The following is a 230,686-nucleotide window of genomic DNA, read 5'->3' as shown; positions in this document are numbered from 1 at the left end:
CGGCTTTCCACACACCGCACAGACGTCGGCGACCACGGGCACCTCCGGGAGGGGATCGCGTCACGCGGGGACGGTGTGACGCTATACCTGCTCGGGGCGCGTGAGGTGTGTGCGTGCGACTTTCCGGAAGGCCGTCACCAGACGGCCACGGTCCCCGGCGCGGGTGGCGAGGGCGACATGGCTGGGCTCCACGCCGTGCAGCGGGATGGAGGTGAGGTCGGGACGGAGCCGGATGCCGGTCGGATAGGCCGTGACGACCAGGGCCTCCCCGGCGGCGACGACCTCGAACTTGTCCTCCAGGTCCTGGATCTCGGGGCCCTCGGGCACCGGACGGCCGTCCGGGCGGGGTTCCAGGCGCCAGAAGGCCGCCCAGGCGGGGTCGGCGCCGGTGATCCGGGGCATCGGCTCGTCCGCGATGTCGTCGACGGTGACGGACTCCTTCCCGGCCAGCCGGTGATCGACGGGGACGACCACGGCCCGGGGCTCGTCGTAGAGGACGGTCACGTCCAGCTGGTCGGTGACGAAGGGCAGTCGGGCCACCGCCACGTCCACCCGGCGCTCCAGCAGCGCCGCGCGCGCCTCGTCCCAGCGCAGATGCCGGCTGCGTACGTCGGCCTCCGGGTGCCGGCGCCGCATTTCGCGCACGGCGGCGGTGACGATCACTCCGCTGGTGAACCCGACGGTGAACCGGCCGGGCTCGGCGGCGGCGCGGGCCTCGGCCGCGGCCTGCTCGGCGGACCGCAGCAGCGCCCGCGCACGGGGCAGGAACACCTCCCCGGCCTCGGTCAGCCGGGTCCCGCGCGGAGTGCGGTCCAGCAGCCGGGCGCCGACCTGCTGCTCCAGGCTCGCGATCTGCCGGCTCAGGGACGGCTGGGTGATGTGCAGGGTCTCGGCGGCCCGCCCGAAGTGGCGGTGCTCGGCGACGGCGGTGAAGTACCGGACCAGACGGAGGTCGAGGTCAGCCATCCCTCCACCCTACTCACCTCTACTCACCGCCACTCACCTGTGGTGATGCCCGAACCGTATTGCGCCATGCGGAACAGGCTTTGGACGCGGCCGCCGCCCCTTTCCGAGGATGGAGGCACACTCACCCACTCCCCTCGTGAAGGGCCGCACCATGCGTGTATTCGTCACGGGCGCCACCGGTTTCATCGGTTCCGCCGTGGTCCGTGAACTCCTCGACGCCGGGCACCGGGTCACCGGGCTGGCCCGCTCGGACTCGTCCGCCGCCGCGCTGACCGCGGCCGGGGCCGAGGTGCACCGCGGGGATCTCAGCGACCCCGACTCCCTCGCCGCGGGGGCGGCCGCGGCCGACGGCGTCGCCCACCTCGCCTTCATCCACGATTTCTCCGGCACCTTCGACTTCGCCGCCGCGTGCGCGGCCGATCTCCGGGCCGTGGAGACGATCGGCGCCGTGCTGGAGGGCTCGGACAAGCCCTTCGTGATGTCCTCGGGCACGGCCCTGTTGCAGCCCGGAAGGGTCTCCAGCGAGGAGCACACGGCCCCGCCGGAGTCGTTCGGGGCGGTCCGGGCGCGGAACGAGGACGCGGCCGTCGCACTGGCCGACCGCGGGGTCCGGTCGGCGGCCGTCCGGTTCTCGCCGTCCGTGCACGGGCGTGGCGACAAGGGCTTCGTTTCGATGCTGATCGCGATCGCCCGTGAGAAGGGCTTCGCGGCCCACGTCGGCGACGGCGCCAACCGCTGGCCCGCCGTGCACCACTCGGACGCGGCCCGTCTGGTCCGGCTCGCCCTGGAGTCGGCGCCGGCCGGTTCCCGGCTGCACGCGGTCGGCGACGAGGGCATCCCCTTCCGGGACATCGCCGCCGTCATCGGCCGCCACCTGGACCTGCCGGTCCGCTCCATCGCCCCTGAGGAGGCGGACGCCCACTTCGGCTGGCTCGGCCACATCGTCCCCCTCGACATACCGGCGTCCAACACCCTCACTCGCAAGCGCCTGAACTGGGACCCGACGGGCCCGGGCCTGCTGGAGGACCTGGAGGAGGGCCACTACTTCACCGCGTGACCGAGGGGCCGGGCGGGGCGCTTCTCCTCCGGGGCTGCGGCTTTCTGGCAAGCTCCCGTCCTCTCGGAGGCTGGGGTCCTCTCGAAGGCTGCGGCCCCCCAGCCGTACACCCTCTCGCCGCGCCGGCTCTCGGCGACGCTGATGCTCACCACCGGCGGTATGACGGGCCGCCTCGACAAACTGGAGCGCGCGGGCCTGTCCGTCCAGACCGAGGCCCTGTCCACCCTGACCGAGGAGCGGGCCGACCAACTGGCCGACCTGCTGAGGGAGTTGCCGGCGGGGCGCAAGAAGCGTGAGAACACGTCGAGGGCGTCGGCCGCACCCGCGGTGCGGTGCGGCCGGCGCCCTCGGTGAAGCGTCGGGTCAGGCCTTCGCCTTGACCTTGTCCGCGCCGGTCTTGGCCACGCGGTGGCTGGGGTGGGACTTGTCCAGGACCATCACCAGGCCCGCGATGATCGCGAACAGGCCGAGCGGGATCGCGACATAGAGGCCCAGCGTCTGGATGACACTCAGGCCCTTGCCGGGGTCGTCGCCGTCGTCGCGGGTCAGCGCGAGCGCGGGGGACGACATGAGCAGCATCATCAGCGTCGTACCGGCGGCCAGGGCGCCGGCGCGCAGGGCGTTCTTCTTGTCCACGGTCCCAAAAGTATCGAATGACGATCGGGGTCGCTCGTCCGGGGTCCCCTAGCGGCCCCCGGCCGGGCCCCACCCTGCCCGCGCCCCGGTCTACCCGGTCCGCAGGACGTCGATCAGGGCGTGCAGTCGCGCCGAGCCGGCCAGCTCCTCCAGGGTCACCGGCCTGCCCTGCGCGTCCGCGATCGGCAGCCGCCAGTTCGGATACTGGTCCCAGGTGCCCGGCAGGTTCTGCGGACGCCGGTCGCCGACCGTGTCCGGGAGCCAGACGCCGATGAGGCGGGACGGGGTGCGCAGCAGGAAGCGGTGGACGGCCTGGATCTCGGCCTCCTCCTCGGAGGCGCCGTGTCCGCCGCCCGTGCCGTGCAGCAGCCCGAGCCGGGTGAGCACGGCCAGCCACTCCCCCGTGTCGGCCGCGGCCTCGGCCCGTTCCTCCGCGAGGGGGCGGGTCAGCAGGCCGAGCCGGTCACGGAGTTCGACGTGTTCGCCGGTGAGACGGGCCGCGGTGGAGGGCAGGTCGTGGGTGGTGGCCGTGGCGAGACAGTCGGCGCGCCAGTCCTCGGGGGGCAGCGGGCGGCCGTCGCCCTCCCAGTCCCGTTCGAACCACAGCACCGAGGTGCCGAGCACCCCGCGCTCGCGCAGCTTCTCCCGCACCCCGGGTTCCACGGTGCCCAGGTCCTCGCCGATGACGACGGACCCGGCACGCGAGGCCTCCAGCACCAGGACGGCGAGCATGGCCTCGGCGTCGTACCGGACGTACGTGCCCTCGGTGGGCGGATGCCCCTGCGGCACCCACCAGAGCCGGAACAGACCCATGACGTGGTCGATGCGCAGGGCGCCGGCGTACCGGAACAGGGCCCTGAGCAGGCGGCGGTACGGCTCGTAGCCCGACTCGGCCAGGCGGTCCGGGCGCCACGGCGGCAGCCCCCAGTCCTGGCCGCGCGCGTTGAAGGCGTCCGGCGGGGCGCCCACCGACATCCCGGCGGCGAAGTACTCCTGCTGCGCCCAGGCGTCGGCGCCCTCGGGGTGCACGCCGACCGCCAGGTCGTGGACGACGCCCACGGCCATCCCGGCCTCCCGCGCGGTGCGCTGGGCGGCCGTGAGCTGGCTGTCGGTGAGCCAGGCCAGACGGCAGTGGAAGTCCACCCGGTCCATCAACTCGCCGCGGGCGCGGGCGGTTTCGGCCGAGCGGGGGTCGCGCAGACCGGCCGGCCAGCTCCGCCAGTCCGGGCCGTGCACCTCGGCGAGGGCGTACCAGGTGGCGTGGTCCTCCAGCGCCTCGCCCTCCCGGGCGAGGAAGTCGGCGTAGGCGGCGCGCCGACCCGGGCCGAGCGGTACCTCGCGGACCAGTTCCAGCGCCTCCCGTTTGAGCTCCCACACCGCGTCCCGGTCGATCAGCGCGTCCTTCTCCAGGACGGAGGCGCGCAGCCGGTCGGCCCGCTCCAGGAGTGTCCGCAGCTTCTCGCGCTCGGTGACGTACGCGTACTCGGGCACGTCCTCGACGCGCAGGTGCACCGGGTCGGGGAAGCGACGGGAGGAGGGGCGGTAGGGGGACGGGTCCGTGGGGGCGCCGGGCACGGCCGCGTGCAGGGGGTTGACCTGGACGAAGCCGGCGCCGAGCGCGCGGCCGGCCCAGTCGCTGAGTTCGGCCAGGTCGCCCAGGTCGCCCATGCCCCAGGAGCGGCGGGAGAGCAGGGAGTAGAGCTGGACCAGGAGGCCGTACGAGCGGGTCGTGGGCGTCGGCAGGCGGGCCGGGGCGACGACCAGGTGGGCCGCGGCGGTGCGGCCGTCGGGGGCGGCGACGCTCAACCGGTGGACGCCGGGCGGGAGTCGCTCGACGGACGTCCGCGTCTCGCCCTCCTCGGTCTCGACGCTCAGCCGGGTGCCGGGCGGGAGGGCCTCCAGGGCGGGGGACGGGGCGTCGCTCCAGAGAACCACCGTGGGCGGCAGCAGCCGCTCGGCCAGTTCGCGCTCGCGGGCGGCGAGCGCGGCGCGGACCGACGCCTCGGTGCCGGCGTCCACGCCGAGGGCGGCCAGGGTCAGGGTGACGGCGGTGGCCGATGCGGCGACCGTGCGGTCCGGGGAGGGGCTGTAGGAGGCGGCCACACCGTGCAGCTCGGCGAGCCGGGTCAGCTCCTCGGAGGGCGGTTCGGCCGGCCCCTGCGCGGTCATCTACGGCCTCGCGCAGTCCGGCTCGGGGGCCACCGCCTCGCTGGTCAGCGGCGCGGCCTCGGAGAGCGGGGGTTCGCTGGTGAGCGGCTCGGCCTCGGGCAGCGGCGGCTCACTGGTGAGCGGGGTGTCGGCGCAGGCGCCCTCCGCGCTGAAGACACAGAAGTGCGGCTCGTCTTCGAGGGGCGGCAGCTGCGCCACGGGTTTGGAGAGCGGGTGTGCCGGTGCGGCCACGAGGGGCCTCCTTCGCGAGTACGGCGACCTTGCGGGCGGTTACCGCAGCCCTACCCAGCGGGCGCGATGACAGACGTACAGGAAGGAACTACGTGCCTCTCATCACATTCTGGGCCCGGGCGCCCAGCACGTCACCCGCCCATGGTCCGGGACACTATTCACTCGCTACATGTATTGAGTGCATACTGATCCCCATGAGCACCCGCCACATCCTGCTGGGCCTGCTCGCCGCGGGGCCGAGTCATGGCTACGACCTCAAGCGGCGGCACGACGAGCGTTTCCCGCAGGCCCGTCCGCTGGCCTACGGACAGGTCTACACGACCCTGCAGCGCCTGGTCCGGGACGGTCTCGCGCGGATCGAGGGCACGGAGTCGGAGGGCGGGCCGGAACGGACGACGTACCGCTCGACCGAGGACGGCTCGCGTGAACTGGCGCGCTGGGCCGGGGAGATCGCACCGCCCGCGCCCTTCGTGACGAACGAGATCTTCGCCAAGGTCGTCGTGTCGATCCTGTCCGGCGGCGACGCGGGGGCCTATCTGCGGGCCCAGCGCGACGCGCACATGGAGCGGATGCGGGAGCTCACGGCGGTGAAGACCGCCAAGGGCGCCGATCTCGCGACCGTGCTCTCGGCGGACTACGCCCTCAATCACCTCGACGCCGACCTCCGTTGGATGACCACGACGGCGGCCCGGCTCACCACCCTGACCGCGGAGGTCGACTCGGCATGAACAACGGGGACGGGAAGGTGCCGCTGCTGGCGGCCCGCGGCCTCACCAAGGCGCACGGCAGGACCGAGGCCCTGCGCGGAGCCTCGGTCGAGCTGGGCGCGGGCGAGATCCTCGCCGTGACCGGCGCGAGCGGCAGCGGCAAGTCGACGCTGCTGCACTGCCTCGCCGGGATCGTGCGGCCGGACGCGGGCTCGGTGACGTATGCCGGCGAGCGGCTGGACCGGCTGCCGGAGCGGCGGCTGAGCGAGCTGCGCCGGAGCGACTTCGGGGTGGTGTTCCAGTTCGGGCAGCTGATACCGGAGCTGACGGCACTGGACAACGTGGCCCTGCCGCTGATGCTGGCGGGGACCTCGCGGGGGGAGGCCCGGGCACGGGCCGGTGAGTGGCTGGAACGGTTCGGCGTACGGGGCCAGGGGGACCTCCGCCCGGGCGAGATGAGCGGCGGCCAGGCCCAGCGCACCGCCCTGGCCCGAGCCCTGGTCACCGGCCCACGGATCGTCTTCGCGGACGAACCGACGGGCGCGCTGGACTCCCTGGCGACCGAACAGGTCATGACGTCCCTGACCCACACGGCCCGCGAGACCCACACCGCCGTCCTGCTGATCACCCACGACGCCCAGGTGGCGGCCTACGCGGACCGGGACGTACGCCTGAGCGACGGGGTCGTGGCAGGAGCGGGGGTCACGGCATGAGCGACGTGAGGAACACACAGGCGAGGACCAGTGGTCTGGCGGGTGATGTGCGGCTCGCGTGGTTGTTGACCAAGGGGTCGGACCGGCGGGAGTGGTGGCGGGTCGGGCTGACCGTGGTCGGGGCCGCGGGGGCCGCAGGGCTCGGGCTGGTGATCGCCGTGCTCGTGCCGATGGACGGGCACCACCACAGCGGCGTCGGCGGCGGGCTGCTCGACGACCAGGGGACCCGGGGCGGCGTGGTCGTCGCGCTGACCCTGCTGCTCGTGCCCGTGTTCGGGTTCCTCGGCCAGTGCGCCCGCATCGGTGCCGTGCACCGCGACCGACGGCTGGCCGCGCTGCGCCTCGCGGGAGCCGCGCCCACGCAGGTGCGGCGGATCGCGGCGCTGGAGACGGGCCTCGCCTGTCTGGCCGGTTCCGTCCTGGCCACGGTGGTGTCGGTGGCCGTTCTGCTCCGCGTGTGGCACCACCCCGCTCCCCTGGCCTGGGCCGGCATCGTCACCGTGGCCCTGCTGGTCCCGGCGGTCGGCGCGGCCGTGAGCACGCTGTCGCTGCGCCGCGTGGTGGCCTCCCCGCTGGGGGTCGTACGGCGGACACGGCCGGCCGGTCCCGGGCGGCTGTTCCTCGCGGCGACCGTCCTGCTGGGCGTCTCCGCGCTGTTCGTGACGGCGGCCGCCTTCGTCGGCGACCCCTTCTCCCTCCCCCTGTTCGGCCTCGCCGTCGGCCCGCTCGCGGTCTTCGCCCTGTGCCTGCTGGTGGGTGCCGCCGCGGTGCTGCTGACCGGCTGGTCGTCCGGCCGGCTGGGCGAGGTCCTCGCCGCCCGCGCCCGGAACGCGGCCGTACTGATCGCCGCCGAACGGCTGCAGGCCGACCCGTGGGCCGCGGCCCGCACACACGCGGCGGTCCTGCTGGTGACGGTGGTCGGCACCGGTTTCGTCGGCGTGCGTCAGGCGTTGCTGGCCGATCTCGACACCGGCCGCCGCAAGCACACTCTCGCCATGAGCGTGTCGTACTACACCAACGGCCTCGACCTCACCGCCGCCGCGATCGGCGTCGCCCTGGCGCTCGTCCTCGCCGCCCTCGCCGTCGGCACCACCGAGTCCGTCGCGACCCGGCGCCGGGGCCTGGCGGCGCAGACCGCCGCCGGGGTGCCGCGCGCGGTGCTGGGCCGGGCGCTGCTGCTGGAGACCGCGCTGCCGCTGCTGCCCGCGGTCGCGTTGGCGGGCGTCGGCGGCATGGGCATCGGCGTCTGGTACGGCTCGGCCGGCGCACACCACCTCGTCGTGCCGTACGCCGCGCCGCTGGTACCGCTCGCGGTGTACGGCTGCTGTCTGCTCGCGGCCGCAACCTCGCTCCCCCTGCTGCGCCGCACCCTGCACCCGGCCGAGCTGCGTTACGCCTGACCGCATGGCTGTCCGGCCCGGGAGCGCGGGGGCTCCCGGGCCGGGCCGTACGCTGCCGCACTCCCTGTGACCAGGGGAATGCGAAGGCCCGGACCGTCAGGCGGAGATGCCGTCGATCCGGGCCATGGCGTCTTCCGCGCCGTACGGCTGCAGGTAGGGCAGCCAGCGCGGGTCCCTATGGCCGGTCCCGATGATGCGCCAGGCCAGACCGGTGGGCGGGGCCGGTTTGTGGCGCAGCCGCCAGCCCAGCTCGATCAGGTGTCGGTCGGCCTTGACGTGGTTGCAGCGGCGGCAGGACGCCACCACGTTGTCCCAGACGTGTTTGCCCCCGCGGCTGCGCGGGATGACGTGGTCGACGCTGGTTGCGACGCCACCGCAGTACATGCACCGGCCCCCGTCACGCGCGAACAGCGCGCGTCGGGTCAGAGGAACGGGCCCCCGATAGGGAACCCGGACGAATCGCTTGAGCCGGACCACGCTTGGTGCGGGGACTGTGACGGTCGCGCTGTGCAGGAAGGCGCCCGACTCCTCGAGGGAGACGGCCTTGTTCTCCAGGACGAGGACGAGCGCGCGGCGGAGCGGTACGACGCCGAGTGGCTCGTACGACGCGTTGAGGACCAGGACATGCGGCACGGATGCCTCCTTGGGCGTCGGCGGCGCGTGGCTCGCGCCGGGACGATCTGTAGGTCAGTCTCCCCTCTTGCCTGGTGGACGCGCCACCATGTCCCGGTAACGGGCTGGGAGTGTTTTCGACCACACGTGATTCATCCCCCCGAGCGGGATGTGTTTATCCCACCTGCTCATCCCGGGTGCGCACGGACTCTCCTCAGAAGACCGCAAGGATTCCCACACCGTGCCCCGATAGTGTGGTGGGCCTGCCCTTCCGGTGACCTTTTCGTGACCTTGACCGCGTCGCGTGCCGGGGGGCGGACCGCTGCACCTGGAGGTACCCGCCGTGTCCTTGCCCGCCGTCCTACTGGCCGCCGGTTCGTCGCCCTCGCCGTCGCCGTCCCCCTCGGGGTCGACGGCCGTGACGGTCCCGACGCTCCAGGACGCCCAGGAGAGCGCGACGAACGCGGCCAGCTGGGTCGAGCAGAACTGGTCGACGTGGCTGGCGATCGGTCTCAGGGTCCTGCTGATCCTGGTGGTCGCGGGAGTGCTCAGAGCGGTCGTGCAGCGGGCGATCACCAAGCTGATCGACCGGATGACCCGCACCGCCGAGGCGGTCGACGGCACCTCGCTCGGCGGTCTGCTGGTCAACAACGAACGCCGCCGTCAGCGCTCCCAGGCCATCGGCTCGGTGCTGCGCTCGGTGGCGTCCTTCCTGATCCTGGGCACCGCGGCGCTGATGGTCCTGGGCGCGTTCCAGATCAACCTGGCCCCGCTGCTGGCCTCCGCCGGTGTCGCCGGTGTCGCGATCGGTTTCGGCGCCCGCAACCTGGTCACCGACTTCCTCTCCGGTGTCTTCATGATCCTGGAGGACCAGTACGGCGTCGGCGACACCATCGACGCGGGCGTGGCCTCCGGCGAGGTCATCGAGGTCGGCCTGCGCGTGACGAAGCTGCGCGGCGCCGAGGGCGAGATCTGGTACGTCCGCAACGGCGAGGTCAAGCGGATCGGCAACCTCTCCCAGGGCTGGGCCACGGCCGGTGTCGACGTGACCGTGAAGGCGAACGAGGACCTGGACAAGGTGAAGGCCACCCTCGACGAGGTCGCCGAGAAGATGAGCGCCGAGGAGCCCTGGAACGAGCTCCTGTGGAGCCCGATCGAGGTGCTCGGCCTGGACAGCGTGCTGCTGGACTCGATGGTCGTGCGCATCTCGGCGAAGACCATGCCGGGCAAGTCCCTCGCCGTCGAGCGCGAGCTGCGCTGGCGCGTCAAGCGGGCCTTCGACGCGGCGGACATCCGCATCGTGGGCGGCGAGACGGCCGTGGCCGGCGCCCTCGACCCCGCCGACCCCACGGAGACGGTCGCGGCCCCGTCCGCCCACTCCAACCCGGACTCCCCGCAGTCGGCGGCGGCCACGCCGATAGCGCCGCAGCGGACCGCGCCGAAGTAGCCGGCCGCTTGCCGGTCCCACCGCCCCCGAGGTAACGAGTGTGTTGCCTCGGGGGCGGCTTCTATTGACGCCCCCTTCGCCCTGGGCTTACGTTCCTTTCCAGCCAATAGGAAACTTTCCTAACAGTGATGAAATGAGAAGCTGGACAGTCGAAAGGCAGGTGTCGACCCATGGCAGGATCCGCCGGTACGCCGGGCACCCCGCGCGTCCTGCGCGCCATGAACGACCGCGCCGCCCTTGACCTCCTCCTGGAGCACGGGCCGCTGTCCCGCACGCGGATCGGCAAGCTCACCGGCCTCTCCAAGCCGACCGCCTCCCAGCTGCTCGCCCGCCTCGAGGCGGCCGGGCTGGTCCTCGCCACCGGCACCACCGAGGGACGGCCCGGCCCCAACGCCCAGCTGTACGAGGTCAACCCGGCCGCCGGGTACGCCGCGGGCCTGGACGTCACCCCGGAACGCATCCTCGCCGCCGTCGCCGACGTCACCGGCCGCACGGTGGGCTCGTACGAACTCCCCACCCCCGGGAGGCGTCCGGCCCAGCCCGTCGTCCGGCAGGTCACCGACGCCCTCGACGGCGCGGTGAAGGCGGCGGGGCTGGCCCGCGACGACGTCCACCGGCTCGTCATCGGCACCCCCGGCGCCTTCGACCCCAACACCGGCCGGCTGCGCTACGCCTCGCACCTCCCGGGCTGGCACACCCCGGCCCTGCTCGACGAACTCGCCGCCGCGCTGCCGATGCCGGTGGAGTACGAGAACGACGTCAACCTCGTCGCCGTCGCCGAACAACGGCTGGGCGCGGCACGGGGGCACGAGGACTTCGTGCTGTTCTGGAACGAGGGGGGCCTCGGCGCCGCCCTGGTCCTAGGCGGCCGGCTGCACCGCGGCTGGACCGGCGGCGCGGGCGAGGTGGGTTTCCTCCCGGTGCCGGGCGCGCCCCTGGTCCGGCAGGTGACGAAGGCCAACAGCGGTGGCTACCAGGAGCTGGCCGGCTCCCAGGCCGTCCCGCGTCTGGCCCGCGAACTCGGCATCGCGCAGATCCCCTCGGGGCCGTACGCCGAGGTGGCCGCCGCGCTCCTGGAGCGGGCCGCCGCCGAGGACACCGACCTCTCCCGCAAGCTCCTGCAGACGTACGCGACCCGGCTGGCCACCGGTCTCGCCGCCCTCGTCTCCGTCCTCGACCCCGAACTCGTCGTGCTCAGCGGCGCCTCCCTGACCTCGGGCGGCGAGCCGCTGCGCGCCCTCGTCCAGGACGAGCTGGAGGAGCTGGCCGCCGCCCGCCCCCGGCTCGTCATCGGTGACGTCCGTGAACATCCCGTGCTGCGGGGCGCGTTGGAGAGCGCCCTCGCGGCCACCCGCGACGAGGTCTTCGACACCTCGCGCTGACGCACCACCCCTCCCGCACACCCCGCACTCACCCCCCGCGCCTTCCTCACCCACTCCGTCCCGCCCCTGGGAGACCTCGTCATGCCCGAAAAGTCCAGGAAAGTCGCCCCCGAAGTGACCCGGAAGGCGACCTTCGCGCTCGCCGCCTCCGCCTCTCTCGCCCTGCTCGCCACCGCCTGTACCGGACAGTCGAGCTCGGGTGCGAGCGACGACGCCTCCAAGGACACGACCATCAACTTCTGGCACGCCTGGAGCGCGCCGAACGAGGTGGCGGCCGTGAAGTCGCTGATCGCCGGCTTCGAGAAGGCCCACCCCAACATCCACGTCAACGTCGTCGGCAACATGACCGACGACAAGATCAACCAGGCGCTGCGCTCGGGCGGCGACAAGGCGCCCGACGTCATCTCCTCCTTCACCACCAACAACGTCGGCAAGTTCTGCTCCTCGGGCGCGCTGGTCGACCTCAACCCCTTCTTCAAGAAGGACGGCATCGACCCGGGGACGACGTTCCCGAAGGCGATGAACGAGTACACCCAGTTCAACGGCGACCGCTGCACGGTGCCGCTGCTGGGCGACGCGTACGGCCTCTACTACAACAAGACCGAGTTCAAGAAGGCCGGCATCACAAGCCCGCCGAAGACCTGGTCGGAATTCGAGGCCGACGCCAAGAAGCTGACGATCCCCCAGGGCGACACCTACAAGCAGCTCGGGTTCATGCCGGACTACCACGGCTGGGAGACGACGACCGAGCACTACTTCGCGCAGTTCTCGCCGACGTACTTCGACCAGAACGGCAAGTCCGACCTCGCCAAGGACCCGGCGTTCACGGCGGGATTCCAGCTGCAGAAGAAGCTCGTCGACGAGCTCGGCGGCTTCAAGAAGCTGGAGACCTACCGCTCCACGCTCGGCGACGAGTGGGGCAAGAAGCACCCCTTCCACACCGGCCAGGTCGCCATGCAGCTCGACGGCGAGTGGCGGCTGGGGATGGCCACGGAGGCCAACCCGAAGCTGGACATCGGCGTCGCCCCGCTGCCCGTCCCCGACGACCAGGCCGACCAGTACGGCAAGGGCTACATCACCGGCACCATCGCCGGTATCGCGGCCACCAGCAAGAAGCAGAACGCGGCCTGGGAGTTCGTCAAGTACATCACCACGGACACCGACGCGGTGGTGAACTTCTCCAACGGCATCCACAACGTGCCCTCCACGCTGGCCGCCCTGAAGTCCCCGAAGCTGAAGTACGACCCGCGCTTCAAGACCTTCCTCGACATCGCGGCGAACCCGAACTCGAACACCAGCCCCGCCTCGATCAACGGCGGCTCGTACCTCGTGACCATCCAGAACCTCGGCTACGACTACGAGAGCGGGAAGGTCACCGACCTCAAGGCCGGCCTGGAGAGCGCGGCCAAGCAGATCGACACGGACATCGCGCAGGCGAAGTAGCGAAGCAGCCGACGATGAGCACCATCACCCTGGCGTCGAAGCGCCGCTCCCCCGGCCTCGCTGCGAAGCAGCGGAAGCAGGCGCTTCGGACCCTCGCCTTCATGTCGCCCTGGTTGATCGGCTTCGCGGTCTTCTTCGCGTACCCGCTGATCTCGACGGTCTACTTCTCGTTCATGCACTACGACGGCTTCAAGGCGCCGACGTGGAGCGGTACGAAGAACTGGACGTACGTCTTCGAGCACTACCCCTACTTCTGGCCCGCCCTGCGCAACACCCTGTGGCTGGTCGTCGTCATGGTGACCCTGCGGGTCGTCTTCGGGCTCGGCGTCGGCCTGCTGATCACCAAGATCAAGACGGGCGCGGGGGTCTTCCGGACCCTGTTCTACCTGCCCTACCTCGCCCCGCCGGTGGCCGCGACCATGGCGTTCGCGTTCCTGCTCAACCCCGGTACGGGCCCGGTCAACTCGATCCTGGAGAAGGTCGGCATCCCGGCCCCCGGCTGGTTCAACGACCCCACCTGGTCCAAGCCGGCCCTCACCCTGCTCGCCCTGTGGGGCATCGGCGACCTGATGGTCATCTTCATGGCCGCGCTGCTCGACGTCCCGAAGGAGCAGTACGAGGCCGCCGAGCTGGACGGCGCCTCGGCCTGGCAGCGGTTCCGGTACGTGACCCTGCCCAACATCTCGCCGATCGTGATGTTCGCGGTCGTCACCGGCGTGATCCAGACCATGCAGTACTACACCCAGCCGCTGATCGCCGGGAAGGTCGCCTCGGGTGTGATCCAGGGCGCCGGCACCCAGTTCGAGCCCGGCTACCCGGAGAAGTCCACGCTGACCCTCCCCCAGCTGGTCTACAACCTCGGATTCCAGCGCTTCGACTACGGCTCCGCGTGTGTCGTCGCTCTCGTCCTGTTCGTCCTGTCCATGGTGTTCACCGCGTTCCTGATGCGGCGCCGGGGCGGTCTCAACCTGGCAGGTGACTGACCATGGCCCAAGTACTGGACAAGCCGGTGCAGGTGCACGCCCCGGTCTCCCCCGCCGAACGCACGGCCCGCCGCAGGTCGCTCTTCGAGTGGATCGCCATCCACTCCCTCGGGGTGGCGGCCGCGCTCTTCTTCACCCTGCCGTTCGTGTTCGTGTTCCTGACCTCGCTGATGAGCGACAGCCAGGCGCTCAGCCGGGACCTGATCCCGCACACCTGGGAGTGGGCCAACTACAAGAAGGTCTTCGACACCCCGGGCTTCCTCACCTGGTGGAAGAACACGCTGATCTACGCCGGACTCGGGACGGTCCTCACCGTCGTCTCGTCGATCCCGGTGGCCTACGCGCTCGCCAAGTTCCGCTTCCGGGGCCGCAATCTCGCCCTGATGCTGGTCATCTCGATGATGATGCTGCCGCCGCAGGTGATCATCATCCCGATGTACCTGTTCTGGGCGAAGCAGCTGGACCTGTCGGGCACGCTGTGGCCGCTGATCATCCCGATGGCCTTCGGCGACGCGTTCTCCATCTTCCTGCTGCGCCAGTTCCTGCTGACCATCCCGAACGAGTACGTCGACGCGGCCAAGGTCGACGGCTGCGGTGATCTGCGCACCCTGCTCAAGGTCGTCATCCCGATGGCCAAACCGGGCATCGCCGCCGTCGCCCTGTTCCAGTTCTTCTACGCCTGGAACGACTACTTCGGCCCGCAGATCTACGCCTCGGAGAACCCGGGCGCCTGGACGCTGAGTTACGGCCTGGAGTCCTTCAAGGGCGCGCACCACACCGACTGGAACCTCACCATGGCCGCGACCGTGCTGGTCATGGCCCCCGTGATCCTCGTGTTCTTCTTCGCCCAGAAGGCGTTCGTCGAAGGCGTCACGCTCACCGGAGTGAAGGGTTAGACACTTCATGAAACTCACCGTGGTCGGCGGAGGGTCGACCTACACGCCCGAACTCATCGACGGCTTCGCCCGGTTGCGCGACACCCTGCCCATCGAGGAGCTGGTGCTGGTCGACCCGGCCGCCGAGCGCCTCGAGCTGGTCGGCGGGCTCGCCCGGCGCATCTTCGCCAAGCAGGGCCACGGCGGCCGTATCGTCACCACCTCCGACCTGGACGCCGGCGTCGAGGGCGCCGACGCGGTGCTGCTGCAGCTGCGCGTCGGCGGGCAGGCGGCGCGCGAGCAGGACGAGACCTGGCCGCTGGAGTGCGGCTGCGTCGGCCAGGAGACCACCGGCGCGGGCGGTCTCGCCAAGGTGCTGCGCACGGTGCCGGTGGTGCTGGACATCGCCGAACGGGTGCGCCGTACCAGCCCGGACGCCTGGATCATCGACTTCACCAACCCGGTCGGCATCGTCACGCGCGCGTTGCTGCAGGCGGGCCACAAGGCGGTCGGCCTGTGCAACGTGGCGATCGGCTTCCAGCGCAAGTTCGCGAACCTGCTCGGCGTCTCGCCCGCCGACATCCACCTCGACCACGTCGGCCTCAACCACCTCACCTGGGAGACCGGCGTCCGCCTCGGCGGCCCCGAGGGCGAGAACGCGCTGCCCAAGCTGCTGGCCGAGCACGGCGACGCCATCGCCGCCGACCTGCACCTGCCCCGCGAGATCCTCGACCGCCTCGGCGTAGTCCCCTCCTACTACCTGCGCTACTACTACGCGCACGACGAGGTCGTCCGCGAACTGCGCACCAAGCCCTCCCGGGCCGCCGAAGTGGCCGAGATGGAACGGCAGTTGCTCACGATGTACGGCGACCCGGCTCTGGACGAGAAGCCGGAGCTGCTCGCCAAACGGGGCGGCGCCTACTACTCGGAGGCGGCCGTCGACCTCGCGGCCTCGCTGCTGGGCGCGGGCGGATCGCCGTACCAGGTGGTGAACACCTACAACCGGGGCACGCTGCCCTTCCTGCCCGACGACGCGGTGATCGAGGTGCAGGCGGCGGTCGGCGCGAAGGGGGCGACGCCGCTGCCGGTGGCCACCGTGGACCCGCTGTACGCGGGCCTGACGGCGAACGTCACCGCCTACGAGGAGCTGGCCCTGGAGGCGGCCCTGCGCGGCGGCAGGGACCGGGTGTTCCGGGCACTGCTCGCCCACCCCCTCATCGGCCAGTACGAGTACGCCGAGAACCTCACCGACCGACTGATCGCACACAACCGGGAGCACCTCGCGTGGGCATGACCGCACGTGTCCTCGCCGTCGACGCGGGCAACAGCAAGACCGACGTGGCGGTCGTCGCGGACGACGGGACCGTCCTCGCCACGGCCCGCGGCGGCGGGTTCCGGCCGCCGGTGGTGGGCGTCGAGACCGCCGTGGACGCCCTGGGCGACGCGGTCGGCCGGGCGTTCGCCGCCGCCGGTGTGGAGTCCGCCGACCATGTCTCCGCCTGTCTCGCCAACGCCGACTTCCCCGTCGAGGAGGAGCAGTTGGCGGCCGCGCTGCACGCGCGCGCGTGGGGCACGTCGGTGGAGGTCCGCAACGACACCTTCGCCATCCTGCGCGCGGGCATCACCGAGCCGCGCGGGGTCGCCGTGGTGTGCGGCGCCGGCATCAACTGCGTCGGCATGCGCCCCGACGGCCGTACCGCCCGTTTCCCCGCGCTCGGCCGGATCTCCGGTGACTGGGGCGGCGGCTGGGGCCTGGCGGAGGAGGCCCTGTGGCACGCCGCGCGCGCGGAGGACGGCCGGGGCGAGGAGACGGAACTGGTCCGCACGCTCCCGGCCCACTTCGGCTACGCCACCATGCTCGCGCTGATCGAGGCGCTGCACCTGGAGGAGGTCGAGCCGGTACGCCGGCACGAGCTGACGCCGGTGCTCTTCGCGACGGCCGCGGACGGCGACCCGATCGCCCGCGCGCTGGTGGACCGGCTGGCCGATGAGGTGGTGACCATGGCGACGGTCGCGCTGACCCGTCTTGACCTGCTGGAGGAGGAGACCCCGGTCCTGCTCGGCGGCGGCGTCCTGGCCGCCCAGCACCCCCAACTGAGCGACGGCATCAGGGACTTGCTGGCGGTCCGCGCACCGAAGGCGGTGCCCCGAGTGGTCACCGCGAGCCCGGTGCTGGGCGCGGCGCTGCTGGGCCTCGACCGGGTGGGAGCGCAGAGGGAGGTGCACGAGCGGGTACGGGCCCGTTTCGAGGGCTAGGATCCGTCGCGCGCCGCGGGCGTCACTTCGGCAACATGCCCTGTGCCCTGCTGGAATCCCGGTCGTCCCGCACGGGAACCGATCGGATTCCGTCGGCGTATTCATGGGCAGGGGGTGGTGCGGGACGCTGTGTCGTGCGCCGGTGGGACGGCGAAGGCACTGCGATCCGATCAAGATCCCGTGAAGGCCGGTGCGGATGTCGGCCCCGGCGGTGATACTTGCGGCGAAGGATGACCATGGGGGAGGTCAACAGTGACACACCCGCCGAAGAGCAGCGCGGCGCCACCGGGATCCGGTGTGCCCACGATGCCGGCCGTACCACCGCAGCCGGGCCCGCCCGAACCCCCCACCCCGCCGGGCCCCGCCGCCGTACCCGAGCCGGGTGCCGCGCGCCGTACCGCCTTCGCGGAGGGCGTCGACCGGTTGCGCGCGGCCGCCACCACCGAACCGGGGCGGCTGCGCATCATCGGCGCGCTGCTCGCCCTGCTCGTCGTCGCCTTCGGCGCGGTCACCGCCTGGCAGATGACGGACCGGTCGAACGCCGCGAACGACGTCCTCACCCGCAGTCAGCCGCTCAGCTCCGACGCGGCCGACATCTACCGCTCCCTCGCCGACGCCAACACGGCCGCCGCCAGCGGCTATCTCGCGGGCCCGCAGGAGAAGCCCCAGGTGCGCAAGGGGTACGAGACCGACATCCGCACGGCCGCCGACAAGCTCGTCACGGCCGCCTCCAACTCCGACCCGGGCTCCGCCTCGGAGACCGCCATCTCCCAGCTCAACGAGCTGCTGCCGCGGTACAAGGGCCTGGTCGAGACGGCCCGCGCCAACAACCGACAGGGTTACCCGGTGGGCAGCGCCTACCTGCGCGCGGCGAACGAGATGATGCAGCACCAGATGCTGCCTAAGGCCCAGTCCCTGTACGACCGGGAGAACCAGCGGCTGAACTCCGACTACGCGGCCGCCAAGGCCTTCCCGTGGGGGGCGATCGGCCTCGGCGTCGTCGTCCTGGCCGCGCTGGCCTGGGCCCAGCGGCGCAACTTCCTGCGCACCAACCGGGTGCTCAACCAGGGCCTGGTCATCGCGTCGGCGGCCTCCGTGGTGGTCCTGCTCTGGCTGGTCGTCGGCCACACCGTCGCCCGTATGGGCCTGGACACCTCCTACGACCACGGCGTCCGTTCCCTGAACGTCCTGCACGACGCCCGGATCGCGTCCCTGACCGCCCGCAGCGACGAGAACCTCAGCCTGATCCGCCGCGGCGCCGACACCAAGGCCGTGGGCGAGACCACGGTGGACGCGTACTCCTGGGGCTACGACGACCAGATCGGCAAGCTCGCCAAGGCCCTGAACAAGGCGGACGGCCTCGCCGACGACTCGGCGGGCAGGAAACCGGTGAAGGACGCCAACAGCTTCATGCAGGCGTGGAAGGACCGGCACGGCGTCGCCCAGAGTCTGAACGACAAGGGCGAGTACCAGCAGGCCCGCGACAAGGTCATCGGCGTCGGCAAGGACCCGACGAGCGTGTGCTTCGACAACGTCGACGCGGCCATCAAGCAGGCCCTCGACCATGAGCAGCACGAGTTCAAGCAGGCCGCGAGCGGCGGCCGGGACGCGCTGACCGGACTGCCGTACGGCGCCGCGGTCCTCGCCGTCCTCGGCGCGACGGGCGCGGTCCTCGGCATCGGCCGCAGGCTGTCGGAATACCGGTGAGGGGGGCGCGACCATGAACGCACAGCGTGTGACACGGCGTCTGCGTCTGACAGGGCGTCTGCGGTCCGGTCTGCGGGGCTGGGGCGGGGTCGGCGCGATGGCGGCCGTCTGCGCCCTCGCCGTCGCCTTCGCCCTGCTGCTGCCGCTGACCCAGTCCGACGGCGCCGCGAGCGATGGCGGGCAGCGCCTCGCGCACGGCACCCAGGCGAAGGCCGAGGACTGCAAGGACCCGCAGAACCAGAGCCTCTCGCCCTCCGGCGGTGACGGCAGCACACCCGATATCGACAGGATCAAGAAGGCGCGCCGGCTGATCGTCGGCGTCGACACCAACAGCTACCGCTGGGGCTACCTCAACCCCAACAACGTCAAGGGCGAGCTGGAGGGCTTCGACATCGACCTGGCCCACCAGATCGCCAAGGACCTCCTCGGCGACCCGGGCCTCGTCTCCTTCAAGGCCATACCGACCAACCAGCGCATCCCGGCGATCCAGCACGGCGAGGTCGACATGGTCGTGCGCACCATGACGATCACCTGTAAGCGGCTGGGCGACGTCGCGTTCTCCGCGCCCTACTTCAGCACCGGCCAACAGGTCCTCGCCCCCAAGACCTCGACGATCACCGGGTACGACGATTCCCTCGCGGGCAAGAAGGTCTGCTCGGCCGAGGGCTCCACCGCCTACGACAACCTCAAGGCGGACCGGGGGGCCAAGATCCCCGCCTCCACCGACATCTCCACCCAGGTGCCCAACCAGCTCGACTGCCTGGTGAAGCTCCAGCTCGGCGAGGTCGACGCGGTGGTGACCGACGGCGCCCTCGCAGCCAGCCAGGCCGCCCAGGACCCCACGGTGGAGCTCAAGGGCCGTCCGTTCACCCACGAGTACTACGGCGTGGCGATGAAGAAGGGCTACGACGATCTGGTACGCCAGGTCAACCGGACGCTGGAGAACTACATCAAGAGCGGCGGCTGGCAGGCGTCGTACGCGAAGTGGCTGCACCCGACCCTGGACCAGCCCGGCCAGAAGTCGGACTCGGCGACCCCTCCCGAAGCGCACTACAAGTGACCGACCATCGAGACTGACAGGCAGCACCCGGACCACGACAGCAGCGAGAGGTGATCGATGGGCGTCACGGACCCCGCCGGGCCGGTGATGGACCGGGACGAGGTGGACCGTGCGCTGGCGCGGCTCGGCGCGGAGCACGAGGCGATCGAGACCTCGCTGCTCGCCCTGCAGGACCACGCGGGCCGCAGGCTCCTGGAGGGCGCCGAGCTCACCGGCGTCACCAAGGAGCGCTGGACGACCGCGGAGGCGTCCATCACGCTGCTGTGGGCGTACTTCGACGCGTACACCGACACCCTGCGCTCGGCCCGGGACATCCGTTCCCGGCGCCGCTGGTCCAGCCGCGAGGACCTCGTGGAGCTGACCGAGCTGCTGCGCGGCGCCTCGGTCACGGTCGCGGGCTCGACGACCGCCACCGCGAACGCGCCGACACTGCACGGCGCTCCGGGCAAGCTCAGCGAGCAGTTCTCGCTCTCCGAGCTGGTCGACCGGATGAACGAGCTGTACGCGACGAGCCTGGACATGGTCGTCGCCGCCGACGCGGTCTGGTCGGCGCTGCCCGCCCGGATCGATTTACTGGCCGCCGAACTCCAGCGCACCCGCAAGCTCGCCCACTCCGTCGGCGTACGCCCCGGCGAGCATCCGGCCGGCGACGACCTGGAGCGCATCACCCGCACCCTGACGTCCCTGCGCGAGCAGGTGATCTCCGATCCGCTCGCCTACTGGGTCCCCGCGCAGGGCAGTTCGGCCCCGGGCGGCGGCCGCCCGGACACCACGGTGTACGACCGTGAGGCGCGCGCCCTGGAGGACGTGCGCCGGGAGATCGACGCCGTGCTCACCGTCCGCCAGGACGCCGAGCAGCGGCTGGTGAAGCTGCGGGACGTGCTCTCCCGCGCGGACCGCACCCTCGCGGAGGCGCGCACCGCGCGCGGGGAGGTCCTGGCGAAGATCGCCGCGACGGAGGTGCCGGTGGTCAGCGGCCCGCCGACCGCGCTGCAGGAGCAGCTGGCGGCGGCCGCCGAGTACCGCAGACACGCCCAGTGGCACCGGCTGTCCCCGCTCCTGGAGTCACTGGAGCAGAAGGCGGAGGACGAACTGCTGCGCGCCCGCGAGTCGTTGACCGCGGTCACCGCTCCGCTGGCGGTCCGCGCGGAGCTGCGCGGCCGGCTCGACGCGTACAAGGCGAAGGTGGCCCGGCACGGGCTCGCGGAGGACCCGTTCCTGATCGAGCGGTACGACGCGGCCCGGCGCATGCTGTGGAGCGCGCCCTGCGACCTGCGGGTCGCCGAACAGGCCGTGCTGCGCTACCAGCGGGCGGCCGCCGAGGCCCTGGGCGGCCCGCGCGTGCCGGAGCAGGGCACACCGTGGGATCGTCAAGATCACAAGGGTGAGTCGTGATGAGTCGGGGGGAGTCATGAGCCAGGCACAGCAGACCTGTCAGCGGCCCGACTGCGAGGGCACGTACGAGGACGTCGGCGGCGGCGCGCTGTACTGCGACACCTGCGGACACGCGCCGGTCGTCTCGGGCGACGGCATGGTCTCCTCGCCCGCCACCGGCATCACCGGCGGCGGCAAGGGCTCGCAGAGCAGCGGCAGTTCACGCTCCAGCAGCCGCAGCTCCCGTACGTCCTCGCAGTCGTCGAAGTCGCGGCGCTCGGTGTCGGGACGCCTGTCGCGCTCCCTGTCCGGCAGGACGACGGGCCGATCGGTGTCGGTGCGCAGCTCCGGCTCCGCCACCAACACCTCCGGCCGGGGCCGGCTCGGCGCCGGCCTGGTGCAGGTGCCGGACGTGCCGCGGCCCGACCCGCGCGCGATGGTGCAGGACAACCCCGAGGTGCCCGAACGCAAGCGGTTCTGCTCACGCTCCGACTGCGGGGCGCCGGTGGGCCGTTCGCGCGGCGACCGGCCGGGCCGCACCGAGGGCTTCTGCACCAAGTGCGGGCACCCGTACTCGTTCGTGCCGAAGCTGAAGGCCGGCGACGTGGTGCACGGCCAGTACGAGGTCGTGGGCTGTCTGGCGCACGGCGGGCTCGGCTGGGTCTACCTCGCCGTGGACAAGGCGGTCTCCGACCGCTGGGTGGTCCTCAAGGGCCTGCTGGACACCGGCGACCAGGACGCGATGGCCGCGGCGATCTCCGAGCGGCGCTTCCTCGCCGAGATCGAGCACGCCAACATCGTGCGGATCTACAACTTCGTGGAGCACCTGGACCAGCGCACCGGCTCCCTCGACGGCTACATCGTCATGGAGTACGTCGGCGGCAAGTCCCTGAAGGAGATCGCCAACGGCCGCCGCACGCCCGACGGCAAGCGCGACCCGCTGCCGGTGGAGCAGGCGTGCGCGTACGGCATCGAGGCGCTGGAGGCGCTCGGCCATCTGCACAGCCGCAACCTGCTGTACTGCGACTTCAAGGTCGACAACGCCATCCAGACCGAGGACCAGCTCAAGCTGATCGACATGGGCGCCGTGCGCCGCATGGACGACGACGAGTCGGCGATCTACGGCACGGTGGGCTACCAGGCGCCGGAGGTCGCCGTGGACGGCCCCTCGGTCGCCTCCGACCTGTACACGGTGGCCCGCACGCTGGCCGTGCTGACCTTCGACTTCCAGGGCTACACGAACGTCTTCGTGGACTCCCTGCCCGACCCGGACAACATCGAGGTCTTCCGCCAGTACGAGTCGTTCTACCGGCTGCTGGTCCGTGCCACCGACCCCGACCCGGCCCGCCGGTTCGCCTCCGCGCAGGAGATGGCCGAGCAGCTGACCGGCGTGCTCAGAGAGGTCGTGTCGCTCCAGACGGGCCGCGCCCGGCCCGCCCTGTCGACCCTGTTCGGACCCGAACTGCGCGTCACGGACACGGAGTTGTTCCCCAAGCTGGAGGGCGACGTCTCCCGGCTCGGGGCCCGCGCCGTGCAGCCGAAGAAGACGCAGCACTCCCAGCTGTCGGCCACCCCGGGCGGCGGCCCGGGCATCGTCAAGCCGGTCAACTCCCCCGCCGCCGCCCTCGCCCTGCCGGTCCCCCGGGTCGATCCCGCCGACCCCAACGCCGGCTTCCTCGCGGGGCTGCTCGCGACCGCGCCCGCCGAACTGCTCGGCGCGCTCGCGGCGGCGCCCTCGTCCTCGGTGGAGACCCGGCTGCGGCAGATCAGGGCCTGGCTGGAGAACGGCGACTCCGAGGCGGCGCTGACCTCGCTGACCACGCTGGAGGAGGAGCGGCCCGACGACTGGCGGGTGGTCTGGTACCGGGGCGTGGCCGCGCTGGTCACCGACGACCACGAGGGCGCCGCGCTCGCCTTCGACGCGATCTACGACGCCTTCCCCGGGGAGACCGCGCCCAAGCTGGCCCTCGGCCTGTGCGCGGAGGTGCTCGGGCAGCTGGACAACGCGGCCGAGTACTACCGCCTGGTGTGGTCGACCGACCCGAGCTGTGTCAGCGCCGCCTTCGGGCTGGCCCGGGTCCAGCTGGCCGGCGGCGACCGGCGCGGTGCGGTGAGGACGCTGGAGTCGGTGCCGGAGTCGTCCATCCACTACACCGCCGCGCGCGTGGCGGCCGTACGGGCACGGCTGCGTCAACGCACGGCCGTCGCCTCCGACGCGCCGTTCCTGGAGGATCTGACGGCCGCCGCCGGGCAGGTCGAGGCGCTGGACGCGTACGGTCTGGACCCGGCCCGCAGGGAGCAGTTGTCCGCCGAGGTCCTCGGCTCGGCGCTGGACTGGATACTCTCCGGGGGCCAGGGTTCCGCGCCGGCCGGACGGCGCGTGCTCGGCAACGACCTGGACGAGCGGGGACTCCGCTTCGGCCTGGAGCGCTCGTACCGCACGCTGGCCCGGCTGGCGCGGGGCGGCGAGGAGAGGATCGACCTGGTGGAACGTGCCAACCGTTACCGCCCCCGGACGTGGGTGTAGTTGATGTCGCAGATGCCCCAGCTGTCCGCCTGCCCGAGCTGCGAGTGGCCGCTCGAGTCGGGTGACCGTTTCTGCGGTGCGTGCGGATTCGACCTGTCCGCGGTGCCGCCGCGGCCGGACGACCATCCCACGATCGCGCTCAACGGCTCACCGCCCCCGGGCGAGGACGTGAACTGGCCGACCGTGCCCGCACCGGGCGCCGACACCCCCGCGGCCACGCATCTGCCCACCGATCTGCGCGGCACGGACTCCGGCGGCGGACCGCTGCCCCCGGAGCGGCCGACCGGATCGCCGGTCTCCCCCGCCTCCGGCGTGCGCTTCGACCGGCCGCCGGAGCCCGACGAGTACCCGCTGCAGGCCCCCGACCCGCGCCTGGCCGACCTAGCGGCGGGCGGGGAGGCCAAGCTGTGCGTGGCCTGCCGCGCGGGCCGGGTGGACAGCGACGGCTACTGCGAGAACTGCGGGCACGCCCAGCCGCGGGAGCGCGACCACATGGAGCAGGAGTGCGGCCCGGCCGCCGCCGTCAGCGACCGCGGACTGCGCCACCACCGCAACGAGGACGCCTTCGGCATCGGCCACACCGCCCTGCCCGACGGCACCCCCGCCACGCTCGCGATCGTCTGCGACGGCGTCTCCTCGGCCACCCGGCCCGACGACGCCTCCCTCGCCGCCGCCGACGCCGCGAGCGAGTCCCTGCTGGCCGCGCTGCCCCGCGGCACCCACCCGCAGCAGGCGATGCACGACGCGATCGTCGCCGCCTCGCACGCGGTCAACGCCCTGGCCGCCGAGCCGGCCACGGCCCGCGAGCACTCCCCGCACCAGAACGCGCCCGCGTGCACCATCGTCGGCGCGGTCGTCACCGCCGGTCTGCTGGTCGTCGGCTGGGTCGGCGACAGCCGTGTCTACTGGGTGCCGGTGGACCGCACCTCACCTCCGGCCCGGCTCACCGAGGACGACTCCTGGGCGGCGCAGATGGTCGCCGCGGGCCTGATGAACGAGGCCGAGGCGTACGCCGACGAACGCGCCCACGCGATCACCGGCTGGCTCGGCGCGGACGCCTACGAACTGGAGCCGCACACCGCTTCCTTCAAGCCGGACCGGCCGGGTGTAGTGGTGGTGTGCACGGACGGGCTGTGGAACTACGCGGAGGCGGCGGAGGAGATGGCCGAGGCGCTGCCCGCCGACGCCGCCGTGCGGCCGCTGCACAGCGCGCAGGTCCTGGTCGGTCACGCCCTGGACGGCGGGGGCCACGACAACGTAACAGTGGCCCTCGTGCCGTTCCCGGCCGTGTCCCAGGGGGCAGGATCGGCCTGAGGCCGTTCACGGGGAGGTCTCGGCGGACCGGAGGGGACCGGTCCGCATACAGTCGTCGCCTCGCGGACGCGGGGTTCTCGAGGGGGATTTGAGTACGCATGGCCAATTTCTCGAAGTCCAACGTGCCGACGTTCTCGATGGACGTGTACCAGAACGAGTACCTGCCCGAGGGCGGCCGGGAGGTCAACGCGATCGTGACGGTGACCGCGACCGGCGGCGGCACGCTCGGCAGCGCGGTCGCGGCGCCCCATCTCTACTCGCGCGGCCAGGGTCCGTCCGCGGCGGTGGCGGTCATGGTCGACTGCTCCGGCTCGATGGACTACCCGCCGACCAAGATGCGCAACGCCCGCGACGCCACGGCCGCGGCCATCGACACCCTGCGCGACGGGGTGCACTTCGCGGTCATCGGCGGCACGCACGTGGCCAAGGAGGTCTACCCGGGGGGCGGCCGGCTCGCGGTCGCCGACGCCGGCACCCGGGCCCAGGCGAAGGAGGCGCTGCGCAAGCTGAGCGCGGGCGGCGGCACGGCCATCGGCACCTGGCTGCGGCTGGCGGACCGGCTGCTGTCCACCGCCGACGTCGCCATCCGGCACGGCATCCTGCTCACCGACGGCCGCAACGAGCACGAGTCCCCGACCGACCTCAAGCGATCGCTCGACGAGTGCGCCGGACGGTTCACCTGTGACGCACGGGGCGTGGGCACCGACTGGGAAGTGAAAGAAGTCACAGGGATCGCCTCCGCCCTGCTCGGCACCGCCGACATCGTCGCCGACCCGGCCGGTCTCGCCGCCGACTTCACGCAGATGATGGAGAAGGCGATGGGCAAGGAGGTCTCCGACGTCGCCCTGAGGGTGTGGACGCCGGTGGGCACCACCATCAAGTTCGTCAAGCAAGTGGCGCCCACGGTCGAGGAGTTGACCGACCGCCGCACCGAGGCCGGCCCGCGGGCGGGCGACTACCCCACCGGTTCCTGGGGCGACGAGTCCCGCGACTACCACGTCTGCGTGGAGGTCCCGTCCGCCGGCATCGGCCAGGAGATGCTCGCCGCCCGGGTCTCCCTCGTCATCCCGCAGCCCGACGGAAGCGCCGAGAACCTGGGCGCCCAGGGCCTGGTACGGGCCGTGTGGACCGACGACATGGCGGCCTCGACGTCGATCAACCCGCAGGTCGCCCACTACACCGGGCAGGCCGAACTGGCCCAGGCCATCCAACAGGGGCTGGACCTCCGCAAAGCGGGCGATTTCGATGGAGCCACGGCCAAACTGGGCCGGGCCGTGCAGCTCGCCAGCGCCTCCGGAAACGCGGATACTGCGAAACTGCTTGCGAAGGTGGTGGACGTCGTCGACGCCGCGACGGGTACTGTGCGACTGAAGGCGAAGGTCGAGGAGGCCGACGAGATGACTCTCGAAACCCGGTCCACAAAGACTGTTCGTGTAAAGAAGTGACGTATCACCCGCCGAGTACGACCCTCCTACGACCGTAGGACCCTGAAGGAGAGGGGGAGGCGCCGACATGCCGACCTGCCCGAACGGACACCAGTCGGGTTCCGACGACTGGTGCGAGGTCTGCGGTCACCGCATGGCCGGTGCCGTGCCTCCGCCCCCGCCGCCGCCCCCGGGCGGTGGCTACGGCTTCCCGCCCCCGCAGGGCACCCAGCCCGGCGGGCGTCCGCACCTGTCCGCGGTCCCCGACCCGGAGCCGGAGCTGTGCCCGCAGTGCCGTACGCCCCGCGAGGGCGGCGCGCCCTTCTGCGAGGAGTGCCGGTGGAACTTCCTCACGAACACGGCCACCTCGTACACCCCGGCCGCCCCGCGCCCGCCGGCCCCCGGCCCGAACGTGCGCTACCAGCAGCAGCCGCCCGGCCCGTCGTACGGCGGCGGTGACTCGTACGAGTACCAGAGCTCCCGCCCGTCGCAGATGAACCGCCCCGCCGAACCGATCCCGCCCTTCGGCAGCGAGCCCTCGGGCCCGACCCCGTTCGGCAACGACCCGCGCCCGGGCGGCCCCGGCGGCCCGTCGGCCTTCGGCAACGACCCGCGGCCCGGCGGCCCCTCCGGCCCCTCCGGCTTCGGCAACGACCCTCGCCCGGGAGGCCCGTCGGGCCCCTCCGGCTTCGGCGAGGACCCGCGCCCGGGTGGCGGCCCTTCCGGTTTCGGCAACGACCCGCGGCCCGGCGGTCCGGGTGGCGGACCGTCCCCCTTCGGCAACGACCCCCGCCCCGGCGGCCCCTCCGGCTTCGGCGACGACCAGCGCCCCGGCGGTGGACCGTCCCCCTTCGGGAACGACCCGCGCCCCGGAGGCCCCTCCGGCTTCGGCAACGACCCGCGTCCCGGTGGACCGGGCGGCCCCGGCGGCCCGTCCAACTTCGGTCCCGACCCGTCCCGTCCGGTCCCGCCGCCGCCCGGCCCGACGCCGACCACCGCTCCCGGTGGCCCCGGTGGCGGTCCGCAGGGGTTCCAGGCCGGCCCGGCGGCGCCGCCCGCGTTCCCGCAGGAGACGCGGCGGCCGCAGCAGGGCGGACCGTCCTTCGGCGGCGGTGAGGACGACTGGGTGATCTCCCCGCCGTCCTCCGGCCCCGGTGCTCCGGGCGGCCCCGGGCGTCCCGGTGGAGCGGGCGGCGGCTACGGCTACCCGCAGCCCGGCTCCACCCAGGCCCCGCCCGGCCCCGGCTACGGGCGGCCGCAGGCGGGCCCGGCGACCTGGACGGCGACCATCGGTCCGGACCGCGAGTACTTCATGGCGATGATGCAGCGCTCCGGCCCGGAGGCCGCGGGCCTGAACCTGCCCGCGTACTCGCCCGAGCAGCAGCGCACGCTGTCCGGCAACCAGATCACCATCGGCCGCCGCCGGCACTCCACCGGCGACACCCCGGACATCGACCTCTCGGTGCCGCCGGAGGACCCGGGCGTCTCGCACCAGCACGCGGTGCTGGTCCAGCAGCCGGACGGCAGCTGGGCGGTCGTCGACCAGAACTCCACGAACGGCACGACGGTCAACGGCTCCGAGGAGCCGATCCAGCCGTTCGTACCGGTCCCCCTGGTGGACGGCGACCGGGTCCACGTCGGCGCCTGGACGACGATCACGATCCGCAGGAGCTGAGCGCTCCGCTGGACGTGCCGGATGCGTCGTCGGCCGTCCGCGGCGCCGTCGTGGCCGGTCGCGCAGTTCCCCGCGCCCCTTCGGGGGCGCTGCCGAACCGCGGCGGACTTCACCAGGTCCGCCTGGTCACCGGCTCGGGAGGGGCCAGACGTACGGCCCCTCCGGGTCGTCCAGCCAGGCCCACTCCCCGCCGTCGCGGATCGTGACGCCGTAGCGGTCCCGGGTGGGCCGGCCCTCGCGCTCCCACAGGGTGTACGCCTCCTGGGGGCCGAGGCCGCCATCGGTCAGGGCGAGCAGGAAGCGGAAGAGGTCGTGGTACCTGGCCCGGCGCGGGATCCCGTCCAGCGGGGCCGGCTCCGGCTCGGGGCGGCCGTCGCCGCGCAGGGGCACGAAGTAGGCGGCCGTGTCCAGGAAGCGGCCCTCGGCGCATCCGGTGTCCCGGACGGTCAGCGCGAGCAGTCCCGTCGCGAGCGGGGTCAGGATCCGGGCGCCCGGAGCGCACTGGGTGACCCAGGCGGACGGGACCGAGGTCAGCGTGCAGGTGGCGATGATCCGGTCGAAGGGGGCCCGCTCGGGCACTCCGCGCGCCCCGTCGCCGGTCACGACGAGCGGGTGGTACCCGGCGGCGGCCAGGTGCCGCCGGGCCGCGTCCGTGATGTCCGGGTACAGGTCGACGGTCGTGACCAGGTCGTCGTCGCCGAGCCGGTGGGCGAGCAGGGCCGCGTTGTAGCCGGTGCCGGTGCCGATCTCCAGGACCCGGTCGCCGTCCTCGACCCCGAGCTCGGCGAGCATCCGTGCCATGAGCGAGGGCTGGCTGCTGGAGGAGATCAGCTCGCCGTCGCGCAGCCGGGTGGCCAGCGGGGTGTCCGCGTACGCCCCGCGCACCCACTTCTCCCGGGCCGGCGCATCCGGGCTCTCTCCCCAGCGCCGCTCGTATCCGCCGCGGACGCCGACGTAGTAGTACGGCACGAACAGATGCCGGGGCACCGCCTCGAACGCCTCCCGCCACACCGGATCACCGGCCCAGGCCCCGCTCGCCTCGATCTCCCGCACCAGCGCGGTCCGCGCGGAGTGGGCGATGTCGTCCAGGTCCTTGTCGAGAGCGTGCGTGCCCATACGTCCACTGTGCTGCGGGACGCGGCGCGAGGCGAGTACCGGCGCCGGCCGGTCCGCCGGTCCTAAGGCTCGAGTCCTGGTTCCCGGCGTCTGAGAGCATGGAGGGCGTGAAAGAGATCCGGCGCGGCACGCTTCAGACGCAGACCTTCTACGAGCAGGTCGGCGGGGAGGAGACCTTCCGCCGCCTCGTGCACCGCTTCTACGAGGGGGTGGCCGAGGATCCCGTCCTGCGGCCCATGTACCCCGAGGAGGACCTGGGCCCGGCCGAGGAGCGGCTCACGCTGTTCCTGATCCAGTACTGGGGCGGTCCGACGACGTATAGCGACAACCGCGGCCACCCCCGGCTGCGCATGCGCCACGCCCCCTTCGTCGTGAACCGCGAGGCCCATGACGCGTGGCTGCGGCACATGCGCGACGCCGTGGTCGAGCTCGGTCTGTCCGAGGAGCACGAGCAGGAGCTGTGGCGGTATCTGACGTACGCGGCCGCCTCGATGATCAACGCTCCCGACTGAGAGCGATCAACTCCCCGGACTGGGCATGCTCGACTCCTCGGGCTGAGGATGATCAACTCCCCGGATTGAGGATGATCAGCCCTCCGGACTGAACCGGTCACGATCCGGTCAAGTTCGATCTACAAGCGCTTACCCCGCACCCCGCCCCTCTGACAGCATCGGCCGGAGGTCTGGACAACTTCCGGACGGCCACGGGGGGTCGGGGTGACGGCGTTGGGGGCGGTGACGCGTCTCGTCCTGCTGCGTGCGCGTGCCCACCGTCTGCTGCTCGCCGCCGCGCTCCTGACCGTCCTGCTGACCACGGCCGTCCTGGCCGCCCTCACCGCCTACGCGGGCGCGATCGGCGACGCGGCCCTGCGCCACTCCCTGCAGAGCCCCCGGAACGCCGCGGACAGCGCCCTCGTCGTCAAGGCCCAGGTGCCCGTCGACCGCCGTGAGGCCGCCGACACCGCCGTACGGCAGGCGGCGCGGCACGTCTTCGCCGGCCTGCCGGTGACCGTGAGGACGCTGGTGCGGTCGGGCCCCTACGCACTCCCCCGCTCGCTCCAACCGCCGTCCGAGCGGTCCGGGGACCCCGCGCTGACGTACCTCGCGGCCCTGGACGCGACGCAGATCCGGATCGTCGAGGGCCGGGCGCCCCGCGATGCCGCGCAGGGGGTGGAGGCGGCCCTTCCGGAGACCGCCGCCCGGCGACTCGGCCTGAGACCGGGCGCCCGCCTCGCCCTCGTCGACCGGCTCGGCGGCCCCAAGGTCCGGGTCACGCTGACCGGCGTGTACCGGCCCCGGGTGGCGGACGCGCCGTACTGGCAGCTGGACGACCTCGGCGGGCGGGGCGTCAAGACGGTCGACTTCACGACGTACGGCCCCCTGCTCGCCGCCCCCGACGTGGTGACCGGCGGCCGGGTGAGCGCCGGTCAGTCGGGCTGGCTGGCGTCCGCCGACTTCTCACGGCTGACGCCCGCGAGGATCGGTGAGCTGCGCAGGGCGGCCCGTTCCGGCGGCGCGGCCCTGCGCGGGCAGTCCGCGCTCGGCGGGACCACGGAGGCGGACACCGGCCTGCCCGACGTCCTCGACCGGGTCCAGCGCTCGCTGCTCGTCTCCCGTTCGACCCTGCTGATCATCGCGCTCCAGCTCGGCCTGCTCGCGGGCTGCGCGCTGCTCCTGGTGGCCCGGCTGCTGAGCGCCGAACGCAGCGCGGAGACACGGCTGTTGCGGGCCCGCGGCGCCTCGCGCACCCGGATCGCGTCCCTCGCCGCCCTGGAGGCCTTGTTTCTGGCCCTGCCTGCCGTGGTGTGCGCCCCGCTGCTCGCGGCCCCGCTGACCCGGCTGCTGGCGAGGCAGGGGTCACTCGCCCGGATCGGACTGCACCTGGACGTGCCGGCAGGCGGCCGGCTCGGGGTGTGGCTGGTGGCAGCGGGCGTGGCATTGGGCTGCGCATTCGCGGTGACGCTACCGGCACTGAGAGCAGAGGCATCCCCGCCGCGTGCACTGCCGGGCCGGGGACGCACGGGCGTGGGCACGCCTGCGCGACGGGGTCGGGGGCGCGGGGGCGCGAGTGCGGGTTTGCGGCTGGGACGGCGGCGCACGGACGCGCCTGCGGGTTGGGGGGCGGGACGGCGGAACACGGGCGCGAGTCCAGCTCTCCGGCCGGGACGGGGGCGCGCGGGCGCGAGTTCACGTCTCCAGCCAGGACAGGGGCGCACGGGCCCGAGTGCAGGTCTCCCCCTGGGCAGGACGCCCACGGACCTGAGCACAGACCTCCCACCGGACAAGACGCCCACCGGCCCAGGCGCAGACCTCCCACCGCGCAAGACGCCCACCGGCCCGAACACAGACCTCCCACCGCGCAAGACGCCCACGAGCCCGAGTACAGGCCCCCGGCCGGGGCGGAGCCGCACCGGCGTCGATCCCGGGCCGCGGCCGGGGCGGGCGCCGGTACTGCCCGGTTCGGTGCGGGGCGGTGCGGATCTGGGGCTGCTGGCGGTGGCCGGGGTGGCGTACTGGCAGCTGGGGCGGCAGACCTCCGGCGCGGTGCCCCCCGCCCGCTCCGGCACCCTCGGCATCGACCCGCTCCTCGTCGCCGCGCCCGCACTGGCGCTGCTCGCCGGAACGGTGCTCACCCTCCGCCTGCTCCCGCTCGTGGCCCGGCTCGCCGAGCACCGCGCGGCCGGCGGGCGCGGACTGACGGCCGCGCTGGCCGGCTGGCAGCTCAGCCGCCGCCCGATGCGCGGCGCGGGCCCGGTACTGCTGCTGATCCTCGCCGTCGCGCTCGGCATGCTCGCCATCGGCCAGGGCGCCTCCTGGACCCGCTCGCAGAGCGATCAGGCCGACTTCACAGCGGGCGCGCCGGTCCGTGTCCTCGGCGCCGGCGAGGCCGGCCCCGGCCGCACGGAGGCGTACGCGGCCCTGAGCGGCGTACGCGAGACCGCGCCCGCCGTACGCGCCGAACTCCCGCTCTCCGGCGACCGTACGGCCGATCTGCTCGCCCTGGACACCGCGCACGCGGCGGACATGATGCTGCTGCGCCGGGAACTGTCCCCCGAGCCGGTACGGCCGCTGCTCGCACCCCTGGGCCCGAGGACAGCGACGGCGGGAGCCCCAGTGCCCGCCCAGACCACCCGGTTGGACGTGACGGCGACCCTGCGCGGCTCAGGCGGCACCGGCACCTCGGCCGACGTGACGGCCACCCTGGAGGACGGCTACGGCACCCCGTACGCGGTCCCGGTGGGCGAACTCCCCGCCGACGGCCACCCGCACACTCTCGAACTGCCGCTTCCCGGCGGGCCGTTGAAGCTCACCGGCCTGCAACTGGTCGTATCGGTACCGCGCGGCCGGGCCGAGCAACACCGGCTCACGATCGGCGAGTTGACGGCGAAGTCGGCGGACGGGTCGGCAAAGAGGATCCCGCTGCCCACGTCCTGGAAGGTGTCCTCGTCGAGCGACGGGAACGTGTCCTCGCCCGACCAGAGGACCAACCCGACGCGTCCGACGGTGAGTTCGTCGCCGCTGACGGTCGCGTACGGCACCGGGTACGTGCCGGTCGACGAACCCTGGGCCTCCGCCTCGCTGACGGTCCGGGCGCAGGTCGCGCAGGCCGCGCCGCCCGAGGTCACGGCCGTGGCGACCGACCGCTTCCTCGCCTCGGCCGGCGCGCACACCGGACAACGGGTGGACGTGACCCTGTCCGGCGAGACCGTGCCGGTGCGGATCGTGCGCTCCGTACGGGAGTTGCCGACGACGGGCGACGCGGACGGGGGCGCGCTGCTGGTGGATCTACGGGCGGTGAACCGGGTGCTGGAGTGGCGGTACGGGGTGAGTGTGACGCCGACGGAATGGTGGCTGCGGACCGACCCGGGCGCCACGGGCCGGGTCGCCGCGGCCCTGCGCGCCCTGCCCGACCTGGACCCCTCCCAGGTCGTCGTACGCGACGAGACGGCGGCGCAGCTGCGGGACGATCCGTTCGGCGCGGGCCCCGAGGCGGCGTTCGCGGCGGCGGCCGGGGTCGCGGCGGCCCTTGCCGCGGTCGGCTTCGCGGTCAGCGCGGCGGGCTCCCTGCGCGAGCGGGGCGCCGAACTCGCGGTCCTGCGCGCCCTGGGCGCCCCGCGCCGCCGGCTGGCCCGCATGATCGCCGTCGAGCAGGGCGTGCTGGTCGCGCTGGCGCTGGTGGTGGGAACGGCGCTGGGGACGGCGCTGGCCCGCGCGGTGATCCCGCTGATCGTCCTGACGACCGAGGCGACCCGCCCCGTGCCGGGCGTCCTGGTCCGGCTGCCGGTCGGGGACGTGGCGGTGCTGCTGGCCGCGGTGGCGGTGACGCCGCTCGTGGTGACGGCGGCGCTGGCGGTGCGGCGCGGGGACCCGGTGGTGTCGTTGCGGGAGCAGGGAGGCGAGTGACATGAACTCGGTGCCGGCTCCCTGGGTGCGGACGCGACTGCGCACCGCCCCCGTCGCCGCTCTCGCGCTCGCGCTGCTGGTGGCGGTGACCGCGTGTCTGGCGGCCGCGCTGCCGCGGGCGGTCGACCGCTACGAGGACGCCGGTCTGCGCCGGTCGGTCGAGCGGGCCCGGCCGCAGGCCACCAACGTGGCCGTGTTCGCCGAGCCGCCCTCCCCCTATCTGTCGCAGCAGCGACGGGAGTTGGCGCTGAGCCCCGGACGGATCGGCATGCAGTACGCGGAGCTCCTGCGTGCCGTCCCGCGCCCGCTGGTCGCCGACCGCGCCCAGTCGACGTACGGCGTGCGCACCGCCGTACCGCTGCAGGTGCCGGATCTGTGGCTGCCGCGGCCGAGCGGGCTGCCGGCACAGTTCTCCCTCGCCGCCCAGCAGGGCGTCGGCGCGCACGCCGAGAAGGTCACCGGCCGGCTGCCGCGGGCCACGGCTCCGGTGACGGCGCAGACCCGTGACGTGGAGGCGGCCGTCACCGCCGAGACCGCCAAGTCCCTGCGCATCACGGTCGGTTCGGTGATCCACGTACCCGGTGAACGGCGTCCCGCCCTCGCCGTGCACATCACCGGCATCGTCACCCCGCGCGACCCGCAGGGCCCGTACTGGGCCAGTCAGCCCCTGCTGCGCACGCCCAGCCTGAACCGTGTGCCCGGCGGGGGCGCCGACGCCGCCCAGTACTGGCTGGGCGCCCTGCTGCTGGCTCCCGAGGCGGCCCCGGCGCTGCTGGGCACACCCTCGGCAGCATGGCGTTACTGGCAGTTGGCCCCGGCGGACCTCCATCTGCACGCGTACCAGGTGGACCGCCTCCGCTCGGCCGTCGCCTCCCTGGAGTCGGGCCCGGCCCTGCGGCAGGTGCGCGCGCTGACCGACATGTCGGCGACCGTGAACACCGGCTTCGACGATGTCCTCGGCTCCTTCACCGGTCTGCGCGACGGCGTCCGCCCGCTCGTCGCCGTCGCCGCCTTCGGCACGGGCACGGTCGCCGTGGTCGTGCTGCTGATGGCGGGCGGTCTCGCCGCGGACCGCCGCCGCGCCGAACTGACCCTGCTGCGCGCCCGGGGCGCCTCCCTGCCCGGCCTCGCGGCCCGTCTGCTCGCCGAGACGGCCGTCGTCGCCGTCCCGGCGGGCGCCCTGGGCCTCGCGACCGCCCTGCTCGCCCTCCCCCACGCCCGCACCGGCCAGGCGGTCGCGTCCGCGGCGGCCGCCACCCTGCTGGCCTGTCTCACCCTGCCGCTGCGCGCGGTGGCCGCACACCACGCCGTACGGATCCACGCGGATCGAGGGGACGTCACGGCCGTACGACCGTCCCGGCGCCGCACGGTCGCGGAGCTGACGCTGCTCGTGGTGACCCTGGGCGCGGTGGAGACCCTCCGCCGGCAGGGCACGGACGGCGATCAACTGGCCGCGCTGGCACCGGTGTTGGTGGGGGTGGCGGCCGCCCTGTTGCTGGTGCGCCTCTACCCGCTCCCGCTGCGCGCCCTGGCCCGCCCGGCCGCCCGGCTGCGCGGCACGGTGGCCCACCTGTCCCTGGCCCGGGCGGCCCGCACCTCCGCCTCCACGGCGCTCCCCCTGCTGGCGCTGCTCACGGCCCTCACCACGGCGGCCTTCGGCGGCTCGGTCCTGGCCGGCGTCCACGCGACCCGCGACCGGGCGGCCCTCCTCACGGTCGGCGCGGACGCCCGCGTCGAGGCGGCGACGGGCGCGCTGCCGACGGCTCTGCCGGACCGGGTCCGTCGGGCGCCGGGTGTGCGGGGGACGGCCTCGGTGAGCATCGAGTACCAGGCGAAGCCCGGCGACCAGAGCACCTCGGTGCCGCTGGTGGGGGTGGACCCGCGCAGTTACGCCGGGTTGGCGTCCCGGACGGGGCTCGGCGCCTTCGGCGAGGGCGAGTTGACGGGCCGCTCGGCGGACGGCACGGTCCCGGCGCTGGCCTCCCCCTCCGTCGCCTCGCGCTACGGCACCCGGCCGCTCGCGGTCCGTCTGGAGGACGGCGGCACCATCACCGTCCGCATCACGGCGGTCCGCTCCCGCACGCCCGCGGTGATCGGCGACGACTTCCTGGTGGTGAACCGCACGGCCCTGACGCACGCCACCCGCCGTCCCACCGCCCTCCTCCTCACCGGCCCGCACCTCGACGTCCCCGCCCTGCGCCGGGCCGTCGGCAACGCGGCGCCGCTGCAACTGCGTTCCGCCGAACGCGCCCGCTACGCCGACTCCCCGCTCCAGTCCGGCGCGGAACACGTCTACACGGCGGCGGTGGCGGCGGGCGCGGGTTACGCCGTCCTGTCCCTCCTCCTGACGCTCCTGCGTACGTCCCCCGAACGCACGGCCCTGCTGGCCCGGTTGCGCACGATGGGACTCCCCCGTTCCGCCGGCCGCCGTCTGCTGGTCCTGGAGTCCTTGCCGCAGGCGGGGCTGGCGGCGCTGGGCGGCACCCTGACGGGGTGGGCGACGATCCGGCTCCTGTCCCCGGGGATTGACCTGACGACGGTGGCGGTGGCCGGCCACCAAACCCCGGTCGGAGACGCGGCGTTGCGCACGGACGTCTTCTCCCTGGTCCTCCCGGCGGTCACGATCGTGCTGGTGACGGTGGGAGTGGCGGGAGTCCAGGCGTGGTGGACGGGGCGGCAGGGGACGGTCGGGGAGTTGCGGGCGGGGGACGCGCGATGAGTGGTGCCCTTCGGATGACGAGAGGTGCTCTTCGGATGACGAGAGGTGGCCTTTGGATGACGAGAGGTGGCCTTCAGATGACGAGTGGTGGCCTTCGGATACCGACGCCGACAGCTGGGAGCGTGTGATGACAGGGACCGACCCCACCCTCGCCGATCTCGCGGCCCGCGCCCGGTCCGCCCGTGAGCAGCCCGTCTACGGCCAGGACGCGCTCATCACCTGCGACCGGCTGGTCCGCATCTTCTCCACGGACGGCATCGAGGTCCAGGCACTGCAAGGCCTCGACCTCCTCGTGCAGGAGGGCGAACTGATGGCCCTGGTGGGCGCGTCCGGCAGCGGCAAGTCCACCCTCATGAACATCCTCGCCGGCCTCGACACCCCCACGGCCGGAGCCGCCCGCGTCGCCGGGCAGGACCTCCTCACGATGACCGCGAAGGACCGCCTCACCTACCGCCGCAGCACCGTCGGCTTCGTCTGGCAGCAGACCTCCCGCAACCTCCTCCCCTACCTCACCGCGGCCCAGAACATCGCCCTCCCGATGCAGCTGGCCGGCCCGGGCAAGCGCCGCAAGCAGGCCGAACGCGCCCTGGAACTGCTGGAGTTGCTGGAGATCCCCGACTGCGGGGACCGCCGACCGCACCAGCTCTCCGGCGGCCAGCAGCAACGCGTGGCGATCGCCGTGGCCCTCGCCAACGACCCCGCGGTCCTGCTCGCCGACGAACCCACCGGCGAACTCGACTCCCACACCGCCGAGCAGGTCTTCGCCGCGTTCCGCACCGCCAACGAGCGCCTCGGCACGACGATCGTGATCGTCACCCACGACCAGGCCGTGGCCGGGGAGGTCCGCCGCACGGTCGCCATCCGCGACGGCCGCACCTCCACGGAGGTCCTGCGCCGCAGCGAGGTCGACGAGACCACCGGGCACGAGACGGTGGTCGCCCGCGAGTACGCCATGCTGGACCGGGCGGGCCGCCTCCAGCTGCCCGCCGATTACACACAGGCCCTGGGCATGCGCGACCGCGTGGCCCTCGAACTGGAGCCGGACCACATCGCCGTATGGCCGGACGACAGCGACCGGAAGTGAGGCGGTGGACGGTCAGCGGACGCTGACGTCCAGCGCGCCGAGTCCCGCCCGCCGTACGGCGATCGACCCGTAGGGGGTCCGCAGCCGCAGCCACGCCCCCGAGGAGAACAACGCCGGTTCGATGCCCCCGGCGCGCAGGAACCCCAGGGACTGGGCCGCGTGCACGGCCCGTACCGGAAGACGGGTGTCACCGACCGTGCGGGACCATATCTCCCGCCCGATCCGGTCGAGTTCGGCCCGGTTACGCCGCTCGGGCGCCAACTCCTCGGTCCGGGACCGGAATTCGGCGACCGCGGCGGACACCATGGCCCGCAGCGCGTCCGGCGCCGGCAGTCCCGGCTCGGGCCGCCAGCCACCGCGCGGGGGCAGCACTCCCGCCCACGGCGGCCCGGTCACCGCGTCCGGGACGACGGCCGTGGCCGCCGACTCGTCCACGGATTCCAGGAGTTCACCGGCGGAGACGGTCACGTCCAGGGTGACGTCCAGCCCGTTCTCGTACGGCTTCGCGAGCCGCACCGCACGGATCGCCAGCACCTCGAAGGACGGCGGCCGCCCGAAGACGGCGAGCGCGGTGCCGGCGGCCTGCAGACGGACGGCGGCCCCGCGGTCGTAGTGCAGCAGCCGGGAGAGGAAGGCCGCGAGGTCCGCCGCCTCCCCCTCGTCGGCGAGGTGGAGCACCGTCATGCGGCGACGGCCTCGTCGTCGTCCCGGTACTCGCTGAGGAACTCGCGCTCCTCGGCGGTGAGCCGGCGCGGCCGCTCGTGCTCGAAGTCGAACGGCACGACCACCGTCGAGGCGCGCACGTAGACCAGGTCGTCGTCCTTCACCTCGTAGGAGATGGTGAAGGACGCGGCCCGGATCTCCGTGACCCACAGCTCGATGTCCACCGGGTGGTGCCGGTGGACGAGCTGGCGCTTGTAGTCGATCTCATGGCGCGCCACCACGGACCCCTGCTTGAAGTCCTTCTCCGGCCGGAACAGGAAGTCGATGCGGGCTTCCTCCAGGTACCGGATGAAGACGGCGTTGTTGACATGGCCGTAGGCGTCCATGTCCGACCAGCGCAGGGGGCAGCGGTAGATGTGGCGCAAGACCGATCAGCCCCGGGTCAGCTTCTTGTAGGTGGCACGGTGCGGACGCGCCGCGTCCGGGCCGAGCCGCTCGATCTTGTTCTTCTCGTACGACTCGAAGTTGCCCTCGAACCAGAACCACTTGGAGTCGCCCTCGTAGGCGAGGATGTGGGTCGCGACCCGGTCCAGGAACCACCGGTCGTGGGAGACGACCACGGCGCAGCCGGGGAACTCCAGCAGCGCGTTCTCCAGGGAGCTGAGCGTCTCGACGTCGAGGTCGTTGGTCGGCTCGTCGAGGAGCAGCAGGTTGCCGCCCTGCTTGAGGGTGAGCGCGAGGTTGAGCCGGTTGCGCTCACCGCCGGAGAGCACACCGGCGGGCTTCTGCTGGTCGGGGCCCTTGAACCCGAAGGCGGACACGTAGGCCCGGCTGGGCATCTCGACCTGGCCCACGTTGATGTAGTCCAGCTCGTCCGACACGACGGCCCAGAGGGTCTTCTTCGGGTCGATGTTCTCGCGGCTCTGGTCGACGTAGGAGATCTTGACGGTCTCGCCGACCTTGATGGTGCCGGAGTCCGGGGTCTCCAGACCCTGGATCATCTTGAAGAGGGTGGTCTTGCCGGCGCCGTTGGGGCCGATGACGCCGACGATCCCGTTGCGCGGGAGCGTGAAGGAGAGGTCCTCGATGAGGACCTTGTCGCCGAAGGCCTTGTTGAGGTTGTTGACCTCGACGACGATGCTGCCGAGCCGCGGGCCCGGCGGGATCTGGATCTCCTCGAAGTCCAGCTTCCGCATCTTCTCCGCCTCGGCGGCCATCTCCTCGTACCGGGCGAGACGCGCCTTGGACTTGGCCTGCCGCCCCTTGGCGTTGGACCGCACCCACTCGAGCTCTTCCTTGAGCCGCTTCGCGCGCTTGGCGTCCTTCTGGCCCTCGACCTTCAGACGGGTCTGCTTGGTCTCCAGGTACGTGGAGTAGTTGCCCTCGTACGGGTAGGCGCGCCCGCGGTCGAGCTCGAGGATCCACTCGGCGACGTTGTCGAGGAAGTACCGGTCGTGGGTGATCGCGACGACGGTGCCCGCGTACTTGGCGAGGTGCTGCTCCAGCCAGTTCACCGACTCGGCGTCGAGGTGGTTGGTGGGCTCGTCGAGGAGCAACAGGTCGGGGGCCTCGAGCAGCAGCTTGCACAGCGCCACACGCCGCCTCTCACCACCGGAGAGGGTGGTCACGGGCCAGTCACCGGGAGGGCACCCGAGCGCGTCCATGGCCTGCTCCAGCTGAGCGTCCAGATCCCACGCGTTGGCGTGATCCAGCTCCTCCTGCAGCTTGCCCATCTCGTCGAGCAGCGCGTCGCTGTAGTCGGTGGCCATCAGCTCGGCGATCTCGTTGAACCGGTCGAGCTTGCCCTTGATCTCGGCGACACCCTCCTGGACGTTCTCCAGGACCGTCTTCTCCTCGTTCAGCGGGGGCTCCTGCAGCAGGATCCCGACGCTGTAACCGGGCGACAGGAAGGCATCACCGTTCGACGGCTGCTCCAACCCCGCCATGATCTTCAGAACCGTCGACTTACCGGCCCCGTTCGGACCGACGACACCGATCTTCGCTCCCGGCAGGAAGTTCAGGGTGACATCATCGAGGATCACCTTGTCGCCGTGCGCCTTGCGCGTCTTGCGCATGGTGTAAATGAACTCAGCCAAGAGAAACCGTCCGGCAGCTTGAAATCTGGCAGTGGGCAGATACACCCCATCTTGCCTGAGGTCCAGGCTTGGGTGGTAACCCGTATGGCCGGGGGCCCGTGACCTGGGGATTCGTGTCTGGTTGCTGTAGCTCACCTGTCACTGTCGGTCGTCATCTCAGCCTCGGCCAACCTCGCACGGCCCAGAGACGGCCCAGCGGAGACGCTTCAAAGCCCCGACCCGAGACAGCGGGCGACGAGGCATCGAGGCTGATGATATTGGTGACCGATGACCGCCAGTCCTCCTCCCATTCGAGGTTCTCCCCCGGCCGGGCGCCAGCCGCGAGCCGGTTCTGAACGTCGAGCTGGGGGTGATGCAACGGGGTGCAGCAGGGCTGGCCGGCCAGAGAGGGCTTCCAAGTACTTCAGCCCTTCGCGCAGTTGATCTGTGCTCTCCCTGTCGCCATATCCGCCGACACACCGGCCCAGAAGCTCGGTGGCATCGAGGGCGAGAAACAGCGCGGCAAGGTGGTAACCCTGCTTCCAGCTCAGCAGAGGATTCGATCAGCTGACGCGTCACGCCACAGACATAAGACGCCTCGCAGACGTATGGCGTCAGGTTCAGAGGGGCGCCCACGGTACGTCATCGGTTCGGGGCGGTGGCCTGAGGTCACCACGGTTGCTGTACTTCGCTGCTGTACCGCACTCGAAGCCCGGATTAGCTTTCTCGACTCTGCCGTTCTCGCAGCGCCTTTAGCTCCTCCGGGGTGAAGACTGGGGAGCAGTCAGGGCAGTAACGGTCACCGCTAGGATTCCCCATCACGACCTCGCGGACCGTGTGCTCATGCCGACAGGTGATGTGCAGCCCAGCACACGGCCGCCACTGGCCACCGGCACGTTCGTCGCGAAGGCGGAGAACGTGATCCTCCTCGGCCCGCCCGGGATCGGCAAGACACACCTGGCCATCGGCCTCGGCGTCAAAGCCACCCAGGCCGGCCACTCCGCGACTGAACAAACCCCCGGGGGGTCAATTTTCCGGAAGGGTCAATTTTCGCGGAGCGTTGACACGGGCATGGCAGACTCACGAAACACCGAAGCTCCGTTAGGAGTAAGCGACCCCACGGGCCCCTCGTCCCAACGGAGCTACGGTCTTTCTGGTCACGCACACTCTGACCTGGCCCTCACAAGATCACCTCGACCTCGCAACAGCCTGGCGGGGACACCCCTTCGGGGCTCCCGTATTGCTCAGAAGAGGGCGCCGATGACGATTTCCAGAAAATCGCCAACAGAACCGAGGATACTGGTCAACATTTCAAGCTCCCTGGAGAGAAGAGGACGGGTAGGTATGAGTAGAAATACCCGTTCTCCCGCAGGTGCGCATGTCAAGGCCGATTTCAGGGTGAATCCGGTCCGACCGCAAGCGCATTCGACCGGCGGCTGAGCGTTCACCGGAACGGCAGCACCACTCTCCGCCCGCCCGTGCCTTCCCGAAACCGCACGACGGCCTCGGCCCACACATCGCGCTGCGGAGGAAGCTCGCGTGCCATTAACGAACGTGTTCACCAACCCCAAATGGGCGATGTGCTGGTGAGCGCGCTCTGTGCTGATCTCAAGCGTTGTCGCGGGCGCGTTCGAGGACGCGGTACACCGTCGCGCGGCTGACGCTGGGCACAGCCCGTGCAGGTGCTCAAGCTGGCCCACGGAGCGTGGCGGCGGCGGGCACCGGTGGCAGTGCGGACCGTGGACGCAGTACCGGCACGCCGGATCGTGGCCGTCCCTTACCGGAACAGTCCTCGGCTGCAGCCAGAAGGGGTCCAACCGCCGCATTGGACCACACCGCACAGACCGCCGCCCCGCTACCACACGCGCAGTGATGGCACCACGATCGAAGGCTCGCCAGACATCGCTACCGGCACCCGGGGGCATCCCGGCGAGAGCCAGTCACGACACATCAGCAACGACCTCAGAGGTGAAGGCGCCTCGTCCTGAGCCCACACGAGTGCATCCGTGGACCGCCGAGCAGGTGTTCGCCGTACGGGCGGGGCTACCAGACCGCCACCGAGCCATGGTGGTCGACCGCCCTGGACGAGCACATGCAACGATTCCCTCCGGTGGAGGTCACACTGCCGTGGCTGACGCCGACCGGCCCCGAAGGTGACACACCGCCTCGTCTTCACGAGCGGCGTCGGCTCCGCCATCTGGAGCCAGGCTTTCAACGACCAGGCGTGGAAGCCCGCACTGGCATCCGCCGGCATCATCCCCACCCCGGAGAAGGGTCAGCGCTACGCGGCCGCCCCCGAGCACGGGATGCACGCCCTACGCCACTTCTACGCCTCGGTCCTCCTGGACGCTGGAGAGAGCATCAAGGCCCTGAGCCTCTACCTCGGCCACAGCGACCCGGGGTTCACGCTCCGCGTCTACACGCACCTCATGCCGTCCAGCGAGACGCGCACCCGAAAAGCCATCTCCGCGATGTACCAGGCCGCCGGTCACGCTCATGACGGCCCAACGACGTACGACGGCCCCGACACGGCCCAGGCTGCCTGTGCGTATGGTCGGGAGGATCTGACCTGGGAGACTTCCCGCCTTGACAGGAGGGGCCGGGACCGTGACCGACGACGAGGCGCCTCTACAGCGACGTGGCCAACGGGCGCACTGACGGTCGACACGCAGCCTCGCGGTCTCCCTGCCGCGGGCCGCCCTGATCAGAGCCCAGCGGACGACCAGCGCCAGGTCGGGTCAGGCACCCGGGTGCTGGTACGGCTGCTGCTGCGGCTGGCCGTACGCCGGCGCGCCGGGAGTGCCCGCGGCCTGGGCCTGGAGCTGCTCGGCCTGCTCCTTCGTCAGCTTCTGTTCCGCACCGCAGAAGGTGCACTGCGTCGCGTACTTCGTCGAGATGGGAAACAGCGGCACGAAGAACAGCGTGAACTTCATGACGCGCTTCCTGAGCGTGTGGGCGGCCGGATTGCCGCACTGCCCGCACACCAGCGTCAGTATCGCGAGCTGGTACAGGTATCCCTTGGTGCCAAAGATGATCACGAGTTCGGGCCCTTCTCGGTCGGTGCCTGCTACGTCACTACGTCACTCAATCCTTGCGCGTCGCCCGTGCGGCCAGCAGGGCGGTCGCCACCACCACCCCGGCGGCCCCGGCGACCCCCGCGGAGCGGAACGCGCGGGACGAACGCCACGACAGGACCGACCAGCGCGACTGGGCCGAGAGCACGGAACCCGTGCTCAGCCACGACCCCGCCGAGACCAGCGACAGCGCCGAACCGATCGAGCCGGCCGAGAGCGCACTGCCGATCGAGCCTACGGACAGGGCCGACCCCACGGACCCGATGGACAGGACCGAGCCCACCGAGCCGATCGACAGCACGGAGTCCTGCGACCACAGGGACAGCACGGAACCGGGGCAGGTGGACTGCAGCACGGGCGGTACGGATGACTTGGTCATGAAGTCATCTTGCCCGCCGCCTCACTCCCCCGTGGGCGCGTTCTTCTTTCCCACCAGGACGAGCGCCGCTCCGCCGATCACCACCAGTCCGATGGCCACGCCCGCGATCAGCGGGGTCACGCTGGAGCCACCGGTCGCGGCGAGGTTGGCGTCGTCGGCGGTGCCGCCCACCGTGGCGGGGCTGGGCTCGGCGAGGGTCTGCACCGCGTCGCCGTTCCCGCTGCCCTGCGTCCGGCAGTCGAGGATCCCGGTGAACCGCTGGTCGAAGCCGTTCGGCCCGGTGATGGTGAAGTCGTACTGCTGGTCCTCCTGCAGCGGGATCGTCACCGTGCGCGACTCGCCCGTCGCAATGCTGTACGTGGCCTCCATGAGCGAGAAGGTGAACGGCTCGTCGCCCTGGTTGGCCGCGGTGATGTCCAGGCCGCCCTTGGTGCAGTTCTTCACGGCGGACAGGGCCGGTATGGCGCCCTTCTTCGCCCAGGTCGCGCTCGCCGTCGCCGAGACCGTGGACTCGCTGGAGCCGGCCAGGATCTGCGTCTGGCTGCGGCTGTCGGAGGTGAAGGCCCGCCCCACCGGCACGGTCGTGGAGGCCTGCACGGTCAGCTCGGCGGAGCCGGCCGCCGCGTCCTCGGGGATGTCGAAGAAGACCTGGCTGCCGTTGACCGCCGAGGTCAGCGGCTTGCCGTCCTTGCCGACGATCCGTACCCCGGTGGTGGCCGCGTCCGCCGGCGGCGTCAGCGTCACCCCGGTCGCGTTGGTGTGCACGGTCACCGGGCCGAGCAGTTCGCCGGGGTGGCCGGAGACCGCGGGCGGGTCGAGGGTCAGCGACGCCTGGGGTTCGGGCACGGAGACGGCCGCCTTCTCCAGGTAGTCGGCGAGCTTCTCCGCCTGCGGGTCGACCGCGTCGACCTCGGCGCCGTCCGAGTAGCGCCAGATCGCCACCTGGGTGCCGGCCGCCGCGTCCTGCTCGGTCAGCCCCTTGGCGCCCGCCTCGGCGGCGAGCGTCGCGAGGTCGTTGACCTGGGGGTAGGAGTTCTCGAGGATCCAGCGGATCCTGCCCGCGTTCTTGTTGGCGCCCAGCGAGGTCCCGCTCCAGGAGGTCTCCTGGTACTTGGCGTCACGCTGGGTGGGGTTGTGGAGGTCGACGCAGTACGTCTGCAGCATGCCGCCGCCGTCGACGGACATCTCGAACAGGCCCGCCGAGACCTGTACGTCCCCGGTGGCGTCGTGGATCACCGCGGCGCCGTACGTCTTGAGGCCGCCTATCGTGGCGGTCGCCCCGGCCTGGGTCTGTGTCGGCTCCTGCGCGGTCGCCGTGCCCGCCCCGGCGAGCGCGCCGGCGGCCACGAGTCCGGACACCAGCGTCGCGGCGGCGAGACGGAACGTCCCTCGCCCGCGCGTCCACCGCGCTGAGAACGAAGCAAACACGAATTCCCCTTCGTGCAGGAACCGTTGACATGGAGGGCGTGGTCACATCAGCAGCATCAGAAGCCCCAAGAGCTATGTCCGGCATCCTAGGGAAGCCACGCACCGGCCCTCCCGGTCATACCGTCACACAAGCGACCCGACTCGGAATCGTTATCGCCGAGACATCACCGAGATGGCCTGTGAGCAGGGCTTATCGACAAATACACCAGCTCGTTCGGAGCGCATTCGTCGATAAGTCGCAATCCGGTCGGCTCGGGGCACTGTCCGACATGTCAGCCCAGGGCTTTGTCTGATATCACGTCACAGCGGCGGGTTCCGGCTCCCGTTGCCCTGCCTCCACCGCCGACTCCCCGGGTGCCGTCTCCCAGTTGGGCTCGTCCTGCTGCTGTGCCGGTACGCCCGTCGCCGTCTCCGTCCGCACGGGGCGCCGGAAGGCCGACGTACCGCGTGCGAGGTCGTGTCCGATCGCCGTCGCGTCGAGGTCGGCCGAGGTCCAGTTCTGCCCCTCGCGCTGCTCCGAACGGACCTTGAGCCTGCCTTGGACCACGACCGGGTCGCCGACGTTGAGCGACGCCGCCACGTTGACCGCCATCTGCCGATTGGCCCACACCGTGAAGAAGTTGGTGTGCCCGTCGGTCCAGACGTTCTTCTCGCGGTCCAGATACCGCGCGGTCACGGCGAGCCGGAACCGTGCCGACGGCCCCGTCACCGTCTCCCGGTAGGCCGGTCGCGTGGCCACGTTGCCGACGGCGCAGATGATCGTCTCGTTCATGGTGAACCCCTCCCTCGCCCGGCCACGGAAGACCGGACGGACATGCCCACGGGCCCGTCCCGTACGGCTGCGTCTGCCACGACGACCACGCGTTCCTCGCGTTGTCGCCGCCGCGGTGATCACGTCCTCGCGATCGCCGCACGACCAGACTGCCTCCGTCCGGCCCGAGCCCGCCGAGCCCTGTGGACCACCGCCGACCTGTGGAAAACTCCCTCACCCGTACGAGGGAGCCTCCGGCGGCCGGTCCACCGTCATCCCATCCCACCTGCCCGCCGACCGCAGGCCGGGACTCACCTCGCCGTCGCTCCGACCCCCGTGACCCGCCCGTACTGCTCCCGCACCTCCCGGTACCGCAAAAGTTCGGCCGCCACCGGATCCAGCACCCGGGCCCGTCCGCATCCGGCGGCCGCCTCCCGCAATCGCCGTTCCGCGTCGGTGCCGTACCGCCGGGCCGGGCCGCGTGCCGCCATCCGGCAGCTCCACTCGACGAGCGGGCCGCCGACGATGCCGATGACCATCAGCAGCACCGGCACGCCGAGATTGGGCGCCATGAACCCGATGATCTGCCCCAACAGCCACAGCCCGCCCACGATCTGCAGGATGGTCATGGACGCCTGGACGAGCACGGCGGCGGGCCACCAGCCCGGCCGCGGCGGGCGCCCCGGCGGCAGCCCGGCCCGCGCCGCGAGCTCGTCCAGTGCCTCGGGCAGCCCCTGAGAGCCCCGAACGGCCGCCTCGCGCACCGCCTGCGCCCACGGCGCCGGCAGCCCGGCCGAGGCCCGGTCCGCCAGTGTCCGTACGGCCTGCTCGACGCGCTGGCGTGCCGTGGCCTCCTCGTCGGGCTGCGCGCGCACCGGCAGCCGCCCGGTATGCGGCTCGAACCGGTCCTGGTACCAGCGCCACAGCCGCAGCCAGGGCGTCCCGCACGCGCGGTTGGCGTTGCGCAGCCACGCTCGTTCGGCCGCCTCGCCCGCGGCCGTGGCGCCCACCGCGTCCGCGAGCCGGGCGGCGAACTCGTCGCGCGCCTCCTCGCTCAGCCCCGTCCGCCGCCGGGTGGCGTACACCGGCCACAGCCCGACCGCGGCGGCGTCCACGTCGGCCGAGATCCGACGTGCCGGGGCGCCACGTTCCGCCACGAACTGGCCGAGCGCCTCACGCAGCTCGCCGACGCCGTCCCCGGTGAGCGCGGACAGGGCGAGCACGGTCGCGCCCGGTTCGCCGTACTCCCCCAGCGCGATCCCGTCCTCGTCGAGGAGCCGTCGCAGGTCGTCGAGGACCTGGTCCGCGGCCTCGCCGGGCAGCCGGTCGACCTGGTTGAGGACGATGAACATGACCTCCGCGTGGCCCGCCATGGGCCGCAGATAGCGCTCGTGCAGCACGGCGTCCGCGTACTTCTCCGGGTCGACGACCCAGATGACGGCGTCGACGAGGGTCAGGATGCGGTCCACGTGTTGGCGGTGCTGCACCGCGGCGGAGTCGTGGTCGGGCAGGTCGACCAGGACCAGCCCGCGCAACTGCGCGTCGGTGTCGCCGTTCTGCAGGGGGCGGCGGCGCAGTCGCGGCGGGATGCCGAGCCGTTCGATGAGGCTCGCGCCGCCGTCGCTCCAACTGCACGCGATGGGCGCGGCGGTGGTGGGCCGTCGTACCCCGGTCTCCGAAATGGGCACTCCGGCGAGCGCGTTGAACAGCTGGGACTTGCCGCTGCCGGTCGCGCCCGCGATGGCGACCACGGTGTGCTGCCCGGAGAGCCTGTGCCGCGCCGCCGCCTCGTCCAGCACCCGTCCGGCCTCGGCGAGCGTCCGGCTGTCGAGGCGGGTGCGGGAGAGTCCGACCAGCTCCCGCAGGGCGACGAGACGCGAGCGGAGCGTGCTGTCGTACGTGAGCGGGGCGGCGGACTGTGCGCTGTGCGCCCGGCTCTCCGCCAGGGCCGCGTGCTCGGCGGCGACCTCTTCGGTCACCCGGCGGGCGATGAGCCCGTCGTCCCAGGAGTCCGCGGGGTCCGCAGCGGCCTTGGTGTCCCCGGAATGCCCGGAGCCCGTACGACCTGAGTCGCTGCTCTCCACGCGCGCGTGGTGCTCGCGGGCTTCCGCCCGGTGGCTGTCGTCGCCGTTGTTCTCCTGGCGGCCCTTCCCGGAAGAGCTCTCGCCCTTGATGCCGTTCTCCCGGTCGTCGTCCTTGGGCACCGTGTCCCCCGCGTGGTCGGCGTGCTCGGTGTGGTCCTGGTCAGTGACGGCGGTCACCGGTCACCTCTCCTTCTGCAGTACGGACAGCGCGGCGATGAGCTCGGCCTGGGGCTCGGGGTGGACGTCGAGGGCGTCCAGGGGGGCGAGCCGACGTTCGCGCTCGGTGTGCATCACCCGGTCCACGTGCTCCGTGAGCAGCCGTCCGCCCCGGTCCCGCAGCCGCAGCGCCCCGTGCGCCCCGATCCGCTCGGCCAGCCCCTCGCCCGCCGAACGCGCCCGGCGCCCGCCCAGCAGCGCCGTTGCGACCAGGGCGGCGACCGCCTCGGGGTCGGGCGCCGCGCTCCGGTCGAGGGCGCGCACCTCGTCCTCGGCGTACTCCTCGAGCTCCCGCCGCCACCGCCGCACGGCCATCCCGATCCGGTGCTCGGCGCTCTCCAGGGACGGGTCACGGTCCGCCAGTTCGGGGGCGCCCGCCGCGGGTTCGCGCCGCCAGGCGTCGTCCACCCGCTCGTCGGCGGCGGTCACGGCGCACAGCAGCAGCGCGGCCAGGCTCTCCACGAGCGCGTCGAGCAGTTCACCGGCGCTGCAGTCGAGCGGAAACGCGCGCCACCGCTTCAGCGCGTCCCCGGCGAGTACGGCCCCCGACTGCAACCGTCCACGCACGCGCGTGTGCTCGCTGTCGTACGCCCCCTCGACGGCGGAGGTGAGCCGCAGGGCGGCGGCGTACTGGGCGGCGGCGGCGCCGGCGAGTTCGGGCAGGCGGGCCTTGAGAGAGTTCAGCACCCCGTACGCGGTACGGGCCAGGACGTGCTGCCGCGCCGCCGGATCCTGCGTCACATGGACGAGCCAGGTGCGCAGCGGCGCCACGGCGGTGGCCGGCAGCAGCCCGCCGCCCCAGGCGGACTCGGGCAGTTCGGGCACGGTGAAGCGCGGTACGTCGCCGAGGCCGGCCTTGGTGAGCAGTGCGCCGTACTGGCGGGACACGTCGGAGACGACCTGGTGCGGCACACGGTCGAGGACGGTCACCAGGGTGGCGTCGTACTCCTTGGCGGTGCGCAGCAGGTGCCAGGGGACGGCGTCGGCGTAGCGCGCGGCCGTGGTGACCATCACCCAGATGTCGGCCGCGCAGATGAGTTCGGCGGCCAGGACGCGGTTGTCGGCGACCAGGGAGTCGATGTCGGGGGCGTCGAGGAGGGCGAGGCCGCGGGGCAGTGTGTCGGCGGTCTCGACACGCAGTACGCGCGTGGGGTCCTCGCCGGGGAGCAACAGGTCCTCCGCCGCCTCCTGATGAGGCACCCACACGCGCGTGAGGTCGGGCAGCACCCGCATGCCGCTGAACCAGTGATGGTCCTCCGGATGGCAGACGAGCACCGGTGTCCGTGTGGTCGGCCGCAGCACGCCGGCCTCGCTCACGCGCCGCCCCACAAGGGAGTTGACGAGGGTCGACTTCCCGGCGCCGGTCGATCCCCCCACCACGGCCAGCAACGGGGCTTCGGGCTCCCGCAGGCGGGGCACCAAGTAGTCGTCGAGCTGCGCGAGGAGTTCGTCGCGGTTGGCACGCGCGCGTGGAGCCCCCGCCAGGGGCAGCGGGAAGCGTGCGGCGGCGACACGGTCGCGCAGGGCGGAGAGTGCGTCGAGCAGCTGAGGCCGTACGTCCAAGGTCACCACATGCGAAGAATGCCCAATTTTAGGGGAATTCTGAAGCATATAGGCATGTCTGCGCGCCGACCGGACGCAAGGGGCAGAAGGGACGACTGGGGCGAGGGCACAGTCCAGGCATAACGAGTGCACAACACCCGGTGCGCGAGGCGCCAAAAGCGATGCACGATTCGTACCTGCCTGCGATTATCAGGACCGCTTCACCGAACCTCCACATCGAGCCACGGAGGCGAAGCAACAGGGACACGGACGCGGGAGCCCTATCCTTGTCCCCGGCGACGTCACGGATCGGCCCACACCCGGGCACCCAAGACAGAGGCCACACACCGGCCCCCGTAGCTCAGTGGATAGAGCAGGCGCCTTCTAAGCGCTTGGCCGCAGGTTCGAGTCCTGCCGGGGGCGCCCAGTCTCCGCCCTCCTTCGGGAGGGCGTTTTTGCTGGTCAGACCCAGTATCGTGCAACACGACAAAGCCCCGGCCCCTCCCCTGACGATCAAGGGAGGACTCCGGGGCTGTCCGGCTGTCACCGGGGTCCTGCGAGTGGCTGCGGTGAATACGCGGAGAAGTTCATCCGTCCGTGCATACGTCTAGAGATCTTTAACGGCCGAGGTTACGGCGGTAGGAAGTCGAGCCCGGACGGGGGCGCCATCCGCGCGGCCCTCGACCAAGAGCTGGCACGTTTTAGTGCCCCTGCCATCTCGATGCCGACATGACGCTGATCGCGCTGGGCGAGTCGGTAGAGCCCACGATGATCGTGGCACTGTCCGAACGCGAGCGGGACGTCGTCGTCATCGGTGGCGGGATCCGCAGGCCGGAACCTCTCCTTACCGGCTCCCTCTTCGAGCACCACCCTCCGCCGACAGCAGGTCGACCCGTCCCGCGCGCCCGCGGTCTGCGGACCCGGCTGCTGACGGGCTCAGGGGCTGGAGGCGGTGGCGCTTGCCGTGGCTGCGGCGTCCTGCTGGAGCAGGGCCGAGATCTGGGCGATGTCGCTCGCGATGGAGAGGAGTTCGTCGGTGGACGCCGCTTTGGCGTCGTTGAAGACGACGTCGAAGAGCCAGTAGTGCCCGCCGCCCGCATCGAGATAGCCGGCCATGGCCCGCCCGGTGACAAGTGTTTGTCCGGTGAGACTGTCCACGGCCGCCTGGGTGCCGGTCTTGGCGAAGACCTTTCCCTTGGCCGGGCTGTCCGTGCCGAACAGGGACAGATCGCCGCTGGTGCCCAGGATCGGCAGAGCCTCACGGAACTGCGTTGCCTGGGGCCGGCCCGACATGTACGTCAGCAACGGAATGTAGGCCTGCGGGGTGAACGCGTCGCCGGGTACGCCGCCCTGCCCGTCGGCCTGGGAGGCCTGGGCAAGGTCCACGCCCGCCTTGGTGTCGAACGCCTTGATGGCGGCGAATCCGTCCTCGCAGTTGTGGCTGCCCCGGTGGACGGCGAGCAGGCACACCAGGAGATCGGCGCCCAGGTTGTGACTGACCTTGAGGATGAGTCTGGCCTCTTGCGAGAAAGGCGGGGAGACCAACTTCGCCACCGGGCTGCCGTGCGGGGGCTGAGCCGGGGGCGCCGGATTGGGGCCCGTTGGGGCGGCGTCGACGCTCACGCCTGCCCGGTGCAGGGCCTCGATCAGGGCGGTCCGGGCGAAGGCCGCGGGGTCCGTGATCGGGGCGATGGCCAGGTACGGCGCGGCGTCGGCGGCCAGGGTCCCGGTCACCGTGATCACGCCGTGGGGCCCCGCTGTGGCGGTGATGGCGCTGGGCTGCCCCTTGGCCACGGTTTTGACGTGGTAGGAGATGGAGTTCCGCGCGGTCTGGGGGCGCCAGGTGAACGTGGGCTGCTGTCCGGGCTCGGTGGGCGTGCTCAGAATGTCGATGATGTTGTCGTTGATGATGATCGGCGAAGGGTTCGTGGTGAACGCGGGCTCGGGGGCGAACAGACGGTTGTCGATGACCACGTCACCGTTGACGTGCGTGATCCCACGGTCTCTGACCTGCTTGGCCAGGCTGTCCAGACCGGCGAGAGGGTTCTCAGGGGTGAGCGCGGCATGGCCGGGGACCGCTGCGGCGTAGGTGTGGTCGACAGGCTTGAAGTCGAGCGTGCCGTCCGGCTTGGTGCGCCCGCCCATGGTCAGGTCACCCGACGCCACGAGCACCAGGTTTCCCTTCAGCGTGTCAGCCCTGACCTCGCCCTGCGCATACACCGGGGTGGTGGTGCGCTGCTCGCTGCCGAAGGTGTCCCAGGCCGTCGAGACGGTGAACAACTTGGTCGTCGAGCCGGGGATGAACAGGCGATCGGCGTTGAGCGAGGTGACGGTGCGCTTGGTCGCCGGGTCGACGACCACAAGGCCGAACTGGCCATGCCGGTAGACCGGCTTGTTCATGATCTTCTGGATGCCTGGGTCGATAGGGTCCCCACCCGAATGTGCCGCGTCCTTGGGGGACCCGGCGCAGGCACCGGCAACCAGCGCCAGCAGGCACAGCCCCACCGTGAGGACGCACAGCCGGGCACCGCCGCCACGCCCGCCGAGTCGGCCCCAAGCCCTGGCGAAAGACGCCGCCCCACCGATCCGCGCACCAATGCCACGCACAATCCGCGGTCGGCCTGTGTTCCCCAGCATGCGCTCCTCACCGTCCCTGCCAGTGGACGGGAGCCAATGCCCATCCCCTGAGGCCAGCCTCACCGGGGCAGCGGCGGCCCGCTCAACGGACGGGGCAAAAGGATGAACGGCTTGTTCGCGAGTCTTGGTTCTGCCTCAGCCTCTGGATGCTGTGTCGGATCTCCACTCGGCGAGGTGACGTCCGCTGGCTGTGCCCGATGAGGGCCACGTAGATCATGGTCGCCCTGAGCATCCCCCGCATGCCCGTCGCGCCCCGCATCGTTCCACGGCCGCTACCGCCCGGCACTCCCCCGAACTGCCCGCAGCACCCTCATCGTTGCGCGAGCTGGGTACCAACGGCTGATCGGTATCGGGTGGTCGGGGACGGCACTGGAATCCGGGTGTTTCAGTCGAGTTGAAAAGGGGCTGATGCAGGTTTGGGTGAGGTTGACCTGCCCTACCTCTCAGGTTCCAGTGCTGGTGGCTAACTACCAGCCGTTCACGGAAGGCTGGCAGTCATGCCTCGGCCCTGTCCTCCGGAGTCCCGGGCGCGTGCCATCGCGCTGGACCGCGCCGGCAAGCAGGCCAAACACACGGCGGTGGAGCTCAGCATCCATCCCGTCACGCTGTGGAAGTGGTTGCGGCAAGACGACATCGACAACGGGCGGAGGCCGGGAACGCCGTCGAGCGAGTCTGCCGAGCTGCGGGCCGCCCGCCGGCGGATCCATGAGCTGGAAACCGAGCTGGCGAGCGTCCGGCAGACGGCGAAGTTCCTGGGCGAGGACACCTGGGCTTGAGGCATGGACTCGCTTCGTTCCGCACTCGTCGCCCTCGTCGGCCTGTGCGTTCTCGTCTTCGTCGTGGCCTGGATCGCGGGCGCCGTGTACTTCGGTGCCAAGAGCCGGGCCGGACCGGGCGGCGGCTGGGCTCGTGACGTGCGGCGTACGATGCCGCGCCGGGCGCTGCTGATCGCGGGGATCTTCGTCTTCTTCACGCTGGCCGGGCGCACCCCGCACTCCTTCTGGCGCCACCTGCAGTACTGGCAGCCGGAGCTCGCCGTGCTCGGTGCCGTGCTCGCCGTCGCCTCCACCGCGCTGCTGCTGTGGGCCCGCTGGGTCCTGGGCACCATGTGGGCCGGCGTCCCGAGTGTGCGGGAGCACCATGAGCTACGCACCGACGGCCCGTACGGCCTGGTCCGCCACCCCATATACACCGGGCTGCTGGGGCTGATCATCGGCGGCATGCTGGCCGACGGCTTCGGGATATGGGTTCTTTTCCTGGCCGCCGCCCTTCCCTGGCTGCTGCGCCGGGTCAGGATCGAGGAGGGGCTGATGGCGGAGCGGTTCGGTGGGGAGTACGAGGCCTATCGCGCCCGCGTCCCGGCACTGGTCCCGCGCCCTCGCCCCCTCCTTACGGCACGGCACCCGAAGCTCCGCTGAGCCGGCCGATCAGCCCGACCGCACTCTCATGCCCCCTGCGCCCGAGGGACACCCTGAAGCACTTGTCCGCCTCCCGCCGCGCTGAACCGGTGCCGTGCCGACGCGCCCACCAGCCGTGGCAGTACGAGCGCCCAGAAGCGGGTCAGCACCCCCCGTTCCAGCCAGCGGGAATCGCTCTCGCCGCGGGCCTGGAGCCCGGCCGCCACGGCCACCACGACCGCCGAGACCTCCTTGGACGCGGTCTCGGAGACCAGGGCCCCCTCGGCCTCCGCGCGCGCCAGCGTGGCCTCGACCCAGCGCTGCCACTCCCGCCACAGGTCCGGCGCCGACTCGGAGCTCTCGCCACGGGCGCTGAGCCGGAAACCGACGCGGAGCACCACGTCCCGGCCGAGCCCTTGGACGAGATCGTGGCTGGCGTCGATGAGGGCCTGCACGGGGCGCGCCTCCCGGGGGCGGGTGATCCGGCGCAGCCGGGCCTCGGCCGCGACGACCACCGCGTCCAGGAGGGCCGCCTTGTTGGGGAAGTGGAAGTGCAACGCCCCGTTGCTGACACCGGCCTTGGCGCTGATGGCCGCGAGCGGGACCGACGCCGCGCTCTCCTGGTCGAACAGTTCTGCCGCAGCCTTGATGAGGGCGTTACGCGTACGGATCGCGCGTTCCTGCATGGCCATGAGCTCGTCACTCTCCAGGGTTCGCCATCAGGGGACGAGCATAACAAACCGCTGTGGCGGTTTGTAGGGTTGGTGTGCGTACCGACCGGTGGTGTCCCGCCCGTCTAGGGGCGCAGCGCAACCGGCAGCCTGCCGAAGCCGTTCAGGAGGAAGGTGGGCAGTGGGCGCAGGTCCTCCGGGGCGCAGGCGAGCGCCAGGCCGGGGAAGCGTTCGAACAGGGAACGGAGGGCGACCGTGGCCTCCAGGACGGCCAGCGGGGCCCCGAGGCACCGGTGGGTGCCGTGTCCGAAGCCGAGGACGTCCCGGTCGGTGCGCAGGAGGTCGAAGCGGGCGGCGTCCTCGCCGTGGCGGTCGGTCTCCAGTCCGCCGGCCGCGAAGGAGACGAGGATGGGGTCGCCGCGCGCGATCCGCACGCCGTCCAGGTCGATGTCCTCCACCGCGAAACGCATCGGCGAGTAGGCGGCCGGACTGTGCACCCGCATGGTCTCGTCGACCACGTCGTCCCAGTTCGCCCGGCCCGCCCGCACGTGTTCCAGCTGGGCGGGGTCGGTCAGCAGCGCGCCCACCGCGTTGACGATGAGCGTCGAGGTGGTGTCCTGGCCGGCGGCGATCATCAGGAAGAGGGTGCCGAGCAGTTCGTTCTCGGTGAGCCGGTCCCCGTCGTCGCGGGCGGCTATGAGGGAGGAGGTCAGGTCGTCGCCCGGGTTCTGGCGCTTGGCGGCGACCAGTTCGGCCAGCAGGCGGAACGCGGTGGCTCGCGCCTCCTCGATGGTCTGCGCCGAGGCGCTGGAGGAGAACACCATGCGCAGCGCGCCGCAGAGTTCGTCCCTCGACGGACCCTCGGCGAGGCCGAACAGTTCGCAGACCACCTGCAGGGGGAGCAACGCGGCGTAGGAGGAGCGGAGTTCGACCGGCTCCTCGCCCGCGCTCGCGGCCAGTGCGTCCAGCAGCGAGGCGGCGAGTTCCTCGACGCGGCCGGCCAGTTCGGCGGTGCGCCGCGCGGTGAAGGCGCCGGCGACGAGTCTGCGCAGCCGCGCGTGTTCGGCACCGTAGGCGAAGAGCATGTTCTCGTTGGCCACCCAGGGGAACAGGGGCCAGTCCGGGGTGATGCGCCCCTCGGTGAAGGCGGGCCAGTGGCGCCGGGCGTCCTTGGAGACCCGGGGGTCGACCAGCAGCCGCTCCACGCAGCTCTGCCGTACGACCGCCCACGCCCGTACGCCGCCCGGCAGTTCGACCTCGACGGCCGGACCCCGTTCGCGCAACAGCGCGGCCTCGGCGGCGAGGTCCCGGCCGGTCACGTCCAGCACATGCACGCCGGAGATCGCCTTCGTCACCCTGTACTCCGTTCGGTCGTCCATGCGTTGCACCCGGCCCGCGCGCCAACTCCCCGCCCCGCAGAGACCCCCGTCGGCGTCACACCGCCCCCGTGCCCCCCGTCGGCGTCGACGTCACACCGTCGCAGGCGCCGCAGGCGCCGCCGGTTCGTCGCGCAGGCGCACGGCCTCCTCGTACACCCGCTCCGCGCGGTTCGGGGCGAAGTCCAGCCGTACCAGGACGCTGGGGACCGCGATGGCGGACATGAGGGTGCGCATCAGGTCCGTGACCCGGTCCACCATGTCCGCGTGGCCGGTCAGTATCTTCGACAGCACCTGGACGCCGGTGAAGGAGCCGGTGAAGAGGGTGGCCGTCGAGGCGATGTCCACGTGCGGCAGCAGCTCGCCGGCCGCCTTGGCCTGGGTGAGGACCTCGAGGTTGTGGTCGATCCAGCCCTGCATCGGCACGCGCCGGTCCAGGCCGTCGTGCGGGCCCCCCTGCTCCACGGTGAGCCGGACGCTGCCGCGCACCATCGGGTCGCCGAGGCGCAGGAGATGGGCGAACAGCAGTGCCTCGTCGAGGGTCTGCTGCAGGGCGAGGTCCCGCGGCGGCACCGGGGGCAGCGCGGCGACCTGGCCCGCCAGCACCTCCTGGGCCAGCTCCTCCTTGGAGGCGAAGTGGAAGTACAGCGCGCCCTTGGTCACCCCGGACTTCTTCAGGACCTCGGCGATCGTCGCCGCCTCGTAGCCGACCTCGTCGAACAGTTCGGCCGCCGCCAGGATGATCTTCCTGCGCGTCCGGATCGCCCGATCCTGCTGTGCCACTGCCTGCCTCCGTGCCCTCTGCGCGAACCGACCGAGCTCACCTCTCCCGGAGAATAAAACCACCTCCCCGGTTTTACAAGACTTGAAAACCAAACCGTTCGGTCCGTAAGTTTCCGGTCCAGCGGCACCCCACACCGTCTGAACTGGCAATCAAAATGGGGGTATTCGGATGTTCCGCCCCACCAGGGCATCCTTCGGGAATGCGACCGCGACTGTTTCGGAGCCCGCGAACGAGTCGGTTTCGCCCCCGCATACGGCACCACCGGCAGGAGGCAGTGTCCTCGACGAACTCACCGGACTGCTTTTCAAGGGATTCGAGGGAGACCGGAGAGACGAAGGAGAAGAGAGAGACGAAAGAGACGAGCGCGATCGCGTCCACGGCACCTGGCGGCGCCTGATCACCGACGAGGCCTTCGCCCACCAACCGGGTCTGACTCCGCAGGAGCGCGCCGAACTGTCGTACCGGCGGCTGGGGTTGGTGAACGACGCCGCGGGGGACGCCCGCGCCCTGGTCCAGGACACGCGCCGGCTCACCGCGCTGCACGAGTGGACCGGCTTCGTGGACGGCGGGCTGTGCACGGTCGCCAGCATTCACTACAACCTCTTCCTGGGCAGTCTGCTGGATCACGACGGCGACCGGCGCGAGCTGTCCGACTTCACCTCGCTGCGGCGTACCGGGGTGTTCCTGTGCACCGAGCTGGAGCACGGCAACGACGTGGCGGCGCTGCGGACGGAGGCGGTGTTCGACCGGGAGACCGGCGGCTTCGTGCTGAACACGCCGGTCCCGGGCGCGCAGAAGTTCATGCCCAACACCAGCCTGACCGGCGGCCCGAAGACCGCCGTCGTCGCCGCGCGGCTCCTGGTGGACGGCGAGGACCAGGGCGTCTTCCTCTTTCTCACGCCGCTCAGCGACGAGCGGGGCCATCTGCCGGGCGTACGGGTCCGTCCGCTCGCGGAGCGCACCGGTACCCCCGTCGACCACTGCCTCACCGCCTTCGACCGGGTCAGGCTGCCCCGCGAGGCCATGCTGGAGGCCGAGCACGGGCGGCTGGACGCGGACGGCAGGCTCACCAGCGGACTCGGCAACCGGCGTAAACGTTTCCTCCGCTCCGTCGGCCGGGTCACCGTGGGCAAGCTGTGCATGAGTGCCGGCACGCTCGGCATGGCGCGGGCCGCGCTGACGATCGCCACCCGCTACGCCCACCACCGGCACATCAGCGGCACCCGGGCCGGGCAGCGGGTCCCGCTCATCGCGCACCGCAGCCACCACGCCAGGCTGCTGAGCTCGCTCGCGACCGCCTATGCCATGACCTTCCTGCAGCGCTCGGTGGTCGACAGATGGGTGACGCACGACGCGACCGACCGCGAGGAGCACGAGCGGCTGGAGCGGCTGATCGCCGTCGCCAAGGGGTGGATCACCTGGCAGGCCCGGGAGATCACCGTCGAGTGCCGCGAACGGTGCGGTGCGCAGGGGCTGTTCCCGGCGAACGGACTGTCGGAGCTGCCCGGCAATGTCGAGGGCGGCATCACGGCCGAGGGCGACAACCTGGTCATCTGGCTGAAGGCCGCGTCCGAGATGGTCTTCGGCCATGAGTCGGGACCCGCGACCCCCGTCCTGCCCGTCGGCCGGGATCTCGGTGACCTGGGTTTCCTACGGGACCTGCTGGCCTCGGCCGAGCGGATCTGGCAGCGGCGGGCCCGGGAGGCGCTGCGCGGCGGCCCCTCCGGTGATCCGCTGGGCCGCTGGAACGAGACCTCCGGCGCGGCCCTGGAGATGGTCTCCCTGCATGCGCGGCTGCAGGCGGCCGACGCCCTGCGGGCCGCCGCCGCGCGCACCACGCACGCGCGGGCCCGGTTCCTGCTGGAGAACCTGTGCCGGCTGTTCCTGCTCGACCAACTCCGCGAACACACCGGTGACTTGCTCGCCGCGGGCCTGATGTCCGCCGAGCACGTGACGTCGTTGCACGGCACCACGGAGTCGGTCGTCGGCGCGCTGTCCCCGCATCTGATGACCCTGGTGGACGCCTTCCACATCCCCGAGGAGTACCTGTCCCGCATCCCCCTCGCGAACGCGGACTACGCCGAACGCACCGACACGAGCCCTACGGGCTGAACCACCGGCACCCTGACACTCCCCCGGCACCCCCTTACGGCGCCGAATCCTTCCGCCCGCTCGCTGCCGCGTACGCCTGGCTCGGGGTCATCGGCACCCCGTTGATCTCCACCGTCTTGTAGGGGCTGACCTTGGCGCAGCCCTTCGCGCCGTCGGCCGTCTGGGCGTGGGCGTCGGCGACGGCCGCGTGGGTGTCGGCGGGGGCCGACGAACCGCCCGAGCCCGAGGAGCCGTACGTCGTGCCGCTCGGCCAGTCGCTGCCGATGACCAGGACGACCCCGCTCGTGCTGCCCTGGGTGAGGTGCGAGGCGGGCAGGCCGATCGCGGAGGCGACGGTCTGGGCCTCGGCCTTCTGCCCGGGGCCGTAGGTGACGGTCGTCCTCGCGGACTGCTCCGGCGCGTTGCCCGAGGTGGTGCCCGAGCCGAAGCCCTTGGCGACAAGGCCATTGGCGACCACGGCCGCGCGTCCTCCGGTCGTGGTGCCGTTCTCCACCTGGACCGTGACCTGGGAGGCGGGCACGGTGGCCGCGGCCGAGGCGGACGGGGACGCGGAGGACTTCTTCTTGCCGCTGCCGGAGGAGGACAGAGACTGGTCGTTGGCGATGGTGGCGAACAGCTGCTTCGCCGCCGCGGCCGGCACCACGCGGTTGGCGTTGGTCGGGTCGGCCGCGGTCTGCATGGTGGTGAACGTCATCCGCTTCGACGGCACCTTGTTGAGATCCGTCGCCAGATCGATCAGCCTGGTCACGCTGCCCAGGCCGTCGTCCACGGTCAGCGCCTTGGTCGCCGCGTCCGCCAGGGAGTAGACCTTCGCCGGGTTTCCGAGCGTGCCCGCGCTCTTGAACTTGCGGATCATCGCGGACAGGAAGAGGTGCTGGGAGACGGTACGGCCCAGGTCGCTGCCGTCGCCGAAGCCGTGCCGGGAGCGGACGAACTCCAGGGCCGCGTCGCCCTTGAGGGTGTGGGTGCCCTTGGCGAGCTTGAGGTGGGAGTAGGTGTCGTACACGTTGTCGCTGACACACACCGAGACGCCGCCCACCGCGTCGGACATCTTCACCACACCCGCGAAGTCGAGCATCACGAAGTGGTCGATGGTGATGCCGGTGAGCTGGTGGACGGTGGCGACCTGGCAGGCCGGGCCGTACTGCAGGGCGCTGTTGATCTGGCCGTAGTAGCCGGGCGTCGACTGGTTGCTGTCCGGGTCCTTGCAGGCGGGGACCTGGGTCATCGTGTCGCGCGGCACACTCATCACGGTGGCGTTGGAGCGGTCGGCGGAGACGTGCACCACCATCTCCACGTCCGCGTTGTGGCCGACGGTGGAGCCGGCCGAGCCGCAGCCGCCGCCGAGTTTGCAGTCGGCCGCGTTGTTCCGGCCGTCCGAGCCGATGACCAGGATGTTGATCGGGGTGCGGCCGAAGGCGTCCGCCTTCTCCGAGCCGCCCTTGCCGTCGAGCGAGACGCTGTTGATGTTGCCGTTGAGGTGCTCGTACAGCCAGGCGCCGGCGCCCGCGGTGACCAGGATCAGCGCCGAGACCGTGAGCAGGGCTATGCGTGCGACGCGTTTGCGCCGGGCCACCGGCTTGGCGCGCCGCCCCGCTCCGCGCCCGCGGGACCGGGCCGCCTGGCGAGCGGCCGCCCGGCCGCCGTACGGCGCCTGCGGTGGTCCGCCGTCCGTCCCGCCCCGCCGCCCGGATGTCTCTCCACGTTGGCGGGGAACGCCGGCCGAGCGGTCACGGGTGGCCGATCGGCCGCGGGTTTCACCCCAGGGGTCGCTCAACTCCCACTCCCTACGCTGCGGCGTACGTCAGGGCGGAGCCCTGGGCTCGGATGATTGCGCAATATAGCAACTGTTGCTGAGATGGCAGGTGGCCTACGCCACACCCGCTTCTTACCTGGTCGGCGGGGGACCCGCGCCGCCCGTGGGTCCCCCGCCGGAGCCGGCACCGTCCGCGTCAGACGTTGACGCCGAAGTCGGAGGCGATGCCGCGCAGTCCGGAGGCGTAGCCCTGTCCGACCGCGCGGAACTTCCACTCGCCGCCGTGCCGGTACAGCTCCCCGAAGAGCATCGCTGTCTCCGAGGAGGCGTCCTCGGAGAGGTCGTAGCGCGCGATCTCCTGGCCGTTGGCCTGGTTGACCACCCGGATGAAGGCGTTGCGGACCTGGCCGAAGCTCTGGCCGCGCACGTCCGCCTCGTGGATGGAGACCGGGAAGACGATCCGGTCGATCTCCGCGGGCACGGCGGCGAGGTTGACCTTGATGCTCTCGTCGTCGCCCTCGCCCTCACCGGTGAGGTTGTCACCGGTGTGCTCCACCGAACCGTCCGGGCTGGTCAGGTTGTTGTAGAAGACGAAGTGCAGGTCCGAGGCGACCTTCCCGGAGGCGTTCAGCAGCAGCGCCGACGCGTCCAGGTCGTAGTCCGCGCCGGTCGTGGTGCGCACGTCCCACCCCAGACCGATCAGGACCGCGCTCAGCCCCGGCGCCTCCTTGCTCAGCGAAACGTTCCCGCCCTTGCCCAGGGAAACTCCCACGGCTCTTCCTCCCCGCTCCCAGCCTCAAGTCGTCACTTGTCACCAACGCCGGGACCCGGCACGGCGGTTCCCGGTGTCACCACCGGCTCGGCGGCGGCGGTCGGCACGGCGGAGGCGGAGGCCTGCGGGGCGCTCTCCTCCTTCATGGCCTTGGCCTCGCTCTTGAGGATGCGCATCGACTTGCCCAGTCCGCGGGCGGCCTCGGGCAGCTTCTTCGACCCGAACAGCAGGATGATCATGATCGCCACGATCAGCAGGTGCCAGGGCTCGAGCCCGTTCCGGAGCATCCCACCCACCCCATTCTCTTCATTCTCTTCGCCATGGTTGCTACGTTGCGCAACTGTACAACCATGGCAGCTTCCTGACAGCCACCAGCCCGGCGGTGTAGAGCGCGAGGACAGCGGCCAGGAGCAGGTAATAAAGGGGTGGCAGCGGGGTCAGCCCGAGCAGCGAGCCCAGCGGGGTCACCGGCAGCAGCAGTCCTACGGCGGCCAGCGCGCCGGCCGCCCATCCGACCGGCCCCGGCAGCCGCCCCGCCGTGTCGCGTCCGGCGCGCAGCAGCACCATCACCAGGGCCTGGGTGATGAGGTTCTCGGTGAACCAGCCGGAGTGGAACACCGCCGCGTCGTCCAGGCCGCCCGGCCCGTGCAGGGTGAGCGTGAGCACGCCGAACGTGGCGAGGTCGGCGACCGCGTTGAGGACGCCGAAGCCGGTGATGAACCGCAGCAGGTCGCGCGGGCGCAGCAGGATCGGGCGGCGCAGCACCGAGGGGTGCGGCCGGTCGTGCGCGAAGGCCAGCTGGGCGGCGTCGAAGAACAGGTTCTGCGCGAGCACCTGGGCCGGCAGCATCGGCAGGAAGGGCAGCAGCAGACCGGCCGCGAGCATCGCGATGACGTTGCCGAGGTTGGAGGAGAGCGTGATGCGCAGGTACGTGGCGATGTTGCCGCCGGAGTAGCGGCCGGCGGCGATGCTGTGCCCGATCGCGGTGAGGTCCTTCTCGGCGAGGACCACGTCCGCGCTCTCCCGGGCGACGGCCACCGCGTCGCGCGGGGCGATGCCGACGTCGGCGGCGCGCAGGGCGGGCAGGTCGTTGACGCCGTCGCCGAGGTAGCCGACGGTGTGTCCGCCCGCGCGCAGGGCGGTGGCGACACGGGCCTTGTGCTCGGGGGCGCAGCGGGCGAAGACGACGGTGCGCTCGACGGCCTCGGTGAGTTCGGGGTCGGTGAGGCGGTCGACCTGGCCGGCGGTGAGGACGCCGTCGGCCGGCACCGGGACGCCCAGGTCGCGGCAGGCGCGTACGGCGGTGCCGGGGTGGTCGCCGGTGAGAATCCTGACGGTGACGCCCTCGTCGGCGAGGCCCCGCAGGGCGGCGGCCGCGGTGGGCGCGAGGGCGTCCTTGAGCGTGACGAAGCCCCGGAACTCCAGGCCGCGTTCGTCGGCGGGGGTGTACTCGCGGGCCCGGGCGGGGCGTTCGGCGGTGGCGACCGCGAGCACCCGCAGCCCGTCGTCCGCCTGTCGTGCGGCACGCGCGAGCAGCCGCGCCCGCTCATCGTCCGCCAGCGCACAGCGCGCGAGGACGGTCTCGACGGCGCCCTTGACGACGAGGGTGTGCGTGCCGAGGCGCCCCGGTGTGCGCACGACGGCGGTCGCGAGGCGCCGTACGGGATCGAAGGGCAGGGCCGCCACCCCGTCGTACGCCATGATCGCGTCCTCGTCGGCCGTGTCCAGGACGGCGTCGTCGAGGGCGTCCGGGGCGGGCAGGTCGGCGAGTTGCAGGGTCCACCAGGCGTTCACCGCCGCCCAGCGCAGCACCTCGGGGTCGTCGTGGCCGTCCGGGCCGAGGGCGCCCTCGAGGACGGGGCGGTCCTGGGTGAGGGTGCCGGTCTTGTCGAGGCACAGCACGTCGACGGCGCCGAGGTCGTGCAGGGCGGGCAGCCGCTTGACGATCACCCCGTGGGCGCGGGCCAGCAACGCGGCGCCGCGCGCCAGGCACATCGTGACGATGACCGGCAGCATCTCCGGTGTCAGCCCCACCGCCACGGCGACGGCGAAGGGCAGGGTCTCCAGGCCGCGGTCGCGCAGGGCGGCGTTGGCCATGAGGACCAGCGGCGGGGTCAGCAGCATGAACCGGATGAGGATCCAGGAGATGCCGTGCACCGACCGGTCGAAGGCGCTGGCCTCCCGGCCGGGGTCCTCCCCCACTCTCAGCTTCGTTCGAGCGGGGGGACCCCCATGGCCGTGGGCCGCGGCGAACCTGGTCCGCGCGCCGGTCGCCACGACCACCGCCGTGGCGCTGCCGCCGGCGACGCTGCTGCCCTGGAAGCAGAGCTCGGGCCGGTCGAAGACACCGCCCTCGCCCGCGGCCGGGTCGCCTGCGTCCTTGGCGACCGGCGCCGACTCCCCGGTGAGCGCGGCCTGGTGGACGGTGAGCCCCTGCGCCCGCAACAGCCGTACGTCGGCCGGTACGAGGTCGCCGGGGCCGAGCCGTATCACGTCCCCCGGCACCAGTTCCTCCACCGGGATCTCCCGGTCGTCCGGCGGCAGGTCCTCCTCGGCGCGGCGCAGGACGGTGGCGGTGCTGGCGACGAGTCCGCGCAGCCCGGCCATCGAGCGGTCGGCCCGGTGCTCCCCGGAGGCCCGCAGCACACAGCTCACCGCGACCAGCAGCAGAATCACACAGGCGGTGCCCCAGGAGGCGACGACCGCGGACACCAGTCCGAGGCAGAGCAGGACGACGGTGAAGGGGTCCCGTGTGCTGCGCAGCACCGTCGCCGCCCAGGAGGCCTCCCGGTACGCGGGCAAGGTGTTCGCCCCGAACCGCCCCTGCCGCTCCTCGGCCTGCGCCTCGGTCAGCCCTCGCGGGCCGCTCTCGAGACGCCGGAGGGTCTGCAGGACGGTGACGGCACCGCCGCCGTCGGCCGGGGCGCGCCGCCTTCGCACGACTTCGCGGTACGGATCTCCCGCCTCGGTGTCGTCACCCGGGCCGTGCTCCGTCCAGAACCCGACCGGCGCGGGCTCGACGTCCGGTCCGGCCGACCTGCTCTCGACGTCCGGTCCGGCCGGCGTGCCCTCCGCACCCGGTCCGGCTTCCGGAGATCCCGCCCCCGGATCCGGTTCCGGGGCCGCCGTGCTGTCAGCCACCGGCCCCGCGCAGCCTGCGTACGGGGCCTCGGCTCCCGGAGTCGCCCTCGGCACGCGCGGCCAGCTGACCCACCATCACCCGCACCACGGTCACCACGTCGGGATCGTCGACGAAGTAGATCTGCCGCCGCCCCTCCCGCCGGGAGCGCACGAGCCCGGCGAGCTTCAGCTTCGCCAGGTGCTGGCTGACGGCGGGCAGCGCGCCGCCGACCCGGTCCGCGAGGTGGGTGACGTCGCTCTCGCCCTGTGCCAGCGCCCACACGATGTGCAGCCGGGCCGAGGACGCGAGCAGCCCGAAGGCGGCGGCCGCCTCCGCCAGTACCTCGGCGGACGGATCCTCGAAGCCACCGATGTCCGCTGCCACAGCCCTCTCCCGTCCCACCCAAGCCGACAAGCCGTCCCAGTCTAGGGGCCGCGCTCACCTCTACAGGAGAGGAGAAGGCACGGGTCCCGCGCCCTCCCCTCTATACGACGCGACCATGGCGAAACCGGAGCAGCGCCGCCCGCGTCGGGCGCAGGGCGCGTTGGATTCGCAGATGCTCGCCGTGTTGCGGACGGCCGACGCCCGGGTGACCGCGGCCTGGGTGCGGGAGCGCCTGGGCGACGACCTCGCCTACACGACGGTGATGACCGTGCTGAGCCGGCTGCTGGGGAAGCAGTCCGTGAGCCGCCGCCGACAGGGCCGTTCCTTCGCCTGGGAGGCGGCCGGGGACGAGGCGGGGCTCGCCGCGCTGCGGATGCGCAAGGTACTGGACCGCGAGCGGGACCGCCACGCGGTACCGGGCCGCTTCGTCACCGCGCTGCCCGCGGACGACGAGCGGGTGCTGCGCGATCTGCTGGGCCGGACGGCCGACGAACGGACGGGCTGAACTTCCACAGGGGCGTCCGGCATCCACCGGTCGCCGTCAGCCAGAGCCGCTCTCGACGGACTCCTCCTGCGGCCGGGAGAGTTCCCGGTCGCCCACCAGCAGGCACCAGGCGACATCGCCGACCGCCGCTCCGACCGCCGCGGCTCCGGCGATCAGTCCGGCGGTGATCAGTCCTCCGCCGACGTACGGACGTCCGTCGAAGAAGGACAGGGCGACCCCGAGGGTCAGCAGGACGACCGCGAGGGCGGCCGGGACACCGGGCACGAGCAGCGCCCGTACGGACAGGAACCGACCCGCCATGTCTCTCTCCGGTTGGATGGTTCGATGGATGGGCTGTACGGGCTGGCGAGTGTAACGGTTCTCGGTTTGCGCAACCTTAAAACTGACCTGTACTCGACATACCGACCCGTACCCGGCATACCGACGAAAGGATTCCCCGTGCGCCTGCGCTGCGCCGTGCTCGACGACTTCCAGCAGGTGGCGACCGAGATCGCCGACTGGTCGTCCGTGGCCGACCGGGTGGAGACCGTCTCCTTCTCCGAGCACTTCGCCTCCGAGGACGAACTGGTGTCCGCGCTCGCCGAGTTCGACATCGTCGTCACCCTGCGCGAACGCGTTCCCTTCGCCGCCTCTCTGCTCACCCGTCTGCCGCGTTTGAAACTTCTCGTCGCCTCCGGCATGCGCAACAGCGTCATCGACTACGCCGCCGCCGAGGCGCGGGGCGTCACCGTGTGCGGTACGGCGAGCTCCTCGACCCCGCCCGTCGAACTGACCTGGGCCCTGCTGCTGGGCCTGGCCCGCGGGATCGTCGCGGAGAACAACGCCCTGCGCTCCGGCGGCCCCTGGCAGCAGACGGTCGGCGCCGACCTGCACGGCCGTCGGCTCGGCCTGCTGGGCCTCGGGAAGATCGGCGGCCGGGTCGCGCAGGTGGGTCTCGCCTTCGGGATGCGGGTCAGTGCCTGGAGCCAGAACCTCACCAAGGAGCACGCCGACGAGGTGGGCGTCGAACTAGCCCCGTCCAAGGAGGAATTGCTGGCCACCAGCGACTTCGTCTCCGTCCACCTGGCCCTGAGCGACCGCACCCGCGGACTGCTCGGCCCCGCCGAACTCGCCCTGCTGAAGCCCACCGCCTATCTGGTGAACACCTCCCGCGCCGCCATCGTCGACCAGGACGCCCTGCTGGCCGCCCTTCACGAGGGCCGTATCGCCGGCGCGGGCGTGGACGTGTTCGACGTCGAACCCCTGCCCACCGACCACCCCCTGCGCACCGCGCCCCGGCTGCTGGCCACGCCCCACCTCGGCTATGTGTCGCGGGCGAACTACGAGACGTACTACGGACAGGCCGTCGAGGACATCCGGGCCTTCCTGGACGGGGAGCCGGTGCGGCGGCTGGGTCGATGAGGGGGAGCGACGGCGTGCGAGCGTGTGTTCAAAAAGGGTGATGCACCGATGAACGCCGTGACTCCGCGCGAGGCTCGGCGTTGAAGGAGGAGTGCGACGGCGAGTGGTGTCGGCGCACTTGCCTATTCAGAAGGAGAACGTGATGTCTCGCATCGCGAAGGTGGCCGCCGTCGCGCTCGGCACCGGTGCCGTCGTCGTCAGCGGCGCCGGCCTGGCCATGGCCGACGCCGGTGCCCAGGGCGCGGCCGTGGGCTCGCCGGGCGTGCTGTCGGGCAACGTCGTCCAGGTGCCGATCCACATCCCCGTCAACGTGTGCGGGAACACCGTCAACGCGGCAGGCCTGCTGAGCCCGGCCTTCGGCAACAGCTGCGCCAACATCAGCGGCCACCACGACAAGAACGGCGGCTACGGGGACGACAACTGACGCACCCACGGGAAGAGCCCCGGCACCTTTGGCGCCGGGGCTCTTCCCGTTCTCCGGGGCCGATCAGACGTACCGGTAGATCCGGCTGACGTTCTCCATCTGGTCCGGCGTCACGTCCCAGGGCGGCATCTTCTCGTGCCGGGCGATGATCCGCCCGTACTGCTCGTCGCCCACGCCGGGCGGCTTGGCCGGCAGATAGCGGGCGCCCTTGTGCCGGGCCTGCCAGCGGGTCCACTGCAGATCGACGAAGGCGTGGTGGAGCCAGAACACCGGGTCGTTGACGGAGGCGCCGCCGAGCATCGCGCCGCCGACCCAGCGGTGCACCCGGTTGTGGTTGCGCCATGCGACCTTGCCCCGCCCGGTCCCCCACCCCTCCAGCTTGTTGCGGAAGCCCTTGGTGACGGTGGAGTCCCAGGGTGAGACGTCGTAAACCCGCTCGGTGAGCGCCGACTCCAGCTCGCTCCGCGTCGGCAGCGCGATCGGGTCACGGGCCCGCCCGAGGTCCCGGGTCAGGAACTTCCCGTTGGTGACGCCCTCCTTGATGGTCCAGTGGCCGGCCGCGTAGGCGAACGGCCCGGTCATCACCCGGTGGTCCAGGGAGCGCCCGTTCCCGCCGAGCAGGTCCGCGGTCCACGGCGCCGAGGCCGCGGTGCGGTCACGGGTCCAGTCCCAGTACGGCACGCTCACCGAGGAGTCGACCCTGCGCAGCGCCTTCTCCAGCTCCAGCAGGAAGCGGCGGTGCCAGGGCAGGAAGGAGGGCGTCATGTGCGCCGCACGCAGACCCTTCTCCCCGTCGGAGGCGTAGTACTCGATGTGCATCCGCACGAACTCGTCGTATTCTCCGCGTCGTTTGACCTCCAGCATCGCGTTCACGAACCGCCGCTTCTCAGCGCTCGTCAGCGTGCTGACGTTCTTACGCGTGTACGCCATCGTCTTCCCCCATGCGCAGATGTCCCCCCATGTCCGTCTGTTCGCCGCTCATCGATCCCAGCGCCATGTCCCGCAGATGCTCCCCGGGCCCCATCTCGTCGACGGCCGCGCGGGCGGCCGCCAGGGGGGTCGGGTACGAGCGGTAGTGGTCGACCATGCTCAGCCAGGTGCCGTCGGCCCGGCGCATCAGGTGCAGCGGGCGTCCGTCGACGGTGACATGCCAGTGCTCGCCGCCGGCGCCGTGCGCCGCCATCGCGGTGGCGCTGGTCTTGAAGCCCTGGATGCGCCGGCCGTGGTACGTCTCGTCGAAGGCATCCTCGCCGGGCCGGGACTCCACGCTTGCGGGCCGCGAGGCGGCGACGACGGGCGCGAGGGCGAGCGCCATCGCGGGCGCCAGCAGCCCCAGCAGCATCTCCCTCCGCGTCCCGGCTCTCGTCGGCTCCCCCTCCGCGCCCACCGCCGCCCCGTCTGCGCTCACAACCATGACTCGCTCCTCGTCCGATCCGGTTCGCTCGGTTCTCCGAAGCGCTAACCGACCGTCGCCCCGCACGGTCACCGTCGAGGGGCCAACAGATGGACACGGGGTGCGGGGGCCGACAGATCGAGACGGTGCGTGGAGGCCGACGGCTGGACACGGGTGCGGGGGCCGACGGACGGAGATGGGCCGCAGGGGCCGACGGACGCACACGGGAACGTGAGCGGGCCCTGAGCGGTCGCGGTGGTCCGGGCCCGGCGGGTACGCCGTTCGGCTACAGGCCGGGGCCGAGGTCCAGGTTCGCGCCGGGGACCGTCTGCAGGACCGGGGCCGGCATGCCCGCCTCGGGGAGCGTCAGGTCGGGCAGCCCGGCGTTCTGCGGGTTGGGCGGGGTCAGGGGGGCGTCCAGGTTCAGGCCCGGGGCGAGGGTGCGCAGGTCGGAGGCCGGGGTGGAGAGACCGACGTGGTCGAACTGGTCGCCCAGGACGTGCGGCAGGGGCGCGCGCAGGCCCGCGCCGGGCAGCCCACCGGTAACCGGCAGCTGCGGCAGGGCGTGCTCCGGGATGAGCCGGCCCTCGACGTACCGCGGCCCATCGGGCCGGCCCGCCGTCGGCAGGGGGATCTCGCCGCCGAGCTCTGGCAGTTCCATGCCCAGGGACTGCTCGGCGCCCTCCACCGGAACGGGGACGGGTACCGTGCCGATCGCGGCGGCGGGGGTCGCCGCGGCTGCGCCGACGGCGGCCGCGACACCGGTGAGGACGGCGGCGAGGGTTCCTCGGGTGGTGGACTTCATCTCGGATACGGTCCCTTTCGCGGTTCGGCGGGCTCTGCGTGCGTACCGAGTAACGAGGCTGCCTGCTCCTTCAGTTCACAATTCCCCCGGCCGCAGCAGTAGTCAGCTTGTCCAGAAGTCCCACCAGCGCGTCAGCACCAGCATGCCGATCACCCCGACGTGTGCCAGCGGGAGCACCCAGGTGAACTCACCGAGGAACGTCCTCGCCCAGCCGGGCGCGGGCAGGAAGCGGCGCAGGACGGCGTACGAGGTGACGTACCAGAACAGCAGGATCGTGGCGACCCAGGCCAGACAGCACCACAGGCACAGCGCGTCGATCCGGTACAGCGACTCGAACTGCAGCCAGGACACGAACCCCACGCCGAACAGGCATCCCGCGTCGAAGGTCAGCCAGTACCAGCGGGGAAGGACGGCGCCGGCCAGCAGGCTCATGCCGACGCAGACGACGATGCCGTAGGCGACCAGGCCGAGCATCGGATTGGGGAACCCGAAGACCGAGGCCTGGTCGCTCTTCATGACGCTGCCGCAGGACACCACGGGGTTCAGGCTGCAACCCGGCGTGAAGTGCGGGTTCTTGAGCAGCTTGAACTCGTCGAGGGTGATCACCCAGGAGGCCAGCAGTCCGGCCGCGCCCGTGATCACCAGCAGCAGGGCGAACCCGGGGCCCGTGCCCGCCTGCCGCGCCGCGTCCTGCTCCGCGGCCACCGGCGTCAGCCGCGCAGCCTGCGGGCCGGCAGGACGACGTGCGCCGCCGCGTTCAGGGTCTCCTCGGCGCCCGCGAAGGCGGCGAAGGCCTCAGGGTCGACGGGCTTGCCCGGCTCGGCCTCTGGCCAGGGGCGGGAGGTGAACACCAGGTAGGCGTAGCCCCGTTTGGCGACCGCGGCGAGCCACTCCGGCGGCGGGGCGCACTGGGCATTGGAGCCGGGCAGGGTGACGACGGCGTGGCCGCCCTCGACCAGCAGGCTCAGCGGCAGGCTGGGCCTGGCGGCGGCGTCGGTCAACTCGCCGCCGAGGGAGAGACCGACGCTTCCCAGCAGTTCGGCGACGGCGGCCGACGCGGCCTCGGGGCCGGCCGCCGCGTCGCCGAGGGGGTAGGCGAGCAGGTAGGGCATGTCGCCGTCGGGAGCCGCGCCGCTCCAGGCCATCACGACGAGGGTGCCCAGTTCGGCGGGGCCGAGGGGGCGGGTTGCGCTTGAGGTTGAGGTCATCGCGCGACCTTATCGACGGCCCGGAAGGCGGCCGGGCGGCTTCTCACCCGCCCGGGGGACGGTCCCCGCCCTCTCCACACGAACGAGGGACCCACCTCGAACAGCCTGCAGCTATACGTGACTTCGGTTCGAAGTGATTCAGTGCTGGAGTGACTCAGTGCTGGAGTGACTCAGTGCTGGAGCGGCAGGCCGCCGAGCAGTCCGCCTTTCTTGTTCAGCGCGCCCGTCGCTCCCTTCACGGTGCTCAGCAGGGAGTCCTTGTTCTCGGTGTCGAGCGCGTTCGACTGGTGCTTCAGCGGCATCACGTCGCGGGGCATGATGTGCCCGCTGGTGAGCGTGTTCACGGCGCCGTTGAGGCTGGTGGGCGTCACGTCCGAGGCGCTGTAGGCGAACGCGGGCGCGGCGGCGCCGGCGAGGGCAACGGTACCGGCAACGACGGCAGCGGCTTTCAGGGACTTCATCGGATTCCTTTCATCGGGCAACTCACGTCACCAGGGGATTTCTGACGCCGTGCCCAACGAACCACGCCCACGAGGGAAACCCCGTGCGCAGAAAACGTTTCTCATCCTCATATGAAAGGCCGCAGAAAAGCCGTCGAAAAGCCGCCCGGCCGCCCCTCGCTGCGGATCGGCCGGGCGGCCCCGTGAGTTCGGCTCTCGCCGGGTCACTCGACGGGCAGCGCCGGCGCCGCGGGAAGTGAGGGTGTCGACACCGGCAGGCCCGGAAGGTGGGCGGCGGGCAGGCTGCCGCCCAGCAGGGTCGCGGTGATGGTGCTGACCAGCCCGGTCACCACGCTCGTGACGGCCGGCACCACCTGGCCGACGTCCCCGGAGGTGACCGCCTGGAGCAGGGTGTCGATCGCCTTCTGCAACGCGGCCAGGGCGTCGCCGGTGAGGTCGGCGGCGGCCCGCGGCCTGGCGTCCCCGCTTTTCTTGGCGAGCATCGGCAGAGCGGGCGGCGCCTGGGTCGCGGGTGCCGTGGGGACAGCGGCGGAGACCTTGGCGACGGCGTCGGTGGCGGCCTTGCCGAGCGTGCCGGCGTCGGCGGCCGGGAGCCGGCCGTTGTCGGCCTTGAGGACGGCGTTCAGCAGGTCGGTGACCGGGGTGAGGACAGTGCCGAGGGAGCCCAGGCTCTTGACCGGGGCAAGGAGCGCGTCCGCGCCGGGGACAGGTGCGTGGGCCGCGGCCTGGACACGCCGCTCCCGGGCCGACGCTCCGTCGGCCGCCAGGGCGGCCGGTGCGGCGATACCGACGAGGAGGGCGGCGCAGAGTGCGGAGGACGCGATACGCCGTGCGGGCAGACCACGCATGGGTGTTCCTTTCGGCGGTGCAGGGGACCTGTTGGCCACCGTGGGACCGCCCATCGCGCCCCGCAACTGCACGGCCCCGTTCGGGGCAGCGCGAACCGGCCGCTCGCCCGCGGAGGAACCACGGGAGGGCGGCCGGCGAGGGAGTGCGCGCCTGAAGGCAGCGACGTCGAGGGACGTCAGTTGTTGACGCACACGTTGCCGAACACGGGGTTCAGCAGGCCGGTGGTGTCGGTGGAGTTGCCGCAGACGTTGACCGGGTTGTGGATCGGGATCTGGACAACGTTGCCCGACAGCACACCCGGCGAGTGGGCGGCGACGCCGTGTGCGTCGGAGTCGGCGGAGGCGAAACCGGCACCGCCGGCGACCGCCGCAGCGGCGGCGGTGGTAAGGACCAGGCCCTTCGCGATACGCGACATGGAGAGGTGCTCCTTGGGAGTTGACACAACTTCCGGGCGGATACCCGGCGCTGTGTCAACGCGTGACACGCGAGCGGGTTGTGCCGCCAAAGGGGTGATCCGGCGACAGGCCGCATTTTGCCAATCCAACACACTTGTCCGGTTTAAAACGATTTATGTGAGCTGTGGTTAGAGTTGCGCACCTCCTGACGCAGCCCTGCAGCCGGCCGATCGCACGCTTCTCGCTCCCCGAGGTTGTTCGATCTCGGCATCGCTCTGCGGCTCGGCGGTGACCAGCTGGCCTACCGGCTCGTTCCCCAGCGGGACGCCCGAGCGCCACGTGAGCGAGGAACCGCGCAATGCACCTGCCAGCACCCGACCCCCGGCCCCGGGTCCTGCACATCACCCAGCCGGTGGACGGCGGGGTCGCCCGTGTCGTGACGGACCTGACGCGAGCTCAGCTCGCGGCTGGTCTGCATGTCTCGGTCGCCTGCCCCGCGAGCCGCCTCGCCGACGAACTGAGGTCGCTCGGCGCCGACGTACACCCCTGGCGGGCGACCCGTTCGCCGGGCCCGACACTCGTTCGAGAGGTACGCCGACTGGTGCGGGTGCTCGCCGAGGCGCGGCCCGATCTGGTGCACGCGCACAGCGCGAAGGCGGGCCTGGCCGGGCGGCTCGCGGTGCGCGGGCGCGTCCCCACCGTGTTCCAGCCGCACGCCTGGTCGTTCGAGGCGGTCGACGGGGGCATGGCGGCGCTGGCGCTGCGCTGGGAGCGGTGGGGGGCGCGCTGGGCGTCCCGGGTGGTGTGTGTGAGCGAGGCGGAGCGCGCGACCGGCGCGCGCGCCGGCATCGCCGCCCATTGGGCCGTCGTGCCGAACGGCATCGACCCGGGGCGTTTCCATCCCGCGGCCGTCGACACCGTACGGGCCGCGCTGCTTCCGGACGTCGATCCGGCCGCCCCGCTGGTGGTGTGCGTGGGGCGGCTGTGCCGGCAGAAGGGGCAGGATGTCCTGCTCGACGCCTGGTACGCCGTGCAGGACCGGGTCCCCGAGGCCCGGCTGGTGCTGGTCGGGGACGGGCCGGACCATGACGAACTCCGCTCCCGCGCACCCGAGTCGGTGGTCTTCGCCGGGGCCGTGCCGGACGCCGCGCCCTGGTACCAGGCCGCCGACCTGGTCGTGCTGCCCTCGCGCTGGGAGGGCATGGCACTCGCCCCGCTGGAGGCGATGGCCTGCGGACGCCCGGTGGTCCTGACGGACGTGGACGGAGCCCGCGAAAGCCTGCCACCGGCCCTGCCGCCCGACTGCCGCCTCCTGAGGAACCCCGCGAACGGGGCTCCCGTCTCCACGCCCGGTCGCCCGTGTTCGCGAGCCGGCTGTCGCTGTCCGGCCACCGGGGTCGTATCGGGCGGCGCCGCCTCAGCACCCGGTCGCCCCGACCCAGCAGCGGACTCCCGCGGGCGACTCGCCCGTTCGGTGTCGGACCGCCTGCCCGGTACCCCCGACGCCCCCGTCGCCGGGTCGGACGACCCCGCGGCCGTCCCCACGCCCCGTTGCCTCGTCCCCCCGGGAGATCCGGGCGAACTCGCCGACGCCGTGTCCTCGTTGCTGCTCGATCCGTTGCTCCGGGAGTCGCTCGGGCATCTGGGGCGCCGACACGTCCTGTCCACGCACGACGTGCGGCACGCGGCCGAGGCGGTGGCGGGCGTGTACCGCGACCTGCTCGGCGACGTGTCCGCCGCTGCCGCCGTGCCCTCCGAGTACAGGGAGTCCATCCACTCGTGACCGCGGAAAGTACCGTCCCCTCGCCCGGCGGGCAGCCACGGGACATCGGGTTCTCGCCCGTCTCGGTCATGCCCGCGCGCACCGCCGCGGCCGGCTTCCGGTTCCCGGCCGGCCGCCCTCCGGCGCGCCCCGCCTCCCCGGTGCCGCTGCTCGCCGCCGACGTCACCGCCGCCGTCCTCGGCGCCGTGGCGTTCGCGGGTGTCGAGCAGGGCCCGCTGCTGCTGTCCCTCCTGGTCGCCGCGTCGGTGCTGCTGCGCCCGCAGCCCCCGCACCACGCCCCCGGCGTCCTCGACGAACTCCCCGTCGTCTGCGGCCGGATCGCCGTGACCTGGGCGGCGCTCGCGGCGCTCGTCGCGGCGTACGCCCCGGCGCACGCGCTGTCCGGCCGCACCCTGCTGCTGGGCTTCCTGCTCCAGTCGACGGCGGACTGCGCGGGCCGCGGCCTGGTGCACTGGCGCCGGCGGACCGCGCTGCTCAGCCGCCCCCGCACCGCCCTGGTCATCGGCCCGGCGGCGACCGCCCAGCGCGTCGCCGCCGCCGTCCTGCGGCACCCCCGCTGCGGGGTGCAGCCGGTCGGGATCGTGGCCGAGCGCCCCGAGGGCACCGACGGGCTGCCGGTGCTGACGACCGGTCAGGAGGTGCAACGGGCGCTCATCCAGAACGGCGTACGGGACGTGCTCGCCGTCCATCCCTCGGTACGGACCGAGCGGGGACCGCTGCTGCGGGCGCTCGCCGAGTCGGGGTGCACGGTGTGGGAGGTCGACGCGGACTCCCCGTCGTACGCGACCCGGGACCAGCTCGCCGGGTTCTCCTGCCGGCACCTGGACATGGGACACGGGCCGCGGCGCGGGAGCGTCGGCAAGCGACTGCTGGACGTACTGGTCTCCGGGACGCTGCTGCTGCTGGTCAGCCCGGTGCTGCTGGTGTGCGCGGTGGTGCTGCGGGTCAGCGACGGGCCGGGGGTGGTCTTCCGGCAGGAGCGCATCGGCAAGGACGGCCGCCCCTTCACGCTGCTGAAGTTCCGCACCCACCGTCCCGTCGACGAGCGCGAGTCGGCGACCCGCTGGAGCGTGGCCGACGAGGACCGCATGTCGTGGTTCTGCCGCTTCCTGCGCCGCACCTCGCTCGACGAGCTGCTCCAGCTGTGGAACGTCCTCTGGGGCGACATGAGCCTGGTCGGCCCGCGTCCCGAACGACCGTACTTCGTCGCCCAGTTCAGCCAGCACTACCCCGGTTACGCGGCCCGCCACCGGATGCGGACCGGGATCACCGGGCTCGCCCAGATCAACGGTCTGCGCGGCGACACCTCGATCGAGGACCGGGCGCGCTTCGACAACGCGTACATCGACAACTGGTCGCTGTGGCAGGACATCTGCATCCTGCTGCGCACCGCGGCCGCACTCGTCCGGCCGACGGGGAGCTGAGCGACGCCCATGAGCCATGCCCTGTCCCTGCCCCGCGTCCGCGAGTGGCCGCCGGTCCTTCCCGTGCTCGCCGTGCTCGTCCTGCTCGGTCTGCCGCTCGCGCCCACCGGGGAGAGCGGCGCGGGTCCCGCCGACGCGGTCTCCGCGCTCGTGGTGCTGTACTGCGCCATGCGTCTCGTACGCGACCGCCGGCGCCCCCTGTCCCGTACGGCCGCCGTGGTGCTGGGCCTTCCGGTGCTGGGGCTCGCGGTCGCCGCGACGGGGGCGTCCTCGCCGGGCGCCGGGATCACCGGTCTCGGCCGATACCTCCAGATCTTCGTCCTGGTGCCCGCCGCCGTGCTCCTGCTGATCCGCGGCCGTCGCGATTTCCGGCTGCTGGCCTGGTCGTTCGTGGGGCTGGCGGTGTGGCAGGGCGCGATCGGGGTCAACCAGTACGTCACCGGGACCGGCGCCTCGTACCAGGGCGAGGACGTCCGCGCGGTGGGCACCTTCGGGCCCACGGACGTGATGGGCATGGCGACGGTCGTGTCCTTCGGTCTGGTCTGCGCGCTGGGCCTTGCGCTGGGCCGGGCCTCCGTACGGCAGCGGACCGTCGCCGCGTGCTGCGCGCTCGCGCTGCTCCTCCCGCTCGCGCTGTCCTTCAGCCGCGGGGCGTGGATCGCGACGGCGGCCACCTGTGCGGTGCAGCTGGTGCTCGCGGGGGTGCGGCGGGCGCTGAAGGTGGCGGCCGTCGCGGTCGCCGCCGGGGTGGTCCTGGTCGGCGGCTTCGGGGTCGGGTCGGCGATGCTGCAGGAGCGGATCGACAGCATCACGCGGGTCACCGACGCACCCGACCAGTCCGTGACGGACCGGTACACGATGTGGGCCGCGGCCGTCGGCATGTGGCGCGAACAGCCGCTGACCGGCGTGGGGTTGAAGGGGTTCCCGGACCACCGGGACAGTCACGCCTCGCTGGCCCTGTCCTCGGGCAGCGACACGGAGGGCGCGGGCGCTGCGTACCTCAAGCAGCCGCTGCTGTCCCCGCACAACATGTACCTGCTGGTGCTGGCCGAGCAGGGCCTCGTCGGGACCCTCGCCCTGGTCGGCTGCTGGCTGGCCCTGCTGGTGTGCGGCCTGCGGGGGCTGTGGCGGGCGCGGGTGCCGGGCACGGGGCTGGACTGCGCCCTGATCGGCACGGGCCTGCTGGTCTGGCAGCTCATCGACTTCGCGTACGCCGACATCGGCGGCCCGTCGACGGTCCTGACGGCGGTGGTCTTCGGGGCGGTGGCCTGGTGGGCGCTGGTCGGGGCCGACGAGACCGGACCCAGCGCACGCCAGGCACCGCCGGCGATCGAACCGGCCCTCGGCGGCGCCGAGGAGGCCACGTCCCGATGACGGTGACACCCCCGGGCCCGCCCCGGATCACCCACGTCCCCGGCCCCGCGCCGCACCCCGGGACGCCGACGAACCCGGCGGGGGTGCCGGCGGTCCGCTCGTTCGGGGACGCATCGGACGTCCCGGCCGTGCCGACTCCGACGGACCCGTGGGGCGCGCAGGATCCGACGGAGGCATGGTCCTCGGGAAGCGCCCCGCACATCGTTCCCGCGGGCACGCGCACCACCGAACCCCCTCACGGCCCCGCCGCCGACGCATCCACTCCCTCCGGGCGGTTTCTCGCCAAGGCCGCTCTCGTCACCGCCGGGCTGTCCGTCGCCGGGGCGCTGCTCGGGCTGGTGCGGGATCAGGCGTTGGCCCGGTTGTTCGGGGCCGGGAGTGAGACGGACGCGTTCCTGGTGGCGTGGACCGTGCCGGAGTTCGCGGCGACCCTGCTGATCGAGGACGGGCTCGCGTTCGCGCTGATCCCGGCGTTCAGCGCGGCGCTGGCCCGGCGGGCGCAGGGCGTTCCCGGCGACCCCGTCCGCGCCCTGGTCGGCGCCACCCTGCCGCGCCTCACGCTGGGCTTCGTCGCCACGGCCGTCCTGCTCATCGTCCTCGCTCCGCACCTGGTCGAGGCCCTCGCTCCGGGCCTGCCCCACCCCGCCCTCGCCGTCGACTGCACCCGGCTGACCGCGACCTGCGTGCTCAGCTTCGGACTGGCCGGCTACTGCAGCGCGGCCCTGCGCGCCCACCGCCGCTTCCTCGCCCCCGCCGCGATCTACGTCGCCTACAACACCGGCATCATCACCGGGATGTTCGCCCTCGGCGGCCGGTGGGGCGTGCGGTCGGCGGCGGTAGGCGTCGCGGTGGGCGGATGCCTGATGGTCGCCGTACAACTGCCTTCCCTGTGGCGGCAGTTGCGCAGGCGCGCGGAGACGGTGGCCGCCTCCGCCCCCGACCAGGCGCGGCCCATGGAGTTCGCCCTCGTCGCCACCGTCCTGCTCTTCGCCCTGTGCCGGCAGTCGCAGGTGCTCATCGAGCGGTTCCTCGCCTCCCACCTCCCGGCCGGCGCCATCTCCCACCTGAACTACGCGCAGAAGGTCGCCCAGATGCCCATGGTGCTGTCGCTGATGCTGTGCACCGTCACCTTCCCGGTGGTGGCCCGCGCCCTGGCCGAGGGCGACACCGAACGGGCCCGCATCCGGGTGGAGCGGGACCTGGCGCTGGCCGCGTGCATCGTGCTCCTGGGCACGGCGGTCGTGATCGCCTGCGCCCCGCAGATCGTCGAACTCCTCTTCCAGCGCGGCGCGTTCACCCCGAAGGACTCGGCGGCGACGGCGGGCGTCATGCGGGTGTACGCCCTCGGGCTGCTCGGGCAGACCCTGGTCGGCGTCCTCGTCCGGTCCTACTTCTCCGCTGGCCGCCCCAGCTGGTACCCGGTCGGCGCGATGACCGCCGGCATCGTCGTGACGGCCTGGATCGGCGCCTTCACGGTGCTGCCCTGGGGCGTCGACGGCATCGCGACCGCCAACGCCGCCGGCATCACCGTCACCGCCGCCCTGCTGCTGGCCGGCATGGGCCGGGGCGGCATCCCGATCCGCACCCGCCGGGTGCTGGCGGAGCTGACCAAGCCGCTGCGCGCGGCAGTGGTGGCGACGGTGGCGGGCGCCTTCGTCGCGCACCACGTCGCCGCCCCCGTGCCCGCCCTCGCCGCCGGCTGCCTCACCGCCACCACGGTCTTCCTCCTGCTCGGCCTGGCTCTCGGCGCCCAGGGCCTCGACCCCGCGCTCCACTCCGTACGCACCGTCACACGAAGGCTCTCGCATGGCCGTTGACTCCCAAGACACCGGCAGACGACTCGCCCCGGGCCCGGTTCCGTGGGTGGCGATGTACCACTCGGTGGCCGCATGCCAGGACGACCCGTACCGCATCACGGTCACCCCCGAGCGGCTGGAGACCCAGCTGCGGTGGTTCGACCGGCGGGGCCTGAGGGCCGTCTCCGTGGCCGAGCTGCTCGCCGCGCGCGCCCGTGGCGAGGGCCGGGACCTGATCGCGCTGACCTTCGACGACGGGTACACGGACTTCATCGACAACGCCCTTCCCGTCATGGGCCGTTGGAACTGCGGCGCCACCCTCTTCGTCCTGCCGGGCCGGCTCGGCGGCAGCAACGACTGGGACCCCCGGGGCCCGCGCAAGGCGCTGCTCACCGCCGACGGCATCCGGCACGCGGCCGCCGAGGGCGTCGAGATCGGCTCGCACGGCCTCACCCACCTCGACCTGACGAAGGCGGACGACGAGACGCTGAGGGCCGAGGTCCTCGAAAGCCGGGCATTGCTGGAGGAGTTGACCGGCGGTCCGGTCGCCGGGTTCTGCTATCCGTACGGGACGATCGACCGGCGGGTCGTCGGTGCCGTCCGGGACGCCGGTTACGCGTACGCCTGTGCCATCGACCCCGGCCCGCTGACCGGCCCGCACGCCCTCCCGCGCGTCCATGTCGGGCAGAACGACCACGCCGTACGCCTCTTCCTCAAGCACCGGCTGCACCGGCTGCGCCGCCGTCCGGTCGGGGGGACGGGATGAGGGTGCTGCATGTGATCACGGGTCTCGGAGTGGGCGGCGCCGAGCAGCAACTGCGGCTGCTGGTACGGCATCTGCCCGTCGACTGCGATGTCGTCACACTCACCAACCCGGGTGCGGTGGCCGAGGGTCTGGCCGCCGACGGGGTGCGCGTCACCCATCTCGGCATGGCCGGCAACCGCGACCTGGCCGCGCTGCCCCGGCTGGTCCGGCTCATCCGCTCGGGCGGCTACGACCTCGTCCACACCCACCTCTACCGCGCCTGCGTCTACGGCCGGCTCGCCGCGCGTCTGGCCGGGGTCCGGGCGATCGTCGCCACCGAACACTCCCTGGGCGACTCGCAGATGGAGGGCCGGCGGCTGTCACGCGGGGTGCGGTCCCTGTATCTCGCCAGCGAGCGGCTGGGCCGTTCGACCGTCGCCGTCTCCCCCACGGTCGCCGAGCGCCTGCGCCGCTGGGGCGTCCCGGCCCCCCGGATCGAGGTCGTCCCGAACGGCGTCGACCTGCCCCGCTTCCGCTTCGACCCCGACCGGCGCCGCCGGACCCGCCGCCGCCTCGGCCTGCCCGAGGACGCGTACGTCGTCGGCGGCATCGGACGTCTGGCCCCCGGCAAACGCTTCGACGTCCTCGTCCATGCCCTCGCCCGACTCCCCCGTGACCACTGGCTGTTGCTGGTCGGCGGGGGCAGCGAGGAGAACGTGCTGCGTCGTACCGCGCAGGAGGCCGGTGTCGCCGACCGGGTCCTGTTCACCGGCGAACGCCCCTACGTGCCCGACGGCACCCCGGGCCCCGACCTGCCCTCGCTCGCCGCCGCGATGGACGTGCTCGCCTCGCCGTCGCCCGAGGAGGCCTTCGGCCTGGCGATCGTCGAGGCCCTGGCCTCCGGACTGCCGGTGCTGTACGCCTCCTGCCCGGCGATCGAGGACCTGCCCCCGCACCAGGCCGCCTCCGCGGGTCGAGTCCCCTGCGGCGTCGAGGAGTTCGCGGCCGCCGTCGCCGCGACCCGCGCGCGGGGCCCCGCTCCACGGACGGTCCCCGAGGCCGCCCGCCACTACTGCATCACCCGCAGCGCCGCCCGGCTCATGGGCGTGTACACGGCCGCGGTGTCCCCTTCGTCGTCCCCGTCACTCCAGGGAGTCCCCTCGTCATGACCGAAACCCTCACCGCCCACCGCCGCCCGGCCGTCGCCCGCTCCAGGACCCTGCCGCCCTGGACCCTGATCGCGGCCGGCGTCCTCGCCGGCGGCCTCCTCGGGGGCGGCTACGGCCTGGCGAAGCCGCCGACGTACACGGCCACCAGTTACGTCGTCGCCGTACCGACCTCGAAGTCCGACCCGGCGTCCGCGCTGGGCTTCGCGCAGGCCTACGGCCGGGTCGCCACCCAGCTCGCGGTGCTCGGGGACGCGCAGGTGTGGGCGGGCGTACCGGTGCGGACGCTGCAGTCCAGCGTGCAGGCGGCGACCTCGCCGGACGCGCCGATGGTCGCGATCACGGCCACCTCCTCCCGCCCCGACCTGGCCGCCGACATGGCCAACGCGGTCTCCCGCGCCCTGACCCAGCACTCCACGGACACCAGGAGCGAGACCAACGTCGAGCTCCAGCAGTTCGCCCGGGCCACCAAGCCGACCTCCCCTTCCTCCGCCTCCCCGGCCGTGACCGGCCTGGTCGGCGCGAGCGCGGGCGGGCTGCTCGGCGGTCTGGTGCTGCTGGTCCGGCCCCGCCGCAACGCCGACGGATCCGGGCATGCCCTCTCCGTGCCGTCCCCCGCCGTCGCCGCCGAAGCCCACGGCCAGCTGTGACGTACACGACCGAACTGATCACCGACGAGGCCGTCTTCGCCGGGCTCGGCCCGGACTGGGGGCGGCTGCACGGCCGGTGCGCCACCGCGACCCCGTTCCAGAGCCATGCCTGGCTGCACTCCTGGTGGCTGTCGTACGGCAGGCGCGGTCGTTTGCGCCTGCTGCTCGTGCGGGACGGCGATGAACTCGTCGCCGCCGCGCCCCTGATGCGGGTGCGCCGGCCCGTGCCCGCGCTGGTGCCGCTCGGCGGGGCCATCTCCGACTACGGCGACGTCCTGCTGGACGACCAGCGCGGCGAGGACGCCGTCGCCGCGCTCACCGAGGGCCTGTCCGTCTGCGCCCGCACCTCGCTGATCGACCTGCGCGAGGTACGGCCCGGCGGGGCGGCCGAGCGCGTGTACGACCGCTGGCAGGGCCCCCGGCGCCGGGTGGCCGACTCGCTGTGCCTGGAGCTGCCCGCCGTACCCATGGACGAGCTGGTGGCCCGGCTGCCGTCGTCGAAGGCCCAGCGCGTGCGCGCCAAGCTGCGCAAGCTGGACGCGCTCGGCGTCGAACGGCATGAGGTGGGGCCGGACGAGGTGGACAAGGCGCTGCGGCGGCTGCTGGAGCTGCACGAACTGCAGTGGCAGGGGCGGAAGGTGACGTCCGAGCATCTGCGGGAGCGGTTCCGTGAGCATCTGGTGCGGGCGGTCGGGCCGATGGTGCGCTCGGGGGACGCGGTCGTCACCGAGTTCCGGCTCGACGACGACGTGGTGGCCGTCGATCTGACCCTGCTGTCCCCGCTGCTGGCGGGCGGCTATCTGTACGGCGCCCATCCGTGTCTGCGGGAACGCAAGGCGGACGTGGCGGTGATGCTGCTCGACGCGTGCACCCGCCACGCCCGCGGCACGCTGAGCCTGCTGCGCGGAGATGAGCCGTACAAGCACCACTGGCGCCCCGAACCCGCGGTCAACCAGCGGCTGTTGCTGGCCCGGCGGCGCACCGCCCCGCTGCTGGCCGCGACCCTCTGCGACGTGGCCGCGCGGCAGCGGGGCAAGGAGGCCGTGCGGGCCGTGCGGAAGTGGAGGGAGCGCGGTGGCGGCGGGCCGTGAGACACCCGCCGCCTCCGGGTCACCGGCTGCGCGACCACCAGTCGAAGCGCAGGCACAGCTTCCCGCCGAGCCAGTACTCGACCCAGTCGCCGAGTTCGACGGGCGAGCAGTCGGCCGGGTGCGTCGGTGTCGGGACCGGCGTCGGCACCGGGGTCGGCTTGCTGGGCTGCGGGGTCGGGGTCGCCTCGTCGGTGCGGCCGAAGAGGACGGACCGGTAGACGGCGGACGACCGCGGGTTCTGCCCGCACTCGAAGACGCCGTGCGGGCAGTAGTCGGTGAGCGTGTTGTAGAGCGGCTTGTGCTCGTCCATCCAGGCGAGCATCCGCTTCATGTACTCCGCGTTGTCGCCGTTGCGGAAGAGTCCCCATTCCGGATAGGAAATGGGCTTTCCGTGGGATCTGGCGAAGTCCACGTGTGCCTGCAGACCGTAGGGCTCTTTCACCTGTTCGTCGAACGACAGTCCAGAAGGCTGGTCGTACGAGTCCATGCCGATGATGTCGACCGTGTCGTCCCCCGGATAGCACTGCGTCCAGGGAATGGCGTCCCGGCCGCGGGTCGGTGCGAAATCGAACCGGAATTTCTGGCCCGGCACCGAGCGCATGGTGGTGACGATCCTGTTCCAGTACGTCTTCCATGCCTCCGGGTCCGGCCCGCAGCGGGAGGTGTACGTGATGCCGTTCATCTCCCAGCCCAGCACGATCACCGTGTCGGGCACGTCCAGCTCCACCAGCCGCTCGGCCAGGGCCCTGAAGTGACGGTCGAACGTCCCGGCCGCGCCCAGCCGCAACAGCCGGCGCACCCGAGCGTCGGAGACGCCGTCCTCGTTGTGGTCGAGCATCGGCACGTTGAGGACGAGCATCCGGTCGTTCCGCTCGGTGCGCCAGTCCGCCCACACGTCCAGGAAACCGGGGGCGCCCTCGATGTCGCTCCAGTGGTTGCCGGGCAGATAGGTGTGGCCGACGCGCAGGTCGGCGCCGCCCAGCCAGGTGCTGAGCTCGGCCATACGGGCGATGCCACTGGCACCCGAGTCGAGGAAGGCGCCGAACGCGGGCGTCTCCGGGCGGGGTTGCACGTCCGGTGGGGTGACGAGGGCCGACGGGCCGGTGACGGCGGGCGGTGTGGTGACGACGGCCGGAGGCGTCGCCGTCGCCGTCGACAGCGGTGGCGGGGTCGCGGGGAGCGCCGGCGTGGGAGCGGGCGGGTCGCCGACCCGCACCACCCCCGCGGCGAATCCGGTGCCCGAGGCCAGCACGGCGGACGCGGCCACGGTCGCCGCTACGACGGCCAGCACCCGGGACCTGGGACGTCGCTTCTTTCGGTCCATGCCCGCTCCTTTCTGAAATCCGATTTCTGAAGTCCGGCTACTGACACTCAGTCATATGAACAGGATTTACGCCACCGCCGTTACGGCCGACGAGTGAGAAGACATTCATGACCGTGTCGCTGTTTGACATCCGCGTCCCCGCCGTTCTCCTGCGGATCGACCGGAATCCCTTTCATCACGGCACGCTCGGGGCCGTACGCTCGCTCGGCAGAGCGGGAGTCGAGGTGCATGTGGTCGCCGATTCGTCGGGAAGTCCCGTTTCCCGATCGCGTTTTGTACGGCAGTTGCATCCCCCGCCGCCGCCCGGTTCATCCCCGCGCGACATCGCCGCGTCGCTGGGCCGGGTGGCCGCCCGGGTCACCCGTCCGGCCGTGCTGATCCCGATGGACGACGCGAGCGCCGTCGCCGTGAACCGGATGCGCGACGACCTCACCCCCGCCTATCTGCTCCCGGCGATGCCGGACGCGCTGCCCGAACTCGTCGCCGACAAGGCCGAACTGGCCGATCTGTGCGCCGCCCTGCACGTCCCGCACCCCTCGACGCTGGTGCCCGACAGCCCCGCCCAGGCCGCCGGCGCCGCCTGGCGTCTGGGGCTGCCCGTGGTAGCGAAGTGGAGCCGCCCCTGGCTGGTGCCGACCGGAACCGGCCTGCGCAGCACGGTCCTGCTGCGCTCGGCGTCCCAGGCCCGTGAGCTGTACCTGCGTGCCGAGGAGGCGGGCAGCCGCCTGCTGTTGCAGGCCTTTCTGCCGCCGGGCCCCGAACGGGACTGGTTCTTCCACGGGTACGTCGACCGGACGGGCCGTTTCCGCGGTGGCGGGGCAGGCGTCAAGCTGCGGTCCTGGCCGCGTGACGCGGGCCTGACGGCGGTGGGCCGCTGGGCCCCCAACCCCACGGTGCGGGCGGTCGCCGAACGCCTCACCGCGGAGCTCGGCTACCGGGGCATCCTCGACCTCGACTTCCGCCGCTGCGGCAGCACGGGCCGCTACCACCTCCTGGACTTCAACCCCCGCCCGGGCGCCCAGTTCCGGCTCTTCGCCGACGCGGCCGGCCTGGACGTCGTACGCGCCCAGCACCTCGATCTGACCCACCGTCCGCTGCCGGACGCGGTGCCGCTGGCCGGACGGGAGTTCGTGGTGGAGCCCTACGCCCCGCTCGCCGCGCTGCGGCCCGCGTCCGCCGGCCGGGAACACGCCTGGCACGCCCCTGACGACCGCGGCCCCGGGCGTGCCCTGTGGCCCCTGTGGACCCGCCATGTCGCCCGCCGCCTCCGCGACCGCGTGAGCGGCCCCGTGCCGGCCGGACAGGCCGTACCGCCTCGCGCGCGCGTGGTGCACCAGGCGCCCTCCCCCTGTGACGTCCCCCCGACCGACCTGTCGGACGTGAGCGACCGGTCCGACGACGAGAAAGCGAGCAGTTGCTGATGTACGACCTGCTGGTGGTGGGCGCGGGCCCGTACGGCCTGTCCATCGCGTCCCACGCCGCGGCCGCCGGACTGAACCTGCGCGTCTTCGGCAGGCCGATGGCCTCCTGGCGCGACCACATGCCGCGCGGCATGTTCCTCAAGTCGGAGCCCTGGGCCTCCAACCTCTCGGATCCGCGCGGCCGTCGGCGCCTCGACGTCTACTGCGCCGCCCAGGGCGTCTCGGTCCGGCACGGGGAACCGGTCCCGGTGGAGATGTTCGCCGACTACGGCCTGTGGTTCGCCCGGCACGCGGTACCGGAGGTCGACGAGCGCACGGTGACCCGGTTGGCCCCCTGCCCCGGCGGTTTCGAGGCGGTCACGGACGACGGCCAGGTGCTGCACGCCCGCACGGTGGCGCTGGCGGTGGGCGTGATGCCGTTCGTGGAGATCCCGGCCGCCCTGCGGGGACTCGACGCGTCCCTGGTCTCGCACAGCAGCCACCACAGCGACCTGATCCGCTTCCACGGCAAGGACGTCACCGTGATCGGCGCCGGTCAGGCGGCCCTGGAGACGGCGGCACTGCTGGCCGAACAGGGCACCCGCGTACGGGTGTTGGCGCGCTCCGCGCGCTTGTGCTGGAACGACGTGCCGCCGCCGTGGGAGCGCCCCTGGTGGCAGTCGGCCCGCTCGCCGCACAGCGGCCTGGGTCCCGGCTGGCGCAACTGGTTCTACTCCGAACGCCCCGGCGTCTTCCGCCGTCTGCCGGAGCGGACGCGGACCCGGATCACGGCCTCGGTCCTGGGGCCGGCGGGCGCCTGGTGGCTACGGGACCGGGTCGAGCGGGCCGTCGAGGTCCTGCTCGCCCACGAGGTCACCTCGGCGCGGGCGGTGCCGGGCGGGGTGCGTCTGGAGGTCCTCAGCCGGGCGAACGGCTCGCATCCTCCGCTGCGTTCGGTCGAGACCGAGCACGTGATCGCCGCCACCGGGTTCACCGCCTCGCTCCACCGACTGACCCTGCTCTCCGTCGACCTGCGCGAAAGTCTGAGCACGATGATCGACGGCTCCCCGGAGGTCGGGCTGGACTTCGAGTCGTCGTACCCCGGCCTGTTCCTGGCGGGTCTGGTCACTGCCTCGGGGTTCGGGCCGGCGATGCGGTTCGTGCACGGGGCGACCTACACGGCCGGCGCGTTGGTGCGGGGGGTGCGGCGCCATCTGCGGGTCCGCCCGCTCAGCGGGGCGATCCCGGCGCCCGGACGGCCCTCCCCGAGCGAGACCCGGACGCGGGCGTACCGCTGATCGCCCTTCCACGCACGGGCGCGGGTGCCGGACGAGAACCCGTCCGGCACCCGGTGCGATCCCCTCGGCACTACCGCCGGGACGCGGCTCGGCCCCGTCGGTACAGCACGGCGCCGGCCACGATCATCGCGGCGCTCGCGCCGGAGGCGGCGAGCATGGCCTCGCTGTTGCTGCCGGTGTGGGGCAGCTGGGGCGGCGGGGTGTGATGGCCGCCGCCGTGCGGAGGCGGAGTGCTCTCATCGCCGCCGTAGGGGGGCGGCGTGTGGTCGCCACCGCCGTGGGTAGGCGGAGTGCTCTCATCGCCGCCGTAGGGAGGCGGGGTGTGGTGATCACCACCGTGCGGGGGCGGGGTGTGGTTCTCTCCGCCATGGTCGCAGGGCGGGGTGTGGTCCCCTCCACCATAGGGCGGGGGCGTGGTCTCGCCGTACGAAGGCGGCGTGTGGTCCCCTCCACCATAGGGCGGGGGCGTGGTCTCGCCGTACGAAGGCGGCGTGTGGTCTCCCCCGCCGTTGGGCGGCGGAGAGTGGTGCCCGCCATCGGGCGGTGGCGTGGGGTCGACGTGTGCGGGAGACGGCGTGTTGTCGACAGGCCCGGGCGGCTGGGTGTGGTCGTCGTGTCCGCCACCGTGGCCGCCGTAACCGGTCTCGCCGTACCCCGTGTCGCCGTAGCCGGAGTATTCGTCGCCGTACTCCGTGTCTTCGCCGTAGCCCTCGTGCGAACTCCGGTGTACGTGATGCTGGTGGGAACCCGAGTCGCTCGCACAGCGGTTGCCGAACGCCGGATCGAGTCCGGCGACCGCGTTGACGGAGTTACCGCAGGCGTTGACCGGCACCTCGACGGGGACCTCGACATTGTTGCCGGACAGAACGCCCGGCGAGCCCTTGGCGGCCCCACTCGCGTGCGAGTCGGCAAGGGCGGGACTGGCGTACAGGGACAGGATGCTCGTCGCGGCTGCGGCCGCGACCATTCCCTTGCTCAGGGTCTGTCGCACTCTCGTTGTCTTCCTGCTGGGAGAAGTGGGAAAAGCCGGCCCTGGCACGGAGAGAAGACGTCCAAGGCCAGCCACGACACAGCCGCAGTGGCTGGTGCCGTGAGCGTTACGTCGTCAGTCGTTGCTGCAACGGTTACCGATCACGGGGCTCAGCAGAGAGGTGACGTTGGTCGCGTTGCCACACTCGTTGAGCGGAGCGTCGATGGGGATCTGGAGCACGTTGCCCGAGAGGAACCCTGGGGAACCGATCGCGACACCCTCGGCCTCGGCGTCCGCGAAAGCCGGGGCGGCCGCACCGAGAGCCATGATCACACCCGCGACGACGGCAGCGGTCTTCTTCATGAGCTTTCCCTTCTCTGCGGTCATGTCCTGGTGACGGCCGAAACCGAGCGAGCACAGTTTGAACGGCTCGCACCATGACCTGCAGGCTGCACAACGAGGGATAGACAGCCGAAGAAACCACGGAACACACGCCGCGGGATAATTCACTCGAACGCCCCGTCATGAATCCGCGATTTGACCCGCGGGGAGTAAGAGACGCTTCCCACATGCGCTGCCGGAAATCTGAAAAGCGGCCCGGGGCAGCTCGCCTGGAAGGGGGCCGGCCGCCGACGGTGTTGCTGACGAAGCAGGTAATCCGCATGCCCTGGGCCAGCCCTCGCGCAGGCGCCAGTGAGCCGGCCTCACCCGATCAAGGTAGTGGTTCGGCACGGTTCTATGGCGATGCCTGGTCTGTCAAGTCGCTCAGGTCCACAGATAGGTGTTCAGCACTCTGCAGGCTTGGGAAACTCCATTTTCTGTCCTGAGTGCCCGGCCAAGCCTCGAGGCCGCATCGGCGTAAGCCGTACCAGTGAGAATGCGGAGACGTTGGGTGAGGTTGGAAGCCGTCAGACTGCGGGCCGGCAACGGCTTGGGCCCGGCGCCCAGTCCATGTACCCGATCTGCCCAGTAGAATTGATCGCCGAAGAATGGGCACACAAGCGACGGCTTTCCGGCACGCAGCGCTGCTGCTGTGGTTCCCGCCCCACCGTGGTGGATGATTGCGGCCATCCTCGGAAACAGCCAGTGGTGGGGTGTTTCCCGCACCGCGAGCATGTCGGGCTCACTCGTTCCGGGCACACCAGCAAGCACTCCGCGCAGTCCGGCCCGTCGCAGCGCCTCCCGTACGAGGTCGCTGGTGGCCGCGGGATCCTTGGGCGTCATGCTGCCGAACCCGAAATAAACGGGCGGTGGGCCATCGGCGAGGAAGTCCAGCAGCTGTCGGGATGGTTCCCAGGACGGCTCTTCGTGATGCCAGAATCCAGTCATATGGACATTCCTCCCCCAGTCAGGCGGTCTCGGCACAATCGAGGAGCTGAACGCACAGAGCACTGGCGCGCGACGGATACGACGCATTGAAGCGCGCAAAGACATGGCCGGCAGGCCGAGGCCCTGTCGGCGCCATTCGTCGATGAAGGGACGGAACATGAGCCAGGAACCGGCATCGACCGCGTCAAAACTCAAGCGGTTCCCCAAGGAGCCGAGTAGCTTGGCAGCCGGCATCAAGGGGTGCGGGAATTCTCTGGTGGGCTGGCTGGGCTGGAAGTGAATGATCGCGTGTGGAACTCGTAGGAACTGGCCTAGGTGAATGCCGAGGAAGCCAAAAGAAGGGGCCAGAACCAAGTCGGCTCCCTTCGCTCCCACCTGTGTCTCTTCGAGTAGATCGGTGATGTGAGGGCGCAATACTCTTCTCATGCCGAGGATGAAGGAAATCGGATTACTCCCCGTTTCCAGAAGTTCCCTTCCCTCTGCTGACTCGATGATCTCTGCGGGATCCGCAACGAGGGGGTGAAAATCAATCCCGGCCTCACTGACGAGAGGCGAGTAGCGCACGCTGGCGAGGATGCGGACCCGATTTCCCTGGCGAATCAGCTCTCTGCCCAACGCCAAACAGGGTTGAACGTCGCCGCGGGACCCCGCAGCGAAGATCATCACTGTTCGTCCCATGCCATCCCCTTCTCGGCCGGGTCCGCATTACACCATGACCGACAGGACCTCCGTGGAAAGCTGCACTACTTGAGTGATCTCATCACGGCAGGCCAGATGACATGCAATTCTCGCTGCCAATACGGCCAGGCATGCGTGCCCGGCTGATAGAAGTGAGTCGTGACCTCTACGCCCGCCAAGCGGAGCGAAGATGCGAACTTTTCCATGGACCTCGGAAGCATCGCTTCAGCCACTGCGCCTACCAGTACCTGATCGTAGCTGCGATGAAGGTCCAACGGGCCCGGCACGCCATTGCCCGACGAGAGATGCACGTGCGTGCCCCGAAAAGCATGCGGCATGGCGGAAGGGTTGTGCGCCTGCCAGACACCGGAATCCTTGACGGGGTCGCCCCAGACACGTCTGATGTCGATGCCGTCCCTCTGGGAGCCGAGCGCCAGGGAAATTCGAACAGCGGGATCGTTCAGATCGACGTAGGAACTCATTGCGCCTACGTACCGGTACATTCCTTGGTGATGTGCCGCATAGTTGAGAGCGCCGAATCCTCCCATGGACAGACCAATGATCGCCCTCGAGGAACTGGCTCGGTATGTCCTCTGCATAAGGCGCACCAGCTCACCCGTATGAAACGTCTCCCACTGTGGACCACCGGGGCGCCAGTCACTGTAATACCCGGCTTTCCCGGCGTCGGGCATCACAACGAGCACATCTGACGGCTGCGTCAATTCCTCGATATCGGTCTCACGAGTCCACGAAGTGTAGTCGTCATCACCGCCGTGCAGCATGTACAGGACTGGGAATTGCGCCTTCGGACTCTGTGCCCAATTCTTGGGCAGAATGACTCGAACTGGGATGACGCTCTTCATGGCCGGCGAGCTCACCATGAGGTCCTGTGTGCGAGAGTCGAGCCTTTTCACAGAAACAATGTGAGCCTCCGGGGCGACCGGCAGGCTGGCATTGCCTTCCGCCGCCGTCGACACTCCGGCGGTCATCATTAGAGTGAGGAGCGAGAGGTATGTCACGTGCCGGAGGCTGCGCAGCCGAAGGCGACCGGCAAAAAGTCTGGCAAAAAGAGTCACGCCGCGAAGTCTCCTCGAGATGACATGGAGGTACCGGGAATGAGGGATCCCAAACCAGACCATGCCTGAATTGCGCTACTAAGTCCCAGTGGACACACCGGAGGCGGAGCAAAAAGACCCACACTCTCGCACACTCCGAGCATATGAACAGCTTTACTGGTCCCCTTGCGCCCTTTCCGCAATGCACTCCCCGGCGCGCCCCGCCAAAAGGGTGACCATATGCCCCTGGCTCTTGCGGCATATGCCGAATGTTGAGTCACTGGAGATATCCAACCGGTGGGCAGCCCATACCTCTCGGGGGTGCAGCTTCGGTGGCCGTGGCAAAGCAGGAGGCTACGGCCGTGGCCAAGCTGCGATGGGCCCCCTGGGGGGTGTTGGATCGCCAGTCGGTGCCACACGTGTGGCACCGACTGGTCGGTTGAACTGCCTCAGACGGAATTCATCCGTGGTCAGCGGGTCGGTTGTCGACCGCCCTGAGGGACTGCGTCAGGTGGCGAGCGATCGTGGCAACGTGTGGCGGATCGATGAGGGAAAGGTGGTCACCCTCAACCGGGACGATCTCGAGGGCGGGGCACAGGGCTCCCCAGCCGAGATCCGCCTCCGGCCTGAGGTAGCGCGGGTCGAGGGCCGTGGTGAGCGGTTGAGCCTGCTGAGCACGGTAGAGGACTACGGGACCGTTGTACGGCCGCGGTGTGTAGCGTTCACCGACGCGCGCGTCGAGATACGAGGTCCGCTGGTGTTCCATGATCCCAGGGCTCATGTCGAGGCCCGACTCGGCCACCAGGCGCATGACCAGATCGATCTGCTGATCCTCGGGGGTTGCGGCCAGTTCGTCGTACGGCAGTTGAAGGTCATGCCCATAGGTCTTCCGTACGTACTCGGCGAAACGGCCGAATCGCTCCAGCAGGACGTCCTGCGAGTGCAGGCCGGGCAGAGCAGCGGGAAGGATCGTGTCCACGAGGCCGAGGAAGCTGATGTCCTCTCCTGCTGCCCGCAGTTGTTGCGCCACTTCGTAGGCGAGGCAGCCGCCGAAGGACCAGCCGAGAAGTCGAAACGGTCCGTGCGGCTGGATGTCTTTCACGAGGTCCAGATAGTGTGCCGCTTTCTCTTCCAACGTATCGAGCGTGCTGATCCGCTCCATCCCGTACACAGGCTGGTCGGGCGGCAGGAGTTCCGTCAGCGGCCGATAGACGGAAGTCGGTCCCCCGGCGGGATGGAATGTGAACAGCGGAGCCTTTGCCGTGCCTGGGCCAGGCTTTCGCAACGTGGTGACGACGGACTCGGCGGCCGGGTTGACTGCCGGCCGAATGAGGTCTGCCACCCCGGCCACTGTCCGCTGCGCCAGGATGTCCGCTGCGGTGATGTCCAGGCGGACATCGCCGACTCGGCGCTGGATTGCCTTCATGAGCTGCTCAGCGGTGCCCCGATCTCCGCCGGCCGTCACGAAGTCGGCTCTTACGTCGCTGGGCGGACTGTGCAGGACCTCCGTCCAGGTGCTGGCAACCAGGCGCTCGGCGGCATCCCGCGGTTGGATCGTCGACGGCAGGACGGGATGCGGCCGACAGGTGGGTCCGCTCTCGTGCGGGGACGGCGCCTGCTCATGGTCGGCGCCCAGTCCGAGGTCGCTCAGCAGGGCGTCGGCGACTTCCCGCAGCGTCGCGCCCCGCAGCATGAGGTCCGTGGGCAGGGTGACAGCGAAGTCCTGCTGGACGGCGTTACGGATGCGTACGGCCATCAGCGAGTCAAGGCCGAGCGCTGGAAGGGAGGCCGTCTGGTCGAGGTCAGCAACGCTGAAGCCCATGATGGCAGCTGTGCGTTTGACCAGCCGTTCGAGGACCTTGTCGGCCGCGTCGGCACCGAGTGCTGCGACACTGTCGGGGCCGGCCCAGTCGTCGTCGGCGGTGGTGTCGTCTGTGAGCGTTTCGCGGAAGAAGGGGATGTCGAGCATGCCGGGGAATGCCTCGAGCACTCGGCGCGTGTCGAGGTGCACGACACCTGTGTGCGTGCGGTTGCGGACGATGAGGGTGTGCAATGCGTCCAGGCCTTCGGACAAGCTCAGGCCCTCCGTCGCCATGTCGCGCTGGGCAGGGGCGGCGCCGGTGTCGCGCCAGGGACCCCAAGCGATCGAGAGGGCGCGCCTGCCTTGGGCCCGGTGCTGGTACGCCAACGCGTCCAGCCATGCGTTGGCGGCGGCATAGGCGGCCTGGCCCGGCGAACCGAGAAGTGCCGCTGCGGAACTGTAGGAGACCCACCAGTCCAGTTCGTGGCCGCCGAGTGCCTTCTCGAGTTGCAGTGCTCCCGTGACCTTGGGGCGCAGGACCGCGTCGACGTCGGTTGGGGCCAGGTCGGTGATCATCCGGTCATGGAGAACTCCGGCGCAGTGGGCGATCCCGCGCAGGGCGTGCCCTTCGCTGCATGCGCTGTCGACCAGTCGTGCCGCTACCTCAGGGGCTGCGATGTCTCCCTGCACCACCGTGATCGAGGTGGCGCCGCCCGACATCTCGGCGATGGTCTTCTGGGCTTCCGGCGAAGGGGGCCGCCTGCCGTTGAGGACCAGGCGGCCCGCGCCCTGGTCGGCGAGGCGGCGCGCCGTCGCCAGGCCCAGGCCCGTGAGACCGCCGGTGATGATGTAGGCACCGCTGCGCCGGACGAACGGCGCCTTGTGTTGCTGTTCCATCAGGTCGGCGCGGGTCAGACGGGCGACGAGACGGGTTCCCAGACGCCAGACGACTTCGTCTTCAGGGCTGTCGCCGAGCAGCTCCTGGACGAGGTCGTCGGCGGAGCCAGGGTGCATGTCGAGGTCCACCAGGCTCGCCCTCAGGCCGGGCTCCTCCAGGCGCAGGACGCGGACGAGTCCGCGAAGACAGGCCAGGCTCGGTACCCCGGCTTCAGCCTGTGACGTCGACACGGCCCGTTCAGTGACCAGCCACAGTCGTGGTGGTGTGGCAGGGGCATTGGACGCGAGGTGTCTGGCGACCTGTGTGGCTGTCTGCAGCGCTTCTGCATGGTTGGCCTGTGCTGGAGGGGGCAGCAGGAGGACTACGCCCCGGTTGGCATGGCGCTCGGTGCCGGCCAGCCAGTCGGCGAGTACCTGGTCTGTGTGCTCTTCGGAATACGTGCCGGCTGTGATCTGTACCCGTCGCTGCTTCAGGGCAGTGTGGACGGCAGTGGTCACAGTGGCGTTCGAACGCGCGGAGGCCTCGTCGCTGAGCACGAGCGCGCTGTCGAGTCGGCCGGGCAGCGGGGCGGGCGACTTTTGCCACTGGATCTCGTAGGTGAAGGCTTCCAGTGGCTCCGGTACCTCTGCGCGTTCAACGCAGTGCAGTTGGACACCCTGTGCCGTGATGCACGTTCCTGCCCCGTTCGCGACCACGTTCCAGGCCGGCAGGGAGTCGGCCGGGGGCGTCGGCGCGCCGGCGGACGGCGCAGACTTCGGTGCGGTGGGGTGTGCTTCGATGCTGAGGGGCCCGTCTGCCGTGAGGTTGTGAACGTGCAAACGGTGCACGGCGACAGGGACAGTCTGGGAAGGATCAATGCCGGGGACAGCGTCGCACGCATCAGCTGTGTTTGTTCCGGCCGGCGCGTAGAGCACTGCAGAGAGCGCTTCTTCGACGGCCCGGGAGGCCGGTTCCCCCTCTGTGGTGGGTGCCCAGTGGCTGGTGAGGGCTGGTTGCGTCCCGGCGGTGTCTTCGGGTGTGTTTTCGGGAGGTTCTGCCAGGACGCGGACCTGAGCTGATGCGTAGCGATGCCAGGTGCCGTCGGTGGCGCGGGCGTTGATCGTTGCGACGGCGTCTTCTTCGCCGGGTTCCCACATCACAGTGACGGGTGTGCTGCTGGCGATCGGCAGCCATCCGTGCAGGGCCAGGTCCTCGATCTGCACACAAGCGCTCGCGTCGCAGTCTTGGGCTTCCCGGGCTGCCGCGATCATGATGGCGGCGGCTGCGGGCAGGGTGAGGACCGGACAGCCGTGGAGGTGGCTTTCGGGAGCAGGGGCAGTGCCGACTCCCAGGTCCGTTTGCCACAGGATGGTGTCGTTGCGCGGATCGTCGGTACGCGCGCCCAGCAGACCGTGGCCGACGTCGGAGGCAGCGGTTGCCCGTCCTGGGCGGCCGAACCAGTAGCGTTTGTGCCGCCACGCCGGAGTGGGCAGGGCGACGCGCGTCCCGACAGGCCACAAGCGCTCTTCGTTCAGATGAACTCCGGCGAGGTGCAGTCGTGTGAGCGCCGTGCGCAGGTCGGCTGCCTCGTCTCCCTCCTTGCGCAGCAGGGGGATGACCGGTGCCCCGTGGGCGTGGAGCGTCTCGTTCAACGGAACGAGTGCGATGGGGTGGGGTGAGATTTCGAGGAAAAGGTCGTGCCCGTCTGCCGCGGCCGCCTCGACCGCCTGGTAGAGGTGAACGGGTCGGCGGAGATTGGCACACCAGTAGTCGGCATCGGCGTTGACGTCTGCGCGGGGGTCTTCGTGCACCGTGGTGTACCAGGGGAGGTCCGCCCGTCGGGGACGCAGCGCTGCCAGCGCGTGGTGGACCCTCGGCAGCACGGGATCGACTGCCGCGGAGTGACCTGCTCCCGCTACCTCAAGGAGCCGGGCGAACACTCCCTGGGCCACCAGTTCTTCCACCAGTGCCTGCACAGGCTGCGCGGGTCCAGCCACGGTGCACCTGAGGGGAGAGGAGTGCACGGCGATGCTGACGCCGGGGTGACGCGACAGGACCGCTGCGCGGGTCTCGAGCGGAAGCTCGACGGCGGCCATCGCCCCGAGGCCCTGTGCGTCGATGGCGGCCAGTTCCTCGGACCGGCGCAGAATCACGCGCAGAGCGTCAGCCACGTCGAGTGCTCCTGCGATGACCGCAGCACTGACCTCTCCCATCGAGTGACCGATGACGGCCGCTGGGCGCACACCGTAGGCTTCCAGGGTTCGCGCCAGCGCGATCTGCATGCCGAACAGCAGAGGCTGGACCTGGTCGACGTGGGTGGGCGACGGCGACGGGGTCAGCATGCTGCTGAAGGGGAGCCCCGTTTCGGCCAGGTAGACCGGGTCGAGGTCGCGCACGGCTGCAGCGAAGAACATGTCCTCTTGGAGGAGTCGCCTGCCCATGCCCTGCCACTGGGATCCGTAGCCGGAGAACACAAAGACCGGCCGGCGGGTAGCGGCCGGTCGTCCTGCCGGGTCGTCAGGTGGCGGGGAGACGATGCCCGGCAGCTCCTCGCCGCGCGCCAGAGCGGCCAGTAGTGCTGCAGCGTCCTGACCTGTGCGCGCGGTAATGGCCGCGCACTTGGGGCCTCGCCGGTGGCGGGCAAGCGTGTGCGCGATGTCCACCAGGGCGGGTGCGTCCTCGGCCGCGGTCAATTGGGCAAGGCCGGCTGCCGCGTCAGCGATGCGATCCGTTGACCGAGCCGAGACGATCAGTACGTGTGGGCCGTCGTGGCAACCGTCTTCCGTCTGCGCTCCGGGAAGGGGCAGGACACGCTTGGTGACGGGAGCCTGTTCAAGAACGACGTGCGCGTTCGTGCCGCCGAAACCGAACGCGGAGACACCGGCCCGCGCAGGCCGGGAAGGCCGCTCCGGCCAGGGGGTGACGGCGGTGACGACCCGCAGCCGCAGGGCCGGGAAGTCGATGTGCGGGTTGGGGGTGTGGAAGTGCAGGCTCTGCGGGATGCGCTGATGGTGCAATGCCAGGACCGTCTTGATGAGACCGACGATGCCCGCGGCTCCCTCGAGATGACCGAGGTTGCTTTTCACCGACCCGATCAGCAGCGGCTGGTCGACCGGCCGACCGCAGCCCAGCACAGCACCCAGCGCACTGGCTTCCATGGGGTCGCCCAGGAGGGTGCCGGTACCGTGTGTCTCGACGTAGTCGATGCTGTCGGCCTCGACCTGTGCGTGGTCGAGCGCTGCCCGCAGAAGGCTCTCCTGAGCTGCGGGGTTGGGGGCCATGAGGCCCGCAGAGCGTCCGTCGCTGTTGACGGCGGTGCCCTTGATGACGGCCAGGATCCTGTCGCCGTCGCGCTGGGCATCGGCGAGCCGTTTGAGCACGACAACCCCGCAGCCTTCTCCTCGGGTGATGCCGTCAGCGCAGCCGTCGAAGGGCTTGCAGCGTCCATCGGCGGCCAGTGCTCCAGCCTGCTCGAAGGAGGCCGTGACCAGAGGAGACAGCAGGACGTTCACACCCGCCGCCAGGGCGGTGTCGCACTCACCGCTCCCCAGACTCCGGCAGGCATTGTGCACGGCGACCAGGGACGATGAGCAGGCCGTGTCGATCGTGAGGCTGGGTCCGTGCAGATCGAAGACGTACGACAGTCGATTGGCGGCGATGCTCCCGGCCGCCCCGGTACTGGTCCAGGGAGTGAGTCGCGAGGGATCAGACGTGGTCAGATGACCGTATTCGAGGGCGCTCAGTCCGACGAACACACCGGTGTTGGTGCCTTCGATCCCGTGCGCCGGCACTCCCGCGTGGTCCAGAGCTTCGCAGCACACCTCCAACAGCAGTCGTTGCTGAGGGTCCATGACCTCGGCTTCGCGCGGGGTGATGCCGAAGTAGTCGGCGTCGAAGGCCTCGATGTCGTGGAGGAAGGCACCGTAAGGGCTGGTGTCCTCGACCAGTTTCGCGGCGCCGGGGCCGGTGGCGAAATCTCGCCACCGTCTGCTCGGCACCTGCCCAGTAAGGTCGCTCCCCGTCAGAAGGTGTCTCCAGAAGGTGTCCGCCCCGCTGATACCACCGGGCAGGCGGCAGCCAATGCCGACCACCGCGACAGAGCATGGTGCCGAAGGGGCCACGCGAACGGGGTCGCTGTCCGGGCTCAGCCCCTCAGCGAGGGGCCGCTCAGGACATGCCCGTGGCTCCCCGCTTTCGACAGCATCTTGTGGGACGGGACACAGGTGCTGCACGAGACGTTCGATGGTCGGGTGTTCCCACACCAGGGTGGCGGGCAGCGGGCGTTTCAGCAGCCGCTCCAGACGTCCGGCCAAGTCGACTGCGGAACGGGAGGTCAGGCCGTAGGTCGCCAGCGGAGCGGCGGGGTCGATTTCTTCCTCTGGCACCTTGCAGAGGTCACCGACGAGTTGGCGCAGGGCTGCCCGCAGCCCCGATGCGGAGATCGGGTCGTCCTCGGATTCCGTGGCCGCTTCGGTGTTGGGTTGCATGGTCTCTCCCCGGGTGCTCCGTCGTGTAGGGCCCGCCCGCGCGCCTAGTCGCCGGTGGGTGCCGCCCAGGTACCGGCCAGGTACAGGTCACGGCATGCGCTGCGGGCGACCTTGCCGCTGGTGGTGTGGGGAACTGCCCCGGGTTGCACGAGAAGGAAGTCGTGGACGGCAAGTCCATGCTCGGAGGCGACTGCCGCCCGGACGGTGCGCGTGACCTCCTCGAGAACGGAGTTGGCATCCGTAAGATCCCGGCCATGCTCAGCGACGACGACCAGGCGTTCTCCACCGGCAGTGGTCACCGCGAACGCGGCGATGTGGTGAGGCCGGATCACCGGGTGTGCCTTTTGTACCGTGTCTTCGATGTCGTGCGGATAGTGGTTGGTGCCGTCGACAATCACCAGATCCTTGAGGCGACCAGTCACGTAGAGTTGCTTGTCGTGCCACACTCCGAGGTCTCCGGTACGAAGCCAGGGCTCACTTCCCTCTAGAACTGCGCGGAAGGCGGCCTCACTGCTTTCGGCGCAGCCCCAGTAACCGCGTCCGATGTTCGGTCCACGAAGCCAGATCTCCCCGACCTGCCCGTCTTCTCGCCGCTTGTGCGTCGAGGGGTCCACGATGGCGATCTCCTGGCCGGTCGGCCGGCCGCATGCGACGAGTTCGACGACCGCCTCCTCGTCGCTGTCCTCGACGACGCGGGCAACCCCCTCCCGCAGGGACTGCCTGTCGAAGGCGGTGACCGTCGGCTCTTCGCCAACGGGAGAAGCAGAAACGAAGACCGTGGCTTCGGCAAGCCCGTAGGAGGGGCGCATGGTCGTGCGCTTCATGCCGACCGCCGAGAAGGCCGCCTGGAAGCGATCCAGGGTTCGCGGCGCGATGGGCTCGCTTCCGTTGACCATGGCTGCAACGGAGCCGAGCGTCAGATCGGCCCGTTCCTCGGCAGTCACCCGTTCGACACAATAGTCATAGGCGAAGTTGGGTGCCGCGGTGATGGCCCCTTTGTGCTGAGAGAGCAGACTCAACCAACGGCCGGGCTGTTGGATGAACGCCAAGGGATCCATGAGAACCGAAGGGATATGCCCCATGATGGGCAAGGCGACCGCAAGCACGAGACCCATGTCATGGTAAAGCGGCAGCCATCCCACAGTACAGTTGCGCCCTCGGCGGATGTCGTAAGCATCGAGCGCCTGCCGAGCGTTGATGCACACGTTGGAATGTGTGATCTCCACTCCCGATGGAATCCGGGTGGAGCCGGAGGTGTACTGCAGGTAGGCCACATCACCGGGTTGGGGGTCTCGATCCTCGACAGGAGGCTGCTTCGCGACCTCCTGCACGTCCGCTTCGGTGACGACGCCGCAGCGGGACACCATGCCTTGGGCGGCGCAGAAATCCATGAGGGGCTGACGGTGGTCCTCCACGGTCAACATCAGGACGGGGGCCGCGTCCTGAAGGACGGCCGCAAGTTTGTCCTTGTGGCCCGGAAGGAACGGAGTGAACAACGGGACGGCGATCGCTCCCGCGCAGATGGCACCCAGAAAGCCGACGATGTATTCGAGGGACTGCGGCGCGACGATCGCGACTCTCTCACCGGCGGCACCCATGTGTCGCAGGCCTGAGGCTGTGACGCGTACCCGGGTATCCAGTTGCTTCCACGTCAGCGATGTGACGGTTCCCCGACTATCAGTGCTGTGGTCGACGAACGTGAAAGCCGTTTCCTCCGGGGTGCACGCGGCCGTGTGGGCGAGCTGATGGCTGAGTGTCTCTGTCACCGACGATGGCACTGACTCACCGACCTTCGTTTCAGCATGGCAAAGAGCTTCGGGATCAGTCGGGCACAGCCGAACGGGATATCACACGCTACGGTTGCCTTATTATGAGTGCAAAGCAGCACAAAGAGTGAAACACGATACCGACCCCTTCTCCACATGACACGCCGCCACCTGGACGGCGGACGGCCCGTACATCGGCCAGCGGGTTTTGAGAGCGCGCCTTTGCCAACGCCCCCAGGTGCCGGGTCTGTTGTTCCGAATTGCTGGCCTCGGCGGGCGTGAAGGCTCGGGGCCCGCAACACTGAGGTCGTGCCGGTAGGCCAGTCGGATGAACTAGCGCGGTGGCGCTCCGGAGGGCTGCGCTTCGAAGACGACGGCGGTTTCTCCCGGCCCCATGACCACGACCTGCTGAGAGCAGCTCGCCGCGCCGATCGTGCCCCTGTGGGACAACCTGAACGTGGCGCAAAGACGCCCGGATGCAAAAGCGCCTCGACACCCTCCGACCGCCCGATGCGCCCATCGGCCGGGGCCTGCGCAATATCCAGTACCGGGGCAATCTCGTTGATGGATGTCTCAGCTAAACCGGCCTCACCGCAACGAGGCACACCAGAAAGGCCAGTAGTTGACTGTGACGACGGATGGTTGCCGAAACAAATGTCAGGAGCATCATGACAGATAGGGAATCATGGGTCGACTACGTGTACTAAGCATCGTCACAGCTGTCGTTCTCTCGACCTTCTTGACGGCCCTGGACAACACCGTAGTGAATCTCGCCATCCCACAGATGCGCACTGAACTCGGCCTGACAGACACTGATGTGAAGTGGGTGGCGACCGCATACCCTCTCGCCCTTGCCAGCTTCTTGCTGTTTGCCGGGCGCCTGACGGACGGAAAGGGTCGACGATGGTCCCTGCTGACAGGTGTCGCCGTATTCACTGTGTCGTCGGCCTGCTGCGCTTTGTCGACCACGGGAGTGGTGCTGGCCTGCCTCCGCGGTGTCCAGGGCGGCGGTGCCGCCTTCATCTTGCCTGCGTCGCTTGCCATGATGTCGCACGATCTCCCGAGCCGGGTACGGACTGCGGGCTTTGGCGCAACGACTGCCGCGATGGCCTCTGCTTTGGCCTTCGGGCCTGTGATCTCCGGCGTCGTCACGCAGCACCTTGGATGGGAGTGGCTGTTCGTCATGAACGTCCCGCTTGGCGTAGCCAGCTTCGTTGTCGGTGCCCTCGCCCTGCCCAGCGGCCCTTCTCGTCCACAGCAGGGCACACATGGTGTAGCCGAAGGGTTGCATCGTCATATCGCGCTGGCGTGCCTGTCCATCGCCTCCTTCGTCTACTGCCTGATCCAGGCGCCTTCCACGGGGCTCGGTGAGCCGTCCGTGATCGTCTCTGGGATCGCCGCCGTCAGCGGTGCGATCGTGCTGGTGTGCAAGAAGCGCAGCAGGCGCAGCAGTAGCCCCGCGGTGGGGCAACTTCTTCGAGCCCGACCCTTTGCGGGCGGCCTCATCACCCAACTCCTGTGGGGCCTGGGAGTGACCGGTGTGTACTTTTATACGTCCCAGTTCCTGCAGAGTGCCCTACACCTCAGCCCGACAGAAGCTGGGCTCACATTCACTCCGGTGGTTTCGGCTCTCTTCCTCACGGCACCATTCGTTTCCGTCATGGCCAAGCGGTGGGGAGATGGTCATGTCGCCGCTACAGGTCTGATGTCAGTTGCCGCGGGACTGCTGCTGATCGCCCTCGGCAGTCTTCAGGGCAAGCTCCTCGGCCTCATGCCCGGCCTGGCGGCGGTAGGAGCGGGCTCGGCCTTGGCTCTTCCTCTGACAACGCGCGCCCTGGAATCTTCACCCGTCCACCTATCCGGGTTCGCCGCCGGCCTGTTCAGCGCTACCCGCGAACTGTCTGGGGTGCTCGGTATCGTCTTGGTAGGTGCAGTAGTGACCGTTGGAGATTATGCGTCCGTGGCTCAGGGAGCCACACAAGGGCAGGCATTCCTGACGGGCTACCAGCTCGGTCTCTGTGTGGCAGCAGCACTCGTGGCAACCGGAGCACCCGTGGCCGTGTGGGCCCTTCGCCCCATCAAGTGCACGCCCTAGCCAGCGCGTTGGGCGGGACGCCGGACGTCTTCCCATGCGCTGGCTCTGCGGTGCCGGATCGTGCTGGAAAGGCGCACTGGGTGCACCGAACAAAGACGTTGCAGCCCGGCTGGGCATTGAGGCGCACGCGGTGAGTCGGCGGCGGGCCTGGTTCGTCCGGGACTGAGTGGAGGACCAAGCGCTGGTCGACGCGGTCCATGTCCAAGGACGTCGGGCTGTCCCCGTCGGCCATCATTCGATTCCGGCGGACCTACAGCCTCAAGCCGCCTGGTGGACACCTTCAAGCTGTTCAAGGCTCCGCAGTTCATCGAGAGCACCTGTGACGTGGTCGGCCTGTATCTCATCTCGCCGGAGCACGCACTGATGCTGTGCGTGGACAAGAGGACGCGATGATTTGCAAGAGTTGTCGCCGACGGCGATCAGCACGGCGTGGCACGGCCCGGGCCATCCGGGACAACCCCCCGTGCGCTGGGCGCGCTGACGCGCACACCGCGGCAACTGGCCTTGGGAGTTCGGTGACCTCCTGCCGAAGCCCCAGACGCGATGCGATGCGCGAGCAGCCGAAGCGTGCAGACCGTCGTCTCGGCTGCCGCCCTGCCTTCACTGGGGGGCCAGCTCCGCCGGACTGGTCAACGCACCGTCCACCCTGCCCGAGACGCTGGAACCACCGTGACCGCGGGCATCCGGCGAGCGGTGACAGTCGTGGGCACTACCCGAACCAGCAGGATGCCCAGAGGCGCGTCGACATGGCTCTGCCCGGTGTCACCGGCGGTGAGCCAGGGCCGCTGATTTGACGGACCCGGACGGAGCCGAGGACCGTGCAGATCTCTGCTTTGTGATCGTGGACTTGTCGATGCCCACGGTGTTGTTGGAGTTGCTCACGGAGAAGTTGATCAGTCCGTTGCACAGGAGGAAACACCCGCCGGGAGTGGGGCCTGGTGCCAGCGGCGTGACCTGGACGGTCGTGGTGCTGCTGGAGGCGTCACACTCCGCGTTGCCGTTGTAGGCGGCGGTGATGTCGTGCGAGCCAGTGGTGGTGAACGTGGTGGTATAGCTGGCCTGGCCGTCCACACTGACGGGCACGGTGTCGAGCAGGGTGGGGCCGTCGAAGAACGTCACGCCGAGCCCGCCGCTGGGGTCGGCGGTACAGTCGACCGTGGCCGTCAGCAGCACTGGAGAACCCACCACGGCGGATGCCGGAATGGCCGTCACCGTGGTGCTCGAGGCCACGGCCCAGGCAGGCGATGCCAGGCCAAGCACGGCGGCCAGAGCTGTGGCGACGACCAGTCGCCCTCTACGTGGGGTGATCCTCACTGGTTCGGCTCCTTGTACTCGCCGGATCCGCGGACTGCGGATGCCGTGCAAGCCTGACGCTAGGAGGATCTCTGTTGCCGTCCGGGAAGGAGCGCCCGCAAGTAACCTGATTGGATCATCCGTATGAACCGGTCGTCGTACAGGCCATGGGAGCGGTCATGGTGCCGTACGTACGAGGTGCGGGCGACGGCTCCTGCGCGGGGTCTATGGATGTCAGATGCCAGGCGGGGCGTTGCGGGTGTAGGTCAGCCCGGGGGCGGTACCGCCCGCTGTGGTGACGGTCACGGTGACTGGACCTGCCGGTCCTGCGGGTGCGATCGCCGTGACCTGCGTGTTCGACACGACGGTGAACGGGACGGTCACAGCCCCGAAGACGACGGCTGAGGTGGTGGCCAGGTTCGTCCCGGTGAGGGTGACTACGGTGCCCGCGGACGTCGGACCGCTATAGGGCACCAGAGCTGTCAGGGCGGGGCTGGGGATGTAGGAGAAGGCGACCGGGTTGCTTGCGCCCCCCGGGGTGATCACCGTGATCGGTGAACTGCCCGTGCCCGGCGGGGCGATGGCCGTGATCTGCGTCGCCGACACCACGGTGAAGGAGGCGGCGTTGGTGTTGTCGAACCGCACGGTGCCGGCGTTGAGCAGATTGCTCCCGGTCAATGTGACGGTCACTCCTCCGGCCGTCGGGCCCCGGGCGGGTTCGGCACTGCTCAGGACGGGAGGCGCCGCGTAGAAGAAGAAGGCATCCGGGGCGCTGGTGCCCCCCGGTGTCGTGACGGTAACGACGGCGGCCCCGGCGCTTCCGGCAGGCGTCACGGCAGTGATCTGGCTGGCCGAGTTCACGGTGAACGATGTCGCCGGGACCCCAGCGAAAGTGACCGTGGTGGCCCCGGTGAACCCGGTTCCTGCGAGGGTGACACTGGTGCCACCCGACGTCGGGCCGTTGCTCGGGGTCAAGCCCGTGACCACCGGTGTCGCCGCCGCCACGTAGGTGAACGTCACGGAGTTGCTGGTGCCGGTTGGATTCACGACGGTCACCGCCGTCGCTCCCGCGGCGTGGGGAGGGCTCACGGCGGTGATCTGGGTGGCCGAGTTGACGGTGAAGGAGGTGGCATTAGTGCTGCCGAACCGTACGGCGGTGGACCCCGTCATCCCAGTGCCGGTGAGGGTGACCGTGGTGCTCCCGGTGGTTGGCCCCTGCGAGGGACTGATGGCGCTGATCGTGGGTGGCATGACGATGCCCTGCCTTTCTGCAGGCCTCGAGGTGATCATTCGTGAGTTCAGCGGATCCCTGTGCAAGGCCAGACGCATCGCATCCCCAGGGACCACGGAGGTCCTGCGTGGAAGACCCACGGAGGGGGTCGGCATCCGAACTGTGCAGCCGGGGTGGCGGAGTTCAGCCGTCGGTGCACAGAAAAGAACCGGCACATGCCGCCCTTGACGTGATCTCCGGTCAGGGGATGGGCGGCCCGCCGGTTCGCTGTTTCAAGTACCCCACAGGGAACCGCCTCTCGCAAGGGGGCGACACAACACAAAGGATGCTTGAGCATGTTCATTGCGGGCGCCTGTGTACCACCGGCTTGCGCGCCTGCCCTGCGACCGGCCTCACCCCAGTCGGCCAAACGCAGCGGGGATTATGCCCTGGATCCGCGGATTCGGGGTACTGGCCAATTGACCGCTCATCAGCCTTCGCAAGCCGTGAAGCCCCGCAGCTGTCCGCCCTGGTTCCGCCGCGAGGTCTGCGGCCACCCGCATCCAGAAGGAAGGCCGCCGAGTCGCCCACCTGCCAACTGTCCAACGTCAGCGACCAAACGAACTCGTTCCTGTGGTGCCAACCCCTCATCGGGGCAGGGCAGTTGGCCAGCCCAAACAGAACCGATCAGTCCGGACTCGCTGCGGCCGGCAAACGCATGAGATGTACTCCATTCGGGTGATGTGTGGTGTGACCCCTTGTCACCCATTTGGGGCTGTGGGTCACTGAGAGTGTGAACCGGCGGGCTGCCCATCCCGTGCCGGGGTGAACGTTGAGACAGGCAGCCCTTGCCGGTCTTCTCCTTGCCCAGGGAGATGACGCAAGCTGCTGTGCTTACCGCCATGCCGCGGCGGCGGCTCTTCCTTCACTCTGGGCCCGGCACTGACGGCGCCTGAAGGCGTCGGAAGAGAGCAGGTGCCTGTCGCCTGCGGCTCGGCTCCGCGATGCTGCGCCCCGGTGGTCCGGTCCCCATGCCGGTTCCTCGCATGTCCCCATCGATCAGCGAGGAGTGTCCTCATGCCCATTTCTCCGAATCAGGGTTCCACCGGTGGCGGAACCCTGGTGACCATCACCGGCACAAACCTGTCCAACACCAGCGCGGTGACCTTCGGCAGCAAGCGGGCCACAAGCGTCACCAACGTCTCGCCGACCCAGGTCACCGCTGTTGCCCCCTCGGGGACCGGCACGGTCGGGGTGACCGTGACCACCCCGGGCGGGACCAGCAACCCGGTGTCGTTCTTCTATGTGGGCGCCCCGTTCAAGTCCTCCCTCGGTACAACCTCCGGGGCGCTGGCCGGAGGCAACAGCATCACCATCAATGGCACCGGCCTGTCCACGGCCACGAGCGTGTCCTTCGGCGGCGTGACCGCCACGCCCACGGTGAACTCCGACAGCTCGCTCAGCGTCACGGTGCCGGCAGGGGCGGCGGCCGGGCCGGTCGCGGTCAGTGTGACCACCGCCGGGGGCACCAACAACGGCCTGACCTACACATACATCGACGACCCCACGATCGGCACGCTCAGCCCGACTTCGGGTCCCACGTCGGGTGGTACGGCGGTGACCATCACCGGCACCAACCTCGACAGCACCGACTCGGTCACCTTCGGCGGCACCCCGGCGCCGTTCTCGATGATCAACACGACCACGCTGTCCGCGGTCACCCCGCCCGGCGCCGCTGGGGCGGTCGACGTGGTCGTCACCAACCCCGCAGGGTCCGCCACCGCGGCCGACGCGTTCACCTACGTCGCCGGCCCCGGCATCTGACCCTCTCCGGCCTTCGCACAGCGAAGGCAATGACCCGTCCGGGCGGCAGCCCCCCTGTGCCCGGACGGGTCTCATCCTTCTCCGGACGTAGTGCGTGGCACGTCATCCCCCGCCACGGAACGGATCACGCCGCTGGTCGCCCAGCCCGCACGCCGGCCCTGACATTTCGGGCGACGAAGCCGACACAGCACCGTGTCGAAACGAGCCACACCCTTCGCCGTTTCGGGCGGGGTTACCGTAAAAAGCACAATAGGCCGAGATGCTCATAAAGCAGTAAGTAGGTGTTGTGGTTGATCAACATTCCCCGCCTCATACGATGGCGTGTAGGTCTGCCCGATACCTGCACAACATGTTTGTCTGGCTAATCATTCACCCGTTCGCGGCGCATCCGCCAACGAGGGAGGCCGTTAGTCGCTACATGACGAAGGCAATCGAGAACCAGACCATCGGCCCTCTCCCGAAGCGGACTCGCCCGAAAGATGTCCGTGTCACACGGCTGGGCTCCTTCACTTACATTCCGAAACCCACCAGCGACGAAAAGGCGAACGGGGTTCTCGCAAAGGGGGGACTGTCCATCAGGCTTGATGTGACCGATGAGGACCTGCATGATTTCGTGCATGCTTTGAGTGTTCTGGAAGAAGGTCTTTCAAGACGCTGGATGGAGTTGGAAGCCTGAGTGTCTACACGAAAAGACGGGCAACCACGCCATGCACGAAGAAGGACCAACCCCCTATTCCGATTTCTCCGCCGAATTTTTGTACGGCTATAAGGACGCCAACGAATATCAGAATCCAGTTGGAATTCTCTACCCTCCTTTGACGCCACCGGAGTCAGGCTGGGATCCTGCAGAAGAGCTGGCATTTATACTGCGTGATGCTGTCGAGGCGGAGCAGACCAGAATTCCGGCCGCACACGGCGGGGAACCTGCGGATGCGAGGTCCCATCGGGAAAACCTGGTGCAACTCACCGCAGAGTTGCCACCTGTCAAGGCCGCACCCCCGGGCCATCGCAAGACGCGGGCACGACACAAAGACAGGCTCCTCACCCTCAGTTACTGCATTGGCGCACTGGTGGCCGTCATCGCGGCGGCGGTCAGCGTGTTCGGTGGGGTGATTGCTTACGACCCGCTACTGTTCATCGCCGCAGGCCCCACCGCAAGCAGCGTCGTGTCCTGGTGGCCTCTCCTGATCTTCGGCCCCTGGCTGGTGGCGTCGCTGTCCATCCTGCGCCACGCTCTGCACCGGAGCCGGTCCTTGCACTCCTGGTGCGTGGTCTTGGTGTTCTCCTCCATCGCCATGGCCTTGTGTATCGCCCAGGCCCCAAACGACCTCATGGGCAGAGCGACGGCAGCGATGCCGACCTTCGCGTCCTTGACCTGTTTCCAGCAGTTGGTACGCCAGATCACCCTGACCAGGCCACCCCGGCGTCCATTGCGCCGACACCGACTGCAGCCGACGGAGGCACCCGTTGGTGGAGTGCCGTCGAACAGCGGGCCTCAGGCCTCCGTCAGGTGACACTGCCGCGAAAGGGCTCACGCGAGCGGACAGCTGTCCACCACCCCCCCCATGCGACCTGCCCCAGGCGCGCGTCGAGTGGGTCCCCATCCTCATCGCACGCGTGAGGGTGGCCGCCGCCAGCGCTGGCTGCCTGACGTGGTCACCCAGACAGGACCCAAACGGTGCCGCCGCCGCTTCGCCGACAACGGCGGCACCGAGGAGGGAGCCTCCGGCCCAGGCGGCGACGGGGCAAGGACCGGATGAGCCCACACCACAACCCTGCAAGCGGCGCAGCCCCGGCGCCAGCGGCGCGCCGCCGAACGGAGGAGCACATACTCCGAACACAACATCAACAGACGCCGGGGGGGCCGACCTTATCTGTGTCGGCATGCACCTCAACGACCCGTACGCCGAGCGGCGTACGACATTTTCGAACGCCGAGCCGAGACCGGCGTCTTCAAACCCGCGTTGACCGACTGATCCCGAATCCAGCCGATGACCGGCCACGCCGGAGATCGGTAGCGCCGAGCTCACCGGCCACGCATGGCCGCGCCTGGTGGTCGGCATCGACGGTTCCCCTGGTTGGCTGCCCACTTCAGGGCGAGTTGTCTGCCGTAGGTTGGTCGAGGAACGACGCGCACCGCCCGAGCATGTGGTCACATCCCCGCGCCTCGCCCCGGGTCCGCCGCCGCCCAACCGGTCACCCCCGGCCGCCCCCGCTGGCTCCGCCGGCTGGCTCGCAGGTTGCCGAGGTCCAGCTGACCAGCCGCACCGGGCAACGCCGACTACCTGGTCGTGGATGGCGACCAGGCAAGCGTCGCAGCCTGCAGGGCTCTTTCCAGCAGGTCCGGGGAGTGCAAAGTGCCAGTTCCATTCGGTGGAATGACCCACTCCAGATGTCCGGTGTCACGGTAAGGGGGCGGGACCGCAACCCAGCATCCCTTGCCGACGTGGCGCACTCCGACGCCGATCCACTGGCCGGCCCGGCCGGGAGGCAGGAAGAAGCCCACCCTTCGAGCTCTTCTGTGCCTGAGGACGGGGCCGGGAGTGTGCAGCGGGTCCTCCCACAGGACGTTGAGAGCGAGCAGCCCGAGGCTTTCGGGGACACTGAGAACGGTCCAGTAGCGCCCGGCTTCCAGCAGGGTGATGCCCATTCCGGAGTCCCACTGCCGTTTGCACGCTCGGGGGTCGGAGGAGGCCGCGGCAAGCCACTCCACACTGCGCATCCATGCTGAGTTCCACATGTGATCTCCTGAAAGGCCTCGTCGGGGACGCGCCATACCCATGGCTGTGCACTGAGTACGTATCTGCAGGTCAAACGGTGATCATGCTGATGGTTGCCGGAAGGCCGGGGGAAGGGTGGCGAACCCTGGCGCTTCGGGGATCACCGTTGTGGGTGACAGCAGGCAGCCCGGGCATCGGCAACGTCGCGTGATGCCCGGGTTTATGCTCGCGAGGTTCCAGGCGGTGAGGGCCGTTGAGCGCAGCAGGTCCCACGAACTCGCGTGAGCGCCGGTTTGCGTGACCTATCACGATGCGAATCCCCGCACCGCGAAACGCACATGGTGTTCGGTGCGTAGCGTGTTCAACGGTTCAGGATTTGCGGGTACACTTGCAGCGTTACACGCGGGTATATGGCGGACGCAGCGGGCTCCCTGAAGAGATATGTAGCTTACCGGTTAATCGTGCTAATCAATGTCTGACTCCATGCAAATGGACCGGTCCGGCCGGAGTTTCATTAGACCGGCTCCTCGTGTGGAGTTGCAGAGCGGGCCCGACTGTCTCCCTTTCCGGTCGGGCCCGCTCAAAGTCGATTCGGACTTACCTACGGAACATCCTGAGACGGTGCTCGCCGATCTTCTCACGGGCGTTTGGATCGGTAACACCCAAGCCGGGGTGAGGGGCGAGACACAACACGCCTACCTTGCCGATGTGCTGATTGGTTTGAACACTGCGGGCCGCAACCCCGACTTCATCCAAGGTGTATGTTGCGGAAAGGGCTGGAACCACATGCCCCAACGCGATGAGTCTATTGACTTCCCACTGCTCGTGGAGGTTTGCGCCGTGACTCCCGATGATCCTCTTCAGGCGCATCCAAAGGTATCTGTTGTCATAAAGGTGATCGTAACCAGTGCTCGACCCACAGGTCACGACGGCGCCCCCACGCCTGGCAAGGAAGACGGAAGCGGCAAAGGTCTTTCTCCCGACGTGTTCGAAGACAATGTGCGGGTCCTCCCCGACCATGTCGCGGATGGCTCGCCCCATCCTCTTCCACCCCTCGGGCTGCTGCAGAATCGCGGGATCGCCGTCCTCGAGGTCGGCTCGGTTGATGACCGCATGGCATCCGAGCGCCTTCAACAGCTCTGCTTTTTCAGCCGAGTTGACAACGCCGACAGGGATCCCGCCGCCGTTGAGAACCAGCTGAATGGCGTAGGATCCCAGCCCTCCGGTAGCGCCCCAAACAAGAACAACATCTCCTTGCTTCATCTGCGCTCCGCGGTCGCTGACCAACATTCGGTAAGCAGTGCTTGCGCATAGCGGATTGACTGCCGCCTCCTCCCAGGTCAGAGCAGCAGGCTTAGGCATCAACTGACTGGCCCGCACCACTGCATAATGCGCCAGTCCTCCAAAATTGGTCTCGAAACCCCAAGCCTTCTGTCCCTCTCCGAGCATTCCGTCCCGATGGGTGTCGTGGTCCTGCTCGTCGACGTAGGCGGGGGAAATCACAACATGATCACCCACCTTCCATTTTCGTACAGAAGAACCTGTCCTGACGATGACTCCCGATGCGTCAGAGCCGACGATGTGGTAAGGCAGGTCGTGGCGCTTCTCCCAGCCGCCAGCCTTGCCCATCTGCTTGAGGAACTGGAATGTGGGGATCGGTTCGAACATGGCCGTCCACACAGTGTTGTAGTTAATGGAACTGGCCATGACGGCAACCAACGCCTCATCGGGCGCCAGATCGGGCATGGGTACCTTGTCAATGACAATGGACTTGCGTACGTCCTTGTCTTCCATGGACTGAAAGACGTCGATGTCTTCCTCGCGCACAGTGGCAGCCGGGAAATAGTCTGGGACCGGGAGGCCTTCCAGGTCCGCTGCCTCGGCACCAGCGATGACCGCTTCGGACATGGACGTCTGCATCATGACTCCCTATTGACCAACGTCGGCGACGTTACTACTCCCGCACATTCCTTTCCCAGGAAGCCCTGACCCAGCGAGCAGCGCAAGCGCAAGAAAAGCAGTGTGCTCTAGTCCCCGGAAAAATCCCAGGTCAACTGGGCAGTGCACACTCCCGGTCCGCCCGGCTCTCCTCCCCTAATGGAGCAGGCCGCCACACCTGCACTCGACCGCGCAGTTCCTCATACCTCGGGTGAGGGGCCAGTGGTAACCACTTCACCCTGCTGGGGTTCACCTGCGGCCATTGGGGTGAAGGGGAGCAACCATGCGGTCCAGGCGGAGTTGTTCAAGGCGCTCCGGTGGACGGGGTTACTCCAGAAGGGACCAGCAAGTGATCAAGAAGGTTATGGCTGCCGCGGTGGTCGCCGCTTCCGTTGTCGGAGCCTCGGCGGTCTTCGCGCCCCAGGCGCTGGCCATCGGGAACGATGGTGGCGTCAGCACCGCCAACGGCAACGGTGCCGCGCAGATCTACGGCAACCAGGCGACGTACGGGAAGATGAGCCCGCAGATGGCCCTCATTCAGGGTTCGCTGAACAAGCCCTGCCTCGCCCTGCCCACGAAGGTCAACACCCAGTCCTTGACGACGGTCACCACCGCCCTCCAGGACGTCCCGATCCTCTCGGCTCCGCAGAACCAGCAGTGCACCGAAAACTCCACCCAGGCCAAGGGCGACGAGCCGCTGTCGCACATCCTGGACAACATCCCGGTCCTGTCCGGCAACGGCTCCAGCCACAGCTGATCGGGCGACGCACGCAGCGGGCCGCCGAATTCTCGGCGGCCCGTTCGCTTACCTTCCTCGCATGGCGAAGAACCCTTTCCGATTCCGGAATTCATTGCGGCGCCTGCTCATTCCGGGAATCGCACTACTGTCCGCCCTGCCCCTTCTCGGCAACTCCGCGTTCCGGGCTCCCGAGAAAGCCGACCACGGAACGAACATCCTGCTGCTGGGAACCGACGGACGCGACACCATCACACCCGAGGAAAAGCGGAAGTTCCACGCGGGTGGTGTCGCCTGCGACTGCACGGACGTCATGATGCTCGTGCATCTCTCCAAAAGCCGGGACCACGTGAGTGTGGTCAGTCTGCCACGCGACTCCCTCGTACAGATTCCCGCCCGGCGCGACGACTTCACCGGAAAACAGCGTCCGGCGCATCCGGCGAAACTCAACAACGCCTATGCCGAGGGCGGCGCCCAGCTCACCGTGCGCACTGTGCAGGACATGACGCAGGTGCCGATCGACAACTTCGTGCAGATCGACTTCCGCCGGTTCATGGACGCCGTGGACGAAGTCGGCGGAGTCGAGGTCTGTACGGACCGCCGGCTGAAGGACTCAGCCACCAAGCTCGACCTCGCGCCCGGCCGGCACCGGCTCGGCGGCGGGCAGTCCCTGCAGTACGTCCGCTCCCGCCATGTGGACGGTTCGGCGGACCTGGGCCGGATTCAACGTCAGCACCGGTTCCTGGTCGCGGCGTTGCGCGGACTGGTGTCCCGGCATGTGCTGACCGACCCGGAAGCGATGCTGCGCATCGGCCGCACCATCCTCGGCACTGCTTCCGTCGACCAGGGCTTCGGGACCGGTGACCTGGTGGAGCTGGCGTCCGTACTGAGCCGGGTGCCACTGTCGGGCACCGAGTTCACCACGGTGCCGATCGCCGGCTTCAACCCGGTCATCAAGGGCGTCGGCTCGACACTGCGCTGGGACCGGAAGAAGGCCGACCAGGTGTTCGCCGACCTGCGTGCGGACCGGCCGCTGATCCCGGCGGGACAGAACCCCCTCCCCAGCGATCCGCCGGACATGCGCTCCTCCCTGCCCGTCCGGGGAAGCTCACTCGCGTGTCGGTAACGACATAACACTTTCTCCTCCACACTGGGCCGAATGGGGCAAACGGCGCAACCAAACCCCCACTCGGTGGTTGGTCAAAACGCGGCTCTACAACGGGGTCCGCTCTCCGAAACTCTGCACCGGAGTCCGCTCTCCGAAGGGAAAGAAACATGAAGAAGCTGTGGGCAAGCGCGGCCATCGCCGCCTCCATCGTCGGCGCCACGGCCGCGACCGCCGCCCCTGCCTTGGCGATCGGCAACGACAACGGGGTCACCACCGTGAACGGCAACGGCTCCGTCCAGAAGTACGGCAACCAGGCCACGCACGGCGACATGAGCCCCCAGCTCGCGCTCGTGCAGGGTTCGCTGAACAAGCCCTGCCTCGCCCTGCCCTCGAAGGTCAACACCCAGACCATCGCGTCGGTCACCACCGCCCTCCAGGACGTCCCGATCCTCTCGGCCCCGCAGAACCAGCAGTGCACCGAGAACTCCACCCAGGCCAAGGGCGACGAGCCGCTGTCGCACATCCTGGACAACATCCCGGTCCTGTCCGGCAACGGCGCCAGCAACAGCTGACCGCAGCACCGCCGAAGCGGGCCGCCGAGCACATCGGCGGCCCGCTTTCGTGTGCCCGGGCGGCTACTTGGCGTACAGCGCCTCGATCTCGTCCGCGTGCGCGGCCCGCACGGCGTGCCGCTTGACCTTCAGGGACGGGGTGAGCAGGCCGTTCTCCTCGTTGAACTCGCCCTCGACCAGCGTGAAGGCGCGGATCGACTCGGCGCGCGAGACGGCCTCGTTGGCGTAGTCGACGGCCCGTTGTACGTCGGCCCTCATCCGGGGGTCGCGTACCACCTCGGACATCGGGGTGTCGGCGGGCAGCCCGCGGACGGACAGCCAGTGGGCGACCGCCTCCGGTTCGAGGGTGATCAGGGCGGCGACGAAGGGTCGGTTGTCGCCGACGACGACGCACTGGCCGATCGGCGGGCGGCTGCGCAGCCGGTCCTCCAGTACGGCCGGGGAGACGTTCTTGCCGCCGGAGGTGACGAGGATGTCCTTCTTGCGGCCGGTGATGGTGAGATAGCCGTCCTCGTCGAGCGCGCCGAGGTCGCCGGTGGCGAACCACTCGTCCTGGAGCACGGCGTCCGTGGCCGCCGGGTTGTTCCAGTAGGCGCCGAAGACGATGCCGCCCTTGATCAGGACCTCGCCGTCGTCGGCGATGCGCACCGCGGTGCCGGGGACGGGCTGGCCGACGGTGCCCGGGCGGGGCCTGAGCGGGGGCACGATGGTGGCGGCCGCGCTGGTCTCGGTCAGGCCGTAGCCCTCGTAGACGATGACCCCGGCGGCGTAGAAGAAGAGGTTGAGGTCGCGGTCGAGCGGGGAGCCGCCGCTGATGGCGTAGCGCATACGGCCGCCGAGTTCCTTGCGGACGCGGCGGTAGACCAGCAGGTCGTACAGGGCCCAGGCGGCGTACAGGGCGGGGCCCGGGCCCTTGCCCCGGTCGAGGAACTTGTCGAGGTACGCCGCTGCGAAGCGGACGCCGACACGGTCGGCGCGGTCGAATGAGGCGCCCCGGCCGATCTTCTCGGCGGTGGCGCGTCCGGTGTCGTGGATCTTCTCGAAGAGGTACGGCACGCCGACCAGGAAGGTGGGGCGGAACTCCTTGAGGGCGGGCCGGAGTTCGTCGGGCTTGATGCTGGGGCAGTGGCCGATCTCGATACGGGCCATCAGACAGGCGATCTGCAGGGTGCGGCCGAGGATGTGGGCGAGCGGGAGGAAGAGGAGGGTGGAGGCCTGCTGGCGGGTGACCTCCTTGAAGATGGGGTGCAGCAGCTCGACCGTGTTGGCGGCCTCGGCGTGCAGGTTGGCGTGGGTGAGCACACAGCCCTTGGGCCGGCCGGTGGTGCCGGAGGTGTAGCAGATCGTCGCGATCGTGTCCGGCGTCAGGGCGGTACGGCGCTTGGTGACCTCCTCGTCGGGGACGTCCCGGCCGAGGACGGTGAGCTCGGTGAGCGCGCCCTCGTCCACCTCCCAGGTGCGGGGCGGGGTCCGGTGGCCGGCGGTTCCGGTCGTCACCGTGGCGGTGTTGTCGGCGGTCTCGGTGACGACGAAGCGGGCGCCGGAGTCGCGGACGATCCACTCGACCTGCTCGGCGGAGGAGGTGGCGTAGACCGGGACGGTCTGGCCGCCGGCCGCCCAGATGGCGAAGTCGAGGACCGTCCACTCGTAGCGGGTGCGGGACATCACGGCGACCCGGCCGCCCGGTTCGAGGCCGGCCGCGATCAACCCCTTGGCGACGGCGCTCACTTCGCGGGCGAAGGCGGCCGCGGTGACCGGCTGCCAGGTGCCGTGCAGCTTGCGGCGCAGGATCACGGCGTCCGGGGCCTCGGCCGCGTTGGTGTAGGGCAGGTCGGCGGTACTGCCGGTGGTGAGTGTCTTCGCCATCGGCGCGGTGCGGGCCTCGCGCACCGTGCCGGACGCGTCCCTGACGACCTCGACCCTGGTGCGCGCGGCCAGGTCACCGCGTTGTTTCGCTCGCTTCAGATCCTTGCGTACGCCCATGACGGCTCCCGGTCGGCTCGGACTGGGAGCACAACTTACTCGCAAGTAAGGAGGAGTCAATGGGGCCGGATCATTTCATGGCGCTCGCCTCGTCGATCGCCTCCGCCAGCCGGTCGACGTCCTGGTCCTCGGTCTTCTTCGCCAACGCGTGGGCCCGTTCGCCGAGTTCGCCGAGGCCGGGGTTGCCGGGGAGGGAGCCGACGTCGTCGGCCTCGGAGGCGCGGGTGCGCAGGGTGTCGGCGAAGTAGGCGGCGATCGCGGTGACCTGGAAGCGGCTGGGGGCGCTCCACACGTCGTCGTGCAGGGCGTCGGTCTCCAGCTGGCCGGACTCCTCGTGCGGGGCACGGGACTTCGGGTCGAGCCAGCGGACGCTCGCGGTGGCGAGGTGGCCGTCGGCGCCGGGTTTGGTGCGCACGGCGTACAGGGCGGTGACGGTGTGGCCGGGGCCGACCTCGCCGCCGTCGACGTTGTCGTCGCGGAAGTCCTCGTCGGCGACCTTGCGGTCGTCGTAGCCGACGAGGTGGAACTCGGCGACGGTCTCCGGGTCGAAGGCGACCTGGGCCTTGGCGTCCCGGGCGGTGAGCTCGATGTTCTGCGGGAGCTGGTCGACGAAGACCTTGCGGGCGTCGTCGTCGCCGGAGACGTAGGCGGTGTGGCCGTCGCCCTTGTCGGCCAGGCGTTCCATCAGGGCGTCGCCGTAGTCGCTGCCGACGCCGACCCCGAAGAGGGTGATGCCGTGGTCGCGGCGTTCGCGGGAGACGCGTTCGAGGATGGAGTCGGCGTGTGTGTCGCCGGTGTTGGCGAGACCGTCGGAGATCAGTACGACCCGGTTGGTGGCGCCCTCGCGCAGGCCGTCGGTGGCGGTGGCATAGCCCTGCTCGACGCCCGCGCCGAGGTTGGTGGAGTCCTCGGTCTCCAGGTCGTCGACGGCGTCGTGGACCTTGCCGCGGTGGCCGCCGAGGCGGGTCATCGGCAGGACGGTCCGCGCCTCGTCGCTGAAGGTGACCAGGGCGACCGAGTCGTCGTCGCCGAGCTGGTCGGTCATCGTGTCGAGGGACTTCTTCGCCAGGTCGAGGCGGCCGGGCTCGCCCATGGAGCCCGAGACGTCGACGACGAACGTGAGCGCGGCGGGCGGGCGTTCGCCGGAGTCGGCGGCGCGGGTGGCGAGGCCGACGCGGACCAGGGACCAGGCGGATCTGGCGGTGCGGGCCCCGTCGACGGTGACCGAGAAGCCGTTGCCGTCGGGGCGGTCGTAGTCCTGGCGGAAGCTGTTGACGAACTCCTCGGGGCGCACCTGCGAGGGGTCCGGCAGCCGGCCGTCGGCGAGGACCCGGCGGGCGTAGCCGTAGGAGGCGGTGTCGACGTCGAGGGCGAAGGTGGAGAGGTGGTCGGCGGACGGGCTGTCGTCCGGGCTCTCGGCGCGTTGCTCCCCGGCCGCCGCCGAGCCGGCCGGGGCCGGGAGGCCGCCGGTGCGGTGCGAGCGGTCCGCCGAACTGGTGTTGCTTTCCTGGCCCGCGCTGCACGCCGTGAGCAGCAGGCCGCCCGTCGCCGCGAGGGCGAGCAGGGCGACGCGCAGCCGTCGGGTCCGACGGTGTGCCGTGCCGGGCCCTGGTGTTGGGTACCGCTGCTCCATCTTCCGTGCCCCCTCTGCCGATTGACCGGTGGTTCGAACGGCCGTGTTGGCGTCGCCGTCTGTGACTGTGACGGCGGAGGGGGTCGGAACGTGCGTGACGAACCGTTGCGGATGGATCTCGAAGCGGCCACGATCATGGCCCGCCGAGACCGGTGGGTGACCCTCCGTTGACCTAGGAGACCACGTCCTTGCGGGCGAAACCGCGGAAGGCCAGGGCGAACAGGACGAGCGCGTACGTTATGGAAATCGCGGTGCCCTGGATCATGCCGGACCACTCCGGATGCGGCTGGACGGCGTCCGCCCAGGCGAACTGCCAGTGCGCGGGCAGGAAGTCCCGCCAGTGGCCGAGGGCGGTCACCGCGTCCAGGACGTTGCCGACGATGGTCAGGCCGACCGCGCCGCCGACCGCGCCGAGCGGCGCGTCGGTCTTGGTCGACAGCCAGAACGCCAGCCCGGCGGTGACCAGTTGGGACACGAAGATGTACGCCACCACCACCAGCAGGCGCTGCGTGGCCGTGCCGGTGTCCAGCGCGCCGCCGGTGGGGATCTGCAGCGGGCCCCAGCCGTAGGCGGCCGTGCCGACGGCCAGGGCGACCACCGGCAGCAGGATCATCGCGGCGAGGCTCAGGCCGAGTCCGACGACGAGCTTGGACCACAGCAGGCGGGCGCGCGGCACGGGTGCGGCCAGCAGATAGCGCAGGGAGGACCAGCCGGCCTCCGAGGCGACGGTGTCCCCGCAGAACAGGGCGACCGGGATGACCAGCAGGAAACCGGCCGACACGAACAGGTTGACGGCGGCGAAGTTGGCGCCGGACGCCGTCGCCGTGTCCATCAGCGTCACCTGGCCGTTGCCCTGGCTCGGGTTGCCGATCGCGAAGGCGATCAGCAGCACGAACGGCAGCGCGGCGAGGATGGCGCCCATGACCAGCGTGCGGCGGCGCTTCAACTGCCGTACCAGCTCGACCCGCAGGGGCAGGGTGCGGCCCGCCCGGTATCCGGAGGCGGTCTCGGTGCGCTCGACGAGCGTGCTCATGCGGAACCTCCGATCAGGGTGAGGAAGGCGTCCTCCAGGCGGCGGTGCGGGCCCACCGACCGGACGGGCACTTCGAGCCGTACGAGTTCGACGACCAGGCGCTGGGCGCTGCCGTCAGGGGCGAGCCGGACCAGGAGGCCGCCGTCGGCGGGCACCGCGGAGGCGACGCCCGGCAGGGTGGCGACCTTCTCGACGACCGGCTCCTCCACGGGTGCGGCGGTGCCGACGAGCAGGGTGTCACCCGAGCCGATGATCTCCCCGACCGGTCCCGCCTGGACGAGCCGGCCGCGGTCCATGACGACGAGGTGCGTGCAGGACTGCTCGACCTCCGCGAGGAGGTGGCTGGAGACGATGACCGTACGGCCGGCGGCCGCGTAGCGGATCATCACCTCGCGCATCTCGCGGATCTGCGGCGGGTCCAGGCCGTTGGTCGGTTCGTCGAGGATGAGCAGGTCCGGCAGGCCCAGCATGGCCTGGGCGATGGCCAGGCGCTGGCGCATGCCCTGGGAGTAGGTGCGCACGGCCCGGGCGAGCGCGTCGCCGAGCCCGGCGATCTCCAGGGCCTCCTGAAGATGGGCGTCCTCGGGCGGGCGGCCCGTGGCCTGCCAGTACAGCTCCAGGTTCTCCCGGCCGGACAGGTGCGGCAGGAAGCCCGCGCCCTCCACGAAGGCGCCGACCCGGGAGAGGACCGGGGCGCCGGGGCGGATGGCGTGGCCGAAGACGCGGATCTCGCCGGCGTCCGGCTTGATCAGGCCCATCAGCATGCGCAGGGTGGTCGTCTTGCCCGCGCCGTTCGGCCCCAGCAGGCCGAGAACCTGGCCCTTCTCGACGCGGAAGGTCACCTCCCGGACCGCGTACCGGTCGGCGGAGCGGGCGTACCGCTTGCTGAGGCCGGTGATCTGCAGCGGGATGTCGGCGAGAGCGGGGTCGGGCGGCGGTGCCGCGGTCGTGCGGCGACGGCTCGTCAGGAGCAGGGCCAGGGCGATGACCGCGCCGGCCAGCGGCAGCCACCACACCCAGGACGGCAGCGGGGCGGCGGCGGTCGTCACACCGGGGGCCGTCGGCACCGTCAGGTCGCCCTTCAGCGAGACGGTGTACGTCGCCGGGGCGGTCGGGGAGGCGTAGCCGAGGTCGGTGGAGGCGAGGACCAGGCGCAGCCGGTGGCCCTGCTCGATCTCGTGGTCGATCGCCGGGAGCGTGATCGTGACGTCCTTGCCGGCCTTGGCGCCTTCGACGCGGACGGGCGTCACCAGCTGCGAGGGCAGCACGGGGGTGCCGCCGCCGGGCCCGACGTCGTACACCTTCGCGAAGAGGACGGCGTCGTCGCTCGTCGACCTCACGTGCACGGTGACGGTCGGCGATCCCGTGATGCGCAGGCCGGTGCCGAGCGGCGCCGAGTCGAACCGGGCGTACTGGCCGGGGAAGTCCAGCGAGACGCCGACGCCGAGCGAGGACAGCTGGGCGAGGCCGCCCGCGCCGCCGAGGCCGGGCAGGGCCGAGACGCCGGGCGGGGTGGCGCCGGGCGGGTTGTCGAAGCGCTGCCGGGTGCCGCGCAGGGCGACCGGGCGCCGCCCGCTCTCCAGGCCCGGGTAGGTGGTGTCGGTGGCGCCGCGCAGCTGGGCCGCGCCGCTGGTGGAGTCGACGCCTCCGGTGCGGGTGACGCGGAAGGCCGGGCCGGTGTCGGTGCCCTGGTCGTCCTTGAGGTACCGGTCGAACCAGGCACGCACGCGTGACTGCGTCCGCCCGGTCTCCATGTCGCCGCCGTCGTGCCCGCCGGCGATCCAGTCGACGTCCACCGGGGCGCCGTTGGCGCGGATCGCCTGCGCGGCCGCGTCCGCCTGGCCGAGCGGGAAGAGGGAGTCGGTCTGGCCCTGCATCAGCAGGGTGGGGACCTTGATGCGGCTGCCGACGGCGGAGGGGGAACGGGCCTGGAGCAGCTCGCGGGCCCGGGCGTCGGGCCTGCCCGACTCGGCGACCCGCTCGTACATCCGGCACAGCTGAGGTTCGAACTTCTCACAGCCGCCGCCGGAGTTGACGAAGATGCCGGCCCACAGCTTCTTGAAGACGCCGTTCGGGAACAGGGCGTCCGCGAGGTTCCAGTAGGTGATCGCCGGGGCGATGGCGTCCACGCGCCGGTCGTAGCCGGCGGCGAGCAGGGAGATCGCGCCGCCGTACGAGGCGCCGGCGACGCCCACGCGCGGGTCGCCGGGCTTGTCGAGCCGGACCTGGGGCTGCTTCGCCAGCCAGTCGATGAGCTGGGAGACGTCCGCGACCTCGCCCTTGGGGTCGTTCAGGCCGATTTTGCCCGTGGACCTGCCGAAGCCCCGGGCGGACCAGGTCAGTACCGCGTAGCCGTCTCTGGCGAGGTCCTCCGCCTGCTGCCGTACGTCCTGCTTGCTGCCGCCGAAGCCGTGGGCCAGCAGCACGGCGGGCCTGCGGCCGGCGGGACCGGACGTGAAGTACGAGGTGTCGACGCGGACACCGTCGATGGCCATGACGCGGTCGGTCCGGTGCACCGGGGGCTTGCTGTCCGAGGCGACGGCCGTCCACGTTCCCGCGCCCGCGAGTACGACGACGGCGGCCCCGGCGGCCAGCAGCCGTCGGGGCCTCCGCAGCAGCCCTCGCGGGCGGGGCAGTCGAAGATCCATGCGTCAACCGTAAAGGGCGCCGCCGGCAAAGGAGGCAGACCCCGGGGTGAACCCCCGGCCCTCCCACGGACGTACGGTCCGCCCGGCACGTACACCAGGTGCGGTAGGAAGCTACGCCCGGGCGACCTCCGGGATGGATACGAGCCACCTCGTGTACAGGGTCGCCGCCGTGGTCCAGGTCCTGGCCATCGTGCTGCACCTGCGGGAAGAAGGGTCTTCACAGGCGGCAGCCCGTGAAGACCCTTCACCCCAACCTCACATTGGGAGAAACCGAGGTGGGGCTCGCTCAGTGAATCACCGGCCCTCCCAGACAACTCCCCGGGTCGGCACTGCGGGAGGAGCCGTCGGTCAGGCGGCGGTCACACAAGCGTTGGCCTTGAGTGCCGCGCTGGTGGTGAGCACCGCATTCAGCGCCAGATTGATCTGGCCCTGGTTCGGCGGGACGGCCGTCACCGCCGCGACCAGGGCCTTGAGGTCCTGCTGGAGCTGAAGAGCGAGAGCTGCACAGATCGGAGTCACGGGGGGCGTCGGGAGACACAGCTGAGCCTGGAGCTGGACGACCGTGGCCTGGGCCGCGGTGAGTGCCGCCTGGGCCGCGACGACATCGGGCGGCGTTGCGGCCAGAGCAGTCTGGGCGGCCTTCAGCTGCGTAGAAAGCTGAGCGCTCAGAGCGGCGCAGGTCAGCGACCTGGCCTCCTGAGTCTTCACTTCCTGAACGACAGGGACATGCTTGGTGATCTGCGGGGTCGTGGCCGCTGTGGCTGCCGGGGAGAGAGCCATAGCCAGGGAGGTCAGGACCGCGGCTGACGCGACAGCGGACCCGAAGCGCTTGAGGGATGGCATTCCGCGCCTTTCTCTGTGTGTGATTGAGGAAGCTGGTGGGGATGTCCCCCGTGTCCAGAAGGCCCCGCAACGTGATCGGCAGCAATCCAGCCATCCTGTTCACCCCGGGCCGCAGGAGGCGCCAGGAGACCGTGATCGACAGAAAACACCAGGTCAGAAGCGTTTGGAGCGCGAAATTCGTACCGCGGTTCCCATTACTGTGAATGAGTGGCCCTAAGGGCAACCAGCACGGTGGGCCCGGACCTGCCGCCATCTCGCAGGGGAACGCGGCACGGCTGCCGCGGTCGGCGTCGAGCGGGTGACGTCACCGGCGACTCGGGTCGGCCGAGGCGCTTCCCAGGACCGGGGGCGCGGGTGGGGCAGACCGACTCGGTCGATCTGGAACGACGAACTCGAGGAACTGTTCCCGCGTACCGGCCACCGCTTCAGGCGCATCGAGCCGCGTCGCAGGATGCATGACTACATCCGTGGACCACTGGGCCCGGTCGGCCGAAAGAACGGCTGGCAGCCGGCCGAGTACGCCGGACACCGCACACCCGACCGTCTCCGGCGGCTCCTGACGGCGCACGTTGAGACGCCGACGAACTGCAGCACCTCTGCGGCACCGCCGGACGAACCGAGAACTGCCGGCGTTGTCGAGTTCCTCACCGGCCAGGGCACGTGCAAACCGACACGCAGACGGCGCGGTGACTTCGCCGGCCTTCTACACGTCCGCCTCGGACCGCCGTTCCTCGAGGATCTCAAGGACCTGAATCTTGCCCGCCGGGACGATGTGAGCAGCGGGAATGTAGTGGTGCGTCGTCCACCACGCGTCCGTATCGATCTCCTGGCCCGCCCGCCCCCACTGCATCATCTCCAGTTCCTCCCCAGGCCGGAAAACCCTCGGCTTGCCCTCCAGTGAGTTGGCGCGATGTTCCTCGCTGATACGGACCCGAGCACGCATGAACCAGTCATGCGCAGCGACATCTCCAGGCAGGTCACCATCAGTCATTCCAGACATGTACCCGAATCACTCCACATCGTGCATATCGCCACGCCGACCGGCCGGCGCACACTGACCGGCAGGAAGCGACGCCGACCACACGTCCTTGAATGTGAACCCATTCGGCCTGGATCGACCATCCCAAAGGAGTGATCGACCCGCTGGGCCGGCGCATCGCCGTCCTGCTGACCCGCCTGGGGCGGGACGAGGACATCGAGAAAATGGACAGCATCCCACAGCCAAGGTCAGACGATCGTTCGACCCTTCGTGTCGGCTCACTGAAATGAAGCTGCGGAGATAAGGTGCGTAGTGCTTTGTCAATGCGTGTCGGCTCTCTTCGGTCGCCTGCGCAGCTGGTTGCCGCTCGGAGGAAGTAGCCGTGCAGATCTGTGTAGTGGCGCTCGGAAAGATCGGCCTGCCGCTGGCTGTCCAGTTCGCGACAAAAGGCCACCACGTCATCGGCGCCGACGTGGACGAGCGAGTCGTGCGCCTGGTCAATGAGGGCGTTGAGCCTTTCCCGGGCGAGGCTGAACTCGCTGAGCGGCTGAAGCGCGTCGTCGCGGCGGGGCGGTTGCTCGCCACCACCGACACGACCGCGGCGGTCACGCACGCCGACGCGGTCGTGCTGGTCGTTCCGGTATATGTCGACGCGCAGGGCTCGCCCGACTTCGGCTGGATGGATTCGGCGACGCAGGCGGTGGCGCGCGGACTGCGGCCGGGCACACTCGTGTCGTACGAGACGACACTGCCTGTCGGTACCACTCGAGGGCGCTGGGCGCCCATGCTCGAGCGGGGCAGCGGGCTGACCGCGGGCCGGGACTTCGCTCTCGTCTTCAGCCCCGAAAGGGTGCTGACCGGACGTGTATTCGCCGACCTGTGCCGCTACCCCAAGCTGCTCGGCGGCATCGACATGGCCTCCGCCCGCCGAGGTGTCGAGTTCTACGAGTCCCTCCTCGACTTCGACGTACGCGACGAACTGCCTCGTCCCAACGGCGTCTGGGACCTTGGCTCAGCGGAGGCCGCGGAGTTCGCGAAGCTGGCCGAGACGACCTACCGTGACGTGAACATCGGGCTGGCGAACCAGTTCGCACGGTTCGCGGACCGCATCGGCATCGACGTGGAGCTGGTGATCGACGGCTGCAACTCGCAGCCCTACAGCCACATCCACAGGCCTGGCATCGCCGTAGGCGGTCACTGCATTCCCGTCTATCCGCGGATGTATCTGTGGAACGACTCGGACGCGACAGTCGTACAAGAGGCCCGCGCGACCAATGCCTCGATGCCCGAGTACGCGGTACGGCGGCTTGCGGAGGTGTACGGCGACCTAACCGGCGCAGGCGTAGTGGTATTGGGCGCGGCCTATCGGGGTGGCGTCAAGGAGACCGCATTCTCCGGGGTGTTCCCCGTCGTCGAGGCGCTACGGGCGCGGGGCGCCGACCCGTACGTGTCCGACCCGCTGTACACGGCCGATGAGCTGAGGGCACGCGGCCTGCCGCCGTACAGCGGCCAGACGGTCACCGCCGCTGTCGTCCAAGCCGATCACGGCGAGTACCGAGAGCTAGGGTCCGATCGGTTCCCGGAGGTGCGCGTCGTGGTCGACGGGCGGCGGATCACCGACCCCGATCGATGGGCCGGGGCCGAGGTGATCCTGCTTGGTGCGCCCTCCCATCAGCGGGCTTGAGATCCGCTCACGTGATCTTCCAGCGCCCGCACCACACGGGGTGCTGCTTTGCCGTCGCCGTACGGCACGCCGCGTGAGCTCTTGGGCGCAGGACGCAGGACGGTGTCACGCCATGCCTGGGAGCCCAGTTCACAAGGATCCGGCACGAGTGCGTTCCAGCCGCCCCGAAGCGTTTCGGGCCATTCCGTCTCCGTACGGAGAGTCGTGCAGACGCGCTCCAGCAGGAACGCCTCTTTCTGGAGTCCTCCCGAGTCGGTGATCACGCCGCGCGAGCCGAGCACCGTGCGGATCAGCTCTGCGTAGGGAAGGGGGCGGCTGATATGGAGAGAGCCGCTGTCGAGCTTGATGCCGAAGTCCTCCGCACGTGCGAGCAGCCGGGGATGGGCGGCCAAGGCGACGGGAACCGGCAGACTGGCCAGGGCATCCACGAGAGCGGCCAGGCGATCGGGACGATCCGTGTTCTCGGCCCGGTGCAGTGTGGCGAAGAGGTAGGGCCCCTGGGCGCTGAGGAAGGCCGGATGTGCGGCGGTGGCTTTGTCCCTCAGCACCTGGTCTCTGATGCGCAGGCACACGTCGACCATGACGTCCCCGGTCAGAACCACACGGTCGGCCAGGCCCTCGGCTGCCAGGTGGTGCACCGCCTCCTCGGTGGGTGCGAGCAGCAGATCGGCAGCGTGGTCCGTGAGGACGCGGTTGTGCTCCTCCGGCATCCGCCGGTTGAAAGAGCGCAGGCCCGCTTCGAGGTGGGCAACGGGGATGTGCTGTTTGGCAGCGGAAAGCGCGCCGGCAAGAGTGGAGTTGGTGTCTCCGTAAACCAACACCCATTCGGGGTGTGCGGCGGCGATGACGGGATCGAGAGCCGCCAGAATGGTGCCGGTCTGCACGCCGTGGGTGCCTGAGCCGACGCCCAGGTGCACGTGGGGCTCGGGGATGGAGAGGCCGGTGAAGAAGACGTCGGACAAATCGGAGTCGTAGTGCTGACCGGTGTGGACGATCATATGATCGTGATCCGTGTTGCCGAAAGCTGCGGCGACTGCGGCAAGCTTGACGAATTGGGGTCGCGCCCCGACTACGCTCATGACCTTCACGGGCTCGACTTTTCTCGGTATTGAGCTGAAAGCTCCGTCAGAATTCCGTCCTTCTCCGAGTAGAGATTCCCGTTACTCGGGCACTCCCAGAGTCCGCCCCGATCCGGCAGTGCGCGCAGACGCTCGCCGGCAGGTCCCACCCATCCGATCTGACGGGCAGGGACACCGGCAACGAGGGCGAAATCCGGCACATCCTTGGTGACGACGGCCCCCGCGGCGACCATCGCCCAGCGGCCGATGCCGACCGGAGCCACACACACTGAGCGCGCGCCGAGTGACGCGCCCTCAGCGACCCGGACGCCGACAGCTTCCCAGTCACCAGCGCGCTTCAGACATCCGTCCGCGCCGACGGCGCGAGGATTGCGGTCGTTCGTGAGGACGACCGCAGGCCCGACGAAGACGCCGTCGGCCAACTCTGCAGGCTCGTACACCAGTGCATGGTTCTGAATCTTGACCCTGTGGCCGATCTTCACCCCGGGCCCCACATAGACACCCCGGCCCACGACGCAGTCACAGCCGAGCACGGCTTCCTCGCGAATCTGCGCGAGTTCCCACACTGTCGTACCTGGGCTCAGCACGGCTGACTCGTCGACCTGTGCACCGGGTGCGATCCGCACCTGCGGAAACGCCACCTCACCGCTCTGGTTCATGTGCTGAGCAACGAGCACCGACTGCTCTGGATACTGCTCTCCGGACAACCTCGCCAGGCTGGTTCCCGGTCCTCGGCAGGGGTGCTCGTCATGACCTCTGGGTGACCACCGCCATGGTCGGCGTGCGCGGGCGTCGCAGGCTCACGGATGCCTTCCGCCGCGCCGAGTCGAGGACCGCCTCCGCCACCTCCACCGTCCTCAGCCCCTGATCGAGCGTGACGATGTCCGCTGCCTTCCCGTTCACGGCATCACGGAACCGCTCGTGCTCGACGAGGAGCGGCTCACGCTTGGGGATGGCGTAGCGGATCATGTCGCCCTCGGCCACGCCGCGGAAGGCGCGCAGGGCCTCCCACTCGGTGGCCACCGCTCCGTTGGCGTGGAAGGTCAGGTCTGCCGTGAGAGTGTCGGCGACGAGACAGCCACGCTCGCCGGTCACCGCGGTGTAGCGCTCCTTGTGGGGGCTGAGCCAGTTGACGAGGTGGCTGACCAGGGTGCCGTCGCTGAGATCGCCGACCACGGAGACCATGTCCTCATGAAGTCGGCCGCTCTTGGACACCGTGCGCGCGGAGAGCGAGACGTAGTAGTGACCGGTGACCCAACTGGTGAGGTCGATGTCGTGGGTGGCCAGGTCCTTGACGACGCCGACGTCGGCGATGCGGTGCGGGAAGGGCCCCTGGCGGCGCGTGACCACTTGGAAGACGTCCCCGAGTTCTCCTGCCTCGAGTCGGGAACGCAGGCTCTGCAGTGCAGGGTTGAACCGCTCGATGTGTCCGACACCGGCGACCAGTCCCGCTCTGTCGAAGGCGTCGACCAGTCGTTGTGCGGCCGTCGCCGAGTGGGCGAGCGGCTTCTCGATCAGCGCGGGCACGCCGTTGTCGGCCAAGGCCAGGCCGACCTCCTCGTGCAACGCCGTGGGACAGGCGACCACCGCGTAGTCGAGTCCACGCGCGAGCAGCTCACACAGGGTGGCGACGACAATGGTGTTCCGGCCAGCACCCGTGATGTCACCTGCCGGGTCCATGACGCCCACCAGCTCGACGCCGTCAAGCGACGACAACACCCGGGCATGGTTGCGTCCCATGGCTCCAAGGCCGATGAGCCCGGCCCGCAGGGTGTGCCGGCTCACCCGACTCTTCCGGCATCGCTCACGGCCTGTGCGATCCGCTCCAGCTCGGCCTGTCGCAGGGTCGGGTGGACCGGGAGGGAAAGAACCTCCGTGGCTGCCCGATCGGTCTCGGGCAGGGGCGGGGTGCCCTGGTCCTGATAGGGCCTGAGTCGGTGGATCGGGGTCGGGTAGTACACCGCGCTGCCGATGCCCTGTCGCGCCAGGTCCCGCTGCACGGCATCCCGGAGACCGCCCGGGATGCGGACCGTGTACTGGTGATAGACGTGACACGCGCCGTCGGCCTCATGCGGAATGGACAGCGCCTGGATGTGGGAGTCGAGCACCTTGGCATTGGCTCTCCGCCGCTCCGTCCAGGCCGGCAGCTGCTTCAACTGCTCACGGCCGACCGCAGCCGCGACGTCGGTCATTCGCATGTTGGCCCCGACGATCTCGTTCTCGTAGCGCTGCTCCATGCCTTGGTTCCGCAAGAGCCGAAGGGTGCGGGCGAGGTGCGGATCGGCGGTGGAAATGATGCCGCCCTCGAGAGCGTGCATGTTTTTCGTGGGATAGAAGCTGAAGCATCCCGCCTCACCGAAGGTGCCGACGGGGCGTCCGTGCAGTGTGGCTCCGTGCGCCTGACAGGCGTCCTCCAGTACGGCGAGGCCATGGCGTGCGGCAAGTTGCATCAGCTGGTCCATGGGCGCGGGGTGCCCGTACAGATGCACCGGCATGAGGGCAGCGGTGCGCGGACCGATCATCGCTGATGCGGCGAGCGGATCGAGGCAGTAGGTGCTGGACGTGATGTCGGCGAAGACCGGCTCGGCGCCTACCAGGCGAACCGCGTTGGCGGTCGCCGCGAACGAGAACGAAGGCACCACGACCTCGTCTCCCGGCCCGATGCCCAGGGCCATGAGGCTCAACTGCAGGGCGGAGGTTCCTGAGTTGACCGCTACGCAAGCGCGACCGGCGACCAATTCGGAGAACGCATCTTCAAACGCGGCCACTTCCGGGCCCTGGACGACACGGCCACTACGCAGAACGCGTACGGCCGCAGCGATCTCGGCTTCACCGATCACGGGTCTGGCCGCCGGGATCGGTGGAAAGGAGCAGGTCACTGGACTTCTCCGTTCGGGGGGCGAAAGAGAGTCGACCCACGATCAACTTCTGCTCGCCCCGTCCGGTTTTCCTGCGCGTCGTGTATCCACCCTTATGGCTGATCAGAGGCGTTACACATCGCGCGATTCAGGAACAGCCGGACCAGTCCGCTCACCGCCCTGTCGATCTCCAGGGCACACTCGTACAACTCCTCACGGGGCCCGCCCCAGGGGTCCGGGATGTCGTCCTCGGCCTGCGGGACCGGGGCCGCGGTACCGCGACGGGTGGCAGCCGCTGCCACCACGGCCTCGAGTCCGCCCCCGCCCTCCCCCGCAGCACCCTCATTCGCGAGCCGCACGAACTCCTTCAGGGTGAAGCAGCGCCGCATCGCCGCCGGGGCGAGGCGGACGGCCGCCTCGCGGTGCTCGCGCGCGAGTCCGAGGACCAGTGGGGCACCCGCCAGGAGCTGTGCGGTGAGCGGGCGGGAGGTGAATCCGGAGCCGTCGCCGCCCAGCTCTTCCAGGACCGTCCGGGTGGTGTCCTCCATACGGGGACGGTGACACGCCTCCGTACCGGCGCTCTCCGGCTGCAGGGCCGAGCCTGGCGGCAGCCTCGCCGCCAGAAGGCGCTCGGCGAGCACCGAGCGGTACACGTTGCCCGTGCAGACGAACAGGATCCGAGTCATGTCCCGTCCGTCGTACGCGGCGCCGCCGAGGCGGACGCCCCCTCCGGCGTGGCCGACGTACGCGGAGCGGGCAGCTCGCCGTACGGCCCGTAGGCGCCGTAACGGCCGTAACGGCCGCCCTTGGGAACCGGAGCCATGCTGAACACGGTGCCGAGCACGCGCGCGCCCACGCGCTCCAGCGATTCCGTGGCGGTGCGCACCTGATCCCGGTTGGTCTTCCCGGCCCGTACGACGAGCAGCGCACCCTGGGTGAGAGAGGCGAGCCCCGCGGTGTCGGCGACCGGCAGCAGCGGCGCCGTGTCGATGATCACGACGTCGTACATGTCCGCGAGCTCGCGCAGCACCTCTTCCATACGCGCCGAAGCGAGCAGTTCCGCGGGATTCGGCGGCACAGCGCCACTGGCGAGCACCGAGAGCCCGCCGGCGACCTGCTGCATCACATCCTCGACACGGGCTTGTCCGATGAGCACCGTGGTCAGACCCGCGTCCTGGACGAGGCCGAAAGCCGGTGCCACGCACGGGCGGCGGAGGTCGCCGTCCACAAGGCAGGTGGAGACGTCGGCCTCGGCGAGGGATCGGGCGAGGTTCATCGCGATGTTCGTCTTGCCCTCACCGGGCACCGAGCTCGTCACCAGGATGATCCGCGGCGGATCGTCGACCTGTGAGAACTGCAGGTTGGTCCGTAGCTTGCGGAACGCCTCGGCACGCGCGGAGTGCCCGTCGGTACTGATCAGCGGCTGCCTCGGGGCGTTCCTGTCGTACGGGATGGTAGCCAGGCCGGGCATGGCGGTGAATGCACCCAGTGCCTCGCTCGTCTTGAACGTGGTGTCGAGCGTCTCACGGAGGGCGACCAGCCCGGCAGCGAGCAGCAGCCCGCCCACCACACCCGCGGCCAGGTTGAGCAACGGGCGGGGCTCTGTAGGAGAGGTCGGGGCGACGGCTGCCTCGGTGACGCCCATGGAGACCGGGGAGACCGGGGGTACGGGCGCGTCACCCTCGGTCCTCTTGCCCTTCTTGGATGTCGAGGAGACCGGCCGCTTGGGGGTCTCCAACTGCTCGACGACCGAACTGAACCGCTTTGCCACGGCGTTGGCGATGCGCGCCGCGCGCCGGGGCGCGGTGTCCCGGACGGTGATGTCGATGAGCACGGTCTTGAGCGGAACGCCGGCGGTGATCCGGGACGCAAGCTCCTCCGGAGTGGTGTGCAGCCGCAACTGTTTCACCACGGGAGCGGTGACCTGACGGGTCCTCACAATCTCGGCATACGACTGCACGCGCGCCTGCGAGAACGTCTGCCCCTGGTTCAGATCGATGGTGTTCTCACCGGCGCGGGTGGCGACGAAGAGCTGCGTCCTCGCCTCGTAGACGGGGGTGCTCGCGCTTGTCACGGCGAGCGCCGTCCCGACCGCTAGAACCAGACAGACCACGACCGTCGGCCATCGTCTGGCAAGAGCCTTCAGGAATCCTTGGAGATCCAAGCTGCACCCCTCACGGGACTGGGGGAACTACCCGTATTGGGGGTTTCTGTTCCCTATGGACGATGTCGACCATAGGGACTCGGACTCTTCGAAAGAGGGAGCCACCCCCTGTGTCGCCCCCTCGAACGATCCTTGCGACGTGCACCGCGCGAGCCGGGACTGGACCAATCCGGTGACTTCTCGCGCCATCAGACCAACGAGTGTCGTTATGTTCTCTTTGCGCCATGTATCCAGGTCTTGGTGTCCACACCGAATGACGGCCGCCGCACGACCAGGCCCGGACCCAAGTCGAGGAGATCGAAGAAGATGACAGCATCGCGCAGATGGCGGGCCGCCCTGGTGTCGGCGGCATCGACTGCCATTCTCATCGGGGCACCGCTGATCGGGGCGCAGGCCGCCTCGGCGCAGCCGTACCCGCCGCCGCCCCCGCCCCTGTCCGTCAGTACCACGACGGTGACAGCCGGGGATTCCTTGGACTTCAGCACCGTCTCCGGGGTGTTCGCCCCCGGGTCGCGCGTCACGGCGCTGCTGGAATCCACCCCGGTCGTGCTCGGCCACTTCCGGGCCGGGGCCGACGGATCGGTTTCGGGGACCGTGACCATCCCGGCGAACACCATCACCGGCTGGCACGTGTTCCGGCTCACCTCAAAGCACCCCGACCCGAGTGTCGGTGTAAGCATCTACGTGCAGGGCAGTCTGACGCCCACCCCGACCCCCAAGCCGCCCCACCACCCGGGCAAGCCCGGGCACCACGGCACGCCGGGGTACGGTGGCCACCTCGGAGAGGGCGTCGGACGCAGCGACTCCCACGAACTCGCCGCGGCCGTCGACCCGATGAGCTACCCGGACGTGAACGGGAACGCCAAGAAGCTCGCGGCGACGGGCAGCGACAAGGCCCTGTTGATCGGCGGCACCGCGACCGCCCTCCTCATGGCGGGCGGTGGCACGATGCTGGCCGTGCGCCGTCGTCGCAGTTCCTGACGGATCACGGCGCGCCCAGAGCACGACCACGGCGTCCCGGCCCCGGCCGGGACGCCGTCCGTCTGCCCGGAATCACCTACCGGCAATCGGACGGCGCGCCGTCGCCGCGCACCGGAATACGCCCCTGCCGGACATGGCGGCGCTCCTGGCCACCGGCTCCCAGGGCCTGCTGGGTGCCGGAGAAGTCGCCCGCGGCTCCACCCTGAACGGCATCGCAGCCGTCCTCGGAACGGATCAGTTCCTCCTCACATCGCCCCCGCACGGACCACTTCCCTGTACAGCCGTTCGAGTTCGGCGATTTTCAGGGAACCTCGCTCGGTCTGGCGGATCAGCTGGTTGTTGGCAAGGCGATCGGCGGCATTCAGCGGCCCCGTGCCTGAGAGGGCATCAGCCAACGTGCTGACCAGTGGGTCGGGAAGCAGGTCCGCCAGCAGGCCGTCCGCCAGCAGTTCCCGGTAGGGCGCGATGTCGGAGAGCAGCAGCCGGCACCCGGCAGCCGCGGCCTCGAGCACCGAGGAGCTTCGCTGGTCGGACCGGGGGACTGAAATCGCCACATCGCTCGCGCGCATCAGGCTGAACATCTCGGCCTGGCCGAGTGGCTGATCGAGGAGGGCCACCCGGCCGGACAGATCTTGTGCCCGGGCGCGCAACAGCCCGAGATATTCCCGCTGCGCGTGCCTGGCGGCCGCGTGAACCGGCTGGTGACCCGCCACCAGCAGGAGGAACAGGTCCGGCCGGACCCGCGCGACGCGGGAGAAGGCCGCGAGGACCTCGTGTGTCCGGTAGACCTCCGACGTGCTGCGAACCGACAGCACGACCGTGGCTTCCGCCGGAATGCCGTACTTCGCACGTGTCAACCGGGGATCGGCGTCGTGTCCGGCATCCAGCAGTACGTCCGGCACCCCCCAGGACAGGACCGTGATCCGTGAGCGGAGGACCCGGTACCGGGTCGCGACCAGCTCAGCCACTTCCCGGGAGGTCGGCACCACGCGCGTGGCCCGCCGCAGCGCCAGCCGGGCGACCAGCGCCCGGCCGGGATGCCGGTCCGCCGCGCGCAGTTCGGAGCCCCACGGCGTGACGAGGAGCGGCACTGCCGGGCGGGCCGGCAGCAGAAGGGAGAGCGCCCCGTGCGCACCGAGCGAATGCACGTGGATGACATCCGGCCGTGCCCCGTGCACCTCGCGGCGCAGCCAGCGCCCCGCGCGCAGCTCCCGCAACGGCCGGCGCCCTCCGGCGGGGGCGGATGCGGCTCGCCAGCCATCGGGACACACGCCCGGCTCATGCCAGCTGCAGACCGTCACCTGATGGCCCCGCACGGCCAGGTCGTCCGCCCAACGCCGGGTGTGCGCCGACGTGGCCGGCGCGAGCAGGACGACGCGCAGCGGCGCGGCCGGCGCATCGCCCATGCCTCGCCGTAGCGGGACATGATCATGATCCTGCACGGTGCTCCCTGAGTACGAAACGGCCCTTGCCCGCCGCTGCTCGCAGCCGCCTGGTCGGACTCCTCGTGTAGCGGTCCCACGCAGTGCCCACCGCCAGCCATCGCGGGTCGGCGAGCGCGCGTCCGGCCGCGGTCAGCAAAGCGGTGTGCAGGCAGTGGTAGGCGAAACTGGCGGGCGCGTGGTGCCGCAGGTCGTATCTGGTCCAGTACCCCAGGTCGAACTCGGGCAGCGAGTCGCGCAGCCGGTCCGCCACGCGCTCGTGGACAGTCCCGCCCTGATGCCCACTCAGCTCGCAGAGACCGAAGAGGGCGAAGACCGCACCGTTGAGAATGTGACTGACCGGGTCCGACGGGCACTCCTCGGGAAAAGGGCGCCCCAGTTGGTCGTAGTGCGAACAGCCGCCCGCCTCCAGCGGCCGAAGCATCAGTTCCACCGCACCCTCGCTCGCATCGAGAAAGGACCGCTCGCCGGTCGTGGCGTATGCACGCAGCATCACGGACACCGCCAGGCCCTGAGCCATGGCGGAGTACCAGCCCGGGCGGACGCCGTACCGCGGCACCGGTACCGGATAGCGCCAGCCGCCATTGCTGTCCTGGGCAGCACGCAGCCATACGGCCTGGGTCAGCAGAGCCTGGATGCCTGGCGGCCGTTCGTCCGTAGTGGCCGGGGACCGTCCGGCGGCGAGCGCGCGGGTGTGCTGGGCGAGCGCATACAGGCTGACCGAGACCGGGTTCCGGTACGTGGCGCCGGTCGCGGCACGCGTCACCACGACGTGCTCGTGGTCGAGCATGCTCCCGGCGGTCATCGGCCGCAGGTCGAGCGGGTATCTAGCCGGTTGGTCGGTCGGCGTGTCACCTGGCGGTGTCGTCACGTCTACCGGGAAGCTCGGCCGCCGCAGATCCCGTACCGCCTTCCCCACCATGCCGGCAAGGGTTGCTGTGGGCCGCGTCCTGTCCTTCACGCCTTCCTCCAGCGGAGCGGCCGACGTCGCCCCCGCGCGGCCAGCGCCTGGTGGTACAGCTCGTCCACCTGGCTCACTGTCCCGGCGATGTCGAACTGCCGGAGCGCGAGTTCGCGGCCGCGGCCGGCCATGCGGAGACGTGCCGCGGGGTCGGCGACCAGTGCGTTCACTGCCTGTGCCAGTGCTGCCGCGTCGGCGGGTGGGACCAACAGGCCGGTGCGACCGTGCTGGACGGTGTCCGGCAGGCCACCGACCTCAGTCGCCACCACGCCCTTGCGCATGAGCAGCGCCTCCACCACGGTGTAGCAGGCGGACTCGTCCATGGATGGGTTCACCAGTACGTCCAGCCCGGCCATGACCGAGCTGATGTCGGACCGGAAGCCGGTGAACCGGATCCGGTCGGCGACGCCGAGCCGGGCGGCTCGGCGTTCCAGCTCTCTCCGGTACTCTCCGTCGCCGACCAGCTCGTCGCCGACCACGAAGAACCTGGCGTCGGAGTTCTGCCGCAGAATCAGCGGGACGGCGTCGATGAAGACTTCATGCCCCTTGACGCCGACCTGGCGGAACTCTCGCAGCTTGCTCGGATACATGTAGGCGACCATGCCGATGGCCGGCGTGTCGCCGTCGAGCCCGAACTCCCGGCGGAACGGCCCCGGCGGCGTTGCCGGATCGAACCGGTGCACGTCGCAGCCGTAGTAGCTGACCGCGACCGACCGCGCTCCCATGGCCTGGTAGCGGTGCGCGATCGCCCGGCACGACCCGAGCACCAGGTCATCCCGACGCAGCGAGAGCCATTCCAGGATCCGGAAGGGAGCCATCCGTAGATGCACCAGCCCTGGAACCTGCGACACGACCAGCGCCGGCCGATGGGCGAACGACGCCACTCGTGCCGCGAGCATCGCGATGATCAGATGCGAGTGGATGACATCCGGCTTGTACTCCCTGACGAACTTCATCAGCCGCCACTGCGCGGCCATCAGCCCGGGCAACTGCCGGACACGACGGGAGAGTCCGAACCCGATGATCTCCACCCGGACGTCCTCGACCTTGCGCAGACGGTCGGCGAGCGGGCCTTCGCGGGGCAGTACCGCGCAGACCTCGTGGCCCAGCTCGGCCAGCCCCCGGACCTGATCGTGGAACCAGCTCCCGCCGACGGCGGTCGAGGTGATCTGGAGGATGCGCAGCCGCCGCGGGGGCTTCCCGCTCCCGAACGTACTCATCGCGTCACCGGCGCAGGCGCCGACGCCATTACCGGTGCTGATGCCGGCACCGGTGCTGATGCCGGCACCGGTGCTGATGCCGGCCCCCGTGATGGGCCGACCGGAGCCGGCTTCGCAGCCAGAATGATCAGCATCAGGCCGGCCAGCAGAGGGGGCACCAGCAGGACTTCGCCGAACAGCGAGCAGACCCCGGCTCCGACCATGGCCAGCAGCGCCGCCTCACCCGCAGGATCACCGGAGCGGATCGCACTCCGGGCCCGGCGGGCGCCGAGCACGGCAAGTGCGCCGATCCCGAGCGCGCCCACAAGCCCCGTCTGCGAGAGCACGGTCAGGTAGGTGTTGTGCGCGAATTCCAGGAGCGGGAACTGTAGGAACATGACCTCGTAATCACCGGTGGCTTGGTAATAGGCGGGCAACTGATCGGCGAAATTCAGGTATCCGACGCCGAAAGCCGGGTGTGCCTCGAACATCCGCAGGGCGCTGCTCCACAGGTCGAGCCGTACAGCAGAGTTGGCGTCCGGGGCGCCGCCGAGGATCGAGTCGAACCGGGCCGTGATCGCCGCGGGCAGCAGCGGCAGCATGCAGACCGCGCCGGCACCCAGGGCCAGGGCACCGCGCAGTGATCTGCGGGCGGCATAGAGCGCGATCACCGCGATGCCCGCTAGATAGGCCTCGCGGCTCAGCGAGTAAGCAACCCCCAGGCCGAGCACGACGACCGCGGCGGCGGTTGCCAGTCGCGTCAGGCGCCCCCGGACGGCCGGGCAGCGTCTGAGCAGGACTGCGGCCGCCATGACGAGCAGGGCCCCCACGGCGTTGTGGTTGGCTGTGCCCTCTTGGGTGATGGCCAGAACAGCAGTGTCGGCAGGGGTGAGGTCCGCCTTCATGGCGAAGATGGACCCGGCTTGGGCGATTTCGATCACGGCCAGAATCACACTGCCGCAGCAGAACACCGTGAGCGCCCGGTCAAGAGCGGGTCCCGGTGGGGCGATCAGTGGTACAAGCAACAGCGGCGCGCACGTCAGCAGCAGGTACTGCCAGTTTCCGGTGCCCTTTGGCCCGCTGTCGCCGACCAGGGCGCTGGCGGCCGCCATATAGCCGACCGTGCCGGTGGTGATCAGGGCGCCGATCAGCTTCGGCCACGCGATCCCCGTGCCGGCGACGAGGCGACCCAGCAGGCAGACGAGCATCAGGGCGACCAGCCGTCTCGGGCTGATGAGCGATGTCCCGACGTCCGACTGCGAGAGCGGGATCGCGGCTGCGAGCACATACAGACCCGCGTCCGGGATCAGTAGGCAGGGCACGACGATGACCGCAAGCCCGACGGCGGCGCCGACCAGGCTGACGGCGGGACCGTACGCCACCGCGAGGTAGCCGACACCTGCCGCGGTCACAAACCCCGCCGCGACCAGGTGGGCTCGCCTGAACATCATGGACCTCACATACCTCGGATACGCGGCCTGCCGGCGGCCGCCGCCCCACTTGGCCACCAGTCGGCCGACCGGGCCGCGCTCAGGGCCGGGCTGCCCGCCCTCGGCAGCGGGCCGAGCCAGAGGGTGCCGGCCGCCACGGACGCCCCACCGCACACCCCGGCCGATCAGCACCGCGAACACCAGGTATCCGGCCGAGTCGGCCACGCCGGCACCGACTGCGGCATGGTGGGGGGTCAGGACTCCGAGCAAAGCGACGTTGACCATCCCACCGAACACGGTGGCCGCGATCACCGGCCGAAGCAGGTCGGTGGCCGCCAGATAGGCCTGGAGCGAGCGACCCGTGCTGAACAGCACAAGACCCGGGAGCATCGCCCAGATCACCAGCACGGCACCGGAGTACGGCCGCCCGTAGACCGCCGGGATCAGGACGGGGGCAGCTGCCGCCACCATGGCGGCCGACGCGGCGGCGGCAGCGAACACGGTCCGGGCAATCCTGGCCGCCGCCCGCGCGTCGACGGCACCCGACGTGACCGCGGGAAACATCACCAGCGCGACCGCCGTCGGAAGCAGGAACATCGCCTCGGCCACGGGCAGTGCCACGGCGTACATGGCCACGGCCGTCGTCCCGGCGAGCAACTGGATCACCGGCACATCGAGACGCAGCATTCCGTAGTGGATGAGATTCGGGAGATAGGCCCTGAGGGCGAAGCTGCCGAAGGTCCGGGCGGACACCCGTTCACCATCGTCGTGGACCCGGGCCGTGCTCGCGATCAGCAGCACCCCGGCGCAGAGCAGTTGCCCGGCAAGCGCGGACAGGAAGCAACTGGTGGGGGTCAGTGATCTTGCGGCGAACAGGCCGCAGACTCCGACAAGGTGGCAGGCCGCGGGGACGGTGCTCGCGAGGTTGTACGTCCTGACCCGGCCGCGGCCGATCTCGGCCGTGCCGAGCAGCGTGGTCAGCAGGGTCACCGGGCACATGGTGGCCGCGACCAGAGCAAGCCGGAACGGCACACCGAGCAGCACGACCGGCAAGAGATGACCGAACAGCAGCCACAGCCCCGCCAGTGCCGAACCTGGAACCAGGGAGAACGCCACGCTCCACCGGACGATCTGACGGTACGCGGTGTGCGAGGTTCCGGCGAACCGGGCGTTGGCGTTGTCCATGCCCAGGACCGTGACGATGCTCAGCACAGTGGGGACCGAGATCATGACCGCGAACGTGGCCCGGCCGTGCACCCCCAGGTCCCGCGCCGCGATGACGCCCGCCGCGAAGCTCATCGCCGTGGCGAGCAGTCGCGCGGCCAGTGAGCCTCCGATGGCGGCCGGGCTCACTCCCGGCAGTCGGACGCGGAGGCCTTTCATGATCGACTGCACCACGAAAACGGCCTCCGGAGTCGTGAGAAGGGATCGGTACCGCAGGAACGGCGGATGTCGTCACCACCTCGGCACGCGCACAATGTAGCGGCACAAGTAACTCAAAGTGGCAAATTGAGCACACAGAGTAGTAGCGTTTCTCGGCGTCGAGCCGGTCACCGCCGGCGTAAACAGACGCCGGTCAGGGCTGTTCCGGCCTGGACGACCCGGCCGGACAGGGGAACGCCGTTGTGAAAGTGTTCAGTGTGGTCGGAGCACGTCTGCCATTCGTCAAGCTTGCGCCGATCGCGTGGCAGCTCACCCGGCGCGGCGACGAACACCTGATCGTGCGCACCGGCCGGCACCACGACCACCCGCTGTCCCATTCCTTCTTCGACGCGTCATGGGCCGCGACGAGCCTGTTGCTCAGCACGCCGTCGACTACGACAGGGCGGCTTCGGCGGAGGTGAGGACATGAGGATCTGGATCTTCAACCACTACGCGGCGCCGCCTGACTGCGCCGCCGGCACCCGGCATTACGAGCTGGGACGGGTGCTGGCGGCGAAGGGGCACGAGGTCACCGTCTTCGCCAGCAGCTTCAGCCATTTCAGCAGGCGCGAGGAGCGGCTCGCGCCCGGCGAGAAGGTGGCCGACCGGACCATCGACGGTGTCCGCTTCGTCTGGGTCCGCACGCCGCCGTACACCGGCAACGGACACCGCCGCGTGTTGAACATGCTCCACTACGCGGCCCGGGTGCTCTCGGTCCAGCTTGGCCTGAACCGGCCGGACGTGATCGTCGGCTCCTCAGTGCACCTGCCCGCGGTGCTCGCCGCCTGGCTGGCGGCCCGCGCTCGCCGCGCGCGCTTTGTCTTCGAGGTGCGCGACCTGTGGCCGCAGACCCTGATCGACATGGGCGCGCTGCGCGCGAACGGGCTGCCTGCCCGGCTGCTCCGGCTGGCCGAGTCCCTCTGCTGCCGGCAGGCCTCCGCAGTCATCTGCCTCCTGCCCGGGGCCTCCGACTACCTACAGGCCCGCGGCGTCCCAGCCGACAAGATCAAATATGTGCCGAACGGGATCCCCGACCTCCCGCCGCCGGGGAATCCGAGCCTGCCTGCCGGCCTGGACGGTGCGGACTCCGCGGACCAGGCCGCCGACCTGATCGACCGGATCAGCCGCTTGCGCAAGGATGGCTTTCTCACCGCCGGCTACATCGGCTCGCACGGTCCGGCCAACGGGGTGGCGACCATTGTCGCGGCCGCGGCGGAGTTGCGGACCGCCGGCCATCCGCGGGTCGCTGTGGTGCTGGTCGGCGATGGCCAGGAGAAGGCCGCGTGCCAGGAGCTCGCGCACCGGCACGGCCTGGACAACGTGCTGTTCTGGCCACCGGTGCCGAAACGGGCCGTGCCGGCCGTGCTGGCCGAGCTGGACGTGACGCTGTTCTGCCTGCGCGATGTGGCGGTCTTCAAGTACGGCCTGAGCAGCAACAAGCTGTTCGACTACTTGGCGTCCGGCAAGCCGGTGCTGTTCGCGAGCAACGCGCCCGGCGGCCCGGTACGCGAGTCCGGCGGCGGCGTGTGCGTGCCCGCCGAATCACCGGCGGACATGGCGGCCGGGTTGGCCCGGCTGGCCGGGATGAGCGAGTCCGAACGGAAGCGGATGGGTGAGCACGGCCGCCGCTGGGTGTACCGGCATCACGGCATGACCGCCCTGGCGGGCGCGTTCCTCGACGCGGTCTCGGCACCGCCGCGGCGCGAGGAGCCGGTGACGGAGGTGCGGCCGTGACGCTGCACATCGTGGGCGCGGGCGGCTTCGGCAGGGAGACGCTGGACGCGGTGCGCGCGACGGCCGCAGCACCCGAGGTGGTCTTCGTGGACGAGCACCCGGCAGCCGCTGCGGTGGAGGGCTGTCCGGTGCTCATTCCCGGGCAGTTGGCCGCGCCCGACGGACAGCTCAACGAGTTCGTCGTGGCGATCGCAGACGCCGACGCGCGCCGAAGGCTGGCCAGGGAGTTCGAGGATCGTGGCATGCGAGCGGCGACCGTGATCGACCCACGGGCGGTGGTCTCCCCCGGCGCACGGATCGGGCGCGGCTGTGTTGTGCTCGGCCAGGCGTTCATCTCCACCGGCACCGTCATCGGCGCACACGTCCAGGTCAACTACCAGGCAAGCATCGGTCACGACACGGTGCTCGAGGATTTCGTGACGATCCTTCCCGGGGCCAACATCGCCGGGAACGTGACCGTCGGCGCCGGTTCCACGGTGGGCAGCAACGCCGCCGTGCTGCAGGGCCGGCGGATCGGGCCGTCCGTGATGGTCGGCGCCGCGGCACTGGTGACCCGCGATGTCACACCGGGTCAGGTGGTCGTGGGCGTGCCCGCCAGGGCCCGGGAGCTCTGACCGTCCGGTTCGATCAAGCGCTCCCGGGCATCCGGCGCCGACGCGACCAGGCTCACGGTCAGCGGGCACCGACCGGCATCGGCCGGTCCGTTGCTTTCGCCGCCGTGGTCGCCCGCTCTACGGCGGTGCTCACTGCGTCAGCGATCTCGGCCACCTCCGCCTCGGTCAGCCGGTGATGAACCGGCAGCGAGAGCATCGCCTGGGCGACGGCCTCGGTCACCGGCAGTTCCGCGGCGAGCCCGGTGCCGCCGTCCCGCCGGGCGAAGAGCGGCTGCCGATGAACGGGCGGGAAGTAGATCCGTGCTTCGATGCCCCGGTCCAGCAGGTCGGCGAGCACTTGGTCCCGGATGCCGGGAAGCAGGCAGGTGTAGAGCGCCCAGGTGCCCCTGGCGTCGGATGCTTGATGGGGCGTGGTCAGGCCGGGCAGCCCGGTCAGCCGCCGGGTCAGCGCTCGAACGATCTGCTGTTTGCGCCCGAGGATGTCGTCCAGCTTGCGCAGCTGCACCCGGCCGATCGCAGCCTGCATCTCGGTCAACCGCCAGTTGTAGCCCAGGCTTTCATGCTGGTACAGACCGGTCTGACCATGGTTGCGGAGCAGTCTCAGCCGCTCCGCGACGCCCGGGTCGTCGGTCAGCACGATGCCACCCTCACCAGTGGTGATGTTCTTGGCCGGGGTGAAGCTGAACATGGCCGACCGGCCGACGGTGCCGACCGGTCTGCCACGGTACTGGGCGCCGGCCGCCTGTGCGGCGTCCTCCAGCAACGGCACGCCGGCCGCAGCGCACACCCGCGCCAGCCCGTCGAGGTCCCCGGGCTGCCCGGCGTAGTGCACGGTCATGACGGCCCGGGTGGCCCCGGTGATGCGGGCGGCGACCGATACCGGGTCGAGGTTGAAGGTCCGGGGATCGATGTCGGCGAACACCGGGGTGGCCCGGACGTGGCACACCGATGTCGCGGTGGCGACGAAGGTCATCGACGGGACGATCACCTCGTCGCCGGGACCGATGCCCTCGGCGAGCAACATCGCCTGCAGCGCGGCCGTGCCGGTGCAGAACGTCACACCGAACCGCGCCTGATGCCGGTCGGCGAACTCCTGCGCGAAGGCTTCGTTCTCCGCGCCGTTGGTGAGAACACCGCTGTACAGGACCCTGCGTACCGCCTCCGCCTCCTCCTCGCCGAGGTCGGGACTGGCAAGCCGGATCCGTACGTTGCTGTCAGGCACCTGAGAGCATCCTTTCTGGGCTGCGGGCGATCGGATCGTTGTCGTGGCTGGCGGTGGCTCCACCCCCGGCCAGGACCGTCCAGACGGTGAGGAACAAGATGGCCAGGTCGAGCCGGAAGCTCTGGCGCAGGACGTACCGCAGATCCCACTCGATGCGCTCCGGCCAGCTCAGCCGCTGCCGCCCGTGCACTTGCGCCAGGCCGGTCAGGCCCGGGGTGGCCAGCAGCCGCAACCGCTGACGATCGGTGTACCGGCGTACCTGGTAGGGCAGCGTCGGCCGGGGCCCGACCAGGCTCATCTGTCCACGCAGCACATTGACCAACTGGGGCAACTCGTCGAGAGACGTGCGGCGCAATACCCGTCCGACCGCGGTCACCCGGGTGACATCGGTGTCACCCGGTGTGTCCGGTCCGTCCGGGACGTTCCGCATCGTGCGCAGTTTCAGCAGGACGAACGGACGGCCGCCGCAGCCGACGCGCTGCTGCCGGAACAGGACGGGTCTGCCGTGCGCGAGCAGGTGCGCCAGCGCGGCGATGGCGCAGAGCAGCGCGGCCGGCACGATGATCAGGCCGAGCACGACCAGGTCCAGTAGTCGCTTGCCGCGGTACGGCCTGCGGTGAGGCACCTGGTAGCCGCCGGGCCGCGCGTTGGACGCCTCCGCGATCGCCCGGCCTGCCCGGTGCCGGCCCGGTACGGGCGGGGCGGTCACCTGCTGGCCTCCGCTCTTCCGGGCTGGCCGGGCAGCACGGCCTGGTCGGCCGACTCCTCGGGACCGATCGCCGTGGCGAGGAGCGCCAGCGCGTTGCGTACCTCTTCCGGATCGGTGAGGTGAGCGATGCCGGTGACCTCAGCGGCATCGAGTGCGGGCACCGGCACCTGTCTGACCAGCGGATGCCTCGGCCGGTGGTCACGTTCCCCGGCGCCCAGCAGATCCTCGGTCAGCTTTTCGCCGGGCCGCAGCCCCGTGAAGACGATCTCCACGGGCCCTGACGCTGCGGCGGCCATCCGGCGGGCGAGGTCGACGATGCGGACCTGGTCTCCCATGTCGAGGACGAGGACCTCGCCGCTCTCCCCGACCGTCACGGCCTGCAGCACCAGCTGGACGGCTTCGGTGGCCGTCATGAAGTAGCGGGCGACGTGCGGATGAGTCACGGTGACGGGGCCGCCCGCGGCGATCTGCGCGGACAGCGAACCGAGCAGCGAACCCCGGCTGCCCAGGACGTTGCCGAACCTGACCGACACCCAGGTCCCCGGAAACTCGCCGGCCATGTGCGCGGTGAGCCGCTCGGTGATCCGCTTGGAGGTGCCGAGGACGCTCACCGGGTCGGCCGCCTTGTCCGTGGAGACGTTCACGAACGACCGCACACCGCAATCCGCTGCCGCTCGCAGCACGTTCAGCGTGCCGGTCACGTTCGTCTTCAGCGCCTCGGCCGGATACCGCTCGAGCAGCGGCAGATGTTTCACCGCCGCCGTATGGAACACGATCTCGGGGCGGGCCTGCGCGAAGACATCGCGGATGCGGGAGGCATCCCTGATGTCGGCCAGCACGACCTCGTCGGAATCGAGCAGCGCACGGCCGTGTAGCGCGAGCTGGATCGCGTGCAGAGCTGATTCGTCCCGGTCGAGCATCACCAGCGACGCGGGATCCAGACGGTGCAACTGGCGGCACAGCTCCGAGCCGATCGAGCCACCGGCGCCCGTGACGAGGATGCGGCGTCCGGTGAATTGAGCGGCAGCCGACTTCAGGTCCAGGCGGACCGGATCGCGACCCAGCAGCTGGGTGATCCGCGGGTCGCGGACGTCGTCGATCCGCGCCGGTCCGGCGACCAGTTCCTCGATGCGCGGAATCACCTTGGTGACCAGACCAACCGACTCGGCCAGGGTGATCAGCTCGCGGATCACCCGGCCGTCCCGGCACCCGCCGGCGATCGCGATCACCATGACCGTCGCCCCGGTCTCCGCGGCGACCTCCGCCAGCCGCTCCCGCCCGCCGCGCACTCGGATCCCACAGATCCGCAGCCGGCGCTTGGCCGGGTCGTCATCCAGCAGGGCGACCGGTTGGTACTGCGCGCCAGGTTGACCGACGAGCCGTTGCACCAGTTGCGCTCCGGCACTGCCCGCGCCGAACACGATCACCTTGATGGCGGTCGGCGCGGGCCGTCGAGGCCTGCGCCGGACGGTCGCCGCTGCGACCCTGACGGTGATCATGGCAAGCACGCCGACCAGAGCGGCCCGTCCGGCCACGGCCGGCCTGTCGCCCAACAGGGGCAGTCCCGCCTGACCGATACCCACCAGAAGGAGCCCGGTCAGCCCCGCGGAGACCAGTACCGCGCTCAGTTCCGGGCCGGTCTCCGCCTGATAGCGCCCGGAGTAGAGCCCGCACACGGCCCCGGCCAGCACCGCTGCTGCCCCCGTGACAGCACAGCCGACGACCAGATCGCCGGGTCCGACGAGCAGGTCGGAAGCGCCGCTGCTGGTCATGCCTGCCATCAGGAGGCCGCAGGTCCAGGCGACCGCGTCCATGGCGGCCTGCACCGCCGGTCGGCGACACCGGGCGGCAACGCCGGACCAGCCACCCGGCCGGGCGCGGCTTTGTGCGGTGTGGAGCACCGCAGGATGAACCGCTGTCAGCTTGTCTTTGCCCGCGCATTCCCCACGCAAGGTGAACCCCGATCAGCAGGACGTCAATTGCCGAAGACCTATTTCGGCACTTCACTGACGGCATGTCCACGGACGCTGCCGCGTCCTTCTGGGTGGATCGGAATGTTTCTTGCGATCTCGCGGACTTGATTTTCCGTGGGTACCGATTTCGCCGCACGCTTGAACGACTCCCCTTGGCTACTTCCCGCACGGCTGCATACGCACCTTGGTGATCTGCGGCCGTGCCAACGGCTGCGAGGGCACCACGGGGGGCCGATCCGAAGCGGGTTCCAGCAGACGAACGTCCACTTCTCGCGTCTGCCCCGGCAAAAGTTCCACCTGCGTCCCGAGCACCGGGTGACCTCGCTCCTCGGTCGACGACAGCAGAAGTCGCCGCCCGTCCAGCGTCGCACCGGTGAACCGAGCACCGGAACTGGCGTACAGCGAAAGCCAGATGCTTGTGGATCCCGGGGGATGTGAGTGCCGGGGATCGTCGGAACGGAGAGCGACGAGGGGAGGCAGGCCCACAGCGGGAGCGCCGTTCGTCAGTCTGATCCGCACCACGCTGGAACGGGTACCGCCCTCGCAAGGACCTAGCTCGTAGGCCAGCGACCGCCCCAGGTAGTAGTCCATTTTATTGCCCGCGGAATTGTTGACCACAAGGTAGGCGAAGGGCCCTGTTCTCTCGGGGACGTCGCCGGCCAACCCGGCTTTTTCGAGTGCCGACTCGGTGGCGGCGTCCCTGCTCCACACACGTAGTCGGCCATCGCCGGCGTTCTGCCCCAGTGCGTGGACGAGGGCCACCGAATCGTGCCCATGGCGCAGCAAGGCAGCCGCGACTGACTGCGCGACCTGTACCAGGAAACGTTTTCGCTCGATGTTGCTGTACGACGCGTAAAGGGTGCTCTCGGTGAGCTCCACTGTGTTCTCCGCCGTCAGCTGCTTTCCGTCCGGAAGTCGGACCGGGCCTGTGGCTTTGAGGACACGGGCGAGTCCTACAGGATCGGTTGCGATGGCCCCATCGAGACGTTGCCCCGTAAGTCGCTGCCACAGGCCCACCCAGATCTGCGCCGCATACGGAAAATGAGCGGACAGATTGGAATTGGCCAGCCCCTGGGTACTCTCGGTACCGCTGTACCGGCGGTCGAACGCCGGTCCGAAGTTCGCCACCGGGGTGGTGGTACGCGGCAGCGTGTCATCCGACGCGAAGTCGTGCAAAGTGATGCCACCACGGTCGACGGTCAGGATACCGAAGGCGCCTACGAGGCCACCGGTGCCCCGGGCCTCGGCATTGTTCTGGAAGGCAAGAAAGTAGGAGCGTGGCGCCGTGCCCCCCAGAACAGGCATCAGCAGCCGCGTCGTCGACTCCGCCTCCGAGACCGAGTCGGAAAAGCGCGTCACCCGGTCGGACAGCCGCTGCCGTGCCAGGTCGAGGCGGCTGACCATCGTCGAGCCGGGCAGGCCATTCAACGTCGTCCGGACTCCGGCCAGTTGACGGTGCACGCCCCCCAGCAGGTCCGTGACAGCCGAAAGTCGGCGGAGGTCGACGCGCCCCTGGTGCATCATCTGGCCGGACGCGAGCATCTGCTGCAGTCGCACAGCCTCCGGCAGCACCCCGGTGACCATCTCGTCGGCGGCGACACTCAGCCCCCGGGCAGAACGGAGCGGGGGGCCCACCAGTGGAAGGCTCGCGGCTGCGCTCCACACCGGCGTGCCGGCCGCGCTCCGGGCGGCCGCCGTGTGTTTCCGGATGTCGCCCAGCATCTCGGCCGAGGGCTGACGATGAGCGGCCATCTCCGATTGCAGTCGGTCAGTGGCCACCTGAGCCGCGGCAAGATTGCTCTGTACCGCGCGGACCTCCCACACCAGGAAGCCGGCCGACGCGGCGGACACCAGACCGACAGCTCCGGCGCCCCAGAGGAAGGTTCGCTGGCGGCGTCGTAGCATCACGGCCGCGGATGCCCACGCCCTCGCCACAGCGCCCTTCCGGCTGCGTCCCGGATCCTTTCCTGCCTCCCCTGCCTTCCCTGCCTTCATTGCCTACCCATGAATCGAAGGGTCCACCGGAACCAAGCATTTGGATTGGATCAGTAATGACAGGCACGGAGGCCGTTGCACACTTCACCGCGCCACATGGCGAGAAAGTCGGTCCGAACGGCCTATCAGGTTGACTCGTGACTACTGCGTGGATTCGAAGAACGCGGCTTGGTTCTTGCCTGCCGTCTTGGCTCTGTAGAGGGCCGTGTCGGCGTCCCGCAGTGCTTCTGCAGGCGTGATCGGTCTGCTGACGCTCCTCACTCCGATGCTCGTCGTCACCTGCACCGAATGGCCGTGGGCGAGAGTGAAGGGGGCTGTGACGGAGTCGAGAATGCGCGCGGTGTATTCGTGCAGCGTGCTCTCGTCCACGCCTTCCACCAGGAGCGCGAACTCGTCGCCGCCGAGTCTGGCCACCAGGTCCTGCTCGCGGACCCTGCCCGTCAGCCGCCGTGCGATGTCCACCAGCAGTTCGTCTCCGACCGAGTGTCCCAGCGTGTCGTTGACGTCCTTGAACCCGTCGAGATCGAGCATCAGCAGTCCTGCGCAGGCAGTGGTGGAGCAGTGCTCGAGGGCGGTCTCCAGACGTTCGTTCAGGAGCGCTCGATTGGCCAGACCCGTCAACGGGTCGTGGGTCGCCTGATGACTCAAAAGCTTCTGGAGCTCCGCCTGCTCCTGCAGCGAGACGGTGAGGGCCAAGGCTCGCGTGCTCGCCGCAGTGGCCGTCTCCTGGACGTACTGGACCAGGAACGCGATGCGCAGCACCAGCAGCAGCGACAGACCCGCCATCATGCCGACGATCACGGTGACATGCATCGGCTGATCCCGAATGCCACCGACGTCGGCGAGCACGATCAACGGCCCCATCAGGATGAGCGCGATCAGGATCGAGAGTCGCCGCCGGGGCATCCTCTCCTGGGGCTCGGCGAGTTGCGGCGGTCGAGCGACGGAGGAGTGCAGCGCCGCCGACCCCAGGAGGAGGGACGAGACCATCCACCCCACTTCGGACACGTTCTCCGCGAGCGCGGTCCCATGCGTCGCCTCGGTCCCGTAGTAGAGGCCGTCGGAGGCGAGCAGGACGAGCAGCCATCCGATGCACATCAGGAACGACGGTGTGCGCGTGCCGGTCGTGAACATCAGCCACGCGGCCAGGGACAACAGCACCAGGTCGGTGACGGGATAGGCGATGGACACCGCCATCGGCCACGCGGCAAGCCGGCTGCGCAGGTAGGGAGCGATGATGAACGCCCATGCCAGAGTGGCGAATCCCAAGGTGACGATCCCCGCGTCCAGCAGCCCCGCCCAGTGCAGCCGGCCCACGTGCTTCCGGGCCATGATCACCAGACCGGCGGTGAACAACACGTAGCTGCCGAGGTAGAGCAGGTCGGCCACGCCGGGGAACGGAACGTCGGCGCCGCGGACCTGGTAGAGACCCCAGATCGTGTCCGCCACCGCGTACGGTGCCATGGCTGCCGCGAACAGGTACCACGGAAGGGCCGACGGCGGCCTGTTCCTGGCCACGCCCACCAGGATCGCGACGACGACCGAGGCAGATATCAGCACGGCCAGCATGTAACGCGCCGAGGAGGAGGTGAGCAGGAAGGTGACGATCACTGCGGTCCCTGTTGCCGCGTACGTCCAGGCCGCAGCCTCGCGGCCGGCGAGCAGCCCGGCCTGAACCTTGACCACGTCCTCATCCAGGTCCGCGTCGGCGAGGACGGGAGCGGAGCGTCTCCAGGGTGCGGCAGGCTCGGTCGAGCTCCTCCTGAAGGCGGGGGGCGGCCTGAGTCAGCGGGGCCGGGTCTCCGGCCTCGGCGTACTGTTCCACCTCTGTGCAGCACTCGGCGAGCCCCTGGGCTCCGATGTTGCCGGCAGCGCCTCTGAGACTGTGTGCCACCTCTGCGATTTCCTCGCTGTCGTGGCGGTCCAGTGCGTGGAAGAGTGCGCTGGTCATCTCCGGGGCGCGGACGAGGAAGTGGTCCACCAGCCGGTCCACCAGTTCGTTCTCGGCCGGGGAGCCGGCGCCGCGCAGTTCGTTCAGCCGCCGCTCGATGGAGTCGCGCGGCGCCTCGTCGTCTGTCTGCTGGTCAGCCGGGTCGACCCAGCGGGCGAGGGTTTTTTCCAGCTCGTCGGCAGCGACGGGTTTGGAGACGTAGTCGTCCATGCCCGCGGCCAGGCATCTCTCGCGGTCCTCGGCGAGAGCGCTGGCGGTCATCGCGACCACCGGCAGGTGCGGGTCTCCCCGTGCTTCGCGGCGGCGCAGTTCCCGGGTGGCGGCGTAGCCATCCATCCGGGGCATCTGACAGTCCATCAACACAGCCTGGTAGGTGTGTTCCTCGGCCATCCGCAGGGCTTCGATGCCGTCGGCAGCGGTATCCGTGCTGTAGCCGAGGCGGGCGAGCATGCCCTGGGCCACCATCTGGTTGATCTCGTTGTCCTCGACCAGCAGCACATGACCGCGCCGGGGTGGCCGAGGAGTGGTGGGAGCGGGCGCCGCTGCTGCGGTCGTCACGGGAAGTGTCCGAGTGGTGAGTTCGACCAGGGCATCCATGAGCTGGGACTGCTGGACGGGCTTGGCCAGACTGCGTGCGATGCCGGCAGCCTGCAGTTCGGCAACGGGCAGTTGGGCGCCGGAGGTGAGCAACATCAGCCGCACACGGGCGAAGGTCCGATCGGTGGTGATCCGGCGGGCCAGTTCCAGGCCGTCCATGCCAGGCATGTGCATGTCCAGGAGAGCCAGGGTGAAGGGGCGGCCCGCAGCCGCTGATTCATGCAGGGCCACCAGAGCCTGGGGGCCGCTGGAGACAGTAGTCGGCTGCATGTGCCATCGGCGTAGCTGAGCATCAAGGATCAGCCTGTTGGTGTCGTTGTCATCGACGACCAGGACCCGCAGCCCGCGAAGCGTGCCGGGGTCCAGAGGGGCCGGGGACGGTTCGGGGGTGTCCGGTGTGCGCACGGGCACGTCGAAGAAGAAGTTGCTGCCCTGGCCGGGCCGGCTGCTGACGCCGATGGAACCGCCCATCGCCTCGGTGAGCCTGCGGCAGATGGCCAGGCCAAGACCGGTGCCTCCGTAGCGGCGGGTGGTTGAGGCATCGGCCTGGGAGAAGGCATCGAACATCCGCTCCTGATCGGCCTCGGCGATGCCGATGCCGGTGTCGGCCACCTCGAAGCGCAGCCATGGCACGTGCCCCGCGGATGACCGGGGCCGGTCCGGGCGGACGCTGAGTACGACCTCGCCGGCCTCGGTGAACTTCACCGCGTTGGATGCCAGGTTGAGCAGTATCTGCCGCAGTCGGCCGGCATCTCCGAGCACCGTCGCGGGCAGTTCGGGATGGCAGTCGCTCAGCAGTTCCAGGCCCTGGGCCTGGGCGGTCTGCGCCACCAGCGAGACGACCTCTTCCACCAGTGCCTGGGGGCTGAAGGCGACGCTGTCCAGTTGGATCTTGCCGGCCTCCAGCTTGGAGAAGTCCAGGATGTCGTTGATGAGCGACAGCAACGCCGAGCCGGCGGCCTGAATGCCCTCGGCATAGCGGCGCTGATCGGCATCCAGCGTGGTCCCCAGCAGCAGGTCGCTCAGCCCGATGACGCCATTCATGGGGGTACGGATCTCATGGCTCATGGAGGCGACGAACTGAGACTTCGCCTGGGACGCGGCGATCGCCTGGTCGCGCGCCTCCGCCAGGGCGGCTTCGGCATACTTGCGCTCGCTGATGTCACGGACGAAAGCATTGAAACAGCGCGCCTTCGCCGACTTCATCCTCCACACCGTCAGTTCGACCGGGATCTCGTGGCCGTCGTGGTGCAGGGCGCTGAGCTCGATGCGGCGGCCCTGCACATGAGACTCACCGCCGGCCAGCACCCGCTTCAGGCCTGCGATGTGCGCAGCGCGGTACCGCTCAGGGAGAATCGTCTCGCTCAGCGGACGCCCCATCACCTCGCGATGGTTGAACCCGAACAACCGCTCGGCACTGTGGTTCCAGTCGATGACCAAGCCGTCCTCGTCGATGGAGACGAAGGCGTCCCGGGCGGTCTCGATGACCGAGCGGGCCTGCTCCTGCAACAACCGCAGGGCTTCCTCCCTGCGCCGCTGGCCCTCCGCCTCACGGACGAACCCGCGCACTTCGAGGGGCTCGCCCGAGGCGTCCCGCACCACCCAGGATGTCGTCTCGGTCCATACCCAATGCCCGTCGGCGCGGCGCAGCCGCAGACACACCACCACCCGGCCGTCGCGCAGCAGATCCCGCTCAGCCCACTCGAACTCCTCCACGTCGCCCGGATGCACCCAGGATGCAACCGTCGTTCCCACGATCTCCTCCGGCGGCCGCCCGAACAACGCCGACGCCGCCGCGGAAACCTCCTGGTAGACGCCCGGGACCGTGCGCCGGTAGACCATGTCCGCGGAGTTCTTCACCAGAATCCGAAACCGCTCCTCGTCGTCGGCCGCGTATTGCCCTGGCACGTCCGGGGGCTTGGGTTCCATCGTCCGCCTCCACATGTCGTGCACGACCGCAAGCTGCGGCCGGGACTGCCGACAGGCCGGTCGCGATCTCGTCGGTGCGGCGTCTGCGAGCGACGTGTCAGCAGCGTCCGCTCACGGTGGACGACCCCGAACCACAAGGTCAGACACCTGCCCAGCGGTTGCATCGGACTCTTCAAGCGAAGGACGAACGAGGGAAGATCGCAAATCGAGCCACGGGCCGCGCCCTTGGACGGATTGGGCAGGCCTGGCCAGGAGTTACCGGCGGGCTGCGGCATTCGGGTGACTGGTTGCCCGTCACTCCTTGCCCTCGGCGTCATGGACCAGTTCCCTGACGCTGATTCAGTTTCCACTGGACCGCTCACGCGCCATCACCTCCGCGCTCCTTCACTTGACCGGAGGTGTCGAATCCGGCGCGGGTCATCGAGCCCCACACCTGGGGAGTCCGGCGCAGCGCGTCCCACAGGCCGCGCAACCGCCACCACGCCGTCAGCTGGCGGTACCCGATGTTCTCCGCGGCCACCCCGACGAGGGCGCCCCAGACGTCCCGCCATCGTGTGAACCGGTGGAAGGCGTACTCCTCCACAGCCACCGACACCAGGCTGACCACGATGGCGTAGGCGTAGGCGGCGAGCAGGAAGCGCCACAGGAAGCCCACGTCGACCGCGCCGATCAGCACGCCGAGCGGGACCAGGACGAGGCTCGCGAGCTCCACCACCGGGGCCAGCAGTTCGAAGACCACGTAGAAGGGCAGGGCCACCAGGCCGATACGGCCGTAGCGCGGGTTGCAGATCATGCCACGGTGCTTGAGCAGGATCTCCGTCAGGCCCCGGTGCCATCGCCGCCGCTGGTGGCCCAGAACCTTCAGCGTCGAGGGCGCCTCGCTCCAGGAGATCGGCTCGGTGACGAAGACGATGCGGTAGTCGCGGCGCTGCTCGCGCATGTACCGGTGGAGACGGATGACCAGTTCGGCGTCCTCCCCGATGCAGTCCCTGTCCATCCCGCCGACAGCCACGACCGCGTCCCTGCGGAAGAGACCGAAGGCGCCGGCGATGATCAGCAGGCTGCCGACCTTGGACCATCCGGTGCGGCCGAGGAAGAAGGCGCGCAGATACTCGACGACCTGAACCCGTCCGAGGAGGTCGGGGGGCACATGCGGCTCGACGACCCGTCCGGCCATGATGATGCAGCCGTTGGCGAGGCCCACTACACCGCCCGTGGCCACCACCCGCATGGGGTCGTCGCTGAAGGGTCTGGCAACCGCGAGCAGCGCCTGTGAGTCGAGGATCGAGTCGGCGTCCACCATGCACAGCAGCGGATAGCGTGCCAGGTTGATCCCCACGTTGAGCGCGTCGGACTTGCCTCCGTTCTCCTTGTGGGCCACCACCAGGGGCACCGGCCCGCCTCTGGGCAGATGGACCGAGGTGATCCTGCCGCGTACGGGGACGTCGTCGGGCACCACGTACTCCACCTCAACCAGGTCGAAGGCGTCCCGCAGGGCGTCCAGCGTGCCGTCGGTGGAGCCGTCGTCGACCACGACCACCTCGAACATGGGGTAGCGCAGGAGCAGCATGGCCCGGATCGCTTCGACGATGCCGACCGCCTCGTTGTGGGCGGGCACGATCACGGACACGGGCGGGGTGAACGGGCTGCCGGATGCGTCGTCGTACCCGGCGAAGGACGCTCGCCGCAGCCTTCTGACGAACTCCACGACTGCGATCAGGATCAGCACCAGGTAGGAGGTGTTGATGGCCAGGAAGTAGACGATCACGACTTCGTCGCAGATGGCGATCAGGCTGTGCGCCGGGGCGATCAGCCATGCCCACAGGCCCTCGGCCACCGTACTCACAGCGCCACCTCCGCACGGACGTCGTGGTGTGCCCCACCGACCGCCGATTCGGCCAGCACGGCCATGGCCTGGGCGGCGGCCGGACCACCGGATGGATCGTCCGCCGCCGCGCGCAGGGCCGCACGACCTGTCGGGCCGAGCCGTAGCAGCGCTCGGGCCGCGGTGCCCGCCACATGCGGGTCGGGGTCGTCGAGCAGGTCCGCGAGCGGGCCGGTCGCGGCGACGGCACCCAGATTGCCGAGTGCCCCGGCGGCCACCATGCGCAGGGCGACCGGCCGTCCCGGCAGGACGGCCGCGAGCAGCGGCTCCAGGCCCTCGGGCATGCCCAGCCTGCCCAACGCCCGTGCAGCTTTGATCCGCACCTCGATGGAGGGGTCCTCGTGCTGCGCGCGAGCGATCCTGGAGGTGTGGGAAACCGCGCCGGTCGCGCCGAGAACCTCGATCGCCACGGCCCTGACGAGCGGCTCCCGGTGCTCCAGTCCGGCCGCGACATTCCGCTGTGCCTCCGGTCCCAGGGAGACCAGCGCCATGGTGATCACACCGGGGGGTTGCCTCCGCGCTCCGCAGAGGGACTCCAGAAGGTGCGGGACGGCCGCCGGTCCCCCGCACCGGCCCAGCGCCCGTGCGGCGGCCAGGCGTACATCCGGGTCACGGTCGGTGAGCAGTCGGCACAGCGACTCGGCCGCCGGGCGGTGGGAGAGTTGCCCGAGCACCTGTGCTGCGCGCCCCCGCCGAACCGCGCTGCGGCTTCCCAGGTCGCCGACTGCGTCCACGGCGGCCCCACGCAGCTCGTACAGCCGGATCAGCGCGGTGCGGGCTCCTCCGGAGACCTTTTCCAGCAGCGCCGTCAGGGTCGGCTCCAGAGCGATCCAGGTCCTTTTGTCGATCTCCGCCAGCTGGTGCAGCAGCTCGGTCTGCTCGTCCTCCTCGGCACACAGGAGCCGCAGCAGGAGACCGCGCACAGGTGCCACGACCCGCCGGCGCCTGGCCTGCCGGTGCTTGCGGATGCCGCGGACACAGACGATCAGCAGGCACATCGTCAGGATGACGGCCGTGAGGCACAGCAGCGCCCTGATGACGAAACCCGTGGGGATCATCGCTCAACCCGGCTGAGCACTGCGATGACCCGGCTGGACAACTCCCGTGGGCTGAACGGCTTGATGATGTAGTCGTCGGCGCCCGCCGCGAATCCGACCTCGATGTCTCCTTCCTGGGACCGGGCGGTGATCATGATGACGGGGAGTGAGGCGGTCTCGGGCGTGGCGCGCAGTGCCCTGCAGACGTCCAGACCTGACATCCCCGGCATGCGTATGTCGAGCAGGGCCAGTTCAACCGGCTGTTCGCGCACCGCGCGGAGCGCGGCCATGCCGTCCTCCACGGCCGTGACCCGGTGACCGTTCTGCGTCAGCTTGAAGGCCACCAGATCCCGGATGTCCGCGTCGTCGTCGGCTATCAGGACATGCGCCATTGTTCTCCCTGGGGCTCCTGGGCCACGGAACTCCGCTACGACCCCCGGGGGGCGCACCGCGGCCGGCAGCGGGAAAGGGTTGGATCGGATCGTCATAGACAAATTACGGTCAATGGTCGACTTCCACCACATATGCCGCATCGTTCGAGCGGGCGTGCCCGGCCTGCTCACCGTGCGCCTGCGCGGGTCAGCCGTGGCAGTGCGAGAGAGACCGTCAAGGCGGCGAGCAGAGCCGCCGCGCACGGCACCCGATAGCCCGCCGCGGCCCCCGCGGCGTCGACCACCCACCCGGTCGTGGCGTAGCCCAGCGCCACACCGACGGAGAGCCCGGAGACGATCCAGGTGATGCTTTCGGTGAGTTGGGCGGCCGACGCCAGGCGGTCCACCAGGCCCATGGTGGTGATCAGGATCGGTGCGACGGCCATGCCCGCCACGAAGAGCATCCCCGCCAGGGCCACGAGACCCGGCGCGAACAGCAGCGGTACCGTCGTCACCGCCATCGCGCCGACATTGAGCAGCAGCCGCCGCGTGAGCGCCCCTCGTGGCCCGATTGCGCCGACGACCGCGCCTGCCAGGCCCGAGCCGAGTGCGTACAGGCCCAGCAACAGTCCGGAGAGCGCCTTGTGGTGGTGTGCGCCGGCGAACGCCACCGTCGCGACGTCCACCGAACCGTAGGACACGCCCACCCACGTAAGCGTCAGCACCAGCAGGCCGAGGCCCGGAGTGCGCAGCGCCGAGCCCCTGGTGTGTCGCGGCCCGGAGCGCACCGGCGGTTCCGTACGCCGCTGGACGGCGAACAGCAGCACGCCGACGGCGAGCAGGACCGCGGCCGCCAGCGGCCCGGCCCCGGCACGGACCTTGGTGGACAGGGTGATCGCCAGGATCGGGCCGACGACGTAGATCAACTCGTCGAGGACCGACTCCAGCGAGAACGCGGTGTGCAGTAGCCGCGGTGAGTCCCGGTGGATCTCCGCCCAGCGGGACCTGACGAGCGCGCCCATGCTGGGCATGCAGCCCGCCACCGCCGCCGCCACGAACAGCGTCCAGTCCGGGGCGGCGAAATGGGCACACAGCAGGAGCGCACAGATGGCGGCGACCGTCACGGCCGTGGCCGGGAGCACGACGCGACGCTGACCATGCCGGTCGACGAGCCGGGAGATCTGAGGTCCGACAGCGGCGGCGGCGAGCGCCTGCGTGGCGGAGACGGAGCCGGCGAGCCAGTACTCACCGCCGAGTTGCGACAGCATGGTGACGATGCCGACGCCGATCATCGACAACGGAAGGCGTGAAATGAAGCCCGCGGCAGAGAAGAGAAGACTGCCCGCAGGAGAGAAGATCCGACGGTAATCGGAGAGCATGGGACTCCACGCTCCGTCAGGAGCGGATCGTCACTAAGGGATCCGGTGCGGTTTCTGCCCCCTCCATCTTCAGGCATGCGGCGGTGACTCGCGACGCGACCCGGAATCCGGCCGTCCCGGTGCGCGTGAGAGTGCGTGAAATGGCGAGCCGGGTTAGCTTGATGGAAGACACGTCGATGTCCCGGCGAGAAGGAGCCCGCATCAACCGGCGCCGCGATACCGGCGCCCGCGATTCGCAGGCGGCGCGTACCGATTCCCGGACCCAGAGAATTCTCAATTACCAGCTGGTCCCACGGGTTTCTCCGTCGCAGCCGGGTACTGTTCGGCCCAGCTCCGTCCGCCCCGTCACGATGCCCTACCGGGAGGTGAGTTGGGGTGAACCCGCGATTGCGAGGCCAGGCCGTGACGGCCGCGGTCTGCGCATCCATCGTCGCACTGACCGCGTTCTACTACGCATTTCCAGAGCAACGGATGATCTTCGTCGCCATTGGCGCGACCGGTGTCATCGGCATTATTCTTGGGATCGCTATCAACAGTCCCGCGCATCGACTCCCCTGGCTGCTGCTCGCCGTGGGAAACCTCGCATTCGCCGCGGGCGAGGCCACCCAGATTATTCTCATCCAGCTCAAACAGACCGCGTTCCCGTCGATCGCCGACGGCTTCTATCTCGCGGCATATCCGCTCTATGCGGCCGGGCTGCTGGGCTTCATCCACTGGCGCACGGGGCGGCGCGACCGCGGGAGCCTCGTCGACGCGCTGACGCTGACCGTCGGTCTGGCACTGCTGTCGTGGCTCTTCCTCATCGAGCCGTACGCCCACGCGGCAGGCCTCACCTGGGTGCAGAAGGCGTTCTCCATGGCCTATCCGCTGGGCGACATCCTCGTCCTGGCGATGCTGCTGCGCCTACTCGCCGGCCGGGGCGGCAAGAGCCCCTCACTCATGCTCCTGACCGTGGGCACCGTCGGTCTGCTCACCGCGGACGTGCTGTACGGCCTGATTCAGCTGCACGGGACGTGGCGCACGGGTACCGCGGTCGAACTCGGCTGGGTCGTCCTGTACGGCGCCTGGGCGGCCGCCGCGCTCCATCCTTCCATGCGGTCGGTGACGCGGTTCGTGCCATGGCGTGCCGAGACCGGCGTGGGGGGCCGCCTCAGCCTGCTCACGCTGGCATCGCTCATCGCGCCGGCCATCCTCCTGGTCGAGGCGGTGCGGGGGGAGAGCGCCAACATCGGCGTCATCGGGGTGTTCTCCGCAGTGCTCTTCCTTCTCGTGCTCTACCGTCTGGCAGGCGTGGCGACGACCCACCGGCAGGCAGTCGGCCGAGAGAAGGTACTGCGTATCACGGTGTCGTCGCTGGGCGGCGCGAGCGATCTGGGTGAGGTGGCAGCCGTCGTCCACGCCGCGGTGACGGAACTGGTGCCGCACAGTCCGCCGCGTTCGGCGCTCCTCATCGTGCCGGACGACGCCCTCTGGGTGAACGGGGAGCACGGCGGCGCGGCCGGGCCCGTGTCCGAGCAGGTGACCGCGGCCATACGCGAACTGACCACGTCCGGCGAGAGCCGCCTGGTGGCCCTGGACGGTGTCGGGCCCGATCTCGCCGCCCGCCTCACGGATCTGGGCGAGGAGCCGCCCCACACGGTCCCCGCGCTCGTCTGCCCGCTCATCTCGCAGGATCACCCTTCGGGAGATCCGCTGATCGGGGCGCTCATCCTGGCCGGGCCCGAGCAGAACCTGCTCCTGGTCCGTCAGACGCTGGCCACTCTCGCCGCGCAGGCGGCACTTGCCGTGGCACGGATCTCCCTCGCCGAGGAGGTCAACCAGCGCAACAGCGAGGCGTACTTCCGCACGCTGGTGCAGAACGCCTCTGACGTCATCCTGATCCTCGACGACGACGACCGCGTCCGCTACGCCAGTCCCTCCGCCGACCAGATGCTCGGCGTTCCGGAGCTGGAGGGCACCCACCTCATCGGCCTGGTGCCGCCGCAGGACAGCCGCAGGGTGGTCGAGACGCTCGGCCGGATACGCAGCGGCGAGTACCAGACCAGGCGCGAGCACTGGCGCATGATCCGCGTCGACCGGGCGTCCATCGAGGTCGAGGTGAGGTGGAGCGACCTGCGCGAGGAGGCGACCGTGGGCGGGGTGGTGCTCACCCTGCGGGACGTGACCGAACAGCGCAAGCTCGAACGCCAGCTCACCCATCAGGCCTTCCATGACTCGCTCACCGGCCTGGCCAACCGCGTGCTCTTCCAGGAGCGGGTCAACCACGCCCTGGTACAGGCTCAGCGCGATGGCACGGTGGTCGGCGTACTCTTCCTCGACGTGGACGACTTCAAGGTCGTCAACGACATACACGGCCACGGTGTGGGCGACGAGCTCCTGGTCGCGCTGTCGCTCCGGCTGCAGACCGCCGTCCGTGCCTCCGACACCGCCGCGCGCATCGGCGGAGACGAGTTCGCACTCCTGGTGGAGGGTTCCGCCACACAGGACGGCGTGGAGCGGTTCACTGAGAACCTGATGTCCGTGTTCGTCGAGCCGTTCCGGCTCAGCGTGGGGCCGGTGAGCACCTACGCCAGCGTGGGCGTGGCGACGACGGAGGACAGCATCGACTCGGTCGAACTGTTCACCCACGCCGATCTTGCGCTGTACGCGGCGAAGACAGCAGGCAAACGCCAGTGGCGTCACTACCGCCCGGAACTGCAGAGCGGTATGGCCGAACGGGCCAGGTTGCAGGAAGGGCTGGACAGTTCGTCGATCGAGACGTCGTTCATGGTGCTTTACCAGCCCATCGTGGAGCTGACCAGCGGTCGTATTGCCGGCTTCGAGGCGCTCGTTCGCTGGCCCCACTCCCCGCACGGCATGATATTGCCGGAGCAGTTCATCACGCTGGCCGAGGAGAGCGGGCAGATCGTCCCGCTGGGTGCCTGGGTCCTCGATCAGGCCGCGACCGAGGCTGTCCGGTGGCGGGGCTCCGTGCGACGCGTACTGACAGCCGACAGCAAGGAACCCTACGTCAGTGTGAATGTGTCACCGCGTCAGTTCCGGGACGAGGAGTTCTACAACGTGGTCCGGCGTGCCCTGGATCTCTCCGGCATCGAACCGTCGTCCCTGGTACTGGAACTGACGGAGAGTGTACTGCTGTACAACGACGAACGTATCCTGCGTGAGATGAGTTCGCTCACCGACCTCGGGATCCGCATCGCGATCGACGACTTCGGAACGGGCTACTCGTCGCTGAGCTATCTGCGTGAGTTCCCCATCTCGATTCTCAAGATCGACAAGTCGTTCGTGGACGAACTGGGGCACTCGCCCGAACACTACGCCCTGGTCGAGGGCATCACGCATCTCGCGGACTCGCTCGGCCTGACGGTGATCGCCGAAGGGGTGGAGAACGTGAGACAGCAGGAGCTGTTGATCTCCATGGGCTGCCCGCTCGGCCAGGGATACCTCTTCGCCGAGCCGATCAGCGCCGAGGAGGCGGAACAGCTCGTCCTCGCACCGCCGCTCGGCCGCCTGGCCGCGCTGCCTGCGGTGCCCGAGGAACGGAACCCCTGATGGTGTGGGCTCTCTCTCGCGAGGGGTTCGGGTCGTGCTCAGCAGAACGCCGCGCGAGGCAGGAGACCCAAGGTGTTGGAACCTGAGGACCCGTCGGCAGAGCCGGCTGAGCTGTGCCTCGTGCTGCGCAACGACGAGGACCAGTACGCGATCTGGCCCGCCGGGCGTCGTATCCCGGCCGGGTGGTGCCAGACCGACGGACCGGCATCCGCCGCGAGATGTGGGCAGCTGGTCGAGCGCCTGTGGACCGACATGCGGCCCCTGAGCGCACGCACCGAGCGGCAGCCCCCGGGATCCGGGCCGGGTACGGTGCCCGAGCTGGTCCGGGAGCGGGCGCGACGGGCCCCGTCCGATCTCGCCGTGCTCTCGGACGAGGGCCGGCTCACCTACCTCGAACTGACCGACCGCGCCGACCGACTGGCCCACGAACTGCGGGAGTCCGGCGTCGAGGCGGAGTCCATCGTCACCGTGTGCCTCGACCGCGTGCCCGAGCTGATCGTCGCGCTGCTGGCGGTGCTGAGCTCCGGCGGCGCGTTCCTGCCCCTCGACCCGGCGACTCCGCGGCAACGGATCATCGGGCTGGTAGGGGAGACCGGTTCGCGTCTCATCGTCACGAGCCACGAGCATGCCCCGATGTTCACCGGCTGCGAGGCCCGGATCCTCAACCCGGGGGCCGCCGGGGAACCGGCCACGCGAACCCCGCCGCAGGGAGCCCGAACGGCACACGGTTCCCGCCCGGACGACCTCGCCTACGTGATCTACACCTCCGGATCCACCGGCCCTCCCAAAGGCGTGATGATCACCCACCGGTCGCTGGCCCACTCCCTCACGGCGGTGGCCCGGGCCTACCAACTGAGGCCCGGCGACAGGGTGCTGCACGCCGCGGCGCTCGGCTTCGACACCTCGTTGGAGCAGATCTTCGCCACGCTCATCAGCGGCGCGACGCTGGTCCTCGCGGGCACCCGGACGTGGGCGCCCACCGAACTGCTGCACCGCCTCCCGGAGTACGGGATCAGCGTCGCCGACCTTACCCCCGCCTACTGGCAGCAGACCCTCTCCGTAGCGGACCGTGGCGAGAGCCTCGCGTCGCTGAGGCTCGCCATCGTCGGCGGCGAGATCGTCACCGCGAAGGACTGCCGCGCCGTTCTGCGCCGGATCCCCGGCGCGCGGCTCGTCAACGCCTACGGGCTCACCGAGACCACCATCACCTCCACGCTCTGCGAGCTGAACGAGGAGGTGCTCGCGGCGCCGGACAGTGCGGTCGCCCCGGTCGGCAAACCCCTGGAGGGGACTCACATCCATCTGCTCGACACCGAACTGCACCCTGTGCGGCCCGGCGAGCGCGGCGAGATCTACCTCGGCGGCCCGGGGCTGGCGCGTGGTGTCTGGCGGCAACCTGCCCTGACCGCACAGCAGTTCCTCCCCGACCCGCACGGCTCCGCGCCGGGCGACCGGATGTACAGGACCGGGGACCTGGGCCGCCTGCGCTCGGACGGCAACCTGGAAATCCTGGGCCGGGTCGACGACCAGATAAAGATCCGCGGGTTCCGTGTCGACCCTGCCGAGATCGAGGCCGCGCTCATCTCCCGCCCGGAGATCGGCCAGGCGATGGTGGTGGCCCAGGCGCGCGACCACGGCGAGCATGAGCTCATCGCGTACTACACGCCGGCCTCGCCGTCCGCCGGTGGCGAGACGGCGCTGCCCGCACGGCTGCGGTCGGCACTCGCCGAGGTCCTGCCGGGATACATGATCCCGGCAGCCTTCCGCGTGTTGGAGCGGCTGCCCGTCGCGCCCAGCGGAAAACTCGACCGCAGGGCCGTGCAGGAACCCGAAGCCACGGAGACCACAGCGACCACGGCCGACACACACGCCCACGAGCGTCCGGTGCCGCAGGGAATGGCCCAGTTGTGGTGTCAGATCCTGGGTGTGGACTACGTCCGTCCGCACGACGACTTCTTCGAACTGGGCGGCAACTCGCTGCTGGCCATGGAGATGCTCGCCCGGACCCGCGTCATCTTCGGAATCGGCGTTACACAGATCCGCGACCTGACCCGGTCACTGCTGCGCCAGCCGATACTCGCCGCGTTCGCCGAGTCGGTGCGCCAGGCGCGCGCCGGCACACTGGCGAATCGGGACGGCGGGGGTGTCGACTTCGCCGCCGAGACCGATCGGCCCGTTCCGACGGTCTGCAGCGACACGCCAACTCCCCATCCCCAGCACCCCAGGGACGTGCTCCTCACGGGGGCAACGGGATTCTGCGGCGCGTACATGATCGACGAACTACTGCGCACGACGACGGGACGGGTCCTTTGCCTGGTCAGGGCCTCCGACGAGCAGGAAGGGATGAAGAGGATTCGCGCGAGCCACCAGCGGTACGTCCTCAGCGACCTGTCCAGCCCGCGCGTCCAGCCGGTCGTCGGCGACCTGGCCAAGCCCGGGCTGGGGCTGTCTTCGGACCGGTTCGAGGAGCTGGCAGCGACCATCGACGCGGTTTACCACTTCGGCGGCCAGGTCAACTTCATCTACCCGTACCACGAGTTGCGCGCGTCCAATGTCGACGGCACATACGAGATCATCCGCCTCGCCGCCCGACGGGCAGTCCCCGTCCACTTCACCTCCAGCATGGCCGTGCTCGCCGGCTTCGGGGCGGCTGGGGTGCGCGAGGTGACGGAGAACACGCCGTTGCGCTTCCCGGAGTACCTGTCGGTGGGATACGTGGAGACCAAATGGGTGGGCGAGGCGCTGCTCAAGAAAGCCTCCGACGCGGGCCTGCCGGTCACCGTCTACCGCCTGATGGACATCACGGGCAGCAGCGGAACCGGCGTGATGAACACCAGCAGCGAGATGGCCGCCCTCTTCGACTTCATCGCGCGAACCGGGCTGTGCCCCGACGTCCCGCTGCCGCTGGACTTCCTGCCGGCCGACTGCCTCGCCCGCGCCATCGGACACATCTCCACCCGGCATCCCGCGTCCGGCGAGGTCTACCACCTCACCAACCCCCGTTCCACGCTGCTGACGTCGCTCGCCGAGCGCCTGCGCGGACGGGGTTACCCGATCCAGGAGATCCCGTACGCCGAGTGGATCGCCATGCTGGTGAGGTACGCGGCGGGGCACCCAACCGACCCGATGACCGCGTTCGTCCCGCTCTTCGTCGACCGCTGCGCGGGCGCCGACATCACCGTGAGCGAGATGTACTTCCAGGACGTCTTCCCGGAGTTCACCCGCAACAACGCGGAACGGGGGCTGAGGGACGCCGGGATCGACGTTCCTCCGGTGGACGCGGAGATGCTGGACCGCTACGTCGACTTCCTCCAACACGACGACGTCCAGCCGATGCTGAGGCGAGAACGCGGAGGGCCACGGTGGTGAGCCGATGCCCCGACTGGGAGGCGCTTGACGTGCTGGAAGCAGCGCCCGACGGTCCGGTGGCCTTCTCGGCCGATCTCAGTCCCACCTGCCTCCTGGCGGCCTACCGCGCCGGGGTCTATCCGTTCCCGGCGGCCGACGAACACGCTCGCGCGTTCAACGAGGTGCTGTTCGACGATCAGGTCCAGGCGGGCCGTATCCGGCTCGTGGGGGCGGATTCGGCCGATCCCTACGCCGTCTCCTGGTGGTCTCCCGACCCCAGGCCAGTGCTGCCCGTCTCGGCCACTCGCCTCAGTCGCAGCCTCGCCCGACGGCTGCGCAACCGGCTGCCGTGGTCGACCAGCCTGGACCGGAGCTTCGAGCGGGTCGTCCGCGAATGCCGCGCCGGCCGCGTCCCCCTGTGGCTCACCGACGAGCTGATCGAAAGCCTGGTCCACCTGAATGATCTGGGGCATGCTCACAGCGTCGAGGTGTGGGAGGACGGCGATCTGATCGGCGGCGTCTTCGGCCTCCAGATCGGAACGGTCTTCAGCATGGACTCGATGTTCTTCCATCGTTCCGATGCCTCGAAGGTCGCGGTGACCGACCTCGCGGCGCGCTTTGCACAGGCCGGCGGTGTACTGCTCGACGCACAGCGGGACAGCCCGCACGTCCGCGGCCTGGGCGCCATTCTCGTGCCGCGAGAGCAGTACGTGCGAAACCTGCGCGGCACCGGGCGCGACAGCCTCCCGATGTCCACCGCCACCTTGCCCGCTAGCCGCCTCGTCCAGCCAACGGGATGACGCTGACCGTCTTCGTCGAAGCGGCACGGCGCGGCGCGGCGCAGGGCTTTGTCCGATAACCGCATGGCCCCGAACGGGGGATGCAATCTCATCCAATACGGGCGATGCGCGTACACAGGCGTACCACCGGCATACGCGGGCGCGTTGCCGATGCATGGATTACACCGTCACCACCGGATGTCTCTTCTTCGAGTGGGAGGAACAGCCGCCGTACCGAGAACGGCCCCGGGCGGGTCAGGAAGACCCTCCCATCTACGCCGCCCTGGTCAGGGAGTGGCGGGCCCGCGGCCAGATGGTCCCGGGCACCTGGGACGCGCGATGGACCGCCCTGGTATCCGCGAGTTCACCGACCGGGCGGCACCGACGCTCCATCCTCGTTCCGCCTCCGGTCCTGTGGGAACGTGTCGCCAAACCACCCCTCGTGAGTCGCGACGAGATGGTGCCCGCTCCCAGAAGCGCACGGTGATCCGCGGACGCCGACATCGCGGGCCGTGTGGCGGTGCGGCTCGAAGGAGTGGTGACGGGCGAGTCACAGGTGGGGCACCGCCGCTTGATGCCGGCCTGCGTGGCACATCTTCCGAGCGCCTGCTGCCGGGCCGGTTTCACAGCCGCGGAAGCGAACAAGCTGCCGATGCCGTCGGGCGGGACCAGCCAGCGTAGACGCCCGCCGTCCGATCGCGGACACCGTCGATGGCCTTGATGCGGTCGGTCTCGTGCACCGGGGGCTTGCTGTCCGAGGCGACGGCCGTCCACGGTACGGGACGTCGCTGACAGTGGGGGCAGCCCCTGGGGGAACTGTGGATGACGACGTACCGCAGTTGGTGCACGAGGAAGAGCTCGGGACCTTGTGCGGTTCGCCGACTGCGGGTGTGTCGTGGCTTGTCGCGCAGTTCCCCGCGCCCCCGGAACGCCCCTGGGGGGGCGATCAGGTCTGCTGGTCCTCCGGGATGGACACGAGCCACCTCGTGTCCTTGCGGGGGCGGAGGTACAGGGCCCAGTACAGCGTCGCGGCCGCCGTGATGCCGCCCGTCCAGAGCAGGTAGGCCGTCTCCTGCTGGGTGAGGATGTAGGCGAGGACCGCGATGAGGAGGACTGGCATCGCGGGCCACAGGGGCATGCGCCAGGCCGGGGTGTGCCGGTGGGCGCCGCGGCGGGAGAGCAGCGCGGCGACCGCGACCAGGAGGTACATGCCGGTCACCGAGACGCCCGTGACGCCGTACAGGGTGTCCAGGTTGACGAAGCAGAGCAGGGCGCCGGGGACGCCGACGGCGAGGGTGGCGACCCAGGGGGAGCCGAAGCGGCCGAGCTTGGCGAAGACGTCGTTGACCGGCTGGGGCCAGGCCTTGTCGCGGGCCGAGGCGAACAGGACGCGGGAGTTCTGGATGACCATGACGATGCCCGCGTTGATGATCGCGAGGGCCACGCAGAGGCTGACGAAGGTGCCGACCGCGGAGTCGGACCAGGCGGTGACCATGGAGCTGATGTCGCCGCCGGTCAGCTCGGAGAGGTCCGAGGCGCCCAGGGTGATCGCCACCACCGGCACCAGGATGATCACCGTCGAGATGGCGAGGGTGGCCAGGACGGTGCGGGCGACGTTGCGGCGCGGGTGCTCCAGCTCCTCGGAGAGGTAGACGGCCGTCGAGAAGCCCTGGGTGACGAAGAGGGCGATGGCCAGTCCCGAGACCACCAGCATGGCGGTCACCGTGTCCGTGTGGCCGTGCGCGCCCGTCACCTGCATCGAGGTGAGGCTGCCGAGGCCGCGGTGGCTGTGGGTGAAGCCCAGCACGGCGACGACGCCGGCCGCGATGACCTCCAGGACCAGGAAGACGCCGGTGATCCAGGCGTTGGCGCGCAGGTCGAGCAGGCCCGCGAGGGTGGCCAGGAGCATCACGCCTGCGCCGGTCATGGCGGGGTCGAGGTGGACGACCGGGGCGAGGTAGTCGGCCGTGCCCATCGCGATCACCGGCGGCACGATCATGACGACCAGCAGCGACAGGACGAAGACCAGCCAGCCCGCGAGCCGGCCCGCCAGCGTGGAGACCATGGCGTACTCGCCGCCCGCGCTGGGGATGAGGGTGCCCAGCTCGGAGTAGCAGAACGCCACGGCGATACAGAGGAGGGAGCCGATGGCGATCGTCAGGGCGGTGGCGGTGCCGAGCGAGCCGAAGAGGTCCGGGACGACCACGAACAGCGTGGAGGCCGGGGTGACGCAGGAGAGGGTGAGGAGGGTTCCGCCCACCACGCCGATGGAGCGCTTGAGCTGCTGTGGGCCGTGGGGCGCGTCGACGACGGTGTCGACGGGGCGGAGCGTGTCGGTCATGCGCGGTTCCGATCGCCAGGGGCAGGGATTGCGCTGAATGGAATCCCAACGAAAACCGCGGCGTCAATAGGTGTTTATCTACGAAATCCGTAGATCGAGTGCGTCTCTGATCCCGGATACCGCACACCAGCGCCGTAATGCGGCCCATTTCAGCCGTACGGGAACCGTAGGCGCTGCGCACAAAAAAAGGGGCCGTCCGCTGTGCGGACGGCCCCGGGGCCTGTGTCAGTGGTTGCGGGGGAAGCCCAGGTCGACGCCGGCGGGGGCCTCGGAGGGGTCCGGCCAGCGGGTGGTGACGACCTTGCCGCGGGTGTAGAAGTGCGTGCCGTCGTTGCCGTAGATGTGGTGGTCGCCGAAGAGGGAGTCCTTCCAGCCGCCGAAGCTGTGGTAGCCGACGGGGACCGGGATCGGGACGTTGACGCCGACCATGCCCGCCTCGATCTCCAGCTGGAAGCGGCGGGCTGCGCCGCCGTCCCGGGTGAAGATCGCGGTGCCGTTGCCGAACGGAGAGGCGTTGATGAGGGCCACGCCGTCCTCGTAGGTGTCCACGCGCAGCACGGTCAGCACGGGGCCGAAGATCTCGTCCCGGTAGGCCTTGGCGGTGGTCGGCACCTTGTCGAGCAGGGAGATGCCGATCCAGTGGCCGTCCTCGAAGCCGTCCACGGTCTGGCCGGTGCCGTCGAGGACGACCTCGCAGCCCTCGGCGGCGGCGCCGGAGACGTAGGAGGCCACCTTGTCGCGGTGGGCGGCGGTGATCAGCGGGCCCATCTCGGAGGTGGGGTCGTTGCCGGGACCGATCTTGATCTTCTCGGCGCGCTCGCGGATCTTCTCCACCAGCTCGTCGCCGATCGCGCCGACCGCGACGACCGCGGAGATGGCCATGCAGCGCTCGCCCGCCGAGCCGTAGGCGGCGGAGACGGCCGCGTCGGCCGCCGCGTCCAGGTCGGCGTCCGGGAGGACGAGCATGTGGTTCTTGGCGCCGCCCAGGGCCTGCACGCGCTTGCCGTTGGCGGAGGCGGTGGTGTGGATGTAGCGGGCGATCGGGGTCGAACCGACGAAGGAGACGGCCTTGACGTCCGGGTGCTCCAGGAGCCGGTCGACGGCCACCTTGTCGCCGTGGACGACGTTGAAGACACCGTCCGGCAGTCCGGCCTCGGCGAGCAGCTCGGCGAGCTTGACGGAGGCCGAGGGGTCCTTCTCGGACGGCTTCAGCACGAAGGTGTTGCCGCACGCGATGGCGATCGGGAACATCCACATCGGGACCATCGCCGGGAAGTTGAACGGCGTGATGCCCGCGACGACACCCAGCGGCTGGCGGATCGAGGCCACGTCGACCCGGGTGGCGACCTGCGTCGACAGCTCGCCCTTGAGCTGCACGCTGATGCCGCAGGCCAGGTCGACGATCTCCAGACCGCGGGCGACCTCGCCGAGCGCGTCGGAGTGGACCTTGCCGTGCTCGGCGGTGATCAGCTCGGCGATCGCGTCCCGGTTGGCGTCCAGCAGCGCACGGAACTTGAACAGGATCTCCGTGCGCCTGGCCAGCGAGGACTGGCCCCAGGTCGCGTAGGCGTCCTTGGCGGCCGCGACCGCCGCGTCGACCTCCTCGACGGAGGCGAAGGCGACCTTCGTGGTGACGGCGCCGGTGGCCGGGTCGGTGACCGGCCCGTGGTTGCCCGACGCACCTTCGACGGTCTTGCCGCCGATCCAGTGGTTGACGATCTTCGTCATGCCCAGTTACTCCTTCATTCAGGTCCGCCTCGGGACGTCCGCGCCGGTCACGGGGGCCGACCTGCTTTTTCTGCCGGGGGTCCGGGGGTTGTCCCCCGGGAGATTCAGCACAGATGGCGGCGTCGGGTGGAGACGTGCCGTTCGTAGAGCTCTCGTGCCTTGACCGCCGACGGTCGGGTCGCGGTCTCGGCCACAGGTACATCCCACCAGGCCTGCGCGGGAGGCGCCCCCGACACTGTGTCTGCCGTTTCGGTCTCGACGTAGACACATGTGGGCGTGTCGGCGGCGCGGGCCTCGGCGAGCGCCTCGCGCAGGTCCGAGACGGTCTTCGCGCGCAGGACGCGCATGCCCAGGCTGGCGGCGTTGGCGGCCAGGTCCACGGGCAGCGGCGCCCCCGTGTACGTGCCGTCGTCGGACGGGAAGCGGTAGGCGGTGCCGAACCGCTCGCCGCCGACCGACTCGGACAGACCGCCGATCGAGGCGTACCCGTGGTTCTGGATCAGCAGGACCTTGATCGCGACGCCCTCCTGCACGGCGGTCACGATCTCCGTCGGCATCATCAGATAGGTGCCGTCGCCGACCAGCGCCCACACGGGCCGGTCGGGGGCGGCCAGCTTCACGCCGATCGCGGCCGGGATCTCGTAGCCCATGCAGGAGTAGCCGTACTCCAGGTGGTACTGGTCCCGCGAGCGCGCCCGCCACAGCTTGTGCAGGTCGCCGGGGAGGGAGCCGGCCGCGTTGATGACGATGTCGCTCTCGTCGACGATCGCGTCCAGCGCGCCGAGAACCTGCGGCTGCGTCGGCCGTACGTCCGGCTCGTCGGCCTCGTAGCAGGCGTCGACGCGCTGCTCCCAGCGCTCCTTGTCCTCGGTGTACTCGGCGACGTAGGAGGCGGCGACCCGGTGGTCGTGGATCTCCAGGGCCTGGGTCAGCTCCTCCAGGCCGCTGCGGGCGTCCGCGATCAGCGGCAGTCCGGCGAGCTTGTGGCCGTCGAAGGGCGCGATGTTGAGGTTGAGGAAGCGGACGCCCTCGCCGCCGAAGAGGGTGCCGGAGGCGGTGGTGAAGTCGGTGTAGCGGGTGCCGACGCCGATCACCAGGTCGGCGGTGCGGGCGAGTTCGTTGGCGGTGGCCGTGCCGGTGTGGCCGATCCCGCCCACGTCCTGGGGACGGTCGTACCGCAGGGAGCCCTTGCCGGCCTGGGTGGAGGCGACCGGTATGCCGGTGGTCTCGGCGAACTCCGCGAGCGCTTCCTCGGCCCGGCTGTGGTGGACACCGCCGCCGGCGACGACGAGGGGCCTGCGCGCCGACCTGATCGCCCGGACGGCTTCGGCGAGTTCGGTCGGATCGGCACCGGGGCGTCGTACGACCCAGGTCCGCTCGGCGAAGAAGTCCTCGGGCCAGTCGTGGGCCTCGGCCTGGACGTCCTGCGGCAGGGCGAGGGTCACGGCGCCGGTCTCGGCGGGGTCGCTGAGCACCCGCATGGCGTTGAGGGCCGACGGGATCAGGGCTTCCGGCCGGGTGATCCGGTCGAAGTACCTCGACACCGGGCGCAGGCTGTCGTTGACCGACACATCGCCCGCGTACGGCACTTCGAGCTGCTGGAGGACCGGGTCGGCGGGGCGCGTGGCGAAGACGTCACCCGGCAGCAGCAGGACCGGGAGGTGGTTGATCGTCGCGAGGGCGGCGCCGGTGACGAGGTTGGTGGCGCCGGGGCCGATGGACGTCGTCACCGCGTGGGTGGACAGCCGGCCCGATTGACGCGCGTAGCCGACGGCCGCGTGCACCATGGCCTGTTCGTTGCGGCCCTGGTGGTACGGCATCTCGTCGCGGTGCTCGAGGAGCGCCTGGCCGATGCCGGCCACGTTGCCGTGGCCGAAGATGCCCCAGGTGGCGCCGATCAACCGCCGCCGCTCGCCGTCGCGTTCGGTGTACTGGGCGGACAGGAATCGGATCAGCGCCTGTGCCACGGTCAGCCGGATCGTCATCGGTACCCCTCCGTGTGGTCCGGGTGGAAGCAGATCCGCCACTCCCGTGTCTCACCCGGTCCCGCCATGACGTTGAGGTAGTACATGTCGTGGCCGGGCTGGGCGATGGACGGGCCGTGCCATCCGTCGGGGACGAGGACGGCGTCGCCGGAGCGGACCTCGGCGAGGACGTCGGATCCGCCCTCACGGGAGGGAGATACGCGCTGATAGCCGAAACCGTTCGGGCCGGCGATCTCGAAGTAGTAGATCTCCTCCAACTCCGCTTCCACGCCGGGCCGGTGCTCGTCGTGCTTGTGCGGTGGGTAGGACGACCAGTTGCCGCCGGGGGTGACGACCTCGACGGCGATGAGCCGGTCGCAGTCGAAGGCGTCGGCGGAGGCGAAGTTGCGGACGTGCCGCAACTGCGTGCCGCTGCCGCGCTCTTCGACGGGGACCTCCGGCGCGGGGCCGTAGCGGGCGGGGAGTCGTCGCTCGCACTTCGCTCCTGCCAGGGCGAAGCGGCCTCCCGCGCCGGAGGCGATCTGGACCCGGGCGTCACGGGGAACGTAGGCGAAGTCGGTGGCCGACTCGAAAACGCTTGCCCTGCCCAGGAGTTGGAACTGTTCATCCGCCATTTGCACCGTACATCCGCCTTCCAGCGGAAGCACGATCCACTCGCTGTCACCGGTGGTGAACGTGTGTGTACCGCCCGGCGCCAGCTCCACGATCCGCAGGCTGCAGTACTCCCAGCCCGCGCGCTTGGGATCCACGTCGAACGCGTAGTTGGCGTCGGCGGTGGCGCCCCGCGGAATGTACAGCCCGTTGCTGCTCATGCGGCCCTCACAGCAGTCCTACGGCGGTGTCGACGGCGGCGGCCACATCGCCGTCCGCCGGGTACAGCAGCGAACGGCCGACCACCAGCCCCTGCACGGTGGGCAGTTGGAGGGCCCCGCGCCACTTCTCGTACGCCCCGGCTTGTTCCTCGACGGAGCCGCCGACCTCACCGCCCAGCAGCACCGCGGGCAGCGTGGAGGTCTGCATGACCTCGGCCATGTCGTCGGGGTTCTCGGTGACCGGGAGCTTCAGCCAGGTGTAGGCCGAGGTCCCGCCGAGGCCGGAGGCGATGGCGATGGACCTGGTGACGGCCTCGGCGGACAGGTCGTTCTTCAGCCGGCCCTCGTCGGTGCGGCGGCTGATGAAGGGCTCGACGAACACGGGGAGCCGGCGGGCCGCCATGGCGTCGACGGCCCGGGCGGTGGACTCCAGCGTGGTCAGGGAGCCGGGGTCGTCGTAGTCGATGCGCAGCAGCAGCTTGCCCGCGTCGAAGTTCAGCCGCTCGATGTCCTCGGGGCGGTGGCCGGTGAAGCGGTCGTCGAGCTCGAAGCTGGCGCCCTGCAGGCCGCCGCGGTTCATCGAGCCCATGACGACCTTGCCCTCCAGCGCGCCGAGCAGCAGCAGGTCGTCCAGGATGTCGGCGGTCGCGAGGACTCCGTCCACGCCGGGCCGGGAGAGCGCAAGGCACAGTCGTTCGAGGAGGTCGGCACGGTTGGCCATGGCGAACCTGCGGTCCCCCACCCCGAGCGCGCCGCGGGCCGGGTGGTCGGCGGCCACGATCATCAGGCGGCCGCTCTCCCCCACCAGCGCCCGCCGCGCACGGCGGGCGGCGGCCTCGGCGATCGCCTCGGGGCGTTGGGTGCGCAGACGGACCAGCTCCGTCACGTCGACGGTCACAGGACGGCTCCCGCGGTGAGCGCGGCCTCGATCTCGGCCGGGGTCGGCATGGCGGAGGAGCACTCCAGGCGGGAGGCGACGATGGCGCCGGCCGCGTTGGCGTGCCGCATGATCGTCTCCAGGTCCCAGCCCTCCAGCAGTCCGTGGCACAGGGAGCCGCCGAACGCGTCACCGGCGCCGAGGCCGTTGAGGACCTTGACCGGGAGGGGCGGGACCTCGGCGGACTCACCCTTGCCGTTGACGGCGAGGACGCCCTTGGGGCCCTGCTTGACGACCGCCAGCTCCACACCGGCGTCCAGCAGCGCCTGCGCGGCGGCCCGCGGTTCGCGCACGCCGGTCGAGACCTCCACCTCGTCGAGGTTGCCGACCGCGACGGTCGTGTGGCGCAGGGCCTCCTGGTAGAAGGGGCGGGCGGAGGCGGGGTCCGTCCAGAACATGGGGCGCCAGTCGAGGTCGAAGACCGTCGTACCGGCCTTGGCGCGGTGCGCGAGGGCCGCGAGCGTCGCCGTACGGCTGGGCTCCTCGCTCAGGCCCGTGCCGGTCATCCAGAAGACGCGGGCCTCGCGGATGGCGTCGAGGTCCAGCTCATGGGCGTCGATCTCGAGGTCGGGCGCCTTGGGCTGCCGGTAGAAGTACAGCGGGAAGTCGTCCGGCGGGAAGATCTCGCAGAAGGTGACCGGCGTGGGCAGGCCCGGGACCGGGGTGACCCAGCGGTCGTCGACGCCGAAGCCCTGAAGGGCCTCGTGCAGGTAGGTGCCGAACGGGTCGTCGCCGGTGCGGGTGATCACCGCGGTGTTCCGGCCGAGGCGGGCGGCGGCCACCGCGACGTTCGTCGCCGAGCCGCCGAGGAACTTGCCGAAGCTCGTCACCTGCGGCAGCGGTACGCCGGTCTGGAGCGGATACAGGTCCACACCGATCCGCCCCATGGTGATCAGGTCGTACGCCATCGGCTTCCCTTCGTTGCGGCTCTCCCCGCGTTTGTAGCCCCGGGCGAGGAGCCCTGTCAATGTTTTGTCCAGACATACGGACGAGACCTTGACAGCGCTTACCGGTCCCCGGAAGCTGACCGGCATGAGCTCCCTGTCACCCCAGTCCTCACTGTCCCGCATCCGGATCGGATCGGCTCCCGACTCCTGGGGCGTCTGGTTCCCGGACGACCCGAAGCAGGTTCCGTGGCAGCGGTTCCTCGACGAGGTGGCGGACTCCGGTTACGAGTGGATCGAGCTGGGCCCGTACGGGTACCTGCCGACCGACCCCGCGGTCCTCACCGAGGAGACCTCCCGGCGTGGCCTGAAGGTGTCCGCCGGAACCGTGTTCACGGGCCTGCACCACGGCGAGTCGGTGTGGGACAAGACCTGGGCGCACGTCGCGGACAACGCGGTGCTCGCGCAGGCCATGGGGGCGTCCCACCTGGTGGTCATCCCGTCCTTCTGGCGGGACGACAAGACCGGTGAGGTGCTGGAGTCCGACACGCTGACGGCCGAGCAGTGGCGCAATCTGACCACGCTGACCGAGCGGCTGGGCCGTGAGGTGCGGGAGCGGTACGGGTTGCAGATCGTGGTGCATCCGCACGCCGACACGCACATCGACAGCGAGGAGAACGTGGAGCGGTTCCTGGACGGGACCGACTCCTCGCTGGTGTCGCTGTGTCTGGACACGGGGCACTACGCGTACTGCGGCGGCGACAGCGTGAAGCTGATCGAGACGTACGGGGAGCGGATCGGGTACCTGCATCTGAAGCAGGTGGATCCGGAGATCCTGGCGGACGTACGGGCGAAGGGGACGCCGTTCGGACCGGCCGTGGCGCAGGGCGTCATGTGCGAACCGCCTGCCGGCGTGCCGGCGTTGGGGCCGGTGCTGGAGGCTGCGCAGAAGCTGGACGTGGAGCTGTTCGCGATCGTCGAGCAGGACATGTATCCGTGCGAGCCGGACAAGCCGCTGCCCATCGCTCAGCGGACGCGGGCGTTTCTTCGGTCCTGTGGGGCATAGGGGCGGGCCTAGTCGTCTGCCGGGCGCTCTTCGCCGGCGAGTGCGGCTGCGTTGTGGCTTGTCGCGCCCACGCGGCGTAGCCGCAAATTGGTACTGTCCCGCGCCCCTGGCGGGTTGCAGCATAGGGGGATGACAAGAGCCGTTCGGTCGGGGCATGGGGCCTGGGGGTCTTGGGAGACCGTTCTTGCGCGGCCGCATCCACTGCTGCGACCCGGGGTGATCAGTTATCGCGGCCTGCGGCTGGCGCTCGACCGGCCGCGGCGGCGGCTGGAGGTGCCGATCGGGGCCGCGACCCTGTTGCTCGGGTTCGAGCAGCCGGTGCGAATCACGCGGGCCGGGCGGCCGACGTCCACGCTCGTGTCGGTGTACTGCGGGCCCACGACCACGCCGGCCGTCGGGGAGCACGGTGGGCGGTTGTCGGGGATCGAGGTGCTGTTGACGCCCTGGGCGGCGTTCACGCTGTTCGGGACCCCGCAGTACGAGCTGACGGACCGTACCGTCGATCCCGACGAGCTGCCGCATGTGCTGGGCACGCGGGCGGTGGGCGGCCGGCGCAACACCATCGCCGAACTGGCCGCCGCACTGGCCTCGTTGCCGACCTGGGAGGCCCGGTTCGGCCTGCTGGACGACGTCTTCGTCCGCTGGTCGGAGGCGGGGACACCGAGTTCGGCGCGGGTGGTGCGGGCCTGGTCGGAGCTGGTGCGGACGGGCGGTGCGATGCCGGTACGGGATCTGGCCGACGACGTGGGCTGGAGCGTACGGCAGTTGGAGAACCGTTTCCGGGAGCAGATCGGGCTCGGGCCCAAGGTCGCGGCGCGGGTGCTGCGCCTGCAGCGGGCTCGGCGGCTGCTGGCGCAGGGGCGCGGGCAGGCGGAGACGGCGGCGATCTGCGGGTTCTACGACCAGGCCCATCTCAGCGGTGAGTTCAGGGCGATGACCGGGTGCACGCCGCGTGAGTTCACGACGGCCCGGGGACTGCCGCCGGTGTCGCAGCCCGGGGTGCCGACGGCCGACCGGATGACCGGCGAGGCGACGAGTCTCTTGCTGACGTCGGCCCGCAGTTCGGTTTTTTCCAAGACCGGCAGGGTGCGCTGACTGCACGCTGATCGTCCGGCGGCCGGTCCTCGGGGGGAGACCACCGCCGACGGCACCCGCAGAGGGGGAAGCGGGGGAGCCGGTGGGCCGGGCCCGGCGCAGCGGGTCCGGCCCACCTCACGCGGACCGCTCGCGCGGGGGCGGAAAACTCCGGCGAAGTCAACGCGCCGCGCCCGTGAGCCCGCGTACGCCTTTGCGGCACTCGTGTCACAAACGCCCCCCTCGTGTCACACATGTCGCGTGTACGCGGGTCCTGCGTCACATCCCGCGCACAGGCCCTGACCCGTCCCGAGCCATGTCGTTCACGGGTCACAGGCTTTGTGATCGCCAGCGCAGCGCCCGGCTCCCCCGACGGCCGCCCCCGGCCGCCCCCGTGGTGCGCGCAGGGAGGTGCATCTCATGACCGACCGACGGCTCTGGTCGTACAAGGAGATCGCGGCGCACATCAAGGTGCAGCCGGACACCGTGCGCTCGTACCGCAAGCACGGGCTGCTGCCCCCACCGGACCACGTCGAGGGCGGCAAGCCCTTCTGGTACGCCGACACGGTCCGCGCCTGGGTCGCCTCCCGCCCGGGCAACCGGGGCCGCCGAGACGGCTGACCCCCTCCTTCCGAAAACCCACCTGTGCCCCACCCGTTACGTGGGGCACAGTCGCCCGATGAGCGACTTCTCCACGAAACCCGTCCTGGCCGGTGAGAAGGCCGTCCTGCGCCCCTTCACCGAGGCCGATGCCGAGGCCGTCTGGGAGATCGTCCAGGACCCCGAGGTCATCCGATTCACCTTCGAACCGTCCACCGAGCTGACCCTGAGCGGGCTGCGGTCCTGGTACGGCTCCCGGGCCACCGCCCCCGACCGCCTCGACCTGGCCGTCACCGACCCCACCACCGGCGAACTCCTCGGAGAGGTCGTCCTGCACGAGTGGGACCCGGGGGCCCGCAGTTGTACGTTCCGCACGCTCATCGGGCCCCGGGGGCGTGGCCGGGGTGTCGGCAGGAGGCCACCCGGCTCGTCGTCGGCCACGGATTCGAGCAACTGGGACTGCATCGCATCCAGTTGGAGGCCTACGGTCACAATCGGCGTGCTGTGCACGTCTACGAAAAAGTCGGGTTCGTGCTGGAAGGAGTGCGGCGGGAGGCCGCGTGGCGGGACGGGGTGTGGGTCGACGAGGTGGTCATGGCTCTCCTCGACCGTGAATGGGCCGTCCACCGCGGACGGCCCGGCGCCGTCAGCTCCACGGTTCGATGACCGTCACCCCCGCTCCCGGTGCCGTCCCCATCGCTGTCAGGGCGGTCGGGGTCGCGTCCAGGGGGATGGTGGAGGTGACCAGGAGGTCGGGACGCAGGACGCCCGCGCGGACCAGTTCCAGCATAGGCGGGTAGGTGTGCGCGGCCATGCCGTGGCTGCCGAGGAGTTCCAGTTCCAGGGCGATGGCGCGGGCCATGGGGACCGGGGTCGTGCCGTCCGGGGAGGGCAGCAGGCCCACCTGGACGTGGCGGCCGCGGCGGCGCAGGCCGTTCACCGACGCGGCGCAGGTCACCGGCGAGCCGAGGGCGTCCAGGGACAGATGGGCGCCGCCACCGGTCAGGTCGCGGATCGCCGCCGCCGTGTCCGGCACCCGCGTCGCGTCCACCACGTCCGTCGCCCCGAACTTCCGCGCCAGGTCCAGCGCCGCCGGTGACACGTCGACGGCGACCACCCGTGCCCCGGACGCCGCCGCGATCATCACCGCGGACAGTCCCACCCCACCGCAGCCGTGCACCGCGACCCACTCCCCCGCGGCGACCCGGCCCTGCTGCACCACCGCCCGGAACGCCGTCGCGAACCGGCAGCCGAGCGCCGCCGCCGTGGCGAACGACAGCTCCTGCGGCACCGCCACGAGGTTCACGTCCGCGTGGTCCAGCGCCACGTACTGGGCGAAGGAGCCCCAGTGGGTGAAGCCGGGCTGGGTCTGCCGCTCGCAGACCTGCTGGTCGCCCGCCGCGCACGCGCCGCAGGTTCCGCAGGCGCACACGAAGGGGACGGTGACACGGTCGCCGGGGTGCCAGTTGCTCACGCGGGCGCCGACGGACTCGACGACACCGGCGAGTTCATGGCCCGGAACGTGGGGGAGGGTGATGTCCGGGTCGTGGCCCTGCCAGCCGTGCCAGTCGCTGCGGCAGAGGCCGGTGGCCTCGACGCGGACGGTCACTCCGTGGGGGGCCGGGTGAGGGTCGCGGACTTCACGCACCTCGGCGGGTTCACCGTATTGCTCGAAGACCACCGCTCGCATCTGCCATCCCCTCGCCGTCGTTCTCCGCGGGTCCATCGTGGCTGGTCGCGCCCCGCGGCGGAGCCGCACATGGACACAGCCCCGCGTCCCTTACGGGGCGCTTCGCGTCCCCCTCGCTCAATCCGAACCGTGTGTGGAACCTTCGCAGTGGGGCCGGTGCCCACCATGTCGCCGTGCCCGTCAGTCTCATCACCGCCGGTACCAGCAGGCTGCGGACGATCATCGCGTCCATCAGGACCGCCAGCGCGATGCCCAGGCCCAGCATCTTGGTGTTGGTGACGCGGGAGGTGCCGATCGCCACCATCACCACCGCCAGGATCACCGCCGCCGCCGTGATCAGGCCACCGGTGCGCTGCAGGCCGTGGCGGACCGCGGCGTTGTGGTCGCCCGTTCTGTCGTACTCCTCCTTGATGCGGGAGAGCAGGAAGACGCCGTAGTCCATGGAGAGGCCGAAGGCCACGCAGAACATCAGGACCGGGAGGGTCGTCTCGATGGAGCCGGGGCTGGTGAAGCCGAGCAGGCCCGAGAGATGGCCGTCCTGGAAGACCCAGACCACCGCGCCGAACATCGCCGTCAGACTGAGCGCGTTGAGCAGCACGGCCTGGACCGGTATCAGCACGCTGCCGGTCAGGAGGAAGACCAGGAGCAGGGTGACGACCGCGATGACGGCGGCCGCCCAGGGCAGACGCTCGGCTATCGCGTGCTTGGAGTCGACCAGTACGGCCGCCGTGCCGGTCACCTTGGTGGCGAACGGGGCGTCCGCGGCACGCACCTCACCCACCAGACGCTGGGCCGTGTCGTCCACGGCCTCGCCCTTCGGCAGCACCGTGAAGTACGCGGAGTCGCCTCTCACCAGCGGGCCGTCCACCCGCAGCACACCGGGGAGGCCGGCGATCCGGTCCTTGTAGGCGGCGTACTGCGCCTTTGTCGCCCTGCCTTCCGCGAGCACTTCGAGGCCGCCTCCGGGGTTGCCGGGGAAGCCGTCGCGGATGTGCTGCTGGACGACGTGCGACTCGGCGGTCGAGGGGAGCTGGCGGTCGTCCGCGGTGCCGAACTTCACGCCCAGGAAGGGCAGTCCGAGCAGGACCAGCACGGCCGTCGTCGCCAGGGCGAAGAACGGGGCCCGGCGCATCACGAGGGCCGCCGTGCGCGCCCAGGCGGTGCCCTCCTCGCCGGACGTCCTGGCCGGGCGTCCGCGCCGGAACACCTTGCGCAGGTCGAGGGAGTTGACGCGGTGGCCGAGCAGCAGGAGGGCCGCCGGGAGCAGGATCAGGGCGGCCGCGGCGGCCAGCAGGACCACCGCCATCCCGGCGTAGGCGAAGGACCGCAGGAAGTACTGCGGGAAGACCAGCATCGCGGCGAGGGAGACGGCGACCGTGAGGGCCGAGAAGAGGACCGTGCGGCCGGCGGTGCGCAGGGTGGTGGCGACGGCCGTGGGCGGCTCGGCCCCGGCGGACAGTTCCTCCCGGAAGCGGCGGACGATGAACAGGGCGTAGTCGATGGCGAGGCCCAGGCCGAGGGCCGTGGTGAGGTTCAGGGCGAAGACCGAGACGTCGGTGAACTCCGTGAGGCCGCGCAGCACCGCGTTCGTGCCGAGGATCGCGACGATGCCGATGCCCAGCGGCAGCAGGGCCGCGATCGCCGAGCCGAAGACCATGACCAGCAGCAGGAGCGTGACCGGCAGGGCGATCATCTCGGCGCGGGCGAGGTCCTCCTTGATGATCGTCTGCATCTCGCCGCGCACCGCGACCATGCCGCCGACCTTGACCTGAACCGGGCCGTGCGTGCCGCGGTAGTGGGGCGCTATGCGGTCCAGGGTGTCGCTCGCCGTCTTCTCGTCGCCGCTGATGTGCGCGGCGATCAGCGCCTCGTGGCCGTCCTCGGCGCGCAGGGCGGGCGACTTGGTCTGCCAGTAGGAGCCGACGCCGATGACGCCCTTCTCGGCGGCGAGGCGGGTGGCGAGGCGCTGCGCCTCGGCGGCGACCGCGGGCGCGTCCACGGAGGCGCCGCCGGAGTCGACGAGGAGCAGGAGGTTGGGCTGGGAGTCCGGGAACTCGCGCTCCAGGGCCTTGGTCGCATAGGTGGACTGGGCGGCCGGGTCCTCCCAGCCGCCGCTGCCCAGCCGGTCGGCGACCCCGCTGCCGGCGAGCACGGCGAGAGCGGTGATCACCAGCGCGACCAGCAGCGACAGTCGCGGTCGGGCGGTCACGAACCGGGTCCATCCGCCGGGCCGGGCCGTGCTGCTGGGTGGGCTGTTGACTTCGGTCATGGTGCGGTGTCCCCTTCACCGTGGAAACCGTAAACTGACAAACACGAGAGAACGCTCGCATTTGATCCACCCACAGAATGCGAGCGACCGCTCGTGTTTGTCAATCGTGTTCGGAGAGCTGGGGATAACACGTGCCCGACAAGCAGCAGCAGGAGCAGCCGCGCCGTCGGCAGGCCCGCGGGGAGCGCCGGGTCGCCCAGCTCCTCGAAGCGGCCGCGACCGTGTTCTGCACGACCGGCTACACGGCGGCCAGCACCAACGCCATCGCCCGCGAGGCCGGCGTCTCACCCGGCACGCTCTACCAGTTCTTCCCGAACAAGGAAGCGATCGCGATCGAGCTGGGCGACCGGCTGATGCACGAGATGCGGGAGACCTACGGCGAGGCGCTCGCCCCGATAGACCCCGCGACCCCCCTGGAGCAGGCGGTCGGCGCCGCCGTCGACCGGTTCATCGCGTTCAACTGCGACCATCCGGTCTTCTTCGCGCTGATGCACGGCCCGGACGTGCCCGGCCGGATCGCCGAGGAGCACGACGCTCTGCACGCGACCCTGCTCGGCCGGATCGAGGGGCTGCTCTCCAGCCTCCTGCCCGACGCCCCCGCCGCCGACCTCACCCGCACCGCGCAGGTCTGCCTCGGGATGTACAAGGCGGGGCTGGAGCTGGTCCTGGCCCATGAGGGCACCGAGCGCGACGCCTACACCCGGGAGATCAAGAACGTACTGATCCGCTATCTCGAGCCGCTGGTGGGCGACCGGCTGGGCCGGACCGCGGGCGATCCCTCGTTGAGTCATACCCCCTAGGGGTATAGTGTGAGAGGCGGGGCCCCACCGTGGGTCCCGCAGGCCCCACACGCCTCCACGAGGAGAACGACATGACCGCCCAGTCCGACACCCAGGGTTCCGTCACCGCCGTCTACAAGGTGAGCGGGATGAGCTGCGGACACTGCGAGGGCTCCGTCTCCAGCGAGATCTCGGAGCTTCCCGGTGTCACCTCGGTCAAGGCCGTCGCCCCGGCCGGCGAGGTCACCGTCGTCTCCGAGGCCCCGCTCGACGAGGCCGCGGTGCGCGCCGCGGTGGACGAGGCGGGCTTCGAGCTCGTCGGCCAGGCCTGAGCGGCCGCGCTTCCGTTCTGTTCTCCGACCGGGCCGCGCCGACCAGCTGATACTGGCTCCGCGTGGTCCGGTCCGATGTCTGGAGTCCGGACATGACCAGTACGCCCACCGAGACACCACCGGCCGACGCGGCGGAGGTCGAGCTGCTGATCGGCGGCATGACCTGCGCCTCCTGCGCGGCCCGCGTCGAGAAGAAGCTCAACCGCATGGACGGGGTCACCGCCACGGTGAACTTCGCGACGGAGAAGGCCAAGGTCAGCTATCCCGCCGGCATCCAGGTCGCCGACCTGATCGCCACCCTCGTCAAGACCGGCTACACCGCCGAGGAGCCCGCGCCGCCGCGGCCCGTCGAGGAGGAGCCGCAGGCCGCCGAGGACGATCCCGAACTCGCCTCCCTGCGTCAGCGCCTCACCGTCTCCGCCCTGCTCGCGGTCCCGGTCGTCGCGCTGTCGATGATCCCCGCCCTGCAGTTCGACAACTGGCAGTGGCTGGCGCTCACCCTCGCCGCTCCCGTCGTCGTCTGGGGCGGTCTGCCCTTCCACCGGGCCACCTGGACGAACCTCCGGCACGGCGCCGCGACCATGGACACGCTGGTCTCGGTCGGCACGCTGGCCGCGTTCGGCTGGTCCCTGTGGGCGCTGTTCTTCGGCGACGCGGGCATGACCGGCATGCACGACGAGTTCCGGTTCACCGTCTCGCGCACCGAGAGCGCCTCCTCGATCTACCTCGAGGTGGCCGCCGGAGTGATCGCGCTCATCCTGCTGGGCCGCTATCTGGAGGCCCGCGCCAAGCGGCGCTCGGGGGCCGCGCTCAGGGCGCTGATGGAACTGGGCGCCAAGGACGTGTCCGTGCTGCGCGACGGGCGCGAGGTGCGCGTCCCGGTGTCCCGGCTGGCCGTGGGGGATCGTTTCGTCGTACGGCCCGGGGAGAAGATCGCGACCGACGGCACCGTCGTCGAGGGCGCCTCCGCGGTGGACGCGTCCATGCTGACCGGCGAGTCGGTGCCGGTGGACGTCGGCGTCGGCGACACGGTCACCGGGGCCACGGTCAACGCCGGCGGACGGCTGGTCGTCGAGGCCACGCGCGTGGGCGCGGACACGCAGCTCGCGCGGATGGCGCGGCTGGTGGAGGACGCGCAGAACGGCAAGGCGCAGGTGCAGCGGCTCGCCGACCGGATCTCGGCGGTCTTCGTGCCGGCCGTCATCCTCGTCGCCCTCGCCACCTTCGGGACGTGGCTCGGCGTCACCGGTGACACGGCCGCCGCGTTCACCGCGGCCGTCGCGGTCCTGATCATCGCCTGCCCGTGCGCACTGGGCCTGGCCACGCCGACCGCGCTGATGGTCGGCACGGGGCGTGGCGCCCAGCTCGGCATCCTGATCAAGGGCCCCGAGGTGCTGGAGTCCACGCGCCGCGTCGACACGGTCGTCCTCGACAAGACCGGCACGGTCACCACGGGCCGCATGACCCTCCACGAGGTGTACGCCGCCGACGGCGCCGACGAGAAGGAGGTGCTGCGGCTCGCGGGCGCCGTCGAGCACGCCTCCGAGCACCCGGTCGCCCGGGCGGTCGCCACGGGCGCCGAGGAGCGGCTCGGACGGCTCCCCGAGGTCGAGAACTTCGAGAACGTGCCGGGGCGGGGCGTCCGTGGCCGCGTGGACGGCCGTGAGGTGGCCGTGGGGCGCCTCTACGACGTTCTGCCCAAGGAACTGGCCAGTGCCCGGGACGAGGCCGAGAGGGGCGGTCGTACGGCCGTCGTGGTCGGCTGGGACGGGGTGGCACGCGGTGTCGTCGCCGTCGCCGACGCGGTGAAGCCGACCAGCGCCGAGGCGGTGCGCGGGCTGCGCGCGCTGGGCCTGACGCCGGTGCTGCTGACCGGGGACAACCGGACGGTGGCCGGGGCGGTGGCCCGGGAGGTCGGGATCGAGCAGGTGATCGCGGAGGTCCTGCCCGAGGACAAGGTGGCCGCCGTACGACGGCTGCAGGAGGAGGGGCGGGTCGTCGCGATGGTCGGCGACGGCGTCAACGACGCGGCCGCGCTCGCCGCCGCCGATCTGGGGCTGGCGATGGGCACCGGGACGGACGCGGCGATCGAGGCGGGCGACCTGACGCTGGTGCGCGGGGATCTGCGGGTGGCCGCGGACGCGATCCGGCTGTCACGCAGGACGCTGTCCACGATCAAGGGAAACCTCGTGTGGGCGTTCGGATACAACGTCGCCGCGCTGCCGCTGGCCGCCGCAGGGCTGCTGAACCCGATGATCGCCGGGGCCGCGATGGCCTTCTCATCCGTCTTCGTGGTCACCAACAGTCTCAGATTGCGGACGTTTCACTGAACTGAGCCCAAGTTACTGCCGGTTACCGGCAGTCGAAGTAAGAGCACCCCTAGAGTCCGGCGCCGGGCTCACATAAGCTCTTCACAAGGCTCGCGCATCATCCTTACGCTTGGGTCCCGATCAACGCGTCGGGGCTCTTGCGCATCAAACGGACAAATGCAAGAGACGCAGATCACAGTGATGTGAACGTAACCATCGAAGGGGTTCGAAGGTCTAAGTTGGCGATGTCGGAGAGCGTCTTGGGGGGCGCGAACCGGCATCTGGGGATGTCTTGGGGGACTTCTCCAGAGATGCGTTGCCGGGGCACGTACTTCGGGAAGCTTTGAGCGGCCCTCCCGAGCGTGCGCTGTCCCGGCAGACCGCACATCACCCATGAGTACGACGAGTTCTGCTCGTTCTGCTCAACCGCAGTACCAGCAGTACCGAAAGAACAGCGATTCAGGCGCTGGTCTCTCAGGCGCCCGGCCGGATCCCGTGGGGGGAATCCGCACCGGGACATGGGAAGGCGCCCTGGTCGTCGGCCCGTGGGGGGACCGGCGTCAGGGCGCCTTCCGCTTTTGGTTCACATTCCGAGGTTCGCTCAGCGCAACGCCCGCCAGGGGCGCGGGGAACTGCGCGACCAGCCACAGCCGGCCCGCAGTCGCCCACGCTCCTTCAGCAACGAAGTCCTAGGCGATCGGCTCTCCCGCCGGAGGCGTCAGCGCTCCTCGACGGAAACGAAGTCGCGCTCGACGACGCCCGTGTAGATCTGGCGCGGGCGGCCGATGCGGGAGCCCGGCTCCTTGATCATCTCGTGCCACTGGGCGATCCAGCCCGGCAGCCGGCCGAGGGCGAACAGGACCGTGAACATCTCGGTCGGGAAGCCCATCGCGCGGTAGATCAGACCGGTGTAGAAGTCCACGTTCGGGTAGAGGCTGCGCGAGACGAAGTAGTCGTCGGAGAGCGCGTGCTCCTCCAGCTTCAGCGCGATGTCCAGCAGCTCGTCGGACTTGCCGAGGGCCGAGAGGACGTCGTGCGCGGCGGCCTTGATGATCTTCGCGCGCGGGTCGAAGTTCTTGTAGACCCGGTGGCCGAAGCCCATCAGACGGACGCCGTCCTCCTTGTTCTTCACCTTGCGGATGAAGGAGTCGACATCGCCGCCGCCGGCCTGGATGCCCTCGAGCATCTCCAGCACCGACTGGTTCGCACCGCCGTGCAGCGGGCCCCACAGGGCGTTGATGCCGGCCGAGATGGAGGCGAACATGTTGGCCTGCGACGAGCCCACCAGGCGCACGGTCGACGTCGAACAGTTCTGCTCGTGGTCCGCGTGCAGGATGAGGAGCTTGTCGAGGGCGGAGACGACGACCGGGTCGAGGTCGTACTCCTGCGCCGGCACCGAGAAGGTCATCCGCAGGAAGTTCTCGACGTAGCCGAGGTCGTTGCGCGGGTAGACGAACGGGTGGCCGATCGACTTCTTGTACGCGTACGCGGCGATCGTCGGAAGCTTGGCGAGCAGGCGGATCGTCGAGAGGTTGCGCTGCTTCTCGTCGAAGGGGTTGTGGCTGTCCTGGTAGAACGTGGACAGCGCGGACACCACCGAGGACAGCATCGCCATCGGGTGGGCGTCGCGCGGGAAGCCCCGGTAGAAGTTCTTGACGTCCTCGTGCAGCAGCGTGTGCTGGGTGATCTCGTTCTTGAACGTGGCGAGCTCGTCGACGGTGGGCAGCTCCCCGTTGATCAGCAGGTAGGCGACCTCCAGGAAGGTGGAGCGCTCGGCCAGCTGCTCGATCGGGTAGCCGCGGTACCGCAGGATGCCCGCCTCGCCGTCGAGGTAGGTGATGGCGGATTTATAGGCGGCGGTGTTGCCGTAGCCGCTGTCCAGGGTGACCAGCCCGGTCTGGGCGCGGAGCTTCCCGATGTCGAAGCCCTTGTCGCCGACGGTGCTGTCGATCACCGGGTAGGTGTACTCGCCGTCGCCGTACCGCAGTACTACAGAGTTGTCGCTCACGTCTTCCCTCACCGACGTAGTGCCTCATCTTCGAGGTTGCCCTGACTGTCTCTACCTTCCCCCAATTGGCTCAGGAGAGTGCACTCGGGGTCGACCATCGGGCCTATCGGCGGCACTGAGTGCCGCCAACTTGCCCATCCTGCCCCCTGTCTTCCCGATCCGGAAGTGCTCTGTGACCTTCACGACTCATTTGATCGATCATTTTTCGAGATGAGTCTGAAGTCCAGGGCCGTACAGCGCCTGCCCGCCGACACCGTGCGCACCGCCTGACCGATCGCCTTGCGCGAACCGACCAGCACCACCAGCTTCTTGGCCCGGGTGACCGCCGTGTAGAGCAGGTTCCGCTGGAGCATCATCCAGGCTCCGGTGGTGACCGGGATCACCACGGCGGGATATTCACTCCCCTGCGAGCGGTGAATGGTCACCGCGTACGCGTGGGCCAGCTCGTCCAGCTCATCGAACTCGTACGGCACCTCCTCGTCCTCGTCCGTCAGCACCGTCAGGCGCTGGTCGACCGGGTCGAGCGAGGTGACAACGCCCACGGTGCCGTTGAAGACACCGTTCTCCCCCTTCTCGTAATTGTTGCGAATCTGGGTGACCTTGTCGCCGACGCGGAAGACCCGGCCGCCGAACCTCTTCTCCGGCAGGTCCGGGCGAGCCGGGGTGATGGCCTGCTGGAGCAGTCCGTTGAGGGTGCCGGCGCCGGCCGGCCCGCGGTGCATGGGCGCGAGGACCTGCACGTCCCGGCGCGGGTCCAGCCCGAACCTGGCCGGGATGCGGCGCGCGGCCACGTCCACGGTGAGCCGGCCGGCCTCCTCCGTGTCGTCCTCGACGAAGAGGAAGAAGTCCTTCATGCCGTCGGTGACCGGATGCTGCCCGGAGTTGATCCGGTGCGCGTTGGTCACCACGCCGGACTGCTGGGCCTGCCGGAACACGCGCGTGAGGCGCACCGCGGGGATCGGGCTGTCCTCGGCGAGCAGGTCCCGCAGCACCTCCCCGGCGCCGACGCTGGGCAGCTGGTCGACGTCCCCGACGAAGAGCAGATGCGCGCCGGGCGGTACGGCCTTCACCAGCTTGTTGGCGAGCAACAGGTCCAGCATCGACGCCTCGTCGACCACCACCAGGTCGGCCTCCAGCGGCCGGTCCTTGTCGTAGGCCGCGTCACCGCCGGGCTTGAGCTCCAGCAGGCGGTGGACGGTGGAGGCCTCCGCGCCGGTCAGCTCGGCCAGCCGCTTTGCGGCCCGTCCGGTGGGGGCGGCGAGGACGACGCGGGCCTTCTTCGCCCGGGCCAGCTCGACGATCGACCGGACGGTGAAGGACTTGCCGCAGCCGGGACCACCGGTCAGGACAGCCACCTTCTCGGTCAGCGCCAGCTTGACGGCCGCCTCCTGCTCGGGCGCCAGGTCGGCTCCCGTACGGCCCTTCAGCCAGGCCAGCGCCTTGTCCCAGGCCACGTCCCGGAAGCCGGGCATCCGGTCCTCGCCGGTGCGCAGGAGTCTGAGCAGCTGGGCGGAGAGGGAGAGCTCGGCGCGGTGGAAGGGGACGAGGTAGATCGCGGTCACCCGCTCGCCGTGCTCCCCGGGCACCTTCTCCCGTACGACACCGGGGTCCTCGCCGTCCTCGGGCACCTCCGCCAGCTCCGCCAGGCACTCGATGACGAGCCCGGTGTCGACCTGCAGCAGCTTCACCGCGTCCGCGATCAGCCGCTCCTCCGGGAGATAGCAGTTGCCCTGGTCGGTGGCCTGCGACAGCGCGTACTGCAGGCCGGCCTTGACCCGCTCCGGGCTGTCGTGCGGTATGCCGACGGACTGGGCGATCTTGTCGGCGGTCAGGAAGCCGATGCCCCAGACGTCGGACGCGAGGCGGTAGGGCTGGTTCTTGACGACCGAGATGGAGGCGTCGCCGTACTTCTTGTAGATGCGCACGGCGATCGACGTGGACACCTCCACGGTCTGGAGGAAGAGCATGACCTCCTTGATCGCCTTCTGCTCCTCCCAGGCGTCGGCGATCTTCTTCGTGCGCTTGGGGCCGAGGCCCGGGACCTCGATGAGCCGCTTGGGCTCCTCCTCGATGATCTTCAGGGTGTCCAGCCCGAAGTGCTGGGTGATGCGGTCGGCGAAGACCGGCCCGATGCCCTTGACCAGACCGGAGCCGAGATAGCGGCGGATGCCCTGGACGGTGGCCGGCAGCAGGGTCGTGTAGTTCTCAACGGTGAACTGCTTGCCGTACTGGGGGTGCGACCCCCAGCGGCCCTCCATCCGCAGGGACTCCCCCACCTGGGCACCGAGCAGCGCGCCGACGACCGTGAGGAGGTCGCCGGCGCCTCTGCCGGTGTCGACGCGGGCGACGGTGTAGCCGTTGTCCTCATTGGCGTACGTGATGCGCTCCAGCACGCCTTCGAGCACGGCGAGCCGCCGTTCACCCGTCGCATTCCCCGCCTGTTGAGCCATGATCCGACGGTACTGGTGGGGACTGACAGTCAGCGAAGGGATGTGGATTTCAGTGCTTCGAGGAACGTGGTGAAGGCGGGGGCGGGAAAGGTGAGGGTGGCTCGGGTGGGGGCCTTTGAGTCGCGGAGGGCTATGTGGGTGGGGGTGGAGGCGAGCTCTACGCACTCGTTGCCGTCGCCCGGGCCCGAGTAGGACGACTTACGCCAGTTGTCCATGGGTACCTCACAGCTCTTTCGCCAGCCTGTGGATGAACTCGCGCGACGCCACAAGGTCGAGCGACGCGCGCTCCACTTTACGAAAGCTCGTTCGGTAGGTGGTGAGCTGAGCTTCGGAATCGATGAAGGCCGAGCCGTGCAGCGCGTCCCGAACCACCGTGTCCAGCCTGGGCACCGCGCCACCTACGTACGTCATCGTGCCTGCGGCACTGGCAAAGCCGTCCAGGTCGAAGGGGATGACGCGCACGTTGATGTGATCCGCTTCGGACAGCTCGACGAGCCGGTGCAGCTGGGCTCTTGAGACGGCACGGTCACTGACCCTGATCCTGAGCGCCGCCTCGTGGATCACCGCCTCGTACGGGATGGTGAACCGCTGGCGCGCCTTGCGATGCTGGATGCGCAACTCGATCTCTTCGCCGGTGAGTTCAGGCAGCCTGGCTGAGAAGACGGCCCGGGAGTAGTCCTCGGTCTGCAAAAGGCCCGGCACGTACAGGATCGCCACGTGGCGTTGGAACCGGGCGTGATGCTCCAGCTCGGACAGATCCAGAAACGGCGTGGGCAGCAGACCCCGGTACTCCTCCCACCAACCTCGTGTGCGGTCGGTGGCCATCACCACCAGGGCGTCGATGAACTCCTCATCCATACAGGCGTAGTGGGACGCCATGCGCCGCACGCGCTGCTCGCTCACGCCCACGAGTCCGGACTCGATCTGGCTGATCTGCACTCGGTTCACGCCGAGCAACGTCGACGCTTCGAGGGGGGTAAGTCCTGCCGCCTCGCGCAACCGGCGCAGTTCGATCGCCAGGCGCAGCTGACGTGCGGTTGGTTCGCGCCTCTGGACCATCAACTGCTCCTCGTTCGGGGGCGGATTACGCGATCGACTTGCCCGGGATTAAAGATTACCCCTACCGTCGGTGACGCAACGCTCACTCTGCGGAAGTGCACCGCTCCGTCCTGCCTACCCAGACGGCCGCGGCGAAGCCACCGCCAACCCCCCACCACCCCACCGGAGTCGCCGCATGCCCGAAAACACCCCCGAACCCTGGGAGTACTGCCTCTCCATCCCCAACGACCCGCGTGCCGTCAGCATCAGTCGCCGCACGCTCCGGCTGATCCTCACCGCGCACGGACTGATCGGCCTAGTCGACGTCGCCGAACTGGTCGCCACCGAGCTGGTCACCAACGCCGTACGGCACACGAAGGGACCCGCCGCCCTGCGGGTCCGCTGGGCGCCGCCCGGCACGCTGCGGATCGGGGCGTGGGACGCCGACCCCGAACCGCCCGAGCCACCGGTGCCGTTGGCGCGGCTCGGCGAGGCGGAGGAAGGGCGGGGGCTGGTGCTGGTGCGGGCCTGTTCGGAGGTCTGGGGCTGGCATCCCCTGTCCCGGCACGGCAACCGGGGCAAGTACGTGTGGTGCGAACTCGCGGCGGCGTAGCAGGCCTGCCCGCCCTGCCCCAACGTATGGATTGTTCAACGATCCTTCAATAGGATGGTTCAACATCCAGCCGTCGGCTTCGCGGACGCGGAACGGTGACCAACCGGAGGGCTGCAGGAGATGAGCCGGCATCAGTTCGAAGAGGTCGACGACCTCGGGGAGATCCTGTTCAGCAACGACCCCGCGCTGCGGATCGCATGCGTGCCGATGGGTCTACAGACCGCGGAAGGCACGGTCATCCTCGATCACGCGCAGACCCGTCACATGCCCACCGCCCTCTTCGAGTTCGTGCATGCCGTGGGCGTGGGCGACTTCGGGTACGTCGTGCCGCAGAACGCCTCGACCGAGGGCATACCCGAGGAACCGCGGATCGAAGGCGCCATCCTGTTCGGCATGAGGCGCCTACCGCCCGATTTCCCCGACCTGCGTCCGCCCTACCGCCCAGAACCCGACGACGACGGGATCTGCCCCGCCGAGCTCTGCTTCAGCATGAGACTCAGGCCGCCCCGCGACCCCGACCTGGTCTCGATCCCTGGATGGGAGCTGCACGAGATACCCGACGACCAGCCAAAACTGGCGGAGCGCCTCGGATACACCTACTCCCGGCTGGAACTGCGGACGCCCCTCGGTGAGCTCTACTCCCGAACCTGGGTCGCGCACGACCCCGAGTGGGCGGCCGCCGCCCTGCGTTACGGCTACGTCGTGTGCCTGTGCGGCGTGACACTGGGGGTCCGCGCCCCGTACGGGATGACCGACGCGCAGCACACCCCGCGCATGCGCCGCGGAGCCTTCCGCCTCGGATGCTCGGTGGGTCTGACCATCGGCGGACTCGTCGCCTACGTCGGCCACCGCTGATTCGCCTCAAGGCGCCACGCCCTCCTCCCTTCATCACGATCCGGTCTCGGGGGCTTGCGAACCGCTCGTGTAATCGATTCCAATCCTTTCTGCACGAAGTCGTGTAATCGATTCCATGGGTTTCACCGAGTTCCACGAGGAGGTGGAGCGGCGATGGCGAGCATCAAGGACGTCGCTGCCGAGGCGGGGGTCTCCGTCGCCACGGTCTCGCGCGTCCTGAACGACCATCCGTCGGTCAGCGCCGACGCACGCACGCGCGTGCTGGCCGCCGTCGAGGCGCTGGGCTACCGCCCGAACGCCGTCGCCCGTTCGCTGCGCACCGACCAGACCCACACCCTCGGGCTGGTCATCAGCGACGTGATGAACCCCTACTTCACCGAACTCGCCCGCTCCGTCGAGGAGGAGGCCCGCGCACTCGGCTACAGCGTCATCATCGGCAACGCCGACGAGCGGCCCGATCTGCAGGATCATCACGTACGGACGCTGCTCGACCGGCGGATCGACGGGCTGCTCGTCTCCCCCACCGACGGCGGGTCCCCGCTGATGCTGGACGCCGCGCGCGTGACGCCGATGGTGTTCGTCGACCGGTGGATCCCGGGCGTCGACGTGCCGGTGGTGCGGGCCGACGGGCGGGCGGCGGTGCGGGATCTCGTCTCGCACCTGTACGGGCTCGGGCACCGGCGGGTCGCCATCATCGCGGGGCCGGCGGCCACCACGACCGGGCGGGAGCGGGTCGACGCCTTCCGGGAGGCGCTCGCCGAGTACGGGCTCGGACTGCCGGACGCCTACATCGGACAGGGCGACTTCCAGGCCGACAGCGGGCGCCGGGTCACCGAGGGGTTCCTGGACCTGCCGGAACCGCCGGAGGCCGTCTTCGCGGCCGACAACCTGATGGCGCTCGGCGCCCTGGACGCCGTACGCGCGCGTGGCCTGCGGGTGCCGGACGACCTGGCGCTGGCCGCGTTCGACGACATCCCGTGGTTCGTCCACACCGACCCGCCGGTCACCGCGATCGCCCAACCGACCGGCGAGCTGGGCCGGGCCGCCGTCCGCGCGCTCGTGGACCGCATCGAGGGGCGGCCCCCGCAGTCCGTCACCCTCGCCGCCCGTCTCGTCGTACGCCGCTCCTGCGGCGAGGACCCCACCCCAGTGCAAAGGAGCACGACGTGAGCGACCGGGACGAGTTGCTGCGCATCGAGGGCATTCGGAAGACGTTCCCCGGCGTGGTCGCGCTCGACGGCGTCGACTTCGACCTGCGCCGGGGCGAGGTCCACGTGCTGCTCGGCGAGAACGGCGCCGGCAAGAGCACGCTCATCAAGATGCTGTCGGGCGCCTACCACCCCGACGAGGGCCGCGTCCTGGTGGACGGCGAGGAAGTGCGCATCCGCGGGGCGCAGGACGCCGAGCGGCTGGGCATCGCCACCATCTACCAGGAGTTCAACCTGGTCCCCGATCTCACCGTCGCCGAGAACATCTTCCTGGGGCGGCAGCCGCGCCGGCTCGGGATGATCGACCGGAAGCGGATGGAGGCCGAGGCCGAAGTCCTGCTGAAGCGCGTCGGGGTGAACGTCGCGCCACGCGCGCGGGTGCGTGAACTGGGCATCGCGCGGCTGCAGATGGTCGAGATCGCGAAGGCGCTCAGCCTGAAGGCGCGCGTGCTGATCATGGACGAGCCGACCGCCGTGCTCACCTCCGAGGAGGTCGAGAAGCTCTTCGCGATCGTGCGCACCCTGCGCGAGGACGGCGTCGGGATCGTCTTCATCACCCACCACCTGGAGGAGATCGCCGCCCTGGGCGACCGGGTGACCGTCATCCGCGACGGGAAGTCGGTCGGCCAGGTCCCCGCCACCACCCCCGAGGACGAGCTCGTACGGCTCATGGTGGGCCGTTCCATCGAGCAGCAGTATCCGCGTGAAGTGCCCGAGAAGGGCGCCGCGTTGCTCACCGTCGAGGGGCTGACCCGGGACGGCGTCTTCCACGACGTCAGCTTCGAGGTGCACGCCGGTGAGGTCGTCGGCATCGCGGGGCTCGTCGGAGCCGGCCGTACGGAGGTCGTACGGGCCGTGTTCGGGGCCGATCCCTACGACAAGGGGGTCGTGAAGGTCTCCGGGGCGTCCTTGAAGAGGCACGACGTCAACGCGGCCATGGCGGCGGGTATCGGGCTCGTGCCGGAGGACCGCAAGGAGCAGGGGCTCGTCCTGGACGCCTCCGTCGAGGAGAACCTGGGCCTGGTGACGATGCGGACCGCCACGCGCGCGGGGCTCGTCGACCTCAGGGGGCAGCACGCGGCGGCCGAGCGGATCGCCGGGCAGCTGGGCGTGCGGATGGCCGGACTCGGGCAGCACGTACGGACGTTGTCCGGCGGCAACCAGCAGAAGGTCGTCATCGGCAAGTGGCTGCTCGCCGACACCAGGGTGCTGATCCTCGACGAGCCGACGCGCGGCATCGACGTCGGCGCCAAGGTCGAGATCTACCAGCTGATCAACGAACTGACGGCCGCCGGGGCCGCCGTCCTGATGATCTCCAGTGATCTCCCGGAGGTGCTCGGCATGAGCGACCGGGTGCTGGTCATGGCCCAGGGCCGGATCGCGGGCGAGCTCGCGGCCGGCGAGGCCACGCAGGACGCCTTGATGGCCCTCGCCGTATCCACTCCCACCACCGAAACGGAGGCCAGCCGTGGCCACTGACACGCTCAAGAGCCGTGCGGGCGCCGGTGGCGCCACGGGCGGGCTGCGCCGGCTGCTGCTCGACAACGGCGCGCTGACCGCGCTGATCGTCCTCGTCATCGCCCTGTCGGCGCTCTCCGGGGACTTCCTGACCACGGACAACCTGCTGAACGTGGGCGTCCAGGCGGCCGTGACCGCCGTCCTCGCCTTCGGCGTCACCTTCGTGATCGTCTCGGCGGGCATCGACCTGTCGGTGGGCTCGGTGGCCGCCCTCTCCGCCACCGTCCTCGCCTGGAGCGCCACCTCGCACGGGGTGCCGGTCGTCCTGGCGGTCGTGCTGTCGGTCGCCACCGGCATCGCCGCGGGCCTGGTCAACGGCTTCCTGATCGCGTACGGCAAGCTGCCGCCGTTCATCGCGACGCTCGCCATGCTGTCGGTGGCCCGCGGTCTGTCGCTGGTGATCTCCGAGGGCTCCCCGATCCCCTTCCCGGGCTCGGTCTCGCACCTCGGCGACACGCTCGGCGGCTGGCTGCCGGTGCCCGTGCTGGTCATGGTGGTCATGGGGCTGCTCGCGGCCTTCGTGCTCGGGCGGACCTACATCGGCCGTTCCATGTACGCGATCGGCGGCAACGAGGAGGCCGCCCGGCTGTCCGGGCTGCGGGTGAAGAAGCAGAAGCTCGCGATCTACGCCTTCTCCGGGCTGTTCGCGGCCGTCGCGGGCATCGTGCTCGCCGCCCGTCTCTCCTCCGCGCAGCCGCAGGCCGCCGACGGCTACGAACTGGACGCGATCGCCGCGGTCGTCATCGGCGGCGCCTCGCTCGCCGGCGGCACCGGCAAGGCGTCCGGCACGCTCATCGGCGCGCTGATCCTGGCGGTGCTCAGGAACGGCCTGAACCTGCTCAACGTCTCCGCCTTCTGGCAGCAGGTCGTCATCGGTGTCGTCATCGCGCTGGCGGTGCTGCTGGACACGCTGCGGCGCAAGGCGGGGGCGAGTCCGGTGGCCGCCGGGACGGGCGGCAACAAGGGCCGGCAGGCGGGGACGTACGCGCTCGCGGCGGTCGTCACCGTGGCGCTGGTCGGCGCGACCTCCTTCCTGCACGGCGGATCGTCCTCCACCACCCCGAAGATGGGCCTGTCCCTGTCCACCCTCAACAACCCCTTCTTCGTGCAGATCCGCTCCGGCGCCCAGGCCGAGGCGAAGAGGCTGGGCGTGGACCTGACCGTCACCGACGCCCAGAACGATGCCTCGCAGCAGGCCAACCAGCTGCAGAACTTCACCAGTTCCAACCTCGGCGCGATCATCGTCAACCCGGTGGACTCCGATGCCGCGAGCAACTCCGTGAAGGCCGCCGACAAGGCGAAGATCCCGGTCATCGCGGTCGACCGCGGGGTCAACGAGGCGGACGTGGACGCCCTGGTGGCCTCCGACAACGTCAAGGGCGGCGAGCTGGCCGCGCGGACCATCGCCGAGAAGCTGGGCGGCAAGGGCAAGATCGTGATCCTGCAGGGGCAGGCGGGCACGTCGGCGGCCCGGGAGCGTGCGGCGGGCTTCGCCGCCGGGCTCAAGGCCTACCCCGGCATCCGGGTCGTCGCCCAGCAGCCCGCCGACTTCGACCGCACCAAGGGCCTCGACGTGATGTCGAACCTGTTGCAGGCCCATCCCGATGTGCAGGGCGTCATCGCCGCCAACGACGAGATGGCCCTCGGCGCGATCAAGGCGCTGGGCTCGAAGGCCGGAAAGTCGGTCCAGGTCGTCGGGTTCGACGGCACCCCGGACGGCCTGAAGGCGGTCCAGGGGGGCACGCTGTACGCGTCCGTGGCACAGCAGCCCTCACAACTTGGCAGGATCGCCGTGGACAACGCGCTGAAGGCGCTGCAGGGCAAGAAGGTCGAGGAGACGGTGAAGGTGCCGGTGAAGGTGGTCACCCAGCAGAACGTGGCCGGCTTCAGCGGCTGACGGTGGTCAGCGACCGGCACAGGGGAACGGGCGGGCGGTCAGGGGGACCGCCTGCCCCGGGGCACTGATCTGGGTCACTCATCTGGGTCACTCATCTGGGGAGTCTTATTCATGTACGACTACGACCTGCTGGTCGTGGGTTCGGCCAACGCCGACCTCGTGATCGGCGTCGAACGGCGGCCGGGGGCGGGCGAGACCGTGCTCGGCTCCGACCTGGCCGTCCATCCGGGGGGCAAGGGCGCCAACCAGGCCGTCGCGGCGGCCCGGCTCGGCGCCCGTACGGCGCTGCTGGCCCGCGTCGGGGACGACGCGTACGGCAGGCTGCTGCTGGACTCCCAGCGGGCGGCCGGCGTGGACACCGTGGGGGTGCTGGTGGGCGGGGCGCCGACGGGGGTCGCGCTGATCACCGTCGACCCGTCCGGGGACAACAGCATCGTGGTGTCGCCGGGGGCGAACGGGAAGCTCGCACCGGGTGACGTCAAGGCCGCCGCGTGTCTCTTCCAGGCCTCGCGGGTTGTCTCGACGCAGCTGGAGATCCCGCTGGAGACCGTCGTGGAGGTCGTGCGCGATCTGAGTCCCGACAACCGTTTCGTGCTGAACCCGTCGCCGCCGCGGCCGCTGCCGGGCGAGGTCATGGCGGCCTGCGATCCGCTGATCGTCAATGAGCACGAGGCGCGGGTGATCCTCGGCGAGGCATGCGTGTCGGACCGGCCGGAGGACTGGGCGCGGCTGCTGCTCGCCAAGGGCCCCCGGTCGGTGGTGGTCACCCTGGGCGCCGAGGGCGCCCTGGTCGCGTCCTCGGCGGAGGTCACCCGGGTGCCGTCGGTGAAGGTCGACGCTGTGGACACGACGGGTGCGGGGGACGCGTTCACGGCGGCGCTGGCGTTCCGGCTGGGATCGGGCGCGTCGCTCGCGGAGGCGGCGGGGTACGCGGCCCGGGTGGGCGCGGCCGCGGTCACGAAGGAGGGCGCGCAGGTGTCCTTCCCGACGGCGGAGGAGGTCGACGCGCTGTGAAGAAGGCAGGGATCCTGAACCGGCATCTCTCCGGTGCGATCGCCGAGCTGGGGCACGGGGACGGGGTGCTGGTGTGCGACGCGGGCATGCCGATACCGAAGGGGCCGCAGGTCGTCGACCTGGCCTTCCGTGCCGGAGTGCCGTCCTTCGCAGTGGTGCTGGACGGGCTGCTGGCGGAGCTGGTGGTTGAGGGCGCCACGGCGGCGAAGGAGGTCCAGGGCGCCAATCCCGCGGTGTCGGCGCTGCTGGAGGACGAGTTCCCGGAGCTGGAACTGGTCCCGCACGAGCGGCTGAAGGAACTGTCGGCACAGGCCCGCCTGGTGGTGCGCACGGGCGAGGCCCGGCCGTACGCGAACGTGCTGCTGAGGTGCGGGGTGTTCTTCTAGCGGCTTCTTCCAGCAGGCTCTTCCAGCGACTTCTTCTCGCGGCCCGCCCGCCGCGGCGGACAAATTCGAGGGGGCCCGATCCGTCGACCGGGCCCCCTCGGCTTTTCCCCTCCAACATCAGAACCCCCGCGATCCCCCCGGATCCCCCTCCAGCGGTCCTGACACCAAGTACGACCCGCGAGGTCAGGGAAGGGTTGTACGGTCCGCGAGAAGTTTTTTTCCGGGCTCGGCCCCTGCCCTCCGCCGCGAATGCCTGCCAGACTCACGGTCATGCATCGCGTCGAATCCGGTGATCGCGCGCAGGAACTGCGGGAGGGACTGAACCGCAGAGTGATCCAGGCGTTCGCGGAGGGCCGGCTGGTGCTCTACCGCCTGCGCTCCCCGTGGCACACGCCCAGCGCCCTGGCCGAGTGCCACGAGGTGAACGGCGTCTGGCAGTCCGCGATGATCGTCCACGGCTCGTGGAAGACCGCCGAGGACCACGTCCGCGTCATCACCTGGCGCGAGCTGCCCGGCCAGGACTTCGAGCCGGACGTCCTGCCGGGCCTCGCCGCCGCCCCGGAGGAGGAGCTGCGGGTCGGCGTCGACGACCGGACGGTCCCCGCCCTGCTGCGCCGGGGCTTTGGGGTGTGGCAGCTGCGCACCGCCGTCGGCGAGCACCACGTCCTGGTCAGCGGCCGGGGTGCGCCGGAGGACCTGACGCTGGAGACCGTCGACGACATCGCCCCGCTCGTCGAGGAGCGTCGAGCGCACCTCGCCAGGCTCCGGGGAACCGCCTGATCCTCAAAGGACCGGCTCCGCTTCGCCCCGCACCGTTCGCCGCTCGGTGCGGGGCGGAGGTGTGCGCCGGGGGTCAGCCGGTGTGCTCCACGAAGCGCCGGGCGGTCTCGGCGAGCACCTCACGGCCGTCGCGGGCCCACAGGCCGTCGTTGAAGAGTTCGACCTCGATGGGACCGGTGTACCCGGCCGCCTCCACATATCCCTGCCACTCCCGCATGTCGATCGAGCCGTCCCCGATCTGGCCGCGGCCGTTGAGGACGCCGGCCGGGAGCGGGGTGGTCCAGTCGGCGAGCTGGAAGGTGTGGATACGGCCGCCCGCGCCGGCCCGGGCGATCTGCGCGGGCGCGTTGTCGTCCCACCAGATGTGGTACGTGTCCACCGTCACGCCCACCTGGTGCGCCGGGAAGCGCTCCGCGATGTCGAGTGCCTGGGTGAGGGTGGAGACCACGCAGCGGTCGGAGGCGTACATCGGGTGCAGCGGCTCGATGGCCAGCCGGACCCCGTGCCGCTCGGCGTAGGGGCCCAGCTCCCCCAGCGCGTCGGCGATCCGCTCCCGCGCGCCGCGCAGGTCCTTGGAGCCGGCCGGCAGACCGCCGGAGACCAGGACCAGCACCTCGGTGCCGAGCGTGGCCGCCTCGTCGATCGCCCGCCGGTTGTCGGCCAGGGCGGCGGCCCGTTCGGCCGGGTCGATCGCGGTGAAGAAGCCACCGCGGCACAGCGTGGTGACGGTCAGACCGGCGTCGCGGACCAGCTTGGCCGTCGCCTCCACGCCGTACGACTGGACGGGTTCCCGCCACAGGCCCACGCCCGGGACGCCCAATTCCAGGCAGGCGTCGACCAGTTCCGGCATCGACAGCTGCTTGACCGTCATCTGGTTGATGGAGAAACGCGTCAGGTCGGTCACCGGTCCACCCCGTAGAGCGACAGCAGGTTCCTCATCCGCTCCTCCGCCAGCTTCGGGTCCGGGAACAGGCCCAGTCCGTCGGCGAGTTCGTAGGCGCGGGCGAAGTGCGGGAGGGAACGGGCCGACTGGAGGCCGCCGACCATGCTGAAGTGGGACTGGTGGCCCGCCAGCCAGGCCAGGAAGACCACGCCCGTCTTGTAGAAACGGGTCGGCGCCTGGAACAGATGGCGGGACAACTCGACCGTGGGATCGAGGAGTTCACGGAAACCGACAACATTTCCGGTGTCCAGCACCCGTACCGCCTCGGCGGCCAGCGGGCCCAGCGGGTCGAAGATGCCGAGCAGCGCGTGGCTGAAGCCCTGCTCGTCGCCGGCGATCAGCTCGGGGTAGTTGAAGTCGTCGCCGGTGTAGCAGCGCACGCCCTGCGGGAGCCGGCGGCGGATGTCGATCTCCCGCCGGGCCTCCAGCAGTGACACCTTGATGCCGTCCACCTTGTCGGGGTGCGCGGCGATGACCTCCAGGAAGGTGTTGGTCGCCGCGTCCAGGTCGGACGAGCCCCAGTAGCCCTCCAGCGCCGGGTCGAACATCGGGCCCAGCCAGTGCAGCACCACCGGCTCGGTGGCCTGGCGCAGCAGATGGCCGTAGACCTCCAGGTAGTCCTCGGGGCCGGACGCGGCGGCGGCCAGGGCGCGGGAGGCCATCAGGATCGCCTGCGCGCCGGACTCCTCCACGAGGGCCAGCTGCTCCTCGTAGGCCGCCCGGACCTCCACGAGAGACCCGGCGGTGATCTGGTCGGTGCCGACGCCGCAGGCGATACGGCCGCCGACCGCCTTGGCCTCGGCGGCGCTGCGGCGGATCAGCTCGGCCGCGCCCGCCCAGTCCAGGCCCATCCCCCGCTGGGCGGTGTCCATCGCCTCCGCGACCCCGAGCCCGTGCGACCACAGGTGCCGGCGGAAGGCGAGGGTGGCGTCCCAGTCGACGGCGGCCGGGGAGTCGGGGCTGACGTCGGCGAAGGGGTCGGCCACGACGTGCGCGGCGGAGAAGACCGTACGCGAGGTGAAGGGGGCGCCCGGGGTGAGGGCGAGGGGTTCGGGGCGCGGGTCGTAGGCCCTCAACCGCCCCTCGGAGTCGGGGAGATGGATGGTCACAGCGAGATCTCCGGTACGTCGAGACGGGCGCCCTCGGCCGAGGACCTCAGGCCCAGCTCGGCGAGCTGGACGCCGCGGGCGCCGGCGAGGAGGTCCCAGTGGTAGTCGGCGTCGGCGTAGACGTGCTTGAGGAACAGCTCCCACTGGGCCTTGAAGCCGTTGTCGAAGTCGTCGTTGTCGGGCACTTCCTGCCACTGGTCGCGGAAGGAGTAGGTGGCCGGGATGTCGGGGTTCCAGACCGGCTTGGGGGTCAGACTGCGGTGCTGGACACGGCAGTTGCGCAGACCGGCGACCGCGGAGCCCTCCGTGCCGTCGACCTGGAACTCGACCAGTTCGTCGCGGTTGACGCGGACGGCCCAGGAGGAGTTGATCTGGGCGATCGCGCCGCCCTCGAGCTCGAAGATCCCGTACGCGGCGTCGTCGGCCGTCGCGTCGTAGGGCTTGCCGTTCTCGTCCCAGCGCTGGGGGATGTGGGTGGTGGCGACGGCCTGGACGGACTTCACGCGGCCGAACAGCTCGTGCAGCACGTACTCCCAGTGCGGGAACATGTCGACGACGATGCCGCCGCCGTCCTCCGCGCGGTAGTTCCAGGAGGGGCGCTGGGCGGACTGCCAGTCGCCCTCGAAGACCCAGTAGCCGAACTCGCCGCGCACGGACAGGATCCGGCCGAAGAAGCCGCCGTCGATCAGGCGCTTGAGCTTGAGCAGGCCGGGGAGGAAGAGCTTGTCCTGGACCACGCCGTGCTTGATGCCGGCGTCCTTGGCCAGCCGGGCCAGCTCCAGGGCGCCCTCCAGCCCGGTCGCGGTCGGCTTCTCGGTGTAGATGTGCTTGCCCGCGGCGATCGCCTTCCTGATCGCCTCCTCGCGAGCGGAGGTCACCTGGGCGTCGAAGTAGATGTCGACCGTCGGGTCGGCGAGGACCTCGTCGACGTCCGTGGAGACGTGCTCCAGTCCGTGCTGTTCGGCGAGCGCGCGCAGCGCGTGCTCACGGCGGCCGACCAGGATCGGTTCCGGCCACAGCACGGTGCCGTCGCCGAGGTCGAGGCCGCCCTGCTCCCGGATGGCCAGGATGGAGCGGACCAGGTGCTGGCGGTAGCCCATGCGTCCGGTCACGCCGTTCATGGCGATGCGCACCGTCTTGCGTGTCACGTCATTCCCTTCGTACGCGGGGTGTGCGCCGCGTACGCCCTGTCTCCTACTGGTGAGCGTCACAGCAAGCGCTTTCTATACGGTAAGAAGCTAGCCTCTGATCGTGGTCTGGACAAGACCGTGACTCAGTCGAGTTGTTCGAGGGGGCGAACAACTCGGAGCTTGACCCGTAAGGTCTGCTCGAAAACATTCGGAACCATGGCCGCCCGCGGCCTGTCTACGAGCACGTACGTGGCCTGTCGACGAGCACGTATGTGGACGTACGAAGATGCGCGACCGGAGGACGACGAGATGACGGTGACCCTGGCGGACGTGGCGGCGCGCGCGCAGGTCTCGCCCGCGACGGTGTCGCGCGTGCTGAACGGGAACTATCCCGTGGCGGCATCCACCCGCGAGCGGGTGCTGAAGGCGGTCGACGAGCTGGACTACGTACTCAACGGACCGGCGAGCGCGCTCGCGGCGGCCACCTCCGACCTCGTCGGCATCCTGGTCAACGACATCGCGGACCCCTTCTTCGGGATCATGGCGAGTGCGATCCAGTCGGAGATCGGCGGGCCCGGAGGCCGGGCGGGCGGTGAGCGGCTGGCCGTGGTCTGCAACACGGGGGGTTCGCCGGAGCGCGAGCTCACGTATCTGACGCTGCTGCAGCGGCAGCGGGCGGCCGCCGTGGTGCTGACCGGCGGGGCCGTGGAGAACCAGCCGCATGCGGCGGCGGTCGCTGCGAAGCTGACGAAACTGACGGCCGCCGGGACGCGGGTCGTGCTGTGCGGGCGGCCGCCGGCGCCGGACACCGGGGCGATCGCGCTGACCTTCGACAACCGCGGGGGCGGGCAGCGGCTGACCGACCATCTGATCGGGCTCGGACACCGGCGGCTCGGGTACATCGCGGGGCCGGAGGAGCGGACGACGACCCGGCACCGGCTGGAGGGCCACCGGGCCGCGCTGGCCGCCGCCGGGATCGAGGAGGACCCGCGCTGGACGGTGTGGGGGCGCTACGACCGGCAGGCCGGCTACGAGGCGACGCTGGAGCTGCTGCGGCGCGATCCCTCCCTGACGGCGGTGGTCGCCGCGAATGACTCCGTCGCGCTGGGGGCGTGCGCGGCGCTGCGGGAGTCGGGGCTGCGGATCCCGGAGGACGTCTCGGTCGCCGGCTTCGACGACCTGCCGTTCAGCGTGGACGCGGTGCCTTCGCTGACGACGGTACGGCTGCCGCTCGCCGAGGCGGGCGCGCGGGCGGGGCGGATCGCAATGGGCCGCGAGGAGCCACCGCCCGGGGGGATCGCGACGGTTCGGGGGGAGCTGATGGTGCGGGGGTCTTCCGGGGGGCCTCGGGGGTGAGGTTCAGGCCCCAGGCCGTAAAGCGGCGACGGTCCTTCCAGGCGATCAGGGGCTGAGAGCGCAAGGACGGCCGGCCTCTTCCGGGGGCCCGGGCTTGAACGCCCAAGACTGGCAGGGCCTTGCAGGTGCGCGGGGCTCGGCCCCAAAGCCTGTCGGCGTCTTTCGGGTTGGGGGGCGTTGTCAGTGGTGGTGTTTATCGTCCCGGCATGGTCTTTTCGTTGCCCGAGGGGCTGCCGCGCGGGCGGTTCGTGCGGCTGGGTGCTGTCGAAGTGTGGGTGTCCGAGGAACTGCCCGGGGACATCGTCGAGTTGTGGCCGCGGTTGATGGAGCGTGCCGAGGTCAGCGGGCTGTATCCGTACCTCTGCCACCGCGACGCGCTGGACTCTCCGCTGGACTTGGCCGAGGTGGACGCGGTACGTCTGGAACCCGTCCTGGCCGCCGACTTCGCGGAGTACCGGCGACGTCGGCTGCCCTCGTGGTCGGCGCCCCCTCAGGACGACGACGATGACGATCTGCCGGAGGGCGTCGCGCCCTGGCCGCATGATCCCGGACCGCCCTTCGAGAGCTGGCCGGGGCTCGCGGCGCCCGTGCCCGGCGATGCCGAGCCGGCGCAGGCCGCCGCACGTACCGTCGAGGACGTCCTGGGCACCGATCCCTACGCCTACGCGTGCGTCCTCGTCCTCGTCCCCGCCCGCCGCAGCGCCGACATACCGGCCGTGACGGGCTGGGACGCCGAGGCTCCGCTGCCCCTGCTGTGCGCGCTGCTGCGCAGTTGGGAGGACCGGTTCGGAGCCCGGGTCGTGGCCACCGTCGGCAGCGACCTGTACGTCTCGGTCGCCCGCCCGCCCCTTGACCTCCCGCACGCCGAGCGACTCGCGCTGGAGCACGTCCTGTCCACCGCCGACAACATCGTCGACGACCCGCCCACGCCCTTCCCCGAGTACGCCGCCGGCCTGGTCGGCCAGACCGAGTGGCGGTTCTGGTGGGACTGAGCCGACACACCACCGTCCGACCGATGACTTTCCGCCCGGCTCTCGGTCTGATGGCCGTAACGCACATCGAGGCACCGCACACCGCACACGGACAGAGGGAGCGCGTCACATGCGCATCGTGGTCAGCGAGTTCATCAGTCTCGACGGGGTCGTACAGGCACCCGGCGGCCCCGAGGAGGACACCGACGGCGCATTCGCGCACGGCGGGTGGTCGCATCCGTACTTCGATCCGGAGGTCGTCGGCGGGGCCTTCGCGTCCGGGCTGGAACGGGCGGAGGCGCTGCTGTACGGGCGGCGCACGTATCTGACGATGGCCGGGGCCTGGCCCGAGCGGGCAGGCGACCCCTTCGCGGACCGGCTCAACGCTATGAAGAAGTACGTGGTGACGGACACCCTCGGCGACGCGGAGCTCACCTGGAACAACACCGAGAGGATCCCGGGGAGTGAGGCCGTCGCGCGGATCCGGGAGCTGCGGGCCGCTCCCGGCGGGGACCTGGCGATGATGGGCAGCCCCACGCTCGTACGGGCCCTGCTCGGGGCGGGGCTCATCGACGAGCTGCAGCTCGTCCAGATGCCGGTGCTCCTCGGCGGCGGCAAGTCCATCTTCCCCGAGGACGGTGTCAAGCGGCCGCTGGAGCTGGTCTCCACGACCGCCGCCAAGACCGGCGCGCAGGTGAGCGTGTACCGCGCCGCCGAAAGGGGCTAGCCCTCGGGCAGCGGGTGTCCTAGGCTCGGCTCGTCGGTATCTCTGACTGAGTCAACCATCCGGGGGTCGATGAGCATGACCGTCCAGGACATCCGCACCTTCAACCGCTTCTACACGAACGTCATCGGCGCCCTGGACTACAGCCGCCAGTTGTACGCCCCGTACACCCTCACCGAGTCCCGCGTCCTGTACGAGCTCGCGCACGCACCGCGTACCGACGTGGCCGATCTGCGGGCCGAGCTGTCGTTGGACGCGGGGTATCTGAGCCGGATCCTGAACAAGTTCGAGGAGGCCGGGCTGATCGAGCGCGCGCCCTCCGACACCGACCCCCGGCGGCGGCGCATCACCCTCACCGCCCGTGGCCGGGAGACCGCCGACCTGCTCGCCGAGCGGGCCAACGAGTCCGTGGGCGCGCTGCTGTCCACCGTGCCGTCGGCCGAACGGACGCGGCTCGCGGAGGCGATGCGAGCCGTCCGCGAGATCCTCTCCGAGGGGCGCCCGCCGCGCCGCGAGGACGTCGTCCTGCGCGAGCCGGGGCCCGGTGACCTGGGGTGGATCGTGTCGCGCAACGCGGCGCTGTACGCGGCCGAGTTCGGCTGGAACACCGACTACGAGGGGCTGGTCGCGCGGATCGTCGCGGACTTCGCCGAGGACCACGACCCGCATCTGGAGCGGGTGTGGATCGCCGAGCTGGACGGGCGGCCGGTGGGGTGCGTGATGTGTGTACGGGACGACGCGCCCGGCACGGCCCGGCTGCGGCTGCTGCTCGTGGAGCCGGAGGCGCGGGGGCTCGGGATCGGTGACCGGCTGGTGGGGGCCGTCATCGACTTCGCGCGGGGCGTGGGCTACCGGGAGCTCGTCCTGTGGACCAACGACGTCCTCGTCGCCGCCCGCCGCATCTACCAGCGCCACGGCTTCGTCCTGTCCGCCGAGAAACCCCACCGCTCCTTCGGCAAGGACCTCAACGGCCAGGACTGGCGCCTGGACCTGCACGGCACGCAGGAGTGACGGGGGCGCGGAGGCGGGCGCCTGGGAGTGAGTGGATTCCGCAGGTCGGGGCTGGGACTGCGGCTTGTGGGTGGGGAAGCGACGGCACCTGGAGAGCGGGCGGTACCTCGAGGGCCAGACCGGCGGCTGAAGCGGAGAGCGCGCGGGAGTGGCGCGGCCGGGGAAGCGGGCGGGCGCGGAGTGCGCGGGGCATCAGCGGCTGGGGCTCAGGGCTGGAAAAGCACGGAGCCGCAGGAGTCACGCGGCGGGCCCGACGAGAGTGCGGGTCATCAGCGGCTGGGCCTGACGGCCGTATCTGCGCGGCGCGGCAGTAGTGCGGGCGGGAAGGTGGCACGGTCTGGGGAGGCGCCGGGCCCATGGGCCAAGGAGCGGCCATATCTGCGCGGGTGTCGGTTGGGGGTGAGGGCCGGGAAGCAGGCGCCTGGGAGTGGGGATTCCGCAGGCCGGAGCTGGTGGCTGCGGCTTGTGGGTGGGGAAGCTGGCGGGCCTCCGGAGTGGTGGCTCCTCAGGAGCCAGGGCGGCGGCTGAATCTGGAGGGTCCGCAGGAGTGAAGGGGGCGGGGAAGCTGGCGGGCCTCCGGAGTGGGCCGGGTCTCAAGCGGTAGGAGAGGCGGCTGGTCTGCGCGGGGTGGAGTCGGGCGGGTGGGGTGGGTTTGGGTGAGAGGTGCGGGGCTGTGGGTAGGTGGGCGTCAGGGGTCGGGCACGGTGCCTGGACCTGTAGCGCACACACGAGTGACAGTAGGGACCATGCGACTGGCGTTCTCCACCCTCGGCGTCCCCGGCCTGCCCATCCCGGACGTGGTCCGGCTCGCGGCCACCCACGGCTACCACGGCGTCGAACTGCGCGCCCATCCGGAGGAGCCGGTCCATCCCGGCATCGGTCCGGACGAACGGGCCGAGGTGGCCGCCGAGTTCAAGGCGGGCGGCATCGAGATCCTGGGGCTCGCGGGCTACACACGGGTCGCCGCGCCCGGCGACGACGGACCTGTGATCGAGGAGGTCCGCCGCCTCCTCGACCTCGCCCACGACGTCGGCGCCCCCTACGTGCGCGTCTTCCCGGGCGGAGGCCACGAGCAGACCCCCGAGCGCGCCGACGCCATCGCCGCCCGGCGGCTCGGTACGGCCGCGGAGCACGCCGCCGACCTCGGCGTCCGCATCCTGCTGGAGACGCACGACTCGCACCGCACCGGCGCCGACGCGATCCGCGTCCTCGGTCTGGTCGGCCACCGGTACGTCGGCGCTCTCTGGGACGTCATGCACACCTGGCTCGGCGGTGAGCAGCCCTCGGAGACGTACGCCGCCCTCTCGCCCCACCTCGGCTACGTCCAGGTCAAGGACATCGCCTCCGCCGAGGACAAGACCCCTCTCGGACTCGGCGCGGGCGTCCTGCCGCTCACCGAGTGCGTGGACGTCCTGTCCCGGCACGGCTGGGACGGCTGGCTGTGCTGGGAGTACGAGAAGCGGTGGTACGAGGAGGCCGCGCCGCTCGAGGACCTGCTGGGCGCCGGCCGCTTGCACCTGGCCCGGCTGCTCAACGACTCGGCGTGAGCGGGCGGCGCGCGTGACGCCGGCGTAATTCGCTGGCCGCGGCCGGGAGCCGCTGGCTAGGGTCCCCGCCGTGCCCCAGCCCGCCCCGCGCGACCCCGTCATGCCCTCATGAGCATCGGCCGTACGTTCGTCGACGTCCGGCCGCTGCGGACCTCCCCCGTCTTCCGGCGGCTGCTGATCGGGCGCACGGTGTCCTCGCTGGGCGGGTTCATGACCGTCGTGACCGTCATGTACCAGGTGTGGGACATGACGCACAGCTCGGTGTGGACCGGCGCGGTGGGGCTGGCGCAGGCGGTGCCGCTGGTCACGGTCGGGCTGTTGGCGGGGGCGTGGGTGGACCGGGCCGACCGGCGCCGGGTGTTCCTGCTGAGCACGGTCGGCTCGGCGGTCTGCGCCGTCATGCTGGCCGTGCAGGGCTTCACCGGGCACGTCCCGGCGGCCGTGGTGCTCGCGCTGGTGGCGGTGCAGACGTCGTTCACGGCGGTCGGCGCCCCCGCGTCGGGCGTGTTCCTGCCGCGGCTGCTGCCCAGGGACCAGGTGGGCGCCGGGCTCGCCCTCCAGCAGGTCACCGGCCAGTCGATGATGCTGCTCGGGCCGGCCGTGGCGGGCGTCGTCCTCGGCTGGTGGGGTGTGGGCGTCTGCTATCTGCTCGACGCGCTCAGCTTCGGCATGGCCTTCTACGGCGCCTACGGCCTCCCCGCGCTGCCGCCCGAGGGCGGGAAGTCCCGGCCCGGACTGCACGGCGTCCTCGACGGGCTGCGTTTCCTCACCGGCCACCGGGTGGTGCGCGGCGCGCTGCTGACGGATCTCGCGGCGACCGTCCTGTCCATGCCGGTGAGCCTGTTCCCGCTGGTCGACTCGGAACGTTTCGGCGGCGACCCGCGCACCCTCGGTCTGTTCCTGTCCGCGCTGGCGGTGGGCGGGGTCGTCGCGACCGCCCTGTCCGGCCCGGTGACCCGGCTGGCCCGTCCCGGTCCGGTGATGCTGTGCGCCTCCGGCACCTGGGGCGCGGCCCTCGCGCTGTTCGGCCTGACCACCAGCGGCTGGGCGGGCCTCGGGACGCTGGTACTGGCGGGGGCGGCGGACGCGGTGGCCGTGCTCTCCCGGGCCACGATCGTGCAGACCCGCACGCCGGACGCGCTGCTGGGCCGGGTCACGGCGGCCGAGACGATCGTCGGTCAGGCGGGGCCCCAGATCGGCAACCTCCGCGCCGGTCTCGTGGCCGCCCGCACCTCGGCCACGACCGCCCTGCTCACCGGCGGACTGATGTGCCTGCTGGCCGTGCTGGCGGTGGCCGTGAGAACGCCCGAGCTGCGGGACGGCGGTGCGGTCACACCGGACGGACGGTGATCTTCGCCGTCGGGTCCAGGCACCACTCCAGTACGGCCGGCCAGGAGCCGTAGCCCGCGTCCAGGTCCAGGTGGGCGGCGCCCGGAAGGAGGTCCGTCGGGATGCCGAGAGGGTCGCCGTAGAGCTCCCGCGCCCCTTCGGGACAGTACGGATCGTCGTCCCCGGCGACCAGACGGGTGGACGTCGGAAGGGCGAAGTCCAGGGCGGGCGGGGTGAATTCGGCAACCTCGGGATACCGGGAGAGGACGGACGCGGACGGCGGTGCCACCAGCAGCACCCGGTCGACGGCACCGTCCGTCACGATCCCGCGCGCGACGGCGTGCAGCCACAGCACGGCGGAGGCACTGTGGGCGAGCACGACCCTCTCCTCGCCGTCCATCCCCTCCACATACCTGCCCAGCTCCGACAGCCACACCTCCAGGCTCGGGTCGTCGGGATCCGGGAGCTGGGGGTAGGTGACGCGGTGCCCGAGCCCGTCGAGCCGATCGGCGAGCCAGTGCTGCCAGTGGGCGGGCGGCCGGTGGTTCTGCCAGCCGTGGAGGATCAGAAAGTGCGAGGTCATGCAGATCATGCTGACCGAGAACCGGTGCAGGGGTCCAGGCCGGCTCCGGGGCGACCCAGAAGGCGGCGGGGCCGGGCGGGTCAGTCCGGGTCGGCTAGGCGGTGGGCCGGGCGGGCCGGGTCGGCCAAGAAACGAGCCCGGCGGTCCAGGTCGGCCAAGAGGCGAGCCCGGCGGCCCGGGTCGGCCAGGAGGCGGGCCGACGGCCCGGGTCGCCGAGAAACGAGCCCAGCGGTCCAGATCCGCCAAGAGACCAGCCCAGCGGGCCGCGTCGGCCAAGAGACGGGCCAGCGGCCCGGGTCGGCCAAGAAGCGGGCTCGCCGGACCGGATCGGCCAAGAAGCGGGCTGGCCGGTCCGGATCGGCCACAAAGCGAACCGGGCGGTCCCACTCGGCAAAGAGGCGGGCCGCCGGCCCGGACCGGCCAAGACACAGGTCCGGTCTACCCGGTGGGCCGGGTCGTGAAGCTGGCGAGCCGTTGTTCCAGGCGGGTGCGGCGTTCCGGCCACTCCGGGGCGGTGATCGAGAAGATCGCGGAGTCGCGCAGTCGGCCCTCCTCGCCCGGGGCCCAGGAGCGCGACCAGTTGCGCAGGACACCCTCGAAACGTGCCCCGACGCTCTGGATCGCGGCGCGGGAGCGCTCGTTGCGGGCGTCGGTCTTGAGGTCGACCCTGGACACGCCCCACTCTTCGAAGGCGTGCCGGAACAGCAGGAGTTTGGCCTCGGCGTTGACGCCGGTGCCCTGCGCGCCGGCGCCGAGCCAGGTGAAGCCGACCTCCACGGCGTCGAGCCGGTCCTCCGACCGCCAGCAGCGCGGCTCCCAGTACGACGTGGCGCCCACCGCACGCCCCGAGGCCAGGGAGACCTGCGCGTACGGCGCAAGCCGTCCCGTGGCCGCCCGCGCCAGTTGCGCGTCGATGTAGCCCTCCACCTCGTGGGCCCTGGGCACCCAGGTGTAGTCGTAGGTGCCGCGGTCCTCCTCCGCGGCCGCCGCCAGATCGGCCGCGTGCCGGTGCTCCAACGGCTCCAGACGCACCAACGCGCCCTCCAGCAGCGGCCCTTGCAGCAGGTAGCCCACGCGGTGACGTCCCTTCAGAACGGTCAGCACCATCAGCACGGTCAGAACAGGTCGAGGATCTCGGTCAGCCTCGTGACGGACGGCGGCGCCCCCGGTGGCGGTGCGGCTTCGCCGGGACTCATCACCCGGCCCGTGTATCCGAGTTCGACGGCCGCGGCGACCAACTCCGGGTCGTCGTCCACGAACAGGCACTCCTGGGGCCGCAGCCCCAGCGCGTCGCTCGCGTGCCGGTACATGCGCGGGTCGGGTTTGCGGCAGCCGAGGAGCGCCGAGATCGCGTACGCCTCGAAGTGGTCGCCGATGCCCAACGCGGCGTGCATGTCCGGCAGTCCGGCCCAGGCGTCCGAGACCACCGCCATCCGCACACCCCGGCGCCGCAGCTCGTCCAGTGTCTCCGCCACCCCCGGGCACAGCTCCACCACCGACGTGACGGGGATCTCCCGGCTGAGGTCGGCCAGCAGACCCGGTGTCGGCTCCAGACCGAGGTGGCGCAGCAGGACCCGGTGGTAGTCGTCGTAGTCCGGCGTCGACGCCGACGCGGCGAAGAAGTCCTCGCCCGCCGCGATCGCCGCCGCGAACCGCTCCGGTGTGACCGTGGGGTCGTGACGCAGGACGGTCTCCTCGAAGTCCACCCGGGGGTTCCAGCGACCCCCGACGGGCTGGATCAGCACCCCGCCCGAGTCGAAGAGCACGGCGCGCAGTTCACCGGTCATCCCCCAGCACGCTCCTCAACTCCGCGAACGCCTCATGGAAACCGGGGAAAGTCTTCCGTACGCAGGCCGGGTCGTCGAACGAAATACCCGGCGTGCGCAGGCCGGTCACCGCGAAGGACATCACGATGCGGTGGTCGCCGTACGTCCTGATCTCCGCGCCCGTGGGTGTGCCGGGACGGATCTCGATCCAGTCCGGGCCCGTGTCGATGCCGACCCCGAGCCGCCGCAGGTTCTCCGCGCACGCCTCCAGCCGGTCGCACTCCTTCACCCGGGTGTTCGCCACGTCCTCGATGCGGACCGGGCCGGAGGCGAAGGGGGCGATGGCGGCCAGGGTCGGCATGGTGTCGGAGATGTCCCGCATGGCGACCGTCAGGCCGCGGAGTTCGCTCGTGCCCCGGACGGTCGTGGCGTCCGCTCCCACGGACACCTGCGCGCCCATCCGCCGCAGGACCTCGACGAACCCCAGGTCGCCCTGGAGCGCGCCCCTCCCCAGCCCCGGCACGGTCACCTCCGCGCCCGGAGTCACCGCGGCCGCCGCGAAGAAGTAGCTCGCGGTGGAGGCGTCGGGCTCGATCGCGTAGGTGGTGGCGCGGTAGCCGCCCGGCGGGACGACGAAGACGTTCCCCTCCCGGCCCACTTCGGCCCCGAACGCCCGCATCATCGCGATCGTGATGTCCACGTACGGCGCGGACACCAGGTCGGTGACGTGGATGCGCAGGCCCTTGCGGGTCAGCGGGCCGAGCAGGAGGAGCGCGGTCAGGTACTGCGAGGACTGGCCGGCGTCCAGGGTGACCTCCCCGCCCTCGACCCCGGCCGCCCGTACGGTCAGCGGGTGATGGCCCTCCGCCTCCTCGTGTCGCAGGTCCACGCCGAGGTCGCGCAGGGCGCGGGTGAGCGGGAGCAGGGGGCGGCGGCGCATCTGGGGCGAGGCGTCGAAGCGGTAGGTGCCCCGGCCCGCCGCGGCCAGCGTCGGCAGGAAGCGGGCGGTGGTCGCGCCGTCCCGGCAGTAGACGTCCGCCTCGCTCACCGCCGGGCCCTGCGGGCGGCCGTCCACCTGCCAGGCGTCGGGTGCGCGGCCTACGCGGTGGCCGAGCCGTACCAGGCCCTCGGCGAAGCCCTCGGTGTCGTCCGAGCGGAGCGGGCGCACGAGGGTGGTGACACCGTCGGCCGCTGCCGCCAGGAACAGGGCGCGGGCGGTGATGGACTTGGAACCGGGGATGGTGACTACGGGCATGATTCATGATCGACCGCGCGGGGGCCGCGGCGCCCGCACGTCCACGGGATGGACCCCTTCCCGTCGCCCGCCGGTCACCGACGGCATGGGGCGAGCGGCCTGTCGTCCGGCGGTCGCAGGGGCCGTACGTCTTTGGCAGGAGAGGCCGCCCGGGGAGACGGCTCACCCGTCCCGCGGGCCCCACCGGCACCGACTTCCGGGAATCGCCGGGAAGGGGGGAACCCGGCCCGAATACGGTTCGTCCAACCCGCAAGTTGCCGGATGAGTCTCCGCTGTGCGGTGTCGGCCCTCGCTGCTGGCTGCGATCGCTGACCCACCCTCTCCGCCGTACTGCGGCCGGCAGCACAGCCGCCATCGGCGCGCCCCCCTCCAACAGCGCCGATGGCGGCCCCTTCGCGGAGAACCCTTTCGGCACCCGGTTTCCGGGTGGCGTGCGCGCTCCCTTGACTGGCAGAAACTTCCCGGATATTGCTTCCCGGACGGAAGTTTCCTTCAGTGGATCATCTCCGGAAGGAGCGCACGTGCCCTCCAGACGTACCGTCCTCGCCGCGACCATGGGTGTCACCGCATCCCTCGCGGTCGGCGGCACCGCTCACGCCGACGACAAGAAGCTCCGCTCCCTCATCTCCCGTATGACCCTGCCGGAAAAGGTCGGCCAGCTCTTCGTGATGCGGGTCTACGGCCACTCCGCCACCGCCCCCGACCAGGCCGCCATCGACGCCAACCTCAAGGAGATCGGCGTCCGTACGGCCGCCGAGCTGATCTCCAAGTACCGCGTCGGCGGCATCATCTACTTCACCTGGGCCGACAACACCCGCGACCCGCACCAGATCGCCGACCTGTCCAACGGCATCCAGAAGGCGTCCCTCAGCGTCCCCCGCGGCCTGCCGGTGCTCGTCACCACCGACCAGGAGCACGGCATCGTCTGCCGCGTGGGCAGCCCCGCCACCCTCTTCCCGGGCGCGATGGCCGTCGGAGCGGGCGGCTCCCGCGCGGACGCCCACACGCTGGGCCGCGTCTCCGGCGCGGAACTGCGCGCGATCGGCATCAACCAGGACTACTCCCCCGACGCCGACGTGAACATCAACCCGGCCAACCCGGTCATCGGCGTCCGCTCCTTCGGCGCCGATCCGCAGGCGGTGGCCGGCCTGGTCGCCGCCGAGGTCGCCGGGTACCAGCGGTCGTCGGTCGCGGCGACCGCCAAGCACTTCCCCGGGCACGGCGACACGGCCGTCGACAGCCACTACGGCTTCCCGGTGATCACCCACAGCCGTGAGCTGTGGGAGAACCTGGACGCCGTCCCCTTCCGGGCGGCGATCAGGGCGGGCGTCGACTGCGTCATGACCGCGCACATCCAGTTCCCGGCCCTGGACGACTCCGGTGACCCGGCCACCCTCTCCCACCCGATCCTCACCGGCATCCTGCGCGGCGAACTCGGCTACGACGGGGTCGTGGTGACCGACTCCCTGGGCATGGAGGGCGTGCGGACGAAGTACGGCGACGACCGGGTCCCGGTGCTCGCCCTGAAGGCCGGTGTCGACCAGCTGCTCAACCCGCCGGACCTGTCCGGCGCCTGGAACGCCGTCCTGAAGGCGGTGCGGGACGGGGAGCTCACCGAGGCGCGGCTGGACGAGTCGATCCTGCGCATCCTGCGGCTGAAGGCGCGGCTCGGGCTGTTCGAGCGGCCGTATGCCAGCCGGGCCGGTGTGGACCGGGTGGTCGGCACGAAGGCACATCTCGCGGCGGCCGACCGCATCGCCGAGCGCACGACGACGCTGCTGGTCAACGAGGGGTCACTGCTGCCGCTGTCCCCCCGTGCACACGCGAAACTCCTGGTCGTGGGGGCCGATCCGGCCTCGCCGTCCGGTACGACGGGCCCGCCGACGGGTGTCCTCGCGAGGGCCCTGACCGGACTCGGCTTCACGGCCACGGCCCTGTCCACCGGCACGGCGCCGTCCTCCGCCGCCATCGCCTCGGCGGTGGCCGCGGCACGGGACGCGGACGCGGTGGTCGTGGCGACGTACAACGTCACCGCGGGCAGCTCCCAGAAGACCCTCGCCGAGCAGTTGGTGGCGACGGGCAGGCCGGTGGTGGCGATCGCCGTCCGCAACCCCTACGACGTGGCACAACTCCCCTCCGTACCGGCCTACTTGGCCGCCTACTCCTGGACGGACGTCGAACTGCGGGCTGCCGCACGGGTGATCGCCGGGAAGGTGGCGCCGCGCGGGAGGCTGCCGGTGCCGGTGCAGCGCGCGGACGATCCGGCGCAGGTGCTGTACCCCATCGGTTACGGACTGACGTACTAAGAGGGGCGTAGAGCGCATACGCCGCACAACCGGCGTACACCCCCCAACTGACCCAATGCCTCCCGCGCGTCTGGCGTGACCAGCTTCGGCGGGTCACGCTGGACAGGGGTGCGCGGGGAGGCGCCCGGGGGGACGCGATGCGTGAGAGATGTTCGGTGGGGGTGGTCTGTGCTCTGCTGGTGCTGGTCGCCGCGGTGCTGACCGGCTGCCAGGCGCTGTCGTCCGCGTCCGGTGAGGACGCCGGGCCCACTGTCACACCGGCGGCGGCCTCGACGCGGCCCTCCGGCTACGGGGCGGTGTTCCTCGGGGTCGACGAGTGCAGTTCGTTCGGTACGACGAGCTTCACCGAGGTGCCGTGCACCAGTGAGCGGGCGGCGGCGCGGGTGGTCGCGCGCTACGACGGCACGGTGGCCGACGGTCCGCTGTGCCCGGCGACCACGGACTTCGTGCTGCACATCAGCGCGCAGAGCCCGTCGTCCGACGAGGACGGCGACGGTTCGGTGCCGCAGGGCTACGCCTGTATGCGGAACCTGGAGCCGCCGCACCCCGGTGATCCGGGCGGCGGGGGCGGACCGCGCACCATCGTCGGCGACTGTGTCTACGGCTCGGGCAGCGGGCAGGTCCGGGAGACCAGGTGCGACGGCGGCGGCGCGAAGAAGCCGCAGTACAAGCTGGTCAGGGCGGTCGCCAGGCGGGCGTCCTGCCCCCCGTCGACGGCGCTCTACGTCCACCTCGACGGCGAGGAACCGGTGGGCTGCGCCCGGCGCGTCTGACCGACGGTCGGGCGCAGCACGGGAGTCAGGGACGCAGCGCGGGTTCGCGCTCCACGTCCCGCACGTCCAGCTTCCGGTCGAACCGGGCCAGCGGCTCGGCGACCGGCGTCTCGTCCGCCACCCCCGCCCAGTCCAGGATCCGCTGCGTCGCCTGCGCCTTCTGGTCCGGGACCAGACCGGCGACGTTCGCCCCGTGGTTGAGGCCCGGCGCGGTGAAGACGTACGCGTCCTTCGCGCCCTTGCCGACGCGGAAGCGCTCCGCTCCCCACGGGTCGTTCTGGCCGTACACGAAGAGCATGTGGTGGGCGTGGTGCCGCACCCAGCCGTCGACGTCCCGCATGGCCCCCGGCTGGAACCGCATCGGGATCGACCGCGGCACGAAGTTCCGCGGCGCCTGGTAGCCGTAGCGGACGTACTTCTTCTCGATGTACGGGAAGTGGATCGTCGGCGCGCCCAACTGGGTGCCGGCCTGGTAGTAGTACGGCGTGTACGGCTCCAGGCCCTGGTCGGTGTAGAACGAGAACCCGGAGATGGTGTCGACGGAGTCCCAGATGGCCTGGTCGGTGGCGTGCTCGGCGTCCGCCGGGATCGTGGCGCAGTCGGAGAGCAGGCTGTACTGCCAGAAGCCCCAGACGTAGTCGAGGACGACGGCCTCGTAGGCACGGTCCAGGCTGCCGATGGTGGTGAACGTGAAGCCGTTCTCGGCCGCGTACGCCGCGTACTTCTTCTCCAGCGGCTCCCGGCGCACCAGCGCCTCACGCTGCACGGCGTTCAGCCGGTCGCGGCACTCCTTGGTGCCGACGCCGGCGAAGAAGCGGTCGTAGGCGGAGTCCTCGTCGTCGACGACGTCGTTCGGGGCGACGTAGGCGACCACGCCGTCCATGTCCCGCGGGTAGAAGCGCTCGTAGTACGTGGCGGTCATGCCGCCCTTCGAACCGCCCGTGGAGATCCACCTCTTTGGGTAGACCGGCTTCAGCGCCTTGAAGATGCGGTGCTGGTCGCTCGCCGCCTGCCAGATGTCCAGCTTGGACCAGTCGGCCGGGTTCGGCCGGGACGGAGTGAAGAAGCGGTACTCCATGGAGACCTGGTTGCCGTCCACGATCTGGGTCGGCTCGCGGCGGCTCGGTGTGGTGGAGACGTTGTAGCCGCCGGTGTAGAAGACGGTCGGGCGGTCGACTCCCTTGTGCAGCACGGTGATCCGCTGCTGGAAGGTGCCCTTGGACGGATGCCGGTGGTCGACCGGCTGGGTGTAGTTCAGGACGAAGAAGCGGTATCCGTGGTACGGCTTCTCCTCGATCAGGCTCATGCCCGGGATGGCGAGCAACCGGTCCTTGATGTCGGTCGCCGCTTTCGTCCCCGTGGCAGCCGGCTGGGCGGCGGTGGCCGCCCCCGCCGTGCTCAACGTGCCTATGAGCACGGCGAACGCGAGCAGCCATCTGAGCGCCTTGCGCATGCACCCTCCCCTGTGAGTACAGATGTCCGCCGGACGCTAGCGTCGCAACGGGCGGACGCACCAGGGGAGTTCAAGAAATACTTGTGGGTTTCCCGTGACTCAGCAAAGGATCCAGCCCGAGCTCACGGATCCGCCCTCCACCGAGCCCTTGATCCGCACGCAGCGGTGTCCGGCGTGCACCGTGACCGGTCCGGCGTGGTGGACGTACTGTCCGCTGTCGACGACCGGACGGTTGCCGCGGGCCTGCACGCTGACCGACATGGAGCGCTTGGCGGTGGAGGCGTGCTTCGGGAACGTCACGGCGCAGACGTAGCCGTCGGCCTTGTAGACGTGCACGACACCGGTGGAGAAGGTCAGGTCCCGCACCTTGCGCCCGGAGCAGTACGGGTCGGCGTGCGCGTTGCCCGACGCGGCGAGCGCGAGCGCCCCGGACGCGGTCAGCACGGCCATGCCGAGCGCGATCCGGCGCCGTATCGCACCAGAGTCCACTGTCGTCCCTCCCCTACGACCGACAAAGAGCGTACGGGTGTACGGACGCCGGACGTATGTCGGATGGTTGCACGCCCATCAGGAAACCGACAGCGAACAGACAGCACACCCTCACCGCGTAACCCCGACCGCCTCCTCCGCGCCGGGCCCCCCGACAAAGGTCCGCCACAACTCCGCGTACCGCCCGCCGAGTTGAATCAGCTCCTCGTGCGTACCGTCCTCCACCACGCGGCCGTGGGCTGAACCTCCCGAGGTCGCCCTCGCACCGCTCGGCCCCGGCGGGCCTCCCGGGCTTCGCACGACTCGCGGAACCTCGCTGCCAGGCACTCAGGCCGCCAAAGGCTCGTCCTCCCCGACGAACGTGCGCCACAACTCTGTGTACCGCCCGCCGAGTTGGATCAACTCCTCGTGCGTACCGTCCTCCACCACCCGGCCGTGGTCCATCACCACCACGCGGTCCGCGCGGGCTGCTGTGGTCAGGCGGTGGGCTACGACGAGGGTGGTGCGGCGGCCGGCCAGGCGGTCGGTCGCCTGGTTGACCTGGGCCTCCGTGGCCAGGTCGAGCGCGGCGGTCGCCTCGTCGAGGAGCAGGATGTCGGGGTCGACGAGTTCGGCGCGGGCCAGCGCGATCAACTGGCGTTGGCCGGCGGAGAGGTTGCGGCCGCGCTCGGCGACCTCGTGGAGGTAGCCGCCGTCGAGGGTGGCGATCATCTCGTGCGCGCAGACCGCCCGGGCCGCCGCCTCGACCTCGGCGTCCGTCGCCTCGGGGCGGCCGTAGGCGATGGCGTCGCGGACGGTGCCCTGGAAGAGGTACGCCTCCTGCGGGACGACACCGAGCCGGTGGCGGTAGGAGGTGATGTCCAGGGCCCGGAGGTCGGTGCCGTCGACCGTCACCCGGCCGCGGGTGGGGTCGTAGAACCGCGCCACCAGCTTCACCAGCGTCGACTTGCCGGCGCCGGTCTCGCCGACGAACGCGACCGTCTGGCCCTCCGGGATCGTCAAATCGACGCCGGACAGGGCCTCTTCGTCGTCGCCGTAGGCGAAGTGCACGTCCTCGAAGGCGATGTCGCCGCGCAGGGAGAGGACTTCGAGGGGTTCGTCGGCGGCCTTGGTGGAGGTCGGCTCGCGCAGCAGCTCCTGGATCCGCCCGAGGGAGACGGTGGCCTGCTGGTAGCCGTCGAAGACCTGGGAGAGCTGCTGGACCGGCGCGAAGAACAGGTCGATGTAGAGCAGGTAGGCGACCAGCGCCCCGGTCGTGAGCGTGGCGTCGTCGATCCGTCCCGCACCGGCGATCAGCACGGCGGCCGCGGCCACCGACGACAGCAACTGCACGAACGGGAAGTAGATCGAGATCAGCCACTGCCCGCGCACCCGCGCCCTGCGGTAGCTGTCGCTGAGCTCCGTGAACCGCGCCCCGCCGTCCCGCTCGCGCGAGAAGGCCTGCACGATCCGCAGCCCGGAGACCGACTCCTGGAGATCGGCGTTCACCAACGACACGCGTTCACGGGCGAGTTCGTACGCCTTCACGCTCGCCCGGCGGAAGAAGTACGTGGCGACGACCAGCGGCGGCAGGGTGGCGAAGACGACCAGCGCGAGCTGGACGTCGATCACCAGCAGGGCGACCAGGATGCCGAAGAACGTGACGACGGAGACGAACGCGGTGACCAGCCCGGTCTGCAGGAACGTGGACAGCGCGTCGACGTCGGTCGTCATCCGGGTCATGATCCGGCCCGTCAGCTCCCGCTCGTAGTAGTCGAGGCCGAGCCGCTGCAGCTGGGCGAAGATCTTCAGCCGCAGCGAGTACAGGACCCGCTCGCCGGTGCGGCCGGTCATCCGGGTCTCCCCGACCTGCGCGGCCCACTGCGCGACGACCGCGAGCAGCCCGAGCAGCGAGGCCGACCAGACCGCGCCGAGGGCCAGGGCGTTGACGCCCTTGTCGATGCCGTGGCGGATCAGCACCGGCAGCAGCAGGCCCATCCCGGCGTCGACGGCGACGAGTCCGAGGCTGATCAGCAGGGGCGGTCCGAAGCCCCGCAGCAGCCTGCGCAGTCCGTAGGAGTCCTCGGGCATGACCGCCCGCGCCTCGTCGATGTCCGGGGTGTCGGTCGCCGGCGGCAGCGCCTCGACCTGAGCGAGCAGTTCCGGGGTGGCCGGCATCCCGGACAGCGCGTGGTCCTTGGGATGCCGGTCGCCGGTCCACAGCCGTGGGGTCACCCCGCGCTCGGCGTCGAACTCGGCGTCCAGCTCGTCCCGCACGGAGGTGTCCTCGGCGGGCTGGGCGGGCCGGGCGTGGCCGGGCGAGACACCGCCGAGCTCGTCGGGGTCGGTGAGCAGACGGCGGTAGAGCGCGGACCGCTCCTGCAGCTCCTCGTGCGTGCCGAGGTCGGCGAGGCGCCCGCCGTCGAGGACGGCGATGCGGTCGGCGAGGTTGAGGGTGGAGCGGCGGTGCGCGATGAGCAGGGTCGTACGCCCCCGCATGACGTGCCTCAGCGCCTCGTGGATCTCGTGCTCGACGCGGGCGTCCACGGCGGAGGTGGCGTCGTCCAGGACCAGGAGACGGGGGTCGGTGAGGATCGCGCGGGCGAGGGCGACCCGCTGGCGCTGGCCGCCGGAGAGGGTGAGGCCGTGCTCGCCGACCTTGGTGTCGTAGCCCTCGGGCAGCTCCCTGATGAAACGGTCCGCCTGGGCGGCGCGGGCGGCGGCCTCGACCTCCTCGTCCGTGGCGTCCGGGCGGCCGTACGCGATGTTGTTGCGGACGGTGTCGGAGAAGAGGAAGGAGTCCTCGGGGACCAGCCCGATCGCGGCCCGCAGCGAGTCGAAGGTCAGCTCGCGGACGTCGTGCCCGCCGATCAGGACGGCGCCGTGCGTGACGTCGTAGAAGCGCGGGAGGAGGAGGGAGACCGTGGACTTTCCGGAGCCGGAGGAACCGACGACCGCGAGGGTCTCCCCCGGGCGGATCTCGAAGCTCAGCCCTCGCAGGACGGGCCGCTCGTGGTCGTAGCCGAAGGAGACGTCGTCGAACTCGACGGTCGCGGGCGCGTCGGCGGGCAGCTCCTTCGTGCCCTCCGTCATGGTCGGCCGGGTGTCGATCAGCTCCAGGACGCGCTCGGTGCCGGCGCGGGCCTGCTGCCCGACGGTGAGGACGAACGCCAGCATGCGGACCGGGCCGACGAGCTGGGCGAGGTAGGTGGAGAAGGCGACGAAGGTACCGAGGGTGATGTGACCGCGCACGGCGAGCCAGCCGCCGAGCGCGAGCATGGCGACCTGGCCGAGGGCGGGGACGGCCTGGAGGGCGGGGGTGTACGTGCTGTTCAGCCGTACGGTCCGCAGCCGCCCGGCGAACAGCCGCCGCCCGACCTCCCGGAGCTTCCCCGTCTCCTGCTCCTCCTGCCCGAACCCCTTCACCACGCGTACGCCGCTGACGGCTCCGTCGACCACGCCGGCCACGGCGGCGGCCTGGGCCTGCGCGTACCAGGTGGCGGGGTGCAGCCGGGAGCGGCTGCGCTTGGCGATCCACCACAGGGCCGGGGCGACGGCGAGGGCGACGAGGGTGAGCGGCGGCGACAGCCAGGCCATGATGACCAGGGAGATCACGAAGAGCAGGACGTTCCCGATGGTCATGGGGAGCATGAAGAGCAGGCCCTGGATCAGCTGGAGGTCGCTGGTGGCGCGCCCCACGACCTGACCGGTGGACAGCTCGTCCTGCCGTCGCCCGTCGAGCCGGGTGATCGTCTCGAACATCTCGGTCCGCAGGTCGTGCTGGACGTCGAGGGCGAGACGGCCGCCGTAGTAGCGGCGGACGTAGGTGGAGACGTAGACGAGGACGGCGGCGCCGACCAGCGCACCGGCCCAGGGGGCCATGCCCCGGCTGTGATCGCCGATCACGTCGTCGATGATCACCTTGGTGACGAGGGGGACGAGCGCGGTGACGGCCATGCCCGCCAGGGAGGACCCGAGGGACAGCACGACGTCCTTCGGATACCGCCACGCGTATCCGGCCAGTCGCCGTGCCCATCCCCGTTGCTCGCTCACGCGGGTGCCCTCCGATCGTCCTGATCTACCGGAAGGCACCAACACGAGAAGAAGCGGATTTCATCCCTCCGCAACAATAGGGACCACAGCAGGGAGGGGTCAGACGCGCACCCGCAGGTAGTAGAACCGCGTGACCTGCGCCGCGTTCTGGTTGTCGTCGCTGACCAGGAGGACCTTCAGGCGGCCCTTCGAGTACCCCGTCACGGTCATCCCCTCGATGTTGTCGAGGAGCGGGTTGGGCTGGGGCTGCTTCGCGGTGGCGCCGAGGGACGGGCAGTCGGCGATGTCGGCGAGGAGGGTCTTCCTGATCAGCCGCACACCCGGCTGCCCCGTCAGGTTCTCGATGCCGCCGGTGTCCGTCGCGTGACGGGGGTCGGCCAGGTAGAGGCGGACGGTGTTGCCGACGCCGGCGGTGAAACCGCGCTCCAGGACGAGGAGGCGGCCGTCGGGGGTGGCCTGGACCTCGGGGACGCCCAGGCCCGCGTCGACGCGGTAGGCGTACTGGGCGGCGAGGCGGAAATGGTCGTCCTTGGTCCGGGTCCAGGTCTGGAAGCGGACGATGTCGGTGGAGTCGCCGGAGATCGCGTTCTCCATCGAGGCGAGCAGGGTGCGGCCGCCGGGCAGGAGGGTCAGGCCCTCGAAGGTCTGGTTGGACGTGGCGCGTCCGGCGGGGGCGACGAGGAGGGCGGACGGGACCGGGAGCCGGTCGAGGATCCCGCCGTCGGTGCTGTAGCGGCGTACGGACGGCTCGGTCTCCGAGGTGATCAGCCGGGTGCCGTCCCGGTCGACGACGAGACCCTCGCTGTCCAGCGCGGCCCCCTTCTCGTCGGCGAGCCGGACGACCCGCTTCGGGGCGAGCGTCCTCGCGTCCAGGTCGAAGAGGGAGGAGCGGTCCTCGAGGGCGGCGATCGAGCCGTCCTTGTCCACCGCGAGCGCGGAGAAGTTGCCGACGAACGTGCCGTCGTACGTCGTCTTGTCCAGCGCGTCGGAGAAGCGGTCGATCGAGACGGAGGGCGAACAGGCGTGGCCCGTCCGCGGGGTGGCCGGGGCGGGCCCGGCGGCGGTCAGCGTGGTGGCCGCCGCCAGGGCCGCGGTGACGGTCGCGAGTACGGTTCTCAGGCGCATGCGCGCCACGGTAGGCGCCGCCGGTGACGCACGGGAGACCGGCGGGCGTCAACTAGCGGCAGCACCGCGGTAGCCGTCGCGACCTTTGTCCTCAGACACATGTGAGCCGAGGCGCCGCCGGTGACACGCGGGAGACCGGCGGGCGTCAACTCGCGGCAGGGGCCGGACACATCGCGCCGTCCACCGTCGGGCCGGCCGCGCGGCGTGCGAGGGCCCTCACGCAAGTGTGGGGAGCCTGGGTCGCGGAGCGCCGGAGCGCCCCGCTCCGGGTGGCGGGCGCGGCGGCGGGGACGTGTCAGGCCGCCGCCAGGTCCCTGTGGATGACCTTCGCCACGCCCTGGATGGTGGAGATGCCGTAGTTCATGGTGCTGTTGCCCCAGGTGAGCACCGTGATCATGTAGTCGTGGCCGCCGCCGTTGAAGGTGCCGACGCTGTGCACCCGCCAGCCGTGCGTGGAGCGCTGCAGCCAGCCGTTCTTGACGTGCCAGGAGACGCCGGACGGGGTGCCGTAGGGCGTGCCCCAGCGCTGCGAGGAGATGACCTGGCCCATCAACTTCAGGATGTAGGCACGGGAGTTGTCGCTGAGCACCGCGTTCTTCGCCGTGATCAGCTTGAGCAGCTTCTGCTCGTCGGTGACGTTGATCTGGGTCAGACCCCAGTAGCCGTTCGCGCCGGGGACGGTCTTCGTCATGCCGGCGGCGCTCAGGAAGCCCTTGATCTTCGTCAGCCCCAGCTGCTTCCACAGCCTGCTGGTCGCGTCGTTGTCCGACTTGGTGATCATGGCCTTGGCCAACGAGGTCTCGGTGTCGGTGAGATACCGGTTGTGCTTCTTCGCGTCCCACAGCAGCGTGGCGAGGACGGTCACCTTGACGACACTGGCGGAGTCGTAGGAGGAGGTGGCCCGCAGCGAGCACGTGGTGTTGGTGGAGCGGTCGTAGAGCCCGACCGCGACGGTGCCCTGACGGCCGGCGAGGGCAGCGGTGATGTCCTTCTGGAGCTTGGTGGCCAGGCCCGTCCGGGCGGACGTGCAACTGACCGTGGGTGTCGTGGCGGCCGCGGCGGGCGAGGCGGCGGCCACGCCGGGTATGAGCACGCCGAGCCCGAGGGCCCCCGTGGCGAGCGCTCTGGCGCGTCTGGTTGATTTCCCTGGTGTCATGCCCCTGTTGACGCTCGACTTCGCCCGAAAGGTTGTACGCGTGGGCCCCGTTGGGCAAAGTGCGCCCAAGGCGTTACCGCCCCCTTGGCCGATTCACAGCCGGGGGCCAGCTTCAGCACAGCCCGCACCCACTCCTCTTCCGCACGATGCCCGGGTGACATCTGCCACCGATCCGCACCCCCACACCGAGCCCGTGTCCGCCGACTGGCCGCCGCCCGCCCCGCCCGCGGCGCCGCCGGACCGGGCACCGCGCTGGTCGCTGCCCGCCCTGATCGCGATCCTGGTCCTGGCGGCGGTCCTCTACGCCTGGAACCTGTCCGGATCCAGCATGAACACCTTCTACAGCGGTGCCATCTGGGCCGGCACGAAGAGCTGGAAGGCCTGGTTCTTCGGCTCGCTGGACCCCGGCAACTTCCTGACCGTCGACAAACCACCGTTCGCGACCATGGTCATGGGCCTGTCCTGCCGCGTCTTCGGCTTCGGCACCTGGCAGATGATGGCGCCTCAGATACTGGCGGCCCTCGCCACGATCTGGATCCTGCACTCCACCGTGAAGCGGGTGTGGGGTCACGGCGCGGCGACCGTCGCCGCGCTGGTGCTGGCGCTGACCCCGATCACCGTCGCCATCAACCGCGACAACAACCCCGACACCCTCCTGGTGTTCCTCATGGTCGCGGGCGCGGCCCTCGCCTTCCGCGCCACCCGTGACGACAGGCTGCAGCCGCTGCTCGGCTCGGCGGCCTGCTTCGGTCTGGCCTTCAACACCAAGCTGCTCGCGGGCTGGATCGCCCTCCCCGCCGTCTTCGCGCTCTACCTGTACGCGTCGAGGGCGCCCTGGGCGAAGCGGATCGTCAATCTGCTGCTCGCCGCGGTCGTCCTGGCCGTCTCCAGCTTCTGGTGGGCCCTCGCGGTGTCCCTGGTCCCGGCCTCCGACCGGCCCTACATCGGCGGCTCCACGGACGGTTCCGCCTGGGACCTGATCATGGGCTACGACGGTCTCGGCCGTGTCCTCGGCGGCGAGGGCAACGGCGGCGGAGGCGGAGGCGGGGGCGGGGGCGGGGGCGGCGGCTTCTCCGGCTCCTCGGGCCTCGGCCGGATGTTCAACGACATCCTCGGCGGCCAGATCTCCTGGCTGCTGCCCTTCTCCGCGATCGCCCTGGTCGGCGGCCTGGTGCTGTGCGGGCGCGCCCCGCGCACCGACCTCCGGCGGATGGCGCTGGTGCTGTGGGGCGGCTGGACCCTGCTGCACTACGTGATCTTCGCGACCGCCCAGGGCACCATGCACCCCTACTACACCACCGCGCTCGCCCCGGGCATCGCTGTGCTGTGCGGCGGCGGTGGCGTGATGCTGCTGGACGCCTTCCGCCGCGACAGGCGCTGGGTGTGGGTCCTCCCGGCCGCCTTCGGTATCACCGGCATCTGGGCCATCGCCCTGCTGCGCCGCGCCTCCGGCTGGAACACCTGGCTGTGGCCGACGATCGGCGTCCTGACGGTGGCCGGCATCGTGGGCATGCTGGTCTTCCGCTCCGGCAACCGAGTCCGGCTGCTCATGGCCTCGTTGGCGGCGGCGCTGGTCGCGGCACTGGCGGGCCCGACGGCGTACGCCGCGTCGCCGGCCTTCGGTTCCTCGGGCGGCATGATGGGCGGCACGAACCCGACGGCCGGCCCCTCCACGGGCGGCGGCATGGGCGGCCCCGGCGGCATGCGCGGCGGGAGCGGCTTCCCGGGGCGCGGCGAGACGCCGGGCGGCAACGGCCAGGCGGGCGGCGAGCTGCCGGGTGGTAACCAGGCCGGCGGTGACGCGCAGGGCGGCTTCCCGGGCGGACAGCAGGGCCAGAACGGCGAGTTGCCGGGCGGCGGGCAGATGACGCCGGGCGGCGGAAACGGCGAACTGCCCCAGGCGGGCGGCACCGGCCAGGCTCCGGGCGGCACCGGCACGGCGGGCGGTACGGCTCCTGGCGGCACCGGCGAGAGCGGCGGTACGGCCGGACAGCGCGGGGGCTTCGGCAGCGGCGGGCCCGGCGGTATGGGCGGCGCGGACAGCGAGCTCATCTCGTACCTGAAGAAGCACCAGGACGGCGCCGAGTGGCTGCTCGCGGTCTCCAACTCGCAGAGCGCCGCGCAGATCGAGCTCAGCGCCCGGGAACCGGTCATCTCCATGTGGGGCTTCACCGGCTCCGACAACGCGATGACGGTGGCCAAGCTGAAGGAGCTGGTGAAGAAGGGCGAGTTGCACTACATCCAGATCGGCAGCGGCGGCATGGGCGGCGGTATGGGCGGTCCCGGCGGCGGCAACACCCTCAGCACGCAGGTGTCCACCTGGGTGAAGCAGCACGGCACGGCGGTCAAGTCGAGCGCGTACAGCAAGAGTTCGGCCTCCACGTCGAGCACGAGCACCGCGTCGCTCTACCGCCTGGACCCGTCCGACGTCAGCTGACGCAGACCGACCCCGAACGGCTCCCGACCCCATGGTCGGGGGCCGTTCTTTACTTCCCTTTTTAACGTCCCGTTCATCGACAAGACCTCATGTCCATGTCACCCTCCCTCTTGCCGCCTCCATTCAACCCGCGTAGATGGGACAACCTTTATGCCGGTGACACGCGTACGGCGATGGAAGTCGGTGGCGTTGGCCACCGCCGCCGTGATGGTGGGCCTCGCGGCCCCGGCGCTGACGGCCACGCCGGCCGCCGCCACGACGACCGCGTACGACTCGACGTACTACAAGAACGCGATCGGCAAGACGGGCACGAGCCTCAAGTCCTCCCTGCACACGATCATCAGCTCGGGCGTGACGAAGCTGTCGTACTCGGCGCTGTGGGACGCATTGAAGAAGACCGACCAGGACCCGAACAACAGCAACAACGTGATCCTGCTGTACTCGGGCATCTCCCGCAGCAAGTCCCTCAACGGCGGTGACAGCGGCGACTGGAACCGCGAGCACGTGTGGGCGATCTCGCACGGCGACCTCACCACCTCGACCGGCCCCGGCACCGATCTGCACCACATCCGCCCGGAGGACGTGGCGGTCAACGGCAAGCGCGGCAACCTCGACTTCGACGAGGGCGGCTCCACCTTCACCAACAGCGGTGGCAGCAAGGTCGACTCGGACTCCTTCGAGCCGCGCGACGCCGTCAAGGGCGACGTGGCCCGCATGATCCTCTACATGGCCGTCCGCTACGAGGGCGACGACGGCTTCGCGAACCTGGAGCCCGACGACAAGGTCAACAACGGCTCCAACCCGTACATCGGCAAGCTCTCGGTCCTCAAGCAGTGGAACGACGAGGACCCGCCGAGCGCCTTCGAGGAGAACCGCAACCAGGTCATCTACGACACCTACCAGCACAACCGCAACCCGTTCATCGACCACCCGGAGTGGGTGGACGCGATCTGGTAGTCCACGGACCGAACGAGTGGCCCCGCCGGACGAATCCGACGGGGCCCCTGACTGTGGGTCGGCTACTCGAGACGACCAGTCGAAGGCGTCCAGGTAGCAGGACACGCGGTCACCCACCTGATACTTGTCGCCGTCGTCGATGTAGAGGACTTCGATGAGGCCGTCCCGTGACAGGCCCAGGTCCACGATGACTCCCCAGCGGAAGACGTCGATGGCGTCGCCCTCGACGATGCTCCCCACCAGGCCCATCTCGGCCTCGGTCACCTCGCCATCGGTCACTGTTCCCGCGCTCTCAATGCGCCGTCAGTCCAGCCCCTCGGGACGGATTCTGTCGACATCAGAGGCGCCGTACGCCCGGCCCCCATCGGCGACGAGGAGCACGAGAGGACCGGAAGCCGCCGTGCCCACGGGCGTCAGCTTCTCGCCCGTTCGCTGCTCGTATCCCTTCAGCTTTTCACCGTTGACGATGCGACTCGCATGCTCGGCGTTCAGTTCGCAGCTGTGCGTCCCCGGATCGAGCGGATGGCGCGGGTGATCGAAGCCGGTTTTCCTCCCAGAGTTCTTCTGCACCAGCCGCACGACGAGTGCCAGTCGGGCACGCCCTCGCGGTACCGCGGTGTGCCTCTTGGTCCGACATGCGGCCCTTTCACGCCACCGGAAGCCGCAGCGGGTCCAAACGATCCCATTCAAGTCCCCACAGCGCGTCGAAACCCTTCGCATAAACGAAGTCCCGCTCAGAGGCATACACGGGATACACCCCGACCAGATCGACAAGATCCCGGCCGGTCCGGTCGATGCCGGCCGGACCGAGATCGATCGGGCCGGAACTCCAGCGGACAGCGGGATCCGCCACCACGATGCTGCTCATTTCTGAACTCTCGACATAGGGTTTCATGTAGCCGATGGCCTGGCCGTGAGCATAGGCACAGATACCACGCAATGCCGCCGCCGTCTCGGCGGGAACACTTGCCCAACCAATGTCGTCGGACCGGACCGTGATCACCAGTTCTCGAACGTTCGACATCCAATTCGGGTGACGCACGAGAGAAAGTCCGTAACTGAAACCCGTGACATATCCGGGTTCCGGAGTGTCGGCATGGACGACGGCTCGTACGCGACCACCCTCCGGCTTCGCGGGCGCGATCTCGCGAACCTCTGTCGGCTTCTTCCCTGTGAGCAGGAGCAGCTGTTCCAGGTAACGAGAGAACCGGACATCGGTGTCGTTTTCGTTCATTGAGCCCCTTCATTTCTGCACGGTTCGGACGACGACGGATGGGTGCCTCCATGGAGATCCCCGGAGGCACCCATCACACCCATCCTAGAACATCGATTTTACTTCTTACGACGGGAAGAAGTGACCCTTCTCCGAGTACCACCATTCGGTCTTGGCGTGATCGATGTAAGAGTTGAACTCTTCGAACCTATGTGAAGGGATCCGCCACTCGGTAACCCCCTTCAGTCCGTTCTTGTTCGGCAGGGGGAATTCGAGATCACCGAATGCTTCTCTGAATCCTGGCTTCATCGTGAAGACATGGAAGCCTGGATCATGCCCGTTTCCGGCATACTGCGCGGCTCCCTCCGGCATGTTGGAGAGGTATGCCGTGGGGTGGTCCCCCGCGTGGTTCTTGACACTGAGACCGTTTCTTTCGCTCGCCCGCTTTCCCTCGCCGGGCGAACGGTAGAGCTTCACCGGCTCGTCGGCGCCGTCCTCGACACCCGCCTTGGAGTCCGACTTCTTCGCGCCGTCCGCCGTGTCGCTCTTGCTGCCGGCGCCGTCGCCCTTCTTGCCGCCGGAGTCACCCTTCTTGGCCGTCGGCGCATCCTTCGCCTTTGCCGGAGGTGCCGGCTTGGGAGCGGGCTTGGGCTTCGGGGTGACCGGCGGGGTGAGGTCGTCCGCGACCTTCTTGGCGTCTTTGACCTTGTCGGCCGCCCTGGCGGCGTCCGTCGCGGTGTCGACGGCGTCCACGGCCTTGTTGACGTACCGGGCTCCCTTGGCCACCGACGCGCCGTAACCGGCGATCGGGATGGCCGAGGCGTAGGACAGACCCGCGTCGATGTAGTTGCCCTCGGCCGTGTACCACAGGCCGTTGATCAGGTCCGCGGGCTCGCCGAAGCCGGGCACCAGGCCGACGACGTCGAGGGCTCCGTGGCCGATCGGGCTGATCCAGGACTCGCCCCAGTACAGGCCCGTCGGGTCCGGGAAGGCCAGCGGGTTGTTGCGCCCGTACGCGTAGGCGTTCAGGTGCTGCGGGTCGTCGAGGTTCAGCGCCGGGTCGGCCGAGACGAAACGGCCGGCGGCCGGGTCGTACTCACGCGCCCCGAGGTGGATCAGCCCGGTGGCGTCGGCCGTACCGCCCACGAAGGCCTTGTCGCCCGGCCAGGCGCCTGCGGTGGGCTCGGCACCGCGCACCTCACCGAACGGGAGGGTGCGGCGCTGGACGATCGATGAGTCCGCCGCCTTGATCGCGATCTCGGCCGTGCCGTTCTGGCCGCCCACCAGCCAGGTCACCCCGGCTGACGTCCGCACCGCGATCAGCTTGCCGCCGTGTGCGTAGTAACGCGTGCCCGACAGGGAGTTCTTGGCCGTGTCGAGGCGGATCTCCTGGCTGCCGAGGTACAGCGTGACCGCGCCCTTCTCCTTGCGGAGCAGGCGGCTTCCGTCGGCGCCGTACACGTACGAGGTCTTGTTCGCCTCGTCCAGGTCGTCTCCGGACAGGTACGGGGTCACCGCGCTCAGGCGGCCCTCTTCGTCCCAGTCCAGCTTTTGGTCGACCGCCGGGGAGAGGTCCGTCGCCACCTTGGTACGGCGGACGGTGTTGCCCGTCTCGTCGTACTGGAAGCTCTGGGCCGCCGTCACCTCCTTCGCCGGCGAGCCCGAGGTCGAGGTGCGCACCTCCGCCGACTTCAGGGCGTGGGCGTGCGTGCCGCCCTTGGGGTCCTGGGCCGTCGGCACGTACGTCGTCGACTGCGTGATCGCCGCGTCGGCGGTCGTGCCGGTGGCGTGGCGGACCTCGCCGGTGCGGTTGCCCGCCGCGTCGTACGCGTAGGAGTGCCAGTACGGCGCCGGGCCGCCGACGGTCGCCTCACCGGCGCTCGCCGCGCAGTCGGTGGCCGTCTGGGTCCACGCCTCGGTCAGCCGGCGCAGGTAGTCGTACGTGAAGCACTGGACGTCGGCGGTCTTGCCCTCGGGCGTGTCCGCGACCTTGCGGATGTTGCCGGTGGCGTCGTAGCCGTAGGTGATGTCGGAGTCGGGGGTCTTGACGATCTCCCGGTCGATGCGGGCGCGCTCCAGGCGCCGGGTGCCCTCCTCGTAGGTGTTGGTGAGCCAGGTGTACTTGTCGGCGCTGGCGGTGCCCAGCGTCAGCTGGAGGAGTTCGCCGTAGTTGGAGTAGCGGGACTCGCGGGCGTAGTCGGTGGTGTCGCCCACCGTGAAGGACGGCAGTCCGGTCGCCGTGTAGCCGGTGGTGACCGTCTCCGCCGGGAGACCGCCCGCCGCCGGGACGCCGACGTCGTCGATCGAACCGTCCGGCTTGTACGACGCCGTCGAGGTGTAGGTGCCGGCGAGCTTGCCCTCGGCTGCGGGGATCGTCACCGAGGTCTTCGTCGGGCGGCCCGCCGCGTCGTAGGCGTCGACCGAACTCGTGTAGGCGTCGTCGCCCACCCACTTGGTGGCCGACGCCAGGCGCCCCTTGCCGTTGGGGACGGTGGCGCTGTCGTACTCCCAGGTCGTCAGCTTCTTGTCGCCGTTGTGGAGCGAGCGCTGACGGCCCAGCTTGTCGTAGGTGAAGGTGAGGGTGGTGTCGCGCTGGTTGCGGACCATCTTGACCTGGTCGAGGTCGTTGTACGTCGTCCAGGTCGTACCCGCGTCGGGGTCGACGGCCCGGATCTGCCGCCCCCGCACGTCGTACTCGTACGACCAGAGGTTGCCCGACGTGTCCTTGACCTCCGTGAGGCGGCCCGCCGCGTCATAGTCGTACGACGTGGTGTCCGCCGCCCCCGTGGGCGAGGATGCCTTGAACTCCAGGACCTTGGTCTTCTGCCCCTGCGCGTTGGTGTACGTCGCGGTGGGCGTGCCGCCGGCCGGCGGGTCGACCGTCGTGTGGTCACCGTGGTACTCGGTCTTCGTGCGCCACTTCTCGGCGCCGGCCACCCGGAAGATCTCGTCCGTCGCCCGGCCCGCCCCGTCGTACACCGTCTCCGTCTCCCGAGGCGTCCCCTCGGACGCGTCCGCCACGCCCACGAAGGTCGTGCCGACGGCGGCGGAGTTGTAGAAGGGGCCGATCTCCTTGACGGCCAGGCCGCGGGAGTCGTACTCGGTGGTGGTCACGACGCGGCCGGAGTTCGCGGCCGGGGTCTGGGACTGGCGCTCGCGCAGAAGCCCGTCCTGGAGCTGCTGGCTGACCGCGACGGAGCCGTTCGGCAGGAGCGACTTCGTGGTGGTGACGACCGGGCCGTTGTTGCGGACCAGGTAGGCGTACTCCAGGGACGGTGTGTCCGAGGCCTTCGCGCGGCCCGGCAGCCACACCTTCAGCAGGCGGCCGAGGGCGTCGTAGTCCAGGTCGGTGCGCTGCTTGTTGGCGTCGACCGTGGCGGTGACCAGGCCCCAGCGGGGGTCCACCGTGGAGGTCGTCGAGTTGCCCGCCGGGTCGGTGACCTTCATGCCCGTCACCGGGCCGCCGGTCGTCGGGGTGTACGCCGTCCTCGTCGCGTTGCCCTGCTGGTCGGCGGACTCCGTCACCCGGCCGTGGGTGTCGTACTTCGCGGTCGAGGTGGTGACGTACTGCGGGGTGCCGTCGTCCGCGTAACCCTTGACCTTCTCACTGCGGACCACGTCGCCCCTGGTGGGCTTGGTGCCGTAGGTGTCGGGGTCGTCGTACCAGGTGCGGACGTCGCTGATCGCCTCGCCCTTGTAGGACGGCGGGCCGTCGTCGCACACCACCGGCACGACCGTCACCCGCTTCAGCAGCGTCAGCAGGTTCGCGTCGGTGTTGCGGTTGTAGGTGTTGGTCGTGCAGGTGTCGTCGTCCGGGTCGGACAGGTCGCCCGAGTCGGAGGAGCGCTCCAGCATGCCGTAGGAGTCGTAGAAGTGCTCGATGGCGGCGCGGCGGACCTTGCCGTCGTCGAGCGCGGTGCGGGTCTTCGTCGACTTCACGGCCGCGTACGTCGCCTCGTCGCTGCCCTCGGTGGCCGTGGCGGCGGACTTCCAGGGGGTGCTGACGGTGGCGCTGACCTCGGCGGAGCCGTTGAAGGTGCGCTGCTCCAGCTGGAAGCCCTGGTGGCGGGCGTCGTCGCGGACCTTGGTGCCGTCGGAGGCGGTGACCGAGACGGACTTGGTGCCGCCGGACTCCTTCTCGCGGTCGCCGTCCATGCCCTGGAGGTAGGTGGTCTGGGTGCGCAGCTGCCTGCTGTTCTCGTCACCCGTCCGCACGGTGACCGTGCGGAAGCCGCGCCACTGGTTCCAGGTCTTCTTCTTGGTCTTGACGAGCTCGCTGTCGTCGAAGGCCCAGGCGGCGCCCGAGTAGTCGTAGGAGGTGACCTTGTTCGGGCCGGTGATCGTGACCTCGTCCTCGGTCACCGTGTCGACGACGAACTTGTGGAACCAGTCCTCCTTCTCACCGACCGTGCCCTCCTTCGACCAGAAGGACGGCATGCAGCGCTTGGTGTTGGTCTCGGGGGTGGGGAGGCTGGACGGGGTGCACTCGGTCGGCTTGTAGTTGACCGAGATGGTGCCGCCGGTCTCCGACTGGATGGCCCGGATGCGCCACTTGTACATGGGCAGGCGGTCGTCGGCGCCGGTGTCGACGCGGTTGGCGTCCTGCCGCTCGTAGAAGGTGACCTTCGGGAGCTTGTTCGCGCCGTCCTTGCCGGAGTGCGTGATGGACTCCAGCCACATGGACGGGGAGTGAGTGGTGTCGGCGCTCTGGTACTTGTGCGCCAGCTCCCACTCGTCGACATCGTCGTACGTCTTGCCGTCGGACTTCAGGACCTGGGTGGTGACCTTCGTCAGGCGCTTGCGGGAGAAGAAGGTCGGGGACCACTGGTCCTTGCACTCGGTGTCGGAGGTGCAGATCTGCTCGAACGGCACGTCCGGCCAGCGCTTGGCGGTGGACTCCTTCAGGTCTCCGGGCTCGCAGTCGGCGGCCGCACCGGTGCAGCGCTCGGCGGTGTCGAAGACGACCCGGGCGGGGGCGGCGGTGGAGTTCTCCTTGCCCTCCTGCTCGCCGTACTCGATCCGCTTGAGCCAGCCGCCGCGGTCGTAGGAGACGACCTTGTCGCCGCGCACGGTGTCGTACTTGTTGGTCTCGGTGCCGTAGTAGTACGTCATCGTGTTGCCGTGCACGTCGACGACGTAGTCGAGGTTCCAGCGCCAGCTCTGCTGGCAGCGGGACTCCTTGAAGGTGTCCTTGTGGCAGGGCTCGTCCTTGTCGTCGCCGAAGACCGGGACCTCCCAGGAGGAGCCGGTGAACTCGGTGTCGGCGGCCTCGCGCTTGCCCTTGCCGAAGTAGTAGCGGGTGCCGTCGGTGGTGGTGACGACCCAGTACTCGCCGTTGTCGTCGGCGTTGAAGCCGCCGGTCCTGCGCTCGATCGTGGTGCCGTCGTCCTGCTTCAGGCGCCACTCGTTCGCCGACTTCTTGACCAGCTCGCCCGCCCGGCCGCCGAAGTTCATGGTGGCGTTGTCGGAGTGCCAGCACAGGTCGTACTTCTGCGATCCGGCCTCGTCGTGGCCGTCCTCGGTGCAGGAGCGGTAGGACCGCTCGATGTATCCGGCGCTGAGGTCGAAGCCCTCGCCGACCCAGGACGTCTGGTTGTTGCTGGAGGCGGTACGGCCGTCGGTGGACGCCGAGTTGTAGGCCAGGCCCAGCTGCGGGGAGGGGCCCGCGATGGCGGGCGGAACCCGCAGCGGGTACTGCCAGGTGAAGGCGCCGGTCTGGGCGGCGACCTGCCAGGACGCGGAGGGCGCCAGGGAGGTCGCGGTGTAGGAGCCGGAGCTGCCGGAGGGCGCGGCGGAGACCGCGAGCAGCGGGGCCGCCGCGCCGATGCCGACGGGGACGTCGGCGGTGAGTTTCCGGGCGCGGACGTCGTTGCCGGTGCTGAGGGGGGTGACGCCCTGGCAGGCGGCCGCCTTCGGGGTGGTCAGCGCGCAGGCGGGCAGCTGGACCAGGCGCAGGCGCTGCGCCCAGTCGCCGCCGTAGGCCTGGGCGAAGGCGGCGTAGTCGACCTGGACGGCGACCTTGCCGGACGTGGCCGTGCGGCCGTCCGCGCGCGTGACCTTCAGGAGCAGGCCGTCGATGCCCGCCTTGCGGGCGGCGGCGTGACCGAGGAGGTCGACCTTGGCGCGGGTCGGGGAAGCCGCCTTCGCCGAGCGGGAGTTGGGGGCGGCGAGGCGGACGGGCAGACCGCCCGCGCGGATGCCCGCGCGGGCACCGGATCCGTCCAGGGCGACGGTGGCACTGCCCGGCCTCGGCCAGGACGCCTTCGGGGCGGGTGAACTGCCGTATCCGGCAAGGTGCTTGAGCGGGGTGACCCGGCCGCCCTCCTCCACCACGGGGGTGGAGGGCACGTCCTGGGTCTTGGGGCGGCGCTGCTCCCGGGCGTCGTCGTCGCCGAGGGCGGGGGCGGCCTGGAGCAGGGTCAGGGTCAGGGCCGCGGACACCGCCGCGGCCAGATGTTTCGCCCACTTATGGGCGTGATGTCTGCGTGTCGAGCGCATGCGCGCTCCCCTCCCGTGTGATGTGGGGTGCCCGGGCGCCAGTGGATGCCCGGCGCCCGGGCGCAGCAGCCGTGGTCAGCGGC

General features: G+C 70.5%; 175 protein-coding genes, 1 tRNA gene and 6 pseudogenes (1 of these 182 only partly in view). 83 read left to right on the top strand and 99 right to left on the bottom strand.

Annotation, left to right across the window (positions count from 1 at the left end):
* Positions 1-36, bottom strand: the 5' end (the start) of a protein-coding gene (locus tag ACWCQ1_RS02175; protein WP_451025676.1) for a sigma-70 family RNA polymerase sigma factor. It extends 1,296 nt beyond the left edge of the window; the window shows 36 of its 1,332 coding nt (coding positions 1-36); the start codon lies at positions 34-36; its stop codon lies off the left edge, out of view.
* A gap of 45 nt (positions 37-81) precedes the next feature.
* Complete coding sequence (locus ACWCQ1_RS02170) at positions 82-966, bottom strand: LysR family transcriptional regulator (protein WP_133040951.1); 885 nt, start codon at positions 964-966, stop codon at positions 82-84.
* Positions 967-1,117: 151 nt separating this feature from the next.
* Between ACWCQ1_RS02170 and ACWCQ1_RS02165 the strand changes: the two genes are divergently transcribed.
* The gene (locus tag ACWCQ1_RS02165; RefSeq protein ID WP_451025647.1) at positions 1,118-2,023 is read left to right on the top strand and encodes an SDR family oxidoreductase; all 906 of its coding nucleotides are present in this window, start codon (positions 1,118-1,120) and stop codon (positions 2,021-2,023) included.
* A gap of 99 nt (positions 2,024-2,122) precedes the next feature.
* A pseudogene (locus ACWCQ1_RS02160) lies at positions 2,123-2,377 on the top strand (hypothetical protein); the annotation flags it as partial.
* A gap of 9 nt (positions 2,378-2,386) precedes the next feature.
* On the opposite strand, the gene ACWCQ1_RS02155 reads toward ACWCQ1_RS02160, so the two are convergent.
* The 3 genes from ACWCQ1_RS02155 to ACWCQ1_RS02145 form a co-directional block, all read right to left on the bottom strand.
* Positions 2,387-2,659 carry a hypothetical protein gene (locus ACWCQ1_RS02155; RefSeq protein WP_358603917.1) on the bottom strand — a complete coding sequence of 91 codons (273 nt, stop codon included), beginning with the start codon at positions 2,657-2,659 and terminating at the stop codon, positions 2,387-2,389.
* A 90-nt stretch (positions 2,660-2,749) separates the two neighbouring features.
* The gene (gene malQ / locus ACWCQ1_RS02150) at positions 2,750-4,828 is read right to left on the bottom strand and encodes a 4-alpha-glucanotransferase (protein ID WP_358603914.1); all 2,079 of its coding nucleotides are present in this window, start codon (positions 4,826-4,828) and stop codon (positions 2,750-2,752) included.
* Entirely contained in the window at positions 4,829-5,059 is a 231-nt protein-coding gene (locus tag ACWCQ1_RS02145) for a hypothetical protein (protein ID WP_133040947.1), read from the bottom strand. It abuts the gene before it with no gap.
* Positions 5,060-5,253: 194 nt separating this feature from the next.
* Here ACWCQ1_RS02145 and ACWCQ1_RS02140 point away from each other — a divergent pair, with 194 nt between their 5' ends.
* The 3 genes from ACWCQ1_RS02140 to ACWCQ1_RS02130 are packed head-to-tail and all read left to right on the top strand — an operon-like array spanning position 5,254 to position 7,879.
* Positions 5,254-5,787 carry a PadR family transcriptional regulator gene (locus ACWCQ1_RS02140; RefSeq protein ID WP_133040946.1) on the top strand — a complete coding sequence of 178 codons (534 nt, stop codon included), beginning with the start codon at positions 5,254-5,256 and terminating at the stop codon, positions 5,785-5,787.
* Positions 5,784-6,479: an ABC transporter ATP-binding protein gene (locus ACWCQ1_RS02135; RefSeq protein WP_358603909.1), complete on the top strand. Its 696-nt coding sequence runs from the start codon at positions 5,784-5,786 to the stop codon at positions 6,477-6,479. Before ACWCQ1_RS02140 ends, ACWCQ1_RS02135 begins: the two co-directional genes overlap by 4 nt.
* Positions 6,476-7,879, top strand: a complete 1,404-nt coding sequence (locus ACWCQ1_RS02130) for an FtsX-like permease family protein (RefSeq protein ID WP_451025646.1) — start codon at positions 6,476-6,478, stop codon at positions 7,877-7,879. The genes ACWCQ1_RS02135 and ACWCQ1_RS02130 overlap by 4 nt, the downstream gene beginning before the upstream one ends.
* A 96-nt stretch (positions 7,880-7,975) precedes the next feature.
* Here ACWCQ1_RS02130 and ACWCQ1_RS02125 read toward each other — a convergent pair whose 3' ends face one another.
* Positions 7,976-8,512, bottom strand: coding sequence for an HNH endonuclease (locus ACWCQ1_RS02125; RefSeq protein WP_133040943.1), 537 nt, complete (start codon positions 8,510-8,512; stop codon positions 7,976-7,978).
* Positions 8,513-8,834: 322 nt separating this feature from the next.
* On the opposite strand from ACWCQ1_RS02125, the gene ACWCQ1_RS02120 reads away from it, so the two are divergent.
* The 14 genes from ACWCQ1_RS02120 (at position 8,835) to ACWCQ1_RS02055 (ending at position 27,958) form a co-directional block, all read left to right on the top strand.
* Positions 8,835-9,938, top strand: a complete 1,104-nt coding sequence (locus ACWCQ1_RS02120) for a mechanosensitive ion channel family protein (RefSeq protein WP_208785370.1) — start codon at positions 8,835-8,837, stop codon at positions 9,936-9,938.
* A 170-nt stretch (positions 9,939-10,108) separates the two neighbouring features.
* Entirely contained in the window at positions 10,109-11,320 is a 1,212-nt protein-coding gene (locus ACWCQ1_RS02115) for an ROK family transcriptional regulator (protein WP_133040941.1), read from the top strand.
* Between the two features lie 81 nt (positions 11,321-11,401).
* Positions 11,402-12,763: an ABC transporter substrate-binding protein gene (locus ACWCQ1_RS02110; RefSeq protein ID WP_451025645.1), complete on the top strand. Its 1,362-nt coding sequence runs from the start codon at positions 11,402-11,404 to the stop codon at positions 12,761-12,763.
* A 14-nt stretch (positions 12,764-12,777) separates the two neighbouring features.
* Positions 12,778-13,746: a carbohydrate ABC transporter permease gene (locus ACWCQ1_RS02105; protein ID WP_133040939.1), complete on the top strand. Its 969-nt coding sequence runs from the start codon at positions 12,778-12,780 to the stop codon at positions 13,744-13,746.
* 2 nt (positions 13,747-13,748) lie between these two features.
* Positions 13,749-14,642, top strand: coding sequence for a carbohydrate ABC transporter permease (locus tag ACWCQ1_RS02100; protein WP_133040938.1), 894 nt, complete (start codon positions 13,749-13,751; stop codon positions 14,640-14,642).
* Between the two features lie 7 nt (positions 14,643-14,649).
* A complete protein-coding gene (locus ACWCQ1_RS02095; protein ID WP_451025644.1) occupies positions 14,650-15,915 on the top strand; it encodes a 6-phospho-beta-glucosidase in 1,266 nt (421 codons plus the stop codon).
* Entirely contained in the window at positions 15,912-16,877 is a 966-nt protein-coding gene (locus tag ACWCQ1_RS02090) for an N-acetylglucosamine kinase (RefSeq protein WP_451025643.1), read from the top strand. Before ACWCQ1_RS02095 ends, ACWCQ1_RS02090 begins: the two co-directional genes overlap by 4 nt.
* A 252-nt stretch (positions 16,878-17,129) precedes the next feature.
* Positions 17,130-18,584 carry a hypothetical protein gene (locus ACWCQ1_RS02085; protein WP_451025642.1) on the top strand — a complete coding sequence of 485 codons (1,455 nt, stop codon included), beginning with the start codon at positions 17,130-17,132 and terminating at the stop codon, positions 18,582-18,584.
* A gap of 13 nt (positions 18,585-18,597) precedes the next feature.
* A complete protein-coding gene (locus ACWCQ1_RS02080; RefSeq protein WP_358603892.1) occupies positions 18,598-19,644 on the top strand; it encodes a glutamate ABC transporter substrate-binding protein in 1,047 nt (348 codons plus the stop codon).
* A 57-nt stretch (positions 19,645-19,701) separates the two neighbouring features.
* Positions 19,702-21,039: a hypothetical protein gene (locus ACWCQ1_RS02075; RefSeq protein ID WP_358603889.1), complete on the top strand. Its 1,338-nt coding sequence runs from the start codon at positions 19,702-19,704 to the stop codon at positions 21,037-21,039.
* 16 nt (positions 21,040-21,055) lie between these two features.
* Positions 21,056-23,545, top strand: coding sequence for a serine/threonine-protein kinase (locus ACWCQ1_RS02070; protein ID WP_358603886.1), 2,490 nt, complete (start codon positions 21,056-21,058; stop codon positions 23,543-23,545).
* Entirely contained in the window at positions 23,546-24,859 is a 1,314-nt protein-coding gene (locus ACWCQ1_RS02065) for a protein phosphatase 2C domain-containing protein (protein ID WP_165954704.1), read from the top strand.
* A gap of 98 nt (positions 24,860-24,957) precedes the next feature.
* The gene (locus ACWCQ1_RS02060; protein ID WP_133040930.1) at positions 24,958-26,304 is read left to right on the top strand and encodes a vWA domain-containing protein; all 1,347 of its coding nucleotides are present in this window, start codon (positions 24,958-24,960) and stop codon (positions 26,302-26,304) included.
* Between the two features lie 67 nt (positions 26,305-26,371).
* Positions 26,372-27,958 carry an FHA domain-containing protein gene (locus ACWCQ1_RS02055; RefSeq protein ID WP_358603882.1) on the top strand — a complete coding sequence of 529 codons (1,587 nt, stop codon included), beginning with the start codon at positions 26,372-26,374 and terminating at the stop codon, positions 27,956-27,958.
* A gap of 126 nt (positions 27,959-28,084) precedes the next feature.
* On the opposite strand, the gene ACWCQ1_RS02050 is transcribed toward ACWCQ1_RS02055, so the two are convergent.
* The gene (locus tag ACWCQ1_RS02050) at positions 28,085-29,074 is read right to left on the bottom strand and encodes a methyltransferase domain-containing protein (RefSeq protein ID WP_358603876.1); all 990 of its coding nucleotides are present in this window, start codon (positions 29,072-29,074) and stop codon (positions 28,085-28,087) included.
* A gap of 98 nt (positions 29,075-29,172) precedes the next feature.
* Here ACWCQ1_RS02050 and ACWCQ1_RS02045 point away from each other — a divergent pair, with 98 nt between their 5' ends.
* The 4 genes from ACWCQ1_RS02045 (at position 29,173) to ACWCQ1_RS02030 (ending at position 37,280) form a co-directional block, all read left to right on the top strand.
* Positions 29,173-29,586 (top strand): globin, encoded by a 414-nt coding sequence (locus tag ACWCQ1_RS02045; protein ID WP_358603873.1) that lies wholly within the window; start codon positions 29,173-29,175, stop codon positions 29,584-29,586.
* A 204-nt stretch (positions 29,587-29,790) separates the two neighbouring features.
* Positions 29,791-33,477, top strand: coding sequence for an FtsX-like permease family protein (locus ACWCQ1_RS02040; protein WP_451025641.1), 3,687 nt, complete (start codon positions 29,791-29,793; stop codon positions 33,475-33,477).
* Between the two features lies 1 nt (position 33,478).
* Complete coding sequence (locus ACWCQ1_RS02035) at positions 33,479-36,196, top strand: ABC transporter permease (protein ID WP_451025640.1); 2,718 nt, start codon at positions 33,479-33,481, stop codon at positions 36,194-36,196.
* Between the two features lie 127 nt (positions 36,197-36,323).
* Complete coding sequence (locus ACWCQ1_RS02030; protein WP_451025639.1) at positions 36,324-37,280, top strand: ABC transporter ATP-binding protein; 957 nt, start codon at positions 36,324-36,326, stop codon at positions 37,278-37,280.
* Between the two features lie 12 nt (positions 37,281-37,292).
* Here the strand turns inward: ACWCQ1_RS02030 and ACWCQ1_RS02025 are convergent, their stop codons facing one another.
* Genes ACWCQ1_RS02025 through ettA form a run of 3 tightly spaced genes read right to left on the bottom strand, consistent with a single transcriptional unit; the run spans position 37,293 to position 40,039 of the window.
* A complete protein-coding gene (locus tag ACWCQ1_RS02025) occupies positions 37,293-37,964 on the bottom strand; it encodes a hypothetical protein (protein ID WP_358603861.1) in 672 nt (223 codons plus the stop codon).
* Positions 37,961-38,368 carry an acyl-CoA thioesterase gene (locus ACWCQ1_RS02020; protein ID WP_133040923.1) on the bottom strand — a complete coding sequence of 136 codons (408 nt, stop codon included), beginning with the start codon at positions 38,366-38,368 and terminating at the stop codon, positions 37,961-37,963. The genes ACWCQ1_RS02025 and ACWCQ1_RS02020 overlap by 4 nt, the downstream gene beginning before the upstream one ends.
* Before the next feature lie 6 nt (positions 38,369-38,374).
* Positions 38,375-40,039, bottom strand: a complete 1,665-nt coding sequence (gene ettA / locus ACWCQ1_RS02015) for an energy-dependent translational throttle protein EttA (protein WP_133040922.1) — start codon at positions 40,037-40,039, stop codon at positions 38,375-38,377.
* Positions 40,040-40,915: 876 nt separating this feature from the next.
* On the opposite strand from ettA, the pseudogene ACWCQ1_RS02010 reads away from it, so the two are divergent.
* A pseudogene (locus ACWCQ1_RS02010) lies at positions 40,916-41,014 on the top strand (ATP-binding protein); the annotation flags it as partial.
* Between the two features lie 972 nt (positions 41,015-41,986).
* A pseudogene (locus ACWCQ1_RS02005) lies at positions 41,987-42,513 on the top strand (tyrosine-type recombinase/integrase); the annotation flags it as partial.
* A 243-nt stretch (positions 42,514-42,756) separates the two neighbouring features.
* On the opposite strand, the gene ACWCQ1_RS02000 reads toward ACWCQ1_RS02005, so the two are convergent.
* From ACWCQ1_RS02000 to ACWCQ1_RS01975, 6 genes are all read right to left on the bottom strand, one after another.
* Positions 42,757-43,056 carry a zinc-ribbon domain-containing protein gene (locus ACWCQ1_RS02000; protein WP_358593695.1) on the bottom strand — a complete coding sequence of 100 codons (300 nt, stop codon included), beginning with the start codon at positions 43,054-43,056 and terminating at the stop codon, positions 42,757-42,759.
* 46 nt (positions 43,057-43,102) lie between these two features.
* The gene (locus ACWCQ1_RS01995) at positions 43,103-43,471 is read right to left on the bottom strand and encodes a hypothetical protein (RefSeq protein WP_358593696.1); all 369 of its coding nucleotides are present in this window, start codon (positions 43,469-43,471) and stop codon (positions 43,103-43,105) included.
* Between the two features lie 21 nt (positions 43,472-43,492).
* Positions 43,493-44,899 (bottom strand): Cys-Gln thioester bond-forming surface protein, encoded by a 1,407-nt coding sequence (locus tag ACWCQ1_RS01990; protein WP_358593697.1) that lies wholly within the window; start codon positions 44,897-44,899, stop codon positions 43,493-43,495.
* Positions 44,900-45,194: 295 nt separating this feature from the next.
* Positions 45,195-45,671 carry a single-stranded DNA-binding protein gene (locus ACWCQ1_RS01985; protein WP_358593698.1) on the bottom strand — a complete coding sequence of 159 codons (477 nt, stop codon included), beginning with the start codon at positions 45,669-45,671 and terminating at the stop codon, positions 45,195-45,197.
* A 290-nt stretch (positions 45,672-45,961) separates the two neighbouring features.
* On the bottom strand, positions 45,962-47,911 hold the full coding sequence (locus ACWCQ1_RS01980; protein WP_358593699.1) for a YfjP family GTPase: 1,950 nt from the start codon (positions 47,909-47,911) through the stop codon (positions 45,962-45,964).
* A 3-nt stretch (positions 47,912-47,914) separates the two neighbouring features.
* The gene (locus ACWCQ1_RS01975) at positions 47,915-49,522 is read right to left on the bottom strand and encodes a dynamin family protein (RefSeq protein ID WP_358593700.1); all 1,608 of its coding nucleotides are present in this window, start codon (positions 49,520-49,522) and stop codon (positions 47,915-47,917) included.
* Positions 49,523-49,842: 320 nt separating this feature from the next.
* Here ACWCQ1_RS01975 and ACWCQ1_RS01970 point away from each other — a divergent pair.
* Positions 49,843-49,915, top strand: a tRNA-Arg gene (locus ACWCQ1_RS01970).
* Positions 49,916-50,428: 513 nt separating this feature from the next.
* Here ACWCQ1_RS01970 and dacB read toward each other — a convergent pair.
* Positions 50,429-51,892 carry a D-alanyl-D-alanine carboxypeptidase/D-alanyl-D-alanine endopeptidase gene (dacB, locus tag ACWCQ1_RS01965; protein ID WP_451025638.1) on the bottom strand — a complete coding sequence of 488 codons (1,464 nt, stop codon included), beginning with the start codon at positions 51,890-51,892 and terminating at the stop codon, positions 50,429-50,431.
* Positions 51,893-52,626: 734 nt separating this feature from the next.
* Here dacB and ACWCQ1_RS01960 point away from each other — a divergent pair.
* Together ACWCQ1_RS01960 and ACWCQ1_RS01955 are read left to right on the top strand one after the other, a co-directional pair.
* Positions 52,627-52,893, top strand: a pseudogene (locus tag ACWCQ1_RS01960) (transposase); the annotation flags it as partial.
* A gap of 15 nt (positions 52,894-52,908) precedes the next feature.
* Entirely contained in the window at positions 52,909-53,547 is a 639-nt protein-coding gene (locus ACWCQ1_RS01955) for a methyltransferase family protein (RefSeq protein WP_451025637.1), read from the top strand.
* A gap of 26 nt (positions 53,548-53,573) precedes the next feature.
* On the opposite strand, the gene ACWCQ1_RS01950 is transcribed toward ACWCQ1_RS01955, so the two are convergent.
* From ACWCQ1_RS01950 to ACWCQ1_RS01940, 3 genes are all read right to left on the bottom strand, one after another.
* Positions 53,574-54,218 carry a TetR family transcriptional regulator gene (locus tag ACWCQ1_RS01950; RefSeq protein ID WP_451025636.1) on the bottom strand — a complete coding sequence of 215 codons (645 nt, stop codon included), beginning with the start codon at positions 54,216-54,218 and terminating at the stop codon, positions 53,574-53,576.
* Positions 54,219-54,322: 104 nt separating this feature from the next.
* Entirely contained in the window at positions 54,323-55,576 is a 1,254-nt protein-coding gene (locus ACWCQ1_RS01945) for a cytochrome P450 family protein (RefSeq protein WP_451025635.1), read from the bottom strand.
* A 90-nt stretch (positions 55,577-55,666) separates the two neighbouring features.
* Positions 55,667-56,356, bottom strand: coding sequence for a ScbR family autoregulator-binding transcription factor (locus ACWCQ1_RS01940; protein WP_358593704.1), 690 nt, complete (start codon positions 56,354-56,356; stop codon positions 55,667-55,669).
* A gap of 478 nt (positions 56,357-56,834) precedes the next feature.
* Between ACWCQ1_RS01940 and ACWCQ1_RS01935 the strand changes: the two genes are divergently transcribed.
* Positions 56,835-58,469, top strand: a complete 1,635-nt coding sequence (locus ACWCQ1_RS01935; protein WP_451025634.1) for an acyl-CoA dehydrogenase family protein — start codon at positions 56,835-56,837, stop codon at positions 58,467-58,469.
* Between the two features lie 34 nt (positions 58,470-58,503).
* On the opposite strand, the gene ACWCQ1_RS01930 is transcribed toward ACWCQ1_RS01935, so the two are convergent.
* The 5 genes from ACWCQ1_RS01930 to ACWCQ1_RS01910 all read right to left on the bottom strand — a co-directional run bounded on the left by ACWCQ1_RS01930 (position 58,504) and on the right by ACWCQ1_RS01910 (position 64,502).
* On the bottom strand, positions 58,504-60,246 hold the full coding sequence (locus ACWCQ1_RS01930; RefSeq protein WP_451025633.1) for an LCP family protein: 1,743 nt from the start codon (positions 60,244-60,246) through the stop codon (positions 58,504-58,506).
* A gap of 175 nt (positions 60,247-60,421) precedes the next feature.
* Positions 60,422-60,997 carry a TerD family protein gene (locus tag ACWCQ1_RS01925; protein WP_133040909.1) on the bottom strand — a complete coding sequence of 192 codons (576 nt, stop codon included), beginning with the start codon at positions 60,995-60,997 and terminating at the stop codon, positions 60,422-60,424.
* A 32-nt stretch (positions 60,998-61,029) separates the two neighbouring features.
* The gene (gene tatA / locus ACWCQ1_RS01920) at positions 61,030-61,284 is read right to left on the bottom strand and encodes a Sec-independent protein translocase subunit TatA (protein WP_133040908.1); all 255 of its coding nucleotides are present in this window, start codon (positions 61,282-61,284) and stop codon (positions 61,030-61,032) included.
* Between the two features lie 40 nt (positions 61,285-61,324).
* The gene (gene mgtA / locus ACWCQ1_RS01915; RefSeq protein WP_451025632.1) at positions 61,325-64,138 is read right to left on the bottom strand and encodes a magnesium-translocating P-type ATPase; all 2,814 of its coding nucleotides are present in this window, start codon (positions 64,136-64,138) and stop codon (positions 61,325-61,327) included.
* Positions 64,131-64,502, bottom strand: coding sequence for an ArsR/SmtB family transcription factor (locus tag ACWCQ1_RS01910; RefSeq protein ID WP_133040906.1), 372 nt, complete (start codon positions 64,500-64,502; stop codon positions 64,131-64,133). Before ACWCQ1_RS01910 ends, mgtA begins: the two co-directional genes overlap by 8 nt.
* A 115-nt stretch (positions 64,503-64,617) precedes the next feature.
* Here ACWCQ1_RS01910 and ACWCQ1_RS01905 point away from each other — a divergent pair, with 115 nt between their 5' ends.
* The gene (locus tag ACWCQ1_RS01905) at positions 64,618-65,007 is read left to right on the top strand and encodes a BlaI/MecI/CopY family transcriptional regulator (RefSeq protein WP_451025631.1); all 390 of its coding nucleotides are present in this window, start codon (positions 64,618-64,620) and stop codon (positions 65,005-65,007) included.
* A 36-nt stretch (positions 65,008-65,043) separates the two neighbouring features.
* On the opposite strand, the gene ACWCQ1_RS01900 is transcribed toward ACWCQ1_RS01905, so the two are convergent.
* Positions 65,044-65,307, bottom strand: coding sequence for a hypothetical protein (locus tag ACWCQ1_RS01900; protein ID WP_358593709.1), 264 nt, complete (start codon positions 65,305-65,307; stop codon positions 65,044-65,046).
* Between the two features lie 138 nt (positions 65,308-65,445).
* Here ACWCQ1_RS01900 and ACWCQ1_RS01895 point away from each other — a divergent pair, with 138 nt between their 5' ends.
* Together ACWCQ1_RS01895 and ACWCQ1_RS01890 are read left to right on the top strand one after the other, a co-directional pair.
* Positions 65,446-66,408: a D-2-hydroxyacid dehydrogenase family protein gene (locus tag ACWCQ1_RS01895; protein WP_358593710.1), complete on the top strand. Its 963-nt coding sequence runs from the start codon at positions 65,446-65,448 to the stop codon at positions 66,406-66,408.
* Positions 66,409-66,550: 142 nt separating this feature from the next.
* Positions 66,551-66,832: a chaplin gene (locus tag ACWCQ1_RS01890; protein ID WP_451025630.1), complete on the top strand. Its 282-nt coding sequence runs from the start codon at positions 66,551-66,553 to the stop codon at positions 66,830-66,832.
* Positions 66,833-66,895: 63 nt separating this feature from the next.
* Here the strand turns inward: ACWCQ1_RS01890 and ACWCQ1_RS01885 are convergent, their stop codons facing one another.
* The 8 genes from ACWCQ1_RS01885 to ACWCQ1_RS01850 form a co-directional block, all read right to left on the bottom strand.
* Positions 66,896-67,762 (bottom strand): tyrosinase family protein, encoded by an 867-nt coding sequence (locus ACWCQ1_RS01885; protein WP_451025629.1) that lies wholly within the window; start codon positions 67,760-67,762, stop codon positions 66,896-66,898.
* A complete protein-coding gene (locus ACWCQ1_RS01880) occupies positions 67,746-68,246 on the bottom strand; it encodes a tyrosinase cofactor (RefSeq protein WP_358593713.1) in 501 nt (166 codons plus the stop codon). Before ACWCQ1_RS01880 ends, ACWCQ1_RS01885 begins: the two co-directional genes overlap by 17 nt.
* A gap of 265 nt (positions 68,247-68,511) precedes the next feature.
* Positions 68,512-69,030 (bottom strand): hypothetical protein, encoded by a 519-nt coding sequence (locus ACWCQ1_RS01875; RefSeq protein WP_451025628.1) that lies wholly within the window; start codon positions 69,028-69,030, stop codon positions 68,512-68,514.
* Positions 69,031-69,132: 102 nt separating this feature from the next.
* On the bottom strand, positions 69,133-69,735 hold the full coding sequence (locus tag ACWCQ1_RS01870; protein WP_358593715.1) for a vitamin K epoxide reductase family protein: 603 nt from the start codon (positions 69,733-69,735) through the stop codon (positions 69,133-69,135).
* Positions 69,736-69,740: 5 nt separating this feature from the next.
* Positions 69,741-70,238, bottom strand: coding sequence for a DUF5949 family protein (locus ACWCQ1_RS01865; protein ID WP_133040897.1), 498 nt, complete (start codon positions 70,236-70,238; stop codon positions 69,741-69,743).
* A gap of 170 nt (positions 70,239-70,408) precedes the next feature.
* Entirely contained in the window at positions 70,409-70,699 is a 291-nt protein-coding gene (locus ACWCQ1_RS01860) for a hypothetical protein (protein ID WP_451025627.1), read from the bottom strand.
* A 203-nt stretch (positions 70,700-70,902) separates the two neighbouring features.
* On the bottom strand, positions 70,903-71,547 hold the full coding sequence (locus ACWCQ1_RS01855; RefSeq protein WP_133040895.1) for a hypothetical protein: 645 nt from the start codon (positions 71,545-71,547) through the stop codon (positions 70,903-70,905).
* A 176-nt stretch (positions 71,548-71,723) separates the two neighbouring features.
* Complete coding sequence (locus tag ACWCQ1_RS01850; RefSeq protein ID WP_133040894.1) at positions 71,724-71,963, bottom strand: chaplin; 240 nt, start codon at positions 71,961-71,963, stop codon at positions 71,724-71,726.
* A 338-nt stretch (positions 71,964-72,301) separates the two neighbouring features.
* Between ACWCQ1_RS01850 and ACWCQ1_RS01845 the strand changes: the two genes are divergently transcribed.
* Genes ACWCQ1_RS01845 through ACWCQ1_RS01810 form a run of 8 tightly spaced genes read left to right on the top strand, consistent with a single transcriptional unit; the run spans position 72,302 to position 81,972 of the window.
* On the top strand, positions 72,302-73,726 hold the full coding sequence (locus tag ACWCQ1_RS01845) for a glycosyltransferase (protein WP_451025626.1): 1,425 nt from the start codon (positions 72,302-72,304) through the stop codon (positions 73,724-73,726).
* Positions 73,723-75,150: an exopolysaccharide biosynthesis polyprenyl glycosylphosphotransferase gene (locus ACWCQ1_RS01840; protein ID WP_451025625.1), complete on the top strand. Its 1,428-nt coding sequence runs from the start codon at positions 73,723-73,725 to the stop codon at positions 75,148-75,150. The genes ACWCQ1_RS01845 and ACWCQ1_RS01840 overlap by 4 nt, the downstream gene beginning before the upstream one ends.
* A gap of 9 nt (positions 75,151-75,159) precedes the next feature.
* Positions 75,160-76,524 carry an O-antigen ligase family protein gene (locus ACWCQ1_RS01835; RefSeq protein ID WP_451025624.1) on the top strand — a complete coding sequence of 455 codons (1,365 nt, stop codon included), beginning with the start codon at positions 75,160-75,162 and terminating at the stop codon, positions 76,522-76,524.
* The gene (locus ACWCQ1_RS01830; protein WP_358593721.1) at positions 76,521-78,341 is read left to right on the top strand and encodes a murein biosynthesis integral membrane protein MurJ; all 1,821 of its coding nucleotides are present in this window, start codon (positions 76,521-76,523) and stop codon (positions 78,339-78,341) included. The genes ACWCQ1_RS01835 and ACWCQ1_RS01830 overlap by 4 nt, the downstream gene beginning before the upstream one ends.
* A complete protein-coding gene (locus ACWCQ1_RS01825) occupies positions 78,331-79,086 on the top strand; it encodes a polysaccharide deacetylase family protein (RefSeq protein WP_133040889.1) in 756 nt (251 codons plus the stop codon). Before ACWCQ1_RS01830 ends, ACWCQ1_RS01825 begins: the two co-directional genes overlap by 11 nt.
* Entirely contained in the window at positions 79,083-80,234 is a 1,152-nt protein-coding gene (locus ACWCQ1_RS01820) for a glycosyltransferase (protein ID WP_358593722.1), read from the top strand. Before ACWCQ1_RS01825 ends, ACWCQ1_RS01820 begins: the two co-directional genes overlap by 4 nt.
* Positions 80,231-80,881 carry a lipopolysaccharide biosynthesis protein gene (locus tag ACWCQ1_RS01815; protein ID WP_451025623.1) on the top strand — a complete coding sequence of 217 codons (651 nt, stop codon included), beginning with the start codon at positions 80,231-80,233 and terminating at the stop codon, positions 80,879-80,881. Before ACWCQ1_RS01820 ends, ACWCQ1_RS01815 begins: the two co-directional genes overlap by 4 nt.
* Positions 80,878-81,972, top strand: coding sequence for a GNAT family N-acetyltransferase (locus ACWCQ1_RS01810; protein WP_451025622.1), 1,095 nt, complete (start codon positions 80,878-80,880; stop codon positions 81,970-81,972). Before ACWCQ1_RS01815 ends, ACWCQ1_RS01810 begins: the two co-directional genes overlap by 4 nt.
* A 19-nt stretch (positions 81,973-81,991) precedes the next feature.
* On the opposite strand, the gene ACWCQ1_RS01805 is transcribed toward ACWCQ1_RS01810, so the two are convergent.
* The gene (locus tag ACWCQ1_RS01805) at positions 81,992-83,296 is read right to left on the bottom strand and encodes a glycoside hydrolase family 26 protein (protein WP_451025621.1); all 1,305 of its coding nucleotides are present in this window, start codon (positions 83,294-83,296) and stop codon (positions 81,992-81,994) included.
* A 107-nt stretch (positions 83,297-83,403) separates the two neighbouring features.
* Here ACWCQ1_RS01805 and ACWCQ1_RS01800 point away from each other — a divergent pair, with 107 nt between their 5' ends.
* Together ACWCQ1_RS01800 and ACWCQ1_RS01795 are read left to right on the top strand one after the other, a co-directional pair.
* A complete protein-coding gene (locus ACWCQ1_RS01800) occupies positions 83,404-84,717 on the top strand; it encodes a carboxylate--amine ligase (protein ID WP_358593724.1) in 1,314 nt (437 codons plus the stop codon).
* The gene (locus ACWCQ1_RS01795) at positions 84,717-85,994 is read left to right on the top strand and encodes an NAD(P)-binding domain-containing protein (protein WP_451025620.1); all 1,278 of its coding nucleotides are present in this window, start codon (positions 84,717-84,719) and stop codon (positions 85,992-85,994) included. Before ACWCQ1_RS01800 ends, ACWCQ1_RS01795 begins: the two co-directional genes overlap by 1 nt.
* A 70-nt stretch (positions 85,995-86,064) precedes the next feature.
* Here ACWCQ1_RS01795 and ACWCQ1_RS01790 read toward each other — a convergent pair whose 3' ends face one another.
* The 6 genes from ACWCQ1_RS01790 to ACWCQ1_RS01765 all read right to left on the bottom strand — a co-directional run bounded on the left by ACWCQ1_RS01790 (position 86,065) and on the right by ACWCQ1_RS01765 (position 98,957).
* A complete protein-coding gene (locus ACWCQ1_RS01790; protein WP_358593726.1) occupies positions 86,065-86,985 on the bottom strand; it encodes a chaplin in 921 nt (306 codons plus the stop codon).
* Positions 86,986-87,099: 114 nt separating this feature from the next.
* Positions 87,100-87,327 carry a chaplin gene (locus ACWCQ1_RS01785; protein WP_133040882.1) on the bottom strand — a complete coding sequence of 76 codons (228 nt, stop codon included), beginning with the start codon at positions 87,325-87,327 and terminating at the stop codon, positions 87,100-87,102.
* A gap of 402 nt (positions 87,328-87,729) precedes the next feature.
* Positions 87,730-88,971, bottom strand: a complete 1,242-nt coding sequence (locus tag ACWCQ1_RS01780) for a glycosyltransferase (RefSeq protein ID WP_358593727.1) — start codon at positions 88,969-88,971, stop codon at positions 87,730-87,732.
* Between the two features lie 65 nt (positions 88,972-89,036).
* On the bottom strand, positions 89,037-90,047 hold the full coding sequence (locus ACWCQ1_RS01775) for an alpha/beta hydrolase (protein ID WP_358593728.1): 1,011 nt from the start codon (positions 90,045-90,047) through the stop codon (positions 89,037-89,039).
* Between the two features lie 439 nt (positions 90,048-90,486).
* A complete protein-coding gene (locus ACWCQ1_RS01770; protein ID WP_451025619.1) occupies positions 90,487-97,191 on the bottom strand; it encodes an SDR family NAD(P)-dependent oxidoreductase in 6,705 nt (2,234 codons plus the stop codon).
* Positions 97,192-97,235: 44 nt separating this feature from the next.
* On the bottom strand, positions 97,236-98,957 hold the full coding sequence (locus ACWCQ1_RS01765) for a fatty acyl-AMP ligase (protein ID WP_451025618.1): 1,722 nt from the start codon (positions 98,955-98,957) through the stop codon (positions 97,236-97,238).
* 685 nt (positions 98,958-99,642) lie between these two features.
* Between ACWCQ1_RS01765 and ACWCQ1_RS01760 the strand changes: the two genes are divergently transcribed.
* The gene (locus tag ACWCQ1_RS01760) at positions 99,643-101,052 is read left to right on the top strand and encodes an MFS transporter (protein ID WP_358593731.1); all 1,410 of its coding nucleotides are present in this window, start codon (positions 99,643-99,645) and stop codon (positions 101,050-101,052) included.
* A gap of 270 nt (positions 101,053-101,322) precedes the next feature.
* Positions 101,323-101,445, top strand: a complete 123-nt coding sequence (locus ACWCQ1_RS01755; RefSeq protein WP_451025617.1) for a hypothetical protein — start codon at positions 101,323-101,325, stop codon at positions 101,443-101,445.
* A gap of 369 nt (positions 101,446-101,814) precedes the next feature.
* Here the strand turns inward: ACWCQ1_RS01755 and ACWCQ1_RS01750 are convergent, their stop codons facing one another.
* Together ACWCQ1_RS01750 and ACWCQ1_RS01745 are read right to left on the bottom strand one after the other, a co-directional pair.
* Entirely contained in the window at positions 101,815-102,366 is a 552-nt protein-coding gene (locus ACWCQ1_RS01750; RefSeq protein WP_451025616.1) for an Ig-like domain-containing protein, read from the bottom strand.
* Between the two features lie 213 nt (positions 102,367-102,579).
* On the bottom strand, positions 102,580-103,596 hold the full coding sequence (locus ACWCQ1_RS01745) for an IPT/TIG domain-containing protein (protein WP_451025615.1): 1,017 nt from the start codon (positions 103,594-103,596) through the stop codon (positions 102,580-102,582).
* A 1,036-nt stretch (positions 103,597-104,632) separates the two neighbouring features.
* On the opposite strand from ACWCQ1_RS01745, the gene ACWCQ1_RS01740 reads away from it, so the two are divergent.
* From ACWCQ1_RS01740 to ACWCQ1_RS01730, 3 genes are all read left to right on the top strand, one after another.
* On the top strand, positions 104,633-105,379 hold the full coding sequence (locus tag ACWCQ1_RS01740) for an IPT/TIG domain-containing protein (RefSeq protein ID WP_451025614.1): 747 nt from the start codon (positions 104,633-104,635) through the stop codon (positions 105,377-105,379).
* A gap of 418 nt (positions 105,380-105,797) precedes the next feature.
* Positions 105,798-106,055 (top strand): hypothetical protein, encoded by a 258-nt coding sequence (locus tag ACWCQ1_RS01735; RefSeq protein ID WP_451025613.1) that lies wholly within the window; start codon positions 105,798-105,800, stop codon positions 106,053-106,055.
* Positions 106,006-106,893 carry a DUF2637 domain-containing protein gene (locus ACWCQ1_RS01730; RefSeq protein WP_451025612.1) on the top strand — a complete coding sequence of 296 codons (888 nt, stop codon included), beginning with the start codon at positions 106,006-106,008 and terminating at the stop codon, positions 106,891-106,893. The genes ACWCQ1_RS01735 and ACWCQ1_RS01730 overlap by 50 nt, the downstream gene beginning before the upstream one ends.
* A gap of 1,803 nt (positions 106,894-108,696) precedes the next feature.
* Here ACWCQ1_RS01730 and ccrA read toward each other — a convergent pair.
* Entirely contained in the window at positions 108,697-110,022 is a 1,326-nt protein-coding gene (gene ccrA / locus ACWCQ1_RS01725; RefSeq protein WP_451025611.1) for a crotonyl-CoA carboxylase/reductase, read from the bottom strand.
* 364 nt (positions 110,023-110,386) lie between these two features.
* On the opposite strand from ccrA, the gene ACWCQ1_RS01720 reads away from it, so the two are divergent.
* From ACWCQ1_RS01720 to ACWCQ1_RS01710, 3 genes are all read left to right on the top strand, one after another.
* The gene (locus tag ACWCQ1_RS01720; protein ID WP_133040871.1) at positions 110,387-110,794 is read left to right on the top strand and encodes a rodlin; all 408 of its coding nucleotides are present in this window, start codon (positions 110,387-110,389) and stop codon (positions 110,792-110,794) included.
* A 61-nt stretch (positions 110,795-110,855) separates the two neighbouring features.
* Positions 110,856-111,899 (top strand): LCP family protein, encoded by a 1,044-nt coding sequence (locus ACWCQ1_RS01715; RefSeq protein WP_133040870.1) that lies wholly within the window; start codon positions 110,856-110,858, stop codon positions 111,897-111,899.
* Positions 111,900-112,048: 149 nt separating this feature from the next.
* Positions 112,049-112,453, top strand: coding sequence for a rodlin (locus ACWCQ1_RS01710; protein WP_451025610.1), 405 nt, complete (start codon positions 112,049-112,051; stop codon positions 112,451-112,453).
* Positions 112,454-112,516: 63 nt separating this feature from the next.
* On the opposite strand, the gene ACWCQ1_RS01705 is transcribed toward ACWCQ1_RS01710, so the two are convergent.
* From ACWCQ1_RS01705 to ACWCQ1_RS01685, 5 genes are all read right to left on the bottom strand, one after another.
* Positions 112,517-114,436 carry an AMP-dependent synthetase/ligase gene (locus ACWCQ1_RS01705; protein WP_451025609.1) on the bottom strand — a complete coding sequence of 640 codons (1,920 nt, stop codon included), beginning with the start codon at positions 114,434-114,436 and terminating at the stop codon, positions 112,517-112,519.
* Between the two features lie 70 nt (positions 114,437-114,506).
* Positions 114,507-116,069 carry a vWA domain-containing protein gene (locus ACWCQ1_RS01700; RefSeq protein ID WP_358593740.1) on the bottom strand — a complete coding sequence of 521 codons (1,563 nt, stop codon included), beginning with the start codon at positions 116,067-116,069 and terminating at the stop codon, positions 114,507-114,509.
* 172 nt (positions 116,070-116,241) lie between these two features.
* Positions 116,242-117,102 carry an ABC transporter permease gene (locus ACWCQ1_RS01695; RefSeq protein ID WP_133040866.1) on the bottom strand — a complete coding sequence of 287 codons (861 nt, stop codon included), beginning with the start codon at positions 117,100-117,102 and terminating at the stop codon, positions 116,242-116,244.
* Positions 117,099-119,750 (bottom strand): CocE/NonD family hydrolase, encoded by a 2,652-nt coding sequence (locus ACWCQ1_RS01690; protein WP_451025608.1) that lies wholly within the window; start codon positions 119,748-119,750, stop codon positions 117,099-117,101. The genes ACWCQ1_RS01695 and ACWCQ1_RS01690 overlap by 4 nt, the downstream gene beginning before the upstream one ends.
* Positions 119,751-120,098: 348 nt before the next feature.
* Positions 120,099-120,458: a hypothetical protein gene (locus tag ACWCQ1_RS01685; protein ID WP_358593743.1), complete on the bottom strand. Its 360-nt coding sequence runs from the start codon at positions 120,456-120,458 to the stop codon at positions 120,099-120,101.
* Positions 120,459-120,969: 511 nt separating this feature from the next.
* Between ACWCQ1_RS01685 and ACWCQ1_RS01680 the strand changes: the two are divergent.
* Positions 120,970-121,155: pseudogene (locus ACWCQ1_RS01680) on the top strand (IS701 family transposase); the annotation flags it as partial.
* A 141-nt stretch (positions 121,156-121,296) separates the two neighbouring features.
* Here the strand turns inward: ACWCQ1_RS01680 and ACWCQ1_RS01675 are convergent.
* Positions 121,297-121,536: a hypothetical protein gene (locus tag ACWCQ1_RS01675; protein ID WP_358593744.1), complete on the bottom strand. Its 240-nt coding sequence runs from the start codon at positions 121,534-121,536 to the stop codon at positions 121,297-121,299.
* Between the two features lie 418 nt (positions 121,537-121,954).
* On the opposite strand from ACWCQ1_RS01675, the gene ACWCQ1_RS01670 reads away from it, so the two are divergent.
* Positions 121,955-123,256: a nucleotide sugar dehydrogenase gene (locus tag ACWCQ1_RS01670; RefSeq protein WP_451025607.1), complete on the top strand. Its 1,302-nt coding sequence runs from the start codon at positions 121,955-121,957 to the stop codon at positions 123,254-123,256.
* On the opposite strand, the gene wecB is transcribed toward ACWCQ1_RS01670, so the two are convergent.
* From wecB to ACWCQ1_RS01640, 6 genes are all read right to left on the bottom strand, one after another.
* Positions 123,244-124,344, bottom strand: a complete 1,101-nt coding sequence (wecB, locus tag ACWCQ1_RS01665; RefSeq protein WP_451025606.1) for a non-hydrolyzing UDP-N-acetylglucosamine 2-epimerase — start codon at positions 124,342-124,344, stop codon at positions 123,244-123,246. The two genes, ACWCQ1_RS01670 and wecB, sit on opposite strands and share 13 nt — an antisense overlap.
* Positions 124,341-124,994 (bottom strand): acyltransferase, encoded by a 654-nt coding sequence (locus ACWCQ1_RS01660; RefSeq protein WP_451025675.1) that lies wholly within the window; start codon positions 124,992-124,994, stop codon positions 124,341-124,343. Before ACWCQ1_RS01660 ends, wecB begins: the two co-directional genes overlap by 4 nt.
* An 88-nt stretch (positions 124,995-125,082) precedes the next feature.
* Positions 125,083-126,075, bottom strand: coding sequence for a Gfo/Idh/MocA family protein (locus tag ACWCQ1_RS01655; protein WP_451025605.1), 993 nt, complete (start codon positions 126,073-126,075; stop codon positions 125,083-125,085).
* A 41-nt stretch (positions 126,076-126,116) separates the two neighbouring features.
* Complete coding sequence (locus ACWCQ1_RS01650) at positions 126,117-127,214, bottom strand: DegT/DnrJ/EryC1/StrS family aminotransferase (RefSeq protein WP_358593748.1); 1,098 nt, start codon at positions 127,212-127,214, stop codon at positions 126,117-126,119.
* Between the two features lie 92 nt (positions 127,215-127,306).
* Positions 127,307-127,879 (bottom strand): arsenate reductase/protein-tyrosine-phosphatase family protein, encoded by a 573-nt coding sequence (locus tag ACWCQ1_RS01645; RefSeq protein WP_451025604.1) that lies wholly within the window; start codon positions 127,877-127,879, stop codon positions 127,307-127,309.
* Positions 127,876-129,357, bottom strand: coding sequence for a polysaccharide biosynthesis tyrosine autokinase (locus ACWCQ1_RS01640; RefSeq protein WP_451025603.1), 1,482 nt, complete (start codon positions 129,355-129,357; stop codon positions 127,876-127,878). Before ACWCQ1_RS01640 ends, ACWCQ1_RS01645 begins: the two co-directional genes overlap by 4 nt.
* A gap of 306 nt (positions 129,358-129,663) precedes the next feature.
* Between ACWCQ1_RS01640 and ACWCQ1_RS01635 the strand changes: the two genes are divergently transcribed.
* The gene (locus ACWCQ1_RS01635) at positions 129,664-130,338 is read left to right on the top strand and encodes an LPXTG cell wall anchor domain-containing protein (RefSeq protein WP_133040857.1); all 675 of its coding nucleotides are present in this window, start codon (positions 129,664-129,666) and stop codon (positions 130,336-130,338) included.
* A 245-nt stretch (positions 130,339-130,583) separates the two neighbouring features.
* On the opposite strand, the gene ACWCQ1_RS01630 is transcribed toward ACWCQ1_RS01635, so the two are convergent.
* The 5 genes from ACWCQ1_RS01630 to ACWCQ1_RS01610 form a co-directional block, all read right to left on the bottom strand.
* Positions 130,584-131,744, bottom strand: a complete 1,161-nt coding sequence (locus ACWCQ1_RS01630) for a glycosyltransferase family 4 protein (RefSeq protein WP_451025602.1) — start codon at positions 131,742-131,744, stop codon at positions 130,584-130,586.
* A gap of 22 nt (positions 131,745-131,766) precedes the next feature.
* On the bottom strand, positions 131,767-132,702 hold the full coding sequence (locus ACWCQ1_RS01625) for a D-glucuronyl C5-epimerase family protein (protein WP_451025601.1): 936 nt from the start codon (positions 132,700-132,702) through the stop codon (positions 131,767-131,769).
* Positions 132,703-132,737: 35 nt separating this feature from the next.
* Positions 132,738-133,961, bottom strand: coding sequence for a glycosyltransferase family 4 protein (locus ACWCQ1_RS01620; RefSeq protein WP_451025600.1), 1,224 nt, complete (start codon positions 133,959-133,961; stop codon positions 132,738-132,740).
* Complete coding sequence (locus tag ACWCQ1_RS01615; protein WP_451025599.1) at positions 133,958-136,669, bottom strand: O-antigen ligase family protein; 2,712 nt, start codon at positions 136,667-136,669, stop codon at positions 133,958-133,960. Before ACWCQ1_RS01615 ends, ACWCQ1_RS01620 begins: the two co-directional genes overlap by 4 nt.
* 251 nt (positions 136,670-136,920) lie before the next feature.
* A complete protein-coding gene (locus ACWCQ1_RS01610) occupies positions 136,921-137,130 on the bottom strand; it encodes a hypothetical protein (RefSeq protein ID WP_133040852.1) in 210 nt (69 codons plus the stop codon).
* A gap of 88 nt (positions 137,131-137,218) precedes the next feature.
* Between ACWCQ1_RS01610 and ACWCQ1_RS01605 the strand changes: the two genes are divergently transcribed.
* Complete coding sequence (locus tag ACWCQ1_RS01605) at positions 137,219-138,526, top strand: glycosyltransferase family 4 protein (RefSeq protein ID WP_451025598.1); 1,308 nt, start codon at positions 137,219-137,221, stop codon at positions 138,524-138,526.
* Positions 138,523-139,140 carry an acetyltransferase gene (locus ACWCQ1_RS01600; RefSeq protein WP_451025597.1) on the top strand — a complete coding sequence of 206 codons (618 nt, stop codon included), beginning with the start codon at positions 138,523-138,525 and terminating at the stop codon, positions 139,138-139,140. The genes ACWCQ1_RS01605 and ACWCQ1_RS01600 overlap by 4 nt, the downstream gene beginning before the upstream one ends.
* Positions 139,141-139,198: 58 nt before the next feature.
* Here the strand turns inward: ACWCQ1_RS01600 and ACWCQ1_RS01595 are convergent, their stop codons facing one another.
* From ACWCQ1_RS01595 to ACWCQ1_RS01550, 10 genes are all read right to left on the bottom strand, one after another.
* Positions 139,199-140,362 carry a DegT/DnrJ/EryC1/StrS family aminotransferase gene (locus ACWCQ1_RS01595; protein WP_451025596.1) on the bottom strand — a complete coding sequence of 388 codons (1,164 nt, stop codon included), beginning with the start codon at positions 140,360-140,362 and terminating at the stop codon, positions 139,199-139,201.
* Positions 140,355-141,071: a sugar transferase gene (locus tag ACWCQ1_RS01590; protein ID WP_133040848.1), complete on the bottom strand. Its 717-nt coding sequence runs from the start codon at positions 141,069-141,071 to the stop codon at positions 140,355-140,357. Before ACWCQ1_RS01590 ends, ACWCQ1_RS01595 begins: the two co-directional genes overlap by 8 nt.
* Positions 141,068-142,885, bottom strand: a complete 1,818-nt coding sequence (locus ACWCQ1_RS01585; protein WP_451025595.1) for an SDR family NAD(P)-dependent oxidoreductase — start codon at positions 142,883-142,885, stop codon at positions 141,068-141,070. The genes ACWCQ1_RS01590 and ACWCQ1_RS01585 overlap by 4 nt, the downstream gene beginning before the upstream one ends.
* A gap of 315 nt (positions 142,886-143,200) precedes the next feature.
* On the bottom strand, positions 143,201-144,895 hold the full coding sequence (locus ACWCQ1_RS01580; protein ID WP_451025594.1) for a DUF4012 domain-containing protein: 1,695 nt from the start codon (positions 144,893-144,895) through the stop codon (positions 143,201-143,203).
* Between the two features lie 285 nt (positions 144,896-145,180).
* Complete coding sequence (locus ACWCQ1_RS01575) at positions 145,181-146,725, bottom strand: GGDEF domain-containing protein (RefSeq protein WP_358593759.1); 1,545 nt, start codon at positions 146,723-146,725, stop codon at positions 145,181-145,183.
* A 4-nt stretch (positions 146,726-146,729) separates the two neighbouring features.
* A complete protein-coding gene (locus ACWCQ1_RS01570; protein WP_358593760.1) occupies positions 146,730-149,516 on the bottom strand; it encodes a response regulator in 2,787 nt (928 codons plus the stop codon).
* A 358-nt stretch (positions 149,517-149,874) separates the two neighbouring features.
* On the bottom strand, positions 149,875-151,362 hold the full coding sequence (locus ACWCQ1_RS01565; protein WP_358593761.1) for a glycosyltransferase family 2 protein: 1,488 nt from the start codon (positions 151,360-151,362) through the stop codon (positions 149,875-149,877).
* Entirely contained in the window at positions 151,359-152,459 is a 1,101-nt protein-coding gene (locus tag ACWCQ1_RS01560; protein ID WP_358593762.1) for a HEAT repeat domain-containing protein, read from the bottom strand. Before ACWCQ1_RS01560 ends, ACWCQ1_RS01565 begins: the two co-directional genes overlap by 4 nt.
* A complete protein-coding gene (locus tag ACWCQ1_RS01555; RefSeq protein WP_358593763.1) occupies positions 152,456-152,830 on the bottom strand; it encodes a response regulator transcription factor in 375 nt (124 codons plus the stop codon). The genes ACWCQ1_RS01560 and ACWCQ1_RS01555 overlap by 4 nt, the downstream gene beginning before the upstream one ends.
* A 167-nt stretch (positions 152,831-152,997) precedes the next feature.
* Entirely contained in the window at positions 152,998-154,188 is a 1,191-nt protein-coding gene (locus ACWCQ1_RS01550) for an MFS transporter (RefSeq protein ID WP_358593764.1), read from the bottom strand.
* 375 nt (positions 154,189-154,563) lie between these two features.
* On the opposite strand from ACWCQ1_RS01550, the gene ACWCQ1_RS01545 reads away from it, so the two are divergent.
* The 3 genes from ACWCQ1_RS01545 to ACWCQ1_RS01535 all read left to right on the top strand — a co-directional run bounded on the left by ACWCQ1_RS01545 (position 154,564) and on the right by ACWCQ1_RS01535 (position 161,888).
* A complete protein-coding gene (locus tag ACWCQ1_RS01545; protein ID WP_451025593.1) occupies positions 154,564-157,740 on the top strand; it encodes a putative bifunctional diguanylate cyclase/phosphodiesterase in 3,177 nt (1,058 codons plus the stop codon).
* Between the two features lie 72 nt (positions 157,741-157,812).
* A complete protein-coding gene (locus ACWCQ1_RS01540) occupies positions 157,813-161,109 on the top strand; it encodes an amino acid adenylation domain-containing protein (protein ID WP_451025592.1) in 3,297 nt (1,098 codons plus the stop codon).
* A gap of 29 nt (positions 161,110-161,138) precedes the next feature.
* Entirely contained in the window at positions 161,139-161,888 is a 750-nt protein-coding gene (locus tag ACWCQ1_RS01535) for a leucyl/phenylalanyl-tRNA--protein transferase (RefSeq protein WP_451025591.1), read from the top strand.
* Between the two features lie 925 nt (positions 161,889-162,813).
* On the opposite strand, the gene ACWCQ1_RS01530 is transcribed toward ACWCQ1_RS01535, so the two are convergent.
* The 6 genes from ACWCQ1_RS01530 to iolC all read right to left on the bottom strand — a co-directional run bounded on the left by ACWCQ1_RS01530 (position 162,814) and on the right by iolC (position 170,578).
* Complete coding sequence (locus ACWCQ1_RS01530) at positions 162,814-164,208, bottom strand: APC family permease (RefSeq protein WP_133040837.1); 1,395 nt, start codon at positions 164,206-164,208, stop codon at positions 162,814-162,816.
* Between the two features lie 225 nt (positions 164,209-164,433).
* Positions 164,434-165,936, bottom strand: coding sequence for a CoA-acylating methylmalonate-semialdehyde dehydrogenase (gene mmsA, locus ACWCQ1_RS01525; protein WP_451025590.1), 1,503 nt, complete (start codon positions 165,934-165,936; stop codon positions 164,434-164,436).
* A gap of 104 nt (positions 165,937-166,040) precedes the next feature.
* Positions 166,041-167,921, bottom strand: a complete 1,881-nt coding sequence (gene iolD / locus ACWCQ1_RS01520) for a 3D-(3,5/4)-trihydroxycyclohexane-1,2-dione acylhydrolase (decyclizing) (RefSeq protein WP_451025589.1) — start codon at positions 167,919-167,921, stop codon at positions 166,041-166,043.
* Positions 167,918-168,733 (bottom strand): 5-deoxy-glucuronate isomerase, encoded by an 816-nt coding sequence (iolB, locus tag ACWCQ1_RS01515; RefSeq protein ID WP_358593770.1) that lies wholly within the window; start codon positions 168,731-168,733, stop codon positions 167,918-167,920. The genes iolD and iolB overlap by 4 nt, the downstream gene beginning before the upstream one ends.
* A gap of 7 nt (positions 168,734-168,740) precedes the next feature.
* Entirely contained in the window at positions 168,741-169,631 is an 891-nt protein-coding gene (locus ACWCQ1_RS01510) for a Cgl0159 family (beta/alpha)8-fold protein (RefSeq protein ID WP_358593771.1), read from the bottom strand.
* On the bottom strand, positions 169,628-170,578 hold the full coding sequence (iolC, locus tag ACWCQ1_RS01505) for a 5-dehydro-2-deoxygluconokinase (RefSeq protein WP_451025588.1): 951 nt from the start codon (positions 170,576-170,578) through the stop codon (positions 169,628-169,630). The genes ACWCQ1_RS01510 and iolC overlap by 4 nt, the downstream gene beginning before the upstream one ends.
* Positions 170,579-170,702: 124 nt before the next feature.
* Here iolC and ACWCQ1_RS01500 point away from each other — a divergent pair, with 124 nt between their 5' ends.
* From ACWCQ1_RS01500 to ACWCQ1_RS01490, 3 genes are all read left to right on the top strand, one after another.
* Positions 170,703-171,620, top strand: a complete 918-nt coding sequence (locus ACWCQ1_RS01500; RefSeq protein WP_358593773.1) for a sugar phosphate isomerase/epimerase family protein — start codon at positions 170,703-170,705, stop codon at positions 171,618-171,620.
* A gap of 129 nt (positions 171,621-171,749) precedes the next feature.
* Entirely contained in the window at positions 171,750-172,715 is a 966-nt protein-coding gene (locus tag ACWCQ1_RS01495; protein ID WP_451025587.1) for a helix-turn-helix domain-containing protein, read from the top strand.
* 399 nt (positions 172,716-173,114) lie between these two features.
* Positions 173,115-173,315, top strand: a complete 201-nt coding sequence (locus ACWCQ1_RS01490; RefSeq protein WP_358593775.1) for a helix-turn-helix transcriptional regulator — start codon at positions 173,115-173,117, stop codon at positions 173,313-173,315.
* A 36-nt stretch (positions 173,316-173,351) separates the two neighbouring features.
* On the opposite strand, the gene ACWCQ1_RS01485 is transcribed toward ACWCQ1_RS01490, so the two are convergent.
* Positions 173,352-173,486, bottom strand: coding sequence for a hypothetical protein (locus tag ACWCQ1_RS01485; protein ID WP_358593971.1), 135 nt, complete (start codon positions 173,484-173,486; stop codon positions 173,352-173,354).
* Between ACWCQ1_RS01485 and ACWCQ1_RS01480 the strand changes: the two are divergent.
* Positions 173,422-173,960 (top strand): annotated as a pseudogene (locus tag ACWCQ1_RS01480) (GNAT family N-acetyltransferase). The gene ACWCQ1_RS01485 and the pseudogene ACWCQ1_RS01480 sit on opposite strands and share 65 nt — an antisense overlap.
* On the opposite strand, the gene ACWCQ1_RS01475 reads toward ACWCQ1_RS01480, so the two are convergent.
* Positions 173,941-174,984 carry a zinc-dependent alcohol dehydrogenase family protein gene (locus tag ACWCQ1_RS01475; protein ID WP_358593776.1) on the bottom strand — a complete coding sequence of 348 codons (1,044 nt, stop codon included), beginning with the start codon at positions 174,982-174,984 and terminating at the stop codon, positions 173,941-173,943. The pseudogene ACWCQ1_RS01480 and the gene ACWCQ1_RS01475 overlap by 20 nt on opposite strands.
* Complete coding sequence (locus ACWCQ1_RS01470) at positions 174,953-177,253, bottom strand: MMPL family transporter (RefSeq protein ID WP_451025586.1); 2,301 nt, start codon at positions 177,251-177,253, stop codon at positions 174,953-174,955. The genes ACWCQ1_RS01475 and ACWCQ1_RS01470 overlap by 32 nt, the downstream gene beginning before the upstream one ends.
* Positions 177,254-177,384: 131 nt before the next feature.
* Here ACWCQ1_RS01470 and ACWCQ1_RS01465 point away from each other — a divergent pair, with 131 nt between their 5' ends.
* The 3 genes from ACWCQ1_RS01465 (at position 177,385) to ACWCQ1_RS01455 (ending at position 180,694) form a co-directional block, all read left to right on the top strand.
* Entirely contained in the window at positions 177,385-178,053 is a 669-nt protein-coding gene (locus ACWCQ1_RS01465; RefSeq protein WP_358593778.1) for a TetR/AcrR family transcriptional regulator, read from the top strand.
* A 71-nt stretch (positions 178,054-178,124) separates the two neighbouring features.
* Complete coding sequence (locus ACWCQ1_RS01460) at positions 178,125-178,364, top strand: heavy-metal-associated domain-containing protein (protein ID WP_358593779.1); 240 nt, start codon at positions 178,125-178,127, stop codon at positions 178,362-178,364.
* Positions 178,365-178,456: 92 nt separating this feature from the next.
* The gene (locus ACWCQ1_RS01455) at positions 178,457-180,694 is read left to right on the top strand and encodes a heavy metal translocating P-type ATPase (protein ID WP_451025585.1); all 2,238 of its coding nucleotides are present in this window, start codon (positions 178,457-178,459) and stop codon (positions 180,692-180,694) included.
* A 697-nt stretch (positions 180,695-181,391) separates the two neighbouring features.
* On the opposite strand, the gene ACWCQ1_RS01450 is transcribed toward ACWCQ1_RS01455, so the two are convergent.
* The 4 genes from ACWCQ1_RS01450 to ACWCQ1_RS01435 form a co-directional block, all read right to left on the bottom strand.
* Positions 181,392-182,681 carry a citrate synthase gene (locus ACWCQ1_RS01450; RefSeq protein WP_451025584.1) on the bottom strand — a complete coding sequence of 430 codons (1,290 nt, stop codon included), beginning with the start codon at positions 182,679-182,681 and terminating at the stop codon, positions 181,392-181,394.
* A gap of 179 nt (positions 182,682-182,860) precedes the next feature.
* Positions 182,861-185,131 (bottom strand): SF1B family DNA helicase RecD2, encoded by a 2,271-nt coding sequence (recD2, locus tag ACWCQ1_RS01445; RefSeq protein ID WP_358593780.1) that lies wholly within the window; start codon positions 185,129-185,131, stop codon positions 182,861-182,863.
* Positions 185,132-185,160: 29 nt separating this feature from the next.
* Positions 185,161-185,346: a DUF397 domain-containing protein gene (locus ACWCQ1_RS01440; protein WP_133040821.1), complete on the bottom strand. Its 186-nt coding sequence runs from the start codon at positions 185,344-185,346 to the stop codon at positions 185,161-185,163.
* 7 nt (positions 185,347-185,353) lie between these two features.
* A complete protein-coding gene (locus ACWCQ1_RS01435; protein WP_358593781.1) occupies positions 185,354-186,190 on the bottom strand; it encodes a helix-turn-helix domain-containing protein in 837 nt (278 codons plus the stop codon).
* A 175-nt stretch (positions 186,191-186,365) separates the two neighbouring features.
* Between ACWCQ1_RS01435 and ACWCQ1_RS01430 the strand changes: the two genes are divergently transcribed.
* The 8 genes from ACWCQ1_RS01430 to ACWCQ1_RS01395 all read left to right on the top strand — a co-directional run bounded on the left by ACWCQ1_RS01430 (position 186,366) and on the right by ACWCQ1_RS01395 (position 194,440).
* Positions 186,366-186,782, top strand: a complete 417-nt coding sequence (locus ACWCQ1_RS01430; RefSeq protein ID WP_358593782.1) for an ATP-binding protein — start codon at positions 186,366-186,368, stop codon at positions 186,780-186,782.
* A 120-nt stretch (positions 186,783-186,902) separates the two neighbouring features.
* The gene (locus ACWCQ1_RS01425) at positions 186,903-187,637 is read left to right on the top strand and encodes a hypothetical protein (RefSeq protein ID WP_451025583.1); all 735 of its coding nucleotides are present in this window, start codon (positions 186,903-186,905) and stop codon (positions 187,635-187,637) included.
* Between the two features lie 153 nt (positions 187,638-187,790).
* Positions 187,791-188,807, top strand: a complete 1,017-nt coding sequence (locus tag ACWCQ1_RS01420; protein WP_451025582.1) for a LacI family DNA-binding transcriptional regulator — start codon at positions 187,791-187,793, stop codon at positions 188,805-188,807.
* Positions 188,804-190,324 carry a sugar ABC transporter ATP-binding protein gene (locus ACWCQ1_RS01415; RefSeq protein ID WP_451025581.1) on the top strand — a complete coding sequence of 507 codons (1,521 nt, stop codon included), beginning with the start codon at positions 188,804-188,806 and terminating at the stop codon, positions 190,322-190,324. Before ACWCQ1_RS01420 ends, ACWCQ1_RS01415 begins: the two co-directional genes overlap by 4 nt.
* On the top strand, positions 190,314-192,260 hold the full coding sequence (locus ACWCQ1_RS01410) for an ABC transporter permease/substrate-binding protein (RefSeq protein WP_451025580.1): 1,947 nt from the start codon (positions 190,314-190,316) through the stop codon (positions 192,258-192,260). Before ACWCQ1_RS01415 ends, ACWCQ1_RS01410 begins: the two co-directional genes overlap by 11 nt.
* Before the next feature lie 111 nt (positions 192,261-192,371).
* Positions 192,372-193,274 carry a ribokinase gene (locus ACWCQ1_RS01405; protein ID WP_451025579.1) on the top strand — a complete coding sequence of 301 codons (903 nt, stop codon included), beginning with the start codon at positions 192,372-192,374 and terminating at the stop codon, positions 193,272-193,274.
* Positions 193,271-193,660, top strand: coding sequence for a D-ribose pyranase (rbsD, locus tag ACWCQ1_RS01400; RefSeq protein ID WP_133040813.1), 390 nt, complete (start codon positions 193,271-193,273; stop codon positions 193,658-193,660). Before ACWCQ1_RS01405 ends, rbsD begins: the two co-directional genes overlap by 4 nt.
* 270 nt (positions 193,661-193,930) lie before the next feature.
* Positions 193,931-194,440, top strand: a complete 510-nt coding sequence (locus tag ACWCQ1_RS01395) for a hypothetical protein (protein ID WP_358593788.1) — start codon at positions 193,931-193,933, stop codon at positions 194,438-194,440.
* Between the two features lie 73 nt (positions 194,441-194,513).
* On the opposite strand, the gene ACWCQ1_RS01390 is transcribed toward ACWCQ1_RS01395, so the two are convergent.
* The 3 genes from ACWCQ1_RS01390 to ACWCQ1_RS01380 are packed head-to-tail and all read right to left on the bottom strand — an operon-like array spanning position 194,514 to position 197,640.
* A complete protein-coding gene (locus ACWCQ1_RS01390; RefSeq protein ID WP_133040811.1) occupies positions 194,514-195,344 on the bottom strand; it encodes a sugar phosphate isomerase/epimerase family protein in 831 nt (276 codons plus the stop codon).
* Positions 195,341-196,492 (bottom strand): dihydrodipicolinate synthase family protein, encoded by a 1,152-nt coding sequence (locus ACWCQ1_RS01385; protein WP_358593789.1) that lies wholly within the window; start codon positions 196,490-196,492, stop codon positions 195,341-195,343. The genes ACWCQ1_RS01390 and ACWCQ1_RS01385 overlap by 4 nt, the downstream gene beginning before the upstream one ends.
* Positions 196,489-197,640 (bottom strand): Gfo/Idh/MocA family protein, encoded by a 1,152-nt coding sequence (locus ACWCQ1_RS01380; protein WP_133040809.1) that lies wholly within the window; start codon positions 197,638-197,640, stop codon positions 196,489-196,491. Before ACWCQ1_RS01380 ends, ACWCQ1_RS01385 begins: the two co-directional genes overlap by 4 nt.
* Positions 197,641-197,931: 291 nt before the next feature.
* Here ACWCQ1_RS01380 and ACWCQ1_RS01375 point away from each other — a divergent pair, with 291 nt between their 5' ends.
* From ACWCQ1_RS01375 to ACWCQ1_RS01350, 6 genes are all read left to right on the top strand, one after another.
* The gene (locus tag ACWCQ1_RS01375; protein WP_451025578.1) at positions 197,932-198,978 is read left to right on the top strand and encodes a LacI family DNA-binding transcriptional regulator; all 1,047 of its coding nucleotides are present in this window, start codon (positions 197,932-197,934) and stop codon (positions 198,976-198,978) included.
* A gap of 206 nt (positions 198,979-199,184) precedes the next feature.
* Positions 199,185-199,970, top strand: coding sequence for a DUF4253 domain-containing protein (locus ACWCQ1_RS01370; RefSeq protein ID WP_451025577.1), 786 nt, complete (start codon positions 199,185-199,187; stop codon positions 199,968-199,970).
* A gap of 109 nt (positions 199,971-200,079) precedes the next feature.
* Positions 200,080-200,676 carry a dihydrofolate reductase family protein gene (locus ACWCQ1_RS01365; protein WP_358593792.1) on the top strand — a complete coding sequence of 199 codons (597 nt, stop codon included), beginning with the start codon at positions 200,080-200,082 and terminating at the stop codon, positions 200,674-200,676.
* Positions 200,677-200,751: 75 nt separating this feature from the next.
* A complete protein-coding gene (locus tag ACWCQ1_RS01360; protein WP_451025674.1) occupies positions 200,752-201,684 on the top strand; it encodes a bifunctional helix-turn-helix transcriptional regulator/GNAT family N-acetyltransferase in 933 nt (310 codons plus the stop codon).
* A gap of 746 nt (positions 201,685-202,430) precedes the next feature.
* Positions 202,431-203,231 (top strand): sugar phosphate isomerase/epimerase family protein, encoded by an 801-nt coding sequence (locus tag ACWCQ1_RS01355; protein ID WP_358593793.1) that lies wholly within the window; start codon positions 202,431-202,433, stop codon positions 203,229-203,231.
* A 108-nt stretch (positions 203,232-203,339) separates the two neighbouring features.
* The gene (locus tag ACWCQ1_RS01350) at positions 203,340-204,581 is read left to right on the top strand and encodes an MFS transporter (RefSeq protein ID WP_451025576.1); all 1,242 of its coding nucleotides are present in this window, start codon (positions 203,340-203,342) and stop codon (positions 204,579-204,581) included.
* Here ACWCQ1_RS01350 and ACWCQ1_RS01345 read toward each other — a convergent pair.
* The 4 genes from ACWCQ1_RS01345 to aroA all read right to left on the bottom strand — a co-directional run bounded on the left by ACWCQ1_RS01345 (position 204,562) and on the right by aroA (position 208,164).
* Positions 204,562-205,143, bottom strand: coding sequence for an RBBP9/YdeN family alpha/beta hydrolase (locus ACWCQ1_RS01345; RefSeq protein WP_358593795.1), 582 nt, complete (start codon positions 205,141-205,143; stop codon positions 204,562-204,564). The two genes, ACWCQ1_RS01350 and ACWCQ1_RS01345, sit on opposite strands and share 20 nt — an antisense overlap.
* A 438-nt stretch (positions 205,144-205,581) precedes the next feature.
* Positions 205,582-206,250 carry a GNAT family N-acetyltransferase gene (locus ACWCQ1_RS01340; RefSeq protein WP_451025575.1) on the bottom strand — a complete coding sequence of 223 codons (669 nt, stop codon included), beginning with the start codon at positions 206,248-206,250 and terminating at the stop codon, positions 205,582-205,584.
* A gap of 8 nt (positions 206,251-206,258) precedes the next feature.
* On the bottom strand, positions 206,259-206,930 hold the full coding sequence (locus ACWCQ1_RS01335) for an HAD family hydrolase (protein ID WP_358593796.1): 672 nt from the start codon (positions 206,928-206,930) through the stop codon (positions 206,259-206,261).
* Positions 206,920-208,164 (bottom strand): 3-phosphoshikimate 1-carboxyvinyltransferase, encoded by a 1,245-nt coding sequence (gene aroA, locus ACWCQ1_RS01330; RefSeq protein WP_358593797.1) that lies wholly within the window; start codon positions 208,162-208,164, stop codon positions 206,920-206,922. The genes ACWCQ1_RS01335 and aroA overlap by 11 nt, the downstream gene beginning before the upstream one ends.
* A gap of 521 nt (positions 208,165-208,685) precedes the next feature.
* Here aroA and ACWCQ1_RS01325 point away from each other — a divergent pair.
* Both ACWCQ1_RS01325 and ACWCQ1_RS01320 read left to right on the top strand, forming a co-directional pair.
* Entirely contained in the window at positions 208,686-210,470 is a 1,785-nt protein-coding gene (locus ACWCQ1_RS01325) for a glycoside hydrolase family 3 protein (protein WP_358593798.1), read from the top strand.
* A 137-nt stretch (positions 210,471-210,607) separates the two neighbouring features.
* The gene (locus ACWCQ1_RS01320) at positions 210,608-211,243 is read left to right on the top strand and encodes a hypothetical protein (protein WP_133040799.1); all 636 of its coding nucleotides are present in this window, start codon (positions 210,608-210,610) and stop codon (positions 211,241-211,243) included.
* Between the two features lie 25 nt (positions 211,244-211,268).
* Here the strand turns inward: ACWCQ1_RS01320 and ACWCQ1_RS01315 are convergent, their stop codons facing one another.
* The 5 genes from ACWCQ1_RS01315 to ACWCQ1_RS01295 form a co-directional block, all read right to left on the bottom strand.
* Positions 211,269-212,696, bottom strand: a complete 1,428-nt coding sequence (locus ACWCQ1_RS01315) for a S28 family serine protease (RefSeq protein WP_358593799.1) — start codon at positions 212,694-212,696, stop codon at positions 211,269-211,271.
* Between the two features lie 99 nt (positions 212,697-212,795).
* The gene (locus tag ACWCQ1_RS01310; protein ID WP_133040797.1) at positions 212,796-213,185 is read right to left on the bottom strand and encodes a hypothetical protein; all 390 of its coding nucleotides are present in this window, start codon (positions 213,183-213,185) and stop codon (positions 212,796-212,798) included.
* A 327-nt stretch (positions 213,186-213,512) separates the two neighbouring features.
* Positions 213,513-217,217 (bottom strand): ABC transporter ATP-binding protein, encoded by a 3,705-nt coding sequence (locus tag ACWCQ1_RS01305; RefSeq protein WP_451025574.1) that lies wholly within the window; start codon positions 217,215-217,217, stop codon positions 213,513-213,515.
* Between the two features lie 99 nt (positions 217,218-217,316).
* Entirely contained in the window at positions 217,317-218,342 is a 1,026-nt protein-coding gene (locus ACWCQ1_RS01300) for an esterase-like activity of phytase family protein (RefSeq protein ID WP_451025573.1), read from the bottom strand.
* Between the two features lie 295 nt (positions 218,343-218,637).
* Positions 218,638-219,498, bottom strand: a complete 861-nt coding sequence (locus tag ACWCQ1_RS01295; RefSeq protein WP_358593802.1) for a serine hydrolase — start codon at positions 219,496-219,498, stop codon at positions 218,638-218,640.
* 154 nt (positions 219,499-219,652) lie between these two features.
* Between ACWCQ1_RS01295 and ACWCQ1_RS01290 the strand changes: the two genes are divergently transcribed.
* Positions 219,653-221,935, top strand: coding sequence for an ArnT family glycosyltransferase (locus tag ACWCQ1_RS01290; protein WP_451025572.1), 2,283 nt, complete (start codon positions 219,653-219,655; stop codon positions 221,933-221,935).
* A 150-nt stretch (positions 221,936-222,085) separates the two neighbouring features.
* Positions 222,086-222,892 (top strand): endonuclease I family protein, encoded by an 807-nt coding sequence (locus ACWCQ1_RS01285; RefSeq protein ID WP_133040792.1) that lies wholly within the window; start codon positions 222,086-222,088, stop codon positions 222,890-222,892.
* A gap of 303 nt (positions 222,893-223,195) precedes the next feature.
* Here ACWCQ1_RS01285 and ACWCQ1_RS01280 read toward each other — a convergent pair whose 3' ends face one another.
* The 3 genes from ACWCQ1_RS01280 to ACWCQ1_RS01270 all read right to left on the bottom strand — a co-directional run bounded on the left by ACWCQ1_RS01280 (position 223,196) and on the right by ACWCQ1_RS01270 (position 230,603).
* Positions 223,196-223,612 carry an SUKH-3 domain-containing protein gene (locus ACWCQ1_RS01280; protein WP_451025571.1) on the bottom strand — a complete coding sequence of 139 codons (417 nt, stop codon included), beginning with the start codon at positions 223,610-223,612 and terminating at the stop codon, positions 223,196-223,198.
* Positions 223,539-224,126 carry a suppressor of fused domain protein gene (locus tag ACWCQ1_RS01275; RefSeq protein WP_358593805.1) on the bottom strand — a complete coding sequence of 196 codons (588 nt, stop codon included), beginning with the start codon at positions 224,124-224,126 and terminating at the stop codon, positions 223,539-223,541. The genes ACWCQ1_RS01280 and ACWCQ1_RS01275 overlap by 74 nt, the downstream gene beginning before the upstream one ends.
* A 105-nt stretch (positions 224,127-224,231) precedes the next feature.
* Positions 224,232-230,603 carry an RHS repeat-associated core domain-containing protein gene (locus tag ACWCQ1_RS01270; RefSeq protein WP_451025570.1) on the bottom strand — a complete coding sequence of 2,124 codons (6,372 nt, stop codon included), beginning with the start codon at positions 230,601-230,603 and terminating at the stop codon, positions 224,232-224,234.
* Between the last annotated feature and the right edge of the window lie 83 nt (positions 230,604-230,686).

This window comes from Streptomyces sp. NPDC002144 (genome assembly GCF_053593695.1).
Note: the sequence above shows the minus strand (reverse complement) of the source record. Positions and strands in the feature narration are given on the sequence as shown.

Coding starts and splice junctions, on each gene's coding strand:
- ACWCQ1_RS01875 (WP_451025628.1), bottom strand. CDS start 69,030: ATGAAGTCCACCACCCGAGGAACCCTCGCCGCCGTCCTCACCGGTGTC.
- ACWCQ1_RS01630 (WP_451025602.1), bottom strand. CDS start 131,744: ATGGGCGATGCGCCGGCCGCGCCGCTGCGCGTCGTCCTGCTCGCGCCG.
- ACWCQ1_RS01885 (WP_451025629.1), bottom strand. CDS start 67,762: ATGGCGTACACGCGTAAGAACGTCAGCACGCTGACGAGCGCTGAGAAG.
- ACWCQ1_RS01610 (WP_133040852.1), bottom strand. CDS start 137,130: ATGGGACAGCGGGTGGTCGTGGTGCCGGCCGGTGCGCACGATCAGGTG.
- ACWCQ1_RS01335 (WP_358593796.1), bottom strand. CDS start 206,930: ATGACCGGTGAACTGCGCGCCGTGCTCTTCGACTCGGGCGGGGTGCTG.
- ACWCQ1_RS01500 (WP_358593773.1), top strand. CDS start 170,703: ATGAGCTCCCTGTCACCCCAGTCCTCACTGTCCCGCATCCGGATCGGA.
- ACWCQ1_RS01890 (WP_451025630.1), top strand. CDS start 66,551: ATGTCTCGCATCGCGAAGGTGGCCGCCGTCGCGCTCGGCACCGGTGCC.
- ACWCQ1_RS01820 (WP_358593722.1), top strand. CDS start 79,083: ATGAGGGTGCTGCATGTGATCACGGGTCTCGGAGTGGGCGGCGCCGAG.
- ACWCQ1_RS01315 (WP_358593799.1), bottom strand. CDS start 212,696: ATGCGCAAGGCGCTCAGATGGCTGCTCGCGTTCGCCGTGCTCATAGGC.
- ACWCQ1_RS02130 (WP_451025646.1), top strand. CDS start 6,476: ATGAGCGACGTGAGGAACACACAGGCGAGGACCAGTGGTCTGGCGGGT.
- ACWCQ1_RS01735 (WP_451025613.1), top strand. CDS start 105,798: ATGACGAAGGCAATCGAGAACCAGACCATCGGCCCTCTCCCGAAGCGG.
- ACWCQ1_RS01365 (WP_358593792.1), top strand. CDS start 200,080: ATGCGCATCGTGGTCAGCGAGTTCATCAGTCTCGACGGGGTCGTACAG.
- ACWCQ1_RS01695 (WP_133040866.1), bottom strand. CDS start 117,102: ATGAGCACGCTCGTCGAGCGCACCGAGACCGCCTCCGGATACCGGGCG.
- ACWCQ1_RS01490 (WP_358593775.1), top strand. CDS start 173,115: ATGACCGACCGACGGCTCTGGTCGTACAAGGAGATCGCGGCGCACATC.
- ACWCQ1_RS02035 (WP_451025640.1), top strand. CDS start 33,479: ATGAACTCGGTGCCGGCTCCCTGGGTGCGGACGCGACTGCGCACCGCC.
- ACWCQ1_RS02095 (WP_451025644.1), top strand. CDS start 14,650: ATGAAACTCACCGTGGTCGGCGGAGGGTCGACCTACACGCCCGAACTC.
- ACWCQ1_RS02055 (WP_358603882.1), top strand. CDS start 26,372: ATGCCGACCTGCCCGAACGGACACCAGTCGGGTTCCGACGACTGGTGC.
- ACWCQ1_RS01300 (WP_451025573.1), bottom strand. CDS start 218,342: ATGCGCCTGAGAACCGTACTCGCGACCGTCACCGCGGCCCTGGCGGCG.
- ACWCQ1_RS01275 (WP_358593805.1), bottom strand. CDS start 224,126: ATGAACGAAAACGACACCGATGTCCGGTTCTCTCGTTACCTGGAACAG.
- ACWCQ1_RS01495 (WP_451025587.1), top strand. CDS start 171,750: ATGACAAGAGCCGTTCGGTCGGGGCATGGGGCCTGGGGGTCTTGGGAG.
- ACWCQ1_RS01835 (WP_451025624.1), top strand. CDS start 75,160: ATGAGCCATGCCCTGTCCCTGCCCCGCGTCCGCGAGTGGCCGCCGGTC.
- ACWCQ1_RS01830 (WP_358593721.1), top strand. CDS start 76,521: ATGACGGTGACACCCCCGGGCCCGCCCCGGATCACCCACGTCCCCGGC.
- aroA (WP_358593797.1), bottom strand. CDS start 208,164: ATGCCCGTAGTCACCATCCCCGGTTCCAAGTCCATCACCGCCCGCGCC.
- ACWCQ1_RS01340 (WP_451025575.1), bottom strand. CDS start 206,250: ATGGTGCTGACCGTTCTGAAGGGACGTCACCGCGTGGGCTACCTGCTG.
- ACWCQ1_RS01645 (WP_451025604.1), bottom strand. CDS start 127,879: ATGACTCGGATCCTGTTCGTCTGCACGGGCAACGTGTACCGCTCGGTG.
- ACWCQ1_RS01675 (WP_358593744.1), bottom strand. CDS start 121,536: ATGCGTGCTCGGGTCCGTATCAGCGAGGAACATCGCGCCAACTCACTG.
- ACWCQ1_RS01475 (WP_358593776.1), bottom strand. CDS start 174,984: ATGCGAGCGGTGGTCTTCGAGCAATACGGTGAACCCGCCGAGGTGCGT.
- ACWCQ1_RS02170 (WP_133040951.1), bottom strand. CDS start 966: ATGGCTGACCTCGACCTCCGTCTGGTCCGGTACTTCACCGCCGTCGCC.
- ACWCQ1_RS01800 (WP_358593724.1), top strand. CDS start 83,404: ATGACCGTGTCGCTGTTTGACATCCGCGTCCCCGCCGTTCTCCTGCGG.
- ACWCQ1_RS01985 (WP_358593698.1), bottom strand. CDS start 45,671: ATGAACGAGACGATCATCTGCGCCGTCGGCAACGTGGCCACGCGACCG.
- ACWCQ1_RS01900 (WP_358593709.1), bottom strand. CDS start 65,307: ATGGCGGGTCGGTTCCTGTCCGTACGGGCGCTGCTCGTGCCCGGTGTC.
- ACWCQ1_RS01705 (WP_451025609.1), bottom strand. CDS start 114,436: ATGGGCGTACGCAAGGATCTGAAGCGAGCGAAACAACGCGGTGACCTG.
- ACWCQ1_RS01655 (WP_451025605.1), bottom strand. CDS start 126,075: ATGGGACGCAACCATGCCCGGGTGTTGTCGTCGCTTGACGGCGTCGAG.
- ACWCQ1_RS01760 (WP_358593731.1), top strand. CDS start 99,643: ATGGGTCGACTACGTGTACTAAGCATCGTCACAGCTGTCGTTCTCTCG.
- ACWCQ1_RS01625 (WP_451025601.1), bottom strand. CDS start 132,702: ATGGTGGGGAAGGCGGTACGGGATCTGCGGCGGCCGAGCTTCCCGGTA.
- ACWCQ1_RS02090 (WP_451025643.1), top strand. CDS start 15,912: ATGACCGCACGTGTCCTCGCCGTCGACGCGGGCAACAGCAAGACCGAC.
- ACWCQ1_RS01850 (WP_133040894.1), bottom strand. CDS start 71,963: ATGTCGCGTATCGCGAAGGGCCTGGTCCTTACCACCGCCGCCGCTGCG.
- ACWCQ1_RS01945 (WP_451025635.1), bottom strand. CDS start 55,576: ATGGACGACCGAACGGAGTACAGGGTGACGAAGGCGATCTCCGGCGTG.
- ACWCQ1_RS01405 (WP_451025579.1), top strand. CDS start 192,372: ATGTACGACTACGACCTGCTGGTCGTGGGTTCGGCCAACGCCGACCTC.
- ACWCQ1_RS02060 (WP_133040930.1), top strand. CDS start 24,958: ATGGCCAATTTCTCGAAGTCCAACGTGCCGACGTTCTCGATGGACGTG.
- ACWCQ1_RS01560 (WP_358593762.1), bottom strand. CDS start 152,459: ATGATCCCCACGGGTTTCGTCATCAGGGCGCTGCTGTGCCTCACGGCC.
- ACWCQ1_RS01460 (WP_358593779.1), top strand. CDS start 178,125: ATGACCGCCCAGTCCGACACCCAGGGTTCCGTCACCGCCGTCTACAAG.
- ACWCQ1_RS01375 (WP_451025578.1), top strand. CDS start 197,932: ATGACGGTGACCCTGGCGGACGTGGCGGCGCGCGCGCAGGTCTCGCCC.
- ACWCQ1_RS02135 (WP_358603909.1), top strand. CDS start 5,784: ATGAACAACGGGGACGGGAAGGTGCCGCTGCTGGCGGCCCGCGGCCTC.
- ACWCQ1_RS01880 (WP_358593713.1), bottom strand. CDS start 68,246: ATGGTTGTGAGCGCAGACGGGGCGGCGGTGGGCGCGGAGGGGGAGCCG.
- ACWCQ1_RS02165 (WP_451025647.1), top strand. CDS start 1,118: ATGCGTGTATTCGTCACGGGCGCCACCGGTTTCATCGGTTCCGCCGTG.
- tatA (WP_133040908.1), bottom strand. CDS start 61,284: ATGCTCCGGAACGGGCTCGAGCCCTGGCACCTGCTGATCGTGGCGATC.
- ACWCQ1_RS01905 (WP_451025631.1), top strand. CDS start 64,618: ATGGCGAAACCGGAGCAGCGCCGCCCGCGTCGGGCGCAGGGCGCGTTG.
- ACWCQ1_RS02075 (WP_358603889.1), top strand. CDS start 19,702: ATGGGCGTCACGGACCCCGCCGGGCCGGTGATGGACCGGGACGAGGTG.
- ACWCQ1_RS01845 (WP_451025626.1), top strand. CDS start 72,302: ATGCACCTGCCAGCACCCGACCCCCGGCCCCGGGTCCTGCACATCACC.
- iolC (WP_451025588.1), bottom strand. CDS start 170,578: ATGGCGTACGACCTGATCACCATGGGGCGGATCGGTGTGGACCTGTAT.
- recD2 (WP_358593780.1), bottom strand. CDS start 185,131: ATGGCTCAACAGGCGGGGAATGCGACGGGTGAACGGCGGCTCGCCGTG.
- ACWCQ1_RS01360 (WP_451025674.1), top strand. CDS start 200,752: ATGACCGTCCAGGACATCCGCACCTTCAACCGCTTCTACACGAACGTC.
- ACWCQ1_RS01550 (WP_358593764.1), bottom strand. CDS start 154,188: ATGCTCTCCGATTACCGTCGGATCTTCTCTCCTGCGGGCAGTCTTCTC.
- ACWCQ1_RS02050 (WP_358603876.1), bottom strand. CDS start 29,074: ATGGGCACGCACGCTCTCGACAAGGACCTGGACGACATCGCCCACTCC.
- ccrA (WP_451025611.1), bottom strand. CDS start 110,022: ATGATGCAGACGTCCATGTCCGAAGCGGTCATCGCTGGTGCCGAGGCA.
- mmsA (WP_451025590.1), bottom strand. CDS start 165,936: ATGACGAAGATCGTCAACCACTGGATCGGCGGCAAGACCGTCGAAGGT.
- ACWCQ1_RS02030 (WP_451025639.1), top strand. CDS start 36,324: ATGACAGGGACCGACCCCACCCTCGCCGATCTCGCGGCCCGCGCCCGG.
- ACWCQ1_RS01345 (WP_358593795.1), bottom strand. CDS start 205,143: ATGACCTCGCACTTTCTGATCCTCCACGGCTGGCAGAACCACCGGCCG.
- ACWCQ1_RS01555 (WP_358593763.1), bottom strand. CDS start 152,830: ATGGCGCATGTCCTGATAGCCGACGACGACGCGGACATCCGGGATCTG.
- ACWCQ1_RS02025 (WP_358603861.1), bottom strand. CDS start 37,964: ATGACGGTGCTCCACCTCGCCGACGAGGGGGAGGCGGCGGACCTCGCG.
- ACWCQ1_RS01395 (WP_358593788.1), top strand. CDS start 193,931: ATGCATCGCGTCGAATCCGGTGATCGCGCGCAGGAACTGCGGGAGGGA.
- ACWCQ1_RS01605 (WP_451025598.1), top strand. CDS start 137,219: ATGAGGATCTGGATCTTCAACCACTACGCGGCGCCGCCTGACTGCGCC.
- ACWCQ1_RS01585 (WP_451025595.1), bottom strand. CDS start 142,885: ATGGACGCGGTCGCCTGGACCTGCGGCCTCCTGATGGCAGGCATGACC.
- ACWCQ1_RS02080 (WP_358603892.1), top strand. CDS start 18,598: ATGAACGCACAGCGTGTGACACGGCGTCTGCGTCTGACAGGGCGTCTG.
- ACWCQ1_RS01740 (WP_451025614.1), top strand. CDS start 104,633: ATGCCCATTTCTCCGAATCAGGGTTCCACCGGTGGCGGAACCCTGGTG.
- ACWCQ1_RS01745 (WP_451025615.1), bottom strand. CDS start 103,596: ATGCCACCCACGATCAGCGCCATCAGTCCCTCGCAGGGGCCAACCACC.
- ACWCQ1_RS02110 (WP_451025645.1), top strand. CDS start 11,402: ATGCCCGAAAAGTCCAGGAAAGTCGCCCCCGAAGTGACCCGGAAGGCG.
- ACWCQ1_RS01865 (WP_133040897.1), bottom strand. CDS start 70,238: ATGACCTCAACCTCAAGCGCAACCCGCCCCCTCGGCCCCGCCGAACTG.
- ACWCQ1_RS02070 (WP_358603886.1), top strand. CDS start 21,056: ATGAGCCAGGCACAGCAGACCTGTCAGCGGCCCGACTGCGAGGGCACG.
- iolB (WP_358593770.1), bottom strand. CDS start 168,733: ATGAGCAGCAACGGGCTGTACATTCCGCGGGGCGCCACCGCCGACGCC.
- ACWCQ1_RS01780 (WP_358593727.1), bottom strand. CDS start 88,971: ATGGGACGAACAGTGATGATCTTCGCTGCGGGGTCCCGCGGCGACGTT.
- ACWCQ1_RS01700 (WP_358593740.1), bottom strand. CDS start 116,069: ATGGAGCAGCGGTACCCAACACCAGGGCCCGGCACGGCACACCGTCGG.
- ACWCQ1_RS01425 (WP_451025583.1), top strand. CDS start 186,903: ATGAGCCGGCATCAGTTCGAAGAGGTCGACGACCTCGGGGAGATCCTG.
- ACWCQ1_RS02115 (WP_133040941.1), top strand. CDS start 10,109: ATGGCAGGATCCGCCGGTACGCCGGGCACCCCGCGCGTCCTGCGCGCC.
- ACWCQ1_RS02045 (WP_358603873.1), top strand. CDS start 29,173: ATGGAGGGCGTGAAAGAGATCCGGCGCGGCACGCTTCAGACGCAGACC.
- ACWCQ1_RS01710 (WP_451025610.1), top strand. CDS start 112,049: ATGAAGAAGCTGTGGGCAAGCGCGGCCATCGCCGCCTCCATCGTCGGC.
- iolD (WP_451025589.1), bottom strand. CDS start 167,921: ATGACGATCCGGCTGACCGTGGCACAGGCGCTGATCCGATTCCTGTCC.
- ACWCQ1_RS01815 (WP_451025623.1), top strand. CDS start 80,231: ATGACCGAAACCCTCACCGCCCACCGCCGCCCGGCCGTCGCCCGCTCC.
- ACWCQ1_RS01570 (WP_358593760.1), bottom strand. CDS start 149,516: ATGGAACCCAAGCCCCCGGACGTGCCAGGGCAATACGCGGCCGACGAC.
- ACWCQ1_RS01690 (WP_451025608.1), bottom strand. CDS start 119,750: ATGGATCTTCGACTGCCCCGCCCGCGAGGGCTGCTGCGGAGGCCCCGA.
- ACWCQ1_RS01995 (WP_358593696.1), bottom strand. CDS start 43,471: ATGACCAAGTCATCCGTACCGCCCGTGCTGCAGTCCACCTGCCCCGGT.
- ACWCQ1_RS01770 (WP_451025619.1), bottom strand. CDS start 97,191: ATGCAACCCAACACCGAAGCGGCCACGGAATCCGAGGACGACCCGATC.
- ACWCQ1_RS01320 (WP_133040799.1), top strand. CDS start 210,608: ATGCGTGAGAGATGTTCGGTGGGGGTGGTCTGTGCTCTGCTGGTGCTG.
- ACWCQ1_RS01440 (WP_133040821.1), bottom strand. CDS start 185,346: ATGGACAACTGGCGTAAGTCGTCCTACTCGGGCCCGGGCGACGGCAAC.
- ACWCQ1_RS01950 (WP_451025636.1), bottom strand. CDS start 54,218: ATGGCCATGCAGGAACGCGCGATCCGTACGCGTAACGCCCTCATCAAG.
- ACWCQ1_RS01860 (WP_451025627.1), bottom strand. CDS start 70,699: ATGAAGTCCCTGAAAGCCGCTGCCGTCGTTGCCGGTACCGTTGCCCTC.
- ACWCQ1_RS01635 (WP_133040857.1), top strand. CDS start 129,664: ATGACAGCATCGCGCAGATGGCGGGCCGCCCTGGTGTCGGCGGCATCG.
- ACWCQ1_RS01370 (WP_451025577.1), top strand. CDS start 199,185: ATGGTCTTTTCGTTGCCCGAGGGGCTGCCGCGCGGGCGGTTCGTGCGG.
- ACWCQ1_RS01855 (WP_133040895.1), bottom strand. CDS start 71,547: ATGCGTGGTCTGCCCGCACGGCGTATCGCGTCCTCCGCACTCTGCGCC.
- ACWCQ1_RS01620 (WP_451025600.1), bottom strand. CDS start 133,961: ATGAGTACGTTCGGGAGCGGGAAGCCCCCGCGGCGGCTGCGCATCCTC.
- ACWCQ1_RS01355 (WP_358593793.1), top strand. CDS start 202,431: ATGCGACTGGCGTTCTCCACCCTCGGCGTCCCCGGCCTGCCCATCCCG.
- ACWCQ1_RS01420 (WP_451025582.1), top strand. CDS start 187,791: ATGGCGAGCATCAAGGACGTCGCTGCCGAGGCGGGGGTCTCCGTCGCC.
- ACWCQ1_RS01280 (WP_451025571.1), bottom strand. CDS start 223,612: ATGCGAAGGGTTTCGACGCGCTGTGGGGACTTGAATGGGATCGTTTGG.
- dacB (WP_451025638.1), bottom strand. CDS start 51,892: ATGAACAAGCCGGTCTACCGGCATGGCCAGTTCGGCCTTGTGGTCGTC.
- ACWCQ1_RS01430 (WP_358593782.1), top strand. CDS start 186,366: ATGCCCGAAAACACCCCCGAACCCTGGGAGTACTGCCTCTCCATCCCC.
- ACWCQ1_RS01615 (WP_451025599.1), bottom strand. CDS start 136,669: ATGAGCTTCGCGGCGGGCGTCATCGCGGCGCGGGACCTGGGGGTGCAC.
- ACWCQ1_RS01955 (WP_451025637.1), top strand. CDS start 52,909: ATGGACTCGCTTCGTTCCGCACTCGTCGCCCTCGTCGGCCTGTGCGTT.
- ACWCQ1_RS01350 (WP_451025576.1), top strand. CDS start 203,340: ATGAGCATCGGCCGTACGTTCGTCGACGTCCGGCCGCTGCGGACCTCC.
- ACWCQ1_RS01285 (WP_133040792.1), top strand. CDS start 222,086: ATGCCGGTGACACGCGTACGGCGATGGAAGTCGGTGGCGTTGGCCACC.
- ACWCQ1_RS01470 (WP_451025586.1), bottom strand. CDS start 177,253: ATGACCGAAGTCAACAGCCCACCCAGCAGCACGGCCCGGCCCGGCGGA.
- ACWCQ1_RS01270 (WP_451025570.1), bottom strand. CDS start 230,603: ATGCGCTCGACACGCAGACATCACGCCCATAAGTGGGCGAAACATCTG.
- malQ (WP_358603914.1), bottom strand. CDS start 4,828: ATGACCGCGCAGGGGCCGGCCGAACCGCCCTCCGAGGAGCTGACCCGG.
- ACWCQ1_RS02105 (WP_133040939.1), top strand. CDS start 12,778: ATGAGCACCATCACCCTGGCGTCGAAGCGCCGCTCCCCCGGCCTCGCT.
- ACWCQ1_RS01795 (WP_451025620.1), top strand. CDS start 84,717: ATGTACGACCTGCTGGTGGTGGGCGCGGGCCCGTACGGCCTGTCCATC.
- ACWCQ1_RS01295 (WP_358593802.1), bottom strand. CDS start 219,498: ATGACACCAGGGAAATCAACCAGACGCGCCAGAGCGCTCGCCACGGGG.
- ACWCQ1_RS01805 (WP_451025621.1), bottom strand. CDS start 83,296: ATGGACCGAAAGAAGCGACGTCCCAGGTCCCGGGTGCTGGCCGTCGTA.
- ACWCQ1_RS01825 (WP_133040889.1), top strand. CDS start 78,331: ATGGCCGTTGACTCCCAAGACACCGGCAGACGACTCGCCCCGGGCCCG.
- ACWCQ1_RS01785 (WP_133040882.1), bottom strand. CDS start 87,327: ATGAAGAAGACCGCTGCCGTCGTCGCGGGTGTGATCATGGCTCTCGGT.
- ACWCQ1_RS02140 (WP_133040946.1), top strand. CDS start 5,254: ATGAGCACCCGCCACATCCTGCTGGGCCTGCTCGCCGCGGGGCCGAGT.
- ACWCQ1_RS01715 (WP_133040870.1), top strand. CDS start 110,856: ATGGCGAAGAACCCTTTCCGATTCCGGAATTCATTGCGGCGCCTGCTC.
- ACWCQ1_RS01530 (WP_133040837.1), bottom strand. CDS start 164,208: ATGACCGACACGCTCCGCCCCGTCGACACCGTCGTCGACGCGCCCCAC.
- ACWCQ1_RS01485 (WP_358593971.1), bottom strand. CDS start 173,486: ATGACCTCGGGGTCCTGGACGATCTCCCAGACGGCCTCGGCATCGGCC.
- ACWCQ1_RS01660 (WP_451025675.1), bottom strand. CDS start 124,994: ATGAACCAGAGCGGTGAGGTGGCGTTTCCGCAGGTGCGGATCGCACCC.
- ACWCQ1_RS01455 (WP_451025585.1), top strand. CDS start 178,457: ATGACCAGTACGCCCACCGAGACACCACCGGCCGACGCGGCGGAGGTC.
- ACWCQ1_RS01435 (WP_358593781.1), bottom strand. CDS start 186,190: ATGGTCCAGAGGCGCGAACCAACCGCACGTCAGCTGCGCCTGGCGATC.
- ACWCQ1_RS02100 (WP_133040938.1), top strand. CDS start 13,749: ATGGCCCAAGTACTGGACAAGCCGGTGCAGGTGCACGCCCCGGTCTCC.